Source organism: Pseudomonas sp. Pseusp18 (genome assembly GCF_059506005.1).
On sequence record NZ_CP169240.1, the window covers coordinates 2399089 to 2628337 of the forward strand.

Sequence of the window (229249 nt, forward strand, 5' to 3'; positions counted from 1 at the left end):
TGAGGATCAGGTTGGCGCCAGCCTTGGCCAGGCTCAGGGCGATCCCCAGACCGATGCCGCTGGTGGAACCGGTGACCAGTGCGGTCTTGCCCGAAAGAGTCGTCATGAATACCTCACACAATGCCAGTGGCGTAGAAAGTACCGATCACCACAAAAACAGCGAGTGTCTTGATCAGCGTAATACAGAAAATGTCTTTGTAGGCCTCGCGGTGGGTCAACCCGGTGACCGCCAGCAAGGTAATTACCGCACCGTTGTGCGGCAGAGTGTCCATGCCGCCACTGGCCATCGCAGCGACCCGGTGCAGCACTTCCAGCGGAATATTGGCGGCGTGGGCAGCGCTGATGAAACTCTCGGACATCGCCGCCAAAGCGATGCTCATCCCGCCTGACGCCGAGCCGGTGATGCCGGCCAGCAAGGTCACGGTGATCGCTTCATTGACCAACGGGTTGGGAATGCTCTTGAGCCAGTCCGACAGCACCAGAAAACCTGGCAACGAGGCGATCACCGCCCCGAAACCGTATTCCGACGCGGTATTCATCGCCGCCAGTAGTGCGCCACTGACCGCACTTTTACTGCCTTCGGCCAACCGGCCACGAATCGCCTGAAAGCCGAACACCAGCACCATGATGATGCCCACCAGCAGGGCGGCCTGGACCGCCCAGATTGCGGTCAGCTTGGCGATGTCGGTGGTCACGGGAGCGGCCATGCCCGGCAGCGAAAGGCTGTGGGTCTTGCCGTACCACACAGGAATCCAGCGGGTGAACAGCAGGTTCATCAGGCCCACCAGCAACAGCGGCGACAGCGCGATCCACGGGTTGGGCAGTTGGATGTCCGGCGCGGTTTCCGGCTCGTTGCGCAGTTCTGAACCATAGCCTTCACCACTGCGCTGGGCCTTGTTGCGCTGGCGCTGCAGAAACAGCATGCCGGCGCAGAACACGAAAATCGCGCCGACCACACCCAGCCACGGCGCCGCCCAGGCGGTGGTGTTGAAGAAGGTGCTGGGGATGATGTTCTGGATCTGCGGCGTGCCGGGCAGGGCGTCCATGGTGAACGAGAACGCGCCGAGGGCAATGGTCGCCGGGATCAAGCGCTTGGGAATATTGCTCTGGCGGAACATCTCGGCGGCAAACGGGTAGACCGCAAACACCACCACAAACAGCGACACACCGCCGTACGTGAGCAGGGCGCAGACCAGCACGATCACCAGCATCGCCTGGCGAGTGCCGAGCAAGCGAATCGCTGCTGCGACGATGGAACGGGAGAAACCCGACAACTCGATCAGCTTGCCGAACACCGCACCGAGCAGGAACACCGGGAAATACAGTTTGACGAAACCGACCATCTTTTCCATGAACACCCCGGTGAAGACGGGGGCAACGGCGGAAGGGTCGGTGAACAGGACGGCGCCGAGGGCGGCGATCGGGGCAAAGAGGATAACGCTGTAGCCACGGTAAGCAGCCACCATCAGCAGCGCGAGGGCTGCCAAGGCAATGATCACACTCATGGTGTGTCTCTCCAGGATTGTTATTTTTGTAGGGTGAAGCTAGGTGGGGAGGGCTATAGCGGGTTTCGTGCCAGATATCTAAGTTATTGAAATGTAAATGATTTATGTTTTTTATGAATATTGTGGAGGATTTTTGTCTCTATTCGGAGACGATTTGGCGCCTTAAAAGATCGCAGCCTTCGGCAGCTCCTACAGGGGAACGCGGAAATCACTGTAGGAGCTGCCGAAGGCTGCGATCTTTTGATCTTGAAAATACATCTACAAATAGAGATGCATGTCTCTTTATAGAGACTCTGCAATCCCCAACGCCGCCATCTTCTTGTACAACGTCGACCGCCCCAGCCCCAACCGCGCCGCCGCTTCGATCACCTTCCCACCGCATTGCGCGAGGGTCGATTCAATCAACTGCCGATCAAACCGTTCGCGAGCCTCACTGAAGGTTTCATGGGCAATCGGTTCAAGGGGCAGAGGCGCCGCACGCTCAACCGGGGTAAAACTGCCAATCGCCGCGCGGATGTCCGCCGCGTTCAGCATCAAGTCATCACTGAGCAACGCCGCCCGTTCCAGCACGTTGCGCAGTTCACGAATGTTCCCTGGCCAGGCGTGTTGCCCCAACAATTCCAGGGCTTCGCGATTCAATTCGTGCTGGCTGCGCAGTTCCTCAAGGATCGCTTCACTGAGGGCCGGCAGGTCGTCGAGGCGATCACGCAGGGGCGGGACCTGGATCGGCAGCACGTTGAGGCGGTAATACAGATCGGCGCGAAACTCGCCGCGTTTGATTGCCGCCACCAGATCGGTGGAGGTGGCGGCGATCACCCGCACATCACTCTGAATCACTTCGTTGGAACCCACCGGTTCGAATTCCTTTTCCTGCAACACCCGCAGCAGTTTGCTTTGCAACGGCAGCGGCATGTCGCCGATTTCGTCGAGAAACAGCGTGCCGCCCTGGGCGATTTGCAACTTGCCGGCGCGGCCCTTGCGATCGGCGCCGGTGAACGCGCCGGGCGCGGTGCCGAAGAACTCGGCTTCCAGCAGCGACTCGGGAATCGCTGCGCTGTTGATGCTGACGAAGGCTTTATGCGCCCGGGGCGATGCGCCGTGGATCGCCTGGGCCAGCAGTTCCTTGCCGGTGCCGGTTTCACCGAGCAACAACACCGGCGACTCTGCACTGGCGCTGCGTCGGGCGCGGCGTTTGACTTCGAGGCTGGCGGCGCTGGTGCCGATGAAGTGCGCGAAGTTGTACTTGGTCTGCCGTGCTCGCAGCAGCGAGCGGGTGGACGCCAGTTCTTCCTGCATGCTCAGGTAGCGCTTGAGCATTGGCGACAGGCTGCGCAATTCGTCGAACAGGGCAAAACCGATGGCGCCGATCACCGCGCCGGCATCGTCGTGAATCGGCAGGCGCATCACCACCAGCGGTTCCTTGGGGGTGTCTTGCATGTCCAGCAGGATCGGCCGTCCGGTGCGCACCACCTCGCGTAACAGGCTGCCGGGGATCACGCTTTCACAGGCCCTGCCGATGGCACCTGCGGCCGACTCCAGGCCAAACCGCCGGGCATAGCGCTCGTTCATCCAGACGATGTTCGCGTCGCGGTCGACAATCACCGTGCCTTCGCTCGATTGCTCGATGATCTCGAACAGCGAGCGGATCGCCAGGGTGCGAACGCGCTGGTAGTCCTTGAGGCTTTCGGTGGTGTTCATCGGGGTGTCCATTTTTGGAAATCAAGATCAAAAGATCGCAGGGATTATGCCAACCCCGGATGCGCCGCCGCCAACAGCTCTTTGGTGTACGGGTGCTGCGGTGATTCGAACACCGTGTGGCTGGCGCCGCTTTCCACCACTTTGCCGTCCTTGATCACGATCATGTCGTGGGCCAGGGCACGCACCACCGCCAGGTCGTGGCTGATGAACAGGTAGGTCAGGCCATGTTTTTCCTGAAGCTGGCGGAGCAGGGCGACCACTTGTTTTTGCACCGTGCGATCAAGGGCCGAGGTCGGCTCGTCGAGCAGGATCAGTGCCGGTTTCAGCACCAGCGCGCGGGCAATGGCGATGCGCTGGCGCTGCCCGCCGGAAAATTCGTGCGGGTAGCGATGACGGCTTTGCGGATCGAGGCCGACTTCTTCCAGCACCCGGATGACCTGGGCCTCGCATTGCGCAGGGGTGGACTGGCTGTGAACCTCAAGGCCTTCACTGATGATCTGCGCCACGGACATCCGTGGGCTGAGGCTGCCGAAGGGGTCCTGAAACACCACCTGCATCTTCTTGCGCCACGGTCGCAGCTGCTTTTGCGTCAGGCTATCCAGCGCCTCACCCTGAAAGCGAATGCTGCCTTCGGAATCGAGCAAGCGCAGGATCGCCTGACCGAGGGTGGACTTGCCCGACCCGGACTCACCGACGATGCCCAGGGTCTTGCCGCGCTGAACGTTGAGGCTGATGCCATCGACTGCACGCAAGTAAGTTTTACGCTGGAACAGGCCGCCCCCGATGGCGAACTGTACGTGCAAATTATTCACTTCCAGCACGTTTTCACGCTCGTCCCGGGGCAGCGCTTCACCTTCCGGTTCGGCGTTCAGCAGCACGCAGCTGTAAGGATGTTTCGGCTCGGTGAACAGCGTTTCGCAAGGCGCCTGCTCGACGATTTCCCCGGCGTGCATCACGCACACACGCTGGGCGATGCTGCGCACCAGATTGAGGTCGTGGCTGATCAGCAGCAGCGACATGCCGAGTCGCTGCTGCAAGGATTTGAGCAGCAGCAGGATCTTGCGCTGCACCGTCACATCCAGCGCGGTGGTCGGTTCGTCGGCGATCAGCAATTCCGGTTCGCAGGCCAGGGCCATGGCAATCATCACCCGTTGCCGCTGGCCGCCGGACAGTTGATGGGGGTAGGCCTTTAGCCGCTCTTCGGGCTTCTGGATGCCCACCAGTTGCAGCAATTCGAGTATCCGCGCTTGCGCCGCCTTGCCGCTCAGCCCTCTGTGCAGCAGCAGGGTTTCGCCGATCTGCTTTTCGATGCTGTGCAGCGGATTGAGGGAGGTCATCGGCTCCTGAAAGATCATCGCGATCCGGTTGCCGCGCAGCTCGCGCAAGGTGCTGGTGTCGGCACCGATCAATTCCTGGCCGCGGTAGCGAATGCTGCCGGTGGTTTCAGTGCCGCTGTCGGGCAGCAGTTGCAGGATCGAGTGGGCGGTCACCGACTTGCCGGATCCGGACTCGCCGACCAGCGCCAGGCATTCGCCGGGGCGGATGTCCAGGCACAGGTTGCGCACCACGGTCTGGCCACTGAAGGCCACGTTGAGGTCACGGATTTCGATCAGGTTGTCACTCATATCAACAGTCCGCGTCATGATCGTGGATCAAAGGCATCACGCAACGCCTCGCCAATGAACACCAGCAAAGAAAGAATCAGCGCCAGAGTGAAAAACGCCGTCAGCCCCAGCCACGGCGCTTGCAGGTTCTGCTTGCCTTGACCGATCAGTTCGCCCAGGGACGCGCTGCCGGCCGGCATGCCGAAGCCGAGGAAATCCAGCGCCGTGAGGGTGGAAATCGCCCCAGTCAGGATGAACGGCAGATAACTCAGGGTGGCGTTCATTGCGTTGGGCAGAATGTGTCGCACGATCACCTTGCGGTCGGTCAGGCCTAGCGCACGGGCGGCTTTGACGTACTCCAGGTTACGCCCGCGCAGGAACTCGGCGCGCACCACGTCCACCAGGGCCAGCCAGGAAAACAGCGCCATGATCCCCAGCAGCCACCAGAAATTCGGCTCGACGAAGCCCGACAGGATGATCAGCAGGTACAGCACCGGCAGCCCCGACCAGACTTCTTGCAGACGCTGACCGATCAGGTCGACCCAGCCGCCGTAGTAGCCTTGCAGCGCGCCGGCGGCGATGCCGATCAGCGCGCTGACAAAGGTCAGCGTCAGCGCAAACAGAATCGACACCCGCGCGCCGAAAATCACTCGGGCCAACACGTCGCGAGCCTGATCGTCCGTACCCAGCCAATTGACACTCGTGGGCGGGCTCGGCGCCGGTTTGTTGAGGTCGTAGTTGGGGGTGTCGTCGCTGAACGGGATCGGCGGAAACAGCAACCAGCCGCCGTCCTTCTTGATCAGTTTCTGCACGTAATCGCTGCGGTAGTCGGCCTGAAATGGCAACTGGCCGCCGAACTCTTGTTCGGTGTGGCGTTTGAGAGCCGGGAAGTACAGCGAGCCCTGATAACTGACCACCAGCGGTTTGTCGTTGGCGATCAACTCGCCACCGAGAGTCAGCAGGAACAAACCGACGAACAACCATAGCGACCACCAGCCTCGGCGGTTTTTCTTGAAACGTTCGAAACGGCGACGTCCCAGCGGCGAGAACTTGAGCATCAGGCGTTCCTCGCGGCGAAGTCGATACGCGGGTCGACCAGGGTGTAGCAGAGGTCACCGACGATTTTTATCAGCAGGCCGAACAAGGTGAAGATGAACAACGAACCGAATACCACCGGATAGTCCCGCGATACCGCGGCTTCGTAACTCATGCGACCCAGGCCATCGAGGGAGAAAATCACTTCGATCAACAGCGAACCGGCGAAGAAAACGCTGATAAAGGCCTGTGGAATCCCCGACACCACCAGCAGCATCGCGTTGCGAAACACATGGCCGTAAAGCACCCGGCGTTCACTCAGGCCCTTGGCCCGGGCGGTGACCACGTACTGACGGGTGATTTCATTGAGGAAGGAGTTTTTGGTGAGGATGGTCAGGGTCGCAAAGCCGCCGACCACCAGCGCCGTTACCGGCAGCACCAGGTGCCAGAAGTAATCGGCGATTTTGCCCACGGTCGATAGCGACTCGAAGTTGTCCGAGACCAGGCCGCGCACCGGGAACCAGTTCAACGAGGTGCCCCCGGCGAAGACCACGATCAGGAACATCGCGAACAGGAACGCTGGCATTGCGTAACCGATGATGATCGCGGTGCTGCTCCAGATATCGAAATGGCTTCCATGGTGTACGGCCTTGCGAATGCCCAGCGGAATCGACACCAGATAAGTGATCAACGTCGCCCAGAGCCCGAGGGAAATGGTCACCGGCATTTTATCCAGGATCAGGTCGGTGACCGTGGCACCGCGAAAAAAGCTCTTGCCGAAGTCGAGGTGGGCATAGCTCTTGAGCATCAGCCACAAGCGTTCCGGCGCTGGCTTGTCAAAGCCGTATTGCTTTTCGATCTCCTTGATCAGCTGCGGATCGAGCCCACGGCTGGCCCGTGAGCTGCCGTGCATGGTCTCGCTGGAACCGCCGCCGACACTTGTGCCACCGATGCCTTGCAGGTGTGCGATGGCCTGTTCCACCGGCCCACCGGGCGCGGCCTGGACGATGGCGAAGTTGACCAGAAGAATGATCACTAAAGTCGGGATGATCAGCAGCAAGCGCCGCAGTACGTAAGCCCACATCAGTGCGACCCTCCGGATTTGCCACGCTTGATGAGTTCGGCGGTCATCTGTTCGTTGGTCAGGGGGGTGGAGCTGACTTCCCACCAACTCTCGATGGCTTCGTCATTGCTTGCTTGTACAGAGGGAATGCCGAAGCGGTTCCACCACACGGTCGAACTGCCGGGCGGGTAATAGTTGGGAATCCAATAGAAGTTCCATTGCAGGACACGGTCCAGGGCATGGGCGTAGCGCAGCATGTCGGCCTGGGTGTTGGCGCGGACCAGGCCGTTGATCAACGTATCGACCGCCGGGTTCTTCAGCACCATGTAGTTGTTGGAGCCCGGATCGCTGGCCGCCGCCGAGCCAAAGTAGTTGTACAGCTCGTTACCCGGCGAGTTGGTGACCGGGTAGCCGGTGACGATCATGTCGTAGTCCCGGGACATCAGGCGGTTGACGTACTGGGAGGCGTCGATGCGGCGAATGTTCAGGTCGATGCCGATTTGTTTCAGGGTGCGCTTGTAAGGCAGCAGCAATCGGTCCATGCCGTTCTGGCTGATCAGGAAGGTGAAGCTCAGCGGTTGACCTTCGGCGTTGACCAGTTGATCGCCATCGGGTTTCCAGCCAGCCTGTTCGAGCAGGTCCAGGGCTTGCAACTGTTTGTCGCGAATCACGCCGCTGCCATCGGTTTTCGGTGCTTCGAAGACCTGAGTGAAGACTTCGTCGGGGATCTGCCCGCGCAGCGGTTCGAGAATCGCCCGCTCACCCGCGTCGGGCAGTTGTCGGGCAGCGAGGTCGGTGTTGGAAAAGAAGCTCTGCTGGCGGATGTACAGGTCGCGCATCATCTGCCGGTTGCTCCACTCGAAGTCCCAGAGCATGGCCAGCGCCTGGCGCACGCGGCGGTCCTGGAACATCGGGTTTTGCAGGTTGAACACAAAGCCTTGGGACGGTTGTGGTGCCTGCGTTGCCAAGTGTGCTTTTTGCAGGCGACCGTCGCTCAGGGCCGGACTCTCGTAGCCGATGGAGTAGGCGGTGGCGGAGAATTCGCGGTTGTAGTCGTAGGCACCGCCGCGCAGGACCTGACGGGCGACGTCGGTGTCGCCGAAGTACTCGATGCTGAAATGATCGAAGTTGTAGAGGCCGCGGCTGACCGGTAAATCCCTGGCCCACCAGTCGGCGTTACGCTCGAAGGTGATGCTGCGCCCGGAGTCGACCTTGCTCACGCGGTATGGCCCGCTGCCCAGCGGTGGCTCGTAACCGCCGCCGTTGGCGAAGTCGCGGGTCTTCCACCAGTGTTCGGGAAACACCGGCAAAGTGGCGATGTCGAGGGGCAGGGTGCGGTTTTCGTTGCTCTTGAAGTCGAACCGAATGGTTAGCGGTGATTCCACTTCGACGCCTTTGACGTCGGCGAATTGCGTGCGATAGCGCAGGCTGCCCTGGGTCATCAGCAGGTCGAAGGTGTAGCGCACGTCTTCGGCGGTGATCGGCTTGCCGTCGGCGAAACGGGCCTTCGGGTTCAGGTAGAAACGCAGGGACAGTCCATCATCGGAACGCTCCATCTGCTGCGCCACCAGGCCGTACACGGTGTAGGGTTCGTCCAGCGAACGCACGGCCAGGGGCGAGTAGATCAAGCCATCGACTTGTGTGACGCCAATACCTTTATCGATGTACGGCAGGACGTGGTCGAAATGACCGATCTCCAGTGCCGAGCGACGCATCGTGCCGCCCTTGGGCGCTTGCGGGTTGGTGTAGTCGAAATGACTGAAACCGGCGGGATACTTCGCCGGTTCACCGTATACGGTCAACGCCTGTTGCGGTGCAGCGTTCACACCGGCGGCGCCCAACAACAGGGCCACGGCAGTGAACAGTAGAGTGGGGAAAGCCAGTCGCATTGTCAGCCTTAGAGCCGGGTGATCGATAAGCACAATTTGTACGCTAGCGGCGCGTCCCTCGCCAGCCGTATCACGTAACGAAAACACAACGGCCCACCAAAAGGCGGGCCGTTGTGCAGGAAACCCAAGGGTTGATCAGTCCTGACGGCTGGTCACTTCCAGCAGGTGGTAACCGAACTGGGTCTTGACCGGGCCTTGCACCACGTTGATTGGCGCGCTGAAAACCACGGTGTCGAATTCCTTGACCATCTGGCCTGGACCGAACGAACCCAGGTCACCGCCCTGGCGGCTCGATGGGCAGCTGGAGTTGGCTTTGGCGACTTCGGCGAAATCGGCGCCGGCTTCGATCTGGGCCTTGAGTTCGTTGCACTTGGCTTCGCTGGAAACCAGGATGTGGCGGGCAGTGGCTTTAGCCATGTGAAAATACTCCATTCAATGTTCAGTAAAATGCGGAGCCTACCGGATTCAGTGGGCTATTTCTTCTCAAAATGCCGTCCAGCTTAAGGCATTGCCTAAAGGCCGGCATTTCTCAAGCGTTCGGCATGCTGCACATACAGGTCAATGGGGTCGATGCCCTTGCGGACCTGACCGGTGGTCTGGCTAAGGCTGTCCAGATGATCCAGCGGATAGTCGGAACGGATCACTTTACCCAGATGGGAGCTGAACCGGCCGACCATGCCGTCATTCTGCTCGGCTTCGGTGGTGAAGTAGTGAGAGAACGCCCGCAGGAACCCGTGCAGCGGGTTGAGCGCATAGAGTCCTTCGTCGAGGATGTTTCCCTGCAGGGTGCCGCTCCAGGAATAGTAGCGCACGCCGTTCACCAGTTCGCGACCCTTGCCGCCCCAGGTTTTCGGCAACCCTTGGGGGTACTTGTCGTTGAAGGCACCAACGCCTTCGGTGGTCAGCGCGTTGAGTGCGGCGATGGCGTTCTGCGGCAGGTGCCGGTTGCCGCTGAGCAACGACAGGAAGTCGGCGAACAGGGTGGCCACCGCCCCGGCGACCTGTTCCGGCAGGCGCCCGGGCGTCAGTGCCTTGCGCAGGAAATCGGCCAGTTCCGAGCCGTGGTTCGGCCCGCTGACCGATGTCACCGAAGCGACCACCTGTGGCGCCAGCGCCCCCGCATATCGTGCAGCCAATGCGCCCTGGCTGTGACCAATCAGGTTGACTTTGCTTGCACCGGTTCCTTGCAGTACCCGGTCGATCTGCACCAGCAGCTGTTCGCCACGGGTTTCATTGCTGTGGGTCGCCGACAGGTGCGGGATGAAAACCCTTGCGCCGGCGCTTCTCAGTGCCTGTTTGACGTCATGGAACAGTTCCAGTTTGCCGATGCGATCGAAGCCGAAGAGCCCGTGGACCAGCAGGATTGGATAGTCCGTGGTTGCATTCCGTAGCATGTACATTTCCTTTTTCGGAGTAGGTCAGGTGTGTGCTCAAGGGGGCACTCTAAAGCACACCCACCGCTCGGCGATGTATGAAAAAGCCGCTGTAACCTGATGAAAACGGAATAGAAATGGTACGAAAACTCGAATGAGCGTGAGGTCTTGGTCGGAATATCCGGACATCTTTTTAACGATGGCCGAGATATTTCTTTCAATGACCTACCTCTGGTAGGTCATTTTTCCGTGTAAACCGACCCGATCGCTTTGCATCGCGGATCTCGGCACAGCCTACTTTGGCTGTTGAGTGCTTCGTTGTGCACGAAGTCTCTCGGCTCCCTGCAACAACAACTGTTCCGTCCCGGCCCAGCCAAGGCAGCCGTCCGTTACCGACACCCCGTACCGCAACGACGGGCTCAACGGTTGGCAGCCTTCGAACAGATGACTCTCAATCATCATGCCGACCAGCGAGCGATCACCTTGCAGGCGTTGTTCAAGCACGTCGTTGAACACGGCGGGCTGACGCAACGGATCTTTACCGCTGTTGGCGTGGCTGCAGTCGACCATGATCCGCGCCGGAATCTTGAGTCTGGTCAAGTCGCTGTGCACCTTGGCGATGCTGTCGCGGTCGTAGTTCGGCCCGCGATGGCCACCACGCAATACCAGGTGAGTGTCGGGGTTGCCCGGTGTCTGGATAATCGCAGGATGGCCCTGGCTGTCGACACCGAAATGGCGGTGCGGATGAGCGGCCGAGCGCATGGCGTCGCTGGCGACAGCCACACCGCCATCGGTGCCGTTCTTGAACCCTACCGGCATGCTCAGGCCGCTGGCCATTTCCCGATGGATCTGCGACTCGGTGGTACGGGCGCCAATCGCGACCCAGCTCAGCAGGTCGTCAAAGTAACCGGCGGCCATCGGTTGCAGCAGCTCGGTGGCAACGGGCAGGCCCAGTTGGAGCATTTCGCGCATCAATTCGCGGGACAGGGTCAAACCGCCCGCCATGTTATCGCTGCCATCCAGGTGCGGGTCGTAGGCCAGGCCTTTCCAGCCGACCGTGGTGCGGGGTTTTTCGACATAGGCGCGCATCACCAACAGCATCTCATCGCTGACTTGTGCAGACAGACGGGCCAGGTTGGCGGCGTATTCGAGGGCTGAACGTGGATCGTGAATCGAGCAGGGACCGACGATCACCAGCAGACGGGAGTCTTCACCGTTGAGGATCGCGCGGACAGCCTGGCGATGGGCGGCGACTTGTTGGGTCAGGGCATTGCTGAGAGGCAGTTGCTGTTTGAGTTGCAATGAACTGGGCAGACGCAAGGTCAGCGCTTCATTGGCAGGGCTCAAGGTGGACAGCGGCAGAGCAGAGACGGACGAGTTCATATTCGGGCTTCCTGGGCTGGCGGCGGGTTCGTCCCGCGCGCTCGGCCCTATTGGGGTGTTCGACAATTGGCCGGATTGGCTGCGTGTGTGTGCTTGCCACCTGTGGGTGACCGATCGGAGGCGGCAGGCTGTCCCGAGCGGAAGCTGGTAAATCGCCAGGCAGTAAAAGTGTCGTAACGGTAATAAGTGGCGTAATTCATGTCGTAAATCCTCAAGTTGTCTGGTGTGACGCTAAAAATGTTCAGGGCTGAAAAAACAAAACCCCCGGTCGGGAAGCCGACCGGGGGTTGAGAATTCTCTGGTGGCGACCCGTTTAAAGTGGGCGCCGTGTGGGTATCAGGCGCGCCAGTGGCTAAACCAATACCCAAAATAAAAGCTGACCGAAGCACAAACGTCATTCACCCGGGCAGCCGCAACCGAGCGCGGGGCGCTGGCGGTACGAAGCGGTGAGAGGGTGTTGAACATGGTCTGTCTCCGATGAATGAACCGAGCTTACTAGAGGCCGGTACGCGGATTCAATCAGAAAATGCTATCGAGCATCACGGGGCGTTTCTATCGGTTGAGTACGTCGCGGGTTGTGACACACTTTACGCAACGGGCGGCGTGTAACCGGCGCCCAAACCATCAACGTCACAAGGACGAACCATGACAACACTGACCATCGCCGCCGCTCAATCGATCTCCGTCGCCGGTGATCTTGCCGCCAATATTGCCCGGCACCTGCGTTTCATGCAGGTTGCCGTGGAGCAGGGCGTGCAATTGCTGGTGTTTCCAGAACTGTCGCTGACCGGGTACGAGCGTGGTCTGGCAGCGGAGCTGGCCATCGTGCCAGACGCCAGAGTGCTGCAACCACTGCGCGATTTCGCGCGGGAGGTCGGTGTGACCAGTGTCGTCGGGATGCCGATTCGTCTGTCGGACGATTCGCCGGTGTTGATCGGTGCCCTGGTGTTGGGGGCCGATGGTTCGCTCGGGGTTTACAGCAAGCAGCACCTGCACCCAGGGGAGGAGGTGGCATTTACCCCGGGAACAGGCGGTTCGACATTGAAGATCGGCACCGACACCGTCGCGTTGGCGGTATGCGCCGATTTTTCTCACGCCAGTCACGCAGCCGCCGCGGCACTACAGGGCGCTGATCTTTATGCCGCGGGCGTGTTGATTACAGAAAGCGGCTACGCTCCAGATACCGCACTGTTGCAAGGTTATGCCTGCACCCACTCGATGGCGGTACTGATGGCCAACCATGGTGGCGCAACGGGTGGCTGGGAGTCGGCAGGGCGTAGTGCAATCTGGGCGGCGGACGGCTCGTTGGTTGCGGCGGCACCGGGGACGGGGAATCTCATGGTGGTTGCTCGTCGCAATGCTGACGGCTGGAAGGGGCAAATCGTGGCTGTAGCGGAGGCTTGAATGGGTTTCGAATTGTCTCCGGCAACGTCTCGGGACCTGGACTTTGCTCGTGACCTGACTTGTCGAAATATGCTGCGCTACTACATTCAACATGAACTGTTGTGGCTGGACGAAGCTTTCGATGTTGCTTGGGAAGGGCGCGAAAACTGGCTGATTGTGCGTGATGACACACTGATGGGGTATGTCAGCCTGAGCCGTGACGCCAGCGCCTTGTATATCCGCGAATTGCATTTACTTGAAGCGTACCGGGGGCAGGGCGCCGGCTCCTGGGTGATCGATCAAGTATTCGCCATGGCCTGCAAGGAACGGCGCCCGGCATTGCGTCTGACCGTATTTGAAAATAATCCGGCAAAAATACTTTACGAGAGAAAAGGACTGAAGGTGGTCGGCAAGGACCAGTGTTTCCTGAGAATGCAGCGTGATATCAATGGACTGCATCGCTGAAACACACTGCCAGCAAGCCTCGCCAGAAGAATTGACACTTTTTATATGCTGCTTTCCGCTAGGTCTGCCAGTCGCTTTTTGCTAAGGTGTCCGGCAACCCAATAAGACCAAATCGCGAGGTGTCTGCTTGATTAGGGTGCTAGTAGTCGATGACCATGATCTCGTTCGTACAGGCATTACACGAATGCTGGCTGACATCGATGGCCTGCAAGTAGTCGGTCAGGCCGAGTCGGGAGAGGAATCCCTGCTCAAAGCGCGTGAGTTGAAACCCGATGTGGTGCTGATGGACGTCAAGATGCCCGGGATCGGCGGTCTTGAAGCCACGCGCAAATTATTGCGCAGTCATCCCGACATCAAAGTCGTCGCGGTCACCGTGTGCGAAGAAGATCCGTTTCCTACCCGCCTGTTACAGGCAGGTGCCGCGGGTTACCTGACCAAGGGCGCCGGATTGCCGGAAATGGTCCAGGCCATTCGCCTGGTGTTTGCCGGACAGCGCTATATCAGCCCGCAAATTGCCCAGCAACTGGCGATCAAATCGTTCCAGCCAACCAACGATTCGCCGTTCGACGCGTTGTCTGAACGGGAAATCCAGATTGCGTTGATGATTGTCGGCTGTCAGAAGGTGCAGATCATCTCCGACAAACTGTGCCTGTCGCCAAAAACAGTGAATACCTACCGTTACCGTATTTTCGAAAAGCTTTCGATCAGCAGCGATGTCGAGTTGACGCTGTTGGCGGTTCGTCACGGCATGGTTGATGCCAGCCTCTGAAAATGACTGAAACCTTCGATCCAAGTGCTTTTCTGTCGACGGTCAGTGGGCGGCCGGGTGTCTATCGCATGTTCGACAGCGATGCCCGTCTGCTTTATGTCGGCAAAGCCAAGAATCTCAAGAAGCGTTTGGCGAGCTACTTCCGCAAAACCGGTTTGGCTCCCAAGACCGCTGCGCTGGTAGGGCGTATCGCCCAGGTCGAAACCACCATCACGGCCAACGAAACCGAGGCCTTGCTGCTCGAACAGACGCTGATCAAGGAATGGCGCCCGCCGTACAACATCCTGCTGCGCGACGACAAATCCTACCCTTATGTCTTTCTCTCGGATGGCCAGTTCCCGCGCTTGAGCATCCATCGCGGAGCGAAAAAGGCCAAGGGCAAATATTTTGGCCCTTACCCCAGCGCGGGAGCGATCCGCGAAAGCCTGAGCCTGCTGCAAAAGGCTTTTTTTGTTCGTCAGTGTGAAGACAGCTATTACAAGAACCGCACGCGACCTTGTCTGCAATACCAGATCAAGCGCTGCAAGGCGCCGTGTGTCGGCCTGGTGGAGCCTGAGGTGTATGCCGAAGATGTTCGCCACTCGGTGATGTTTCTTGAGGGGCGCAGCAATGCGTTGGCGGACGAGTTGTCCGCGGCCATGGAGGAGGCGGCGGTCAATCTGGAGTTCGAACGGGCCGCCGAATTGCGCGACCAGATCTCATTGCTGCGCCGGGTCCAGGACCAGCAGAGCATGGAAGGCGGGACGGGCGATGTCGATGTGATCGCAGCGTTCGTCAATCCGGGTGGCGCCTGTGTGCACTTGATCAGCGTACGCGGCGGCCGGGTGTTGGGGAGCAAGAACTTCTTCCCGCAGGTAGGTATTGAAGAAGACGTTTCCGAAGTCATGGCTGCGTTTCTCGGCCAGTACTTCATCAGCAGTCCTGAGCGCGACTTGCCGAGCGAGCTGATCGTCAACGTGGTTCACGAAGACTTTCCGACCCTGATTGCGGCCATTGAAGAGCTGCGCGGTCGTGAACTGACCATCAGTCATCGTGTACGGGGCACCCGAGCACGCTGGCAACAATTGGCGGTCACCAATGCCGAGCAGGCGCTGGGTGCACGTCTGGCGAACCGACAACACGTCGCGGCACGTTTCGATGCCCTGGCCGAAGTGCTGAGCCTGAACGAGCCGCCGCAACGTCTCGAGTGCTACGACATCAGTCATTCCAGTGGCGAGGCCACCGTGGCGTCGTGCGTGGTGTTCGGCCCGGAAGGCCCGATCAAGTCCGACTACCGCCGCTACAACATCGAAGGCGTCACGCCAGGCGACGACTATGCCGCGATGCACCAGGCCCTGACCCGACGCTTCAGCAAGTTGAAGGACGGGGAGGGCAAATTGCCGGATATTCTGCTGGTCGACGGCGGTAAAGGTCAGCTGTCGATGGCCCGTGACGTGCTCAATGAGCTGGCCGTGCCCGACCTGATTCTACTGGGCGTGGCCAAGGGTGCGACGCGCAAGGCCGGTTTCGAAACCCTGTACCTCAATGACGCGGCCCATGAATTCACCTTGCGCGGTGATTCCCCCGCGCTGCATTTGATCCAGCAGATCCGCGACGAAGCTCACCGTTTTGCCATCACCGGGCACCGGGCACGGCGTGGTAAAACTCGCCGTACCTCGACGCTTGAGGGGGTTGCCGGTGTCGGACCGACACGTCGACGCGATTTGTTGAAACATTTTGGTGGATTGCAGGAGCTGTCTCGTGCCAGCATCGAAGAGATCGCCAAAGCACCCGGGATCAGTAAAAAGCTCGCAGAGTTGATTTATGCAAATCTGCACAGCGAGTAGAATGCCCAACTCACCTCGTAGCCAGTTGTGCCGATGAATATCCCTAATCTGATTACCGTTCTACGCGTCCTGCTCATCCCGATCTTCATTTTGCTGTTTTACTTGCCTTACCACTGGAGCTATCTGGCGTCGGCTTCGGTTTTTGCCTTTGCCGCCGCGACCGACTGGCTGGACGGGTATCTGGCCCGACGTCTGGAACAAAGCACTCCGTTCGGGGCCTTCCTCGATCCTGTTGCAGACAAATTGATGGTCGCCGTTGCGCTGGTGCTGCTGGTGCAAGAACACGGCAACCTGTGGCTCACGCTGCCGGCCGCCGTCATCATCGGTCGCGAAATCGTCGTCTCGGCACTGCGCGAGTGGATGGCCGAACTCGGCGCCCGTGCCCATGTGGCGGTGTCGAACCTGGGCAAATGGAAAACCGCCGCGCAAATGCTGGCGCTGGTGATCCTGCTGGCCAATCCGTCGGACTTCAGCTTCTGGGTCCTGATGGGCTACGCTTTGCTGATGGTGTCCGCTGGCCTGACCTTGTGGTCCATGGTCCAGTACTTGCGGGCCGCCTGGCCGCATCTGAAGACGGATGTGGAAAAGAAATAAAACTTTTTTGAATCAAGGGGTTGACGGGGCATCTGGATTCTATAGAATGCGCCTCACCAAGACGCGGGAATAGCTCAGTTGGTAGAGCACGACCTTGCCAAGGTCGGGGTCGCGAGTTCGAGTCTCGTTTCCCGCTCCAGATATAGCGCTACAGAGTTCCACTGAATTCTGTAAGTGATTGAAATAAGGGCCGAAAGGCTCTTTTTTCGTTCTGGCGGAAACCACTGAAATCCAGCGGTATCCGGTGCTTTTAAGTCCCGATTTAAGTCCCGACTGGGAAATTTGAATGTAGACGAGCACCGAATCGGTTTTTCGCTGGAGCAGCGCGGTTAGCGAGAGAAGCATCTGGCCCTGACTCTGTTCAGGAGCTCGCTATGGCACTCTCGGAAACGGCTGTTCGGCACGCACGAATCACTGGCAATGACTACACGCTTGGCGACACGGATGGGCTAGCGCTCAATGTGACGGCTCACGGTGGAAAAATCTGGCGCTTCAGATACTACTGGGCAGGCACCCAGAAGCGCATGTCCTTGGGTAGTTATCCGCAAATCAGTCTCAGAGAAGCTCGATCCCGCCGGGATGAGGCGCGTGCGTTGGTGGCCCAGGGCATTAATCCCTATGAGCACCGTAAGCAGCAGCGCCGCGCTGTTCGATTTGCAGCAGAACACACCTTCGAAGCGGTGTTCAACCAGTGGGTGGAGTTCCGCAGGCTGAGCCTGAAGGAGGGCCGCCAAAGTACCCTCTCGCAAATCATCAGAACCTTCAATAAAGATATCCTGCCCATTCTTGGCGGACGCTCGATCTATGATATTAATCGCCACGACCTGCTGGATTTACTGAGCAGGATCGAGCAGCGCAAGGCGCTCACGACAGCTGAGAAATGTCGGACCTGGTTCAATCAGTTATTCCGGTATGCGCTGGTGAAGATTGAGGGATTGGAACAAAATCCCGCTTCGGATCTCGATGTGGTTGCACTTCCCAAACCCCCGGTTGCACACAATCCGTTCCTCCGAATGGACGAGCTGCCGGCGTTGCTGGCGGCCCTCCGTGGTCACCAGGGGACAAACCAAACACGGCTAGGGCTACGACTCCTGTTGCTGACCGGTGTTCGCACGGGCGAATTGCGGTTGGCGACACCGGATCAGTTCGATCTGGAGCAGCGGTTATGGATCATACCGCCGGAGGTGGTGAAGCAGCTCCAACTGGCGATGCGTAAGCCAGGGAGGCAAGCCCAAAACATACCGCCCTACATAGTCCCGCTCTCGGTTCAGGCGCTTGAAATAGTCCGCTACTTGCTGGACCAGGCTCTTCCTGCACAACGTTATTTGTTCGCTCACCGAAGCGACCTGACAAAGCGTATCAGCGAGAACACGCTAAATGGAGCTCTGCGCCGGATGGGTTATGCAGACCAGCTCACGGGCCATGGGATGAGGGCGACGATCTCGACGGCACTGAATGAGATCGGATACCCGAAGGTATGGGTGGACGCCCAGCTTTCTCATGCCGATCCAGATAAGGTGAGCGCGGCCTACAACCACGCGGAATACATCGAGCAGCGCCGGACCATGATGCAGGATTGGGCCAATCGACTGGATCTTTGGGGGCAGGGCCAGCTGAAGGCTGCGAGTTCTCCGCTTACTATCCGGTTGGAGGGTGCGGCTTCGTTGCCCTTGCTAGAAAGTACGAATGCAGCTGTTGTTGCGTATAACGGCAGCTTTCATCCTGCGACCGCCCCAACAACCCATTTATTAGCCGACTGTGAACCGACCCTTGTTGTACCCCGCGAGTCATCTGTGGTGCCCGTTCCGATCCGGGCAAAAGAATCGCAAAACCCCCAGGTGTCCGACATCCAGCGCCAGCGAGCCGAGATGCTAGCCATCTATGAGGCTCCGAGTAATTTGCCGCTGCTTGTTTTCGCCAAGCTGGCTGGCAAATCCCGTGATCAGGTCAATCGCGATATCAAAGCCCGTCGCCTGCTGTCCCTGAGCCTGGGCAATCGCGGTCAGAGAATTCCCGATTGGCAGCTTGATCCATTGCAGCACAAACTGGTTCTCGCGGTGTTAACGGGGGCTCCAGAAGTGGATGCGTGGAGGCTTTATGGCGTTCTTTGTAAACCTGATGAGCGTCTAAAAGGACGCTCGCCAATCGATGTGCTCACTCTGGAAAATTTCGATATGACTGCTCAAATTGTTTGCCGTGCCCTGAGCTCAAGCTGAAGTGCTGTTTTCGTGCTCCGACAAGGGATGGAGCTGCTTGCTTGGGAGCATATATCGCGGACTCTTCACAGCTCGCCTTAGGTGTCCCAGGCAGTCGACAAGAGGTCTCTATTGCGCAGGAAGGTTCGATTTGGCACTATCCTGCGCCCGCATTCTCTTGTCAGCTCTCCATCCCTCTCATTCGGGGGCTGCGCCTTGGGGATGGCGGGTAACCCGGCCTTGTGCCGGGTTATTTGTTCGGTAGACACGGCCTGCGGACAAATCTGGAATATCCCGCTACCCCATCACATGCATGGGGTGCTAGGGGGCGAATGTTCGAATCACTCCGTTCCGCCTGTACTTTTTTATGACTTGGCCCAATCTGAAAAGGTTGGGCTTTTTCATGGTGTGCCCAATATCGGCGCAATCTTTTGGACGCATTCAATGGGGGACCTTAATGGCCAGCAGGATTGGCTGCGGCTATGGGGAGCGGGTGGGGGCTGTGCTTTGCGTTTCATCAACCTGATCTCGTTGCGATACCACCCAAACCCAACTGGTTTGCGGTGATGCAGGGCTCCAAAGCTATCACTGTGCTACTATCCATGACTCGCAGCTGACGTCAAGAACGTTCGGCATTCATAGTCACTACGGACGAATATGGCATGGATGATCAAACACAAACTACACCTCATCCTAATACGGATACTGAGGTTAAAAATTCTGAGGTGAAGTCGCTCGTTGTGTTGAACGCTTGTGCCGCGAAGTTTTTCAAAAAAACGCTTGGTGGCCTGACTTTCTACGATAGCAACAAAGGCAACGACTGGGATCTCAAGTCTCCGGTATGCGTTGACTTTGTAAATCTCATTGGCCGGAAGTTTTCCAGGAGCGGGAGGATCTACGGATACGTAGACCCGAATATGCTCGCCGTTGCCGATAATTTTTCCAAATACTCTAGCAATCTCGATTTCAATGCCTTTGTCACCGGCGTTATGGAACGGCTGTGCCATGAAGCAAACGACCCGGCACGCCGCTCTCTCAATGAGGGCTATGTTGTATTTTCACACTACCAAGATTACCGGCAGGTAGACCATCTCTTGATTGTTATGCTTGGCAAGAGAGGCGGATATGATTTTGACGATGACAACAACCTCAACCCGAGAGGGACGGAAAGCCTAAACCTCCAGGATTTCCGTCAGGCCGCCTGTATGGACTTGACAGAATTCAGAAAAGGCTTTCCGCAAAATACAGGTGATTCCTACCTTTATTTTATTAAAGGGAATTCAAAAAGCGAGTTTTTTAATGTCGCGCTGGGTTGTTCTGATTCAATACCGGGAAATGTCTGCGTTGAAAACTTGAAAAATGCGCTGAGCGCATATTTTACAGAGGAAGCAAGTACGCTGTCCTTGTCAGAGCGACGCACAATACACACGCGCGTAGTTAGCTATATTGAAAATAAAGCAGGCGAGCGGGTACATCTTTCAGAAATTCAGCACGTGATTAACAAATGCCTGAGAGAAGATTCGCCCCATCTTGGTGGACTCATCAAATTCGTCTCAGAAAATTCTGAACGCTTTAAAGTGAGTGAAGAGTTCCAGCCTTCTGGTGTCACCGCTAAAGGCATGGGATATGTGGATCTCAAGCTTCCCTCTGGAGAGTTCGCGGGACGTTTGAAACTAGATGCAGTGGCCGTTGGCGACAGCACTGCTGATCTTAGCGTCGACAAGGATTTCGTGTACCTGAAGGTGAAGCTGCCAAGCGACGTATCAAATAAGCTGAAAGGTATAAATGCTGACGTTCCATCGTCAGGATCCCAAGATGCTTGATCGAATCTCGCTGGATGAGGACCAGCTCATATTTGACACGCAATCGTTGGATATGAAAGACGTCCATGAGCTCCTCAAAACTTATGGCTGCCACAGTCCCGAAAATCTGGACCTGATTGGGCACGATCTTTTCCTGCTGGAGTCCTCGGCGTGGAACGAAGGCTACGTGCCCTTCTTTGCCGATACTGAGGCAATGTGGCATACGCTACGGACACGTAGCAAAAAGCCTGAACACATGCACATCATCGGCATGGACGAGGATCAGCATGCTTCAATTTTCCGGCTAACTGACTTGTATTTTTTGCTTAGAGAAACGCTCAAAACGCTTTGCCATAACAACGGCGATGAAAGCCAGATTCTTAAATACGTGTTCTACAGTTCGAAAGAATCGGTTCTTAAAAAGTTAGAAGTATCGTACCTGATAGCATGTGACGAATTAATGACTATCAATGTCGATGCAGAGGGTATTAAGCACGCTCAAACAATGCATGCAGCAGTGGTGGCAGATGAAGACGTTCATTGTGAAGAAAGGCGTCACGTTATGCGAGAAACGCTGACGGATTTCTTGAAAGATGAAAAAGACTGCAACATTCGCGTGATAATGGCCTCCATTTCGAATTTCTACAAAAAATACAACGAGCGCTATAAAGTTTATGTAAGCAAATTTTCGGTCAACAAAATTCTCACTGAAATCGAAAGCGATTGCGTTAGCTTTTTAGGCAAGGTCCAAGACGCAATCATGGCCCAGCAGACAAAGGCGTTTGCTGTTCCAGGTGGTATCGTGGCGGCGGGCGCTATCTTGAAACCTGCTACAACCGCATGGGATTACCTCGTTATACTCGTGGGACTAATAATTTCAACCTGGATGATAGTTTCCTTAAACAACAACGTAGTCACCCACATCAATCTGCTTGCAGACGAATTCGAACGCTCCACACAAAAGTACGATGATATCGTCGTAGGCGTAGAAGAGATTCAAGAAAAAATTGAAGAATCACGAAAAAAGCTTTCAATCTCCTCTAAGTCTGCTGAGTCCAAGCTTAACACGCTAACCCGCGTATGCTGGCTAATATTCATACTGGTAAGTCTGATTCTGCTCAAACGTTTTTTAGAGAACTAGTAGCGCTCTTTTGACCAGGTCATATGTTGGGCCGGTCTATCTATTTAAGGGCTAAGCAGATTTTGTTTTGATTGTCTGCTTTTAGCTGAAAATCGACATGTGAAACTAAGTCTTTTTTAATATTATATAACCATCATTTGACATATTGTTGGACTTTTAATGCTCAAGCTGTTTTTTACCAAGAGAAAGAGATTTTTATTCATGGAAACGACCTTCAAGGATAAGCCAGATTTTTCTCATGCATCCGTTGACGAATTGCGGTTCCAAGCGCTTGAGTTCGAGAGGCTGATAGTGAACTATATTAAGTCAAAGAGTGGGAGCGCTCCGCATGACAAAGCAAAGCTGCACAATCTGATAGTTAACGAATTGATTAAATATCCTCTCTATCCTCAGCTTGAGAACTATTGGCCAGATTTCATAAAAGAAGTTTTAGCTCTGAAGGAATTCCGCAACAGCCTAATTCATTCGGATTTTTCCAATTTGCCTTCAGTTTCTGAGCTTTATAAAAGATTCAAAGATGTTAATGATGTGCTATATCCTTTTCGAATTTGCTCTGGAAATAGAGATAGGTTCAAACCCATTGCGTGGCGTGGAAAAAACTTGGAAATACTAATCGATGAAAATCAGTATTTGTTAGCGCCCGCCGATCTTACTAATCTAATGATTGAATTGCACCCGGCGAGCCGAGGAAAGGTTAATTTCATTAAAGGAAGGCTGGTGGCAGGAAAATCACTTGGTTATGATAATGAGAAGATAACCTATTTTATCGAAAGTTTTCCAGCATTTGAGCTGGATGAAGACGAATCGGCAGTTTTGGAAGATATGTTATCAAGCTTGATTAGCCAGTTTATGTATAGTCGCTGAAGGCTTGAGTCTCGATTTGCGTGCGAGCTCAGCTGCTGGGTACTTGTTGGTAGTGGCTGGGTTGGAGCAACAGACACGGTCGCTGTATGAGGTGATTCGAGACGTCTGCAGAAATTAGTGGTACGAGATGTTTTAATGAAGGCTGGAGTTGTCATTGTGTAATGCGTGTAAGGCTAGTAGTTCCAGTCCAACGTTGGACGTCGGTGGTTGACGGGATGAGAAACAACGCTTGAAAGAAGGGCAGACCTGCTCCTTCTCATGCGAAGAGGAAATATGCGATCAGTCTTCTTTGATTTTCAGGAAAAGATTGTCAGACGGCGCGGATTCAAAAAATAGTTCAGGGCCCTCAATCAGGTATCCTTTCAAGGTGGTTGTCTTTCTGGGGCCATGTACCTCGCAAACCCAGATGTTCAAACCATTTTCCCGTTTTCTATGGATCTTCAGTTTCTCAAACTGCTTCTGTACCCAACGCCATTCTTCAATTTCTAAATCGCCCCCCTGTGAAATACCAGGAAACTCCTGTGCGTAGCGTTGGAACAAACCAGGTGTGACCAGTAATACATTGCCGCTCACCGTGTGGATTTTAGCCTTGCTGTCGTTGATGATCAGCTTGTGGCTCTGGATACCTTCCTTGACCCAGTTCAGGAAGATTTGACCTGCGTTGTCCAAGGATGGGCTTGAGACTTTGAGAGCATTTTCTGACGGCAGATCACTTGCCTCGGTTTCTCCCATTTCGAACAAATCCAGAAGAGTGCTGAGGTAGTCAGCATCTTCCATCTGTGTAGGATCTGTCAGCGAAGAGCTTTGACGCAATTCTGCACTGACTGTCTTAGGCGCTGGTGCCAATGTCGGAGCGTCAGACGGGTGGCCATCGACAGCTATGCTCACTGTTCCGCTGAAAGGCTCTGGTCGGTCTTCGTTCCTCCAGATCAACGCTGGTTGAAGGCGCAAAAAAGTAAAGCTCTGCTGCCAGTCCCCCTGGACGACCTGCGCAGTCCAGATGGCTTTGCCTTCTGGGGTGGACTCAACCAACCCATGCGATTGCAGCTCGTCGAACACCGCAAGGTTGGATGAGGGAATGCCCTCAATCGATTGCGATAGCAGATAGGCCCTCAGCTTGTCCGTGACCGTCTTGCTGACCAGCCACAACGCGTCTTGAGTCAACCAACCTGCGGCACCTGGCTGGTTGAGTTTCAGCTCATGCTGAACCAGATGACGCAGCCCGCTGATTAAGTGATGTTGCAGCGAATGGATCGGCGCCTGCAGCGCCTTGCTCGGATTTCCACCGATGTTCTGTGCGGTGGAGACGCGGTCTGCCTGCATCACCAACTCCCCCAGCACACCGGCATGTTCATACTGACCTGCTAAGACATACAGCAGGCTAGCCCACAGTGCCGGAAATCCACTGAGCCAGTCCAGGATAGGTCGGTCGAGAATTTGGGTGTATAGCAAACCCGCCGCTGCGCCATGCAGGTGATAATCGCGACCCTTGATGTAGCGAAAGCGGTAGGGCTGATCCAAGGGACCCTGCCAAGGATGCCAAAGGCGGCCGTCCTGGCGTTCGACTAACATGTCCACGGCGATCTTGCCGATGTCATGTAGCAGAGCGCCATAGGCGATACCTGCGGACCAGGCATCAGTCTGAGCAGCCTGGTCTTCAGGGGCTGCGCCCGTGGGCAGCAGATAGGACTGGCGCAGTTTCAGACTGTAGGCGACCAGCTCCAGCCCATGATCCAGCATGCCTCCGAGATAGGCATGATGGTGCGCTTCGCTGGCCGGGAGCTGCTGAACCTGCTCGGCGTAGCGATGGATCGGATGCAAGTAGAGCTGAGTGAATTGGGTATGGGAGAGGGCGGTGTATTGCCAGATACGATCCAGTAACTGGCGGCGGTGATCGACCGCCAAAAGAGTTGGAGCTGACTCGATGGACAGGTAACCTTCGGTGACGTTCGCGGACAGCAGGGGGGGAAGCTTTTGCCTTTTGCGAAGGAACAGGTTGAGAAGCATCGTGGTCTCCAGGTGACGGCCGGACCTTTGGCCTTTTAGCCTTTTCGGATAGAGCTCTTACCCTTGAACTCCCATTTCCCTTCGACCGTTGCTCCCCTTTTGGCTGGTGTCCTTTTATGCGGCAATCGGAATATTGAAATCGCTAGGCATCGGTTTCTTGGGCTGGTACTGAAAAGAAAAGAGTCAGTACACTGCGCTGCATAATTTTTGGGTCTTGCCATGAACCTTACTGACGCAACGCTCGTGCTGCTCCTCGCGGCACGTATCCATGGAACAGATGAGGCTGTCAGGGCCTCAGCGAAGAGCGTGGTCAAGAAGTTGCCGCGCAGCAAGCGCGATCTGATCTACAAGGTAATCGACAGCCGAAGTCCGCTCGATCTAGTCGGGTTTCTGGCAGAGAACCTGGATAACTGACCTGCGATCTCTGCGATCTTTTCCGTGGCTCGCTGCGTCCAAGGAGGCTCTCGGACGTAGGTAAAGTTGTCCACGGAAAACGTGGGTATATCTGTGGATAAAACTCTGCGTGCCGCGGAGTACGCTGATTGCGATGGGGTGATTACTAACTGAGCAAAGGCGCTGATGGTAGCTGATGTCTTGATGCGCCTTCGCTGGTAGAAGAAGGCCCAACTCGCGTCGGGCCCTGTGAAGTATTTGAAGCGGTGAGTTTTAAGAATTACATACGATTGAACGTTGACGCTCCTACTCGGTGGGGGCCTCCGCTGCTGATTGCTCCAATTGCTGCTTCAGGTTGAGCAGGTACTCCGACGCGGCCCTGGCTTGACCACTGGCCCTGAATATCGCTCGTTTGTCTGCCTTGAGTACCTTGAGCCAGAAGTCGATGTAGCCTTCATGTCGAAGCGCTCCTTGGATACCGGCGTGGGCACATAGAAAAGCAGCACCCATCTCGGCGACCAACTCCTCAAAAGCATAAGCCGGTGAGCCGAACGGACAGGGAGAGGTGAGTCCCTCTCGCTGCAGCCTGGAGAGATGTCCGGTCCAGTGTGTCAGCTCGTGCAGTGCGGTCGCGTAGTAGCCGCCTTCATCATGAAATTGGGCTTTTGTCGGCAGTTGGATGAAGTCCTTGAGCGGGTGGTAAAACGCTTCGCTGGCAGGCCGGTGGACGATCTTTGCTCCAGAAGCTAATAACAGATTTTCCGCAGTGCTGTTGGCTTGGAATGGATCGCTTGGTTCCGTTTCGATCAGTGTTTCAGTGAGCGCTTCGAGCCCCTCCGTTTGTTCGACATTGAACAGAAAATGTGTTCTGAGAATGCCAAAATGAGTGACCTTGGGCTGACCATTCTCATCGAGAATAGGTTGGCCTGACTCGGTTTGCTCTTCGCGTTCCATCGGCTTGTAGAGAACCGCCAGGGTACTGTACTCGCCCTTGCGGATGTGTCCGCCGGCTTTCTTGGCTTGGTTGAAGGTCAGCCAACGATCTTGAGTAAATCCCTGTAGCCGGGCCTCGGCCCATAGCAACAGCAAGTTGATGCCGGCATAGGGGCGCTGAGTGACGGCGTTGATCGGGTAGGGTTGGTGATGGTCGGTGTGAAAAAATGAGCAGGTAGATGCCCAAGGTTTGATCCAGGGGGCAACGCCTTGATCTAAAGCAGCAACGATCTTGTCAGTCACATCTTGGTAGATATCGCGCATGGCATGTTCCTCAAAAAAATCGGGGGAACGCCTTGCCCGTCGGGGAGGGTTCCCCGATTGGGTGGTGGAATTGGATTGACGCAGGCCGGGCCTGTTGCCCGAGTGCGAATATGGGTGATGGGTCCTTAGTGCTGGGGCTCTCCAACAAGAGCGATCAGCAAGGCGACAGGCTGGTTCGGCTCTTGTAGCAGTCTGAGGCTCAGTTGCAGTGTCAAGTCATAGTCTGGACGACCTATTGATGTAATCTGGGCTATCTCGAACACCACATAAGGTTCGAGTGGGTGGGCAAGGTGAGCTTCGAGGGCCGCGCGTACTACATTGCTCAACTGAGTGAGCAGTAGGCTTTCAGGATGATCTGAATGCTCGAATAGCACCGCCCTTCGCCAGGCATCAGGGGTAAACACGATGGGTAACTGAATGGTGCTCAGGGCTTCGAGTGTGGGTGAGTCGGACATGGTGTACCTCCGTTGAAAACGCGAAGAACCCTGTCCCGTGCGGGAAAGAATTTCCCCGCAGTGGGTTGAAGAAAAACAAGAGAGGGGGTACCTGACGAGAATGGCTCGATAGGCACTCAGCAGAGGAGAAGGCGTTCATCACCGCGGAAGCGGTCACCGTGCGAGCTACCGAACGCTTATCGCACTTGGGAAAGCCTTCACCGAAGTGACGTAGCCTTGAAGGCTTCGGCTACCTAGGAGTGTGCTGTCGAAAACAGCGATCCGTACTGTGTATTTAGCCGGACGATTTACATGGGTCAACCGCCGGAGGGGCGTTCTTTCACTGGGTTTGTCTTCCGCCTTCCAGTGAGGTTTTTTCGGCTGGGGAAACTGATAAACGGTCGGGCACGGACAGTTTTCAGTAGTAGGCTGTTACTTCTGTTTCAATCATGAAAACGTTCGGAGGAGGGCGCGCAATGCCGACGCAGAAGCCCATTCATGTCTCCCGCGCCCATCGCTGGGCGTATGCATTCGGCATGTCGGTAAAGCGAGGGTATCGAAAGTTTAAGGCGTTTGAGTTTCGTGTGGCTCAGCGTGCGACAGCGGCAGGTATGCCAGCGGGTAATTTACTCGTTCGCGGGAGCTTTCTGATTGCCAAACTGGCATTGATCGGAGCACTGCTTTTTCTCGGTGTATGGCTGGTTCTGTTTTTTGTGATGATGCTAGCTACCATCACGTTGCTTTGGCTCAGGACTTTTGTTGATGCCGATCATCAAGAGGAAAACCCGGGGCCAGACTACCTAGGTGCTGACCTCTACATTGGTGACTTCGACGACAACGGGCATTACATAGGCGACAGCAAGTCATCTAATTGAGCGCTTAGCGGCACCCAATATTTGATCAGTGCCTTTGCTTGCGGAATCACTTGCGGCTTTGCTGCCGTTCGCCAACATGCCTTGAATCCCATTGCCGACTGAGTATCCTGCCCAGCTCATCGCTCCTAGGAACAGCATCGGCAGCACGATGAACATTGCCCCCATCACATACTCGATCACCTGCGCCGTGACAGTCCCATCCATAAACCCGGATGTGGGCAGAGACAACAGAACCTGATTGGAAGCCGAAACCTGGTTGTACAAGGTGTCGAGCATGCTTGAGTCAACCCAGCGCGCCAGCTCCCACCAGAAGGTCAGCATGTGCAAGGTGAGCAACGCAAACGTCACGGTCATGACGGTCTTCAACTGGTAGGTGCTGACCAACAGAACCAGCGGCAGGCTGATGATCACACCCATGATCAGAAACGCCTGTACCATCGGTAGGGCAGCGCGTAGCGCATTCATTGCGGGAAAATTACTGAAGGACCCGAGAGCCAGCCCGGTGTTTGTGGCCAGGTTATTGAGCCCCTGATTGATCGAGCCACCACGGGCGCTGGAGCCATAGTCCTGGTACACCTGTCCGGGTGACATGGACATCGATTGCTGACGCGGGCTGACCAGCTCACGCAGCGTGGCGTCTTCGATCTCGTTGCTCGATCGACCAGTCAGCCAGCCTTTCAATTGGGTGAGCAGCGAAGCGTCGACTTGCTCAATCAATCGATCCCGTAGCCCGATACCGTTGTCGTTCCACCACTGTTTGCAGGTGGGATAACCCGCGCCATTCTCTAGCTGAGGCAGGGAAACGTCGCGGCTTTCGTCATAGGGCCAACTGACTCGTGGCGTGCGAGAACGATCCGTATCGTAGTAGCCGGGCGTGTCGAGAAAATAGCTTGAGCCGATCCACGCGGCATCGTGACTTTGGGCCTTGTCCAACTGCGGACGATTGGTGAACAAACGAGAACGGGAGTAGCCATAGCAGTCACGAGTGAAGTCGGCCACCTCTTGCAACAGCACTTGGCTACCGATGCGCGAGCTGTCGATTTCCATGCGCATCTGTCGGATATCCGGTGCGCATGGGATGGCGGCGGTTGCTGCGGCGTTTATGCCTTTGCTCAGGGCATGCACCAGGAACCACCAGACCGGCACGTTGGCGGAGCGCTCGCCAATGGTATTGAAGGTGGTACCCCAGGCGGTTTCCGTCGGCTTGGCCACACTCACGCCGCAGCGCTGACTTGCGGCATCATCGAACGCCATTGACGTGAGGCTCAACGGAAAAACCGGTGCACAACCGAACAAGATGACGATGTAGGCCAGCCATAATCGGTTCTCGATTCGCGGTACCGAGAGCAGTCCCTTGTTGCCTTCATCTGCGCCTTGCTGACGGGCCGACAGCCATTCCTGCAGGATGATGGCGGCAAAGGGCGCAGCGAACAGTCCGGTGTCAGACAGCACGCTCCATATGCCGTTGTTGATGATCCAGGCCAGCAGGGAGAGGTAAAACTCCAAGTAGCTGTTGGTGCTCATGAGCATGGCGGTCACAACCGGGTCAGTTCGATGCAGGTAAAGAGCAAGAGCCCCATCGTTCCAATGCGTGTTACGCGCAGCCGATCCTGTGGTCGGTGTCGGTAGTGCCGAAGCAGATCCCACCAGAGCGCAAAGAGGGCGCTGTAGAGCAGGGCGCGCCACCACCGCAGATAGGGTCGTACGGATTCGAATACCAGCTGCCAGACCTCGAACCTACCCAGCGCATTGCGGCCGATCCATGCGACCAGAACGGCAGTGAGGATCATCCCAGCAGCAATTCTCAGGCCTGAAATCAGTGTGAATAGCCGTGAGCGTTTCATGGCTTCACTTGCGCCTAGAATCAGCGTCATTGAGTCGACCGGGCTCAGGGTCGCCTTGTTCGACGGTACGTGAAGCATCCGCACCACCGACATGTCGATCGAGTACAAGGCTGGCAGTATTGGTGGTCAGCATCTGTCGAACCTGCAGCTCGGTTTGCAACAGACGTATCTCACGTTCAAGAGCATCAATGTTTTTCGTCAAAGCGGTCTGTGCCGGCTCGGCGGAGGCGATGTTCGGTTCGTGACTACCTGCCAGCAGTGTGCGCAGTAGCAGGAGCGCTTTATCGAGCACACTGGACAGGGCCGTCTCGCTGGCCAAGCGCCGCGCCAACACATCCTGGTCGGGATCGTCGCGCAGGGCTTCGATCACGCCACGGGTCACCGGTAGCATTGAACTGGATGCTTTAACCAAGTTATCAGGGGTGGGCGGCAGTGAGCCTGACAACAACCCTTGTAGGGTTTTGAGGTGCTCGCTGTAGGTCTCCTGGATCAGTGGTGTCAATCCACTGCCGGCGGTAGCTCGCAGGGTTTCGCAGCTGTCACAGGTTGCGACTTCGCTCTCACCCAATACACGAACAGCCCAGTCGGACTCCTCCTGAGGCGAAGCCCAGGTCTGGCAGATGGCTCCCCCCAGGCAATCATTGCTACTGATCGAGGTACTGTCATCCACTTTGCGATTATGCAGCAGGTTATAGCCCGCACGGACCACGTCGGAGGTCACTTTGATGGGCGTCTGCCCGCTACCTCCCGCCTTCTGCCCACCGACCCAGGACACCCCATTGTTGCCGTTATGAGTTTCGGTGTTCTTCACCGCGGCCACAGCATCACCGCCTGTATTCTCCAGGCTTCCCTGCATTTCCTGATTCTTGGCCAACTCCCCCCAGCCCGCTTGCCCAACTTTGTCGGCCATCTTCTCGGCCATGGCTTGGCAGGTCAGTTTGGAGCGGTCGAAGTCAATGCGACCTTGCATCACGCCGTTGCTGAGCAACTCATAGAGGCCGGGATTGGCGCGCTGGATAATCAGCGCTGGTAGCGACATCACGGCTTGGGTCGCGTTCTGCACAATGCTGCCCATGATCTGCTGGAAACCTTCGGTCACACCGTTTAACTGATTCTGCAGGGTGTTGGTGAGGCTCATGTTTCCGCACGTCATGTTCGCGCGCCAGGCCCCGCCGACGCCGAGACCACTGGGTCGATAGAGCGAGCTCGGAGAGCCCACTGCGGAGCCACCGCCGATGGTGTACATCACCCGGTCGTCGAGTACTCCGCCTTGCGTGCCGAGTCGATAATCGTCCTCGGCGGCATGGGTAGGAGCGGCTGCCGCCAAGAGTGTGCAGAGGCACAGGCTCACGATGCCTAGCGTTGATCGACTGTTACGCCGGCTCATGACGCACCTCCTTCGAAGTCGATGCTGAACAGAAAGGTCTGCCCCTCACGTTTGCAGCAGCTATAAGGACGCCACAGTGACCAGGCGTAGCCGCCATCGGCGCTCTGTATAGGATCGCTGGGGAAGAGGGCACACGTAGGCTGAAGCTGGGGATATAACAGTTGCCACTTATGGGTTGTGGCGTCGTTTTCGATGATAGGACCGGGCGGCCAATAACCGTCGCGTGGTATAGGTGTGAGTGGTAAGTACACATGCGGTTGCCCAATACGAGTAATCACATCGCCGGCCCGTTGAGCCATCACCGCTGAAGCTTTGAAATCATCTGGCTGTACCAGGAAGCCCTGACGGGGATAGACGTTTCCCCACATGTTTCCCAATGTCTGATGACCAATTTCACGGACTCCCGGTACGAGGGATTCGGGATAGAAACTTTCCGGAATGCCATGGCGCCAGGCCAAAGAGTCTAGGGTGCTCAGGTAGTAAGGCAGGAACGCGGTGGCGCCACTGGCGCAGGCATAGCCGGATTGCGAAGCCAATTGTGTTGCGGCCCAGCCACCTGGATGTCCGATGCCGTCGACGTTCTTGAAACGCGGCAGGTTATCGCGGTAAGTGTTCTGCGTGATCAGGTTGCCGCCACCTCCCGCACCGCTGATTGGAGAGGATAGGGTGGCCATCTCGGTCCAAGGATTTGCGCCCGTGGTGGCGTAACTCGAAACCACCAGTTCAGGTATAAAATGACGCACCTTGGGCGAGGTTTTGACGGTGCAGCCGAAGGGCGTACAGAGGAGCCAGAAGCAAATGCCGACGACTTTATATGCGAGGCAGTTTGGCGAAAGGACAGAGGAGGTGATGCTCCCGGTATCCAGCGCCATGCCCGGGCCGCATACCAGCAGAGCGCCTAGTGCTATAGGGCGCAGCTTGTTTGGCATAATTGACGGGTGCGCGACAGACATGGTCCAGGCTCTTTGGAAAAATGGCCTGGGCACATTCAATGATTTGAACGTACGTCGTCAGTGATAAAGGTGAAGCTGGCGCTGTCGATTTTACAGTATCACGAGCAGGCTATTCGATGCTCAGCGCGCGGCGAAAGACGTCTGGCTCGGTGAGAAGCTGGTCCGTAGCAACCTCAAGAATGTTGGCTAGTTTGCACAGGACCATCAGCGACGGATTGCTCGTGCATCGTTCGATTTGGCTGACGTAAGTACGATCCACCTCGGCCATGAGCGCCAACTGCTCTTGGGTAAGGTTTTTCACGCGTCGCATCAAGCGAATATTTTCCGCCAAATTCACACGAAGCTGTTCGTAGTCCTGAGTCATGCGCGCAAATTGCGCTTTCAGGGACCCTCAATCCACGGGATATAGTCTACATTGGTACTAATGTAAGCCATTTGCTGCTCATGTCTGTGATTGAGCGTTCATTTGGTCTCGTTAAGATTCTTCGTTATCGGGCTCTGCGTCTAACAGTAATCAGAAATCTAGGGTGTGTATGAACGAAAATTACGTTTCAGTTCCGGCGGCGGATGGGTGCCCTGATCTTGTGACACCGTGGGGCAGTGAGTTTGCACCGATGATCGAGCGTGGCGTGCAATGCGCCGAGGAGTGGCTGGAGACTGTCGATGAGGTTCCACTGTGGTGGGAGCTGTCGCAGGCGCGCAAGACCTTTCCGGTTGGTGACGGCCAGGACGCGTTTGAAGCGGGTTTTTTGTTGAGGATTCAGCAGCGGCTTCGAGGTATGGTGAAATAAATAACCTATCTTACTTTTCGTATTGGTTTTAGCGCTTGCAGTGGTGATGAACTGGACAAGTCTCGGGAACTGGAGCAACGGTTTGTCCCGTCGCCTAACCAGCAACACCGACACCGTCGATTAACTATCTGATGCGCTTTCACTAAATGTAACGCCATCGTCATTCTCTTGGATGTAGGTCGGAGCGTTTGAAGGATCATCAGCGGGTAAGGGACTGATCCATACCCTTGCCTCTTCAAGGTATTCCAGGACGCCAATTCGGAGGCTAGCCCAGTACCTTTCTAGCGCGGACTCATACGCTAGAAAGTCGACTGCATTGTCATCGATCTCCGCCCGACTACTTCCGTAGACATGCCTTGGTTCGTAGTCATCGCTTTTCGGATCTTGCTCATAATTGTCCACGAGCAGCCGAACCTTGTCGGTCAGCACGAGCCACTGAAGAGCTCGCTCAGGGCTGATTGAAGAAGCAATGTTGAGGGTGGCAGAGAAATCAGCATGTCTGGAGTGAGCCGTAAAGAGCGCGGACTTCAGCTTTAGCATGCCTGGCTTCTTCTTAACACCCGCGATCAGATTATCGATGTTATCTAATGCGAGAAGGTTCAGGTCGACTTGGGTTATGGCCATGGTATGGCCAAAAAAGTGAGCCTTTGCGTATGAGTCAACGATGGAGGCGACGAGACGATTCAAGACCTCCATGTTCTGGAACTCCTTCCTCTGCCTCGGGATGACGTCGATGACCACGTAGAAGAAATAAGCTGCGATCAGGCCTGTGAGTAGATCACCGACAATGTCCTCGAAAGCCTTGGACTGGAAAAGTAGCACCACACTGGGCCATTCAGTCTTCATGTAGTCGGTAGCGTTAAATTTGATTTTGACCGCACATAGGCAGATGAGGGCAGCGATTGCCCAAGCAAACAGCTTCCGCTCAAGCCTGTCCTTCATGAATTCGAACATATCCATATCTCACGAGAAAGGGCCCCGTAGGGCCCCTCATGTGTACGCAAAAGTCTTACTGAGCCAGCCAGGACTCGACCGTGGTGGAGCCGTACTCGGCTTTCCATTCTTTCAGAATCTTGTGATTGCCGCCTTTGGTCTCGACGACTTCGCCTGAGTGCGGGTTCTTGTACTGCTTCAACTGACGAGGCTTGCGAGCGCTTTTGGTTTCAGCAGGAGCTGGAGCACGGCGGGTGGAGGCTTGGGGGTCAAGCATGTTGATGATGTTCTTCAGGCTATAGCCGTACTCGCCCAGCAGGTCACGCAGCTTGGTTTCAAACTCAATTTCTTTCTTCAGCCCGCTGTCGTTTTTGAGGGATTCAAGCTCGGCCAGTTGCAAGGCCAGTTGCTGTTCGAGCTTACGGAATTCGGCAAGACGGGACATGTGACACCTCAGATATTTAGTGATAGCAGTGTAGTCAGCATGGCTGTAGGTGAACAGACGTGATGCTCATCACGTCGCCGGCTTCACCGTCCATTGCATGCCATTCCAATGGAGATCGTCGTGGTAGATATGCGCCATTAGCTCGGAATGGTTCAAATAGAGCCCAGGCGTCACTACATTGGGATCTTTTTCGGGTATCAGCATGCCGAAGTAAAACTCCGGGCAGGTATTGATCATGTGACCATGCGGAGGCATCACGCTGTTGAACTCACCACGATACCGCTTCGTCATTATGGCCTTACCCAGTGTCCTGCCAACCTCATACCGCACGAGCCAATAGCACTCAACTCCACTACGGGCATAGCGCTCCTGGCGCCGAATGAAATCACGAAGATGCTGGTAGGAACGTTGGAGCTCAATAGCGATCTTGCGATCACCCACCTCGAAGTATACGTCTGCTTTCCATCGATCCCTTAGCTGTACCACCCGGCACCTCACTACGAGGGTTCAGTCCAAAAAGCTTGAGAGCCCCAAAGACCAGATCCTTAGCTTCAATAAGCCAGACGGTCTCTGGCGCCGTGGCGCACTCGTCCGAGTAGTGAGCGAAAAACTGCACACCATTCATGCTCGTCTTGAGAACCGCCCGTGATTCGCAGCACGGCATTTTGAATGCAAACGGATCGCTGAGGGACTGGGCCTTCAACGCGTCCCACTCAGCAACGGTGTATTGACTGGCGTAGACCGCCTGGTCGTCCCTGGTGAATGCTTCAGGCATCATGTGTCCATGTTAATGGCCTATCGACCGTCAGTAGGCCACAAGGGTTACGCCTGCTCAAGTGGGACAGGTCTGAGCTCTATTTTAGGATACAGAGCCTTGGTCGGTTTCACTTTGACGGTACCGCACGGGTGCTGAATCTCAACGCATGTATTCGACGATGCAGCTTGCGAATTCGCTCCGGCCAGAATCCTGAAACTCAGTTGTTGGGAAAAAAACGGAACGCACCCGCTATGTTGGCCTTATTCCTCTGATTCGATCTATCCGCTCAGCCACCCGGTGGGCCGCATCCAACTCCGAACAACCGTTGTTCTGCATCAGTCTCCAACGCTCAGCTTTTTCCTCTGGTTCCGTCATGGCCAAGGCGAGATAGAGACTGGGCGGAACGGCACGAAACAGGGTCTCAAGCTTCTTCGATAGCACGACCCCCTCAGTGTATTTTCCCGACTCCTTACTGGCAGAGAGCAACAAGGCCTTCTGCGCCGGCGTGAGCTTCTTGAACCGTGCGATTTCTTCAATTTCCGCCGGTGGCATGTTCAAACAAATCCACCATTCAATCATGTTGAGCATGGTCTGCGCGGCAGCGGGGAAGTCAGCAAGGTTCTGTGTAGCGAGCCAGAACCAGGCGCCGAGCTTGCGCCACATCTTCGTGCCCTTGACCACGAAGGGCGCCAGCAGCGGGTTTTTGGTGATGATATGGCCCTCGTCGGTGACCATGATGATTGGCCTTCCCAGGTACTGGTCGCGTTCGGCAAGGTTGTTCACGGTGTTCATCAGGCTGATGTAGCTGATGGACATCTGTGCCTCGTAGCCTTCGCGAGCGTAAGTGGCGAGATCAACAATGGTCACATCGCTCTCGGGCCAAGGCGTGCCTTTGCGATCGAACAGTTCCCCCTCGAAACCCTGGCAAAATAGGTCGATGGATTCGCCCATTTCCTGGGCACGCTCGCGGCGTTTTTCCGGCAAGTGCAGGTCGGCACCGGCGCGCAGCAAGGCGTCGCGAACGTCGTGGGTCAGCACCTGGCGATTCGCTCCGGCACACGTTTGCGCTGCATCGATGATGCATTCACGAATCAAACTGCGATCGGCCCGGCTCAGGCGGGCCTCTTCCTTGGCTTCGCCACCTGTGATCATCAGCCGTGCAGTAATCTCCAGTTCACCAAGAATGTCGCGTTGGTCTTCGTGACTTGCTACGGCGTCATCATCCCACTCATCAATCGATAGATTGGCCACCTGATCCGGTTGCTCGACCAAGCGCCAGGCATCAGTGAAGGGCGCTAGGCTGACCGAAGCGCCGGGTTTTAGCTGGACCTTGTTGACCGAGAGGTCCTGTGTCGCGAAGTAGTCGCCCTGCAAGCCGAATGAGTTACCGGCTTCGACGATAAATAGGCGAGGGCGGTACACGGCCATAACTTGCATCAGTAGAGTGACCAGCGTGGCAGACTTACCAGCGCCAGTTGGGCCGAACAATAGCAGGTGACCGTTCATGGCCCGGTCCAGGCGTGACAACGGGTCGAAGCTCAACGGCGAGCCGCCGCGATTGAACAGGGTGATGCCCGGATGGCCTGTACCTGTGCTGCGGCCCCAGACGGGCATCAGGTTCGCGAGATGCTGGGCAAACATCAGGCGGGTGTACCAATTGCGCGTATCTCGGGATGGGTTATAGGACATTGGCAACCAGCGTAGGTAGCTGTTGCAGGCGGCGACTTCATCGCCTTCACGTACCGGTTGCAGCCCCGCCCCCAACAGCGCGTTGGCTAGGCTGACGGAGCGCTGATGCAACTGATGTTCATCATGGCCGCGCACATAGAATGCCAGCGTGCCACGATACAGCTTGTGCTGGCGGCCGATGATTGCGCGAGCCTCTTCAACGTCCTGGCGGGTCTGGGTCGACGCCAGGTTTTCGCCGATGGCCTTGCGCGCCAGGCGATTCAGTTGATCCTCAAGTACATCCTGCGGTTTGATCACCAAAGTCAGGCTCATCACCGTATCTTCGGGTAGCTGATCGAACAGGGCATTCACTGCGTCACCCTTGCGGGTCTCGCCGGTGAGCTGACCGATTGATGGTGCTCGCCGCAGCTTGTCCACCACCATCACGCGGTGAGGTTGACCGTCGAAAAACCAAAGTCCGTGCTGCACATCCGAGCGTGGTTCGTTGAAGAACAATCGTTCGGCAAAGTCGTGATCGAAGGGCAGATCTAACGACTCACCATCGCCCGACTCCGGATAAGCCACGCGTTGGTAGAAATCTTCGGGTGCTTCATTGGTGAGCGTGGGCGCCGGATTGAACCAGGGCAATAACCAGGCATAAAAACCTCGGCCATCGACGCGTGTTGATTGCACTCCACATGCTTGCAGCGAGGTACCGATTCGTTCGCATGCTTGTTGTAGGGATTGCATCGGGGTGAGTCCTGTCTCCTCAGCTTCAGAGTCAAGCCAGCGATAGACCACCAGACGCACCCGGCGGTTATTGCCACGCCAGGGCAGACGCGTCACTACCTTATCCTCAAACAGACCACCGGGCTTGGCGATGGCCCTTAAATGACGCCGACTGAGCTCCAGATAGGCCTCGGTGAAGACCGTGCCTCGTGCGCGGTCCTCAATGTAGTCGGTGAGCTGGGACAGATAGGGGGCGAAGTCATTGTCATCCTGGCAGAAAAACTGCGCCACCCAAGGCGCTTGATCCAGCTCGTCAAAACTGTCCTGAAGGGCATCCTCAAGCGCATCGCGGGCCGCCATCAGCCAATCGGGCTCACGTCCTTCGGTGCCAATAGGTAGCAACTCGAACACTGCGCCGACCGAGCGATTGTCATCGAGCAGAAAACACTGCTCGGTGCCGAGGTATTCGACCCAAGGTAAGTGATCGGTGAAGCTGGGGTTGTGCGCATACAGAGCGGCTTCATCGGCCAAGGTGGCACGTGGGCGCAACGAGGTGCGCCAGCCTTTCCACGTAGGAGTGCTTTTGCCCGAGCCGCCGGTACTCACTACAAGTCTTCCTGACGTTCACCAGGTAATGCGTACTGCACACGTTGGTAGAATGGAAAGACCGTCGAATAACCCGGAACCGGCGCTTGCTCGGTACCACTCAAGTGGGGGTAAACGTACAGCACCAGATCAGGATTGGGCAGGCGGGGGAACAGGTTGTGGATCTCATTCGCCGCTGTGCGAGTGTACGGCTCCTGGAGCGAAGCGGAGAGGTCTGCCTGAGCCAGTGGACGGCGCAACTGCTGTCGAGCGTCCAGCAGTTGCTGCTGAGTACCTTGGACGCCGGTGCCGTTCCAGATGTCCAGCATGGTTTGTTCACCATGCGGCAGAACCGTTTCCTTATCGGTGGCACACCCCGTCAAGATCCAGCTAATCAAGGTCAGGCAGAGAAGCAGAGTCTTTTTCATGGCGAACGCTCCGGCCTTTGGGCTCGTAGTCGATGGTGATCTCATGGTCGAGGTGCAATGCGACTTGCGCTGCCGGTGGCACGTACACGGCGGCAAAGGCCTCGCCATACAGCTTGTTGACCCATTCGCGGATGTCACTGACGCCACCACTGAGAATTGAGCTCAGTGCGCTGTTGCCCGCGCTGTTCGTGACTCCGAGCGTGCTTCCCCCTGAGCTGATTACGCTGCTGTTGTTCCGCTCATCCCCGAGCAAGGCTGCGACACCCGCGCCGGCGGCGGTGATCAGACTTTGGCTACCGAGGTACTGCTGGGCGTTCGACCGGCGTTCGCCAGCGATACAAGGAATGCCATACGGATCGGACAGGTAACCGAGCCCGCCACGGACCTTCTCGGTGTTTGAACTCTGGGGAGTGGAGGCATTGCGATTGATGATGGCCTGCGGCTGAGGCACCGTGCGTATGGTGCCATCAGTGAATACAAAGGTGATCGACTCAACCTGGCCACGGACGCAAGCCAGGGTCCAGTCACCGGATGCCGTACCGCTCATCACAGCTCCCACGACGTCCGGCAGGTCGATGCCATTCGCAGTCAGATTCTCTGGACCGACCAGTACCTTAAAGGGGTAAGGATCATTCACGGTGCCGTCCACTGGAACTCTACCGATTAGCGCCGTCATGGCGACCGATCCCATCAGCGTGGCGTTTTCTGGGATGGTGTAGACCGGCTTCGCGTCTTCGGTACGATCAACGGACCGCTTCAGATCACGCTCACCCTTGGTGGCGGCACGTAACTGTTTCTGGCTGCGATCAATAGCATTGTCTTTCAAGCCTTCCAGTGAGTTGAAAGTGCTTGGCAAACTCAGTGGAGAGACGCTTTTGGTTTTACCTCGGGCGTCGGTGGTCGGAGCATCCGAGGGCTCAATCCATTGCAGAGCATCATTGGCAGTGTGCGGCCCTTCGAGCTGAGCACCGTCGCCTGATTCAAGTCCCAATCCGATGGGCATATCCTTGTCTTTGCCAGTCAGCCCTGACAACTGCTCCTGTAGTTGCGTCAGCAGCCCTCGGGCCTGGCGACTGTCTTGTTCCGCTTTGAGTCGGGCTTCGTTGGCTTGCCGGCGGCCTTCGTCGACCTGCTGGGTCACGCTACCCAGGGCGGTTTGAATACGTGAGTCGACGCTGCTTTCCCGCTCGCGCAGACGGCTGTTCTCCGTTTGCAGCGAATCGTTGTGTTTCTTCAAACCGAGCATGTCGCTGCGCATGGCCTTCACCTGACCTACCAGCGTGGCGACCGTGTCGCGCGGTGTATCGCCGGCAATGCCAAGCGACTTAGCTTGTTCGGCGGATAATTGAAGATCACGCTCATCAAGCGGTTTCTCTGGAGAGGAACTGTCGTCATTCGCCACCCAGGTTTTCAGGATAATTAACACCACGGCTAACAGCGCAGCCGGTACCAGCCATTTGAGCAACGCATTAGCCTTCATCGCCAACACCCCCCGCAACAGGCTGAATCAGCGTGGCCTGTTCCAGGCCGGCTCCGCGGGTGACGAGGTAGGCAACCGTGGTGTCTTCCGCACTGCCAACTGGGCCGAGGAATGCGTGCTGGAAAGAGGCAGCGAATAGCTTGGCTTGAAGCCGACGCGGATCGAGTTGCACTGTCTCTGATCCACGATTACGCAACTTCACGGCGGTCACCCAGTAGTCGCCAAGTCGCCAGGTGGCGATGGGGGTGCTGGACACGTTTTCGGTTGGTAGCAGCGTCGATAACTCGGTGCGCAACTTGAGCGGTACGCGGCGTATGCCGGGGAGTGACTCTACGGTGCGCAGCGGCGCGTACAGGCTTTGGGCGGCGTAGCGCGTCAAAGCAACCGGGATCGGTGTACGCTCTGGAACCGGGACGGTGCTGGACTCAGTCTCGGCAGGCTGCGCCTGATCATTCTTGAGGATACGCACGGGCTCCAGCGATTGATCACCAGGCGTGGCCGCGATATCCAGGAGGATGATTTCACCCGTCGCGACCGATTGCAGTTGCAGTCGGGTCGGTGCAATGGCTTCCGACGCGCGCAGGTACAGCGTGCCGCCGGTTGATTGCACGCGCAGCTTGCCGGTCAGGGTTGAGGGCACACCGACTCGAACATCCTCATCGACAAAGACTACTCGTTCCTGATTGATCACTAGAGGGAGTGCGAGGGGTAGACGTTCCCAGTGCATCAGCTCGACGGCCTGCGCTGCAGCTCCCCATAGCATCAGTGCGACGGTGAGTCCTAGGGTAGAAATCCGCTTCATGGCTCACCTCCAGGCAGAGAGATCTTTTGCGGCGTACCCTGATAACAATCCAGCGCCAGCCCCCACTTGTTGCGCTCAGGATCCTGGTCAAAGCGCACCACGCGTAATGGATATCGCACCACCACCCGTTTCACCGGTTCGGCGGCGTAATACTCATCGGCGTTGAGGTCGAGCTTGACCAGCCAGCTGTCTCGGTCGAGTTGCTTGACCCTGAGTTCCGGATCTTCGCTGTAGCCTCGACCCAGAATTTCGTAGACGCCACGCACCCGCTGACGCAACTCGCCGGCGGCTTTTCGGTATTCGTAGTCGCCGTCGAGGAAGGCCTTGCAGGCGGGTGTCAGGTAGGACTGCAAGCCATAGATGGCCCGCCGATAATCCTGCTCGCCATCCGAGGGCCAGCGGTTGAGTTGGCCAAAGATGTACAGGGCAAAGGCATACACATTCTCTGAGGGGATATCCCACCACTTGCGAGTGCTGCCCGAGCGCAGATCCGGGGGGACATGCACGGTCAGATCGGTCGGTGCCGAGCGCCAGCCGTACCAAAGACCGGCAGAGAGCAGGGCAAGGATCAGGACCGCCAATCGCAGACTGGAGATGTGCGCCTGCTGGGCATCTACCTTGTTCCGAAATCGGCTCATGACTGCCACCGGGACAAGGCCGGGCGCAATCGACGGGAGCGGCGAACCGTCCAGGCACCGGTGTGGAGGATCAAACTTCCGCGACCCAGGCGCCAACGGCTGGCGAGAATCCATTCGAGTTTGCGGTACAACCAGGTTTCGGGACGGGCTCGCTTGGCCCGACGCAGTAGCGAGCCTCCGGCAAATAGCACCACCGCCATACAGGCGATCATGCTGGTCGGTGCCACGGCAATGGAGGCGGTGGCAATCGCCAGAGGCACGCCCAGCAGAAGGCCAATAAACGCACCGGTGCCGAGCGCTATCCACATTTCATCGTTGGTCAATCCACGCAGCACAGCAGGATCACGATTGAGTCGCTCGGGTAGAAAGACCAGCGTACCGTCGGTAAGGCGCTCGATAGTGTCGTTCATCTCGACCTCACAGAATCGCCGCGGCCTTGGTCAGGAACCAGATAATGATCACCACCAGCAGGGCGCCGATACCCACTACAGCGCCGAGGTCCTTCCAGGTCTTGCGCTGATTCTGCACGTCGGCATAGACAGTGAGGGAGTGCCAGGCTACGCCGAGAAAGGCCAGCAGAGCGATCAGCAGACCGAGCAGAATGCCGCCGTCGTAGGCGTAGTTTTTGATCGTATCGATCAAGCCGGAGCCTTCACCACGCGAGGGGGCTTCCATGGTGGGAAGCTCGGCAAAAGCCAGGCTCGGACCCAGTACCAGCAGCAAGCCGATCAATCGCTGGCTCGCACGATCACGTAGGTTGTTTTTCAGAGGAACAAGGCACTTGAGCATGAGGGTGATCTCCTGGTTTAGGAAAGGGTGAAGAACATCAAAATCAACAAGGCGAGCAACACGCGTACGACGCTGCCTCCGAGCGCGCCAAAGCGAACGCTTCCTGCCGCCCATCCTCGGTACGCTGTCCACATCACCCAGGTACACCAGAGCAATGCCAGGACTAGAACCAGGGAGATCCACAGAGTTGAACTGCTCTTGGCAGAAAAGCCGGAGGCGTTTTGGAAGGCTGCGGTCTGAGCGTCTGTCATGCTCATGGCGACGGCTCCGGGAGTGGAGTGTCGAGACGGTAGTCGCCGACTAGTTCACCAGGATCGCGAGGTTGAGCACGGGAAGGGGACAGATAGCTATTTACACCGAGACGAATGCGCTGGATATCCTGAATCAAACGAGGGTAGTCAAAGCGATATCGCATGCCTGATTCTGGAGCTTCGTAACGTGAGGCCTGTTGCGCCAACGTGACGAGAATATCAAGCTGCTGGGTGAGTAAATTGAGCTTCTGTTCCTGCTCACTCGCAGCAGTGTTGGCGCAGTGAACGGCGACCAAGCTAATTATGAAAATGCGAATGGGAACGGTAGACATCTTAGTGCTCTCAGCGTTGATCTGGCATTAAGATCAACTAGGGAGTAGAGCGCGTCAGTACATAATTCGAGTTGGGCGGGATCGGTTTTTTATTTTCAGTAGTCGTTATGGAGCTAAGGGAATGTTGGACGAAATTAAAGGGAAGGTTGTGGCTGAGGTAGTTAATAGTCTCGGTGGGCGCACGGACGAAAAAATACTGCAATTTTTTAGGTCGGCGGCGGCCTTTGCAAGGAAATATGCGATTAGTTACGAGCTTGAAGGTCCGATGTATTTGGTGCTGGATAATAGTATTATTCAGTCTTTCAAGCACAGGTTAACTGATGTTAATCGTGATCTACAGGCTCTGTCATATATCACTTTCACTAGATTTGTAACAAGCTGGAGCGACCGTGAAACATACCTTGCCGTTACGCCAGCTGCTCTCTATGAACATATGGGGCGTCGAGGTGGTATCACCACTGAAGAAGTGCTGGGGGCGCTCGAAGAGCTTCAAGTGTTTTTTTCGAGTACAGGTCTGCGAATGTCGTGGGTCGGGTTTAATTCGATGGAAGAACTGGTGGGTAGGCTTGCTGCAATACATGCCGACGATCTGTATCTGACAAAATACTTTCGGGAAATTGACGAGCGGGATTGGAGAACCGATCTCAAAGCGCCTTTCGGTGTGAAAATTCCAATAGGTATTGCGTATCGCGAGATACCAGATGATCTGCCGTTAAAATATTTTAGTCCTTGGTACGTCAAGTTTGTTTTGGCGAGTCGAATTGAACGCTCTATCATTCGAGACTCTCAACATAATTTCGACGCCCGCCCGATTGGTAGCGGTGCGCTGTCTGACGCTTTAGCTGATCTCAACGAGTTCAATAGGAAAGGTGCGTTGTCAGGCCTAGGGGATATTGACATGTTGCAAATATGCGATGGCTCTAGGCAGTACCAAGATAAGGCTGGTTACGTTTTAGTAGGGCAGACATTCGATCGTGATCTGAATGAGGTGCTTCAATACCGACACTCTTACTTTGAAAGCAGGGGAGTGGAGTTTGGAACTCCACATGCAGAGCAACAGGTAAAAAATATGGTGGATTTTATGTTCTCAAAACCATTTTCTGAGCAGGAACAACGTGCAGACTGGATCCAGCCTAGGTTGAAGGATTTTGTGGATACAATTGCCAGCGGCTGCAGAGCTGCGATTGAAAATTCTAAGAATGCGAATGGTGAACATCTGGGTCAGGAGATGTAGCAAGACAGTACTCAAATATATTTCTTGAACGTCGCCGCAGTGATAGCTGTTAACAGTCCAAGCATTGCGGCGCACGGTGCAAAGATAATAAGCGGGTTGATTGAAAAAGGAAGGGACAGATAAATGATCCAAGGGACGACAAGTAATGGGGGTACGGCTCGTTTAGCACGGTGATATACAAAGCTACTTTCTCGACCAGCACCGAACTTGCGCAGGTCCCGGCGCATCAATCCGTCCACAAAGCCAGTGACCATGGCCAGCAAAAACAGCGGTGTGGCCAGCACTAGGATTGTTAGGCGCACCATGAAAGTGAAGGCGACATACATCGCCGCCAACACAAAATCTTCAATGCCTACGTAGAGTTGATTGAGCCAACTCCAGTAGCCTTTGCCCTGGCTCGATACGCGTGCCTGCAGAGCAAAATCCGCAAAGCCAGTTTTGACCAGCAACCACTGATTGAGAAAGTCCAACCATTGGATGATCGTCTGCCCGGGCTGCTGGATGATGAGTGAGGATTTGAAATGCTCGCTCAGCCAGTCTAGCTCGCTGGTCAACATGGCTTGACTATGCCGCCAGCCTTGATCCCCCCAGAACAGCAGCAGACCCGCGAACTCTATCAGCACTGAAAACAACAACGAAGCGAGCAGCACTCCGATAACTCGTAGGACGAGCCTGATCGCCGATATGATCAGACCTGGACGCTGGATGGGCTGTGGCGGCGTGTTCTGTGTGGAGGCTGCCATCTTCACTCCATTGCATATCATTGCGCGATGCAGTCCTGACGCTTTCTGATTGTTTCTTAGAGTCGGAACCGGAACCAGGGGCGCCTTACCCCACCTGATCTATATTGAAGTCAACGGTTGGGCCACCACCATTCGTACTCCACCATTCGCCCGCTTGCTGGTTGTAGGTCGCCCGCATCCGCTGAGTGAGCTCCTGCAGGTCCTTGGGCATGGCATCGTCGTTGGAGGGTTTAGGCAATGGCATACGCACCTTCCACAGCTGTCCACCTGCCTGAAAGGAGAACATCTGCCCTTTGGGCAGGCTGACGATGTGAGCAGGCTCGATCAATGGCACGCTGGTGCTGTTGACGCGATCCTGCGAGGACGAGGTGAAGTCCGTATTGGCCTCTGGATCGGAAGTGTCGGTGGCACCCGAGACAAGGGTCTTGGTCAGCACATTGACCTTTGGCAACTGTTGGGTGAGCAGCTCAGCGGTAGCCGTCTCACGGACGCGAAGCATCTGTAGGGTATTGAAATTACCAATGACCTGGCCGGCCTTGGCTCGGTTGCCAATCCGCGCCTCGATATCACTCAGGGTTTGGGTATAAGCTGTAACCTGGATGCTGGCACCGCCGCCCTTGTTGATCAGCGGAATGAACTCATCACCCATCAACTCGTTGAACTCATCGGCGTGCAGATTGATGGGCAATTTTTTTGTGCTGCTGGTCTCCGAGGGAAGGCCCTGATCAATGCCGTGCTTGTAGATTTGCCCGGCGACCGAGACCAGGTCGGCGAACATGGAATTGCCTACTGCAGCGGCAACCTCAGCATCAGTCAGTGCGTCCAGCCCAACGTAAACGATGCCGCGTTTTCTGATGATCTGCATCCAGTCGAAGATCGGTCGCGGATCATCCAGATCGGTGTAGTTGGGGGCCAGTAACTGAGCGGTTTTACCGGTGGTGAGTTTCTCCAGAAGAGGCAGCAGCGAAGCGACGATTTTGTCGAAATAGGTCCGGTCATAACGCACGGCAGAGCGCAATCCATCCAGCACTGGATCGAACACCCGTTTCGCCGCCAGGTATTGCTCGATGGCCACCACGCGTTTCTCGCGTCCCACCATATGTCGGGGGGTGTTCTTCTCGTTGAGCTTGCCTTCGATCTGAACGATGACCTCCCACGCTTTCGAGTCGGTTTTAGCGAAGAACTGCTGGGCATATTCAACGAACAGCGCGTCGATGTTGACCACATGCCGTTGGATCTGCAGGTAGTCCGGTCGCCGGCCCAGTTCGATCAGGGCGCGGGCAATGATGTTGACGAAGCGCCAGGCGAATTCGCGGAAGGCTGCGGAGTTACCTTCTCCGCTAAGCTGCCCGGCGATGCGCGACGCGACCTCCGAGATGCGCCCGAAACGTCCTACAGCGTTGTAACGGGCCGAGATCTCCGGCCAACCCAGATGAAAGACATAGAACTCTTTCTCACGACCGGCTCGTCGTGCTTCGACGTACATACGCTTGAGCAGGTCGGCATCGCCTTTGGGGTCGAAGACAATGACCACCTCATGTTCGACACGGTGGATATCCTGGGTGATGTACACCTCAGCCAGTCGGGTTTTTCCGACACGGGTGGTGCCCAATACCAGGGTATGGCCAACCCGTTCACCCAAGGGCAAGCTGACCTCCATCTCGTCCGGCTCGACGCCATGCAGCAGCGGTGACCCGCCTACCGGCGGCAAAGGGCGCACAGGATTGAAAGCACTGTTCCAGGCCGTAACGCGCCCCAGGACCGAGAGCGGAAATGGAGCATGTTCCAAACGCCGCTCGAGCCCTCGTGCCAGGCGGTAGCGGGTAGGTGGATCGACATAACGGGCGACGGCCGGATCTTGAGCCTCGACCAGACGTTGTGTGTGCAAGCGAGTCCAGCGAAAACCGCGGCCCATGAACAGACGCTTGCGGCTGATAGGAATCTGTCGACTGGTCAGTTCATAGCGAGGTAGCCGACGGATGTTGCGACGATAGCGCAGCACGTCCCAGGCTTGGCGAAATCGCACGAGCCCGAACAGCGTGTAAGCCAGCGCCGTGATCCGACCGATCTCAGGCGACAGGGCCACGGCCCAAGGCGAGTACACGCACAACATCGCGGCCGCGATGCAGATCGCTACGGTGTACAGCTCCACCGCCGGTCGGAGCTTGGATTCCATTGCATGCTCGGCCATGGTCATTGTTCCAGCGAGGTGGCGGTGACCAAGAAGGGGTAGTGCTCGATCTGCAAGCGAATGGCGATATCGTTGCCATTGACGGGCAGAATGTTGAGACCAGGAGCTGCTGCTCGGATCCGGGACAGGCCGTCGATATCGGCGACTTCGACGGCCAGGCCAACTGCCCCCATCGCTTGTAACTCAGCAGCACGTTGGCGTAGCCAATCCAGCGACTGCGGATCGTCACCCACCAGAAAGAACGGCTTCAAACCGGGCATCTCCAGCCGTCGAGACGCTACTTGGCCTGGGCTCAGTTGAGAACTTCTGACCGGCAGTAGCCACGTTTCATCCAGCGGTATGGACAGGTCTGCATGAATGGCCCGATGAGATGGGACTCCGTCATTCAACTGGGCAAAGTTCTCTACAACGGCCAGTTCTGCGTGAACGAGAGGTGCCAGGAACAAGATCGAATAGCAGGTAAGGGTAATTCGTTTCATGGAGATATGACCTGATCGAAGGAAATCAGCAGCCGTTTGAGTTGCTGGGAAAAAACGGCGCGATAGCGGGCGGCCGGCGCGCCACCTGCCGGCCGGTGATAGCGTCCCGCAGCTAATACCCAATCACCGGTGGCGGCGTGATGCTCACGTAGTAGCGCAGCGGTCACGGCTAGATTTCGGTAAGGGTCGAGGGCTTCGCAGGGGCTGGAAAAACGCTGCCCGTGATAACCCATGTTGGTTTGCCCGAGTCCAACATCGACCCGCCTGGCATCATGGTGGGTGAGTGCCTGAAGCAACGCGTGACATGCCGCAGGGCGTGCGGCGAAGCGGTAGGGCGTTCCGGCTATATTCAGCGTCCAGGGCCAGGGCAACAGACGGCCACGAACGCGGATACCACTCTCCTGCAAGGTGATGGCGAACAGCACAGCGGAAGGAATGTCGGCACCTTGCGCTGCCAGTTGGTAGGCCGGTGGTGGCAGTTCGTTAGCCTGAACCGTCAGCGCCATGAGTATCAGTACAAGACTGTTCAATTGAGACGCTGCCATTGCCCATTGACCTGTTGGAACGTGGCAGGTAATGGGCCTGGCGCACCCAAACTGAACCAGTGGCCACGGTCATGATTCAGAGTGATCTGTCGGCGTTGTACTCGAGACGGGTCAATGCCTGCTTGCCGCGCCCAGGTGCGAATGCGTTCATCCTCGCCTTGGCTGCCCACCAGGTAGATATCGAACGCGGCGTCGCGGTTTTGCAAACGCTGTGCTTCGGCGATACAGGACTGGCAGTTTTCCTCCACGAATAAGGATGGACGGGGTGCTACCGGAGAGCTGGCAGGAGAGGCGGACGCCATGCCCTGGACAGGCAACAACCCGGGAAACAACTTGGCCCAGGCCTCGGTATAAGCGTTCTGGTAGGCCAGTTCGCGTTCGGCGCGCTTGGCCTCCAGCGTGACCTGCAATTCGGCATAACGTTGGCGTTCCTGGTCGGACTCGGCTTCCACCCCGAGTGCCGTCAATGGATCGAGATTGGGACTCCAGAAGCCGCGCGGACCGGCTTGGATTTGCTCGAAGCGTGACCACTCCTGGTCTGACAATCCCCAGGTCGTAGCTTGTGCCGATCGGGAGCGTTCTAATGGAGTTGACTGGGTAACACTGTTCTGTAAATGGATTACATTGGTTTCTGCCTGCGCAGAGTCAATGGCAATCATTGACGCGAGACAGAAGCAGGTCGGCAGCAGCGCTCTGTTCATGATGATTGCTCAAGGAAGCTGCACGGTCTGGTCTGGGTGCTCGGTCACTGCAAAAATGGCCGAGGTGGGTTCCAGTTCTTTCAAGCGCCAGGTGCTGGACTGCTCGCCGCTATGCAGCAGTCGAACATCCGCGAGAGTGCGACTGTCATGCGGAGTGATCGCGAGGAAACGTTCGCCACCGCGAGACTCAACACCCAACACCGAAAATGGGGGCGAGAGTGGGATTAGCTTGGGGAGAGCGGTCTTTTTCGGCTTAGCAGCGGAGGGTGGCGGTGGTGGTGACGGCTTGGAGTTGAGATCTAGAAGCTTCTGCTCGACCTGCTCCAGACGTGCCCGCAATGTAGTTACGTCAGCCTCGGTGGCACGGGCTGCCAGACCGTCGCGCAGTTCCTGAATTTCTTGTGCCCACTGATCCAGCATCGGGTCGAGCACACTGGCTTGTTGCTCGCCAGTATCTACCATCTGCCTCAGGTCTTTCACTGTGTGATGCAGTTTTTCCTGCGTGTCCTTGAGGGCGTTCGAGTCAGTTTGCAGGGCATCTAGAGTCTGTTGGTGTTGGGCGCTGCTGTTCTGCAACTCCACCATGCGCTGAGTCTGGTTATATAAACCGCCACTCAGTCCGGCGACCGCCAGGCACAGCCCCCCAACGATCAGGGTTTGAAACGTTGAAGCTTTCATGGGCGCGCCTCCGGCTGGCGGGACGAAGTAGAGGCGACTGGCGTGGCGCGGGTGTCGGCTTTTTGCGGTTCGAAGCAGACTGAGCGGTTGATATCGTCGACCGTGAGTTGCCAGGCCGGACCGGCCAGCACTTGAAGTGCGCCGCGCAAGGGGATCGGACCAAGTCGGTAGTGAGCCGCCGGCAATGGACGGCGGAAGAGCACTTTCATTGACGCGGTATCAGGACAGAGCGCATAACCCGAGCGCAGCAGCACATAGTGCAGCGCATCCTGCACCGATGGACTTAGGTTTGACGGAATATTCACGTCGATGATCTGGGTGAGAAGGTCCCGTTGCTGCGTGGTGGGTGCGGTTCTGACCAACGTATAGCGGCCATAGCGAAGCTCTGGCTGATGACTGTCATCACCCGTACCCATTGTGGATGGGTCCCGACTCATCTCACTCTCGGTCGATGGTTTGGGTGGCGATGTATTGGGGACTTGCGCAGTACACGCGCTCAGTGCTCCCAGCAGACAAATCGGCGTGAAAAAACGGGTCATGGAAAGATCCTCATGTCAGATTCAGTGCAGAACCTGACATGAGGGAAAGGATGACTCAGTGAGAAAGGCGATTTCGGGAGCAACGTATTATTCGGCACGTTCATGGTTGTTCGTTGAAAACCTCGAGTCCGGGTAAGACGGATGCCCAGGGGTCGAAGATCAACATTCGCACATCCGCCAACGCCGCCAGGTACAACACCTTGACCAAGGCTTCTGGCGTACCGGCATCGAGTTGTTCTTGTCTGAGGGACAAGTAAGAACAGCTGTCGATTTTCAACAGGTGCTCATCGGTCCAGGGTGTGCCGATCAGCTTGCACCCGATGCCGTCGCAGTCTGGCAATGTGAACAGCTCGAAAAGCAGCCCCGTTAGCCTGGGTTCGCGGGACACCCGTTCCTGCAGATAAGACATCGCCTCTGCGGGAAGATGGGCAGTACTGATCTCCCAGGCTCGACTGTAGTGTCCCGTTTCGAAGCTCAAGTGTTGAATCACGGCTTGAGCTTCTTCCAGAGAATACAGGTCACCGACATGGTGCCTCTGGTTGAGCCTTTCACCAATCACCGCGTAGATGACTTGGCGGACCAGCCCCATGGATTGGCAACGCTCATCCAGTTCATCTGGAATGGATTGGCCTTCGCTGATCAAGGCGAAATCGTCATTGAATATGCAAGGGAACAGTTGCAGTTCATCATCGGACAGATAGGCCTGTGAGTGATGCAAGGGGCGAAAGCAGGGCGGGCAGTCGTTGTCATAGGTGATTTGCAGCAGCCGCTCGATATCCAGGCTGTGGTAGCCACGCATAAAAGGATTTGAATCTACCCGCAGGGCTGAGACTTGATGGATAGGGTTCATAAGAGGGTCTCCAGGCTAACAATGAACAAGGCACCCGAAGGTGCCTGTAAGGGTTAAAGCCAGCCGTATTCGGCAAAGGACAGCGGACGACCTTCGCCCACGATGAAGTGGTCCAATACACGCACTTCGATCAGCGCCAATGCCTCCTTCAATCGAACGGTCAGAATGCGATCTGCTTGGCTGGGTTCGGTGCAACCAGAAGGGTGGTTGTGAACAAAAATGGCGCCTGCGGCGTTATGGGCAATGGAGCGCTTAACGACCTGACGGGGGTATACGCTGGCCCCATCAATGCTGCCGTGAAAGAGAACTTCGAACGCCAGCACTCGGTGCTTGGCATCAAGAAAAATCACGCCGAAGACTTCGTGCTCCTGTTGAACTAGCTGCAGTTTCAGGAACGAAGCCACGACGTCGGGCGAGGTCAGATCGGGTCCGCGGGTGAACAACCGGCGATCCAGAATATGCAGCGCTTCATCGATCACGCGGTTTTCATGTGCGAGCCGATCAGTCTCAAGCTCAGTAATTTCAATCAGGGTGAGTTGATTGTTCATGGTGGTGCCTCCGAATTGGATCATCAGGGGCACACACCCAAAGGGAGTGATATCCCCTGGTGGGTGTGAAGTTGCGGTTGTAGGTTGTTTACAACCTGGTGAACTGGTGACGTTGACCGTATAGAGGAGAGCCGCAGCCATCGCAGGGCAATGAGGAAAAGGTTCTGATTCCCCAGCCGGTCTCGGGATCGAAGTCGGCGCTGATGGGCATTAGTCGAGCCAATCCAGCTTGGAGAGCGGCGATACGTTGAGCGATTTGATCCGCCGTGTAGTAGAGCGAAAGCGCGCTGTAGTCCTCATAAGCGACAGCGAACAAGCATTCGTCGCAAAGCCAGAAGGACTCCATGAGAGGGACTCCGATGTTGGTTAAGAAAAAGGCGCTCAAAGGAGCGCCTTGGTGAGGGCGTTACGAACCATTCAGGCGGACTGAGCGGTTTGAGTAGAGCCACGGCGAGCCGTGCGTGACGAAGGTTTAACTTCGGTTTCGTTCTCTTCAGCTTCGGCATCATCCGATGTTGGAGCGGACTCATTGGTAGGCGCTTGCTCAGCAGGTGCTGTGACTTCCTGCCTGGCGGGCGCTTTGTACTCAAGCATGCCGTTGACCTTGATCCAGTCGATGAACAACAACCGGCCTTTCAGACTGGCGCCTGGTTGGCCTTGTTTGGCGCCTTTCTCATAGAGGAAGGGATCAATCCACAGGTCGCCGATTCGAAACGACAGCAACACCTTTTTCTCGGCATTGACAGCGTCCATGTAGAGGCGAATCAAACGTTCAGCTTCGCCTCCAGCGACCTTGCAATCGAAGCGTGTGTATTCCACCGCATCGGTCGCACCGTGCAGGGCTGCAATATCGCAGGCCATGAACGGCTGGCCGCGGCGAACCTGTACTTCACGCACCCGGTTGAGATAGCCAATACCGGCGGTGTGCAGGTTGAAGTAACTGGTCACTTCTTGAGGTTGGTTGGCGTGGGCCATGGTGGTTCTCCTGTTTCAAGGAAGAACGAAGACGCACGATCCCTGACGGAAAAGTGAGCCCCCGTCAGGGTGGGTAAGGTGAGTGCCGCGATGACCGACCATCATCGGTAAACCGATGATGAGCAGCGCGATGCATCTGGGTGAATAGCGATACAGCATGAGGATGTCTGCGGCGAAGTCCGCAGGCGGGGGTAGTGGGCATTCATCGCCGCCGAAGCAGTGATCGTGCGAGCTTCCGAACGCTGATCGCACTTGGGTAAACCACCACAAACGTGGCGTAGCCTTGAAGGTTCTGGCTACCTGGGCTGGGCTGTCGACGACAGCGGACCACACCCTTTCTATAAGCCTGTCAAAGGGGAGCGTCAAGACGCTGCAATCCGATTTTTTACATCTGGAATACAGTGGCAATCACTGGAATGAAGAAAGTGAAGAGTGGGCCTGACGCGAGCGCCAGGCGAGGAAGAGAAAAGCCACCTTTAACGATCTCATGCAGTCGAAAAGCTCCTCGCAAAGCTTGCTTCACTGCGTAACGATTCGCCAACCGACCCTTGTCGTGGCCTGGATCGGAACGTACTGGCACGCATCCGCGCACAAAGGGTGCCCAGTGTTTCGCCGGCGGGCTCCGGAATTTGAATACGACCGCCGAAGCGGATGACCACTGCTGTCGCTGTGTGGCAGCAGTGGTCATCCGCTGCCACGATCAGCAACGCATGAGGGCGGAAAATGATCCACTGAGAAGAAGGCTCCGAACTCATTGAGTCCGACCGAGCTGCCCGGAGCTAATCGGTCTTGGGTCGCCATCGGCGATGAACCCGAATGACTACAGCAGATGGAGCATCACAGCGTCAAGCCAGAGGCCAGTGCTCATTTACTTCCGAGATGAGCGGCCAACTGTTCGACGGTGGCCAGGATAAAGGCGCGATCATGTTCTTTCAGTCCGCTCAGCAGGCCCATGATCATCTGGCTCTGGTCGTTGGGGCGACTGCTGGACTCCGTCAGCAATTCATCTACTCGGCAGTCGAAGATATCCGCCAATTGCATCAGCTTGGCGACGGACAGCTCCACCACCCCGCGCTCCAGGCGTGATATCGCCTCGCTGCCAATCCCCAAGCGTTCAGCGACCTCTTCCTGGGTCAGATGGCGCTCGGTCCGATGCTTCGCGATCATGCGCCCGATTTGGGTTTGGGTTGGATGCTTATGTGCCAAGTGATGAGTTCTCCAGTTCAACCCGAATGGTTGAGCAAAGACTCGTTGACATGAACATCCTTAAAAGTTGAATATCGACTACATGGGTTGTTATTTTGACTGAAATCGACATTTACCGCGACGTAGATTCTGGTTCTTTGGGCTCCAGAGGCGTAGTGGTCAGTGTGAATGAAGACGAGGACTGGTTGAGCATGGAAGATGAGAGCGAGGACGTCATGGACCCTATCTGGGATCGAGCACTGGAACTGGTCATCGAAATCCATGATTCCCCGGGCAACCCCGAACCCTTCGACAGTCTTGTTCACTGGCTCAATGAGTGCCCTGTTCACCTGAAAGCGTTCAACGAGCTGGGGCAGATATGGATCTCCGCAGGTATTGCCTTGGCCCGTGAAATCGGACAGCCCTTGAACGAGTTAGAGCAGGACCAGCGGCCGTTGCTGATGCACTGACTATGCATCGATCCCAGAATCATACGACGGACCAATATCAGATGCGCTGAGCCTTGTGTTTGATGGGCAAGGTGCCCTTGCAGTCAGGGTATCGGGCGCATGACCAGAACGGGCCGGACTTCCCCTTACGCTTGCGCATCGTGTCGTTGCACACAGGACAGACAGGCCCGGTTTCCGCAGGCACTGACAATCTAAGCGTTCCACAGTGCTCGACCAACTGCGCAATCCAGTTCGCTTGCTTGGCGACGAACGCCTCAAGAGGCAGGCGTCCGGCTTCGATTTCGTCCAGGGCCTGCTCCCAAATCGCCGTCATCCCTGGATCTGCGACCGCTGGAGGCACCGCCTCGATCAGCGTATGAGCCGCGGCCGAAGCCATCAAGGCGCGTTTCTTCTTCAGCAAATAACCACGGTCGATCAGGCCCTTGATGATGCTAGCCCGCGTGGCTTCGGTACCGATACCGGTGGTGTCTCGAAGTTTCTGTTTCAACCGTGGATCGCGGACCAGTTTGGCCACGTTTTTCATGGCCTTGATCAGGCCGCCCTCGGTGATTGGTTTGGGTGCCGTGGTACGCATCGTCTTGAGTTCCACGTCGTTCACGGGGCACTGTGTGCCCTGTTGCAGAACCGGTAGGATTTGGGACTTTTGAGAGAGATCTTCGTCCTCTGCGGTATCGTAGAGCAGGCCCTTCCAACCCTGTACCAGGATCTGCTTACCCACTGCGGTCAATCGCTGTTCGCCGCACGCCAATTCGACTTCGGTGCGATCAAACTCATGGTGGGGAAGAAATTGCGCGAGGTAATGGCTGCGAATCAATTCGTAGACGTTGCGCTCCGGTTCGGACATTCGCGCAAGACTCGTGGGGGCGGTGGTGGGGATGATGCCGTGATGCGCAGTGACTTTGGCATCGTCCCATGCCCGTGAATGCAATGATCGATTGAGTTTTTCTAGGGTGGGTTGCAATGCGGGATCTGTTTTGAGCAGAGCATCAAGCACCGCGGGCACCTCGTCGAACATATTCTCTGGCAGATAGCGGCAATCACTGCGTGGATAGGTGGTGGCCTTGTGTGTTTCATACAGGGCTTGGGCGATATTCAGCACCTCTTGGACGCCGAGCCCCAGCTTGCGCGAGCAGACTTCCTGCAGCGTACTCAAGTCAAAGGGCAGGGGTGGCGCTTCGCGAAGCTGCTCAGTCTGCAGCGAGAGCACCGTGGCAACTTTGCCGGCTTTCATCGCCTGGACTGCCTGAGCGGCAAGCACCTGTTGCAGGCAACGACCTGCCTCATCCCGCCCCGAGCTTGGTGGTAACCACGACGCAAGGAACTGCTGCTCTCTCGACGATAGCTGTACCTCCACCTGCCAGTAGGGCACGGGGATGAAGCTGGCAATTGCGCGATCCCGATCAACCACCAGACGTAATGTCGGTGTCTGGACCCGTCCAACCGACAGCACACCATCGTAGCCCGCTTGCCGGCCGAGGAGGGTAAACAAGCGACTGAGGTTCATGCCGATCAACCAGTCGGCGCGGCTGCGGGCAAGGGCTGAATGGTAGAGGGGGAAGGTCTCGTGGTCGGGTTTCAGCGAGGACAATGCCTTGCGGATGGAGGTCTCATTGAGAGCGGATAACCAGAGCCTTTGAATAGGGCCTCGATACTTGCAGAGCTCCAGCAGTTCGCGAGCGATCATCTCGCCTTCGCGATCAGCATCGGTCGCGATCACTACGGTGGAAGCTTCTTTTAGCAGGCGCTTGATGACTTTGAATTGGGTAGCAGTTTTGGGCTTGACCTCGACTTTCCACTGCAAGGGAATGATCGGCAAATGCTCCAGCGACCAGCGTTTGTATTGTTCGCCATAGGCTTCAGGTGGGGCTGCTTCGAGAAGGTGGCCGATGCACCAGGTGACGGCTGTTTCGATACCGAGCAGGCAGCCTTCGCCGCGACGGGTGGCTCCGAGTACTTTGGCGATGTCTCGACCTTGAGAGGGTTTCTCGCAAAGGAATAAGCGCATAGGACTGCTCCAGATGAGGTCCGAAGCAGAGTTGTTGAATCAGCTAATGCGGGGTATGAGAAACCCGAATTGCAGGCTTCTCATATTAGTCATTGGAACAGTCTTGGGGAGAGGTTGCTGCCCCCTCCGCCGTCTGGGCATGACGCGCATATTCACGAGTAGGGAGTACACGTAGTACAGCAGACCCGCGTAAAAGCGCATTTTTAATGCCAGCCCCATCAATCCGTAGGTTGCTACCCTCGACGCTTCTTGGGCTTCGATGCTGGTGGACTGGCTGTCTCTGTACCTTGTCCTCCGTTTTTTCCAGTCACCGACTGTTCACTGGAACGCTCGCGCATGACCACATTTTGTACACGGTGAGGCAGGATACCGACCCGACGGGCCTCGATTTTGAAGGTCACCCGCGCATTGTCGTCGCTGTCCTCCCACTCATCCTTGACCGTGCGCCCCTCGACCAGCACGCGCATGCCTTTCTGGTACAGCATGCTCCAATGCTCGGCTTCGCGGTGCCAGAGCTCAACCGGTGCCCAATAACCGCCCCGATCTTCATAGCTGCCATCGCGCGGTACGGGATTGTCAAAGTACACATTCAGTCGCAGCAGACGCCGTGGCTCGTCATTGCCTGAGGCAAACTCCTGGAATTCTGGCGCACTGCCGATATTGCCTTCACCGACAAAAAAAGTACTCATTGTGATACCTCCACTGCTGTAGTGAACTGGCGCAGTCGCTCGTCGGCACTGGCCATTTTGATCGCGCAGGTGGTGGCCTGGCGCAGTATCGAATGCACCACGCTCATCTGCAGGTTCAGAGCAATGCGGTCGCATTCGAATCGGTGCAAGCCCTCGCGCGCAGTCTGCGGTAAGGCTCTATTGCTGAGTTGCTGTTCCCAGACCGCAACGCCCATACGGGAGAAATCACGAGTGCGCCAGCGCAGGAAGGTGCTGCCGGCGCTGGTGTTCTGCAACACCAGGCGAAAATCCAGCAGCGAGTAAGGAGGGCGTTCTGCCTGCTGCACCAGGGTTTCCATCAAACGACATAGTTGCGCCTCGATTTCCCTCGCAACTTGCGCCAGGTACTCCAACTCCCCCTTACCCTTAAATGGTTTTAAAAGGCCTTTTAGGGAGGCAGCGTGTTCGAGCTGTCGATAGGCATCTGATGTCAGCCCTGCGAAGGCTATCGGTTGAGCAGGGTGCTTGAGAGTCATGCGTCGCCCTCAGGCTCATCCACGGTCGTTGATGGTCCACTGGGCTCCTCCGCCGGAGTCTCAGCGACATCCTTAGGCTCAGCACCTCGGCGAATGATCGGTGGCGCAAATTGGGAGCGACGATGACCCTCGAGGATGTCCATGGGGGGCAACCCCAGTTTGTCGATGGCCGCCAGGGCGCGAGCGTTGTTCGCTGCCATGTCATCGCGCGTAACACCGGCATGCCGGTAACGCTGCGCCAAGCCGAATAGGCTGCGCAGTAGATGGGCGCCGTCATCGATCCAGGTTTCCATGTCCATGCGGCCGATCAGAGCGGTGTGATGGGCCAATAGGGTATGGCGCACCAGCGTGTCGTAGTCGGTCAACAGGTAGACCGCCAGAAAGCCCAACTGGCTGCCGATGTACAACGGCAAGGTGACGGGGTGGATGTTGAGGTTGTCGCCCATGTCGATTTGGGTCGGCAGGTCTTGTCTGATCCGATCAAGCTGTTGGGTCAGTTCCAGCATCCCAGCCTTGGCCTGCAACAGTTTTTCTTCGAGTTGCACCATGGCCCAGTCGGCATACGGGTCGTCCTGTGCCGCGGTTTGCTTGATCAGGTTGGTGACGCTGATATATCCGGCCATGCCCATAATCGAGTGAACACCTTCGCGTGCAGTCCGGCCTTGCCAGATGCGAGCGGCGTGATGGGTGTGCAGCGTTAACGTAATGCTGCTGCGCAATGAGCCCAGGTTGAGCTGGTAGTGATCGGCCACGATGGAGTCCTCGCATAAGCTTGGCGAGCACCTTGTGACGAATGAGCTTTGAGGGCAGCGAAAAACCTGAATGCTGTCTGTTCGGTTTGAGCTTCTGGAGATGATTCACCTGATGCCTACGGCGCTACAGGGATTGCTCTCTGGAACTCCCTGGATTTGATGCCACTGGCATCAAATCTACTGACGTCCAGGACGCTTTCCGCGCAGTTGACGCAGTTCATTCAGACACGCTAGAGCGAGGGCGGAGGCGGGTTCACCCTTTTTTCGAGTGGTCCGCGCTGGCGCTGATTGAGGATGCGCTGTAACGGGCGTCGTTTCTGCCTGACCCGCCCACGGATGAAAGTCGCCTTTTACCGCACGCTGAATCAGGCCCATCAGATAGGCCGCAGGTTTGCGGATGCCGCCCGCGGCACAACGTGCCCCGGCTTCGTTGAGCACCGCCTGCCTTTCTGGCAGCTTGAGTTTGTTGAGCGCCACGGTGATGGCTTGACGCTCGTTCGGGCTTAGGGTCAGCCCAGTGGGCCAGAGCACGTTATCCACCGCCGGGCTCGCGCGCGGTACTGTACAAATACTTTCTTTTACTACTGTACAAGCGGCGTTCGGATTCCGAACGTCGCCGGGAACATTGGCCTCCACAACCGGTTCGGAATCCGAACGAGGGGCTGCATGATTCCGAACGGGGTGGGCGCCGCTTTGTTCGGAATCGTGCATCGAACCTTCTGTTTGCGAGTCAGGATTCTGATCTACCCACCGATCACCCCAAGTGTCGAGGCGGGTGGGGAGATGGCTCAAGTCGATACTGGTATCCAAGCTGATTTCATCCAGAAGGTGCTGAGCGACGATACGCACCGCCTTGGTGGCATGATCAAGGCAATGTCCAACCAGATCCAGATAATCCTGATCCAGTTCCATGGCTTCGGCGGGTGTTAACGGTTCATCGTGCAGAACATACAAAGAGCCTTGCAGACGTCCACTAACGTGGTCACGCCCGCGACTCACCAAGCTGAGCCAACGAGTGAGCCTGAGCATCGTCAATACGCGAGCGATGGTTTCACGTGAGGCTGAGGTCCCATAGGGGATACTCGACAGATACGGTTGCAGATCCTCATAGCGCGGTGTGACCAGGCCCTGGCCTTGCAGCATGAATCGAAAGACCTGCCAGGCATTGCGCTCCAACGGTGTCAAACGGTTATCCAGCAGCAAACGACGCGGTACGACTTCGTGTGATTGGCCACTGAATAGAAATCCATCCTGAAGAGCTTGGTTGGAAGGTTTCTCGATGGTAAGGCGCGTGGGCCAACGTTCGCTCAATTGCTGCGCGCATTGCTGCAGAACGCGTTGCCAACGGCTGAGCGGGTGGGTGTTCATGTGTTCTTGCTGTAGTGCTCGATCTGCTGCCAGACGATGGTCAAGCTGATCTGTTGTTCCTCAGCCAACATCATCATGGCGTCGAGCTGATCTTCAGTAGGGTCTTGTGCTCGTAGCTGACACCAGCGTTGCCACAGTGCGTGCTCTTGCGCTTCGCTCAAATTCTGCGGTCGTCCCTTGCGGGTTTCTATCTTGAGCAGACGTCGACGCATCGCGGTTTCCGAATGGGCCAAACCGAAGTTCTGATACATGATGGTGCTGCTGGCGCCGAGCTTCAGAGCTCGGTTGATCAAGCGCTCATTCTGTTCATCGCGATCGGCTTGCTCAATTAACCTGTGTAGCACCGGCGAGTCGATCTTGACCTCGACCCAAGGTACGCTCGCGTGCGCCAGACGCGCCAGGGTGGTCGGCGGTAGGGACTGCAACAAGTAGATGTCATCCTCACCCAGCCCTAACGCTTTGCAGCGCTGCAGATTACCCAACCGCAGCTCATGCAGGACTTGAGTCAACATGGCTTGATTGAGTACATTGAACGACAAGCTCATGGCAGCTCCTCCGGTGAGTCGTCTTCAGCGGTAAGCGTTAATTCGATCAGGCGCCGGGCCAAGCGGATCAGGCGATACAGCTTGATCAGTAAATGGTCCGGCAGGCGTTCCAACCCCACATCCATGGTTGGTTGATCTGTCAGGGGCAACTGATACACCCCCAGCAACAGTTGCCCAAACAGGGCTGAGGGCAACAGTTTGCGGTCCTCCCAGTCCACCTCATCTTGAGCACGCAACAGGGCCAGAAGCAGTAGATGAACACCGGTCGCACGCGGTGTCGTCAGATCGATCTGCTCCATGTCGAGAATGAAGCCCAAGCCATCCTGCTGAGTGATGATGATCTCGGGCCGCCCGGCATAGGCTGTCATCTCCCTCGCCAGCGCAGCGATGGCTGAACGCAGTTGCTCGGGAGTATCGAGCGCTGGGGCGATGCTCCAGATATCGTGGCTCGCACGAGTATCGACTTCTCTTACGGTTTCGGCGGGCGTTTCGCGATTGATTTGGTCACGAATCTGTTGAACTCGCGATGGAGGGCTAAGCTCTGGTGTGATGTTGGTTTCAGGCTGCGGCGAAGGCTTCGGCGCAGCTCCGGTCTTATGGTCCGAGGGTTCAAGCTCAGGGCGCAGAGGGGATTGTGTAACTCCATCTTCACCTGATGGAGGCATATCCGTTGCTTGCGTCGTCACGGCAGCGCTAGGTATCGGCAGAGGGCGTTGCGTGGTGCTTAGCTCTAAAGCGAGCATGCGGTAAGACTGGCCGAGCAATTGGCTCATTCGCTCGAGTAGTTCGTCCTGGATCTGCTCAAGGTTGAAGGACTCGGGTTCGGCATCAAAAGAGGCTAAGGTGTCCAACCAAAGCTCGGTGAACTCAAGGCTATTGGCCGGATAGCGATTCCAGGTTTTTTCTGCCTGGCTACGCAGGCCGATCAGGCGTTCAATATGCGACTTACCCAATCCGGTATACAGTGTTTGAGGGATAGCAGGCAGCAAATATTCCAAGGTGTCGAGCATCCGGCTGATATGCGATTGCGAAATCGGATAGCCCCCGGAAGCGAGTCGTTTTGCCAGTTCGCGCTGCGAGAGTGCACTCTCATCCTGTTCAAACATGGCCTTGAGTTTTGCAACGGCGAGGGCGCGTTCGATGAAGGTGAGTTGACCGTGCAAATCGCTTTCTGCCAAATGACCAAGTAGGGCCGTGGCTTCATTGGTCCAAGGTCGAAACAGGCAGTGGATACGAAAGAATCGTTCGTCGTGAGTCTCTTGCCACAGTTCTCCGAGAACCGCCAGGCGTGTGTTGCCGCCGTTGCGGATGATGAAGGTCGGTTCTCCCGGGCGGCGGGTGATCGGCGGAGGCTGATCTAGCCCGCGTTCGCGGATTGAGGCCTTGATATCGTCGTACAGCGGATTACGAATGAATCGTGGGTTGAGGTCGTAGGGCCGTAGTTGTTCTAACGTCACCAACATGGGGGTATCGGTGCTCGGATCTGACGGTTGCTTCAGATTCGGCCCTTGTGGGAAGTGGCCCTGTTGCAGCTTTTCGGTGATCTCCTCTTGGCTGGGTTTCTTCATCGGAAAAACCTCAGTTAATGCCGACCGCGTAAGTGGTTACCTATCTCAAACTCAACGACCTCGGCCGTACCCGATCCTTCAAAATGTTTGGAGAGTTCTGCGAGGAACCATCCCATAGCCGAGAGGCCTCCTTGTAGGCGAAAGACCACGGTGCAGTACTCATTGCTAGGAGGCGGCTCCGATAGTTCGAGCGGTTGAACGATGATCTGGCAGTGATTCAGCATTACAAAACTCCTTACCTAGCGATTGAGATCAAGGCTGATGCAACAACGATGACGATGTGAGGAGTGTCATGAGCGCACCAGCGGGCCACTCACTGAGTAGATGGCTTGGCGCCACTCAGGAAATAGCTCTATGGCCAAGGCTTGTATGGTTTCCAAGGCCGACGCAGATCGCCGGCCTGCAGGGCGCCGAGTCTCGACGCGGTGTACAGGAAGACTCAGAGAGGCAGCATTCAGGTAGGCCACCCGATCAGGGATTACGGTCTGCAGGACCTGGACGGCTGAAGTCTCGATGAACGTTTCACGCAGGCTACGAATGATCATGCGAGTGTCCGATTTGATGTCGTCGACTTGATTCAGCAAAAGCCTAAGGGGCGGTGGAGCGATGCCCAAATGGCGAAATGGTTCAAGCTCGTTGAGCAACTTTAATGTTCCACGGCGTAGCTCGCGGGCGGCCAGCATTTCAGGAGTAATAGGGGAAAGAGCAAGGTCAGACGCCAATATGGCTATCTCTAGCAACACGCTCCGCGCTCCTTGAGTGTCGATCAAAAGCAGGTCATAACTGGGGCGGAAAGCATCAAGCAGGTTACGCAGCCGGAGGCGTCCGTCAGGGGCGTGCAACAGCAACGTGCTCAGTCGGCCTTGATCATCGTTGGAGACTATCAGTTCGAGTCCGTTGATCGCGGTCGAGGAAATGATCTGTGCAGGATCTGTCAGGTTAAGTGCGAGTAGTTCGTACACGCCCGACGGAGCCACATGGTCCAACACGTAGTAGCTGGAGAGGGTGGGCTGGCTGTCCAGGTCCAGCAGTAGTACACGCTGTCCCGCATCGGCCAGAAGACCACCTAAATTGGCAGCCACTGTGGTTTTGCCCACTCCACCCTTCGTGGAAACCACCGATACTACGCGCATGGTATTAGCCCTGTTGTGCCAAGCGTTCGGCTATCCATTGCTCAATTTCCAGTGAGTCCCAACCTACGGCGCGCAGCCCAATGTGCTTTGCCTGAGGGAAATCACCGTTCTTCATAAGGTTGTATATGTGCGCTCGCTTGAAGCCGGTTTTCCGCTCTACCTCGTCGCGGCGCATGATATGGCGTTCAATCTGCGGCTGAGGTGCTTCAGCGTGGGGTGATGATGGAATGGACATACTGGTCACTCCTGGCGTCGAATGGCGCTTTGTGGGAAGTGACCTGGATTCAACACCAAAAAGGTAGGTTAGTCATTGCAATGCAATAGCTGTGATTGCAATGCAACCCTTACCGCTTAGCTTGCTTCAGACTACGTCGACCGGCTGCGAATTTCTCATCCAATGAGCGCTTACTCAATCCTGGAACCTCGCCATAGTGCGCCGTTATAGAGTCGACAATGGATGCTTGACTATCGAATATCGAATGACGTCTACCTCCTTCGGATGAATCAAGCATGGTATTGACTAGGGCTCCAATGATGTTGAGGAAGCTGGCCCTACTCTGTTCGCTCACTTCATTTTTATTAACGGCCAGTGCGCGAAGGCTTTCTCGCTCCAGTCCAGCAACGGTCAATTCCTCCAACAGATTCTGGAGTCTGGTTTCGGTTGCTTTTAACTGTACCTGTAGAGCATCTCTGTCCGCTTGTAAGACTAGGTAGGTATCGTAGCGGATGGCCCCTGGGTAATCTCCAACTGGATGAAAGAGAAACGGTGGTCGCTGATCTGGAAAGTAGTGAAGTATCCACGACTTTAAGTCAGAATGTCGGATAGTCAAAAGTTTGCAATCAACTTCCGTGCCAGGTGGGACGGTGATGCCTAGAGTACCGTAGCGCAGCTCTTGATTTCGGATGGCATCCAGAATTTTCTCTAAGTTCTGATGTAAGCATGGCCATTGTGGAAATGCAGTGGTGAGAGTTTCAGGCCGCGCCCATGCCACTTCAAGAATGCGGGTTTCGAAGTTCACCAAGCCGCACCAACGTATGGCCGCTTCGATAGGTCTATAAAAAAGCTTTGCATTGGAGTTAAAGCTACTAGGTCCGTCCATAGAGGCAATCTCCATCGAAGAGCAGACACCGCTAGGTGTTGACAGTAGATCTACTACGATGACCTAGACTTCCGTGCGGTTGCTGTCCTGTATCTTACTTAGCAAGGATACTTGTGCTCTAACTGCGTTGTTGGCGCTTAGAGTGCATCCTAACGCTCAATATACGTGACAATGTGGCTATACGTGCGACCAAGTCAGTTAAGGAGTGCGTCTTGAACTTAACCGCTGATACTCCTTTCGGTCCAAAGACTCGCTGCGGTGCTCGGGCAGAGTTGGTTTTGCGACTTCGGACCTCAAGGAAGAGGGCGGAGCTCCACATTGTCTACTCAGGCTTCGGCGGAGCATTGGCTCGCTTGCCGTGAGAAAAAATGGTCCAGGAGTAGGTGTTCGCGGGCTAAAAAGATATGGTACAGTACTGTACATAATGAAGATGCGAAATACAAATTGAAGGTGACCCAGTGACCGCTAGTTTGACCGCCACCCCTCGCAAGCATCGAACCGCCAAGGGCGCCCAGCGCATCGACGATCTGACTTCTGCCGCTGCAGAGCTGTTCCTGAAGCGTGGGTTCGAAGCTGTCGCCGTTGACGATCTTATCTCCTTGGTGGGTGGATCAAGGAGCAACGTCTATAAGCATTTTGGTGGCAAGGAAGGGTTGTTCGAGGCGGCCATGCTGAAGGTGTGTACTCAGATGGCAGAGCCGCTCGAGCGGCTGCATATCGAAGAGCTGGACCCGGAGCGGGTGCTTCCTTCTTTTGGGACGGAACTGGTCAAGATTGCGCTGTCTCCGCGCACGTTGGCCGTGCACCGGATGTTGACCACCGAAGGCGGGCGCTTTCCCAAGGTCGCTCAGATGATGCTGCAAAGCAGCTATCTCAAATCGCTGGGGTTGCTGGCGAGCTGGATCGAATCGCAGCAGCGAAAGCCACATGCCAGGCTTTCCGACGATGTGCCGGCGCAAGCCTTGGCGGAGCAGTTCTTCAGCATGGTCACCAGCGACATCAAGCTGCGCGCCATCGTTGGCCTGGTGCAAACGCCGTTGCCGGAGTCTGCCATTGAAGTGATCGTCAGTCGTGCCGTCAGGACGTTTCTGCGTGGTGCTTCCACTGGCTCACCCTGTGGCGAGACACCCTGATTGATCGGCACGCATCCAGCACTGTTCTACCTGCTTGGGTTCGGGTGCGTTCAACGGCTGGATGGGAGTTCTCGTGTTTGATCGGAAGCCTCTTCTCGTTAGTCGTCTTGCTCCTGTGATGGCGCTTCTCATCACCGTAGGGGGCATGTTGAGTGCCTGCACTACGCTGGGCACCGATGTGCTGGACATCAAGCCAGTCGTCTTTACGGCCTACCGCGACGACACCATCGAGCTGTTGCGCGAGCGGCGTGCATTCCAGCACGAGATCACAGACTTCGAGCTCACCTGGAACGCGCCGCATGAATGGCGCCTGGCCGGCGCGCCGCCAGACAAGGGTATTCTGCTGGTGCACGGTCTGGGCGATTCGCCTTGGTCGTTCCATGACGTCGGCCAAGCCCTGGCCGCACAGGGTTTCCTGGTTCGCACCGTACTGTTGCCAGGCCACGGTACGCGCCCTGACGATCTTCTGGACGTGACGCTCGATCAGTGGCGTCAGGTCGTTCACGAACAGGCCGCGACCCTGCGGCGCGACGTCGGACAGGTCTACCTGGGCGGCTTTTCCACGGGAGCCAATCTGGCGCTCGACTATGCCTATTCGTCCACGGAGATCGCTGGCCTGGTGCTGTTCTCGCCCGGCTTTCGCTCGAACAGTTCGTGGGATTGGCTGACACCCTTGGTCGCCAGATTCCGCCCCTGGCTGTTCGAGCCTGATGGGCGCATGCCCACGCAGAACACGGTGCGCTATCTCAACACGCCCACCAATGGTTTCGCGCAGTACTACCGAAGTAGCAGGATGGCCAGACGGTTGCTGCACGAACGCCCGTATGACAAGCCCGTTTTCATGGCAGTGGCGCAGCACGATTCCGTGCTCGATACGGACTACCTGCTCGACGTCTTCCAGACGCGCTTCACGCACCCGTCAAGCCGCCTGGTCTGGTACGGCACACCGCCCGCCGGCCTCAAGGATTTCAAGCGTGTGATCGTCCGTGAAGACCGGCTTCCGGAGCAACACATCAGCCAATTCTCGCACATGGGGCTGCTGTTCTCGCCCGACAATGCGGTGTATGGCGAGCAGGCCGCGCAGCGGTTCTGCTGGAACGGCCAGTCCGCGCTGGACATGCAGGCGTGTGAGCAAGGTGCGCCCGTCTGGTACTCCGACTGGGGCTACCAAGAGCAAGGAAAGATCCACGCACGGCTGACGTTCAATCCGTATTTCGATTGGCAGGTTTCGGTCATCACGACGGTGCTTGGCGATCGCGGTGCTTCCCTTACCAGCCGCGTTGAGCCGCGGTCGACGCTTCATCATTCATCACCGGAGATCCACCCATGAAAGCAGTCCGTATTCACGCCTACAACGAAACGCCCACAGTCGAGGACGCCCCGAACCCCGAGGTCGCAGACGACGAAGTTCTCGTGCGCGTGCAGGCCACAGCCCTCAATCCGCTCGATGCCCTGGTGGTGTCGGGCATCGCCGCGAACTTCTTCAGCATCACGCTGCCGATCACGGTATCCACCGACTTCGCCGGCATCGTGGAGCGCGTCGGTTCTGCGGTGACGCAATGGAAGCCCGGGGATGCCGTGATCGCCTGGGCCGATGCTGGCACCAGCGGCGGCCTGGCCGAATTCGCGGTCGTACCGGCCTCGGCCTGCGTAGCCTTGCCGTCGAGCTTGTCGGCCGCTGAAGGCGCGGCGATCCCGACGGCGGGGAGCACGGCGTGGCACGCACTGTTCTCGGTCGCCAAGTTGCAGGCTGGAGAAACCGTGCTGATTCACGGCGGGGCAGGCGGCGTCGGCAGCTTTGCAGTGCAGTTCGCGCACAAGGCCGGCGCACGGGTGATTGCCACCGCATCCGGTGATGGCCTGGAGCTGGTGCGTCGTCTGGGTGCGGATGAGGTCATCGACTACAAGGCGCAGAACTTCGCGACCTTCGTCTCGGACGTGGATGTGGTGCTCGACCTGGTCGGTGGCGAGACACAGGGGCGTTCTTACGAAGTGCTGCGCAAGGGCGGTCGCCTGGTCTCCACTGCAGCTGGAACACCGCTGGATGAAGCCGCCGCCAAGGCCTATGGCGTGTCGGCCAGCATGTTCTATGCAAAACCTTTCGCGGATCGTCTCAATGAGGTCGTCGCGGCCATTCACGAACAGGGAATCGAGGTCGTCATCGATCGCAACGTGCCCATCGAGGAATTTGACGAGGCCTGGTCTCGCCTGACGTCCGGCCGGGCGCGCGGAAAGATCGTCATCACCCTGTCCTGATTCCTCAACCTAACTTTCACATAGGGAAACTCAGCATGACTACTGCAACGGCTTCTTTGGGCGGCACCTTCACACTTCCCGGCACCTCTCTGACCCTCAAGCGCATTGGCTACGGCTCCATGCAGCTTCCCGGCCCGCATGTGTGGGGCCCACCGCGCGACAAGGACGCCGCTCTGGCGGTGCTGCGCGAGGCGATCGCGCTGGGCACAAACCACATAGACACCGCCGAGTTCTATGGCCCGCACGTTTCCAACGAACTCATCCGCGAGGCGCTTGCACCTTATCCGAGCGATCTGACCATCGTCACCAAGATCGGCTTTGATCGCGGTGAGGACGGCTCGTGGGTCATCGACCGCACGCCGGAGGGCCTGGCGCGCCAGGTACGCGAGAACCTGTCCAGCCTAGGGCTGGAGGCGTTGGATGTAGTCAATCTGCGGCTGGGCAGTGCGCAAGGCGCCAATGAGGATTCGCTGGCCGAACCGCTCGGTGCGCTGGTCGAACTGCAGCGCCAGGGCCTAGTGCGCCACATCGGCCTGAGCAGCGTCACGGCTGCGCAGGTCAGCGAGGCGCAGGGGATCGCGAAGATCGTCTGCGTGCAGAACCAATACAACCTGGCTCATCGCGGCGACGACGCATTGATCGATGCTTTGGCGGCGCAAGGCATCGCCTACGTGCCCTTCTTCCCGCTGGGCGGCTTCTCGCCGCTGCAGTCCTCGCTGCTTGGCGAAGTCGCCAAGGCGCGCGGTACTTCGCAGAACCAGGTGGCGCTGGCCTGGCTGCTGCAACGCTCGCCCAACATTCTGGTCATCGCCGGCACGTCTTCGGTGGCGCATCTGCGCGAGAACTTCAAGGCAGCGGAGCTGACGTTGTCCGCGCAAGAGATTGCCACGCTCGATCAGATCGCTGGACAGGCAAGCCAAGCCAACGAGTGAAGCCTCGGCCCGGCTGATGCGCTCGAATATGGCCCAGCCGGGCCCATGTCCACCACTGGGCCCACTTTTATCAAGGATACCGAAATCATGAGTAAGCGACTGGAAGGCAGGATTGCGGTGGTATCTGGAGGCGGTGCGGGTATCGGCAAAGGGATTGCCCATGTTCTGGCCAAAGAGGGGGCGGACATTGCCGTGGCTACGCGAAGTTCGTTTGACGAGGTCAAAGCGCTGGTCGAAGCAGAGGGGCATCGGTTCTTCGGTGCAACTGTGGACGTTTCCGACGAGTCGCAGGTCAATGCTTTCGCCGGACAAGTCCGCGAGGCGCTGGGACCCGTCGACATCATCATGAACAACGCCGCCATCTCCAGCCACGGCGCGATCGAAGACACGTCCTTCGAGTACTGGCAGCGCCTTTTCTCGATCAACGTGCACGGCAACTTCCTGTTCACCCGTGCGTTCGTCGAGGGCGTCAAGCGCTCGCCCGCCGGGCGCATTATCTGCATGGCCTCGACCGCGCCGCTGGTAAGCCAGCTCGGCAAGTTTGTGACGTACATGACCTCCAAAGCCGCCGTCAACGGGTTCATCAGCGCGCTGGCCACCGATCTGGGTGAGTATGGCGTGACCGTTAACGGCGTGGCGCCTAGCGTCATTCGTACGCCCTCCACAGAGCAGCATCTCAACGAGGAATGGTTCGCGATGCACATCGACAAGCAGAACATCAAGCGGCAGCAGACGTCTGAAGACATCGGCAACATGGTCGCCTATCTGGCGTCGGACGCCGCATCGTTCATCACCGGCCAGGTGATGATCGTCGATGGCGGCCTAACTCGCCGTTGAGAGCGCAGGGCCAATCGACATGAGCGGCCTTTGAAGACTTACCATCATCACTTTGACCCAGGAGCATTCATCATGAAAGCAGTGGTCTACTAAAGCGAAAACGACATTTGCGTGGAAGAGCGCCCGCTACTCGTCATCGACGCCACCGATGCAATCGTTCGACATAATTTACAGTGGCATGCTGTATGAATTGGTTTTCAGCAAATACACCAGGGCTGCTCGTCAACCGAGGGATTTTGCGACTTGCTGGGCAAGAGAGGGGAGAACGCTGAAGATCAACATTGCTTCTGAGGGCTCCTCCGGCACGCCTGCTGCAGCGCACATCCTCGCGGTATTGAAGCGATTGGAATCCCATGGAAGCTGGCGTCGGCTTCGGGGATCACTAGATATAAGCGGCCCTGCGCATTACCGAGCTCACCGAAATCGTTCTAGCAGATCAAGTCGGCTTTTCGGTATTCGGCCTCGTCGAAGACCATCGCCAGGAGTCGACTCACCGAAAGCGTCAGTGAACTTGCCAAATTTCCCAGTACACCCGCGGCAGATGAGCCTGAGTTGTTCGTTACTCGTTCTAGGCTCGGAACACCGCTACCGGGACAAGATCATTTTGGTTGCCCTATCGTCCCTGCTGCCGCCTGAAAATCCCTAACAGACGGCACCGGTGTCTTGGGCTCGTATGGGTCGATTCAGGCACAGTATCGAAGCAGTTCCTCTTCAGCTAGTCTGGCAATCGCCATAAGCTCCGCTCTGCTTGCCCCATCACGGGCCTGAACAGACATGCCTTGGATGATCGCGCCCACGAAACGAGCGAGGGCGGCAGGGTCAGCGTTAGATCTGAGTTCGCCCTCGACTTTAGCCCGCTGTAACCGCTTCTGCAGGCGAAAAATCGTTGTCTCGCGCAAATTGGCTACCATATTCGCAACCTGATCATTCTCTGCCGCACAGCCCAAGACAGCCGTTGAGATCATGCAGCCGCGTGGATGCGTCAGATCGGTGAAAAGCATCGCCTGCGTTTTCACCCAAGCGCTTAGTGTCACGATGGTATCAGGCCGTTCCAAGCTTTCCTCTGTCAATGTCGCGAAAGCCGCACCATACCATTTGAGCGTTTCTCGGTAGAGATCCGCCTTGGAACCGAACGCAGAGTAAAGGCTCTGCGGCGTAATCCCCATCGCTGTCGTCAGATCCACGATCGACGTTCCCTCATAGCCCCGACGCCAGAAGCATTCAGCAGCCTTGGCCAGAACATCGTCCCGACAGAAGGCGGGAGGGCGGCCGCGGCGACGGGGGGCAGAAGTTTCATTTTTCACATCGATCACTCTAGAAATATATTTGATGTGGGTTAATATGGAGCGGTCATGGTGACAATACAGGAATTTCCCAATGAGTCTGCACAATTCCCTCGCATCCCGGGTGGACGCGGCAATCGATAGCGCGATCGCCGATAATCGTCTAGTCGGGACGGTGGTGGTCGTCGCTAGAAATGGTGAAACCGTCTATCGGCGCGCCGCTGGTTTTATGGACCGAGAAGCTGGGCAGGTGATGCAGGAGGATGCGATTTTCCGGCTTTCGTCTATCACCAAGCCCTTTGTGGCGGCAGCCGCGATGCGCTTCGTTGAACTTGGCGTCATCGCGCTCGATCAGCCCGTTACCCGATGGCTGCCGGACTTCCGCCCGGCGCTTGGTGATGGCTCCCGCCCAGAGATCACTTTGCATCAACTCTTGGCACATACTTCCGGTTTGGGTTACAGGTTCTCCGAAGCGGAAGGCAGCACCTATCATCGGCTCGATATCTCCGATGGTCTCGACCAGCCCGGTCTTGCGCTTGACGAAAATCTTCGCAGGCTCGGTGAGGCGCCGCTTGCCTACCCGCCGGGGACGGCGTGGCGTTATTCGCTCGGTCTTGACGTCCTCGGTGCAGTGCTGGAGGCGGCAGCGAGCAAATCGCTACCGGAGATCGTGCTTGAACATGTAACGGAACCGCTCGGCCTTTCCGACACTGGCTTCGTCGTCACTGATCCGGAACGATTAGCTGCCGCCTATGCACAGGCACCGGGTTCGCCGGAGCGCATGGCAGGTACCGTGGCGGTGCCGCTTTGGCAGGGAGCAGTCCGCTTCGCCCCCGACCGTATTCTCAATCCCGAATCCTATGCTTCAGGTGGCGCTGGCATGGCTGGCACCGCAGACGATATCCTGATTTTCCTTGAAGCGATCCGAAACGGCGGCGCACCGATCCTGAAGTCTGAAACGGTCGCGATCATGATGCGCGACCAAGTCGGACCTCAAGCCGCGACGCAAGGCCCCGGGTGGGGTTTCGGCTATGGCTGGGCCGTTCTGTCCGATCCAAGGCTTGCCTCCACACCGCAAGCAAAAGGCACGCTGCAATGGGGCGGAGTCTATGGCCACACTTGGTTCATCGATCCTGTAAACCAATTGTCTGTGGTGGCTCTGACCAACACTGCCTTCGAGGGGATGGTCGGGCAATTCGTCAATGATCTCCGGGATGCGATCTATGGTCATGCCGGTTCCCCCAATTCCGTAGAACAACCGGTGTATTCAGGCTCTTAACCAAGGTTGACGCCGCCGAGCGTATATCTTGGAGCCATGGAATAAGGGCTACGACTTCGACGGCTCTGGATGATATCTGATCTCTGAAAGGATGGGTGGAGGCCCAGCTTCTCATGCTGATTCCGACAAGATGAGCGCCACCTACAAGCACGCCTAGTACATCAAGCTGCGCCGGACGACGCAGGATTGAGCCAACCGCTTGGATCCTTGGGAGCAGGGCTAGCTGAAGTCAAGGAGCTCTGCCCTGATCTTTCCGGTGGTGATTTGCTTACGTTCGTCACCATGGTAAGCATCACCGGTCAAGGCTTGAATAATTGCTGCTCTCAGCAGCGCCATTATCGTCTGTTTAGACTACGACATCCGAATTGTTGAGCTTTAGGATCGGTTCCGAAGTACTTCAATAGAGTATCGGGTATGACAGTCGAGAAGACCTTCTCCAACAAAGTGGTACTGGTGACCGGCGGCACCAAAGGGATTGGCTATGCAATCGCGCAGAGCTTCCTCAAAGCCGGTGCCACGGTAGTGGTGTGTGGACGCAATGCCCCGCAGACGTTGCCTGGCGTAGAAGGCCGATCGGCGGAGTTTTTTCCTGCCGATGTGCGTGATGGCGCCGACCTGGACAGATTGTTTTCTCACATTCAAGAGCATCATGGGCGGCTCGACGTGTTGGTTAAAAATGCTGGTGGCACTCCTTTTGCTCTTGCGGCCAGCGGCTCAGCGCGCTTCCACGAATCTTTGATCAGTCTGAATCTGACTGCACCGTTGCTGACTGCATTAAAGGCCAATGCGCTTATGCAGGATCAGGATACGGGGGGCGTCATTCTGTTCATTGGTAGCGTGGGCGCTTATTCGGCAAGGCCCGGTAGTGCGACCTATGCGGCGGCCAAGGCGGGCGTGCTCAGTTTGACCAAATCCTTGGCGGTGGAATGGGCGCCCAAAGTTCGGGTGGTCTGCGTCAGCCCTGGGCTTGTGCAAACCGAGCAATCGCATCTGCATTATGGCGATGATCTTGGTATCGCGGCGGTGTGCGCTACCGTGCCACTTGGACGTATGGCACAACCTTCAGATATCGGTGAAGCCTGCTTGTTCATGGCTTCTTCACAGGCTGCCTACATCAGTGGGGTAGACCTGCTGGTCCATGGCGGGGGCGAGCGTCCTGCCTTTCTTGATGCCGCCAGTGTGAACAAAGAATGAAACAGCATTCTTCTTCCTAGTCCCGATGGACGATGAGCCTGCCGGTCCCCTCGGCCAGCATCAGGGCCAGGTTCTACTTTTCAGAATAGGAAGTGACAAATGGAACAGGCGGTCATCGTATCCGTAGCTCGCACGGCAATGGGCAAGGCCTTTCGCGGGGCTTTCAATGACACTGAAGCACCAGTACTCGGTGGTCATGTGGTGCGTGCAGTTGTTGAACGGGCAGGTATCGAATCGTCCGAGGTCGATGATGTGGTCATTGGCGTAGCGGCTCAGCAGGGGACTCAGGGTTACAACTTGGGGCGGCTGTGCGCTTACACGGGCGGCCTGCCTGACGCTGTGCCTGGCATGGCGCTGGATAGGATGTGCGCTTCGGGATTGATGAGCATCGCAACTGTCGCCAAAGGCATCATGTGTGGCGAACTGAACATTGCGGTGGCTGGAGGTCTGGAGTCCATTTCACTGACCCAGAACAAACACAAAAACACTTATCGGTCCCAGTCCAAAGCTGTGTTGGAGGTCGCACCCAGCGCCTATATTCAGATGATCGAAACCGCTGAAATCGTTGCGAAGAAATATGAGATTCCGCGCGCCTTGCAAGATGAATATTCCCTTCAAAGCCAACAGCGTGTCGCAGCTGCTCAGCGTGATGGGCTGTTCAGTGATGAGGTCGTACCCATCACCACGGCCAAACAATTGTTCGACAAAGAAGGCAACAGCCTTGGCCATGAACTGGTTACGCTGACCCAGGATGAATGCAATCGGGCCGATACGACGCTCGAGAGTCTGACGAACCTGAAGCCGGTTTGGAAGGGGGGTAATTGGATTGCTGAAGGACAGCACATAACTGCTGGCAATGCCTCGCAACTGTCCGACGGAGCTGCGGCCAGTTTGCTGATGAGTGCTTCTGAAGCAAAACGCCGGGGATTACAACCGTTGGGGGCTTACCTGGGGCTTGCGGTAGCGGGCTGTAAACCTGAAGAGATGGGCATCGGTCCGGTTTATGCTATTCCCAAACTACTCAAGCAGCATGGGTTGGCGGTCAAGGATATTGGATTGTGGGAGATCAACGAGGCATTTGCCTGTCAGGTGATTTACAGCCGCGACCAGTTGGGTATTCCTCAGGACAGGCTTAACGTAAACGGTGGAGCTATTGCCATTGGGCACCCCTTTGGAATGAGTGGCACGCGGATGGTCAACCATGCTTTGCTCGAGGGTCGACGTCGCGGCGTTAAATATGTCGTTGTGGCCATGTGTATCGGCGGTGGCATGGGAGCCGCCGGGCTTTTCGAGGTGTTATGAGTGTGAACGCTCAAGCCGGTGATTGGTTATCACGGATCCAGGCGCGCCTTGATCAGCCTTATGCTCGGGTTTTGGCGTGCGATCCCGTGAACTCAAGCATGATTCGACACTGGTGCGAGGCACACGGTGTCAATGACTCACGCTATCGGGTAGGGGCGGGCGAATGCAGCGACGGAATGTTGTTGGCCCCACCGAGCATGTTGCAGGTATGGCTTCAGCCAGGCCCTTCTGGCTGGCGGCCGGAAGGCTCGGCGCAAGTGGATTCGGCGGAAATTATCCGGCTGTTCAGTGAGGGAGGCTATACCGGCCTGGTCGGCGTCAATGTTGATCAGGAGTTCGTACGATACCTTCGTGCGGGTGAACGGCTTTATAGCGTTAGCACCCTTGTGTTGGTGAGTGATCGTAAAACTACGGGGTTGGGCGACGGATACTTCTTCACTGTACGCCAGGACGTATTTACTCAGGACAATGAAAAGGTTGCTGTCCTTCACTTCCGCCAGTTGTGCTATAGGCCGAAGGAGTGATCATGACCAGTGATTCGCCTGTGCGCTTTGAAGATATTAGTGTCGGCCAATCGTTGCCCACATTGCGGGCTGAGGTAACGACCAGCAGCATCATTACCAGTGCCATCGCCACTCGTGATTTTCATCCGATCCATCATGATCTCGATGTTGCCCGGAATTTGGGGCATCCAGCGCTTTTCTTGAATATCTTTTCAAGCGCTGCCTATCTCGAACGCTTCGTCAGTGAATGGGCTGGACCCGTGGCGCGTCTCAGCAAGATGAGTATTCGGCTAGGTGCTCCGTGTTATGCCGGAAACACGTTACGCATTGAGGGTACTGTCAGCGCCTCAGGGGCAACGCCAATACGGTGGGTTGAAATTGAGATGCACGCATATGGGAATGAAATCGTGCATGCCAGTGGCGCGATAAGGCTGGAGTGGCCTTGAGTAGTTATTTTTTGCCTGCAAAAAAGTAGTGTCCGACTCTCAAACAAGAATAAGAAGGATGACCATGATGAACGACGGCAGTAAGGCAGCCGCTACCGGCCGCAACGAAAACGCCAAAGCGTGTGTGGTTGTGGCCGGCCCTGCGCTGGTAGCGCTAATCCCTATGGCGGCGGCACCCGCGCTACCGGCCATGGCGGTGCAATTCGCCGCCGAAGGTGACGGAGCACTTTTTGCACAACTGGTGATGACGATTCCCGCGGTCATGGTCATTCTCGCCGCTCCTCTCATGGGCTATCTCGCTGAACGTATCGGGCGTCGATCGGTACTGCTCAGTTGTTTGTTTCTGTTCACCCTTTCGGGTGCCAGTGTGATGTTGTTAAGCGATCCCTGGTTGTTGATCGGCTCAAGATTAGTGTTGGGTGTAGCCGGCGGTGGGTTACTAACCATTTCATTTGCATTGGCGGGGGATTTCCAGGGGCACCTTCGTGAGCGCGTACTTGGTTTCGCTGGTGCCGGCGCGGCGCTTATGGCTATTGTCGCGATGATCGCCGGTGGGCACCTGGTGGACTTATTGGGATGGCGAGGGCCTTTCATACTCTATTTGTTAGGTTTGCCCGTGGTGCTTCTGGGCTGGTTTGCAGTGGCTAGGCACAGTGCCGTAGAGCGTATCGTTAGCGACGTCAAATTTCCGATGGGCAGCCTTTGGCCGCTTTATTTGCTAACCATCGTGTTGACCATTGGCCTATTCATGCCGGGTATTCAGGGGCCATTCCTACTTGAGGCTGATGGAGTAGAAAGCGCGACGACTCGAGGTCTCGTGCTATCGGCCTATTCATTGGTGGCTGCGATTGCCGCCGGTAGCTTCGGTTACTTGCGCCGTCGTTTAGAGCCAAGAGCCGTGTTGGTACTGACGACGCTCGCTCTGGGTGTCGGCAGTCTGGTTATGGCCACCGCTCACGGAGTCTTGGGGTTAACTCTGGGTTGTGTGATTACCGGGATCGGGGCTGGGCTGGTGGAGCCGATTACGGTGTCGATGATTTTGTCCCGTGCACCGGAACCGGTTCGGGCGAGGGCTGTTGGACTGCTCTTGAGTGCGGTGTTCCTTGGACAATTCCTTAACCCGCTGGCGGTCGGACCTCTGCGGACGTTTTACGGTATTCATGGTGCATTTTTCGGTATCGGTCTGATCTTCATGGGGCTGGCGATCATGCTTTGGCTGCTCAAACGTAAGCGCGCAGACAGTTCGGTGCCGGTGCCTTCCAACAGCGAACTTTGAGTGCTGGGTTAGAGAACCTCAAATGCCCCCGCCTGATATTCAGGTTGGGGCATTTTTCATTGTGCTTTCTTAAAGGCAAGCTGCAAGGCGTTCGCCGCCACGCTCAAGGCCCCGTCGGCCGCATCAATGACCCCGAGCATGCTGGCGAAACCATGGATTTGCCCCTTCCAGCGGTGAAGGCGAGCAGTGACGCCTGCCGCCATCAGCGCTTTGGCATACGCCTCGCCCTCATCGCACAAGGGGTCATACTCGGCGGTGATCACGGTGGCTGGCGCTGCTGTAGGTGAAAGTGTCGCTCGCAATGGTGAGGCGTGCGGGTCGTTCGCCGCCGATTGATCCGGCAGATATTGTTTCCAGTACCACTGCATCATTTCGCTGGTAAGAAAGTAATCCTGGCCACGTGTCTGGTAGGACGGGCTGTCGAAGCGGCAGTCGGTTACTGGGTACAGCAGCACTTGATGGCTGAGTGTCGGTGCGGCGTTCTGTGCGTCGATGTTGGCGATCACAGTGGCCAGATTTCCTCCTGCACTGTCACCAGCGATGGCGATGCGACTTGGATCGCCACCGAGTGAGGTGGCGTTCGTGGTGATCCAGTTCAGCGCGGCAATGCCATCATCGATGGCAGCCGGAAATTTCGCTTCTGGCGCCAGGCGATAGTCGACCGAGACAACCAGGCTTGTCGCTCGATTGGCCAGACAACGGCAGATGTTGTCGTGCATCTGAGGCGAGCCGAAGACGAAACCGCCACCGTGAAGATAAAGGGTGATGGGTAGCGGACCTTCGGCATGCGGGTAGTACAGGCGCAGACCCAGTTGACCGCCGGGGCCTTCAATACTGAGATTTTCAATCCGTCGCACCTCATCGCCGGGACTGAAGGGGGATTCGCCTGCTGGCATTTGGGCCAAGGCAACACGTATCTGTGCGCCGTCCATGCTGTAGTCTATCGGTGGCATCAAGGCCAATAACTCAAGGGCGGCTTTGGCTTGTGGGTGAAGTGGCATGGAGTCTGTTCCTGTTTTGTGGAATTGATCAATCGTGCTGGGTGCTCGCCAGGATGCGCTGCAGTCGGCGCTCGGCCGCTGTGCGAACTTCCTGTTGGGGGAAAATCCAGAATCGTTGCGCTTCGATCCCGGCGAGAATCTTTTCAGCCAGGATCTCGGGGGACATGGCATGGCTGATCAAATCACGTAGGTGCGCATTCAGTTCCCCACTGTGGACAGAGTCATTACCGTTCAGGCCTTGGGCAATACCTGTGTTGATGGCAGCAGGGCAGACAACCGAGAGAGTGATGGGATGGCCTGTAGTCGCCATCTCCGCCGCCAGACATTCGCTTAGCGCGATCACTCCATGCTTGGACACGGTATAGGGCGCCACCCAGGCACCGCTGGTAAGTCCGGCCAGAGAGGCGATGTTCACGACATGGGCGCCGCCGGTTTGGTTGAGCAAGCGCGGGATAAAGGCGTTAATGGCGTGAATCACGCTCCACAGATTGATATCCAGCACACGCTTCCATTCTTGCAAGTCGAGTTCCCAGCTGGCACCGCTGCTCAGAACGCCAGCATTGTTGATCAGCAGGTCGACGCGACCAAAGCGTTCGAATGCCTTGATGGCCAGGTTCTCCACGGCGGCCGACTCTGCGACATCCGTTTCGACAGACATGGCTGTGATGCCCTGTGCGCACACCTCGGCATGAACCTGCTCCAGCCCAGTCGAGTTGATATCCGCCAGCACCAGCTGACAGCCGCGCTTGGCCAATGCAAGCGCCAGGCCTTTGCCTATGCCGCTGGCCGCGCCGGTCACAACAGCAACCGAGTTTGTGCAGATGCGCATGGGGATCGTGCTCCAATTCCGAAATAAATCCCGTTCTAGCGCGGGAGAGGGCTTCGGAGCATCGTCCGCACGGACTAACCGACAACTCGTCCAAATGGGGTATGTGCTGATCTGAGGTGACGCCTAACGTGAACACAACCTGAGTGCGATGCGTGCCTGACGCGCGCGCTTTATGTGGTCCGGCTGGATTTGGCGCCACGTGCGCTACGTTTTGAGGAGAGAGAAATGGCACTGGGACACAAGATCGAGACACAAGCGATCCCGGAGCGTTACGCCCGTGGCTGGCATTGCCTAGGGCTGGCGGAGGATTACAAAGACGGCAAGCCGCATAAGCTTGATGTATTTGGCACGAAGCTGGTGGCCTTCCAGGGTGAAGATGGCAATGTGCATATACTCGATGCGTATTGCATTCACATGGGCGCCGATCTGAGTATGGGCGAAGTGCAAGGCAACTCCGTCGTTTGTCCTTTCCATCATTGGAGTTGGGGGGCGGATGGCAAATGCAACAGCATTCCTTACTGCAAGCGAATTCCTCCAAGAGCCAAGACCAAAACCTGGCAAACGCGTGAGCAGAACCTGCTGTTGTTCGTGTACAACGACCCGGAGGGCAACCCACCGCCGCCAGAAGTCGAAATTCCACGGATTGATGCGTGCTTCTCCGATGAGTGGACCGATTGGAGCGTCAAATATTGGCTGTTCAACACCAACTGCCGTGAGCTGGTTGACAATTTGGCGGACGAAGGTCACTTCAATGCGGTCCACCATGCTCCCAATGATTATTTTGCCAATATTTTCGAAGGGCACAAGGCCAGCCAAATCACCATTGGTGGGAGTGAAACGCTCACGGAGGGAGGGTTGAGTACCTACAACACCTATTTCGGACCGGCTTATCACATTACCCATATGATCGCCGAACAGGGCGGTATGACCATCGAGTCAATCCTGCTGAATTCACATGTGCCCAGGGATCTCAATAGCTTTCACCAGCGTTTTGGGGTGATCGTCAAGCGTGTGCCAGGGATGTCCGACGCCGAGAACGAAGCATTGGCCGAAGCGTACTCGCAGGCGGTGTTCGATGCCTTTGCCCAAGACCAGGTGATCTGGGACAACAAGGTGCGAATCGACAATCCGATGCTCTGTGAAAACGACGGCCCGATCTATCAGTTACGTAAGTGGTATTCGCAGTTCTATACCGACGTCGCGGATCTGCCGGCGGATGTGGGTGAGCGCAAAATCTTCGAAACCGTGACCAAGGTGGCATCGCCCGCGATGCATCATGTGTTCGAGCAAGACGATTGCGCGGATCAATATTCCACACCACTACACGCCGATCGCACGGCATGATGTGACAGAGGCAAGGCAAGTGAAGGGCGGGCTGGGTTGATCCTGGTTCGCCCTTTTTTCATTAGTGAAACCCCGACGGCGGGGGCTGAGCATTAGTCTTTTTGGACGATGCTTGGGGGTTGTGGGAATGGAAGGATAGGTTAAAGGCACACAGTCTCTGGTGTGACCCATCAGGATTTATAGGGAGAAGTTGCATGTCCATTCAGTCCGTACCCAAGACGTCGATCCCGAGTGAGTACGACCTCGTACAACGTGCTCGCGCGATGGTGCCGCGGTTGCTTGAGCGTGCAGAACAGGCCGAGCGAGACGGTAAGGTCCCCGATGAAACGGTTGGTGAAATGCTGGAGGCCGGCTTCTTTCGGGTCTTGCAACCCAAACGTTACGGCGGTTATGAAATGTCCCCGTCGACCTTTTACAAGGTGCAGATGATCTTGGCCGAGGGCTGCATGTCGACGGCCTGGATCTACGGCGTTCTGGGCGTCCACCCTTGGCAGATGGCCTTGTTCGATGAGCGTGCCCAGGATGAAGTTTGGGGAAGCGATACTTCCACTCTGGTAGGTTCAACCTATATGCCTGTCGGTAAAGTTACGCCGGCAGAAAAAGGGTTTCGTTTGAGTGGACGTTGGAGTTTCTCCAGCGGTTGCGAACATGTCGAGTGGATTTTCCTGGGAGCAATGGTTCCTCCCAGCAATGAGGGGGATGCGCCTGAATACCGGACTTTCTTGTTGCCAAAAAGTGACTACAGAATTGTCCATAACTGGAATACTTTCGGCCTCAAGGGCACCGGAAGCCACGATATTGTCGTCGAGGATATTTTTGTTCCAGACTATCGAACCCATCGCACTCGGGACGATTCAGTAGCGGCCCGTCCGGGCTTGGCCATCAACAATGCGCCGCTCTATTTGCTGCCTTTTGCACAGGTGTTTGTGCGTGCGGTGTCGTCTTCTTGTATCGGTGGTCTGCAAGGCGCGCTCAATGCCTTTCGAGCAACTGCCGCAGTACAAGTCAGTCGCAATTTCCTCGGTGCGACGGCCAATGATCCGTCGGCTCAATTGGTGGCCAGCGAAGCAGCTTCGGCGGTTGATCAGCTCAAAACGACATTGTTTCGCAATTTCGAAGCTCTGATGAGCGCTGCGCAGAAGGGCGAGCCGGCCCCTATCGAAGACCGTCTGCTGTATCGCTTTCAATCGTCCCAGGCGCCGGAGATCTGCGCACATCATGTTAGTCGCCTACTTAAGGCCTGCGGCGGTTCCGGGCTTTATCAAAGCCATCCGGTGGTGCGCTACTTCCTAGATATTCATGCGGGACGAGCACACGTCGCCAACTACGCAGACCCTGTAGGACGCAACTTCGGTGGGGTGCTCTGTGGTCTTGAGAATAAAGACACTACTGTTTAAGCGCCTCTGGGCGGCTTTCAGTCTCGCCAATAATAACGACAAGATCAGGCCATGAATGCGATAGCAAACCGGGATGAAGCATACGATGTAGTCGTGGTCGGGAGCGGGGCGGGCGCGATGCTGACGGCTGCCCGAGCTCACGACTTAGGCTTGTCGGTACTGGTGATCGAAAAAACCGACAAATACGGCGGCACGTCTGCCGTGTCGGGCGGTGGAATCTGGATTCCCAACAACGATCACATTGCCGCCAGCGGCGGTACCGATAGCGTAGAAGATGCCAATGCGTACATGATTGCTGCGGCCAAAGGCGAAGTGGCGTCTGAGCGCATTCGTGCCTATGTCGATCAGGCGTCACAGATGCTGCGTTATGCCGAAGAAAAGACGCACATGCGTTATCGTGCCGTGCCGAATTATGCCGATTATTATCAGGATTTACCGGGGGCCAAGCTTGGCTACCGGACCCTCGATCCTTTGGCCTTCGATGGCCGCTCACTCGGTTCGCTATTGTCTCGGTTGCGTGAAACGTCGCCCACAATGTTGATATTTGGGCGCATGGGCATGACCACATTTGAGGCCATGACCCTGTTGGCCCGGGTACCAGGTTGGAAGAAACTTGCATTCAAGATGGGTTGGAAATACTGGCTGGATTTGCCTGGACGGCTTCGCGGCAAGCGTGATCGTCGGTTGACCATGGGCAATGCACTGGTGGGTTCACTGCTGCGTTCTTTGTTGGATCGCAACATTGCTATCTGGTTGAACACGCCGTTGAAAAGCCTGCGCGAGGAGGGTGGTCGTGTAGTGGGCGTACAGGTGAATCACCAGGGGCGGGAGTTGTTCATCCGTGCTCGCAAGGGCGTCGTGCTGGCTGCCGGTGGTTTTGAGCGCAATCAGCAAATGCGTGAACAGTACTTGCCGAAGCCAACTCAAACCGATTGGACGGCAGCGCCGCCCTGCAATACCGGCGACGCGATAGTGGCTGGCCAACAGTTGGGGGCGGCGGTGGATCTGATGCAGCATGCTTGGTGGACGCCTACTGTCCATGTGCCTGGCGAGGAAAAACAGCGCGGCTTGTTTTCCGAACGCGCCTTGCCAGGGTGTATCGTGGTCAATCGATTGGGACAGCGCTTTGCCAACGAAGCACAGGACTACCTGGATTTCGTCCTGGCGATGTATGAAGACCACGCCAGGACCAAAGCCAATCTACCAGCCTGGATGATTTTCGATGCTAACTTTCGGCGTAAGTACAACGCAGGTCCGTTGGTCTCTGCCTCAGTGATGCCTGATGCGCTGTTGCCACGTGATTGGCTGGGCAACGTGTTCTTCCGCGGAGAAACCCTTGAATCCCTTGCCGGCGCCATTGGTGTCGATGCCGCAGGTCTGACGGACAGCGTGCAGCGTATCAATCGCTACGCGGCCACGGGTATCGATACGGATTTTGCCAAGGGCGGGAACCAGTACGACCTGTTCTATGGTGATCCTACCGTCAAGCCCAATCCGTGCCTTGGACCAATCCTCAAGCCGCCGTTCTACGCATTGAAACTCGACGCGGGAGAGATCGGAACCAAAGGAGGCCTGGTGACCGATGAGTTCGCTCGGGTGTTGAACGAGTCCGGACAGCCTATCGTCGGACTCTATGCCACGGGCAATACCTCGGCGTCGGTCACCGGGCCTTCTTATCCCGGAGCGGGGGCCACGCTAGGGCCTGCATTGACATTTGGTTTCATCGCCGCCAACCATCTTGCGGGAGAGAAAAATGCTTAAAGGAAAAATTTGCCTGGTGACGGGAGCAAGTCGTGGTGTCGGCCGTGGCGTTGCACTCGCGCTTGGCGCCGCGGGCGCTACGGTCTACGTGACGGGTCGCAGTGTGCGCGAGGGTGATGCGCCTCTGCCCGGCACGATTTATCGCACCGCTGAAGATATCGACCAGTTGGGCGGGCAGGGCATCGCCGTGGTCTGCGATCATGCCGATGATGATCAGGTTCAAGCTTTGTTCGAGCGAGTTCAGCGTGAGCAGGGTCGGCTCGATATTCTGGTCAACTGTGCTATCGCCATTCCCGCAGAGCTGACAGATATAGCGCCGTTCTGGAAGAAGCCGCTGACGATGACCGAATTATTTGGCGTCGGTATGCATTCGGCGTATGTCGCCTGTTATCACGCGGCGCCCTTGCTGCTTGAAACCCAGGGGTTGATCGTCAATATTTCTTCCGCTGGCGGACGTTGCTACATGCATGGTCCGGCTTATGGTGGTGCAAAGGCTGCGACCGACAAGATGTCCCATGATATGGCTCACGACTTCCGTCCGTTTGGAGTCAGCGTTGTGTCTCTGTGGCCGGGTCTGGTCAAAACCGAGCGGACCCTGGCTGTCTGTGCAGCGGAGCCAGAGAAGTACGGCGACTGGCTGGCCATGGGCGAAACACCGGAATTTCTTGGACGGGTAGTGGCGGCGTTGTATCTGGACAGCGAGCGACAGCTGCGTTCGGGGAGGGTTTACTATGCCGCCGAGTTGGCAGTGGATTACGGTGTGCAGGATGAAGGTGGCACGCAGCCTCCATCTCATCGTGCGTTCCTCGGCGACCCTCCTGAGTTCTCCTCGGCGGTAGTCGAGTAGCGCAACCTCTTTTGATCATCGCTCCACTTCATGCATTGATCATCGCGCCCCATCAAAGGGGCGTTTTTTTTGCGGCGAAGATATAAAACACTGGCGATAGTCCTATTGGACGATGAGTCCAGAGGTATTGAATCTGAGAATCCACTCATCCCAGAAACAATTAAAAAACAAGGGGCGCGCGTTGAAGAATCGCATGCAAGACAAGGTGGTATTGATCACCGGCGCGGCCAGTGGTGTCGGCCAGGCAGCCGCGCAAGCGCTGGTAGATCAGGGCGCTCGAGTGGTCGTTGCCGATATCGATGAGCACAATGGTCGTGAAACCGTTCAACGCTTGGGTGAGGCTGGGCTGTTCGTACGTTTGAACATCGCCGATGAGTACGATTGGGAGCAAGCGGTGGCCGTGACTTATGCGCATTTCGGGCACCTGGACGCGGTCGTTAATAATGCCGGTATTTTGCCGACGGGAGACATCGAGCAGACCAGTCTACAAGATTGGCGGCGGACGCTTTCGATCAATGCCGATGGGACTTTCCTTGGCTGCAAATACGCCATTCAGGCGTTACGTGAGAAGGGTGGCGCCATCGTCAATCTTGCGTCCACCGCCGCTGTTGCGGGTCACCCTGGCATGTGCGCCTACTCGGCTTCCAAGGGGGCCGTGGCTGCACTGACGCGTAATGTGGCTGCGCATTGTCTCAATCATGGCTATCGAATTCGCTGCAATACGATCATTCCTGGAGGGGTCCGCACACCGATGACGGCGGCCATCTGGAGTGGGAATGATGACCTCAGTTTTGCCGATAATCCCAAGTCACCTTTCTGTGAACCGCTGGATATCGCCAATCTGATTGTGTTCCTCGTCTCGGATGAATCGCGATACATCAATGGTGCTGAAATGCGCGTCGATAATGCATTCCTGGTGGCGCTCGGTTGAGCTGGAGATTTAAAACATGAGCGGCCCGGTTTATCACACGCTTCGTATCCGAACCGTCATTGAAGAAACGCTGGATGCCAAGTCCCTGGTTTTCGATGTTCCGCCTTCGTTGATTGACACCTTTCGCTATCGGCCGGGGCAATTCCTCACATTGCGTTTACCCATTGGCGAGCGACACCTGCCCCGTTGTTACTCCCTGGCCAGCTCGCCCTTGGTCGATGACTTGATGCGGGTCACCGTGAAGCGCGTTCGCGACGGACGGGGCTCCAACTGGGTCTGCGATAACTTGAATGCTGGCGATGAATTGCAGGTGTTGCCACCTGCAGGCGTATTTACACCGAAATCATTTGAGGGCGATTTCTTGCTCTTCGGTGGGGGCAGTGGCATTACTCCGGTGCTGTCGATCCTGCGCTCGGTGTTGGTGGCGGGCACGGGACGAATCTGTTTGATCTATGCCAATCGCGATGAGGCTTCGATCATCTTTCGTGATGAGTTGAAAACCCTTGCTGCTGCCCACCCATCACGTCTGCAAGTCCTGCACTGGCTGGACTCGGTTCAGGGTATTCCTTCGGTCGCCCAACTTGCGGAACTGGCGCGGCCATGGCGCCATGCCAATTGTTTTATCTGCGGCCCAGGGCCTTTCATGGACGCGTCGGTCGAGGCGCTTCACGGTCTGGAGCTTCCCCAGGCACGGATCCATGTCGAGCGCTTCGTGTCCTTGCCTGAAGAAGGCACTGAGGTTGCGCCGATCCAAGGCGGTGGCCCGGTCAAGGAAACGCGTCTTGACGTCACGCTTGATGGTGAACATCACCAATTGACCTGCACCAACCAGGAGTCTCTGCTCGACGCCATGCTGCGCGCGGGTATCGATGCGCCTTATTCCTGTCGCGCCGGCGCCTGCGCTACCTGCATGTGCACGCTGGAGAGCGGGAAAGTGAATTTACGCGTGAATGATGTATTGGACAAAAACGAGCTGGCTGAAGGCTGGACGTTGGCATGCCAGGCGGTTGCCGACAGCGATCACATCGCTTTGCGCTTCCCGGATTGATCGTCCCGGGTCGTTTTAACATTGAGGTTTATTGAACATGGCGTCGAATACTCTGACTATCCCTCGCATGCTGGCGCATTCGGCGCAGTGCCACGGAGAACGTATCGCTATCGAGGAGAACGGTGTTGCGATCACGTACGCAAAGTTACATGCCAATGCCTTGAGTGTTGCAGCGGGACTTATGGCGCTAGGCGTCGAACCTGGCGACCGAGTCGCTATCTGGGCACCCAACGGCAGCCAGTGGATCGTCGCGGCGCTGGGTATTCATTGCGCAGGGGCGGCTTTGGTGCCAGTCAATACTCGCATGAAAGGCAGTGAGGCCGGCTATGTGCTGGCCTCCAGTGGTACGCGCGTACTGTTCAGTGCCGGGCAGTTTCTGGGGAGTCACTATCCGGAGTTGCTGGCTGAACATCGTCCCTCCTCGTTGACGCAAATCGTCGTCCTCAATGACGCACGTCCTACCGAATTTAGCTGGGAAAAGTTTCTCGATAAGGCGCAGCAAATTGATAACGCTATGGTGGTTCAGCGTGCGGCGGCGGTGACTCCGGATATGCTCAGCGATGTGATGTTCACCTCTGGCACGACGGGCAATCCCAAAGGCGTCATGACTGCTCATGGACAGAACCTGAAAGCTATCGACGGCTGGGCTCAAGCCATGGGGTTGTGCGCGGAAGACCGCTATTTGATCGTCAATCCGTTTTTTCATGCCATGGGGTACAAGGCGGGTTGGTTGGCGGCATTGTTGCGTGGCGCAGCAATCCTGCCGCAACAGGTTTTTGATACGGCGGCGGTACTAAAATCCATCGAACGTGACCGCATCAGCGTATTACCTGGACCTCCCACGGTATTCCACAGCTTGTTGGCCGACCCGGCGCTGACGACGACTGACCTTTCAAGCTTGCGCGCAACCATTACCGGTTCGACCACCATCCCCCCTAGCCTGATTGAGCGCATGCGCAGCGAGTTGGGCTTCAAGGTCGTGCTGACCGGCTACGGACTGACGGAATCCTGTGGTTTTGCCACGTTGACCTCTCGGGATGATTCGCCGCAGGTGGTCGCTCACAGCTGTGGCCGAGCGATGCCAGGCGTTGAGCTGAAGATCATTGATGAGCACGACCGGGAGGTTGTGCCAGGTACGGCGGGTGAAGTGCTGATCCGTGGCTACAATGTTATGCAGGGGTATTTTTCCGATGAAGCAGCCACTCGTGAGGTCGTCGACACCGAGGGTTGGCTGCACACAGGTGATATCGGCTTGCTTGATGAGGCAGGCTGTTTGCGCATCACGGATCGACTCAAGGACATGTACATCGTGGGTGGATTTAACTGCTACCCGGCTGAGATCGAACGTTTGATCGCTGCTCATTCGGCCGTGGCCCAGGTGGCAGTAGTCGGTGTCCCGGATGATCGTATGGGGGAGGTCGGGCGGGCCTTTGTGATGTTACGTTCAGGCGCGTTGATAAGTGGCGAGGAGCTGATTGCCTGGTGCCGTACGAACATGTCGAATTATAAAGTGCCGCGCTACGTCGATTTTGTTGACAGCCTGCCGACGAACCCCAGCGGTAAAGTCCTCAAGCGTGAGCTGAGGTCGGTGGCACTGGCGCAGATTTCCTGAACGCAAAGCGTGCGGAATGATTAAAAAGAGGGAACCGATCGGTTCCCTTTTCACACTTTTCCTGGCTCATCGGCCATCCGATAACCCTCCAATCAGCATGCGCATCGAATCCTCTTCAGTGAGATTCGAGGGCCGCCGAGCCACTGATTTTCGGGGGACTTTGATCGAATCGATAGTCTCAATGGACGATGTTTGATCCCGCTATCCATCTGAGAATCGCCATTAGGTAATCGAATTTTTCTGAGAGGCACTCATGATCGATATCAGAGGACTGGCCTACGTGGTCGCGGAGTCGACTGACATTGCCCGTTGGAAACGCTATGGCGAACAGGTAATGGGCTGTATGTCGACGACGACGGCAGCAGGTGGGGTCTATCTCAAGCTCGACGAGCGTCCCTATCGCTATGTCATCACACCAGGGCAGCGAGATTGCTACTTCGCTTCCGGTTGGGAAGTCGCTGATCAACAGGCGTTCGACAAGGCTGTTGTCGAGCTGCAGGCCGCCGGTGTCAGCCCGCGCAAGGCAACTGCAGTCGAGCTGGTGTCGCGTATGTTTCAAGACATGGTCTGGTTCCTTGACCCCTCGGGAAATCGCCATGAAGTGGTCTGGGGTCTGAAGTCTGACTTCAAACTCTTCGATTCACCGGTCGGTGTCCCGCAATTTATTACGGGAGCGATGGGGTTGGGGCATACCGTCTTGCCTGCCCCGAACTTCGACGCCACCTGGGTTTTTTTCCGCGATGTGATGGGCTTCGGTTTGTCCGATATCTACAACCATCAGGCTGGCCCCGATGCTCCGATTCAGCGTTTGCACTTCACCCATTGCAACAACGGTCGTCAGCACAGCTTGGCGTTGTTTGAAGCTGAGGCGCCATCCGGCTGCATTCATGTCATGGCCGAAGTCGACTCGATGACCGAAGTTGGGCGGGCCATGGATCGTTGCAAGGCACAGGGGTTCAAGCTTCTGGCGAGTTTGGGCCAACACGTCAATGACGAAATGGTGTCCTTCTACATGGAAACTCCCGGCGGGTTTGCGTTGGAGTACGGCTATGGCGGGCTGGTCGTGGACTGGAGCCAGCACTCGGTATTTGAAGCCACCGCGATCAGCTATTGGGGGCATGACTGGAGTCTCGGTCTCGCCACTGCACACCTGGATAAATGAGGCCCACGATGAATAAAGAACTCAGCGCAAAGGATGTCGTCGCTCGACTGCGTGATGGCATGACCATCGGCATCGGTGGTTGGGGGCCGCGCCGCAAGCCCATGGCGATCGTTCGTGAGCTGCTGCGCTCGGACCTCAAGGATCTGACCATCGTCAGCTACGGTGGGCCAGAGGTGGGCATGCTCTGTGCCGCAGGCAAAGTCAGAAAGCTGATTTTCGGCTTTGTCACGCTCGACGCCATTCCCTTGGAACCCTACTTCCGTAAAGCCCGTGAAGCCGGTGAGCTACAGGTCATGGAATTGGACGAAGGGATGTTCGAGTGGGGCTTGCGCGCTGCCGGTATGCGCATGTCTTTCCTGCCGACCCGCTGCGGTTTGGGCTCCGATGTGCTTGACCGCAATCCTGACCTGTGCACGGTGCGTTCGCCTTATGACGACGGTGAAGTTTATATCGCCATGCCAGCGCTGACTCTCGACGTCGCGCTTATTCATGTCAATGAATCGGACCGTTTGGGTAACACGCTGGTCAAGGGAAACGACCCACTTTTTGATCACTTGTTCGCCCGTGCCGCCAAAGAGTGCTACGTCAGTACCGAAGTCTTGCATGACTGCTTCGGTCTCGCACCGGAGACGGCTCGCCTCAATTTTTTCGAGCGTTATCTGGTCACTGGCGTAGTGCATGCGCCCTATGGCGCGCACCCCACCTACAGCGGTCCCGACTATGGCTGGGATATGGAGCACTTGAAGCGTTATTGCGCCAGTGCCACCCAGGAAGATGGCTGGCAAGGCTACGTCGATGAATTCATTACCTGCAGTGAAGCCGAGTACTTGAGCAAAGTTGGAGGCGCCCAGCGCGTCAGCAAATTGCCTTTGCCGATTTTCTAGCCCTCGCCGCCTAAAGATAAGGATAACCTCATGACTCAAGCGTCTACCGCCGCCGCTGCTGGCTACAGCCTTGCAGAGTTGTTGATTGTCGCCGCCAGCGAAGCCTGGCGGGGCAATGGTGAAATTCTTGCTTCTGGTATCGGCGTAGTGCCGCGTCTGGGGGCGAGCCTGGCAAAGCTGACTCATTCGCCGGAACTGTTGATGACCGACAGCGAATGCTTTCTGGTTGAGGAGCCCATCCCCCTGGGCCCACGCGGCGACTACCAGCCCAAGTATTCCGGCTATATGTCATTTGACCGAGTGTTTGAATGTGTTTGGGGCGGTCGTCGGCACGCGATGATCGGTCCGACACAGATTGATCGCTACGGCCAGACAAACCTTTCGTTGATAGGTGATTACGCCAAGCCGAAAACCGCGGTTCTGGGTGTTCGCGGACTGCCCGGCAATAGCATCAATCATGCAAATTCGATGTTCGTTCCTAACCACGGAGTGAGGGTTTTCGTCGATGCCGAGGTCGATATGGTCTCCGGTGTCGGATACAACCCGGAACGTTGGCCAGAAGGCGCACGCAATGATTTTGTCGATCTGCGATTGATCATCACTGATCTGTGCGTCATGGACTTCGGCGGACCGAATCATGGAATTCGAGTGATTTCGCTGCATCCAGGTGTGAGTTTCGAGCAGGTCCAGAACGCCACCGGTTTTAGCTTACTGAAGACTGATGATCTGCCGACGACGCCAGCGCCGACCGAAGAGCAGTTGGATGTCATCCGCCGCCTTGATCCACATAACTTGCGAGCAAGTGTGATCAAGAACAATCCACCTGGCGTCCGCGCCGCCTGAAGCCGCAGCAGGAACGGGGAGAACCGTATGGCTGAGCGTAAAGAAACAGGCGTCGACGGTACGCAAGAGGTGGTGCTGTACAGCGTACTGGATGGCATCGCTACGGTGACGATGAATCGCCCCGAGTTCAACAACGCGCAGAACTCGAAGATGACCTATGCACTGGACGCTGCCTTTCGTCGTGCGGTGGATGATGATGAGGTCAAGGTCATCATTTTGCGTGGCAGTGGCAAACACTTTTCTGCCGGGCACGACATCGGTACACCAGGACGAGACATCAATCAGAGCTTTGATCGCGCATCGTTGTGGTACGACCATGTAAACAAGCCAGGTGGCGAGTTTCTTTATGTGCGTGAGCAAGAAGTGTACTTGGGCATGTGCCGACGTTGGCGCGATCTGCCCAAGCCGACCATTGCCATGGTCCAGGGAGCCTGTGTCGCTGGTGGTCTGATGCTGGCCTGGGTCTGCGACATGATCGTTGCCAGCGATGACGCGTTTTTCTCCGATCCAGTTGTGCGTATGGGTATTCCAGGCGTCGAGTACTTCGCTCATGCCTTTGAGTTGAACCCACGCATTGCTAAGGAGTTTCTGTTTCTCGGCGAGCGCATGAGCGCCGAGCGGGCCTATCAGATGGGCATGGTGAACCGCATCGCCAGCCGGGAAAGTCTTGAGGACGAGACCTACAGCATCGCCCAACGCATCGGCAAGATGCCTCGCATGGGGCTGGCCTTGACCAAGCAGGCGATCAATCACATCGAAGACCTGCAGGGTAAGCGGGCCGGCATGGATGCTGCGTTTGCCTGGCACCATTTTGCCCATGCCCATAATGAGCTTATCTCCGGCGATAAATTGGGCGGTTACGACGCCAAAGCCATGGCCGATTCGCAGCGCACTCCAGGTGAAGTCCGTTCCGCCGAGGCGCCAACCAAATGACTTTGAGCCTGCATACACCGATCTGTGACGTGCTGGGCTGCCGCTATCCGGTGATTCAAACCGCGATGGGTTGGGTAGCGGATGCGCGGCTGGTGGCGGCAGTCGGCAATGCAGGTGGCTTTGGCTTCCTGGCGGCCGCGACGCTGTCAGCGGAACGGTTGGAAGCTGAAATTCGTCAGGTGCTGGCGCTTACTGATCAGCCGTTCGGAATCAACTTTCACATGTTCCAGGCGAATGCTGAGCAAGTACTGGCCTTGATCGTCAAATACCGTTTGCGCGCAGCAAGTTACGGGCGAGGAGCGGATCGGCAGAGTATCGATCGTTTGAAGCAGGCCGGCGTGATTTGTATACCTACAGTGGGTGCCGTAAGGCATGCGAGTAAAGCCGTGGAGTTAGGGGCAGACGCCCTGGTCATCCAGGGTTCTGAAGGTGGTGGCCATACTGGTGTTGTGCCGACCAGCATGCTCCTGCCCTTGGTGCTCGATGCGGTGAAGGTACCGGTTTTGGCGGCCGGCGGAATGCACGACGGTCGAGGGCTGGCGGCTGCCTTGGCATGTGGCGCTCAAGGAATAGCAATGGGCACGCGCTTTTTGCTGACTGAGGAGTCGCCAGTGCCGGCTAGCACGCTCGAACGCTATTTGAGTGTGAGAGATCCAGCCCGTATCCGCGTTTCTCGGGCGGTGGACGGCTTGCCGCAACGAGTGATTGACAACCCGACACTACAGCGTCTGGAGCGGTCGGGTTTTATATGTCAGGCCGAGCAGGCCTTGCGCAGTGCCTGGTATTACAAACAGCAGGCCGGTCTGAGCTTTTATCGACTCTTACGCGTCGCGCTGAGTACCTGGCGGGCTGACAGCGAGCTCTCGCTGAGTATGGCGGCCCGCGCCGCCAACGCTCCCCAATTGATTCGTCTGGCATTGAGTGATGGACGCCCCGACGACGGCGTGCTGCCCAGTGGCCAGGTGGCTGCCAACATCGATCGACTACAGAGCTGTGCACAGGTTATCGAAACAATCGTTATCCAGGCCCGCCAACGGCTGCTCGCCCTTCAGACCTGGATGACAACGACTCCGGAGGTACAGATATGACGCAAGGATTTCATAGTTCGATAGAGGGCGGTGTCGCAGAACTGGTCATCGATCATCCTCCGGTGAACGCTCTCGACAGCGCGGGTTGGTTCGCCCTGGCGCTGGCGATTGATGCACTAGGCGCACGAAGCGACGTCCATGTGATCGTGATCCGAGCCGACGGTCGGGGTTTCTGCGCAGGTGTCGACATCAAAGAGCTAGCGACCTATCCGGAGCGCATTGTTGCGGTCAATGCAGGCAACTACGAAACCTTCAGGTCGGTGCACCGGTGTCCGGTGCCTGTGATTGCAGCGGTGCATGGCTTCGTTTTGGGGGGAGGCATCGGTATCGCCGGTGCGGCAGACATCGTCATCGGTGCCGAGTGCGCAACGTTCGGTGTACCGGAGGTTGATCGCGGTGCGATGGGGGGCGGGGCGCATTTGCAGCGTCTATTCCCGGTACAAAAAGTGCGCCACATGTACTTCACCGGAGAAAAGATCACTGCCGCCGAGGCGTATCGCCTTGGTGCTTTGGAGCAGGTTGTACCGCGCGCGCAACTACGTGAAACCGCGCTGTCCGTCGCGCGCAAAATTGCTTCGAAAAGCCCGGCCATGATTCGTCTGGCCAAAGAAGCATTGAATGGCGTGGAAGACGGAAATCTGGAAGACAAGTATCGCTGGGAGCAGGGTTTTACGCTTCAGGCTTATCTGAATGCCGACTCCGCCGAAACCCGTCAGGCCTTCGTCGAGAAGCGCCAGGCAAGCTTTATTTCTCGTAGCGCGGATTGACCTGGAGAGCCTTTGATGAAACTCGAATATACCGATCAACAACAGGCGTTCCGCCGGGAAGTCCGCGATTGGTTGGCCGTGCATGTACCCAAGCGGCCTTTGGATAGTTTCGACTCGGCGGAGGGGTTCGAGCAGCATCGCGAATGGGAGCGCACGCTGTCGACCGGTAACTGGAGCATGGTGACTTGGCCCAAGGAGTTGGGGGGGCGTGCCTGCGATCTGATCGAGTGGTTGATTTTCGAAGAAGAATACTGGCGCGCTGGTGCGCCAATGCGGGTTAACCAGAACGGAATTTTTCTGCTCGGTCCAACTTTGATGGATTTCGGTACACCCGAACAGAAGCAGCGTTTCCTGCCCATGATGGCTAGCGGTGAAAGCATCTGGGCTCAAGGCTGGTCAGAACCGAATGCTGGTTCGGACATGGCTGCCATTCGAGCCAGAGCGATCCGTGATGGTGATCATTATGTGCTTAACGGCCAGAAAACCTGGTCGACCCGAGCGGTCTGGGCTGACTGGTTGTTCGGGATTTTCCGTAGCGATCCGAATTCGCAACGTCACCATGGTTTGAGCTTTCTTCTAGTACCGTTGGATTCTCCAGGCATCACGGTTCGTCCGATTCGCCAGCTCAACGGTCTGCCGGGCTTTGCCGAGGTGTTTTTCGACGATGTACGGGTTCCGGTAGAAAACCGGTTGAGTGAGGAGGGCGCGGGTTGGCAGGTGGCGATGTCGACAGCCGGTTTCGAGCGCGGTTTGATGCTGCGCTCACCCGCACGATTCCAGGCGACCGCTAAATCGCTGGTGCAGCTATACCTGGCGAACCGGGCTTCGGCCGATCAGGATCCTTCGGTCCGTGAGGCGGTCGTCAATGCCTGGATGCAAACCGAGGCCTACACGCTAGCGACTTATCGCACGGCCAGCAGCCTGATCGCTGGTGGGCATATCGGCGCTGAGTCCAGCACCAACAAAATCTTTTGGTCCGAGCTCGATCAGCGCATGCACGAGACGGCTATGCAAATACTCGGTGCGCGCGCGGAGCTGTTGCCGCACTCGCCCGCGGCCCGAGACGTTGGCGGCTGGCTGGAGGGGTTCATGTTCGCCCATGCCGGACCTATCTACGCTGGCACCAACGAGATCCAGCGCAACATTATTGCCGAGCGCATGCTCGGTATGCCTCGCTGAGGAGACGTCCATGGACTTTAAATTTACAGCGGATCAGATTTTGTTTCGCGACACCATGAGGCGATTCTTTCTCGTCGAAGCCGCCCCTGAAATGCTTCGCGAGCTCTGGGAAACTGAAGCCGGCCGTTCTCCACAATTGCGCCGCAAGATTGCCGAACAGGGCTTGACCGCTCTGTCGGTCGGTGAGGCCTATGGTGGCCTGGGGTGTGGCGATGTCGACTGGGCATTGATGATGCCCGAGCTGGGCTACTTCGCCATCCCCGACTCGTTGGCGGGCACCGCCTACCTGGCGGCCGCCATGCTCAATGCCTTGCCGGATGAGTCGCTGGTCAAGCAGGAGTGGTTGCCGCGTGTGGCTGATGGCAGTGCAAGAATTGCTGTGGGTCACCCTATCAACCTGTTGGTGGCCGACGCGCATCTTTGTGATTTGTTGTTATTGGCGCATGAAGGCGAGGTCCATGCCTTGCATCGTGACGAGGTGAAGCTTGAGCGCAATTCGAGCGTCGATCTATCACGGCGCTTGTCCCATGTGAGTTGGACACCGACCGACAGAAGCCGCATTGCTGATACTCAGAGTGGGCAACTGATCTGGACCGACACCCTCGAGCGTGGTGCCTTGGCTACCAGTGGACAGCTATTGGGGCTGGCTAAACGCATGCTTGATCTCGCCATCGACTACACCGCCGAGCGCAAGCAATTCGGCAAGCCGATTGGCAGCTTTCAGGCGGTAAAGCACCACTTGGCGAACGTCGCGGTGCTGATCGAGTTCGCCAAGCCTGTGTTCTATCGGGCTGCCTATGCAGTCGAGCATCAACTCCCAAACCGTGAAATCTATGTATCTCACGCCAAGTTGGCGGCGGGCGAGGCAGCATTGCTCGCCGCCAAAATGGGCATTCAGGTTCATGGGGCCATGGGGTACACCTGGGAAGTCGACCTGCAAATTTTCATGAAGCGCGCCTGGGCCCTGGTGGGCACTTGGGGCGATCGTGGCTTTCACAAGGCCCGGGTTGCCGAGTTCGTACTCGATAACGTCGACCAACTCGGTCCGGGCAATACCTTTAACTTGAATGAATGAGGTCCAGCATGGCGCAAGCCTATATCGTCGATGCACTGCGTACGCCGACCGGTAAACGTCGTGGCTCGTTGTCCGAGGTTCATCCTGCTGACCTGGGTGCACACGTTTTAAAGGCCTTGGTCGAACGTAATGATATTCCTGCGCAAGACTACGAAGATGTGATCTTCGGCTGTGTGGATGCAGTCGGTCCCAATGCCGGGGTTATCAGCCGCACGTCCTGGTTGGCGGCCGGTTTACCCGACCATGTGCCTGGCACGGTGATTGACCGCGCCTGCGGCTCCTCGCAGCAGGCGCTGCACTTCGCCGCGCAAGCGGTAATGAGTGGCACGCAGGATGTGATTGCCGTGGGCGGCGTGCAGAACATGAGCATGGTTCCGATTGCCTATGCGATGACCGCCGCGAACCCCTTGGGCTTTACCGACCCGTTCTCGGGCAGTACGGGCTGGAAGGCACGTTACGGCGATCAGCCCGTCAATCAGTTTTACGCGGCGCAGATTATTGCCGAAAAATGGAAGCTGACCCGTGACGATATGGAGCGATTCTCGCTCGAGAGCCATGAGCGGGCATTAAGAGCTATCAAGGAAGGGCGCTTCGAGCGCGAAATCATCGGCCTCAATGGCCTTTCTATCGACGAAACACCACGTGTCAGTAGTCTGGAAAAGATGGCCACGCTGGAGCCAGTCGATCCAGCTTACCCGATGATCACTGCCGCTGTGTCCAGCCAGACCTGTGATGCGGCCGCCGCTCTGCTCGTGGTTTCAGAGGCGGCGCTCAAACGTTACAACCTGACGCCCCGTGCACGAATCGAGCACATCAGCGTGCGTGCCGATGATCCGATCTGGCACCTGACTGCGCCGATTCCGGCCACCGCTGCCGCTTTGAAAAAGGCTGGCCTGCGCTTGGAAGACATTGATCTGGTAGAGATCAATGAAGCCTTCGCCTCCGTGGTTCAGGCCTGGCTCAAAGAGACCGGTTACCCCCATGAGCGGACCAACGTTAATGGCGGGGCTATAGGTCTGGGGCATCCGTTGGGGGCCAGTGGCGCACGCCTGATGACAACCTTGCTGCATGAGCTTGAACGCACCGGTGGCCGTTATGGCCTGCAGACAATGTGCGAGGGTGGCGGCCAAGCCAACGTCACTATCATCGAACGACTTGGGTGAGGGATTTAAGAATGGGCATTTGTGCTAACAGAACAGTGATCATCACTGGCGCCGGTGGCGGCCTTGGACGCGCTTATGCGTTGGCCTTCGCTGCTGAAGGCGCGAACGTGGTGGTCAATGACATTCGCCGTGATGCCGCCGATGCGGTGGTCGCCGATATTATTGCCGCAGGTGGGCAGGCCCTGACCAACGATGATGACATCACCCGTATCGACCATGCTCAAGCGATCGTCGATAAGGCCGTAGCACATTTCGGTGAGGTGCATGTACTGGTCAACAACGCCGGCAATTTGCGCGATCGGATGTTTGTCAGCCTGAGTGAAGATGACTGGGACGAGGTCATGCGCGTTCACCTCAAAGGCCATTTTTGCTTAGCCAATACCTTGGCCAAACGTTGGCGTGACAAGGCCAAGGCGGGCGAGCCTGTTGATGCGCGGATTATCAACACCAGTTCCGGTGCCGGGCTGCAAGGTTCGGTCGGACAATCTAATTACGCCACCGCTAAAGCCGGTATTTGTGCACTGACCTTGGTGCAGTCGGCCGAGTTGATCCGCTATGGCATCACCGCTAATGCCTTGGCACCCGCAGCGCGTACCAGCATGACCGAATCGGCTATGCCCGATGTGGTGAAAAAACCCAGTGATGACAGCTTTGATTTTTGGGACCCCGCCAACGTCGCACCCCTGGTGGTGTGGTTGGGCAGTGAGCAGTCTCGACACATCAATGGACGGATCTTCGAGGCTTCTGGCGGCAAACTGTCGCTGGCAGATGGTTGGCGTCTCGGCCCACAGCGCGATAAAGCGGCGCGCTGGCTGCCGACTGAAATCGCTGAGGTCGTCGATGCATTGGTGGCTGAAGCAGTTCCTCCACAAAAGGTGTATGGGACATGAGTGCCGGTATGGATTTTTCCCTTAACGATGATCAGAGGATGATCGCTGAGGCCGCCGAGAGCTTCATGGCCGAAGCTTGCACATCCTCTTCGGTTCGTGAGGCCATGGAGAGCCCGACTGGCTACAACGCTGCGTTGTGGAAGCAGATTGCTGAAGACATGGGGTGGTGTGCCACGCATATTCCCGAGAGCCAGGGCGGGCTGGGTTTGTCGTGGGTTGAGTTGACCCTGATTTTCGAGCAGATGGGACGGCGTCTGCTGCCATCGCCGTTCTTCGCTACGGTGGGCCTGGCTGCGACAACTTTGCTCGAGGCGGTGGAGGAGTTCATCAGTGCCCCTTATCTGGAGACAATCGCCACCGGGCGGTTGCGGGCCACCGTGGCATTGGCAGGCAATGGCTTATCCTGGTGCGCCGAATCGCCTGGTGCCACGGCTCAAATTTGCGCCGAGGGCTATCGTCTGCAAGGGCAATTTCGCCATGTTCCTGATGGCGCCAGTGCAGAGCTTTTTTTGTTGCCGGTGCGGCTGGAAAACGGTGAGTTGGCGTTGTTCGCAGTGGCTGCCGATCTACAAGGGGTCGAGCGGCAGGAGCATGTGGGTATCGATCTGACGCGACGCGTGGCGGAGGTTATTTTGACTGACGTTACGGTTGGAGAATCCTGCAAGCTGGCCGCCGGTCCACAACTTGATGACCGCTTCCAACGTGTGCAGGCGCTGGCAACGCTGGCGCTCGCCGCTGAGCAGTTGGGCGGCGCGCAACATTGCCTGGAATTGACACTGGCCTATGCCGCTGAGCGGGTGCAGTTTGGTCGTCCGATCAATGCATTTCAGGCGGTCAAGCATCGCTGTGCGCAAATGATGGTGAAGATCGAGGCAACGCGTTCTGCCGTCGCGGGTTGTGCTCGTGTTGCAGCCACGGTGCCGGGGACTGCCGAGTTATTGCGTGAGGCAGCCTGCGTTAAGTGCTTCGCCAGCGAGACGTTCTATTTCTGTGCTCAAGAGGCGATTCAGTTGCACGGCGGCGTGGGGTTCACCTGGGAATATGACCCGCAGCTGTATTTCAAGCGTGCCCAGGCCAGTGCTCACTGGTTTGGCAATGTCGACGCGTCCCGCGAGACCATTGCCAACTGGCTGATCAGTGGCGGCGAAGCCGATCGGGAAACACCTGATGAGGCGGATGAAGCGTCAGCCTTTCGTGCGGAGATTTCGCAATGGATGGGGGAGCATCTGACGGGACGCTTTGCATGTCTGAAGCATCGTGGTGGTGCCGGAGACGAGGATGCCTATCCAGAGCTGCGCAAGGAGTGGGAACAGGAGCTCGCCAAAGGTGGCTGGACCTGTGTCGGCTGGCCGAAGGAATACGGTGGTCGAGGCCTCAGTGTGGCGCAGCAGATTATTTTTCACGAGGAGTATGCTCGTGCTGGTGGCCCGGGCAATATCGGTCATCTGGGTGAAACGTTGCTCGGCCCCACCGTAATTGCCTATGGCAGCGAAGCACAGAAACAGCAGTTTCTACCTGCAATTGTCGCCGGCACCGAGTATTGGTGTCAGGGGTATTCCGAACCTAGTGCCGGTTCGGATCTGGCCAATGTGCAGACCCGCGCACGCCTAGACCCGGTGACTGGCGAATGGGTGCTGCATGGTCAAAAAGTCTGGACCTCTCTGGCACACGAATCGCAGTGGATTTTCGTCGTAGCCCGCTGCGAACCTGAATCTCGCGGGCATCACGGTTTGATCTTTTTGTTGGTCAAGCTGGACCAACCGGGTGTCGAGGTTCGTGGGATCAAACAGATCACCGGAACGTGCGAATTCAACGAGGTGTTCTTCGATGGGGCGCGATGTCCGACACAGAATGTCATCGGTCAACCCGGTGAGGGCTGGAAGATCGCCATGGCCTTGCTTGGATTTGAGCGGGGACTGTCCTGGATCGGGATGCAAATGCATTTTGCCCATCAGCTCGAGTTGGTGTGCAAAGCAGCACGGGATACCGGAAGCGTCGATAACCCGTTGATACGCGCACGTATTGGTCAGGCGTGGATGGGCCTCAAGGTCATGCACTACAACACTTTGCGCACACTCAGCGGCGGAGATGACGGCAGCCTTTCCCGTGAGGGCTACATCATCAAGTATTACTGGTCCAACTGGCATCGCGATCTGGGCAAGTTAGCCATGGATGCGCTGGGTATCGAAGGCGATATCTATCTCGATGATTTCGCCCGTACCCGGCTGCAACAAGTGTTCCTGTTCAGTCGTTCGGACACCATCGTCGCGGGTACCAACGAGATTCAGCTCAATATCATCGCCGAACGTGCCTTGGGAATGCCCAAAGAGGTACGGCCGACGCGCTAGCTCATCAGGAGTTTCGCATGATTAATGTTCCTGCCTATGTTCCCGGCCATGGCCTGCTCAAAGGCAAGTCGGCACTGGTTACGGCCGCTGCTGGTGGTGGTATTGGCTATTCCACTGCGCAACGATTTGCCGAGGAGGGTGTACGCGCGTTGATGCTGTCTGACGTGCACCCGCGTCGTCTTGACGAGGCGGTAGCCCGCTTGCGTGAGGAAACCGGACTCGACGCGATTTACGGCCAGGTCTGCGACGTGACACAAGAAGAACAAGTCCAGGCCTTGGTTGCCGAGGCTGAGTCATGTCTGGGTGGCACCGATATTCTATTCAACAATGCAGGCCTTGGCGGGCAAAAGCGCATCATTGAAATGAGTGATGAGGAGTGGCTGCGAGTCATCGATGTCTCGCTCAACGGCACGTTCCGCATGACCCGTGCGATGCTCAAGGTCATGCAGCCACGTGGCCATGGCGCGATCATCAACAACGCCTCGGTGCTGGGCTGGCGCGCTCAGAAAGAGCAGGCACACTACGCGGCCGCCAAGGCCGGGGTCATGGCCCTGACGCGCTGCAGTGCGTTGGAAGCGGCTGAATACGGTATCCGCATCAATGCAATCTCGCCAAGCATCGCTATGCATGCGTTCCTGAAAAAGACTGCCGATGAAAAACTGCTTTCAGCGTTATCCGCCAACGAAGCGTTTGGGCGCCCTGCGGAAGTCTGGGAAATGGCGAATATTGCAGTTTTCCTGGCCAGTGAATATGCGTCCTATCTCGTGGGAGAAGTTATTTCCGCCAGTAGTCAACGGGCTTGAGGGGCGACGCATGGTGAACATCTACTACAACGCCGAAGAAGTGCTCGCCGCTGCCGGCACTTCCCTGGGTGTGACTGAGTGGCTGAGAATCGACCAGGCTCGGATAACGGGATTTGCCGAGGCGACCAATGACCATCAATGGATTCATGTTGATCCCGAACGAGCCAAGGATGGCCCGTTTGGCGCAACCATTGCGCATGGGTATTTGACGTTGGCTTTGGCTGGTAGCTACTTCCTCTCGCAACTTATCGACGTGCGAATGCGCATGGGGGTCAATTACGGTACCGACCGTGTCCGCTTTCCCGCACCTGTACCCGTTGGGGCTTGTATTCGGGGAAGAGGAGAGATCATCAAGGCTGAGGCTGTGCAAGGTGGCGTGCAGGCAACTGTGCGGGTCACCGTGGAGATTCAAGGGGCTGAGCGACCGGCCTGCATCGTCGACACCATCAGTCGTTACTACTTTGATTGATCTCGAGGGAAATACTCATGCTTGATGCAAAGCAAATGACCACCATTTTCCAACGGTATGTCGAGGGATTCGAGCGTGCTGATGCTGAGTCGGTTATCGCATTGTTCGCCGATGATGCCACTATCGAAGATCCGGTTGGATCTGCGGCCGTTGTTGGTAAATCAGCTATCGCCGATTTCTATAACAGAGCTATAGCTGCGCAAACCATTATGAAAGTTCGGGGGCCGATACGCGGGGCTCCACAAGGTAACGCTTTGGCCATCGTTCTGGAGACCTGGGAGCCTACCGTCAAGGGGCTTGAGGTCTATTCTAGAATCGACGTGTTTCGCTTCGACGATTCGGAAAGAATAGTTTCACGAGAATCTTTCTGTGGACCTGATGATTTCTTACTGGTCACGCCTGGTTAGCTCCATTGATGACTGTATCGCCTCTGCATCTGTAGGCCCATTTTTTAAAGGTTTAAACCGTGGATGCGACTGACTATTTTGAGATTCAGAACCTGATTTATGAGTATGCGGTGCGCCTGGATCAAGGTGATCTTGATGGTGTCGGCAGGTTGTTCGCGCACGCTGATGTTCATCTACCAGGACGAAGTACTCCGGTGAGCAATAACCCTAAGCTCTTGTCCGAGTTGTTCAGGGATTTTGTTCGCCTGTATGACGGGAAACCGCGTACCCGGCATATGATGAGCAACGTTCAGATCCGCCCCAATGGTCCGAATCGGGCCGTGGCCCATGTCTACGTGATGGTCTTTCAACAGACCGCTGATCTACCACTGCAGCCGATCATTGGCGGCGACTATAAAGATCGGTTCGAAAAAGTTGATAACGTCTGGCGTTTTTCCGAGCGGACCATCACCAATGATTTGTACGGGGATTTGAGTGCCCATGGAAAGTACACCTATGCTCCGGGGGGAGCATGAGGTCATAAGCGACTACTCCGGATGGACGATGCAGAGGGGGGCTCTGCGCGGCACATTCCAGTAGGCCCATGATGCAGTGATCCACTGACTGCTCGGCCATGCCTAATCAGGAGGAGTCATGAATCAGCAGTCAACAATAATTCACAATGAATCTGCTACTCGAACGGCCCAACGGCAGCCGCCGTCAGGCCTGCGCTCCACGGATTCAGGACGGCATCGGGTCTGGGGCGGTTTGGCCATGGCTCTCCTGGTAGCTGTCGGCACGGTCGTTTCCTTTTTGCCGCGGCCGAGCCCACATTTCCCTGCTACCTCAATCCAGCCGCAGCGAATGCTAATCAACGGTGCCACTCAAGTTGATGGACAAATGATTGCCGCTGGGGAGTTGGGGCATCTTTTCTTCAGTGTGGACGCATGCAAGAGCTGGCAGGACGCTACAGTCGAGCCGCAACGTGGTTCGACCCTGACAAGGGTCTTCTTTGTGAACCCGTTACTCGGTTTTGCGGTCGGTCACGACAACTGGATTTTACGTACTGAGGACGGTGGCAAGACTTGGCAGGAAGCCAACTTCATGGGGGAAACCTCAGAAGTACTGCTTGATATCTGGGGCCATGCGAAGGGCCCGCTTTTCGCTGTAGGCAGTTTTGGCCGTTTTCTCACTTCGACAGATCAGGGGAAGTCCTGGGCGCCTCATGATACGGGGCTCGGTGACCGACATTTGTATGCGCTTTCCGGAGCCGGCGAGACTCATCTGATGCTGGTAGGGGAGAGTGGATTGGTTGCGAGATCTTCTGACCAGGGCGCGACCTGGACCCGCTTGCCGGAGTTCTACAAGGGTTCGTTTTTCGGTCTGATTGCGCTTTCCCCTGATACCTGGCTGGTGTACGGCATGCGTGGCAAGGTTTACCGCACTCAGGATTTCGGTTTGACCTGGAAGGAGCTCGATTCGGGCACTACCGCGGCGCTTTACGGCGGGACCCTGACTCGGGAAGGCAACGTTGTGCTGGTGGGTGAGGGCGGAGTGGTCACTGTCTCTGAGGATCACGGCCAGACATTCAGGCGTACACACGCTGGAGGTGGCCAAAGCCTCTCCAGCGTCAGTGAAGCGTCTGATGGAAAACTGATATTTGTCGGCCCGGCGGGTATCACGCAGCAGGCACAACAGCCTGAGCCACGCAAAGCCGTCGAATGAGGGACGCGTCATGAATAACAAAAAATCCATATTCGTCGATCATTGCGCTGATCTATTGATAGCGCACCGCCGTTGGTTGTTCGTACTGTTCGTGCTGCTTACATTGGTGTTTGCCGGTACAGCTACACGCATCAAGCTGGACCCTGGTTTCTACAAAATGATTCCGTTGCAACATCCCTACATGCAGACCTTCGTCGACTATTTAAAGGTATTTCCCGGGGCCAATCGGGTATTGGTCAATATTCGCTGGAAAGGTGAGGGCGACATTTACAATAAGGAATTTCTACAGGCTCTGCGCGAAGCGACCGATGAGGTGTTTTTCATTCCCGGCGTGGACCGTACACGGGTCTCTTCGCTGTTTACCCCGGATACGCGCTTTATCGAAGTGACAGAGGAGGGCTTTTACGGTGATGTGGTCGTCCCGTCACGGTTCGGCGGAACCGATGAGGACCTTGCCGTGGTTCGGCGCAACGTGGCGCGCTCGGGGGTTATTGGGCGTCTGGTACAGATTGATTTGAAGGGCGCCCTGATTCGCGCCGACCTGCAGGAACTCAATCCGCAAACCGGCGAGAAGGTTGATTATGAAAAAGTTGCCGCCGCGTTGGAGAAGGTTCGCGGCAAATTCAGCAGCGATCAGCTTGAGGTTAATATCATCGGCTTTCCGGTGTTGATCGGTGAGATTATTAACGGTTTGTTCGGGGTGATTGCGTTTTTTGGGATCGCATTCGTGATCACTGCAGTCTTGTTGTTTTTCTATTGCCGATCACTTCGCCTAACCTTACTGACTTTGGTGGTAGCGCTGTTGCCCGTCGTCTGGCTGTTGGGTTTGTTGCCGCTTTTAGGTTATGGCATAGACCCGCTGTCTATCCTTGTACCGTTCCTGATTTTCTCCATCGGCGTTTCCCATGCAGTGCAGATGACCAATGCCTGGAAGCAGTCGGTACTAGGCGGTGCTGACTCACTGTCAGCCGCGCATACGGCGTTCCGTCGACTTTTTATTCCCGGGGCGTTGGCCTTGTTGACCAATGCACTGGGCTTCGCGGTGATCATGCGCATTCAGATCGATAGTGTGCGTGAGTTGGGCGTTACCGCCTGCCTGGGTGTTCTATTGATGATCATCACCAACAAGATGATGTTGCCGATACTGCTTTCCAAAATGCGTCTGGAAAGCTCTGCCCGGAACGACAAGAGCGACCAGGTCGGTCGCCATCCCCTCTGGTGGAAACTTTCGGCGGTAACGCGGCCTGGCCCGGCCATGGCCGTCTTCGTGGTCTGGCTGGCGCTGTTGGTGGTGGGGACGCTGGAGTCGCGCCACCTTACGGTGGGCGATATCGGTAGCGGCGCCCCAGAGCTAAGGGCCGACTCACGTTATAACCAGGATAACGAGGCCATCGTCAGCCACTACGCCATTGGCGTCGATGTGTTGACCGTGGTTGTCGAGGCCAAAGGGTTCGAGGGTGATGCCTGCCTGTATTACTCGGTGATGAACAACGTCGATCGTTTTGAAACGTTCTTGCGCGGTGTCTATGGCGTGCAATCGGTGGTCAGCGTGCCTGACCTGGCCAAGGTCGGTATTGCTGCCAACAACGAAGGTAACCCGCGTTGGGCGGCGCTACCGCGTAGTAGTCAGGCATTGCAGCAGGGATCGGCGGCCTATAACCCGGACCTGGGTTTGAATACGGACAGCTGCACAGCCATGCAAGTATTGATCTACACCAAAGATCACCAGGGCGTCACACTTGATCACCTGACCAAGGAGATCAAACGCTACATCGCTGAGCAGCCGACTGAGGGGGTTGAGTTTCGAGTTGATCAATCGTTCCGTCTGGCCGGTGGCAATGCTGGTGTAATGGCTGCTACCAACGAAGCGGTCGAACAAGCGGAAGTGACCATGCTGGCCTCGATCTTCGGTGCGATCACACTGCTTTGTCTATTGACCTTTCGTTCCTGGAAGGCGGTGCTGTGCATCATCATGCCGCTGGCGATTGTTTCGATCCTGTGCAATGCGCTGATGGCACAGTTGGGCATCGGCCTGAAAGTCGCGACGCTACCGGTCATCGCGTTGGGTGTCGGGGTAGGCGTGGATTACGGAATCTATCTCTACGAATGTATCAAGCATCATCTCGAACAAGGAGATGACCTACGCTCTGCCTTTTATGAAGCAATGCGTCAGCGGGGAACGGCTGCGGTATTCACTGCCGTAACGATGTCGGTCGGTGTGGGCACCTGGGCTTTCTCCGCACTGAAGTTTCAGGCTGACATGGGGCTTTTGCTGGCCTTCATGTTCTTGGTGAACATGTTCGGTGCAGTACTTTTACTGCCTGCATTTGCCAGTTGGCTGAGCGTTGGCACCAAGGCCGAAACCACACTCAATGCTTCGGTTTCACTCAAGTAAAACAACATTTTCTGGTTGTACATCGCATCGACAACTTTGTTGTCGATGCGCCCTTGTGCCCTCTATTTAACTTTCAGTCGAGGACGTTATGCATATCGCAATACCGAGGGAGACACTCGCCGGTGAAACACGGGTTGCTGCTACCCCGGAAACCATCAAGAAGCTGATCGGCCAAGGCCACAAAGTCACCGTCCAGAGCGGCGCCGGCATCAAGGCCAGCGTTATCGACAGTGCTTACGAGGCAGCAGGCGCCACCATAGGCAGCGCCAGCGAGGCATTCGGCGCCGAGCTGATTCTCAAGGTGGTCGCCCCCAACGACAGCGAACTGACGTTGATCAAACGCGGCACCGTTCTGGTGGGCATGCTCAACCCGTTCAACAACGAAACCATCGCCAAGCTGGCCGAGTGCGGCATTACCGCGTTCGCCCTGGAGGCCGCGCCGCGCACCTCGCGCGCGCAAAGCCTGGATGTGCTGTCATCTCAAGCGAACATTGCCGGCTACAAGGCCGTGCTGTTGGCTGCCCACTACTACCCACGCTTCATGCCGATGCTGATGACCGCGGCGGGTACCGTGAAAGCGGCGCGCGTGCTGATTCTCGGCGCGGGTGTGGCCGGGTTGCAGGCGATTGCCACGGCTAAGCGCCTGGGTGCAGTGATCGAGGCTTCGGATGTGCGCCCGGCGGTGAAGGAACAGATCGAATCCCTCGGCGCGAAGTTTGTCGACGTGCCTTATGAAACCGATGAAGAGCGCGAATGCGCTGTCGGCGTCGGAGGTTACGCTCGCCCCATGCCCGCCAGCTGGATGCAGCGCCAGGCCCAGGCGGTGCACGAGCGCGCCAAGCAAGCCGACATCGTCATCACCACCGCGCTGATCCCCGGCCGCAAGGCACCGACCTTGCTGAGCGCCGAAACCGTGGCACAGATGAAACCCGGCTCGGTGGTCATCGACCTCGCCGCAGCCCAGGGCGGCAACTGCCCGCTGACCGTGGCCGATCAAGTGGTGGTCGAGCATGGCGTGACCATCGTCGGCCCGACCAACCTGGCCGGTGAGGTCGCCGCTGACGCGTCGGCGCTGTATGCCCGCAACCTGCTGGACTTCCTGAAGCTGGTCTTCACCAAGGAAGGTCAGTTCGACGTGAACCTGGAAGACGACATCGTCGCCGCGTGCCTGATGTGCCGCGATGGCCAGGTCATCCGCAAAAACGCCTAAGCAGGGATTCAGACAATGGAAGAGCTTATCTCCCCCGGTATCTACAACCTGATCATCTTCGTGCTGGCTATTTATGTCGGTTACCACGTGGTCTGGAACGTCACACCTGCGCTGCACACGCCATTGATGGCGGTGACCAACGCCATTTCGGCCATCGTGATCGTCGGCGCCATGCTCGCCGCCGCGCTGACCGTCACGCCCCTGGGCAAAACCATGGGCACCCTCGCTGTGGCCCTGGCCGCCGTGAACGTGTTCGGTGGCTTCCTGGTGACGCGCCGCATGCTTGAGATGTTCAAGAAAAAAGCCCCGAAAGCCGTAAAAGAAGAGGCGCCCAAGTAATGAGCATGAACCTGGTAACGACGCTCTACCTGATCGCGTCGATCTGCTTCATCCAGGCCCTCAAAGGCCTGTCGCACCCGACCACGTCCCGTCGCGGCAACCTGTTCGGCATGCTCGGCATGGCGCTGGCGGTCCTCACCACCGTCGGCCTCATTTATAAGCTGGGCGCTGAGCTGGCAACCGCCGGCATCGGCTACGTCATCGTCGGCCTGCTGATCGGCGGTACCGCCGGCTCGATCATGGCCAAGCGCGTCGAGATGACCAAGATGCCGGAACTGGTCGCCTTCATGCACAGCATGATCGGCCTGGCAGCGGTGTTTATCGCCATTGCCGCCGTCGTCGAGCCGCAATCGCTGGGCATCGTCAAGCAACTGGGCGATTCGATTCCGGCCGGTAACCGCCTGGAGCTGTTCCTCGGCGCGGCAATTGGTGCAATCACCTTCTCCGGCTCGGTGATCGCCTTCGGCAAGCTGTCCGGCAAGTACAAGTTCCGCCTGTTCCAGGGCGCACCCGTACAGTTCGGTGGCCAGCACAAGCTCAACCTGATCCTGGGCCTGGCCACGCTGGGCCTGGGCCTGACCTTCATGTTCACGGGCAACCTCGGCGCATTCGCCTTGATGCTGGCCCTGGCGTTCGTGCTGGGCGTGTTGATCATCATCCCAATCGGTGGCGCCGACATGCCGGTGGTGGTGTCGATGCTCAACAGTTATTCGGGTTGGGCAGCCGCGGGCATTGGCTTCTCGCTGAACAACTCGATGCTGATCATCGCCGGCTCCCTGGTGGGCTCCAGCGGTGCGATCCTGTCGTACATCATGTGCAAGGCGATGAACCGTTCGTTCTTCAACGTGCTGTTGGGCGGCTTCGGCAACAGCGCCGACGCGGCAGGCCCGGCCGGTTCGCAAGAGGCCCGACCGGTGAAGTCCGGTTCGGCGGACGATGCGACGTTCCTGCTGACCAACGCCGACACGGTCATCATCGTTCCGGGCTACGGCCTGGCGGTGGCACGCGCACAACACGCGTTGAAAGAGCTGACCGAGAAGCTGACCCACCACGGCGTAACGGTGAAATACGCGATCCACCCGGTGGCGGGCCGCATGCCCGGGCACATGAACGTACTGCTGGCCGAGGCCGAAGTGCCTTATGACCAGGTGTTCGAGATGGAGGACATCAACTCCGAGTTCGGCCAGGCCGATGTGGTGCTGGTGCTCGGCGCCAACGACGTGGTCAACCCGGCGGCGAAGAACGATCCGAAATCGCCGATTGCCGGCATGCCGATCCTCGAGGCCTTCAAGGCCAAGACCATCATCGTCAACAAGCGCTCCATGGCCAGCGGCTACGCCGGCCTGGATAACGAACTGTTCTACCTCGACAAGACCATGATGGTCTTCGGTGACGCCAAGAAGGTCATCGAAGACATGGTCAAAGCCGTCGAGTAAGGCCTCTACGAGAGCATCTGCCGCCCGCCGGCCAATACCGGTTGGGCGGCTATTGCTTGGCAAAAAATGCCCTCTGCGTGCTGCAAAACCATCAACATCAACTCGGCCGAGTTGACTACTCCAGTCAGACGATGCGCGAAAGATTTAACGCTATCCATACTTGGCTCAACTTCTGAGCGACGACCCCACAAAGCGGTTGTGACGCTACAGGTAGAGCCCAGCGATAAGGAGAAAAGCCATGAAGTTTTCGTTGATTTATGAAGCACAAACCACAGACTCTTCGCGCGAAGGTGATCGCAAGGTTTTTGACGACACTGTCGAGCAAGTAGTGCTTGCCGACAAGCTCGGTTTTGACGTGGTATGGGCAGTAGAACACACCGCCCTGAGCAACTATTCGCATTCGAGTGCACCGGAAACGTTGCTGGCATTTCTCGCCGGCAAGACCGAGCGCATTGGTATTGGTCACGGTGTGGTGTGCTTGCCTCCGGCGATGAACCACCCGGTAAAGATCGCTGAACGAATTTCTACGCTCGACCTGTTATCCAAAGGGCGTGTCCATTTCGGCATGGGGAAAGGGGGCACGCAGCAAGAGGCAGGCACCTTCGGTTATGACCTGACGAAGCTGCAGCCGCAAATCGACGAAATGATGTACTTGATCCCGAAAATGTTTGTTCAGGACGAGATCGAGCATGACGGCGAATTCGTGAAGATTCCACGCCGCCCTATCCATCCCAAGCCTTACCAATTCCCGCACCCTCCGATGTATATGGCCTGTACCAACGCGACCAGTCTCGCGACCGCAGGAGGGCGCGGCCTTGGTGCGCTTGTCCTCGGGTTCGGTGGCCCTGATGAAGTCGCGAAGAAAAATGCGACCTACCGAGAAGCATTTGCCAAGCGCAAGGCCGAGGATCAAGTAGGCTTTCGCCCAACCGAGCATCTGGCGGCCCTTTGCCCTGCTATCGTCATGCAGGACGGGCAGGCAGCCCGCAAGATCGGGATACGTGGGCAGCGCTATTTCCTCGAGTCTCTGGCTCACTGGTACACGGGAGGGGAAAAGCCTGATCCGTCGAAGTGGGACGAGGACGTCACCACCACGGGTAGCGGGCAAGCTGTGCTCAATACTTCTTGGGGATCCGAAAAAGTATCGGTGGATTTTAGTGATCCCTCCCTGGAGTTGCTCAACCCCAATCACGCGTATGGCACGGTTGCCGACTGTATTGGTTATGTTCAACGGCTCGTGGATGCCGGCGCGGATGAAATTCTGTTTATTTGCCAGATGGGGACTATTCCGCAGGAGGCTCAACTGGAGACCATTCGCAATATCGGCGAGCATGTCATCCCTTATTTTCGCAACGCATTGGTCAAAGGCCGGGAAGCTGCTGTAGAGGCCTGAGCAAAGGCGTATGGACGTTGCTCTGGTGGGAGCAACGTTGCTTTCTGGGGTGCGTGTTTTGAGAGGCGCGCGGATAAAGTTGAGGTATTTACCGCCCTCGTCCAAATGAAGGATGTGAGGGTATTTTTGCAAAGCAATAGTAACGGCACCTGCTGATAAGGAAGCGCTGAACGTCCGGAGGACAGGTCGGAACGCATCACTCACAGGGGCTTTGTCAGCATGGTAAGTCGCTGGCAAGCGTTCCAGGGCGAAAAATAAATTCAATACTGTCCCGGAGGCGAAACTCAAATGAATGCTAGAAATTGCAAGGCGAACGCTGGCAGTCCACGGCTGCGTTTAAAGCTGAACATGGTGACGTGTGTCTTTGTCGCAATGGGCACTTCCTCGGCACATGCCGGGAACTTCCAATTGGGTGACGGCATCAATGTCGACTACCTCGCGACCTTCAATTATGGCTTGAATGTCCGTGCTGAAAAGCAATCGAACGACCTGATCAGCAACAACATCAACGGCGATGACGGCGATCGCAATTTCAAGCGAGGAAGCATCGTCAACAATCGCATCAGCGCCATCGGTGAAATGAATATTTCCAAGGATGGCACCGGCGTCATGCTGCGTGGCTCGACTTTTTACGACTTCGCTTACAACACCTCGAACGACAACAACTCGCCAGACACGATCAACAAGTTTGGTCCGGCAGACCACTTTTCATCCCAAGCCGAAGACCGCAGCGGATCGCGTACTCGCCTCCTTGATGCTTATGCCTACACGGGTGGCGCAGTAGGTGATAGCGGCTTCTACGATCTGCGAGTCGGTAATCAGGTGGTCGCGTGGGGTGAGAGTTTGTTCATCTCCGGTATTTCTGCGGTGCAGGGGCCGGTGGATGCGACCAAAGCCAACGTGCCAGGAACCGAAGTTAAGGAAATACTGCTCCCGGAAAGCCAGATCGCCGGTAGCTTTTCCTTCAATGACTGGACGCTGCTCAGCTATTACCAATTCAAGAGTCATCCGTACGAACTGTCACCGGTGGGGGATTACTTTTCCACCACCGATGTAGTGGGCGCGGGTGCACGGTACATCCGTTTTTCGGAGGGTGATCTGGCCAGCGTTGGCAAGCTCACTCGGACCGGTGATGAGGACGCACGTGACAGCGGGCAATGGGGCCTTGGTGTGCGTTATATGTTGACACCGAACACCCAGGTGGGCGTTTATCGGCTGCGTTACCACGACCGACTGCCGAGTGTTCTGATAAACCCGACTGCGGGCACCTACACCGTCAAATACTTTGAAGACATTGATTTGACCGGGGCCAGTATCTCCACCCGTATCGGTGATTGGCAGGTGTCGGGCGAGGTCAGTTACAAAGATGGCTTGCCTCTCGCCAGCACTACCGTTGGTGTCTCTCGCGGTTCTGCAAGTCAAGCGCAGATCTCGACGATCAGGACCTGGGGCGCGAGCTGGATTGCCCCGCAAACCACGCTGGTAGCTGAAATCGGCGCCTTGCACGTCAATGACATAGACGAAGGCAAGTTGGCGGGGGATCGTAGCGCTCAGATGGGCCAAATGACCGCGACTATGACTTATCCCGATGTTTTCAGTGGCTGGGACATGTCAGTTCCGGTCAGCTATGGTCGGCAGTTCAATCAGTCTTCAGTGGGGACCTTCGGGTTTGGCGGTGATGGTGATGCCCGAGCCAGCATCGGCGCCAAGTTCAAATACTTGAGCAACCTGGAAGTCGGGCTGACGTATAACGCTTTCCTCGGCTCGCCAGACCCGGTGGAGCGTCCTCTGGCCGATAGAGACTTCGTCTCCTTCAACGTCAAATACGACCTGTAACAAGACAAGAACAGGAGATTTACGATGACGATTAATGTTCTTCGTACCGCAGTGGTCGCTGTTGGTTTGAGTTTTGCGTTGGCGCATCCGGTTTGGGCAAAAGTTTCTGCCGATGAAGCTGCCAAATTGAAGGGCGACTTGACGTGCGTCGGGGCCGAGAAACAAGGCAATGCCGATGGGTCGATTCCAGCTTTTTCCGGCAAATGGTTGGGGGTTCCACCACAACTCAAATTCCCAGGGACGGGCCACTATTGGCCTGATCCTTACGCGGACGAAAAACCACAGTTCATCATCACTGCGCAGAACATGGCTCAGTATGCTGACAACCTGACGGCAGGCCAGCAGGCACTGCTGAAAAAATACCCAGAGACCTTCAAGATCCCGGTCTACGCCAGTCATCGTGATTTCCGCTATCCGGACTGGGTGTGTGAGACAGCCGAAAAGAACGCGACGCAAGCAGAAATGGTCGACAACGGCGAGGGTTTCATCGCAACCACCGGAGCGCCTCCGTTCCCTATTCCAAAGACCGGGCTGGAACTGTTCTGGAACTTCAACAACACCTCTTTGCAGCCGTGGACCGAATCGTCGATCCAGCAGCAAGCCGTTGTTTATCCCGACGGCAACACCGCATGGGGGGAGGTGGACATGCGCTGCCTGTCGCCACGAGGTGAGCCGAACGTGCGAAGGAGCACTGACTCGAATGAAAGTCCTTACGGAGGTGTGAACTCCTGGTGCTTCGTTAAAACCCTTCTCCCACAGCGCGACAAGGGCTCGGTATTGGTGGCGGGCGACTACTTCAACTATGCCAAGCGTCCTCGGGACGCTTATCAATACAACCCCGGCACCCGCCGTGTGCGCCAGTTACCTTCCTTCGGCTTCGATATGCCACAAGGGCCGGGTGGTTTCCGCACGGTAGACGATGATCATCTGTTTAACGGGTCGCCAGAACGGTATGACTGGAAAATCGCAGGTAAGCGTGAAATCTACATTCCTTGGAACAGTTATCGTATCCACCAAAGCGATGTGACGACGGACGAGTTGCTCAGGAATAAAGGTCATATCAACACCGACAAGATGCGCTTTGAGAAGCATCGAGTCTGGGTGCTGGAAGGTAATCTCAAGCCTGGTTTTCGGCATCAGTATGCCAAGCGTGTGATTTACATCAATGAGGATACGTGGTCGGGAGTCATGGCGGACGAGTACGACAGCCGTGGTCAACTATGGCGTACGGTGTTGACCAACTGGCTATACGCCTATGAGATCCAAGGCTACTACTACGGTGTGGTGGGGCATCATGATCTGGTTTCCGGTGCCTATCTGGTCGATCGCATGACCATGGGGCGTGGTGCACCAAAACTCAACGAAGGTGGGATGACACCAGCCATGTTCACGCCAGAAGCGGCTGCTCGCGCCGGTCGTTAACGAGCGTTTGCCGAACAGTTAGCCCGAAGGTGCCCCGGCCAGTCCGGGGCATTTGCATCATGGGAGTGTCATCAGTGATGAATCGTATCGACTGGCCGGACCTGACCTTCGATTATCGCGGTCGGCATGTATTGGTGACAGGTGGAACCAGTGGTATCGGCGCCGTGATCGCTGCGGCTTACCACCGCGCAGGCGCGCGCGTGTGTGTGACCGGAACGCGTGCTGCAGCGACCGACTATCCAGAAGATCTGAGCGGCTATCGCTATCTGCCCCTCAGCCTGCTTGATAACGATCAAATAGAAAACGTTGCGTGTGCTCTGCCGCAGCTCGACATCCTGGTGCATTGCGCGGGGGTGGCCCTGTCCGGTGACGGCGGTAAGGAATTCGAACCTGATCTTTTCGAGCGCGCGTTGCAGATCAATCTGTCGAGCTTCTATCGCATGGCGCAGGCTCTGCACCCAAAGCTGGCTGTGAGTTCGCTGCCGGGAGGTGCAAGCGTGATCAGCATTGCCTCGATCACATCGTTTTTTGGCAACCCTGCCGTCCCGGGTTACGGCGCGGCCAAGGCAGGGCTGGTGCAACTGAGCAAAACCCTGGCCATCGCCTGGGCTGGGCAGGGGATCCGAGTCAATGCAGTAGCGGCGGGTCTGACCGAGACCCGCATGACGGCGAAACACATCGCCAATGATCTAGCACTTGAGCCGTTCATGCAGCGAACGCCGCTCAAACGGGTCGCCCAACCGGTAGATATCGCCGGTGCCGTTCTCTTTCTAACCAGCTCCGCTGCTGCATTTATTACTGGGCAAACACTTCCGGTCGATGGCGGGTATTCGGTGGTGGGGTAGATCATCCAATGATTCTTAGGGGCCAGCCATGACCAAGGTAATTCCAAGTGTCGAGCATATTCGTCAGATGTTCGAGCGTTATGCTTTTTGCCTGAGTGAGGGGGATGTTGAGGGTGTCGTATCGTTGTTTGCTCCGGAGGCGTTATTAGAGGATCCAATAGGAACTGAGTATCGCGGGCATGCAGCGATCCGTGATTTCTTTCAGCGCAGCTTCAATGGAGTTGGTGGGCGCATCCGCTTCGAACCTGAGGGTCAAGTGCGCATTCATAATGAGCACGCTGCCTGCGCCTTTACAGCCATCTGCGATCGTGTCGATCCACCTTTTGAGGTCGATACGCTGGATATCGCTCGTTTTGATGAGCAAGGGCGGTTTGGTTCGTTGGTTGCGATTTGGAGTCAAGCCAATGTGCGCGCGGGAGATGTGCTGAAATGAACAACTCCACGACTCAATCGCATTCGACCGGGGCTCTGCGTTGGGCCATGCCTGTTTTGCTGGCCAGTGCACCGGCGATGGCCTTGTTGTACACCGCTGTGAGTCCGGTATTACCTGAGCTGGCTGACTACCTGGGAGGAGAACCTGGCGAGGCGGCGTTGATGGCGCAGTTGGTAATGATGGTTCCAAGCATCGGTTTGATGTTTGGCGGCCCACTGACGGGGTGGTTGGTTGACCGGCTAGGAGCGAGACTTTTACTGATTGTCTGTGCCGGGATCTATGCGCTTACCGGGTCGGCAGGTCTGTATCTGGACAGCGCCTGGAGCTTATTGCTGAGTCGCTTTTTTCTGGGGATATCAGCGGCGGGATTGGGGACGTCCACACTGGTATTGATCGGCGAGAACTTCGATGCCCAGGCGCGGAATCGAATAGTAGGCTATCAGTCAGCGTGCGGTGCGCTGATGGGTTTGTTGTCGATGCTATTGGCTGGATTCCTAGGCCAAATGGCGGGCTGGAGATTGCCCTTTAGCTTCTACTTGCTCGGTGTGCCGTTGCTGCTGTTGTCCATGTTGGTGATCACGGAGCGCGCTCCAGCCTCCGTCGCCATGGGCTATAAAAGTAAAGAAAAGAGCTCGGTACGCAGTTTGATGCCGCTGTATCTGGGCTTCATCCCGTTGTTCGCCGCCGTATTCACCAGCAGTACACAAACGTCGTTTCTGCTGGCGGACAGTGGGGTGTCCAAGCCGACGATCCTGGCACTGGTGCTAGCGATGTCAGCGCTCGCCAACACGCTGGGAGCCTCCGGGTACGGTTTTCTGCGGAGCCGTTTGGGTTCTCGTTACGTGTTTTTTCTCGGGCTTATTGCGCTTTCGATTGGTCATATGGTGTTGGGCTTGTCCCGTGGGGCATGGTTAGCCGGTCTGGGATGTGCCATGACCGGGCTGGGAGCTGGTGTCTTGACCCCACATCTTGTCAATCTGGTGTTAGACCGTGCGAGCGAAAGCCAGCGTGGACGAGCCGTTGGCGTCATGTACAGCGCGCTGTTCTTTGGCAGCTTCCTCAATCCATTACTGATGGCGCCTTTAGCTGCATTGCTTGGGCGTCATGTGGCGGTGTTTGGGATCGGCATACTGCTGACGATTTTTGCGTTGCTCACTCTGTTGCGGGGTAGATGGAAAGATCAATCGTCGACAGCTGCTGCCGAAGTGTCGTCGTCCTCGGTCAGCTGAATCACAATGATTACGGCGTACGCCTGAGTATCTCCAAGCGTACGCCGTTCGGGTCACTGCAGGACAAACCGCAAAGACTACGATGATCCTGTGCGCGAAAGTGAACCATACCGCCTCTCGCCTTGATCGCGTCGGCAGCGCGAGTGAGATCAGTAGCGGTCAAGATCAGAAAGTTAAAACCGTAACTGTCCAACGGTGCTCGTTCGAGTGCGCCGAAGCAGGGCGGATGATCAATCTGGAGTAGCTCGAGTGTGTCGCCTCGAAGGTTTCGGATCATCTGCGCGCTGAGCCGAACGTCATCCAGCTCATTGATGGTGTCCAACCACTTGCTTTGCAAGTCGAAACGTTCGGCTTCTGCAAAGTTGAGTTCCGAGTAGAAATTGAGCGAGGGCTCTATTGCTGAAGTGCAGATGCCTGAATGCGAGAAGCCGTTATTTTGTTCCGGGCGTTGCATGAGTTCGATACGTACCCCATTCGGATCCGTGGCATACATCATGGTGACCTGCGCCTCGGGGAAAAACGCACGGGTGTGTGGGTGGGGCTTGCCACCTGCGGCATCAATCCGCTCTGCACTGCGCTCAATATCGGCCACCCAGAATGCCAGATGTGTCAGGCCATACTGATTGTTAGGGCGTCGTTCCAGCGTGCCTGAGGAGTGTGGGTTGTTGAACTCAACCAGCGTCAAATCGACACCTTGAGGATCGCGGATGCTTTGAAGGTGGCCCTGCGCATTGCGCAGCTCGCCGCTGCCTGGAAGGCATGCCAAGTCCAGCATTCGCCGTGAGAGTTGCGGCGCGAAATCCAAGGCAGCTTCATAGAAACGCACGGTTTGTTTGAGGTCTCGAACGCATAAACCTCTGGCCTTGAACTGAATATTCATCGCTTTGCTCGTAATTGACCAAGGCTAAGGGTGAGTAGCCTGCCGGTTGATACGTCAGTTGCCCGCGCGCGTCGAAAATCCCTCTTTCGTGCTCTCCGGCCATCGTCCAATTGGACTAACAAAACAACGTTCAGCCTATCGCTGCATACCCGACTCAATCGCTCTCAAAAGTAGTCCGGACGGACGATGGATGAGGCGCTCCATTGCCGTACTTTCCATTCAAAGGCCCTTCGCCGGCGAGCTGCTCAGGTGGTTGTGACGGAGAGGGGTGTGAGTAGAAATCAGCCAGGAGAGAGCTCGGGCATGAACGTCGAAAATAGAGAACCATTGGCCGAGCATTCGCAAGCGCGCGTGCTTCCAAGCGCAACACTGACTCACTTGCAACGTCTCGAAGCAGAAAGCATCGATATCATGCGCGAAGCGGTGTCGGACAGTGAAAATCCGGTGATGTTGTACTCCATTGGCAAAGACAGCTCGGTCATGCTGCATTTGGCAATGAAGGCTTTTTATCCCTCTAAACCGCCGTTCCAGTTCCTTCACGTGGACACCACGTGGAAGTTCCGCGAGATGATTGAGTTCCGCGATAGAACTGCGGACAAGCTGGGTATGGATTTGTTGGTACATATCAATCCGGAAGGGGTGGAAAAGAACATTAACCCTTTTGATCACGGTTCATCGTTACACACAGATATCTGGAAAACCCAAGGTCTCAAGCAAGCGTTGGACAAGTACGGCTTTGATGCCGCGTTCGGTGGGGCACGCCGTGACGAAGAGAAATCACGAGCCAAGGAACGCATCTTCTCGTTCCGCTCGGCCCAGCATCGCTGGGATCCGAAAATGCAGCGTCCAGAGCTCTGGCGGTTGTACAACTCCCGCAAAAACAAAGGCGAGAGCATTCGGGTGTTCCCTCTGTCGAACTGGACCGAGCTGGATATCTGGCAATACATCTATCTGGAAAATATCGAACTGGTACCGCTGTACTTCGCCAAGGAGCGTCCTGTGGTTGAGCGTGACGGTACGCTGATCATGGTTGATGACGATCGCATGCCGTTGCTTCCAGGCGAAACGCCGATGATGAAAAGCGTGCGCTTTCGCACCTTGGGTTGCTACCCCTTGACTGGCGCTGTCGAAAGTACTGCTGCGACGTTGCCGGAAATTATTCAGGAAATGCTCCTGGCTAAAACCTCCGAGCGCCAGGGTCGTATGATCGACCATGACTCAAGCGGCTCGATGGAGAAGAAAAAACAAGAGGGGTACTTCTAATGGCACACGTTTCCGATCTGATTGGCGAAGATATTGAACAGTACCTGCACGCCCACCAGCACAAGAGTTTGCTGCGTTTCATTACCTGCGGCAGTGTTGATGACGGCAAAAGTACCCTAATCGGTAGGTTACTTTACGAGTCGAAGATGCTCTTTGAAGACCAACTTTCTGCACTGGAAGCCGATTCCAAGAAAGTCGGCACTCAAGGCGGTGATCTGGATTTCGCATTGTTGGTAGACGGCTTGGCCGCCGAGCGCGAGCAGGGCATCACCATCGATGTGGCGTACCGTTTTTTCTCCACCGACCGCCGCAAATTCATCGTTGCAGATACCCCAGGTCACGAGCAATACACCCGCAACATGGTGACCGGTGCTTCGACCGCCGATGTGGCGGTCATCTTGATCGACGCCCGTCGTGGCGTGCTGACTCAGAGCCGCCGACACAGCTATCTGGTGTCGTTGATCGGTATCCGGCATGTCGTGCTGGCGATCAATAAACTCGATATGGTCGATTATTCGCAGGCGCGCTACGACGAGATCGTCGCTGACTACCGCGCATTCGCCCAGCAGATAGGGATCGAACAGTTCCAGGCCATTCCGATGTCGGCCCTCAAGGGTGACAACATCATCGACAAGAGCCCTAAGACGCCTTGGTACGACGGCCCGACGCTGATGGAGTACCTGGAAACGGTCGAGATCGACAATGATCTGTTGATTCGTGGTCCTTTCCGTATGCCTGTGCAATGGGTCAACCGCCCTAATCTGGATTTCCGTGGTTTCTCGGGGCGTATCCTCGGCGGCGCGATCAAACCAGGCGACCGGATTCGTGTCCTGCCATCGGGCCGTGAGAGTACGGTCAAACGTATCGTCACTTACACCGGTGATTTGCCGATAGCTGTGGCGGGACAGTCAATTACTCTGACCTTGGCGGATGAAGTCGATATCAGCCGCGGCGATGCCATCGTTACGGTCGACTCGCCGGCTGCGGTGGCTGACCAGTTTGAAGCCAACCTGGTCTGGATGAGTGATGAGGCATTGGTACCCGGGCGTCAGTACCTGATGAAAATCGGCGCCAAGACCGTGACCATGACCATTGCGTCGCCCAAGTACAAGGTCAATGTGAACACCCTTGAACACTTGGCGGCCAAGACTCTCGAGCTCAACGAAATCGGTGTGTGTAACCTCAGCCTGGATCAGGCCGTGGCGTTTGACCCCTACACCGAAAACCGTGACATGGGCAGTTTTATTATCATCGATCGGGCCAGCAACACGACGGTCGCCGCAGGGATGCTGCACTTCGCCTTGCGCCGTTCGCAGAATATTCACTGGCAGGCCATCGAGGTCAACAAAGCCGCTCATGCGAAACTTAAAGGGCAGCGCCCCGCAGTGGTCTGGTTCACTGGTTTGTCCGGTGCCGGCAAGTCGACCATCGCCAACTTCGTAGAAAAACGCCTGCACGCGCTGGGTCGTCATACGTATTTGCTGGACGGCGATAATGTGCGGCACGGTTTGAACAAAGATCTTGGTTTCACTGAGGCAGATCGAGTGGAGAACATCCGTCGAGTCGCCGAAGTCTCGAAGCTGATGCTTGATGCCGGTTTGATCACGCTGGTTTCGTTCATCTCGCCGTTCCGAACTGAACGTGATATGGCCCGTAGTCTGATGCAGGAAGGCGAATTCTGCGAAGTGTTCGTCGACACGCCTTTGGGAGTCGCTGAAGAGCGTGATCCGAAAGGTTTGTACAAGAAAGCACGGCGTGGCGACCTGAAGAACTTCACCGGTATCGACTCGCCGTATGAAGCGCCACAGAATCCCGAGCTGCGTATCGACACCACCTCACTATCGCCCGAAGATGCGGCGGAGCGTATTGTCGAACACCTGCGCACCATGGGCATCCTGACCTAAGTGCGTCGAGCCTGAACTGCCTGGAAAAGTCTTCGGACCTATCTGGGCAGTGTCGATCACGCAGATGGAGAATTGTGGATGAGTGGAATCGTCTTCGACTTTAGCCAGTTGAATGTCATTGTCACAGGCGGCACCAGCGGCATCGGTCTGGCAACTGCCAGGTCATTTCTGACTGCCGGTGCGAAGGTGACCATTACCGGACAACGTGCGGCGATGGGCGAGTATTCGGATGTGGATTTGGGGGGGCTTGATTACCACTGTTTGCAGTTGAATAACAAAGACTCAATTGCGGACTTTGCGCGTTCGGTCAAGTCTGTCGATATCCTGATCAATAACGCCGGGCACATCATGCCCGACGCTGATTTTGCTGAGGCCGTTCAAGTCAATCTGAATGCTGTCTACGAGTTGAGCGCAGCGTTGCGCCATACGCTGAGTAAAAGCGTGCTTGTCGGGGGCGCCAGCATCATCAACATCGCCTCGATGATGTCCTATTTTGGCAGTCCGCATCTGCCCGGTTATGGCGCCGCGAAGGCTGGGGTCGTGCAACTGACGAAAACCCTGGCGGTGGCCTGGGCGAAGGAAAATATTCGCGTCAACGCCATTGCTGCAGGCTCGGTGCCCACCAGCATGACCGCAACCTATGCGGACAATCCTTATTGGGCCAAGGTTGTCAGTGACAAAACCCCTCTGGGACGTTGGGCCAAGCCGCAGGAAATGGCTGAGCCGATCATGTTCCTTTGTTCGCCTTCGGCCAGTTACATCACCGGTCATACGTTGGTGGTCGACGGTGGCTATTCGGTAATCGATTGATCCAGCCCCAACGCGCCGGTGGTAGCGGGCTGCAAGCTGGCCATAACAATAAGATGAGGAGCAAGACATGCAACGTTTCAACGGGAAAGTAGCGCTTGTGACGGGGGCAGCCTCCGGTATTGGTCGTGCCAGTGCAATGCGTCTGGCGCAAGAGGGCGCGAAACTGCTGCTGGCAGACATCAATGCGGCGGGCCTTGAGTCTGTCGCCACACAGCTGCGAGATGCTCATGGGACCGAGGTCACCTGTTTTGCCTTTGACGCGACCGACATGCAAAGTTGCCGGGAAATGGTTGCACGGGCGGTGGCTCGTTTCGACCGCCTTGATGTGTTGTGCAATATTGCCGGCATTGCCGGTGGATGGCACTTCACGGAAATGACCGACACCCAATGGCGGCGGATGCTGACCATTAACCTGGACAGCGTGTTTGCCATTTCCCAAGCGGCGATTCCGGCGCTGGTTGCCAGTAAAGGCAATATCATCAACATGTCTTCAGCCTCGGCCAAGCAAGGCCAGGCTTATCTGGCAGCCTATTGTGCGTCCAAAGCGGCTGTCGTTGCGTTGACCACCAGCATTGCCGTTGAATTCGCCGCCGATGGGGTTCGGGCCAATGCGATTTGTCCGGGCGGGGTGAACACCAACATCCACGCGACGATCCAGTTCCCGAAAGACATCGATGAAAAACTGATGGCCAAGCTGTATCCGCTGTCCGCCATTGCCGAGCCCGAGGAAATCGCTGCTGCTGTCGCCTACCTGGCTTCTGATGAGGCGCGTTATGTCACCGGCATCGACTTCTCCATCGATGGCGGACAGACCATGTCCTGAACGGGCATTCGTCTGCGATAGTCGATCAGAATTATAAAAAAGTGGAGTCCGTCAATATGTCCAGTGGCTTTAGCCATCTCATGTCCCCGGGGGCGATCGGGTCTATGACCCTGCGCAACCGAATCATCATGTCGCCAATGGGGTCTAACCTGGCAGAGCCTGAAGGGTTCTGCGGCGAGCGCATCGTGCGTTACTACGAAGCGCGTGCCAAAGGTGGTGCAGCGATGGTCATCATGGGTTCCACAGGTGTGGCGTGGCCGCGTGGTTCAGGTAATCAAATGCAGGTGGCAGTCTCCGAGGACCACTTCATTCCAGGACTCAAGGCCGTGGCCGAGGCGGTGCATGCTCATGGTGGAAAAATCGCCATGCAGTTGCAGCATGCCGGCGCCATCGCAGTGAATGAGCCGTTGCGCGGATTGCCCTTGCTGGTGCCATCGATACCGACAGACAAAGCGTTTGACTGGCCTGTTGATTTGACCCCGGAAGAAAACAAGGAGATGTTCGAAGCCTTTTTCAAGCCCGGTGTGGTGATCAGTCATCAGGTGGCCACTGAGGAAGACCTGGAGTGGGTAATTGACTGTTTCGCCCAGGCTGCGCGGCGCGCCAAGGCTGCTGGCATGGACGGTGTTGAGATCCACGCCGGGCATGGTTACTTGCTGTCTGGTTTTTTGTCTCCTTCGAGTAACAAGCGCGATGACCGCTGGGGTGGTTCGTTGGAAAATCGCGCGCGGCTGCTGATCGAGGTCATCAAGCGGATCAAGGGCACCGTCGGCGCAGAATACCCGGTGTGGTTCCGCCTCGACTCTCAAGAGTTCCTGATGGATGACGGTATTACCCTGGAAGATGCAATAGCAGTGGCCCGTCTTGGAGAGCAGGCTGGCGCCGACGCGATCCATGTGACGGCGAACGCTGATAAAAGTAAGGGCATCAGTTTCACCGAAGGCCATGCCACCCATTTTTCCGGCTACTTCGTCAAAAATGCCGAGGCAATCAAGGCAGCGGTCAACATTCCTGTGATTTGCCCCGGGCGCATCGAACCGGAAGTCGGTGATCGGTTGATCGGTGAAGGTAAGCTGGACTTCATCACGATGGCGCGCAAACTCTTGGCTGATCCTGAGTTGCCGAACAAACTCGCACTCAATCGCCCGGAACTGGTTCGCCCGTGTATCTATTGCTACACCTGCATCAGCCAGATATTTCTGGGGACCCATGTGCGCTGCGCGGTCAATGCCCAGACCGGCTTTGAAAACACCGCACCTATCATGCCCATCGAGGGCTCGCGCAAGCGGATACTGGTGGTGGGTGGCGGCCCGGCCGGTATGGAAGTGGCGCGTGTCGCAGCGTTGCGAGGACACGAGGTACAGCTGTATGAGGCCTCCAAACGTCTTGGCGGAACCGTGTTCTTCTCGTCCATTGTCTATCCGGAAAACGGCAAACTGATCGAGTACCTTGTCCGGCAGATGAACGAACTTAAAGTGTCGGTGCATCTGAATTGCACCGTCACCCCTGAGTTGGTCAGGCAGGTGCAGCCAGATGCTGTGGTAGTCGCAACAGGCGCCACCCGCAGCTTGATCGATTTACCCGGATCCAAATTACCCCATGTGTTCAGCGGCGATGAAATGCGCGCCATGGTAACCGGTCAGTACGGACCGGAACTCGCCCGCAAGCTGCCGTCCTATGTTCGTTTACTGATCACTGCCGGTAGAACTTTGGGCTTTCTCAATAACGCGGCAACCATCAGCCATATGAGCGAGTACTGGCTACCGCTTGGCAAACATGTGGTGATTTACGGCGGCGGGTTGGTGGGTGTCGAGCTGGCCGAGTTCCTCGCCGAACGTGGACGCAAGGTCACGGTCATCGAGCCAGGTTTGAGCTTCGGTAAAGAGCTGATGATGGTTCGCCGCTGGCGCCTGATGGATACCCTCCGCAAGCTGAAAGTAACGCTTCTGTCCTCCAGCGATCTGCTTGAGATCAAAACTGATCGGGTGGTTTACCGCACGGCCACTGGACAGGTGCAATCGCGTAAGGCCGATACCGTCATCATGGCGCTGGGCGCCAAGCCGAGTGGAGAAAAGTTGTTCAGGAGCCTTGAAGCCGAGTGTGCTCACGTGCACTGCATCGGCGATGCTCAGGAGCTGGGTTATATCGAGGGTGCGATCCGTACGGGCAACGCCGTCGGCCGAGCACTCTGAGGTTTTGCCAATATTTGGGAGTTGAACGATGAGCATCTCGCCTTCAAGCGATCAAGCCGTTCGCGATAAAAACAAAGCGTTGTTCGTACGTATGTTGGGTCACCTTGGACGAAAGGAGTTCGACGAGTTCGAGGCGTGCCTGGCGCCGGACCTGTTACAAGAGTGGCCTTATCGACCGGTGCCGAATATGCCGTCGACTCTGGTGGGCAATCGGGCATTGCGCACGCTAATCGAGCGCGGTATGGCACCTTTTGACCCCTACGCGTATGAGATCGAATCGATACATGATTTGCTCGAACCCAATACGTTGATCGCTGAATATAGCTCCCATAGTTTTTACCATCCCACCAGCAGACCGTATTCGAACACCTACCTGAGTATCTTTCGATTTGCTGATGACAAGATTGTTTATTGGCGTGAGTACGTGAACCCGCTGATCATCAAGGAGGCCTTGCTCGACGATTTCACCAAGCCTGTATCCGCCGATCCCGAGGAACCGAAATGAACACGGCCGAGACCTTGGACCAGCTGCTGTCCATTGAGCAGATCAAACGCCTGAAAGCCAGCTATTTCCGGTGTATTGATAGCCAGGATTGGTTGGCGCTCGCTGATCTGTTTACGCAAGACGCACGCTTCGATATGCGAGATGCGAGCGGCCTCCAGCACGACCCCAAGGCTCTCTCCGAGGGCCGAGAGAACATCATCGCCTTTTTGCGTGAAGCATTGACCGGCGTAACCACGATGCACCACGGGCATATGCCTGAGATCGAGATAGTCAGCCAGGATTCAGCGGTTGGTATCTGGGCGATGGAAGATGTTTTGCACTGGGCTGAAGAGTCGGACTCGCCGCTGAGATTCCTGCAGGGTTATGGCCACTACCACGATGAATATCGACGCATCGCAGGGCGCTGGCAGCTCCATTCCTGCCGCATCAGTCGACTGTTCGTAGAGTCTCAGGGGCGCTGATTCAGGCGCTAGTCAGTGGCTCCGATTCGTTTAACGAACATGTTTTGATCACCACCGCGGAGCCTTCCCATGCAGACTATTGTGATCATCGGCGCGGGTTTCAGTGGTACGGCCACAGCGGTTCAACTACTACGACATAGTCCGGTCGGCCTGCGTGTCGTGATGGTCAACCGCACTGCCGGCATGGCCCGGGGCATCGCCTATGGAACCAGTAGCCCGCATCATCGGTTAAATGTACCTGCAGGCAATATGAGTGCGTTAGCCGATGATCCGCAGGATTTTCTACGCTACTGCCAGCAGTATGATGCCTCGATCGACGCTGCGGATTTCGTCTCGCGCAAATGTTACGGCGATTATCTGGCTGCGCTTCTGGGCAGTGCCCGGGAGCAATGTCGATCGGGAAGTACATTGACCTGCCTGGCGGGAGAAGCTTTGGCGTTACGACCACGCGCACGAGGCGCTCTGGTTGAGTTGGCTGATGGTCGGTCGATCGAAGCTGCGCATGTGGTGCTGGCATTCGGGCACTTTGCGCCGCTTGATCCCAAGGGAATTGGCACGGAACTGGACACTGGTCGTTATCAACGCGATCCATGGGCCGTTGAAGGGCAGGCGTCACACTTCGCCAATCAGTCCGTGCTCTTATTGGGCAGCGGTCTAACCGCTATGGATGTTGCGCTGAGTCTTGAGCGTCAAACGCCTCACGCGCCGATTTATTTACTGTCACGTCGAGGGCTGTTGCCGCTACCCCATCGTACGTGCCCGGTGAATACTCATGTTCATGATGAGTTGATTCAGAGAATGCTGGAAGGACCGGCGACGGTGCGTTGCTACATGAGAGAGATTCGGCGCCAGGTTCATTTGGAGGAGAGGGATGGGGTCAATTGGCGGGATGTGTTTGTAATGTTGCGTCCTCATACCGCAACGCTCTGGAAGCGTCTTTCCGTCACAGAGCGCAGACGTTTTCTTCGTCATGCCCAGGCGTACTGGGACGTCCATCGTCATCGAGTGGCGCCGAGCTCTTTTCAATCATTCCAAGCGGCGGTGGCCGATGGTCGTTTCGAGCCTATGGCGGGACGCATCAAAACGGTTGAGTCGTGTGAGCATGGATTACGTATAGGTATACAGTTGCGTGGAAGTCATCGGCTCATACACATCGAGGTGGCCCAGCTGATTAACTGCACCGGGCCAAACTCAGACTTGCGACATGTCGATGACCGTTTGATCAAACAACTGCAAGCCGATGGCCTGATCAGTGTCGATCCAGATGGAATGGGTTTACGTGTTGATTCAAGTCTTGCGGTGAAAGATTGCGAGGGTAAATCACTTCCATGGTTGAGCTACATCGGCCCGATGCTCAAGGCCGATTATTGGGAAGCGACAGCGGTTCCTGAACTACGCCAACATGCGTGGCAGTTGGCTCGCAAACTGGTGGCTGACGCAGTGCGGTCGCACCGCATGGGGTGAGGTTTCGCAGTGGTGATGCGCCACGCCAGCGGTTAGCCAGTCGTATAAGTCTCCTGGTGCTCAGATTTGGAATTGTTTCAGCAGTCCTTTGAGTTCCCCGCCCAAGCTTGCAAGACGAGCACTCGATATAGCGGTCTTTTCACTTGTGGACGCGCTTTTGTCCCCAATGTCACGTACCTGAATCATGCAAGTGCTGATAGATTCGGCCGCCGCGGTTTGCTCCTCGCCTGAGGACGCGATCTGCTGATTCATCTGCTTAATGATGAAGACCGACTGCGTAATGCGTCCCAGCGCCGAACTGGCCTGGCTGGCGAGGCTGACTGTGCTTTGCGTCAGCTTGCGACTGCTCTCCATTTCAACGACTGCCTGCTGCGCCATCAGCTGGAGGGTGGTGATCAGTATTTCGATTTCTTGCGTCGAGTGCTGGGTGCGCTTCGCCAATGCGCGAACTTCATCTGCCACCACCGCAAATCCTCGGCCCTGATCGCCGGCTCGAGCCGCCTCAATCGCGGCGTTCAACGCCAGCAGGTTAGTTTGTTCGGCAACACTGCGAATGACTTCCAGTACTGTATTGATCTGGGTACTTTCCTGATGCAATTGCTGGACTGCCTGAGCGGAGTGTTCGATCCCCAAGGACAAATGATCAATTTGTGCGACGGCTTCGCGCACGACCCGATCGCCATTACGGGCCTCTTCGTCGGCCTCATAGGCGGCTCGAGACGCACGTTCGGCGTTGATAGCGACCTCTTGAACGGTGATGCTCATCTGCTGGATAGCTGAAGCCGCGCTTTCGGTTTCTGTTTTTTGTATCAACACCCCTTCACGGGTTTGCGCGGTGATACTCGAAAGCGCTTCGGATGCACTGGCGATTTGACCTACGCCTTTATCAATGTTCCCGATCAGCTTCCGTAGACTGAGCATCATGTCTTGCATGGCCGTCAACAGCTGTCCAAGTTCATCGGTACGCTCAACGTTCAGATTTTGTCGCAAATCGCCTGCGGCGACCTTCTGGGCGAACGCGACCGTTTGCAGCAGGGGGGTAACAATCAATCTAGAAATGATCAATGTGGCGCAGACACCAAGCACAATTGCAAAGGACGTCATGGCGGCGAGCAATACAAAAACCTGCTGGCTATCGGTGTGCATGGCTTGTTCTTCTGTTACCAGGGCCTCTTCACTCAGCGCGGTGACTGTTTGTGCCCGTTCAATCAACCTGGCTTCGATGGCCTTGCTATCCACCCGTGCCTGATGGTAATTCTCGAAGCTTTGCTGATAACGAAACAATGCTTCCAGCGCACCGTCGAGTGCGTGCATCTGGTCCTCGCCCAGCCAGACCGAGAGATTGCGTGCCTGAGCTTGAAGCTCGTCGTTGACCTGTCCCCAGCTGTCCAAGGCCTCTTGCGTCCCATCGATGATAAAGAGACTTTCATTGCTGCGCAGGTCGAGCATGTACTTGCTCAATTTTGAGGCACTCTCGGCCAACGACAGAGGGTCACCACCGCGCAGTATGTCTTTGGCCAATTGTTCGTCGCGGGCGGCGTTATACATGTCCTGCTCAATGACTTCGAACTGCCGACGCGCATCATTGGCGTCTTCTGATATGACATTACGCGCAGTTTGAGCCTTCGCCACTTGCGTAACGTACTCCTGGAATTGTTGCCGATAGCTGACAACCGCATCAGTCATCTTCTTTAGGTTTGGATTCTCGGAACCGACTGCGTTCAGGTCGCTGAGCTGACGGGTCGCCTTATCAAGGCGAGTGTTTACCTCCTGTGCCGATCCTGCATTCCGGCTCAGAGCAAAATCTTTCTCTGCTTGGCGTGTCCGCAGAATTTCGGCATTGACTTGGGTGAGCAACACCGCCCGCGTGTGCCTCTGGATAATAGCGTTGACTGCATATAAACCGGTTATAGCTACGGTTAACGTCAATCCAAGCACCATGCCAAATCCAAACAACAGCTTTTTGCCCACAGCCAAGTTGGCACAGGCACGAGAGGCAACACCTAGCATTTTGAATGCTCCTTATTATTTTTAAGATATGGCAGTTAGCGTTGCTGCTGGATACGAGGAAAGCGCCTTTCCATAGGAGGCTTGCAATAGCATTGGCCAAGTTAGCATTACCCCATCCTCAAATTAACAGTTGCTGCTCTGTTGTGCCTCGTCCATATGGACTAGCCGATCGCGATATTTTTACTTTTGGGAATAGTCCGAATAGACGATGTTCGTGAGAATGGCAAAATTTAGGTTACTGGAGAGTAGGAGGGAATACTCGCAGTAGGTAGATACCGCACGTTGCGATCAACAACAATAAGAGGACGCAGCAAGATGAAAATTTCACCAAAGGTTCTTGGTACGCTGGCCCGAGTGCCTGTGTCAGCGGCATTCGTTTCCCTAGCGTTACCCAGTATCAGCTGCTTTGCGGGCGAGACAATAGATTTTGCCAATGGCATCAGCATGGATTACACGCTGACAGCCAACTATGGTATTGGCGTTCGTACGGAGAAACAATCCAGAAGGGTTCTCAGTCAACTGAACGCTGATGATGCTGATCGAAATTTTGACCGAGGCAGCTTGACTACCAATCGTCTGAGTTTACTGGTCGAATCAGATTTACATAAAGATAACTATGGCCTGTTCCTGCGAGGCAGTACGTTTTATGACGCGGTCTATAAAGGCTCGACTGACAATAACTCGCAAAGCACGTTGAACCATGATGGTGATGCCGACGAATTCAGCTCGGAGACGCGCAAGTGGGACGGTAGCCGTACCGTTATGCTCGATGCTTACGCGTATGGAGCTTGGGATTTGGGGGGCGAGAGTAAGCTCAGTGCAAAGCTGGGAAAACATTTGGTTGCTTGGGGGGAAAACGTTTTTTTCCCAGGTATTTCTGGTGGGCAGAACGGCGCGGATGCGTCCAAGAGCAACATCCCTGGGGTTGAAACCAAGGATGTTCTGCTTGGCGCAGAGGCGGTCTCTGGCCAGTGGAACATCACCCAGGATTGGTCGCTCGTCGCTTATTCGCAGTTCCGCTTCCGTCCGACGGAGCTGTCACCAACCGGCGACTACCTGTTCTCTACCGATGTGATTGGTCCTGGTTCCGAGAAGTTGTACTTTGCACCTGGCGTTTCTATTCCGCGGACGTCAACGGAGGACGCGCGTGATTCAGGCCAGTGGGGCGTTGGCACTAGATATCGGGTAACCCCTTCCACTGAGCTGGGCTTCTATCACATCAACTATCACAGTAAAACGCCTTCAATAGTTTTTGATCCTTCTGGGAGTTCCTACCATGTGAAGTACTTTGAAGATATCAAAGCTACGGCCATGAGTGTTTCAACACGGTTAGGTGATTACAGTTTAGGCGGGGAGGTAGGTTATTATCAAGGTCTGCCGGTGCAAGTGAATACTTCTGGCTTGCCCCAACAAGTTCGAGGTGATGCGCTGCAGGCACAGGCCAACGTGTATGGTTCGTTTGGCCCAAACTTCATGTCTGACCAAGTTATTGTGCTGGCGGAAGTGATTGCGCAACAGTTGATTGATTTGGATAGCAACCCTTATGGGGCCAGCACCAAGAATACGAGCCTAGCCTCTTCTACTCGTACCGGGTGGGGTTATTCTTTTGCCTACATCAATCGTTATTTGGGTGTCTTTGATGGTTGGGATATGAGTGTGCCAATTGCCTGGAACCAAGGTGTGAAAGGCAGCGGCGTCATACAAAGCAGTGGGCTACTTAATGAGGGTGATAAACGCCTTAGTATTGGCTCCAGTTTGATTTATCTCGATAATCTGGAGATTGGCGTTAAGTACAATATGTTTTTGGGTCATGCCGAAGATGCGAGTCAACTGGCGGACCGAGATTTTGTCACACTTAACGCAAAATACAGTTTCTGAACGTTACAAGAGGGCATAAAGATGTTCAGCAGATCTTATGTGGGCGCGGCCGCTTGTGGCTTGGCAATGACATGCTTTGTCAGCGCCAATGTGTGGGCCAAGGTCCCTGCCGAAGAGGCGGCCAAGCTAGGCAACGAACTGACCTGCCAAGGGGCGGAGAAGGCAGGTAATGCCGAGGGGACGATTCCTGAGTACTCAGGCAAGTGGCTTGGTAAGCCTCCGGGTCTTGCTTATGCGGGAACCGGTACTCCGTACACCGACCCTTACGCGGATGAGAAGCCGCTCTATACCATCACCGCCAGCAATATGGAGCAGTATGCGGCTAGATTGACCGACGGGCAAAAAGCGCTGCTGAAAAAATATCCGGACACTTTCAATCTGCCGGTCTATCAATCGCATCGGGACTGGGCTTTTCCGCAATGGATTTGTGATGTCTCGAAGAAGAATGCTGCTACGGCTGAGTTGGTTGACGAAGGCTTAGGTATAAAGGCGACCAACGGTAGTTCCCCTTTTCCTATTCCAAAAAGCGGTCTCGAACTTGTATGGAATATGACGGTGCCTGCTGCTTCACCTCGTGAGATCGGAACCTTCGATACTGCAGTTGTGAATCCAAGTGGCGGCATTTCTTGGGCGCGGGAGTTTCACAAGATAGTACTCAGCAAGGCCGACCCCAAGAATCGAGTGGAAACGACCGGGAGCGCTGCGTGGAGTTATGGCGAAAAGCTTGTACCCCAGCGTGACAAGGGAACGCTGACGTATGCTCGGGTGCCTTATAATTATAAGTCGGACTTTCTTGATGTCTGGCAATACAGTCCAGGTACTCGACGTGTTCGACAACTGCCTAACTACGGATTCGACCAACCTGGTCCAGGAGGCTATATCACGCTGGATGAGGGGCAGGTCTTTAATGGTTCTCCCGAGCGCTACAATTGGAAGATGCTCGGTAAACGCGAGATTTACGTCCCTTACAATACGTACAAGTTGCTCGATCCGAAACTTAAGTACGCTGATTTGCTGAAGGATAAAGGGCATATCAATCCAGCGTACACACGGTTCGAACTGCATCGGGTATGGGTTGTCGAGGCTGAGCTAAAGCCGGGTTTCCGGCATCTGTATCCCAAGCGCGTCATGTACATTGATGAGGACACCTGGGTGCCGCTGATGGGGGACAATTACGATGCCCGTGGGCAATTCTGGCGTACCGTCATGAACCACACTGTGTACGCCTTCGATGCCCAAGTTACTTGGCCCCATTTGGCCGTGTACCATGACCTGGTGTCGGGATCCTACATTGCCGATCGCCTGACCACCGAACAGAAACCAGTCACGCTGGTGGATGATGGTAGTCTGACCGAGTCGCAATTCTCTCCCGACATGCTGCGTGGGGCAGGTCGCTAAATCTCTGTAGGTTATCTCAGGTACAACGGAAGGCTCTCCGATAATGGAGGGCCTTTTTTGTGTGTGGATATCCGGAATTGGTGTAAGCGTCCGGGAAAGTCTCCTACCAGATCCCAGTGTAAGGAGGCGAGGGAGTAGGGTAAGTGTTCAGGTAACACACTTTACGAACTCCAGTATTAAGGACGATCAAGGTCACGTATTTTGAGCGGAAGCGACAGCCTTTATACATCAAAATTTTAAAGTTTTTCCCATGGATGTCGATATATATCTCAAGGTGCCATGGATGCGGCCCGTCACGCTGATCGAGTCTGAAAACATGTCCAATTTTCCTTTTTTGCGTCGTGATCGTTATGCCCTTCTGCAACTCATCGGCGCGATCAAAAGCGGCGAGGTACCTGATGTCAAAGGCTGCCAAGAGGCTCCGGCAATCCTTGATGCTTGGAGTGTTTTGGAATCTTCGAATCGTGAATCTCAATTACGCATAAGCCAACTTGAAAGCCAGCTTGAAGATGCGCTCGAGGTAATTCGCGAGTCAGCAGCTTCCGCCGCAACCCACCAAATCAGGTTCGATTTGGTGAATCGAGCTTCCAGTGAGGGGCTTTGGGACATGGAGGTGGTTTCTGGCGATCCCGTTAATCCAAAAAACCGCTTTTGGTGGTCGCAGCAGTTCCGCAGCCTACTTGGCTTCAAGGACGAACGTGATTTCCCAAATGTTCTGGCCAGTTGGGCGGATCGCCTCCATCCAGAGGACAAGCAGGCAACACTTGACGCCTTTGCCCGTCATCTCAACGACAAATCCGGGCACACCCCCTACAAGGTCAAAAATCGACTAGCCATGAAGGATGGTTCCTATCGTTGGTTTCACGCTCAGGGCGAAACACTGCGCAATGAAGCTGGCACGCCGATTCGGGTAGCAGGCTCGCTGCGCGATATTCATGATCAATTGGAGCGCGATCAGGAACACGACGTAATCATCACCCGCTTTGAACTGTCCAGGGAGATGCTTTCCGATGGCCTGTGGGATATGGAAGTGATTGCCGGAGACCCAGTGAATCCAAAGAACCCCTTCTGGTGGTCGCCTCAGTTCCGAAAGCTGCTTGGTTTTGAAACGGTCGAAGAGTTTCCTGACGTCTTAGATAGCTGGGCATCCCGGTTGCATCCGGAAGATAAAGAGAGAAGCCTCAATGCTTTTGGTGCGCACTTGACTGACAGGTCAGGGAAAACGCCTTTTGACATCGAATATCGATTGAAGATGAAGAGCGGCGAATATCGTTGGTTCCGGGCTCGCGGTCAGACCCGCCGAGACCCGCATGGCGCGCCACTGCGTGTGGTGGGCGCGCTGGTGGACATCAACCTGCAGCATGAGCAGGAAGCGCTGCGAATGACGGAGGTGGAGCATCAGCGGAAGTTGGAAACCAACATCGCCCAGTTATCGCAAATTGTCGGCACGATCCAGAGCATCGCCAGCCAGACAAACCTTCTGGCCTTGAATGCGGCGATCGAAGCTGCGCGCGCCGGAGAAGCCGGGCGCGGTTTTGCCGTGGTCGCCGACGAGGTTCGCAAGCTTGCAACACGTACCACTGAGGCAACTGAACAAGCTGCTGGGATGATTGCTCGCTGAGTAGCGATACTCCGGCAATGTCAGGTTACTGAGGGCGAAAAACGCCTTGGTGCTGTAGGCCCAGATGTAAGCGCGGTGAGTTTTCTTCTCGCCCGGCGCGAGCATCTGAACCGGGAGCTCATCGGCGTGGTTCACACCCTGGGCCAACACTTGTTCACGCAGCGTATCGAACAGAGGTTGGAGTTGCACTCCGGTCTGCCCGACCCATTGCGCTGCTGTTGAGCGAGCAATCGCCTGCCCGGCTCTACAAAAAACTTCTCCTCCCGGTGCAGCGGTAAATGGTCGGCGAACGCTGTGGAGCAATGTCGAATGTTGGCTTGATCCGAGTGGGTCGTGGGCGATCCAACACGTCTCGTGTGGCGAATGCATGTAAGCGTCCGGCCAACCCGTCTTGCACAACTAAGCCGGACACCACCGATGCGGCAGCAGCTCCGCAATCTCACTGGCCCGCTGCGTCGGCAAGCGCGTCAGCACATCCTTGAGATAGGCATACGGGTCATGCCCGTTGTTCCGAGCCGACTGGATCAAACTCATGATTGCAGCCGCGCGTTTGCCACTGCGAAGTGATCCAGCAAAGAGCCAGTTCTTACGACCGAGAGCCCACGGGCGTATCTGGTTTTCACACCAGTTATTGTCGATGGCCACCGCCCCGTCATCAAGGTAGCGCGACAGCGCTGCCCAGCGTTTCAGGCTGTAATCCAGGGCTTTTCCGATGGCCGAACCGTTGTGCACGATATCGCGCTGGGCAACCATCCAGGCATGCAGCGCATCCATCACTGGACCCGCCTTTTCCTGCCGTATTCGGCGGCGTAAATCCGGCTCCAGATCTTTAATTTCACTTTCGATTTCGTACAGCAGCTGGATGTAGCGCAAGGCCTGCTCAGCCAGCGTGCTCTTGTTGGTCGCATGTAGTTCAAAAAACTTGCGCCGCGCATGGGCCATACAGCCGATTTCCGTAACGCCGAGTTCGAAGCTGGCCTTGTAGCCGCCAAAATCATCGCAGACCAACTTGCCCTTCCAGTCTTGCAGGAAGTTGCGTGCATGTTCGCCGGCACGGCTGACGCTGAAGTCGTAAACCACCGCCGACGTTTCGCAAAACGGGCTGGTGGCGTAAGCCCAGACGTAGGAACGGTGAGTTTTCTTGGTGCCCGGCATGAGCATCTGCACTGGCGTTTCATCGACATGAACAACCGGCTGCCCAAGTACGACCTCGCGCAACGCATCGACCAATGGCTGCAACTGCACACCGCAAGCGCCAACCCATTGAGCGAGGGTCGAACGCGGGATAGCCAGGCCGGCCCGGCCGAACATGGCTTCCTGACGATACAGCGGCAGGTGGTCGGCAAACTTGGCGATCATGACGTGGGCCAACAAGCCGGCAGTTGGAATACCTTTGTCGATGACCTGTGCCGGCACCGGGGCTTGGATCAGTGTTTCGCAACGGTTGCAGACCCACTTGCCTCGGATGTGGCGTTCGACGCTAAAGACACCCGGCGTGTAATCAAGCTTCTCACTGACATCTTCACCGATGCGTTCAAGGGCACATCCACAGGCGCACTCGGTGTTGTCCGGTTCGTGATGGATCAGAGTGCGGGGAAACTCTGGTGGTAATGCGCGGCGCTTGGGTTTCTGTTTTTCCTGGGTCGACGCTGGCGTTACCTGCAATGACTCAAGTTCAGCTTCAATGGCGGCAATATCGGTATCGATCAGATCATCGAGCAAGCTAGCTTGTTCTGGGCTCATCTGCTCGCTGCGCTTGGCGAACTTGAAGCGTTTGAGCTGGGCAATCTCGTGGCTGAGTTTTTCGATCAGCGTCTTGTCATGATGGATCTTCTTGTCCATGACCTGAACCGTCTTGCCCATTGTCTCGACTTGCTCATCGAGCGCCGAGACGCGTTGCAGCAACTGCGCAGCCAAGGCACGCAGTTGTTCAGGGTTCAGTTGGTCGAGGTCGGGAATCGAAGTCATGCCGCCGATCTTGCCAGATCAGCCTAAGCACGACGACAGGCTTATCGGACAATTGCGCTGCCGGATGGGGCACTGTTCAGGTCAGAGGATGGAAATAGCATTTCCGGGGCCGACTCTTTGCCAGGGCAGGCCCAGTATCAGGGCATGCAGCTGTTCAGCGTTCAGCTCCATCTGCGTGCCGTGCCGAGTTCCTGGCCAAGCGAACTTACCTTGGTGGAGCCGGCGTGCCACCAACCAGATACCCAGCCCGTCATGCACCAAAACCTTCAGGCGGGTGGCGCGGCGGTTGGCGAAGAGATAAGCACAGTGCGGCTGCGCCGCACCGAACACTGAAATCACGCGGGCCATCGCGGTATCTGTGCCTGCGCGCATGTCCATCGGTTCCGTCGCGAGCCAGACGGTGTCGATGCGGATCACCGTAGTAGCTCTCGAAGAAAGCTTGCGCAGGCGGCAGCACTGTCGACGGGCCAACTCATTTTGATGGGCGTGCGCGGATGCTGGATTTCAAGGCAAATGCTGGAAGGATGAACCTGTGACCCGGCCGAGAGCATCTGGGTGTGCAGCGGGATAAACGCTGGCTGAAGCGCCGTGGTTTTCTGTGTGTGCAGACGTATCCATTTGTGGACGAGGTTGGCATTGAGGTTGTAGCCCAACGCGATGTTCGCGATGGAGGCGCCGGGCTCAGCACACTCTTGAATGACTTGGGCTTTGAAGGATTTGCTGTAGGAACGGCGCTGTGGGTGCATGAGGAGTCCGCCTAATGGGCCAGAAATGGTGTCCACTTAAATTAGGTGGACACCATGGTCTTCGGCGGTTGAGTCGGGAAGGTGTATTGGCCGGACGGATACGAATGCATAGGCCGGGCACCGCGCGCTGATACAAGACATCAACAGGTCGGCTCTGGGAGGAGGGGCGGTATTGGCAAGGCCCTTTCACAGGTGAAAGGGCCTTCGGAGACAAGATCTATTCGAACCAGAATGGAAGATGCAACAGTCAGAGTTAATGGAATAGACCGGTCAAATTGATTTGCGAAGGCGTAATGCACAGCTGACCAGGGCCTGGGGATGCGTAATTGCAGATCGCATAGTTGTTGCTGGGATGACGGTTGATACGCGACTCAATGAGCGTCAACGTCATCGCCAGCGCGGTGATCGATAACAAAACGACTAACATGTTCTCGGTTCTTATTTTTGTTTTCATGGTGGCTCCAGTCTGCAAAAGCAATCGTGAAGGTGGGCTGTTCGTTTCGGCTACAAACTTCCTCTTCTGCAGGGTACGTCGGCTTGTTTTGTTCGGAATCGTCCAAATGGACTATTCATTTGACGCGCCGGACTTCGGCAATGCGTAGGCGATGACGTAGTCGCCCAGAGCGGTGCCCATATGGGCGTGTCCACCAGCGGCGATGATCAGGTATTGGCGTCCGTCATTGGCTGAGACGTAGCTCATAGGCGTGGCTTGACCGCCTGCGGGAAGACGAGCCTTCCACAGTTCTTTGCCCGTTTTAGTCTCAAAAGCACGCAAAAAGTTATCGGTGGCTGCAGCAATGAAAACCAGGCCGCTGGCCGTGACGATAGACCCACCTTGATTTGGCATTCCGAGTTCCAGGACGATACCGAGCGGGGCATTATCCTGAGTTGTGCCCAGGGGCACCTCCCATAGGCGTTGTTTGGTTTTTAGGTCGATAGCGCTCAATACGCCCCATGGCGGTGCGGTGCAGGGTATGCCTAGCACCGAAAGAAACGGGGTATTTTGTACCGCATACGGGGTGCCAAATGAGGGGTTGTACTGGACTATTCCTGCCTTTAGCTGTCGATCTGACTCTTCACGGGGGATGAGCTTGACAATGGAGGCGATGCGGTTGGTGTTGGCGATAAGGACTTGACGCTGCTCGTCCACCGCGACACTGCCCCAGCTACTAGCGCCAAGGTTGCTCGGATAATTTATAGTGCCTTGTAGAGAGGGTGGCGTGAAGATGCCTTCATGGCGGTAACGTCGGAACTCGCGAAGGCACAAAAAGCGGTCCAGTGGCGTCAGTCCCCAAATATCCTCTTCCGTTAACGACGTGGGGTGCAGAGACGGCATATCGCTTGAAAACGGCTGTGTGGGCGAAGTATGGTCACCGGGGGCCGCCCCACCAGGCACGGAACGCTCACTTACGTTGCTCAAAGGCGTGCCAGTACGGCGATCGAGGACGAACAACTGGCCGGTTTTGGTGGCTTGGATCAGCGCGGGCAACCCATTGAATTCTGTCAATACCGGTTGAGAGGCTACGTCATAATCCCAGAGGTCATGATGAACGGTCTGAAAAGCCCAGCGAACTTTGCCAGTGCTCACCTCAAGTGCAACAACCGAGCTGCTATAGCGCTCCTCTGTCGGACTGCGTTCTGCACCAAAGTAATCAGGCGAGCGGTTGCCCGTTGGAATGTAGACCAAACCTAGCTGTGGGTCTGCGCTGAACACTGACCAGGCATTGGCTGAACCTCGGGTGTAAGGTTTGTCAGGCTGACCGGCCTCGATGGCGCCGGAGTCCCAGTTCCATACCTCCATGCCTGTGTGGACATCAAAAGCCCGGACGACTCCACCCGGAACATCTGTGGACTGGTTATCCAGCACCAGACCGCCAATGATCACCCTGTCACCTACGACGGTGGGCGGGGAGGTAACGCTATAAAAGCCCGGCGTAACGCTGCCCAGGCGCTCGAGCAGCGAGACAGTGCCATTGTTACCAAAATCGGTACACGGCTTGCCGGTCTTGGCATTGAGAGCCAGCAACCGTCCATCCAGGGTGGCCGCGAGAATGCGCGTCGGGCACGCTGAAGGTGGCTTGTCTTTTGAATTTTCGACGTGGTAGGCCACCCCTCGGCAGGTCACTAGATAGTGTCCTTCGGTGTTGGTCTTTGGGTCGAACCGCCAGCGTTCTTTGCCGCTGTCTGCATCTAGCGCGATGATGATGTTATGCGGGGTGCAAAAATAAAGGCTGTCATCGACTTTCAGTGGTGTGGCTTCAAACGCTGGCAGGTTCTTCGGGTCTTGCGTTGCCAGGTCACCGGTTTGGTACGTCCACGCTACTTGAAGGTTCTGTACGTTTTCCGGACCGATTTGGGTGGTGGGCACGAAGCGCGTGCCCGATTGGGTGCGCCCGTAATGCGGCCACTGGTCGTTTGCGGGAGTGCCTGCAAGCGTCATGCTCGCTAACGGCAACATCAGGCCTGCAACAGCCAGGCGCTGCCTGATGGACGGGTCGAAAATAAGGCGCATGCGCGGCATCCCGTTTTAAGTGTTCAGGCGCTGATGTTGTCATCCCACGGGTGTGCAAGACCCGGGTCGGTTTGAATGATGAGTTGTTTAAGCAGGTTTTTCAGGGAGACGGATTCCCAATAGCCGAAACGGTCGAGTACGTCCGCCTCCAGGGCTTTGGCTGCGGCAATGATACGCAAGGTCGAGTCACGGCCGACGTCTGTGAGGTAGCAGGTAGTGTCCTCGATCCGCACGAAGCCCTTGTCGCGTAACCCTTCAAGGACTTGCTCGGTGGCCTCGAAACCCGTGTAGGAAAACAGGCTATTGAGTTTTTCAAGGCTGCGTCCATCCTTGACGCTGAGTACGCTCAAGAAAAAGTATTCTGTATCGTTCAAACCATAGCCCAGAGCGTGTTGACGAATCTGGCTGTAGAACTGGAAGTGGGCGCGTGCGAGGAGGTAGCCAATGAAGTCTTCGCTGAAGCTTGAGTCCACATCAGCACCCTGCGCCATGGACAACGCAGCGCTTTTACGTGTTGCCACGGCGTATTTCCCGGCTTGAAATACCAGTGGAGCAACAGGCTGGTGGTCGAACTCGATGACCTCTCCGACGAAAATTATGTGATCGCCACCTTCATACATAAAGGAAGTCTTGCATTGCATACGAGTGCAGCAGCCATTAAGCAAGGGCACGCCGCCCAGGCCGCGGACGATATCGACGCCGCTGAACTTATCTTCGCCGCTTTTTGCGAAGCGGTTCGACAGGGCCTCCTGCTCAGCGGAGAGGATGTGTACGGCCCAGTATTCGCTGGTTTCAAATGCTTGCAGATTACGAGAGGATTTGGCCAGGCTCCACAGAACCATGGGGGGATCGAGTGAAACCGAGTTGAAGCTGTTGGCAGTAATGCCGACAGGGGTGCCGTCCGTTGCACTGGCAGTAATGATAGTCACGCCCGTGGTGAATGTACCTAGCGCACTGCGGAATTCGCGGGGATCGAACTGAGTTTTAGCATTCATGATAGGCCTCACGGATCTTGTTCTTGTCAAAGTGATGAGCGCGAAGGAGGGGTCAGCTGACCAGCTTTTGTGTGACGACGAGTTGGAATGCGCTGTTGATCGGTTCGAGGACGGCGCGCCATTCATGTGGACCTTTCTCGATCGGTTGCACAACGAGAACGTCAGCGGCGGTCAAGCGCTCGATCAGAAGCTCAATGCCTTGCTCGACCTCGATGACCAAAGCAGGTTTATCAATAATGCGCTCGGTTTTGCTGGCCAACGTGAGGCTCAGCGGAGTAGGCAGGAACGCGGCATAGCGATCGGTGTCACGAAATTTAAGCGCCAGGCCAAGTGTGTCCTGAAGCAGGTTCAAGGTTGATTCAAGGTTTGTCACGGGTAACAACAGAGATTTGAGCTTCATGGTACTCACTCCAGCGGCGATAACCTCAGCCTACGGGGGGGCTCACTGGAATTCATCGTCCGATGGGACTAGCCTGCGACGTGGCTGTCGATTTTTCACCCTATGACTGCCGGACATCACATCGTCCAAATGAACGATTGCCGCTGTGCGCGGGGTGTCTACATTTCAGTTAGCATTTCTTCTGCAGGATTTGAAGAGGTAGGATCGCAAGCATCTTGACGGTACGTCGTCAACAGATCTGTTGAACTCCACAATAAAAATAAGCGGGGAGAGAAGCATGAGACTCGTTTGGCCTGAACCTGTATTGCACAGTGACGTTTGTCCCCCCACCTGTGAATCTGCCGACATGAGTGAACAACCTGATGGAGGTGCCAACTCTGACGTTTTTTCACGTAGCCGTATGGCCCCAGCAAAGTTTAACGAGCTGATTTCACTTATTTACGAAGGGCCCCTGGAGACGCTGCCCTGGGCCACCTCACTCAATTTTTTGCGCGACCTTCTGGATGCAAATTGGGTCACGTTGATCTTGCGTCCTGCTTCGGAAAGAAATGATGCGTTGATTATCAACGCCGGCCCCAAGGGGCCCTTCATGGAGCAAGGAAAATTTTCCAGTCGCACCGCTTTTACCCTCGATCCCTTCGTAGGCCTGCCGGCCGACAAGGTGCTAACGGTGGAGGAGATGATCGGTGCCGGCGATTGGCACACAAGTGACTTCTACAAGCAGTTCGTCGAACCTTACGATATACGCTATTTGCTGGGGTTCGATATTTATACCAAAGATGGCTCCGAGTGCCGGTTCCGTGTTTGTCGAAGTCATGCGTCGCAACCGTTTTCAGATAGGGATCGTGCGGTGTGTGAGGCGTTACTGCCACACCTGAAACGCTCTATTGAACTCCATTCCCGGCTTGATCACATTGAGTCCGAACGACGCCTGTATGCCGGCGCCGTGGATCGCATGATGTTGGGTACCGTAGTGTTCGATGAGACGGGAACCATCATGAAAACCAACAAAGTAGCGGAGGAAATTCTTCGGGCTCATGATGGCATCCATCTTTCGAACGGGACATTGGAGGCCAAGTACTCGGCGGAAAATCGTGCACTTCAGCAATTCATTCGGACAGCGCTGGAAAATGCGACCAATCTCCCGCAAGCGATGTCCATTACCCGCCCCTCCGGCTTAGCCAAATATGGCGTGGCAATACGATCGGTACCGTTGAGTGAATGGTCGGAGGGCCGGCATCGGCCAGCGGTGATGGTGTTTCTACGCGATCCTGAACACAAATCTCAGGCTTCCCCCGATGTGATTCAATCGCTGTTCGAATTGACCCCCGCCGAGGCGGCGCTGGCCCTGTTGCTGGCTGACGGGATGACCCTGGAAGAAGCGGCAGATGACCTCAATATTCGTAAGAACACGGCGCGGGCGCATCTGCGTTCGATCTTTTCCAAGACAGGGGTAACGCGTCAAACGGCATTAGTACGTTTGTTGTTGGGCAGCATCACACCCAACAACGATTAGTGGTACCTGTCCTTTGAATAACGGCCTCTCACGAGGCCGTGAACCGTGTTTCGAAAAGGTCGGCAAAACGATCGAACTCTGCAGTCGGTAACTCGTTTATGCCGCCGGCCCCTCGTCGGCCTCCACCGGTGGGGAACGCTCTGCAGAACTCATCAGCGCCCAAACTGCTATTGGTAGGCACCCGGATGCTCACGGTGAAACCGCCTCTGGATTTTGGCGACAAAATGGCGATGGCGTGCCCGGGTTGAGCCTGCATCAGCTCATTGGCTAATACCCCAATAGCCCGGCGGGCCCAGGCTTCGTCCGGGAGCATGACAATCGATGAGGCCGCTCCCTGGCGTACAGGCTGTAGCTGGCGAGCGAGCTCCATATCGGCCTCGTAACCGGTGCTTAGCGCGGCGAATGCTTTTGAATTACGGACGAACTCGAGTGGGTCGTTGTAGGGAAGCATTTCTTCGGCGAGCAATGCAGGGTCGAAGTGCAAGTCTTCCAGGCTCTCACCGTAGGCGTTGTAGTTCAGGTAGATGCCGAGCTTTTCCAAGGTCGCTCGAGCGCTTGCGTTGATGCCCGCCGCGGCCGCCATTGTGTTAGCTACTTTAGGCAGATTGTCGCCAAAGGCTGCTGCAATGGCCCAGGCGTGATAAGCACCGCCCAGATAACGATCGACCAAAATGCTGGTGCATACATCGCTCGCCGTATCGATATGCGATGTGAAGCGTTCATGGTCGGGTTGTTCACCCGCAAAGTGATGGTCGAAATACTGAACGTAGGCTCCGCTGTCGAGTAGCCTGCTCAGGCCTGCACGATTGGTATCCAGGGAAACGTCTAGGGCAATGACCTCATCGCCTTCGTCGGCAATGACTCGATCCAGCAGCTTGATGTCGCGCTTCACCCCAGTGACCAGTTTCGCTTGCCTCGGGTCGGCAAGGCGTAACTGCTGAAGTGCGCAAAGCCCGTCTGCGTCGCCATTGAAGGCATAAATCACATTCATCCTGAAATCCTCAACGGTTTGCTGCTTTGCTTGCGACATGCAGCGCCTCAGCGTGCTGTTTCAAGCCATTGGCGACGGCATCGAAACTTTGTTTCACCCAAGGTCCGAAGGTTTGCATGATTGAGTCAGCATTGATGCCCAGGAAAATATCCGTGGTGTAGTACCTGCAACGTTCGGGGCCCAAGCTCTGTATGTACTGGTCACGCCGAGCAGCATCCTTGGAGTCCGCGGTCGGTCGTTGCTCCCAGGACAGCAATTGATTGGGTTCATATGCAACGAGATGCTCCACGACGCATATACGCGCACCCGGTTTGGCCGGGTCTGGAATGTAGAGATGGACCGGGGCGCCTATTTCCAAGCTTGATTCAACGGCTACCGTGAAAGGATTCCAACGGTCGTACTTTGGGAGGTCCACCAGGATCTGCCAGACCAACTCAGCAGGCGCCTCAATCTCGACCGCCACGGATGTGACAATATTTTCAGCCTTGCTCATGATTCATCTCCGTAGTGTCTCAGGGCGCCATGAACTCGCCGCCATTGATGTCGAGCCAGGCGCCAGTGATGGCCTTGGCATAGTCAGATACCAGAAACAGCGCACCCTTTGCACAATCGTCGTCTGTCGGTATATGCCCCATGGGGATATTGACCGACACAGCCGAAACTTGCTCTTGCACGCTGACGCCCTGTTCCCGCTCGATGTGTTGCATGTATTGCTCAACCGGTGTGCCCCACATCCAGCCCATCGCCGCGGTGTTGACCCGCACGCCGAACGGGGCATATTCCTGCGCCAGATACTTCACAGCGGTTGCCAAGGCACCTTTCGACGCGGCATACCCGCCTTGGCCAACCAGTGGCTTGCGGGTTACCAGTGAGTTGATCATCACCATGGCGCCGCCGCCTTGGAGCTTCATCTGTTTGGCCGCCTCAAGCGCCAGATTCATGGTGCCGAAGACGTTGGTCTGGAAAATTTCTTGCCATCCCTGGGTGCCGGCGTTTTGCAAGTTGTCCATGACGTTGCCGGGGTTGTAGGCGCTATTGACCAGGCAGTCCAAATGACCGAAATGCGCGACCGTCTGCTCTACCAAGTTGCGACATTGGTCGGGATCGAGAATATCGGTCGGCACTTTGAGCACTTCACATGGCAACTGCAAAGCGTTGATGCGCAACTGCGCGTCATCAAGCTTGGCCATGCTCCGCGCCGCCAGCACCACGCCACGTGCGCCCGCACGGGCGGCCTCAATGGCCAGTTTTACGCCAAGACCTGGACCTATGCCCGAAATCACTACAACTTTGTTTTTTAAGATCATGTTGGCAGTCCTTGACGAGGTTTACGCGCTCTTCTCCAGGCGCGGGAGTATGTGGCGCTCACGGTAGGCGGCGAAATCGAGTTCGAGCTGTTCCTTGGTCAATCCCATTTTCACCAGGGAGTATTCGTGTGGCGCGCGTTTATCCCGGCTGCTGGAAGACAGCCATTGCTGCATCAACTGCTCGACTTCAGGTGTCAGCTCGACGCCGATGAAGGGATAGATGAGTTTGATGACTTCAAGAGGGCGAGCTACGGCGTCCAGATACCAAACATCGAGAAAACGGTCCTGGGGTTGGCTGTCTCGCACGGCCAGCGCATCGCGCAGACCCTTGGCGAATTTCGCTGACCAGATGCTGGCCGCTTTTTTAGGATCGGCCTTGTCGCTGTAGACGCCCCAAATGGTGTAAGCAAAGCTGCTCATCGATGGGATAGTTTCCAGCGGGTCGCGATGGGTCTGAATGACTTTGACGCCTGGGAAAACCTTGAACAGCGTGTCCATGGCATGGGTATGGTGCGGTGCCTTCAGGACCCAGCGTTGCGCGACTTCCCCGCGTTGACGCTTCTGCCATTGCAGGAACTGCAGCTGTTTCTTCAGGTACACATAAGCCGGCGTCTGATCCTGACGGCCGAGCCATTCGGTGTAATCGGGGACGTTGGCATAGGCGTACATGGCACTCAGGAATGAGTGCTCCATCAGTACCACTTCTTCGTCACATAACTCGGCGTCCAGAGGGTGCATGGTCAGCAGCTCCGGCATCGCCTCAATCATCATCTTGACTTCCGCTTTGCCCAAGGCAATCCGGGGGTCTGGTTTTCCGGCCTCAGCACTGGCCAGTGGCGCCGGGTATCGTACTTCCCACCAAGCGGGTGTGTAAAAACGTGGATCCCGCGCCAGAACACGATGCAGCATGGTGGTGCCGGTGCGCGGCAGACCAACGATGACCACTGGATCTGCAATTTCCTCATTGAGAATCTCAGGGTATTGCTGCATGTAGCTTTCCAGCACCAGACGCGAGCCCAGGCTTTCGACCAGGCGCTCAGCGAACATCTGGCTGCCCCCACTGCTTAGTTGGCCATCTTTTTTGATAGAGGTCAGCAGCACCTCAAGACCTTCGCGAAAGCTCGGGTCGCCGAAATCGTTCAGGCCGTTATTGCGAGCAATCGCCTCGGCGAGCAGAGCGTCGGCATCCAGCGGTAGGGGGGTCGTCATGTCTTAGAGTCCTTGTAGCCATTCGTTGAGTTGCATCACGCGAGTACGGGGATGAACCTGTTCTTTTGCGCCTATCCAGCGAAAACACAGCGTGCCGTCGTGATGGCCTGCGGTTTCCAGCCAATTTGGGATGCCCGGATCACGATGAGCGATCACCAGCGTTACGCTGCCGTCAGGGTTTTGCCTGGCGGAGTGCTGATTCAGTGATATTCGGAAGTAGCGGTAGTCCAGCGATTCCATCCAGTAGTTGTTGAGCTGGATGTTCCAGTACTCGCAGTCCGGTATGCGATCCAGGTGAATGACCAGGACTTCGTCTTCAGTCAATTGCCAGCGCGAGTGGTAATAAAAAATGTTCGGGTCACCACCGACGGATTGGCAGAGCGCCTGGTCCGCGGGAGGCAACTGGTTAATGTGCCTTTCGTAGCTTTGCGCCCAATTGGCGAAGGTGGTAGCAGTGTTTTCAACAAAACGGGCTGCTTGAACGAGGTTGTTACACAGCTTCTCGGGGCTGATCGGCAATGGTTGACCATCGACGTCAACGCGTTCGATTTTCAGTTGGGCCGGCTTATCGTTGGCTCGATCAAGAAATACTTGTCGTATCAATAACTGGATGCTGTCGGGAGCCATTTTTAGCCAGTTGCCCGGTTGCGGGTGCTGACTAACGAGGAGTTCGAAACTGCCATTCTCTGTGAACGTCAGGCTGTTGCTGTCGATGAAACCACCAGGCTCCAGCTTGCCGGACTTGTCGTAGCCACCGCGTTTGGTGCTGAAGTTGATCGATGCGGCTGTTCCTCGTGTCCCGCTGACCTTGTAGGTGTACTGACCATTGATACGGGCGGCCAGGTACCCCATGTCCGGATTATCGGCGCCGATCTTTGCCGTCTCGTGGGAGGGCACCATAAACGTCGGAAACAGCTCATCACCGGCCTCGACAAACATCTCCAGACCGATGCGCGCCAAACGACTCAGATAACGCATGCCTTCGGCCTGGTTAAAGTCGTCTTGAGGCGCCTCCCGGCGTTGAAGTTGCAGACCTGCGCGCTTGAGAGTGTCGCAGTACAGCGCCCAGGTTCGGGCATGTTCACTCATTGCTTCTGTCAGGTCCTCCACGCGGGCTTCCTCTAATCTGGTTGGTATGTCCGCAGAGTAGAAAACCTGTCAAGTATGCTCATCGTCCTTTCGGACTAACTATCTGCGCGGTGGCGTGATTGTTTTCAGGGGCATATTCATTCGGGACGCTTACCCGGGAATGCAGCGAATTGGGGGATGGCGATTGGAGGAAAACAAGGTGGACTCAGCGCCTGCGTGGGAGCGCTGAGTCCGAGGGAGGTCAGGCGCTTTTTGCGTTGGCTGGTGCTTGGTTGCGGGCGCGCGCCATGTCCATGGCGGTGTCCTCGATCATGTCTTCCTGACCGCCCACCATGCCACGAGCGCCCAACTCGACCAGAATATCCCGAGCACTGACACCGTATTTGGCTTCAGCGCGCTTGGCGAACAACAGGAAAGATGAGTAAACCCCGGCATAGCCCAATGTCAGCGAGTCGCGATCGATGCGTACCATGTGGTCCATCATGGGCAGTACGATGTCTTCAGCAACGTCCATGATTTTGTAAAGATCGACGCCGGTTTCGATGCCCATTCGATTGCACACGGCAACGAACACTTCCAGCGGCGTATTGCCCGCTCCAGCGCCCAGACCATTGGTCGAACCGTCTATACGTACCGCGCCGGCTTCGATGGCGGCCAGCGAGTTGGCAATGCCCATGGCCATGTTGTGGTGACCGTGGAAGCCGACTTCGGTTTCCGGTTTAAGCGCTGCGCGCAGTGCACCAATGCGTTCGGTCACGTCTTCGGGGAGCATGTAGCCGGCAGAGTCGGTGGTATAGATGCAGTTGGCGCCATAGGACTCCATCAGCTTGGCCTGGGTCACTAACTGCTCACTGCTGACCATGTGCGCCATCATGAGAAAGCCCACGGTGTCCATTTCCAGTTTGCGAGCCAAGGCGATGTGTTGCTCCGAGACGTCGGCTTCGGTGCAATGGGTGGCAATGCGGATCGTATGTACGCCCAGGTCTTTAGCCATGCGCAGGTGATCGACCGTCCCAATGCCCGGCAGCAGCAAGGCTGAAGCTTTGGAGTGTTTAAGTTCGCCAATGACTGCGCTCAGGTACTGCTCATCTGTATGGGCTGGGAAGCCGTAGTTCACTGACGCACCGCCCAGGCCATCGCCATGAGTGACTTCCAGCAGCGGCATGCCGGCATCGTCCAGGCCGCGGGCGACCGCACGCATTTGCTCGAGGCTGATCTGGTGACGTTTGGGGTGCATGCCATCGCGCAGCGTGTTGTCGTGCAGAATGATTTTCTTGCCTTGCAGGTTCATGTCAGGCCTCCAGCGCGGTCTGGGGTTCGAGGTTCAAGTTACCGTTGAGGATTTCCTCTGCGAACATCTCTGCAGTCCTGGCTGCGGCGGCCGTCATGATGTCCAGGTTTCCAGCGTACTTGGGCAGGTAATCTCCCAGCCCCTCGACCTCCATGAATATTGACACGCGATTGCCATCGAATACCGGACCGTTCTTGAGGCGATAACCCGGCACGTACTTTTGCACGTCGGCGATCATGGCGTTTACCGAAGCGATGATCGCCGCTTGATCGGGTTCGAATTCAGTCAAGCAGTGAATGGTGTCGCGCATCATCATCGGCGGTTCTGCCGGGTTGATGACGATGATCGCCTTACCTTGCTTTGCGCCACCGACACGTTCTATGGCGCCCGCAGTGGTGCGGGTGAACTCATCGATATTCTTGCGGGTGCCGGGGCCGACTGAGCGAGAGGAAACGGTCGCGACGATTTCACCATAGGTGACCGGTTGTACCCGCGAGACCGCGGCGACCATCGGGATCGTCGCCTGACCGCCACACGTCACCATGTTCACGTTCATTTGCCGCTGTCCGACCTGTTCGCGCAGGTTGACCGGTGGTACGCAATACGGTCCGATCGCGGCTGGGGTGAGGTCGATCATTAATACGCCCAGCGCGTTGAGCTTTCGCGAGTTCTCGGCGTGCACGTAGGCTGACGTGGCGTCGAAGGCGATTTGAATACCGTCCTCGAGTACATGAGGCAATAGACCGTCTACGCCACGGTCCGTGACCTTCATGCCCATCTCGCGAGCACGTGCCAGGCCTTCGGATGTGGGATCGATGCCCACCATCCAGACCGGTTCTAGCACAGGGCTGCGGCTCAGTTTATAGAGTAGGTCGGTGCCGATGTTGCCCGGGCCGATCACTGCACATCTGATTTTTTTCATGTTACATCTCCAGAAACGTGATGGGGGACGGTCATCAGTCGATGAAACTGACCGAAGCTGCGCCTAATCCTTCAATGGTGAGCTCGAAGCTGTCACCAGCGCTGGCCGGTACCAGCGGAGCGAGAGACCCTGACAAGATGATTTCCCCGGCTCGAAATGGAATGCCGAAGCGCCCCAGGGTGTTGGCCAGCCAGGCCACCGCTTCGGCGGGATGGCCCTGGACGGCGCTCCCCAGTCCGGAACCCGCGGCTATTCCATTGCGCAACAGATCGAGACGGACGCTGGCCAGATCCAGTTCGCGCGGTGCGGTGCGCTGATTGCCGAGTACGAACACGCCGCATGAAGCGTTGTCCGCCACGGTGTCCTGGATGCGGATTTTCCAATCAGTGATCCGTGAGTCGACGATTTCGAAGCACGGCAGCACCCATTCAGTGGCATCCAATACGTCTTCACGCGTGACGTTGCCGGGGAGGTCCTCTTTGAGGATGAAGGCAATCTCACCCTCCGCTCGCGGCTGGATAAGGCCGGATTGACTGAGGCTGATGCGGGCACCGTTTGGGTAGTGCATGGTATCCGTCAAGAAGCCAAAGTCTGGTTGATGTACATCCAGCATGTCCTGTACGGCTTTGCTGGTAACGCCGATCTTCTTGCCGACCAGTTGTTCTCCTGCCGCGAGACGCCGTTGCAGCATGTGCAAGGAAATATGGTAGGCATCATCGATGCAGATCTCAGGTTGTCGCGTCGTCAGCGGGGAGAGTGTCTTGCGCGTGCGCAGCGCGGCGTACAACTCGTCACCCAATTCACTGATGAGGTGTTGGTCCATGGTGAGTCCCTTAGGCGTTTTGCAAGAAGTCGAGGCAGGTCCGGTTGAAAAGGTCGCGGTGCTCGACCATAACCCAGTGTCCGCAGCGGTTGACGAGGACAAAGCGTGCGTTTTGGCAATGCGTCAGGACTTTGAACGCGCCGCTGGCCGGGCAGAACTTATCGTCACTGCCCCAGAAGCCAAGCACCGGGCAGGTGATTTCACCGAGGCGCTCACTCAGATTTGGCACGCGCATGGTCGAGAGCACGCTCTTGGGTTGCAGGGCGCAAATCGGCACACGTTGATCCAGTAGCGTGTTGGTGATCAGTGACGGGTCATAAACGAGAATCGAGAGCAGGCGGCGCATACCTTCGCGATCCAGGGCTCCGTCGGCAAAGTCGCTCATCATCTTCTGGATGCCTTCCATTTGGAAGTACACCTCGCGCTCTTCCAGTCCGCCAGGTCCCATCAGTATCAGTTTGCTAACGTGCCAGGGAAAATCGAGAGCGTATTTGAGTGCAATCGCGCCGCCCAGTGAATTACCGACCAGCACGCAGCGCTGTACCTCCAGTGCCTGCAGGAACTCATGCAGGGCACTGACGAAAAAGTCCAGCACATACTCCACGTCTTCCGGTTTGGACGACAAACCATAACCAGGAAGATCAGGAACCAGCGTCCGGTAACCGTGTTCATTGAACCAGGGGTAGTTTCCCTGGAAATTGCTGTAGCCACTGGCGCCCGGACCGCTGCCATGAATGAACACCAGGGTTTCACCTTGGCCTTCGTCTTGATAGTGGATGTCCAGTCCGCTGGGGGTGCGTAGCTGCTTGGCCGATGGAATAGGAGTCATCTGGGGCGCCATGGGTTAGTCCGTTGGTAGCGTGTACCTGCTCAAGATCGAGTGGTCATTTCACCGTCAACGACATCTTCAATGCGCACCCGGTTTGGGGCATCGTCTGTTCAGACTATTCTTTGGCAGTGCAGCTTCAGTGGGTTTCGCGGGGGGGGCGGGAGGAGGGTGGAGTGCCATATATCGGCCAGGATCCGAAGCATGACATCGGCCGAAGCTGGCCAGCCGCGAACGACCCATTCGAGCATGCATGCCTCCAATTGAACGATCAGCAGGAAGGCTCTTTGTTTGGCTTCTTCCGGGCTCATGTGTGCCCAGCGCTCAGGCGCAGAGGTCAGAATTTCTGTGTATTCGTGGAGGTAGCGATGGTACTCGCTACGCATTTCATCCTGGCGATAGTCCACCAGCAATCCCATCAGCTTTGCGTCCCGCTGCCATGCGTCACTCACTTCGAGTAACCAGCTGTGCAGGCTTTGACGACTCCAATCGGGCAAAAGGCTGAAGCGTACGTACAAGTCGTTGGCGCCGATCCAGATCTCTTCTGTCAGCACCTGCAATAGTTCGTTGATGCTCGTGAAGTGCAGGTAAAACGTCGCCCGACTTACCTGCGAAGCGCACGCGATATCGGCGGCGTTGACTTGCAAACCCTGTTCGATGAACAGCTCGCGGGCCGCGGTAATAAGTTTTTGGCGAGTGGCCTGTTTTTGTTGTTCACGTTTATTCAAAAAAGCCTCCGTGTGCCTATCCGTATTGGGCGCGCGACGATTCTGGCACAACCATCATCAGGAGAGAGCATCCCATTTTTTTGGCCAGGCGCTTGGAGTTTGATTTGAATTCTGGGTAGACTCTTGTCTATCCAAAATAATAACAAACGAGTACAGGTCATGATCGATAGCCATTCAGGTGAGCGACCCGCTTTGCGCTTTGATGGAAAAGTGGCGCTGATTACCGGAGCAGGACGTGGCTTGGGACGCACCTATGCGTTGCTTTTGGCCGCGCGCGGGGCTCGGCTGGTAGTCAATGATCCCGGCGTCAGCTTTCTTGGTGGCTCCAGCCAGGAGTCACCCGCCCATGAAGTCGTTCAGGCTATTACTGCCGCAGGAGGCATCGCGGTCGCCAACTGTCAGAGCGTCACCGACGCACCGAATCAGATTGTTAACCACGCAATAGAAGCGTTCGGCCGGCTGGATATCGTGATCAATAATGCCGGTATCACCGGTGGTGGAGCTTTTGCCGAGATACCCAAGGAGGAATTTGACCGGGTACTCGAGGTGCATGTGCAGGGCACGCTGGGCATTTTACGCGCAGCTTGGCCGCATCTGATCGCCAGCGGCTCCGGACGGGTACTCAATACCTCTTCGCAGGCTGTCTTCGGTGCCCCGGGAACCAGTCCCTACGCGGCAGCTAAATCCACGATTTTTGGTTTGTGCCGGACGCTTGCAGCCGAAGGAAGTGAGGTCGGTATTCACGTAAATACCATCATGCCCTCTGCTTATACGCGTATGACGGCGTTAGTCCCTGACGATCGTTTTCGCCAATACCTGATTGATCATTATCGCCCTGAATCGGTAGCCGCCTTTGTGGTCTGGCTGCTGCATCACAGCACTCGACTCAGTGGTGAAACGTTCTCGGTCGGAGGCGGCCAAGCGACCCGGGTGATGCTGGTTGAGAATCAGGGTTACAAGGTGCTGGACGATGTACCGGAAGCCTGGCTCGGGAGTGAGCGTGAGTTGTTGAGACAGGCCGAGCTACAGGTACCCGTTTCTATGATGGATGAACTTCGTCTGCAAGCTCGACGTCTGGGACCAGAGGCTGTCGAGGCGCACGCCGCTTTGCAGCTCGATCGTGCCGATGCCAACAATAATAATGCCTGAACGTGAGGATATCCTGCCATGACAAGCCTCCTGCACCCAATACCGATGAACCACCGCTCACATATGGAAGGATTTCCCAGGGGATGGTATTGCCTGGCCGAGTCCGACCAGGTGATAGCCGACACCTTATTGCCAGTGAGTTGGCTCAATCAGGAGTTTATTGTTTATCGAACGGCCAGCGGGGTTGCTCAAGCAGCGGATGCTTACTGCCCGCATCTGGGCGCTCATCTGGCTTCCCATGACGGTTGTATCGTGGACGGGCAGATCGTTTGCCCGTTCCACAAGTGGCGATACGACGCGCAGACAGGACGTTGCGCGAGTATTCCATACGCGAAGATGGTCCCACCCGTAAAGCTCAAACTCTATCCGACCCGGGAAATCAATGGCATGGTCGTGGTCTGGTATCACCCCACCGGTGAAGCTCCCGACCACGAACCGTTCAATAGCGCTGTACTGGATCAAGGCACATGGGTGCTTTACAACCGCCGCGATTGGACAACGACCTGTCCCTTTCGGGACATTTTAGAAAACCTGTTCGATACCGCGCACATTGTTCAACTGCACAACGCCACCGAGATGCCAGACTTGGGCAGTATCGAGAGAACTGATCATGGTCTGAAAGTCGATTACGCCATTGATCCAGACAAGTCCGATCAACCCTTGAAACGGTTGGAGTGTCAGTTCTCCGGTATCTCACTCTTGGTGCAGCACTATGAGTTCGTAGGAGCTGAAGCCTTATTTGTTTTTTCCTTCACCCCCATTGATAACGAGCGTTTTGTCCAGACGACCCGTTTGTACCTGCTCGACAGCGGAGATCCAGGGCATCTGGATAGGATTGGTAAACCCTTCGTCGAGCGCTTTGTGTATGAAGTAGATCAGGACATGGCAATTCTCAATTTTAAAAAGCACCTGCCGCAGCCAAGGTTGTGTGATGGAGACGGACCCATTTTGCGCTTTCGCGAATACGCCAACGAATTCTATCGCTGACTTTTACAAGGGTTGAACCCATGAACGATATCGAGATCCAGGTGCATGATTGCGATGGTGTCGTGCGACGGCTGATGGTGCCTGTTCGGGAACCGCTGATGGTTGCCTTACGTGATGCTGGATGCGGGGTCGACGGCACATGTGGTGGCATGTGCTCGTGCGGCTCTTGTCATGTTTATGTCGATACCTCCTGGGCCGGTCACTTGCCGCCGCCAAGTGATGATGAAGCAGCGATGCTTGAGGCACTTTCAGGGGTGGTTGAGGTGACCCAGCTGTCACGCTTGGCATGCCAGATCCGAGCTGAGAAGTCTTTGTCGGGGTTGACATTGATCGTGGGGCCAAGGGTATGACGGAACCAATATCACGGGTGCTGATTATAGGTGCAGGTCATGCTGGCGGTGCTGTGGCCGCAGCTTTACGTCAGTTCGGATGGACTGGGTCCATTACGCTCTTGGGGGAGGAGGCGCATCCACCTTACCAACGACCGCCACTGTCAAAAGGCTGGTTGATAGGCCGGGCTGATCTATCCAGTGTAGTCCTGAGGCCTGAGGCCTATTATCTGGAGCAGTTAATTGACTTGCGCCTCAACACCCATGTTCAGGCCATTGAACCTGAACAAACGCGTGTGATTACGGCTGATGGAGCGGTCCTGAGCTATGATCATCTGATCATTGCAACAGGAACCCGCCCCAGGCAGTTGAGTATTCCCGGTGTAGAACTGGGTGGAGTCTCGACGCTGCGTACTTTGGACGATGCAAAGCGACTGCGCCAGGCATTGAGCCCAGGAAAACACTTGGCGATCATTGGTGGTGGCTACATCGGTCTGGAAAGCGCCGCGTCCGCGAGGGCCTGCGGGGCTGAGGTCACGATCATCGAACGTGAGCAGCGACTGCTGGCCCGGGTCGCCCACCCGCTGTTATCGGACTTTTTCCAAGACATCCATGAAAGCCAAGGTGTCAAGTTCGTCTTGAATAGCGAGCTACTGAGCCTGTCTGCAGGTGCTGAAGGGCAGGTGGGAGCGCTCATGTTGCGAGACGGTCGAACTCTACGGTGCGATCATGTACTGGTAGGTATTGGCGCTCAAGCTAACGACGAATTGGCGCAGGTGGCAGGTATCGCTTGCGACAACGGTATTCTGGTCGATGAGTTCGCCCGTACGTCGTGGCCTGGGGTTTATGCCGTCGGCGATGTAACACGTCGCCCACTTGCCCACTATGAAAATCATTCTATTCGACTGGAAAGCGTCGCAAATGCTCTTGAGCAAGCCCGGCAAGCGGCGGCCCATATTTGTGGTGGTCCGCCCCCAGCCGCTGAGGTGCCATGGTTCTGGTCTGATCAATACCAATACAAATTACAGATCGCTGGCATTCCATTCGGGGCCAGCCAATGCATCTTGCGCGGCAATCTGCAGGGTGGGAAGTTCGCCCTGTTTCACTTGGCGAATGAGCGGCTGGTCGCGGTGGAGGCGGTCAATAGCCCCGCCGATTTTCTACTGGGAAAAATGATGATTGATAGAGGTGCCGAGCTCGATATCGTACTTTTGGCGGACACCGAGTGCAGTCTGAAGAGCGCCGAAAGGGGCTACGCCGTCGTGTGATTGGACGGCGTGGTTTTTGATAGGTATTAACGGCCGAGATACAGTGCTTTTCGCTTTGTAAAGAAAGCTTCTACCCCTCTACCGAAATCCTCCGTTTGAGTGCAGGCAAAAAAACTATCGCGCTCAGCGTCCAGTTGCTCCTCAAGGCTGTGTTGCAGTGCATTGCGCAAAAGCCGTTTGGTTTGCCCCAACGCGAATGTCGGGCCTTGGGCCAAGCGATTGGCCAGGCGTTCGGTTTCAACCTGAAGTTGATCGGCGGCGACTTTTTTTCCGATCAGTCCTAGGCGCAATGCCTCGTCGGCATCAAACGGCTCGCTGAGCAGAATCAGCTCCATTGCCTTATGCAGCCCGACCAGTCTCGGCAAGTGCCATGACGCCGACGCGTCGGGGCTCGTCCCGATCGAGGCGTACGCCAGGTTGAAGCGCGTGCCCTCCGCGGCCAGGACAAAATCACACGCCAGGGCGATGCTGACGCCGGCGCCAGCCACGGCGCCATGCAAGCTGGCGATCACCGGTTGCGACAGTCCGGCCATGAGGGTGAGCGCTTCATGCAAGGGGTCGATTAGCGCCTGAGCATTTTCCAGTGGGTTTTCTCGCAAGCTCGCCAGATCACCTCCGGCGATGAACGCGCGGCCGGCACCCTTCAGGATCACGACACGAATAGCGCTGGAGGCCGCGATGGTCCGCATAGCGTCGCGAAACGCGGTGGCCATTGGGACGTTAATCGCGTTCAACGCCGCAGGACGATCAAAAAGAAGCTGAGCCACCGGACCATCCAGGGTCAATTTCAGGGGGGCATCTTCGCTGTTCATTGTTGCGCTCCTGCAAAATTGTGGGGAGGCAAATTGGGCGTGAAATAGTCGGCGCACGCCGCCCCCCGGGTTTTGGCCTTGGCCAGCTCATCCTTGGCGACAGTGCGCAGATGAACCTCGTCCGGGCCATCGATGAAGTGCAATGCGCGGCCCCATGTCCAGAGGAAGGCCAGCGGGGTGTCGGCGGTCATACCCATCGCGCCAAAGACCTGGATGGCGCGATCCAGGACGTGGGTTTGCAGGCGCGCGGCGACCAGCTTGATTGCCGAGACATCGACGCGGGCGCTGTTATTACCCAAGCGATCGATCGTGTCTGCTGCACGCAATACCAGCAGGCGCGCCTGGTCGATCTCCACCCGGGACTCGGCGATCCAGTCGCGCACATTGGAGAAGTCGGCCAGGTGACGGCCGAACGCTTTGCGTTCCAGAGCGCGAGTACACATCAATTCAAGCGCTAGTTCGCACTGGCCAATGGTGCGCATGCAATGGTGGATACGTCCCGGACCGAGGCGTGCCTGCGCGAGGGCAAACCCACCACCCTCGTTGCCCAGCAGATGATCCAGTGGCACGCGGACATTGCTGAGCAACACTTCACAATGACCCTCAACGGCATAGTGATGCATCAGCGGCACGTTACGCACGATCTGCACCCCGGGAGTATCCATTGGTACAAGGATCATCGAGTGGTTCTGGTGACTGCTGCTCTCATCGGCGTTGCGGCCCAGCACAATCATCAATTTGCAATTGGGGTGCAACGCACCGGTGGTAAACCATTTGCGTCCGTTGATCACGTATTGCTCACCGTCGCGGTCAATGCGCGTGGCGATGTTGGTGGCGTCAGAGGAGGCAACATCTGGCTCGGTCATCGCGAAACAGGAGCGAATATCGCCTTCCAGCAGCGGCTTGAGCCAGCGCTGGTATTGCTCGGGACTGGCCGCCAGGTGGAGTAGCTCCATGTTGCCGGAGTCAGGTGCATTACAGTTAAACACCTCCGCAGCCCAAGGCAACCTGCCCATGATTTCCGACAGAGGCGCGTATTCGAGATTGCTCAGCCGGGTGCCCGGTTCGTCTGGTCGTAGGGCAGGTAGGAACAGGTTCCATAGGCCCTCGTCTTTGGCGAGGGCCTTGAGGTTGTTGATCAACTCGAGTGGGTAGATACCTTGTTCGGTCTGGTGATGCCATTGGTGATTGGCCGGGAGCAAGTAACTGTCGTAGAACGCCTGCAGGCGTCGTTGCAGCTCAACCACATGGGGAGGATATTCAAAGTTCATGGACGGGTCTCGACGGGGTCAGATGACGAAGGTTTTATCGAGCAGCTCAAGGCCGCGTCGGGCGAATGCTTTTCCCAGGGGGCCGACGCTGGCTGCGTTGTCCGAGGCCGCACTGCCGGACCGCGCCCGGGCAGCGATGCCTTCGAAGATCACCGCCAGGCGAAACAGCGCAAAGGCGAAGTGAAAGGCCTCGGCCCCCCGACTGCGCTGGGTGAAGTGATAGTACTGCTGCAAGTACTCTGCTTGTGAGGGGATGCCCAGCGCCTGTAGATCCAGGCCGCGAATGCCGCCGTACTCGGACGGCAGGGTATGCCAGGCGATGCAGTTGTAAGCCAGATCGGCGAGTGGATGACCGAGGGTTGAAAGCTCCCAGTCGAGCACGCCGATTACCCGCGGTTCGGTGGGATGAAACATCAAGTTGCCCAGTCGAAAGTCACCATGGCACACCGTTGTTTCGTCATCTGATGGCAGGTTGGCACGAAGCCATGCCAGCAGGCTGTCGAGTTGAGGATTATCCTTCTGGTCTGCGGCTTCCCATTGGCTGCCCCAACGCGCCAGCTGTCTGGCAAAATAATTGCCTTCACGACCGAAGCCTGAGAGGCCGATCGCCTGCGCGTCTACTTGATGTAAGTCCGCCAGTGTTTGGGCCATGGATGCATACATAGCCTTGCGATGTTCAGGTGATACGCCGGGCAGGCTGTATTCCGGAAACACACGTCCCTGTAGTCTTTCCATTAAGTAGAAGGGCGTTCCGACAATATCCGGTTCCGCGTGATACAGCACCGTCTCGGGCACTGGGACCCGTGACCGCGCCAGGGCGGTCATGATCCGGTATTCACGATCCACGGCATGGGCTGACGGCAATATCTCGCCACTCGGTTTTTTTCGAAGAACCAGTTCGCGATTGTCAAAGGTAACGAAGAACGTCGGGTTGGATTGACCCCCGCCAATGCGTTCAAGGCGCATCTCCCCTTGCAGTCCGCCGAGCATGTCCCGGAGGAACGTCTGGAGCCGTTTGGGATGAAATTCGCTGAAGTTAGAGGACTCTGTTTTTGTCATGGTGAGCACTTCTCGACAGGACGGGATCAGTTCATACCGCTGCGACTGGACGATCGGCGATTCAGGCCGTTCATGAGCAAGTCGACGCATTGGCTGGTGATGTCTTCAACTATTAGAGGGCCCTTGGGGTCATACCATCGGGCGATCCAGCTCAGCGCACCGGCGATGGTGAACGCGGCAATCTTCGGGTCGCAGGGCATCAGGGTGCCGTCGGCGATACCTTGCTGAATCAAACTGCGAAACTTCAGGTCGATGCTGCTTTTGAGTCGTCGCAGCTTGCGCCGGCTTTCCAAGGGCAAGGGATCTTCACCGACGCGAATCAAGCACATACCAAAATCCATCGTCACGATCTCGGCGTACTTGCGCATCACGGCGATCAGGTTTTCCTTTGAATCGCCGCCCTTCTGAATGGCTTCATTCGAGGCCTGCTCCAGCATCTCCAGACCGATGCGTACGCATTCGAAGAGGATTTCGTCCTTGTTCTTCACGTAGTAATAAACCGTCGGCTTGCTCACATTCAGGCGCTCGGCCACTTCATCAAGCGAGGTCGCATGGAAGCCTTTTTCATTGAACAACTCGGCTGCTGTGCGTAATACCGCCTCGCGTTTGTTCTCGCGCTCGGTCTGGCGGTCCGGCTTGTTCGCCCATGGTGAGCGGCTGTCGATGATGTTCGTCATGGGGATTCCCGATCAAACGAGTGACGCCTGAATGACTCCATCGCATGAAATCGTTCGACGCGAGAGGTCATATCGGTGCCTTGCAGGAAACGAGCTTACTCGCGAGTAGGGCCTTACATGAATAGTCTGAATAGACGATGCGGCCGGGTGAGGGAGGGGAGAACACTTATAGAAACCGCGATGCCGAGGCTCGATTTTCCAGGCTGTTGCTTGATCCGTAGGCCGCGACAATCCCATAAGAACAAAAAAAGTGTGAGGTCTGCGATGAAGGCAAGTCTGTGCCTCGTGACGCTCGGAAATGCATCAGTGAACCCCGCCGCCTGCCTCGTTCCCGTGGAGCAAAAGGATGCGCAACGTCATGAGTGTTGAACACGTTGTCGAGTCTTTGGCTGAATGCGCTTTCCAGGCAACTTTTGCCGATGGCTTGCAGATGTTCTATGCCGCTCGCGACAGAGCGCCGCAGGCCGCAGCTGTGCATTATTTTGATACCACGCTCAGCTACGCCCAACTGGATCGGCAGGCCAACGCGTTGGCGGCGTTCTGGCAGGCTCAGGGGGTGGTTGCCGGTGATCGTGTCGGCCTGTTCCTACAAAATGTACCGCAGTTTGTGATTGGCCTGATTGCCAGTTGGAAGCTAGGCGCCATTGCGGTGAGTATCAACCCGATGAACCGGGCGCGAGAGCTCTCGTTACTGCTTGAGGACAGTCAGGCCAGGGTATTGATGTGCCATGACTCGCTCTATCATGAAGTGGTGGCTCAGCTTGAGCGTCGCCCTGACAGTTTGCTGCTGGTTGTTACGGGCGATCAGGCACTCCAAAGTCGCAACGACCCACGCATTTTCGGCGTGCCCTCGGCCCCGGCGGGGGAGGGTTTCACCCTGAGCGAAATCACCCACTCATGGGCCAATGCCGAGCCAGTTTTTGCACCGATCCAGGGCAGTGACGTTGCCACGATCGTTTACACCTCGGGCACCACCGGCCTACCCAAGGGGGTCGAACATACCCATTCGAATTTTGCCTTTAATAGCGAGGCCTTTTGCAACTGGGCCGCGCTGGGTGGAGGCGAGTCGATCCTGGCAATGGCTCCTCTGTTTCATGTCACTGGTTTGGTCCTGCACATTGGTGTGGCTTTTGCCTGCGCCGCACCACTGGTGCTGACTGCACGTTTCCATCCTGAGGTGTTTGCCGAAGCCGTGCAGACGCATCAGGCGACATTCACTATCGGCGCCATCACCGCATTTATTGCGCTGCTGAACGCCGACGGCGTTCGTTCTGAGCAGCTTGCGTCATTAAGCAAAATCTACTCGGGGGGCGCTCCGATTCCTGATGCAGTGGTCAGTGCTTACCGGCAGAAATTCGGCCATGACATCCGGGCGGTCTATGGCCTGACTGAAACCACATCAGTGGCAACCGCAGTGCCTCATGATCGATTGGCCGCTTGTAACGAGGAGGGCCAACAGTCGGTTGGACTGCCCATTCATGCTACCGAGTTGCGCATCGCCAATGAGCAAGGCGAGCAACTGGGGACGGGCAGCGTTGGGGAGATTCTGATTCGTGGCCCACAGGTGATGCGCGGTTACTGGCAGCGTCCCGAGGCAACCTACGAAGTGATGAGCGATGGTTTTCTGCGCAGCGGCGATGTCGGCTATCTGGACGCCGAAGGCTGGTTGTTCCTCGTTGATCGGATGAAGGACGTCATCATTGCCTCCGGCTTCAAGGTCTGGCCACGAGAAGTCGAGGACGTTCTCTACAGCCACCCCGATGTGCGTGAAGCCGCCGTGGTAGGCGTCAAGGATGACTATCGCGGTGAGAGCGTGAAAGCCGTCGTCAGCCTGAAGGCGGGCGCTCAGGTCACTCCCGAACAGCTCATGGTGTTCTGCAAGTCGCGCATGGCGGCCTACAAATACCCGCGGCAAATAGATATTTGCGACGACCTACCCAAAACCTCCAGTGGAAAAGTCATGCGTAAAGCATTGCGCGGGTGATTGCATTTTTCCCTGTGACTAGAAGGAATGAGTTCATGCGAGCAGTCGTTTTTCATGACCCTGGGCATATAGAAATGAATGCGCAGGCGACCGTCCCGAAAGTGGCGCCAGGCGAGGTCTTGATTCGTGTAGAAGCCTGCGGAATTTGTGGCAGTGACCTGCACATGTACCGCGCCAACGCCCATCGCAAGGAACTGGTGCGTGTAGATCCTGAGGGGCTAGAGATTCCGGGGCATGAATTCAGCGGTGTAATTACAGCGGTTGGGGAGGGTGTGGTCGGCTACAACATCGGCGAGCGTGTGGTGGGCGTCGGGATGGGCGGAATGGCCGATCTGGTACCCGTGCCGGTCAATCCATTTCAGTTGGTGCATATTCCCGACAACGTTTCATTCGTCGCGGCGGCGACCACCGAACCTTTGGCCGATGGTCTGCAAATGATTCGCAAAGCCGATCTGAAACCGGGCGACAACGTCGTCGTTTTCGGTGTAGGCATTATCGGCCTCGGGGTAATTCAGGCGCTCAAGGCGTTAGCGATCGATATCGGAAAAATCGTAGCTATCGATGTTTCTGATGAGCGCTTAGCTGTGGCGTTGGAGGTCGGGGCAACCGATACGATCAATCCCCGTCGCCAGGACCTGCTCTCCACCGCCAAGGCCATTTGCGGTTTTCTGCCTATCTCCTATCCCGAAATCGAGCCGACGGATATCAGTGTCGTCTTCGAGTGTGCCGGGTACCTGAAACACATGACCGGACCGGTGCCGCTGGAATCGGCTTTGCGTCTGGTGCGTCCAGCGGACGGAAGGGTTATCTGTTTTGGTGCCTATGAGGATCGATTGAACATCGACCTGATGCCGATGATTACCAAGCAGATCAGCCTGTTCGGCTCCAACGGCTACGCTGCCGGAGATCTGAGCCTGGCATTGCAATTGATGTCTGAAGGAGAGGTCGACCGTGAACGTTTGATTTCTCATCAGTTTGCGCTGGCCGATGTCCGTGAGGCTTTTGAGGCCCAGGGCAATGGGCAAGCGATCAAGGTCATGTTGATACCCAATCAGGTGACGCTTTGATTCGGAAGAATCACGTTTCGAAACACACATAAAAACAATGGAGAGAGACGATGACCGTTCAATCATTAGGCGAACGTATTGCTGACCTGCTCGTCGCCGAAGGTATTGACAAGTTTTTTTCGTTGCCAGAAGTCACCTTTGGCAAGTTGCATCATGCTTTGCATGATCGTGGTGTGCCTTTGATCGCACCTCACCATGAAACGGCCAGCGGTTTCATGGCCGAGGCCTATGCTGCGTTCACCGGCAATATTTCTGTGGTGGGCGCCAATTGTGGGCCTGGTGTCATCAATCTTTATTCGGCGATCGCCAATTCCTGGGAGGAACATCTTCCGGTGTTGTACCTCGGTTCGGAACGCACATCGTTGGCGCGTAACTCGCCTCGGCGCTCCAAATTTCAATGCCCACCGAGCGTTGAAGTGGTCCGCCCCATGACCAAGTTTGCTGCGGTGCTGGAGAACCCCATCGAGGCCGATGAGCTCTTTCACGAAGCTTTCCGTCAGTTGCGATCCGGCACGCCGGGTCCCGTCTACATCGGCCTGCCTTTCGATATGTTGTTGGAATCCCGCGATTTCGGCGCCCTTGTGCCGCCGCAGCTCTATCGCCCGGCAACGCTTGAAGAAACCGTTGGCGACGCGCAGATCGAAAAGGTCGCATCGATGCTGGTCCAGGCCAAATCACCACTGCTACTAGGCGGCGCGGGGATTCGTAATTCAGGTTCACAAGCGCTGTTTGATGAGTTGGTGCAAGCGCTGCAGGCGCCCGTTATTTTTACCGCGTCCGGGCGTGGTGTTCTGCCTGACACTCATCCGAATGTTTTTGATCTCGGCGTCGAGCCGGGGGCAAGCATCAGCCGCGACGCGGACGTGATTTTCGCGATCGGGACTCCCATCGGCGAGAAGATCGGTTTTGGTGGATTTGCCTATTCCAATGAGCAGATGGGGTTCCCTAATTATTTCGGCAAGCAAGGGACGCAGCGCTGGATTCAGCTTGATCTCGACCCTCAGAACATTGGTCGAAATCGCCCAGTGGACATGGGCTTGGCCGGCGACATGCGGCAGATTCTGCCGAGATTGATTGCAGCGCTACGACGCCTGCAACCCCTTCCGCGAAACACTCAGGTGGCAGATTGGCAGGCGGAACGGCAACGCCGCTATACCGATTTCTGTGCGCAAGTAGCGACAGTTTCGACCACTCCGATTCATCCGGGACGCGCGGTACTTGAAGTCCAAAAGACTCTGCCCGACGACGTTGTTCTGATCAGGGACGGGGGAGCGTTCAGTATCTGGATGCACAACTACATCCAGCATTCTCTGGGCGGGTTCATGTTCGCCGGGAAACTGGGCAACTTGGGCACGGGCCTACCTTATGCGCTGGGCGCGTCCTTGGCCGAAGAGAATGCGAATAAACGGGTCTGCCTGATCACCGGCGATGGCGCTTTCGGATTCTACCCGATGGAGTTTGAAACAGCGGTTCGCTATCAGTTGCCGATCGTCATTGTGGTGGGTTACGACCAGGGTTGGTCTCTGGAGGTGCCTTACTACATGCACGTATGTGGTCGAACCTTTGAGGTCGATCACGCCTTCGTCCGCCTGGATGACATGGCCCGTGCCATGGGCGGGCATGGCGAGTTCTGTGAAAGCAGTGATCAGATCGCTCCCGCCATGGAACGGGCATTTGCCAGCGGTAAACCGGCTATTGTCCAAGTTGTGATTGATCGCGAGGTGAATGCCTATCAAATGCCCAATACCCATCTGTGGTCACGTTGGCACGCTGACAAAGCGGTCTACAGCGACGAGTGATCGCAAGCATCCGTAGTGCCGCCGGACGGTAACTCGGTCAATCGTATGAGCAGGGCATGCCTATGAGTACTCAAGATACGCATCAACTTCCTAGAACCTACCGTTGGATGTCCAGCATCACGGTGCTGCTGGGTACTATTGCCCTGGGCTTTTCCGCCACCATGGTGATGGTGGCCTTGCCTGAGATGATGGTTGCTTTCAATGTTGGGCAAGAGGTCATCCAATGGCTTGCCACTGGCTTTCAGGTCACTACGACCACCTCGATCCTGGCTACCGGCTGGCTTACGGGACGCTTTGGCCTGCGGCGCGTTTACGTATTCACTTTGGTGCTGTTCGTCGTCGTTTCGTTGCTGGGCGCTGTGAGCTGGAATGCCCAGGTGGCGATTTTTGCCCGCGTCATGCAGGGCATTGCCATGGGGCTGGTCCCGGCGGTGGCGCTTATCACTATTGCTCGGGTCTTTCCGCCGCAAGCCGTCGGGATGGCCATGGGGGTCTTTGGCGTCGGCGCGGTGTTGGCTCCAGCCATCGGTCCGGCGGTAAGCGGTGTGTTGCTGGGGCCATTTGGCTGGCCGGTGATTTTCCTGTTTCCGCTGCTGTTTTGCTTACCTGCGCTGCTGCTGGCGTTCAAATATGTTCCGCAGGCGGACTCAACCCTCCTTCACGGACGTTTTGACTGGCTGGGAATGGCGCTGCTGACAGTGTTCATGTTCGCGCTGCTGAACATCACCGGGTTGGGCCTGAGCAAAGGTTGGACACACTGGCAGACTTTGGGGTGCTTGACGCTGACGCTGGTCAGCCTGGTCTGGTTAGTGGGCTGGCAGCTGCGTTGCCAGGCCCCGTTGGTCGAACTCAGTCTGTTTCGCAATCCGCGGTTTTGGGCCGTGTTTCTTGTGGCTGTTCCTTATGGGTTCTGTCTTTATGGCACGAGCTACCTGATCCCGTATTTTCTCCAAAGTGCTGCGGGATACTCGCCGGCGGACTCCGGCGCCATGCAGGTCCCGGGCGGGATTATCCTGGTGTTGGTCATTTTCAGCGCTGGCGCCTTATGCGACAAGCTCAGCGCCCGAGCGGTGACCATCGGTGGTTTGTTTCTGTTTGCGCTAGCCAGCATCGGCTTCACTTTTACCACTGCTGTGACCGGTTTTTGGCTGGTTGCGACTTGGTTCACCCTTAGCCGTGTAGCGATGGGCATGCTAATACCCTCCACCAGTGTGGCGGCCATACAGTCGGTTCCACCGGCGTTGCTGCCTTATGCCTCCACCACCATGAACTTCTTCCTGCAGTTGGGCGGGGCAGTAGGCATCAACGTGCTGGCGATCCTCTACCAATGGCGCCTGGAAGGGCATGCCACCACGAATGCTGCAACGGCGGCGTTTGAAGCCTTCCATGAGTGCTTCTGGTTGGCGGCGCTGTTAATGGCGTGCGCGCTAATACCGGCGGTATTCATTCGCAAGCTCACTCAGACGGAGCTGGCAACCAGTTCTGATGCCAGCAAGATTCCCTCTTGTCCCTGAACAACAATTGGGGAGACACGCCCCGAAAATGAAATGGGAGTTAATCGATGAACGCACACACGAATGAAACCGCACTCAAGGCGGCCTTGGCCATGCCCCGTGAACTATTGATCAACGGTGAGTGGCGAGCAGCGGTCGATGGCCGTAGTGCTGCGATCCATGATCCGGCAACCGGTCAGGAGATCGCAAAGATCGCGCATGCCGGGGAAGCGGATGTAGATACCGCAGTACGGGCCGCACAGGCAGCGGTAAGCAGTATTCACTGGCGAGACATTACGCCAGCAGCCCGTGAGCGATTGATGCTGCGCTTCGCTGATCTGATCGAGGAAAATGCCGATCTGTTGGCAGGCTTGGAGACACTGAACAACGGGAAGCTGCTGGCAAACTCACGAGGCTTCGACGTACTCGCTGGTGCTCAGTGGATGCGATACATGGCCGGCTGGGCGACCAAAATCGAAGGCCTGGCGCTGGACGTGTCGGCGTCTGCACCTGGGACCCGTTTTCAAGCAATCATCAAACGCCAGCCGGCGGGTGTAGTCGCGGCCATTGTTCCCTGGAACTATCCCTTGTTAATGGCCATCTGGAAAATCGCTCCGGCCCTGGCCACGGGCTGTACGCTGGTGTTGAAACCGTCCGAAGAGACACCACTGACCGCATTGAAGTTGGCTGAACTGGCGTTGCAGGCGGGGATTCCACCGGGTGTTTTCAACGTCGTGACTGGGGATGGCGCAACCGGCGCTGCTCTTGTACGCCATCCTGGTGTAAACAAAGTGGCATTTACCGGTTCTACCGAAGTGGGTCGAATTATCGGTCAGCAATGTGGGCATGACATCAAAAGAGTGTCTCTGGAGCTGGGCGGCAAAAGCCCGGTGATCGTACTCGACGACGTTGATGTGCAGGCCGTGATTGCCGGTGCAAGCAGTGCGATTTTCTATGATCAAGGGCAGGTCTGTACCGCGGGGTCGCGATTGTACGTGCACAAGAGACACTTCGACGAAGTGGTTGATGGGGTTGCGCAGGCAGCGAAGAGTTTGCGGCTGGGTTCTGGCTTCGATCCGCAGAGCCAAATTGGCCCATTGATCTCGGCCAAACAACGTCAAAGGGTGCTGGGACTGATCGAGACCGGTGAACGTGAAGGCGCTGAGTTGCTCGCCGGAGGTGTGGCACCGGAGGGTGGCGGTTACTTCGTCCAGCCGACGGTGTTCGCTCATACGTCGGGCAAGCCATTGACCCTGGTCAGGGAGGAAGTGTTCGGTCCGGTATTGGTGGCACAGCCTTTTGATGACATCGAAGAGGTGATTCGTCAGGCTAACGATACGTCTTATGGCCTGGCAGCCAGTGTCTGGACACGTAATATCAGTCACGCTTTACGCGTTGCCGAGCGTATCGAGGCGGGGACGGTCTGGATCAACACCCATCTGCCGTCGGACCCCAATATCCCGTTTGGTGGTTTCAAACAATCAGGAATAGGTCGCGAAAACGGCCGTGCAGCCATTGAGGCCTACACCGAAACCAAATCGATCGTGATCGCCTATTAAGCGGCGGATCTTCCAGTCTTGAGGGTGTACTGCGTCTGCACGTACACCCTTAATGACTTCATGGACCATGACGGTGGAATCAGGCGGTGCGTTGCATCCCAAGAGCCCAGGCAATTGACCCCTGGGCGGTCTCAAGCATCAATTTCACGCGTTCAGCTTTAGACAGGTGAGCATGTTCCAGCCAGGCGGGGATGTTGTTCAGAATCGACACCATATTGCGGACCGCTGCTTTCAAGTGGGGGGACGATGAACCGGAATCTGCAAGCAACGTCAGGAAGTGCTCTTCATAACGTTGGCGCAGTTGCTGAATTCGCGCCTGATGCTGAGCGCAAAGATTGCGCGACTCATGCTCGGCGACCTGGAAAAGCGCCCCTTTTTGCTCATGAAGGGCAATATGAGCTTGCAGCAACGCCTGCAGTTTTGCAGTGGCGCTGCGGTTTCTTCTCAGGTGGTGCTGTGCGTTAACCAGCAGAGTCTCGTAAAGCTCTTCGATCACTTCGAATAGCAGAATCTCCTTGCTCTCGAAGTGGTGATACAGCGAACCGGCATGAATACCTACATGGGCTGCCAACTCGCGCATGCTCACTTGACCAAACCCTTTCAAGGCAAAAAGCTCTACCGCTTTCTGGCGCGCCTGAAGCTCACGCGCCAGGGGGGGTGGCAAGCTGTCTATGCATGCCACGGCCTGTCGTTCAGTCATAACGGTAAAACCCTTGGCCGACTTTACGACCTAGGTGGCGTGCGGCGACCATTTCCTTGAGCAGTGGAGCAGGGCGGTACTTGGGATCACCGAAGCCGTCATGGAACGACTCAAGCACCGCCAGTAAGGTATCGAGACCGATCAGGTCAGCGAGCGCCAGGGGGCCGATCGGTTGGTTGCACCCCAGTTTCATGCCAGTGTCTATATCTTCCGCACTGGACAGGCCTTCCTGCAGGGCGAAGATCGCCTCGTTGATCATGGGCACCAGGATACGGTTGACTGCAAAACCGGGGCTGTTCCTTGCGGTAATCGGCGTTTTGCCAATCAGTCTGGCAAAAGCCAAGGTAGCGGTGTGGGTCCCATCGGAGGTTTGCAGGCCGCAGATCAACTCCACCAACGCCATCATTGGAACCGGGTTGAAAAAATGCAGTCCGATGAAGCGCTCTGGATGGCTGACCGCGGCGGCCAGTTGGGTGATGGAGAGGGAGGAGGTATTACTGGCAATGATGCTTGCAGCATCGACCTGTTGGTCGATCTGTTGAAGAATGCGCAACTTCAAGTCAAGGTTTTCTGTTGCGGCCTCGATGATCAGGCTCGCGTCAGCCAATGCGGCGTAGTCCGTCGTGGCATGGATTCGGCTCAGAACCTCATCCTTCGTTTCGGGAGTCAATGTCCCTTTGCGAACCTGACGATCAAGATTGTTCGCGAGGATGTCCAGACCGCGTGCCAATGCCTCATCAGTAACATCCACCAACGTGACCTGAAGGCCTGCGATCGCACATATCTGGGCGATACCATTGCCCATGGTGCCTGCGCCGATCACTGCTATGCGTTGCTTGTTCATAGTCGTTTCCATTGAGTCCGTCTCAAACGCGCTCGAAGATCGCAGCGATCCCTTGGCCGCCACCTATGCACATGGTGACGAGCGCATAGCGTCCCCCGGTACGATGCAGTTCGAAGATGGCCTTGGTGGTGATGATGGCGCCGGTCGCGCCCACGGGGTGACCGAGAGAGATACCAGAGCCATTCGGATTAACCTTGGCCGGGTCCAGATCGAGCTCGAGCGTGACAGCGCACGCCTGGGCGGCAAACGCTTCATTAGATTCAATGACATCCAGGTCGGCTACCGTCAAACCGGCGCGTGCCAACGCCAGGCGTGTCGCAGGGATCGGACCGAGCCCCATCAGCTGTGGGTCGACCCCGGCATGGGCATACGCGACCAGGCGGGCGAGGGGGCGCAGGTTGCTGTTGTTGACTGCCGTACCTGTCGCTAGCACCAGCGCCGAGGCGCCGTCATTCAAGCCTGAGGCGTTCCCTGCTGTGACCGTTCCGTCCTTCTTAAATGCGGGTTTCATTGTCGCCAGCTGTTCCAGCGAGGCATTGTCGCGGACGTGTTCGTCCACCGAAAAGTGTTTGGTGCCTTTACCCTCAGCAACTTCCACGGGCACGATCTGGCTCAGAAAATGCCCATTGGCAATCGCTGCGCACGCACGTTGCTGGCTTTGGAGCGCCAAGGCGTCTTGTACTTCCCGGCTGATGCCGTATCGGCTTGCGATGTTCTCAGCGGTGATCCCCATATGGATGCCATGGAGAGGATCGTGCAAAATGCCCAACATGTAGTCGACGGCCTCAAGGTTGCCCAGTCGTCCTCCCCATCTTGCGCCGGGCAGTATGTACGGACCGCGACTCATGGACTCCACTCCGCCGGCAACGGCAATTTGAGCATCACCCAGCAGCAGGGATTGAGCCGCGCTGATGATCGCTTGCAAGCCAGAGCCGCATAGTCGATTGACATTGAACGCGGGAGTTTCTTGTGGAATTCCCGCGTTGAGTGCTGCCACACGTGCCACATAGGCATCTTTGGGATCGGTTGGGATGACGTTGCCCATCACGACATGACCAATCTGTTGCGCATCGCAGCCGCTTCGTACTACCGAAGCGCTGACCGCGGCGGTTGCCAGTTGCGAAAGCGGAACGCCTTTGAGCGAACCACCGAAGCTTCCAATAGGCGTTCTTACAGCGCTGATAACATAAACTTCAGGCGAGGACATGGGAGCCTCCATGGGAATTGTTGGTCTTGCCGAGCGTGTACGCCGTTGTCGGCGGTACTGAAAAAAGCATCCGACAAGTGAGCCATCTCATCTCAACGGTTTTGGAAAACCGGCTTTCTCTTTTCGGTGAACGCCTGCATGCCTTCTTTCTGATCTTCCGTGGCGAATGTCGAGTGGAATAGCCGACGTTCGAAACGCACGCCTTCTGCAAGGCTGGTTTCGAACGCGCGATTGACTGCTTCTTTGGCCATCATATTGATAGGCGCTGATTGCTGGCAGATGCCTGTGGCAATCTTGAGGGCCTCTTCAATCAACTGAGCGGCGGGGACCAGACGGCTGACCAGGCCACAGCGCTCGGCTTCTTCTGCATCCATCATCCGCCCGGTCAGAATCATGTCCATGGCTTTCGATTTGCCAATAAAACGAGTCAATCGCTGGGTGCCGCCACCGCCGGGAATGGTGCCAATGGTAATTTCCGGCTGGCCGAATTTTGCGGTGTCCGCAGCGATGATGAAGTCACACATCATCGCAAACTCGCAGCCGCCACCTAACGCATATCCGGCGACCGCCGCGATAGTCGGTTTGCGAAAGGCTGCCAGACGATCCCAGGTGGTGGTTATGAAGTCGGTTTTGTAGACGTCCATATACGACAGGTTCTTCATCGACTTGATATCAGCACCCGCAGCGAAGGCTTTTGCGTTGCCTGTCAAGACAACGGCACCCACCTGATCATCTGCTTCCAACAGGTCAAGAAGGCTACAGAGTTCGTCTGTCAGTTCTGGAGACAATGCATTGAGCGCCTGCGGGCGATTGAGCGTGATCAGGGCGACTTTGCCGTGCATTTCCAATAGGAGATTGGTGTACATAAAGCGGTCTCTTTGATGAGGTTCAGCAGGCGTTGGTGGGGTGAGCCGAAGGTGTGGCGTTGAGATTTTCCTCGTCCGCGGTATCCGCGCTTACCCGTTCGTCATGCAGTAACAACAATGGATTTTTGCTGCTGCCAATGTATGGTCTATGGGGTTTTGTGTGATCGTCTGAACGGACTAGGAGTGGGGTGGGGTTGAAGCCATTTTCAATGACGAACCTCTGCAAACTTCGGTGCTGTAAGATTGCTTTGCAGGGGCGGCAGCATATGTCGCTGGACTTCGATGTCCTACAGCCCTACGACAGAGATTGTGTCTCTGTGGTGGATGTCTGAAAATTTTACTCGGCGTACGTATGGGCGGTGTGAAATTGTTTTGCTGTCTGATTGGCTGTGGGTTGAATCAAATAGGCTTAGCCTAAGCGCCCCTGTTTGGCCCTTGATACCCCTCAAAAACAAGTCCAAAATTAAGTCTTTTCCTTCTCCGGCAAGAAAAGAAACCCCTTAGATTTCAATGGGTCGGACGCTAGATGCGAGTCTCGTTTCCCGCTCCAAATACAGAAAAACGCCACTCATTGAGTGGCGTTTTTTTTTGCGCGTTATTTTGTTGTCAGCATTGAAAAAAGAGGCTTTTGCCTCTTTTTTTCGTTCCAGTGATTTCTACTGAGAACCACCCCCAGCCACGCTTTTTTGTACATTAAAACGTACGTCGAAATCCGGTCCCAGGGCATGCCGGTTTTCAGATAGATGACGCATTGCTGGAACCCGTACATCTCTCCTCAATCGATCGAGACGAGGAGATGTACATATGCCTTTGACTGAAAATGCGAAAGGGGATTAATCCTCGAACCGCTCGAAGAGAGGATCGTCTCACTGCCTTGGCTGCTGGCGAGAATTCTCTTACAGCAGTCTTTCTGGTCTGGCGAACCTTCAAGGTGGTTACATTGAGGCTCGGCCCAGTTTGATGTAGAGCTTGGGGGTGATGAAAACACTAATCTAATGCTGAGGATTTTCAATGAGTTGCGGGTTTTTTGACCTGATCTCGGACTCAAAATTATCGATAGCGCTTAGTGCTAGAGTCTTTTGCTCAGATAGATTTTTTCTCGTTACACGCATCACTCGATTTCTTCTTGCTTTTAGATAATCCAATTGGCCCGCTGGATTATCACTCAATGAAAGTGGAAGCATGGTTAAGGTGTCACTGAGTTCCTGCTTTGAGAGCTGTCCTTTCTTCGCGAAAATCAATAAGCGTTCCATATGGTGGTCAGAAAATAACCCCAGCGCTATAAGTGAGTCTTCTAAATCTCCGCCATCTAGCACTCTTAAGTGCTCAACTAAATACTGAGCGCTCCAATCATTTCCTTGTTCAACCAAATGCATCAATTGGTTGAGGTTGCTGTTCGACTGCTCGATAATCGACCAGCATTCAGTTTCGCTAGCTTCTGATAATGCAATAAGAGTACGCTTTTCTGGAGTGGTTAAAAACATCATGACTGCCTCTCGGCAATGGGGTGAACTATCACTCGCCGAAGCTGGCATGCCTAAGCTTGTAAGTGTGAGTAGCGTAAACAAAAATTCAAGTGTCGACTTTTTTATGATCATGGCGCACCACCTTTCAATAGATCAATGAAGTATCTTTCCTGGAGAATTACCCCCGTACGCAGGGTGTTCTCATTCGTCGTCAAACAAGTCATTCGATGGACTAACAGATGCTGTAATTCTTTCAGTTCCATCAGGGCTGATAATGTTGTTGGTTCTATTCATGGTGTTTATTGTGTCACCAAGGCGATCGGTGGAATGCGGAGTTCCGGGGCTAATCGGGTGCATTAGCTGCCAGTGCAACTGATTGTCGCTTGGGGGCGTATATTTGACAACTGCCGCCCTCACCGTAAGCAATGTGGGGAGTCGGGCTTGACCTTGTTTGATGTGGCCTAAATTATCGATCTTCCCCCAGCATGGGGAAAGATGCTTTAGCTTTTCGAGCGGAGATTTGTTTACATGTCTCGATCTTTCGTCACATGCCATACAAAACATTTCGCTAGATTGGTAGGAATGCCTTTGGCGTTTTCCTGAAGCCATGAACTAATAGCTTGCTCCTCATCAGGCTTCGCTCCGCCACTCCATAGAGTTATAAAGTGATGGTCGATTGGGTTGTCTGAATAAAATAAAAATGCAGGGTCAGTCTCATCTGAGGCTGCATACAAAATCGTCCAGCTAAGGCTTTTAAAAGATTGTAAAATCTCTACGTTGTCGACATTTAATTGATGTCCCACCTCTATGCGTAGTTTCGGTATTTCAGATAAGTTTAAACGTCGGTCAATACCATCACAGGGTGATTTGGCCCATGCAGTCAATGGCGGCAATAGGCACGAAATTGCAATCATGAAGATCTTAATGTTTGGAATGCTCATCGGTTAATTTCCTTTGTAACGATACAAAGTCGGCGCGCCGTACCAGAAGCTTTTGGCGGGAGCAAAAACTGGCCCTCCTGTGTGTGAGGCGCTCCATACATCTCTATTTGAGGAAGCTACTAGAGAATTGGCCACTTGTCATTCGTCCAATATCAATATCTGCTTGTTTGTAGATCGATGAAATGGATCCTGAACAATCTGCCCCAGTCTTCGTAGCGCCGCCCCAGACATATGGGACGTTGGAGCTTGACCAGTCTTGGGCTGCTAGCTCCACAGCTGCCTGCTGCACTGGGGTAAGTGTTAAACCAAATGGATCAATGAAATTCGTCGGGTTTCCCGATACATAGACAAATATATTTATCCCTCCCGCAAGACCAATCGGATCTCCCGAGATAAAACGCCCAAAACCTAGTTGGTAATACCGTGCCCGATAGTAATAGAGACCCGTACCATCATTTTTTCGATCGGTGTACTGCTGCTGTTAACACTGGCGGAGCCGCTGCTACTGGTCTGGCCATAAGGGTGCTGTCGGCAAGTGCTTGGGGTTGAACCCAGCGCATCAACCAAGTGGCTGTAGGTGCTGCCACTGGCCTCGGTGCGGTTGAATACTTCATCCAAGCCGCCCGTGAGGAGATTTGGCCTGTACCGTGGGGGTTACATTACCTTATCTTTCCAGAAGATTCTTCAGTGATGCATGACTGTCAATATATTTGATATCTGCAATTCTCCATCCTTTCGGAGAATCAATCATTACATACGAAAGCTTGATTTTTTCATGATTTGATGGGTAAACAAATTGCACGTCAACGCGCCTTGGATTGATGCTCTTTATGCTTAATTCTGATGCGGAAGCATCTTGTGAGGCAAATATTGGATTAAACTCTAACTTGCAAGTCTCGCCGGGATTTTTTGCAATACAGTCTGCCTCCTTTAAAATGAGGTGCACAAGTTTGTCATCAAAATACTTCTCGAGTTCTTCCTTCGATTGCATTAGAAGAGGGTCTCCAATGCTCTTCTTGGCATCATCTGGAGATGAGAATAGCGCCTCCCAACCATAATTCTTATATAGTTGATATACAATATCTGTCGATTCGACATCTTGTGGGTAGGCAGGTTGTGCAAATAGAAGCGGCACTCCAGCGACATGCAGGAATACCAGGTTTCGCAAATAGACTAATGTTATAGATTTTATATTATTGATTTGGTGCTCGATATATTTGATATGTCGAGTTTTCATGTCCGATACCTGGTGAGAAGTGATTTTTGTTGAAGTTCGACACCCATTGATCACTAATGAATATTGCAATACATCCAGGCGGATTTCCGCCAGGATGTGGTTGAAATACTACGGTATCACCTGCTTGAGGAGTGTAATTTTCTGAAGGAATAGGCGTAAACCCATTGTTTGTCAGCCGGCTTGTTATATTGGATTTTTTCATAATTTGTCTGAGGGTTTTAGCTCGTCGAACAATGTTTTTCTGATTGTAATTGGTATTTTTTTCTGGCTGGCGTAGTCGTTTATAAGAGCGATGAGCTCTGAAATGTTTTCAAGCTGGTCGGTGAATGTGATCTTCCCTGATGGAGTAATCCGGAATATTGGTTTTGTTGTAGGATATATATTAAATCCTCTGGCATTAAGTCCGCGCATGCTAGATACAGGGAAGGCAGTAATTAAGCTGACATTTTCCCATTTTATTTTTTGCCAGGTTTTACCAAAAATTTGTCTGGATAAGCACTGATCATCAATGGATAAAACTGAGCGTCCAGCTAAGATCAATCCTCCGACTAATATGGTTAAAGATAAGGATATTAATAAAAATATCCCGCCTCCTAATGCACCGTCACGCTTAATCCATATCCCTCCTAAAAAAATGCATAAACCGCTGGTGACGCACATCCATAGAGCAATGAAATACTGTCCCCGAAACTTGAATACAGTTATGTTACTCACTATGCGATCACTCCTAATGTATATAATGACCACTGCTTGTTTGCCTTGGCAGTGCATTGATCTCGCAGAGCGAAATCCATTCATAGCCACTGGATCCATTGCACTACCAATCATTCCTATAAACCAGGCACATGCTCAGGTAGTGCACGCTGCGCATGCTCAGTTACTGGTACTTAGCGGGCTGAAATCTGGAGCGGGGATGCCAGGGGAGGTAGGGGAGAAAAGCAGAGTGCTTTGTATCAATGCATTGGCGAATACTCAGCATTTGCTGCCGAGGCTTTAGACCTGAAGCCACCATAAGCACCTCCCTGTGAACCGGAGCCACATTAGGCTCGTCGTACACGTCGTATGCACAGCGGTTGGAACACGTGTGTGTTCACGATGGGGTCTTCATTCCATGACCTTGGGGGAGATCGAACGTCCACGATCCCGAGCATCCAGCACGAGATGACAGTAGTACAGGGTTTGAGAACTTGCCAACGGGAGCCCGGAAATCGACCAGCAGGAATGGTTCTTCTGCAATTGAGGTCGATGGTGCGAGGGTTGTTGAAGGAAGCCTGATTCCTTGCTGGGTATGCAAGCAGCTCCTCTATTTAGCTACTGGCGCGATTGGCGATCGGTACAGATTGGGTCACGCAACTCAAGACGCTACTGATCGAGCACGCCGGCGTAGTCGTGTGGGTCAACTCTGCCGCCTAATGCCTTGCAAGCACGAAGCCCGACGTTCTCAACCGCGAAGGTGTATTCGGGCATGCCCCATTCATCGAGGCCTGCGCGGTACAGAGGTAGCCGTCGCTGGCCTCAAGCAGTTGTGCTTCATTGATGAGGACACCGCCTCGTCTGGATAGTTGTGCCAGACTTCCTGTAAAGCAGTTGATCGCTAAAGGTGCGAAACGAATGACTTCATTCAGGTTCATAGGGCGCTCTCGCTCGCCGGATGAGGATCGGCGTGAAGACGGTTTTCGGCCCCTCGAATGGCTTTGGCGATTCGCCAGAAATAAATTGCGCCAATCGAAAATTCGAACACCGAACCGATGACCCAGCATGTCATCAGCGACGACGGCACATCGCGATTGCTCATTGCGACGTAATAGATCAACGGAATGCTTATAAACCACATCAGAATCAGGCGCACTACCAGCGAAAATCTGGCCATGCCAATACTCTCCAAGACGGCTGCACCCGTCATAGAGAAGACAAAGGCGGCGGAGAATGTCCACAGTACGCGTTGTGTATCGATGGCCAGGGCGACGATCTCCGGGTTGTGCCCCAGGTCGCCGAAAGCCTTGAGCAAGACCTGTGGCAAAGTGATTTGAACGGTGGAAACCAGCAGTACGTAGAACAGCTCGATGGTCACGGTCACCCGTAGGATCGTTGCCAACTCAGTGTATTGCTCCTTGCCCACTGCAGTGGCGCACAGAATGCTGCAACCAATACCCAAACCGATGATCGGGATGATGCCCAGGTAATTGATCGTCAGATTGACGTTGTTTGCCGCTAGCGCGCTAGAGCCCAGTACCGCGACTATCCAGATGAACGCAGTGTTGCCGAGCTGATCCACCCCGGCGGATAAGCCACTGGGAACACCTCTACGCAGCCGGAAAAACAGCCGAGGCAGTAGGCGCTCGCTACGGGCAATGAAGATGTTCATCAACTCAAGCCAGATTTCTCGAGGCAGCATTACTGCGTAGCACGTCAGCATGGACAGAGTGCCGATCAACGTACCGATAGCGGCTCCGGCCATTCCCATTTCGGGCAGCCCGAACTTTCCGAAGACCAGGCCGACGGTGAAGATTGAGTCGACTACTTGACCAACGATGCCGATCATGAGCGTTTCGCGGGTTCGACCCACACCGTTGAAGAACGAGGACAGCGCTGTGTCGATCGTCATTACGCCACCGAAGATCGCCGCCCAGAGCATGTACTGCGATTCGAGGCTGACAATCTGCGGTGGGCGGGAGCTGAGCTGTGGGATCATCGCGATCAACGGAGCGGCGACAAACAGCAGGGCACCGCAGGCAATACCAAGGAGCAGCCCCAGTGCGGCTTCATTCCAAGCCTCGCTGAGCCCCGATCGACCATTCGCCTGTGCAATAAAGGAACGTGACACGCCTACGGTGCTACAGAAGAAAGCGATGATCGCCATGCTCGTGAATACTGCTGGACCGGAGGCGGCCAGCGTATCTTGTGAGTAGTTTGCCAGGCATAGCCTGTCGACAAGCATCATCAATAAATTGCCGACCATCGTCCCCATCAACGGAAACGAGACGATAGCGATTCTTTTCGCCACCCCTGCGTCAAACCAGTGCCGCATATTCACATTCCTTTGTCTCGCGGCTGCCGCGATGGTCGCCCAACACCTCGCGTAAAAGAGCCAGCAGTGTGTCGGGATTTCCAATCTGCGCCAGCAGCAACAACAGCAGACGCTCCATGCCGAAGGCGACGCAGGCTGAATGCATGAGCGGTTCTGGGGCTTGCGGGCCGATCTTGAATGCGTTGGTAAACAGATCCCGGTGCAAGTTGCGCGAACTATCCTGTCATATGGATGGACCCAGTGGACACCATTTTTAGCCTCACAAGCGGATCGCCATGCGCTAACGAACCTCTTATCCAAAGCCCTTCAAAACCCGAGTCGTCCAGGAATGCCTGCAACGTCCTGGCCGGTGTCATCGTCGAAGGCGAATGGCATCCCGATCGTGTTTAGTAAGGCTCATCACAGAGTGCACCTTAATAATGAAGGAAAGATAAGAATACTTCTTACAAAATTATCAAAAAAACCTCTATGGGAATTAATAATTAATTCATAAAAAAATGTACTTCTCCTAACCTTTAAGCATCAATTGCGGAGGTGCATTTATGTTGATTTTCATTAAGTCGATGATCATTGGGCTTTGTATCGCAGCCCCTGTGGGACCCATTGGGCTGTTGTGCATACAGAGGAGCCTTGCGCTTGGATGGAGAGCAGGTTTCGCGACAGGGTTAGGGGCGGCCACAGCCGATTCGATCTATGGATTTGTCGGTGCGCTGGGAATCACAGTCATCATAGCGACACTCATTAGCTTTAAGCCATGGTTGTGTATTTTGGGGGGGATGTTCCTCGCGTACATTGGTTATCAAACAATAAAATCGAAAGCGAGCTCAACAGCCCTGGCGGGTGAACGAGCCAACCTGTTAAAAGCCTACTTGAGTACACTGTTTTTGACACTGTCGAACCCAATGACCATCCTGTCGTTTATTGCGATATTTGCTGCCATGAGCGATGGCATGGCTAATGATCAAAGCGGTCAGCACTCAGTGCTGCCTATGGTGACAGGTATATTTCTAGGCTCGGCTGTCTGGTGGCTGGGATTGAGCGGATTCTCCTCCATATTCAAGACCAGAATCTCCCAATCAAAGCTCAGGTTGATCAACTATTTTTCCGGGTCAACCATCACCATTCTGGGTGCCTACCAAGTAGCCACTGGCGTTATGCTCGCCACAGCAGCTTAATAGGGAAATGAGGCAAGGCTTATTTCTTATTGACTGATGAGTAAGCCTTGGCATCAATCCCCTACGGTTTGACGGGAGGATGCTTTACTGCGTTCTGGATTCAATGTACGCCCTGAGGCTGCCTATCGCTTGTTTGATTTCTGATTCTGTCGCATTGCTAAACGACAATCTGACCTGAGTGACAGCCTGATTCGTCAGCGAAAACAAGGAAGTGGGAAATACAATAACCTTGAAGTTCCTGGCGCACTCGCACATTTCAAAATATTCAAAGGTGAAGGGCAACTGTACATTGATGAAAAAACCTCCCTCTGGATGGTTCCAGGTGACGCTTCTTCGAGAGCAAGTCTTGATCGGGAATTCACGTTCAAGGCATTCAATCATATGGTTTCTTTTTTGCCTGTAAGACAACACTCTTGGTTGATTAAGCTGTTTTAAAGAGTAATTGTTCTCTATCAGCAAACCTCCGACAATTGCCTGGCACAGGGCAGGTGTATTGACGGTGATCAAGCTTTTGGCTTTACATAACCTGGCGCTAAAGGAAATCACCCCAGCGCTCTCCGGGGCGACTACGTAGCCCATACGCAATCCCGGAAAAATTGACTTTGCAAAAGAGCCAAGAAGGAATACTCGACTACTGTCGATTGACTTCATCAAGGGGATTTTATCTCCCTCGTACCTGAAGTAGCTGTAGGCATTATCCTCCAGGATAAAAAAATTCATTTCATTGGCCAAGGAGAGCATGGCCTTTCTGTCTTCATAGGAAAGGCTGTTAGCAGTAGGGTTACTAAAATCTGAAATCGCGTACAGCGCTTTTACCTTTTCCCCTCTGGACTCAAGATCTTCAGCTACCTTGCGCAGGGCGGATGGATCGAGGAAGGTGTCCTCAGGAACGGGTACAATTTTTATTCTTAATAATTTCGCAATCCCCGTTATTCCGGAAAACACAGGGTCAGGCACTAATAAAACACCACCTCCTTCAAAAATTGATAGCAGTGTCAAGGTCGCAGCTTCCTGAAACCCCATACACACGACAATACTTTCAGGGTTGAAAATTTTTATGCCTTCATCCACCTGCAAGTGTTCGGCTATTATGCCGTTGATAATTCCGGTGGTTTTTCCATATTGGCAAAGTAGTGTCGCAAGCGAGTGTTCCGTATCGACGGCGTATCGTGCATAGCTGGCCAGCCCTTTATCGATGAGGGACAGGTCGCATTGCTCGTCGTCAGGTCGACCGGAAGCCAGAGAGATTGCCTCTGGATTTTCACTGGAAATGGAATTTAGAAGATGGATAACGTTCAGAGTAGGGTCTTCGAATATCGTTTTTTCGAGTACGCTGGGCAATCTCGCTTCTCCATAAAAAGCAACGAGCCGTTGAAGGCTCGTTGCTCATGATTAACATCTGTTACGCAGGTTTAAGTGCACTTTTTTGATTGGCCATATTTTCCATGGCCACAAATGCCTGAAGTAGATCCTCTTTAAGATCCTCAAGGGCCTCTAAACCAAAACACAATCGTACCAACCCCTTTTCAATCCCCATATCCGCTTTTTCCTGCTCAGTCATCGAGGCATGGCTTCCACTAAAGGGTTGCGCAACCATTGACGTGACACAGGCCATGCCCGTACCCGTTCCAAACCATTTGAGGGAGCTGGTGAAGGTTTTGTAAAAGGGGACCAGATCGGGCCGAATATCAACAAACACAATGCCACCGTAGCCGGTCAATTGTTTACCATCGACTCGTGGATAATATACATGCTCAATAAAGGGCAGTTCCCGTAGATAGTTGAGCATGCTGGAGGTTGTGTTGCTGTGTTTCTCCATGCGCAGGTTAAATGTCTGCATGCTTCTGCGGAGCAGCCATGCGCTATTAGGCGCTAATATTGAGCCTGAGTAAAAGCGGCCTTCGAGGAGGCGCGTATAAATCATTTCATTGTTGACGAGTACCAGGCCGCCCATGACATCGCTATGCCCGGAGAAATACTTCGTTGCGCTGTACAGAGAAATATCCGCGCCGAAGTTCAGAGGCTTTTGAAATATCGGAGTGGCCCACGTGTTGTCAACGACCACCAGAGCGTGTGGGTTGTTTTGCTTAACCGCCTTGCTGACCGCATGAATATCAATGTCTTTCAGAAAGGGATTGGTCGGTGTTTCGAAAATGACCATGTCCACGTCCGACGGCAACTCTTTCAATCCACTTTCCGTGGTGAGATCCAGAATCGTCAGTTTCGCACCGATACGTGCCGCATATCGCTGAAACAGCTTATAAGAACAGCCATAGATATATTTGTTGATCACCAGCGACCCACCGGGTTTCAGCAGCTCCAGCACCATGTAGATGGCACTCATTCCGGTGCTGTAGGCCAAGGCGTATTCGCTTCCTTCCAGTGCAGCGACAACCTGCTCCAGCTCAGTCACATTGGGATTGGCTTTTCTCGAGTAGAAGAACGCCGAGTCGGCGCTAAAAGCGCTGCACTGATAAATAGGCGTCACGGATGGGTGGGCCTCTCGGTCATCGACCCTGATGTGGAGTATTTCAGTAGACACGCTCATGATTTGCTCACCAGTTTGATAACCTGCTCATACATGTTCTGCTTGCCTTCATACCCAATGGTCGGCGTGATGTCGTTTTGCGAAATACCAATCTCTTCAATCGACTCGGTTGGGAAGTGAGCCCTGTCGAATACTTCATGAAGATTTGAGTTCACCCCCTTGGGAAGCCAGACTTCAGGGCCTGATTCATCAATTCGTGCCTTGGCAATAATAAATCGATAGCTTTCATACGGCCGCAATGTCAGTGATTTCCAATCACTGTTGAGCCCGTCGGTATAGTTGCGCCGCAGGTAGACGGTCTGTTCAAAGTCTTCAGTATTCAGCACTTGGGCGTGCAGCGATACGATATCCCCATGCCACTCGAACTTTCGCTTCTCGTAAGAGGTCAATGCAGCCTCTCGCAGTTCAACAGGCGTGTTCGCTTTGTGTTCGCCCAGTAACTTGAAGTGTGCGTCGTGCCCACACCGGGTGCAGCAACCGTTGCTATCCAATCCGATCAGTTCAGCATTCAAACCGTAGCGGGTAACGAGTAGAGCGTTACAATTATTGCAGTTGGTATTGGTGCCCTCGACATCATTTACGTTGCCCAGATAAACATGCTCAACCCCCATGCTCCGGGCAATGTCCCGGGCCTTCAGGAGTCTATCCACGGGCGTCCTGATGCTATTACTCATTTTATAATCAGGGTGAAACCTTACAAAGTGGAGCGGTACATTCGGGCCCAGTTCATCCAGTACCCACTGGCTGATTTTCCTGGCGGTATCCTCATCGTCACTGATATCGGTAACCATCAAGGTGCTGACTTCAACATATTTACCAGCATCGTATACTTTCTTGATGCCAGCCAGAACGGGCTCTACCCAGCCTGTTGTGACTTTTCGATAGTATTCGGGGGAGATGGATTTTAGCGAAATCGAGAATATGTCGATGACGGGCAATAGTTCATCAATGGCTTCTTCACTGATAAAAAAAGCTGATTTATATAAATTGATTAAGCCCGCTTCCTTTGCCAGCTTTGCCGTATCGAGGATGAATTCATGCCAGACAACAGGGTCGTTATACGTCCAGGAGATAACGCGTATACCATGCTTCAAGGCGGTTTCTACAACCTGTTCAGGCGTATAGTAGTAAACATCTTTGTCTGTCACATACTTGGCCTGAGAGGTCTTCCAATTGTGGCAGTAGCCGCAGTTAAGCATGCAGCCGATATTGCCTAGGGAAAGGATTCGCTCTCCGGGAGCAAAGTGGAATACCGCCTCGGTTTCGATGGTCTCTTCGGTGCTGTGAACGCCTTTGCCATAATTTAATGTAACTAACCGGCCGCCTCTGTTTCCGCGCACCTTGCAAAAACCTACTTTACCCTCCTGAATGACACAGTTTCGGGGAGAAAGATGACACTTTACAACGCCGTTCGGGAGTATTTCTTCCAACTTTGCAGGCGTGCTTTCCAAGGTCCAGTTTTTATTTTTTGTAGTGTCCATCTCTCACTCCTCATTTTACGGAAGTTGCTGTCAATATCATCGGTTTAAATAGTCGAGGCGAAACAATCCCGCCGCCACAGTGGCAGCAATCCCCTAGTAGTTATTGATAGGCGGAAGAAACGCTGGTCAATCCATAATTCTTAAGTGAAAAACGCCTGGCGTTTATATTCATGAATGGCTGTATAAGAGGGCCTATGACCAACAAGAATGCAATGGTTCCCATACCGAAGGGCCCGCCTAGAAGCCATCCGGTTGAAAAGATGCCAATTTCAATTATCATTTTGGCTTTGGTGAATGACCACGCCCATTTGGACACCATGGTAAGCACCACAAGGTCCATGATTCTGATACCAATACCGCTCATGATAATCAGTGCAGACGAATAAGCACACAGCACCAGACCCATCGCCAATATCGTGTACTCATTCACTCTGACAATCAAATACTCTCCAAGCCCCAGCACGGACCAGAGGTCAATCAACAGACCTGTAAGTGTGGTTGTAACAAATGGGCTTATCGGAGGATATTTCTTGTTCCAGAGCATCCACCACAGCAGAAAGAATAGAGAAACGATACCCGAACAAACGCCCATTCCGAGCATGAGTATTTTATTTATCGAGATGATCAGGACATCTAAGGGGTCAGTCCCCAGTTGACTGACTATGAAAAACTTGGCCCCCACCGAGAAAAGGGCGACGCCAGCCAGATACATAAAAATCTGATCCGTCTTGAAATCACGAAAACTTAGGACTTGCGTTCCAATATAATTCGCGAATGATGGATAGGATTTTTTTTCACACTTTATTTTTTCATCTTCCATACGAACACCATCCCTGGAGGAGAATATTTTATTATGCAGTGCGTAACGCTAAGGATTCAGAGCTATTGATTACCCGGGTTCTTGTTAGGCTTTACCGGGCTGCAAATAGACTAGCACTCTGCTTTATTTTGGTGCATTATTTTTTAATGAAAACCGGGTGCTTTTCATTAAAATTTATACTTTTTGCTGTGGGAGCTTACATGGACCGTATAGACATCAAAATCTTGGGGAAGGTGCAGGACTTTGGTCGCATTTCCATCACGGAGCTGTCCAAGCACGCAGGTCTTTCTATTCCCGCCACCACTGATCGGTTGCGAAAGCTCGAAGATTCTGGGGTCATCAAGGGATATAGCGCTCAGTTAGATCCAACCAAACTAGGGTTCGGCATATCTGCTGTCGTCGGCATGACCACCCTCAAGCCTGCGAAATCCAAATTGATAGCGACGCTCAACGACATACCCGAAGTCGTTGAGTGCCTGCACGTCACGGGTAACGACTCCTACCTGATCAGGATCTATGCCAGGTCAATGGCCGATATCGAAAATATCATTGCGAAGATCAACGCGTACGGTGAGACACGTACAAGCATTGTCTTGTCTGTCCCCATCGAGAGAAGAAAGCTTGTCCCTTGAGCCCGTACATAGAACAGTCAGCTGTCAGCTATTTCAAGGGTGATCATTTTGTTTGCCCGGAACGGCGCCACCAGCGATTCATCTGTCCCTGAATCGGTAATTAACGTCCACGGCTCTTTGAGGAACGGTGAACAATGTCATGCCGGTCGCAGACACTTGGGGTACTGCGGCCGATGTGCCTGCGCCCACTAACGTACTTGGCCGCGATTGCCCCACAGGGAACACAAGACTCGCCTTGGCATGTCTTGTGTTTTTTCAAGCGATGCTCTCCGATGCAACAGGTTCTCGCGAGGCAGCGCGTGCCGCCAGGAAGGCAAGAACTGCCGCCACGCCCAGCAGCGTGGCGCTCAACTCGAAAGTCGCTCGATAGCCGTTCGAGTCAAATACCAGCCCGCCAACGGTTGCGCCGGATGCAATGGCCAGTTGGATGATCGCCACCATTAAGCCGCCTCCGGCTTCAGCATCCTCTGGCAATGTTCTGGCCAGCCATGTCCACCATCCCACCGGCGCCGCGGTCGCAACCAGCCCCCAGAGGCCCAACAAGACGGTGGTGGTAGTCGCAGAGCTGCCGAACGAAACGAGTGCCAGTGCGATCGCCGCCATCAATATCGGGATGACGATGAGGGTGCGATGCAGGCCATTTTTCAAGAATGCTTCAATCAGGAAGGTTCCCGCGAGGCCTGCCAGGCCGAGGACGAGCAACATCAGTGACAGCATGGAAATACTGACGTGCGTGACCGTTTCAAGGAACGGGCGCAGGTAGGTAAATAGCATGAACTGGCCCATGAAAAAGACACTGACCGCCGCCATGCCTAACGCGACCGGTGTGCTTTTCATCAGCCTGAAAACATTTCCAGTGCCTGAACCGCTTTGCGACTTCATCGCAGGAAGGCTCGCCCAAAGCCAGAGACTGGCGATTACCGCGACCGGGATGACGCACAAAAATGCGCCGCGCCATCCGATGAAGGCTCCGAGAAAACTGCCCAGAGGTGCTGCAATCACTGTCGCCAGAGCGTTGCCGCCATTGACGACTGCCATGGCGCGAGCGATCTGGTCGTCAGGCACCAGGCGTATGGCAGTTGCCGCCGACAATGACCAGAAACCACCAATTGCTACGCCGATCAGCGCGCGGCCGGCCATGAACACCCAGTAGTTCGGCGCGAACGCGACCACGGTTCCCGAAACGATCATCAGCAGCGTCAGGGACAACAGCAGTGGCTTGCGGTCGACCCGCGCCGCCACCGAAGCGGTCAGGAGGCTAGCGAATAGCGCAAACAGCCCAGAGACTGAAATGCCCTGGCCCGCTTGCCCTTCGGTGATATGCAGATCGGCGGCAATCGGTGTCAGCAGGCTGACGGGCATGAACTCCGATGCCACCAGGACGAAGGCGGCGAGCGACATGGCGAATACGGCACCCCATGATTGTTCAGGTTTTCGCGGGGCTGAGAGCGTGGGTTGGATCATTGATTGAATCCCGTAATGCGCGAAGCGTCGCGGCCCCGGGAACGAGGCCGCGCGTGAGAACGGATGCCCGGCCAGGGCACTGTTCAGTGCTACTTCAGGTTGCTTTTGAAGAATGTGGTCAACTTGGCGAATGGAATGAGGTCGACCCGGTCGTAAAGATCCACATGGCCGGCATCTGGAATGATGAGCAGTTCTTTAGGTTCTGCCGCGCGTTTGTAGGCATCCTCGCTGAACTCGAGTGAGTGTGCCCGGGCGCCAGCAATGAACAGCAGTGGGCGAGGGGAGATCGTCTCGATGTCGTTGAACGGATAGAAGTTCATGAATTTCACGTTGCTGGTCAGCGTCGGCATGGTGGTTGTCTGTGCCGATGCGCCGGCAGGGGTGACCTCGCCACGCGGTGTGCGATAGAAATCGTAGAACTCGTCACCCACGGCGTTGCCGGTCAGCTTCAGTGGTGAGCCGCTGGTATAGCGGACTTCGCCACCCCAGAATTCGGCGTTGCGCTGCTGCGCCGCTTCGCGAATGATTTGCTGGCGTTGTTCGATCGTTACACTGTGCTTGAGGCCATTACGATTGGCGGCGCCCATGTCGTACATGCTGACGGTGGCGATGGCCTTCAGGCGCGGATCGATCTTGGCCGCACTGATGGCGAAGCTGCCACTGCCGCAAATACCGATGACGCCGATACGTTCACGGTCGACCAATGGGCGAGAGCCGAGAAAGTCCACGGCGGCACTGAAGTCTTCGGCGTAGATATCAGGCGAAACGGCCTGGCGAGGCGTGCCTTCACTTTCACCCCAGAAGGACAAGTCCAGCGACAGTGTGACAAATCCCTGCTCGGCCATTTTTGTGGCGTAGAGGTTTGCACTCTGCTCCTTCACTGCCCCCATTGGATGACCGACAATGATCGCGGCATTCTTCGATTGAGGATTGAGGTTCTTCAGGATGAACAGATTGCCCACCACCTTCATGCCGTATTGATTCTTGAAGGTGACCTTTTCTACCGTCACTTTTTCGCTTTTGTAGAAGTTGTCCGCGCCGTTCGACAGATCGGCTCCCGTTGAAGAAAAAGAGGTAACAAGCAGCCCTAGGGCAAGCAAAATGCCTTTCACTGAATAGTCCTTTTGATGAGTGGTAATTCGCTGGCGCCTTTCGCTTAGCCAGCCAATGTGGCGTTGTCGATCACGAAGCGATACTTGACGTCGCCCTTGAGCATCCGCTCATAGGATTCGTTGATCTGATCGACCTGGACCAACTCGATGTCGGCGACGATGCCGTGCTCGGCGCAGAAATCCAGCATCTCCTGCGTCTCGGGGATACCGCCGATCATCGAGCCGGCAATCGTTCGTCGTTTCATGATCAGGTTGAACACATTGGGCGATGGATGCGGCGAGGCGGGCGCACCGACCAGGGTCAGCGCACCATCGCGCTTGAGTAGAACCTGGAAGGCATCGAGATCGTGGGGGGCTGCGACGGTGTTGAGGATGAAGTCGAAGCTCTTGGCATGCGCGGCCATCTCCTCAGCGTTGCGCGATACCACCACTTCGTCCGCGCCCAATTCCTTCGCCGCTTCGCGCTTGGATTCGGATGTAGTGAACGCCACAACGTGGGCGCCCATCGCGTGGGCCAGCTTGATGCCCATGTGGCCCAGGCCACCAATGCCGACCACGCCGATTTTCTTGCCCGGCCCGGCGTTCCAGTGACGGAGTGGGGAGTAGGTGGTGATGCCCGCACACAGCAGTGGTGCGACGGCGGCCAGTTGTTCTTCGGGATGGCGAATACGCAGAACATAACGTTCATGCACCACGATGTTTTGTGAGTAGCCGCCGAGCGTCCAGCCAGGTGCGTCCGGGGTCGGGAAGTTGTAGGTGCCGACCATGCCGTCGCAATAGTTTTCCAGCCCCGTGGCACAGTCTTCACAGTGTTTGCAGCTGTCGACGATGCAACCGACACCGACCAGATCGCCGACTTTGAAATCCACAACATGCGCGCCGACCGCCGATACACGACCCACAATTTCGTGCCCCGGTACGCATGGAAATTGCGTGCCCGCCCACTCGGCGCGCACTTGGTGCAAGTCCGAATGGCAGATGCCGCAAAAGGCAATATCGATCTGAACGTCATGGGTGGCGGGTGTGCGGCGAATGATTTGCAACGGTTCAAGGGGCTTGTCGCCCGCATGAGCACCGTAGGCTTGTACAAGCATGGGAGAGTCCTCAATGGCTTTGTCGGATGAACATTTTCCGGCTCTGCCCAGACTCCCTGTAGTGCATTGCGCTGGATTACTTGCCTGATTCTATGAGTCTCTGTTTTTTTGCAGGACGGTCGTAAGCGGGCGAGTTAGAGTTCAGCGAAGAGGTACAAGGCGAACATGACGATCAAACACGAGACTACTGCTCAACACCTGTCGCCACAAGAAACGCTCGTGCGGATCATTGGCGAGCAGATCCCGAAACCAGGTGACTACGGAACGCCCATTGCGGGCCTGGGCTTTTTCAGGCGCGAACATCCGTCGCCGCCCGTCGTCTGCATGGTCGAGCCAAGCATCATCCTCGTCGCCCAAGGTGAGAAACAGTTGTGGGTAGGTGGCGAGGGCTACCCGTATGACACGTCGCGATTTCTGATCACCTCATTGGACTTGCCCGCCAATTCTGAGGTGCTGGTGGCAAGCCCGGAGCAGCCATGCCTGGGGCTGACTTTGAAGCTCGATCTGCGCATGTTGGCTGAGCTGATAGTGCAGGGTGACTTGCCGCCAACCCGTGATCGATCAGTGGTGAAAGGTGTCGGGATTGGTTCAGTAACGCCTGCCATGTTGGCGTCGTTCGAGCGCTTGCTGGCGCTACTCGATGAACCCGAAGCCATCCCTGTGCTTGCGCCCTTGATTCAGCGCGAGATTCACTATCGTCTCTTGAAGAGTGATCAGGCTGCCAGGTTGCGGCAGATTACCTCGGTCGATGGCCAGGGTTATCGCATCGCAAAAGCCATCGACTGGCTGAAGTTGAATTACGCCTCGGCGCTTCGCGTCGAAGAACTTGCGGCGCGAGTGCAGATGAGCACGCCCACCTTTCATCACCACTTCCGCCAGCTCACCTCGATGAGCCCGTTGCAGTACCAGAAGTGGTTGCGATTGAACGAGGCGAGGCGATTGATGCTCAACGAGCATCAGGAAGTATCAAGCGCAGCCTACCAGGTCGGCTATGAAAGCCCGTCGCAGTTCAGCCGCGAATACAGCCGTCTGTTTGGCGTACCCCCCAAGCGGGATATTGCGATGTTGCGAGGGCAGGGGGTAGCAACATAAATACACCCTGTCAGGCAGGCGCCATCAGGACGGTTCTCAGCTGGCAGCTAAGGCTATACAAGGCCGACAAACGACAGAATAACCAGGACAATCACAACTGCCCCGACGATGTAGATAATATTGTTCATGAAAGCCACCTCTCTATCCCAACAGGATTGCGACACCACGGTGCCTATACAGATGACACCTTCGTTCGCAGTTACGTTCCCCGAACCAGTCTCGACGACGGCACCTCGCAGTAACCTTGGCTAATTTGCATGTGCTCAAGGAGCGCGCCGTGGCTGCAGGACACCATCCCGTTCGGCTTACTCCAGTGTTTTCCCAGCCTGAGCGATTGGGCAATTTGCGGGCAAACAGTAAACTGGTAGGCGTTTTGTCGTTGAAGGGCACCAGTCTTCGCGGACCAGATTGGCAAGCAACACACCACGCTATCGACGGCTAGCAAAGGAGGGCGACGGGGTTGAGCGAAGGTCAACCCAAGCTAATTTATGGTGCGAGGAAAGGTTGCAGTGAATGTTGTTCCGCTCGTTAGAGAAGACGTTACAGCCACGTCGCCGTGGTGCGCCCTGGCGATCTCACGAACAATGAACAAACCCAGCCCGACACTTCTAAGTTCAGCATTGTCATGACTGCCGCGGATCATCGGTTCGAACAGGTCCTTGAGCAACTCAGGTGGTATGGGTGTGCCAAGGTTGTGGACTGTAATAATGACCGCTGGATCTTCGATGCGCGAAGAAACGGTGACTCCGCTATCGGCAGCACCGTAGGCCACTGCATTGGCGACCAGGTTGCCGATGAGCTGATAGAGTCGATCACTGTCGGCAGTAAAGTCACCTTGCCCATAACGCAGGTGGGTCAATTCATGCCCGGGGAACGCCAGACTCAACTCGTCCAGACAGTCGGCCACCAGTTCGTGTAGATCGACGGGTTTGGGCAGAACTGCGATACCTCGCCCGACCTGCGTCAAGGTGAAATCCAGCAGATCGGCCACCAGGCGCTGCGCGCGCTCTGCGGAGTGGGTGATGTGGCCAAGGATTTGTGCCTGCTTAGCATCCATCTCCCTGCGGCCCAGCAGTTCTGTTGCCATTTTTATCGCCGACAATGGGTTGCGCAGGTCGTGACTGACAATCCCGATAAGCTGCTCGGCGAACAGGGCCCGGTCTTCCGCCGCGGCGTAAGTGATGCGCAGCTTGTCTTGGGTGATATCCATCACCCGTTGATCCTTGAGGTGTTTTGCCAAATGTCTTTCTGCGAGCATTCGGGCATGGAGCAGCTCACGCTCGTATCTTTGCCGATCTTCGGCTTTGAACAGCGTCATTTCATGAAATATGCCAGCAGAACTCTCACAACGGACGGCGCTGAGCATCATCGGAATTGAATGTCCGTTGTAGTGAACGAGATCGAATTTGACATCAGCGATCACGCCCTGGATTTGCATAAGGGGCGCCCAGTACGTCCTGTGAAACGTCCTCCCTTCAGGGCTCATCAGGTCTTGGATGTGACGACCGACCAGCTCACTCCTGCGGTAGCCAATCCAGCGGCAGAAGGTGAGGTTGACCTGTGCGATCTGGCCATTTTCTGCGGTAGGCAGTAAGCCACAATCAGCTTCATCGAAGAGAATTTCAGAACCGGGCAGCGAGTCGTCATCTGCGGGCATTTGTATTCACTGACCAATGGGGCCGATATCTGAAAAATTATAGACACCACTTGGGCAAGGACTCTCAAAATTTACTCCTTTTGCAGTGCTTGGTCTCGACATACGGAGGGTTAGCCAATCTGTTGCATCAACTCTTCGAGGCAGCCACTGTCGACCGGCTCAAGTGATGAAGTTTGTGGGCGCTCGGAAAAGTCGTTCAAAATGGCCGATTCGTGACTAGATATCTTATCGGTCACAAGTTGTCAGTCGGCGATTGGGTGAGTAAGCTGTTCCCATGAATCAGCCATCAATATCTTCAGCTTCGCCCAGCCCCCGTGGCCCAGCCGATCACGACATTCGAGATCAGATTGTTGCGGCGGCCAACGAACACTTCAGTCAGTACGGCTACGGCAAAACCACGGTTTCCGACCTGGCTAGGGCCATTGGGTTTTCCAAGGCCTACATCTACAAATTTTTTGATTCCAAGCAGGCGATCGGTGAAGCCATCTGTGCAAATTGTCTGGCAGAAATCGTCGCGGCTGTGGAGCAGGCGATCAATGTAGAAGACCTGTCGCCGACGGAACGCTTTCGACGATTGGTCAAAACTGTGGTCGCCACAGGCGTGAATCTGTTCTTTAACGACCGAAAACTCTATGACATTGCAGCATTTGCGGCGTCGGAAAGCTGGCCCAGTACGCAGGCTTATGACGCACAGATCAAACGCTTCGTGTTGCAAATCGTGCGGGAAGGGCGAGAGATCAGCGAATTTGAACGCAAGACTCCCCTGGACGAAACAGTAGAAGCGATACATCTGGCTTTGCGGCCTTTCGTCAATCCTTTACTCCTGCAGTACAACCTCGATTATGTCGAGGAGGCGCCCACGCTCACCGCCAACCTCATTTTGCGTAGCCTCATGCCTTGACCTTCGGCTAACGGTTTTACGTCATGCCTGTGTAAGCGACACATCACCAAAACGGCTTTTCACTTTGCCCTTCTTCCAGTCGTCGAAGGGCATTTCATTTATTCGCATTGTGACTGTTGACTGAATTGGTCACATGAATAAATATGGTGAGCCGTTACTTCTACTGCTTCATCTCAGTGATCCCATAGAGTTCAAACAATGAAAAAAATGTTGCTCAAGAGCCCATTTGGCCTCGCTGTCGTGCTCGCATCTTCAAATGTGTTTGCAAGCGGTTTCGCTCTCAATGAACAAAGCGTCAGTGGGATGGGGTCCGGGTTTGCCGGGCGCTCCTCATCCGCTGAAGATGCGAGCACGGTCTTCGGTAATCCGGCGGGTATGTCTCGATTGAAAAGAGAGCAGGTCAGCGTGGGCGCGGCGACTCTATTCGCGAAGACCGACATAAGCCAAACCCGCAGTACATTCGGAGGCCAGGAAGACGGCGACATGGTGCCAACCACCACAGTGCCTATGGGTTACTACGTCAAACCCATCGATGAGCATTGGGTGTTCGGTGTAGGTTTTTATGTACCTTTCGGTCTGATGACTGACTACGGCAGCGATTTTGCCGGGCGTTACTACGCCAACAAAAGTGAGGTCACGACCCTTACGTTCCAGCCCACCATCAGCTATGCCTTTAACGACAAAGTTTCGATCGGGTTCGGTCCGACTATCAACCGCATCACCGGTGAGCTGTCCGGGATGGTGCCCAATCCACTTAGCCCAGGTCGCAATGACGGAAAACTCAAAAGCACGGGCGATGACACGGCCCTCGGTTTCAACGCCGGTATCCTGGTGCAGGCTACAGACCAAACTCGCTTGGGCATGACTTACCATTCCAAGGTCAGTTACCACTTGGACGCCAAGACCAAGGTCACCGACGGCATCTTTAGCGTGTTGGGGGTCAGCGGTCGGAGTTATGACGCTTCACTGGATGTGGATACCCCAGAGTCAGTGGATTTCTCGGTGACTCATCAGCTCAATAATGACTGGACTCTATATTTGGGGAGTACCTGGACACGTTGGAGTCGCTTTAAAGAATTAACCATCGAGAACACGGGTTTACCCCCTTTGTTGAGCGGCTCGCTGGGCACGATTACCGAAGAACAGAACTGGCATGATACGTGGGCTCACGCTATCGGCACGGCGTACAAATTGAACAGCCAATGGGTACTTCGCGCAGGCTTCTCGGTCGACCAGTCTCCCACCAACAACACCAACCGTGGACCACGTATTCCTACGGGTGACCGGAAGGTTATCAGCTTCGGTGCTGGCTGGACTCCGGCGGACAATGTCACGATCGATGTTGCTTATTCCTACCTATGGGAGGAGAGCGTGCGGATCAACGACGCCTCTGCGAATAGAGGTGCATACAGTGCCAAATTTAAGAACAGTGCAAACGGGCTCGGTACGTCTGTGAGTTACCGCTTCTAATTGAGTGCTGTTACACGATGAATGTCCTGTCGGGAGCACGCGTTGCCTCCCGACCTTTAGGAACACATCTCGGGCCTTTCCCCTGAGGTAAAAGGCCTCTTTGTCGCCCCCTCAGACTCCCATCACCTGCGCCATAAGGCCCTGATGAAACCGACGAGGCGTGGCCCAAGTCAAGACAGTAATGGCCTTGTTGCCAAAACCCGGCACCACACTCATGCGTCCGGCTTGCAGTGCACGGATTCCTGCACGCACGACGGGTTGGGGCTGCATCATCACCCTTTTCAAGACCGGCGTGATCTTTTGCTTGGCGCTTTCTGCAAATCCGGTATCCGACATTCCTGGGCACAGTGCGGTAACGACGACGCCGTCATTTTTCAGTTCGCGATGAAGCGCATCAGAGAAGCGAAGAACATAGGCTTTCGCGGCAGAGTAAACGGCGAAATTCTTCACGCCCTGGAAGGACAGCAAGCTGGCGACCATCAGGATGTGCCCACGTTTGCGGGCTCGCATGTCGGCCGCGAAAAGGCGTGTCAGGGCTGTCAGGCTGGCGATATCCAAATCAATCATGGTCAGGGACTCATCCAGAGGTTGATCCAGGAAAGGCCCCTGCAATCCATGACCCGCATTGTTGATGAGCACATCGATCACTATATTGCGTTCGCTGAGTCGCTCATGCAGTCCGATGATCGCCGGGATCGAGGACAGGTCTACTTGTTCGACGATCACATCAACGCCGAAGCGTTCGCGCAACTGCGCCGATAGCGCTTCGAGCTTACTCAGCCTTCTTGCTACCAGAACGAGCGATTTTCCCTGCGCTGCATATTGCCGGGCAAACTCCTCGCCAAATCCGCTTGATGCGCCGGTGATGAGCACCCAGGAATTTTCGTTCGACTTCATTTCGCTTTACTCCGGTTGGTTTCTATTGAGCAATTGGCTGCTGACCGCGTCAGTCGGTGAGCGAACCCACTCTCGGATTGGGTAGTAGCTGAAAGAGGGGGGAGGTGCGTGCATCAAGTGCTACATCACCTGGTTAAATCATCGTGTCGCAACAGGCTGGGCTTCAGGAGGCTGCCAGCCACCACCGAGCGCCTTGAATGCCGCGACCGCCGCCCGTGCTGATTCCGTTCGTGCTTGTGCCCGGGCATCGGAAGCCTGCAGCATCGTCTCGTCGGCGTGCAGGACGTCGATCAGGCTGGCCGTGCCTTTCTCATAGGCAATGAACGACGATTGGCGAGCCTGTGTCAGAGACGCCTCTCCCCCGGTGAGGGTGGTTGCTTGAGCTTCCCGATTCACCAGTGAGGAGAGCGCGTTCTCCACATCCTCGGTGGCGCGCAGCACGGACTGACGGTAAGCGGCCAGGGTTTCGGCTTCCTGTCCCTTGGCTTGGTCGATTTGGGCGTTTATGCGACCGAAGTCGAAGAGTCTCCAGTGCAGGCCCAGTACGCCCGCTGACTGGCTGGCGCCGCTGGTGAAAAGATTGCCTGCGGATACAGCCGTAGCACTACCCAGCAATGCGCTGAGGGAGAATTTCGGGTAGTACTCAGCAATCGCCTCCCCGATGCGTGCGTTTGAGGCCGCAAGACGGCGCTCAGCCACAATGAGGTCTGGCCTGCGGCGCAGCAAATCGGCCGGCGTTCCCATCGCCTTTAATTGCGGCGCTACAGGAATGCTCCCCGCACTTGCCAGTTGTGTGCGGTGAGTGCCTGGCGGCGCGCCGAGCATGACATCCAGCGCATTCATGGCAGCATCCAGACCGGTCTGCAGGACCGGCACTGTCGCCTGGACCTGCGATAGCGCCCCTTCGGCCTGGCGAACCTGATAGTTGGCGGCGAGCCCCTTGCTGTAGAGCAATTGGACTTTCTCTAGTAGCTCCTGCTGTGTTTTGACTTGTCGGTTCGCAATGTCCAGCCGGGTCTGCAGTCCGCGGATAGTGATGTAGATATCGGCGGTCTGTGCAGCGACGGCCAATCGTGTGGCAGCGACGCCCGCCTGGGAAGCCTGGTACTCGGCCAGAGCAGCCTCGCGTCCGCGGCGCAATCCGCCAAAGACATCTACCTCCCAGCTGGCATCGAGGTTGGCCTCGTAGGAACTTCCGTACCGGTCATAGCCAGGCGTTGAGTTCAACACCTGGCCGAGCGGCGTCTCGATTGACTGGTAGGAGCGCGCGGCCTGTCCGCTGATGTTCCCCGAGGGCAGTAAAGCGGCATTTGCGGCGCCCAGTCCGGCCCGCGCCTGCGTGACTCGCGCCGACGCCTGCGCCAGATCCAGGTTCTGCTCAAGTGCCTTGGAGACGAAGTCGGCTAACAGCGGATCACCAAAGCCTTCCCACCAGGCGACAAGACTGGCCGGCGTCGCCCCAGGCCTCTGTTCGACAGAAGACTGCCCCAAGTAATGGTCCGACAGCGGGGCGTCCGGACGGTGATAGTCCGGACCGACCGCGCAACCTGTCATCAAGCTGGCACTCACCAAGAGAGCAATGGGGCGGAGGGGAGGCATTGAGGTACCTTCAATCGAGGATGTTTGTGACTATATTACGTTATGGTCACTATCTGTCAATCGACGCTCTTTGGGCTGAGCTCGAGGTTGGCCAGCAGTATTCGGCAATACTAGTGCTGAGATCATGGGGTTCGGTACTTCATGATTCGTGACCATTGACAGGTATGGTCACTAGACTGAGAATGAAGCGCCAGTCCTATTTGTTTAAGTAAGGGAACCTATGCGCCGGCTTCGACCTGTCCCCATTGCCGCTTGCTTGTTGCCTCTCGTCCTGACGGCGTGTGGCGACTCATCCACCGTTGAAGATCCACGTACGCATGCCCCTCTGGTGAGGTCCTCTGCGGTTCAGGGTTCGTCCGACGTCTCACGTTCTTTCACGGGCGTCGTGGCTGCCCGCGTCCAGGGCGACCTGGGCTTCCGGGTATCAGGCAAGGTGCTTGAGCGTCTGGTTGACACCGGTCAGACCGTTAAGCGCGGTCAGCCACTCATGCGTCTCGACCCAATCGACCTGGGGTTGCAGGCGCGAGCACAGCAAGAGTCGGTCATCGCCGCTCGGGCCCGAGCCAAGCAGACTGCAGATGACGAGGCGCGATATCGCGACCTGGTCGCCGCAGGCGCTATTTCCGCATCGGCTTACGACCAGATCAAAGCCGCAGCGGATACCGCAAAGGCGCAGCTCAGCGCCGCTGAAGCGCAGGCTGATGTAGCCCGCAATGCTTCTGGTTATGCGGTGCTGTTTGCGGATTCCGACGGCGTAGTGGTGGAGACGCTCGCCGAGCCCGGACAAGTCGTCAGCCCGGGACAGCCCGTGGTTCGACTGGCGCGGGCAGGGCAACGTGAAGCCATCGTGCATCTGCCCGAGACGCTACGCCCCGCAGCAGGATCCACCGCGCAGGCGACGCTTTATGGCAATACCACGGGTGCTGTTACAGCGAAGCTGAGGCTGCTTTCTGACTCGGCCGACCGAATGACACGCACCTTCGAGGCGCGGTATGTGCTTGAGGGGGCGCTGGCCAATGCACCGCTAGGTTCGACCGTCACGCTTCGGATCGCTGAAGGCACCACGCAAGGGCAGGGGCTGCAAGTACCGATCGCTGCCGTTTATGACCCGGGCCAAGGCACTGGTGTGTGGGTCATCGCCGGTACACCGGCGAAGGTGGCCTGGCGACCTGTTCAAGTCCTGGGCTTGAGCGACGACGCAGCGCGAGTCGCAGGCGATCTCAAGGTCGGCGAGCAGATTGTAGCGTTAGGCGCGCATCTGCTGCGCGATGGTGAGGAGGTGAGGCTGGCTCAACCGGATGGCGTCAAGGTCGCAGGGAGTCATCCATGAGCGAGGGGCGCTTCAATCTCTCCGCGATCGCTGTTCGCGAGCGCTCCATCACGGTGTTTCTGATCTTCCTGATCGCCGTTGCGGGCATCCTGTCGTTCTTCCAGCTGGGGCGTGCGGAAGATCCTCCGTTTACGGTCAAGCAGTTGACGGTCATTACCGCGTGGCCGGGCGCCACGGCGCAGGAGATGCAGGATCAGGTAGCAGAGCCACTTGAAAAACGCCTGCAAGAACTGAAATGGTACGACCGCACGGAAACCTACACCCGTCCTGGCCTCGCCTTCACCATGGTGTCACTGCGCGATAGCACGCCGCCCTCGCAAGTGCAGGAGGAGTTCTATCAGGCGCGTAAAAAGCTCGACGATGAGGCCAGGAAGCTGCCGGCGGGTGTCATCGGGCCAATGGTCAACGACGAGTTTTCGGACGTGACATTTGCACTGTTCGCCCTGAAAGCCAAAGGCGAACCGCAGCGACTGTTGGTGCGTGATGCAGAGTCGTTGCGTCAACAACTGTTGCATGTTCCGGGCGTGAAGAAGGTCAACATTATTGGGGAGCAACCCGAGCGCATCTTTGTTTCCTTTTCCCATGATCGGCTGGCCACCTTGGGCGTATCGCCTCAGGACATCTTTGCCGCGCTGAATAATCAGAACGTGCTCACGCCTGCCGGCTCGATCGAAAGCGACGGGCCGCAGGTTTTTCTTCGGCTGGATGGCGCCTTCGACAAGGTGCAGAAGATTCGTGACACACCCATTGCGGTTCAGGGGCGGACGCTGAAGCTCTCGGACGTGGCGACGATCGAACGTGGTTATGAAGATCCGGCAACCTTTCTCGTGCGTAATAACGGTGAAGAGGCCTTGTTGCTGGGGATCGTGATGCGTGAGGGTTGGAACGGTCTTGACCTGGGCAAGGCGTTGGACGCGGAGACGGTCAAGATCAATGAAGGCATGCCGTTGGGCATGACGCTCTCCAAGGTCACCGATCAATCTGTAAATATCAGTTCGGCCGTCGGCGAGTTCATGGTCAAGTTTTTCGTCGCGCTGCTTGTGGTGATGCTTGTCTGCTTTCTCAGCATGGGCTGGCGTGTAGGCGTTGTGGTCGCTGCGGCTGTGCCGTTGACGTTGGCGGTGGTGTTTGTGGTGATGGCGGCCACTGGAAAGAACTTTGACCGTATCACCCTTGGCTCGTTGATTCTGGCGCTCGGACTGTTGGTGGACGACGCCATCATTGCTATCGAAATGATGGTGGTGAAAATGGAGGAGGGCTACGACCGCATCAAAGCTTCCGCGTATGCCTGGAGTCATACGGCCGCACCGATGCTTTCCGGTACGCTGGTGACGGCTATCGGCTTTATGCCCAACGGTTTCGCGCAGTCGACAGCCGGCGAGTACACCAGCAACATGTTCTGGATCGTGGGCATTGCCCTGATTGCCTCCTGGGTGGTTGCGGTAGCTTTTACCCCGTACCTGGGTGTGAAGATGTTGCCGAACATCAAGAAGGTGGAGGGTGGTCATGCGGCCATCTACAACACCCGAAATTACAACCGCTTCCGCCAGGTGTTGACGCGTGTCATCGCTCGCAAATGGCTGGTAGCCGGTACTGTTATCGCAATGTTTGGCGTGGCGATTCTCGGCATGAGCCTGGTCAAGAAACAGTTCTTCCCTACCTCGGACCGTCCAGAGGTATTGATTGAAGTGCAAATGCCTTATGGAACCTCCATTGAGCAGACCAGCGCCACCACCGCCAAGATAGAGGCCTGGCTGCAAAAGCAGGGTGAGGCAAAAATCGTCACGGCCTATATCGGGCAAGGCGCGCCGCGTTTCTATCTGGCGATGGCGCCGGAACTCCCTGATCCATCGTTTGCGAAGATTGTGGTGCTGACGGACAGCCAGGAGGAGCGCGAGGCCCTCAAGTTCCGTCTCCGCGAAGCCGCTGCTGAGGGACTTGCCCCAGAAGCGCGTGTCAGGGTGACTCAGCTTGTGTTTGGTCCATATTCGCCGTTCCCTGTTGCCTATCGGGTGATGGGGCCTGATCCGTCAAAATTGCGCGAGATCGCGGGCCAGGTGCTGGACGTGATGCAGTCGAGCCCGATGATGAGAACCGTCAACACTGACTGGGGGCCACTGACGCCGACGCTGCATTTCGCCCTGGATCAGGATCGCTTGGAGGCGGTGGGGTTGACGTCAAACTCAGTCGCGCAGCAACTGCAATTCCTGTTGACCGGAGTACCGATCACCGCAGTTCGTGAGGACATTCGCTCGGTGCAGGTGGTCGGTCGCGCAGCGGGTGATATCCGGCTCGATCCCGCCAAGATAGAAGGTTTTACGCTGGTGGGCACGGCGGGTCAGCGGATTCCGCTGTCTCAGGTGGGAGAGGTCGATGTTCGTATGGAGGATCCGATCCTCCGACGTCGTGACCGCACGCCGACCATTACCGTGCGCGGTGACATTGCCGAAGGCTTGCAGCCACCGGACGTCTCGAGCGTGATCATGAAAGAGCTGCAGCCGGTCATCGACCAGCTGCCTGACGGGTACCGGATCGAGCAGGCGGGTGCAATCGAGGAGTCGGGTAAAGCCGGTAAAGCGATGTTGCCGCTGTTCCCGATCATGATTGCCATGACGCTGCTGATCATTATTCTGCAGGTACGTTCGATCTCGGCGATGGTCATGGTGTTCCTCACCTCGCCACTGGGGTTGATTGGTGTGGTGCCGACACTGCTTATCTTCCAGCAGCCGTTTGGTATCAACGCTCTGGTAGGTCTAATCGCCCTTTCAGGCATTTTGATGCGCAATACGCTGATTCTGATTGGGCAAATCCATCACAACGCCCAAGAAGGGCTGGATCCGTTTCACGCGGTGGTCGAAGCCACGGTCCAACGTGCCCGCCCGGTACTGCTGACAGCGCTGGCGGCGATCCTGGCATTCATTCCCCTGACACACTCCGTCTTCTGGGGGACGCTGGCCTACACGCTGATCGGAGGCACGTTCGTCGGAACCATCATGACGCTGGTGTTCCTGCCAGCGATGTACTCCATCTGGTTCAAGATCCGTCCTGACCATACGGGGAAAACTGAACCAGCCGATAAGCAAGCAAGCCTGGTGGATAGGACGCCACCTCGTCCTCTCGACGTTCACCAAACCACAGAGCTTTAGCCGTAGGCCATAGCGTGCTGCTTTAGTGGGCGTCGACGTGGCTGTTTACCTGACACCGAACCGCCGAGGGGACGCAACGTCTCCTCGGCGGCCAACGTTCAGTCAGTCACAGACCCTTGCGGTATTCTCCCGGCGAAACTGTCCACCAGGCTTGCCACCACCATCTCTCCCATTCGCGTGCGAGTCTGCAGCGTCGCACTCGCGCGATGGGGCTGCAGCACCACGTTCTCGTTGGCAAACAGTGTCTCGGGGACGTTCGGTTCATCGACAAACACATCCAGTGCCGCACCTGCGATCTCTCCAGCGGCCAGTGCCGTCACCAGATCGACCTCGTTGACCAGCTTGCCGCGCGCCACGTTGATCAGATACCCGTCCTTGCCCAGTGCGTGCAGCACCTCGGCATTGATGATGGCTTCAGCCTTGTCGGCAGCGGCCGCGAGAATCAGTGCATCACTGTTGCTGGCCAGCTGCTTCAGATCGGCGATGAACGTGTGGTTCACATCGCTCATCGGCTGCAGATCGGTGTAACTGATCGGGCAGCCGAACGCCGCGGCCCGGGTCGCCACGGCACGGCCGACCCGGCCCATGCCGACGATGCCGATGCGCATGCCCGACACCTGACGTGCCAACGGCAACGGAGCCAACGGCGTCGGGCTATGGGGCCATTGGCCCGAACGCACATAACGATCACTGGTGCACAGACCCCGGCACACGGCAATCAACAATCCGATGGCCAGGTCGGCGACGTCTTCGGTCAGCGCTCCGATGGTTGCCGTTACGCGGATTCCGCGATCCCGGGCGTAAGCCAGATCCACCGCATCGGTACCCACGCCGTTGACCGCCACCACTTCCAGTTTCGGTAGTTGCGCCATCAGCGCCTGGCTGATCCCGGTATGCCCGCCGGTGATCACCCCGCGAATGTTCGCACCGTGTTCCTGCAAATAAGCCTGCTTGTCGGCCTGCTGGAAGTAACGTCTGACGGTAAACAGCTCATCAAGCCGCGCGTTGATTTCAGGGATCAGGATCGGGCTGAGCTGCAAGACTTCTGACTTCATGTAAACCTCGTGTAGCGGAATTAAGAAGGCCGGTTTAACCGCGACCGGCAAACGGCATGGCACTGGCCATGACGGTCATGTTCAGGACGTTCGCTTCCAGCGGCAGACCGGCGATGTAACGCACGGCATCGGCCACATGTTTGACGTCCACCATCGGCTCCACGGCGATGGTGCCGTTGGCCTGGCGCACGCCTTTGGTCATGCGCACCGACATTTCGGTCAAGGCGTTGCCGATGTCGATCTGGCTGCAGGCGATGTTGAATTCGCGCCCGTCCAGGGCCAGGGATTTGGTCAGCCCCAGCACCGCATGTTTGCTGGCGGTGTAGGCGCTGCTGAAGGGGCGTGGGGTATGCGCCGAGATCGAGCCGTTATTGATGATGCGTCCGCCCTGTGGCTGTTGCCGGCGCATCAGTGCGAAGGCACCACGGGCGCAGAGGAAAACGCCGTTGAGGTTGGTGTCGATCACGTTTCGCCACTGCTCGAACGTCAGCTCATCGAGCGGCACTGCAGGGGCGTTGACCCCGGCGTTGTTGAACACCACGTCGAGGCGTCCGTATACCTCGGTGATGGTGGCAAACAGCGCATCGACACTGATCGGGTCGCGCACATCAGTGGTCACCGCCAACGCTTCGTGTCCTTCGCTGAGCGCCAATTCGACCAAGGCCTGCAAAGGCTCCGCTCGGCGACCGGCCAACACCAGGGTGAATCCGTCTGCCATCAGAGCCAGCGCCACGGCGCGGCCGATTCCGCTGCCGGCGCCGGTGACCAGGGCCACTTTCAAAGGACTGGACATATTGTTATCTCCTTTTTTCAATTCACGAGAGCGTACGTCGGGTTCAAGGTCGCTGACCGACGCGCATTTCCAGTTGGCCGATGCCGTCGATCCCGGCATTGATGATGTCGCCCGGTTGCAGCACATCTACGCCCGCCGGGCTGCCGGTCATGATCAAGTCACCGGCCCGGAGCGCTACCGATTGCGAGATGCGGCTGATGACTTCACTGACCGACCAGATCTGGCTGTCGAGGCTGTCGCGTTGGCGCTCTTCGCCGTTGACGTTCAGCCACAAATCACCGTCCGGGTGTCCGGCGCGAGTCACCGGCACGATGGCGGTCATCGGCGCGGCGCCGTCGAACACCTTGGCGCCTTCCCACGGCAAACCATCGCTTTTGGCCGCACGCTGGACATCACGGCGGGTCAGGTCAAGGCCGACGGCATAGCCCCAGACATAGGCCAGCGCCTGACTCTCCGGAATATTGGCGCCGCCTTCGCCGATGGCCACGACCAATTCGATTTCGTGGACAAACTCTTCGGTCAACGGCGGGAAAGTCACTTCACCCGCCGCATCCACCACGTTGCTCGCCGGTTTCATGAAGAACACCGGCGGCTGGCGGGACTGGCCTTGGGTGTCTGGCCAAGGGTAGTTGCGGCCGACGCAAAATACCCGGCCAACGGGAAAGCGTTGCTGGCTGCCCACGACTGGCAAGGTCACGGGCAGGTCCGGGGTAAACACGTACTCGGTCATCGTCATTTTTGTAGTCGTCCTGTTTGAAGCGTCAGCGTACGGCGGCAATCTTTTGCAAAGTTGGACGAAAGCCGCCTCGTGTTGGAGAAAAACGGTTTCTTGGCTCAGCGCGCCTTGAGTTCGATGCGATACAAGCGACCGAGCAGCAACGAATAGGACAAGGTCCCCATCAGCGCCACGCCGCCAATGAACCAGAAGGCGTAGGCAAACGAGCCTGTTGCGTGGACGATTCCGCCAATCACAATCGGGGTGACGATCCCGCCGATGTTGGCAGCCAGGCTGGTGACCCCGCCGGTCAATCCGATCAACTCCTTCGGCGCGACTTCCGACACCGCCGCCCACGACGAGGAGGCGATACCCTGGGCGAAGAAAGCAATGGTCAGCACGGCAATGCAGATCACGTTCGAGTCGGTGAAATTCACCAGCACGATCGACATACCCAGCATCGAGCCGACCACCAATGGCAACTTGCGAGCGAAGGACATTGAGTAACCACGACGGATCAGCAAGTCGGAGACGATGCCGGCCAGCAGAATGCCGACCGTTGCACCTACGAACGGCAGCACGGCGAAGACCCCGGCCTTGATCATGGTCAGCTTGCGTTCTTCGATCAGATACGTCGGGAACCAGGTCAGGAAGAAGTACAACGCCGAGGTGCTGGCGAACTTGCCGATGCAAATCGCCCAGATCTGCCGATAGCTGAACAGCTCGGCGATCTGCCGCCAGTTGAACCGGGTGCGCTCCTGACTGCTCTTGACCAGTCCACCGCCGGCTTCGATGTACTTCAGTTCTTCCTGGCTGACGTTCTTGCAGCTCAGCGGATCGCGGTACACGTAGAGCCAGATCACACCAAACACAATGCCGAGTATCCCGGTGCTGTAGAAAACATGGCGCCAGTCATAGGTCGTGGCCAGCCATAACAGCATGCCGGTAAACAATGCCGTGCCCAGATACTGGCCGCACACGTAAATGCTGCTGGCCAGGCCCCGTTCGCGGGCCGGGAACCACACCGTGACCGCTCGGCTGTTGGCCGGAAACGCTGGAGCTTCCATGGCGCCGACAGCCAGGCGCAGCCCGAACAGCGAAGCGAACCCAGTGGCAAAGCCTTGGCACACGGTGACCGTCGACCAACTGATCAGCGACACCCCGTAGGTGAACCGGGAACCGAAGCGATCGGCGATGAACCCGGCGGGGACCAGAGCGAGTGCGTAGGTCCAGGCAAACGCGGAAAAAATCAGGCCCATTTCGATCTTGTCCAGGCCCAGGTCCTTGGCCATGAACGGTGCGGCAATCGAGATATTTACGCGGTCGATGTAGTTGATGATGGTCGCAATCAGCAGCAATGACAGCATGAACCAGCGCCGCCGCGTCGGTAGTCGCTGAGGCAACAGGGCGTCCCGGGCGCCGGCGCTCACCGACGGCGCGGTGGACGGGGAGGTTTGCGAATTCGACATGAGTAGACCTTTTTATTGTTAGGAGAATCGAGATGTTCGCGCGCAGCCGAAGCCGATGCCCCCAGTGCCGGGGCAGGGCAATCGCTACTTGAATGAGGGCGCGGACAGCTACTGTCAGGCGCTCAGATACGCCTTCGGACTGGCTCGGTCGGGGGAGGGTTGGCGAGGGAAAAAAGCAGGTTCATCACGAGCGCACCTTTTGATTGTTTTTGGAAGGGTCGGGCTGCATTGGTTGTTACAGTGGTCGTACAACCTCTCAAAATCAACGGAGGCGTTAGATCGTTTTTTCTCCTGTAAAAGGCGATTAATGCAGGTGTCCAAGAGAAATCAAATCGGCTCATTTCCTTCGTTATGCGTTATTCGCTTCGTAAATATATGTTTTTAAAAGATTAAATATTTTTGTGTGCTCGTAGTTTTTTGGACAGGCGACACATCACACACGGATACAATTAATTCTCTGTGTTTCGTTGTCATCCTATGACATGTTGAAGCCAGCGGTGTCTGCCTTCACAATCACTGCGGTCGCCGCCTGCGTCGCGGCGCGACGACAACCTGTCCATGTACCTGTCGAGGATCCTCAGGCGATGTCGTCACCGAGTCGAGTACCCACTTACGTCATGCAGCAACGCAGCGAATTGACGGACTTTTACATCCGCGACAAAAAGGGCCGGCGCGCCGAAACCAGCCCGCATCGCCATGAGTATTTCCAGATCCAGGTCAACCTCGGTGGCGATACCGTGCAGCACATCGGCAACGTCGAGCGGCCGTTTCCGCGCAACACGCTGGCCTTCATCCTGCCGCATCGCGTGCACGTGATTCCGCATCCGGCCGACAGCAATTTCATGGTGATCAACTTTTCCCAGACCTTCCTGTTGCCGCATTTGCAGTGCGACCCGATGGACCTGGAGGAAGTCTCGATTCTGCTGGCACCCGAGTTGTCGCCGTTCCGCTTTCAGGAGCATCTGGATTTCATTCTGGCCGATGAAGATTTCAGCAAAGTCTGTGCCCTGATCGAACAGATGCGCGTGCTCGATGAAAACCGTCAGTTCGGCACTCGCGAGATGCTCAAGGGGTTGTTGCTGCAACTGGTGGGGAGCGTTTGTGCCTTGTATGCCGAGCCGCTCAAACGGTTGGCCGAAGAGAATGCCGCCGAAGTCAGCCGACGCGATGCGCTGAGCAGGATGTCCGAATACTTGCGCAAGAACATTGCCGACCCCGACCTCAACCTGATCAAGGTGGCTGCTGCGACTTACCTGTCACCGACGTACCTGACGCACTGGTTGCGCAAGGAAATCGGCAAGACCTTCACTGAGCTGGTGCTCGAGCGCAGGATGCACGCGGCACGCAATTATTTGCTCAATGGGACACGACCGGTGGGGGAGGTGGCAAGGTTGTGCGGTTTCGCTGACGAGGCTTATTTTTCGCGACGCTTCCGCCAGATCCACGGCCAGCCTCCAGGGCAATTCAGGCGTCAGCAACTCAATCCTGATACGCCGCAATCACCGTCCAACACGTGATTGTTCATCGTTCACATTGCAGCGCAGGGGGCGCAGCCAGTCTCCGTAGTCATGAAGAACCCTGCATGCCAAACGCTGGCTCCGTGCTGATCAAGCCATACTGCCTGGCTTAGGGGCTGCATTCTGTTTTGGCAAAACCTCAGAGGCGCCGAACGAGCGACGCTGGCTCCCCCAACAACATCTTTTGCCGCCAGGCGGGCGCGCTGGTGGGGAACAGCACTTCGTTCGGTCGCCAGCGAGCAACGCCGAAGGCGGCCGCAATACGCTGGCGTTGCTGGCCCTGGACAAGGGCGCGCCGGTAACTGTTCTCGCTCTGCTGTAGCCCCAGCACATAGCCCATGCCCGCCTGGAAATCGCCTCCATGGGCCTGCCACCAGGCTGCGATCAACTGCGGGTCGGGCCAGGGCAGGTTTTCATCGGGGTCCATGGCGACATTAGCGTCCTCAGGATCGTCGTTCGGGCCGGCATCGAAATCCGGCAGGTCCTGCAATTCCAGGTCGAGCAGCGCCAGGTCAGCGCCAGTGATCAGACTGAAGGCTTCGCCGGCGACGCGGGCATGAGACAGGTCGCTCATCTGCTGGATCAACCAGGGCACGCTGAACGGGTCGCCCAGCAGCCCGGTGGCCTGGATGCCGATGCGCTGCTGCTCAGGGTGCTCTATCAATTGGCGTATCCAGGCGATGCTGTTTTCACGCTTTTGCCAGGCCAGCAATACGCAGAGCGCTCGGTACTGGAACTCGCCTGGTTGCTCGGCGAACTGGCGCAGCGGTTCCAGGGCGTGCTCATCGCCCATCTGTGCGGTGGTCCAGTTGGCCCAGAAGCGCGTGGCTGGATCCGCGTGTAGACGGTGGGCACGAATTGCCGGCATCAGGTCACGACGACGCAGCTCGCCGGCAGTGCGGGCGGCACGTGCCAGCACGCTTGGGTCGGCGTGGGAAAGTCCGGTAAGCAGGGCAGGGCCAGGGTCGTGGCGGTGCATGCCGCAGGCAGCCAGGCCGAGGCGGTGGAACAGGGGTTCAGGGGCGGCGAGCATGCGGTCGATCCAGGGCGATATCCACTCCCAGTCGAGCCAACCCAAGGCCATCAGATAACCGCGCTCCGTTTCCACGGCACTGCGCAAGTGCTCGCTGAGCCGTGACAATACCTGCACGTTACCCGCCTCGAAGGCCAGTACCGCACTGGCGAACATCTCGCCGATGGCGTGCGGGCCGAGTTGGGTCAGGAGGGTTTCCAGGCCAGTGGTGCCGGCGATTCGAAGGCCGTCGAGGTGGGCGTCGATGCGGCTGTCGAGTGTGTCTATGTGCTCCAGATCGTAATGTGGTGCACGCATGGCATAGTCGCGCAGGGCAGCGAGAAAACTGGCCTCTTCGGTGTGTTGGTCCAGAATCGGTGACAAACTTTCCATGTACTTCTCTACGTTCGTCTTAAGGACTGGGTATGCGTGTCCAATTCGTTCCGTCAAAAGCTGCAAGGTGTCGTTCACCGGATGACCATAGACACTGCTCATTAGCGTCTAAGTATCTGAAGGTCTGATCGCCGGGAAGTCCTGTCTCGACCCTCTCCAGCTTGTCACCTTGTAGCGTGTAGAGTGCTGTGGTGGTTGAAAGCCAGAGTTGATCATTGAACCAGGCCATGTCCCAGAATGTGTCTTCGGTGAGCTCATGCTCAATGAGCTCCCAGCGGTCGAGACGACCTCGTATGACGATGCCCAACTGGCCTGAGATGTAAACCACTCCATCGGGTGCGCAGAGAACGTTTTCCAGAATGATGTTGGTCGGACTTTCGCTTTGCTGCCAGACGCCATGCCGGCGGTACCAGATCTCGCCCCGATTGCCGGTGGCATAGATTTCATCTTCACCAAAGCCGTCGATGGATTCGAAGCCACTGAGGCTATCAGCGGTAGGATCTTCGACCACGCCTTGATCGCAGCGCTGCCAGACTCTGTCCTTTCGAATATAGACTTGGCGGCCGAAGCCTGTGGCATAGACACTCCCACCGATAGGGCGTATGTCGCGCAGCAGGCCGTGCTTACTGGGTTTTTCTTCGACTATATCCTCGTAGGCTTGCCCGTCAGGCGCAGCGCGATGGACGCTACCATTGGCGCATAGCGTCAGAATTTCGGGAGGCGCGCCGCGAACTGCGCATATACCGGCGCAAATCGCTTGAACGTAATAGTTGTCCCATTCTCCGGTCCAGCGAAAAACTCGAGTACCGGGCTCGCGTTTGGAGTAGGCGAGCACGTAAACGCGGTTCTTATCGAAAACAGCTACTCGGCTCAGCGTCCAATCCAATGTTTGAGTCATGTCGTTTCTGCTCCAATTGATCTACCAGGCACTGATAGTGACCTCTGGGATCATTTCGTGAGCCAGCGCTTTCTGATTGTCTTGAAGGTTGGGTGTGTGGGTCCGCACTGGGGTTTTGTCACTGACACCTAACGTATCCTTGTGATAGGCGTCTAACTGCGCTTCCAGACATTTCTTTGAGCATTTCGACTTTGGAAAGGTCTGCTGAAGCGCCCGCACGCCCGCTGAACGGGACTGGCCGTAGTTCCAGGCGTAATCCTTTTGACTGGGCGACGCTCTCTCTATGGCTGCCTGTTCCAGTTTGCCCTGGGCTGCATGCATGAAGCCATGATCACCTTCATAGCGTCCGTTTCCGCCTTGAGGGCATTGCACGCAAATGCACGGTGCATCTTTTTCGTCGTAATTGGGGAATTGAGGAAGAGGCGTTTGGCGATCAGTTCCCGGCACTGTAAAACTATGGGCTTCAACGAGGTGGTGGCCGGTTTCGCCAGGACAACAGGCCACTTGACTGTTCTGCGCCTTGGAATCCGCCTGCTTCTTAGACACCAGCAAACACTTTTTGGCGGACGTACAGCCCTTGTCGTCACACTGTGCCGCTTTGGTATTCAGTCCCTCACAAGCCTTGTTTTTCCCGGCAATTTCTTTCTTGCAACGCTCAATGGGCGCCGTCGCTATCGCGTCGGTATAAGCCCAAGGAGGCGTATTTCCGGGTTTTGACGCGTGGTTATGAGTCATCATGTCTAAATGCCTGACCACATTTTCCCCTTCGAACTTCACATCCATCGACCACGCAATGAAGTACACCTTCCCCTTGATCTTGCTCGTAATCACTCCTTTCTTCGGCGCGTTTCCGGCTTCATCTCCCGTACTAGTCTTGAAATGACTCTTGTCCTTGAGCATCACCTCTTTGCCGGTGATCCTGACAGTTCGTGTACCCCTGGTCGTGTCCTTGGCCATGCCGGTATTCGGATAGGGGATGGGCACTCCCGTTGGCGTGGGCGGCGCCTGAGGCGGGGTGAAGCAGACATCCGGAAAGCAGGCGATCGACTTGCCAGCCGCCGCCTTGCAAGAAACCTCCATATCGTTGGCGTAGACCTCATTCGCCATCACGCAGCCCTCACAGTCTGGTAACTGAGCATCGCGGCGGCGCGTTCGCCAGCGTCGTTGCCCAAGTGGCAGAAGATATTCGGGCCTTCGCCATAGCCCTTGCGGCTGGCGGCCAGGGCCACGGCGAGCATCGCCGGGCCGATGGCGGCGCCGACTTCGCCGATGCAGTCGGCGGGGTGCCATAGGTGGAAGAACTCCTTGCGCACGCGCAGGGTGCGGCTCAGGGCCAGGGACGCTTCCTTGAAGTAGTACTGCTCGCCGGAGATGTCGGTGAGCCGATAATCCATTTGCTCCAACCCACAGCCGACTTCGCTCAGGGCGGCGCGTACGGCTTGAGTCAGGCCATCGGCGCGCAAGGGAATGTCTTCGGCCTCCACCGTGGCCTTCTCCATACCGAACCCCAGGCCGATGCAGGCCAATTGCGGCTCTTTGCTGGCAACGGGGGCGGCCAGCACCACGGCGGCGGCGCCTTCGCCGGGGATAAATCCGTTGGAGTTCTGGCTGGTGAGCAGGCGTTCGCGTGCTTCGAAAGCGGCCAGGGTCGGCCCGCTGAGGAAGGAGTCGACGCCGACAATCAGCACATGGCGATGGCCGCCCTGGTAGATCAGCGTGCGTGCATTCAGCAGGGCCACGGCAGCGCTGACCCGACCACGGGCAATGACGTTGGAACCGGGATGAAAGCGCAGGCCCAGTTCGGCTTCGATGGCGTGCAGCAGCCCCTTATCGAGACCATCGAGGCGGCCGGGGCGCTCGACTTCCGCCACCCCCAGCAGCAGCGGGGTCTTTTCCGGGTCGACGTTGGGGGTGCTTTGCAGCGCCTCGGCGATGGCGCGGGCGGCCATCTTGATCAGCTTGGTGCGGCCGCGCCAGGGCTGTTCCAAAGGCACGCTGGCGGCAATCAGCCATTCGCCGCCTTGGTCGATAAAGCGGGTTTCCTGGAAATTATCGATGGCGCAGCGGATCGCCGCGCAGCTCGCGGGTGCGCTGAGGCCGACAGCACTGACCATGCCGGAGCCGATGATGCAAAGCGCGGTCATCAGTCCGTCTCCTCGGGGGCGTGCTTGTCTTTTACCAGGGAGGAGAGCGACGGGTAGTAATCCTTGCCCAGTTCACGGGCGCGCCACCAGCCCGTGGACATCGTGCCGACCAGCACCTGAGCGATCTCGAACATGTTGCGCCGTAGCGGACGGGCGACACGCCAGGTCAGTTGCACCTGGAGCGCATCGGTGTCGATCAGCAGGGTATCGATTACCGCCTGCACAGTCTCATGACCGCCTTTTTTCAGGAAGAAAGTCACCGGCACGTCGATTTCGGGTATGCGAAAGCCCGCGCGCTCCTGGGGCGTGAGGTTGAGCAATAGCACGTCCTCGCCGCCTCGCAGATACTGGATCTGCTGATCGTCAGGGGCCGCCTGAAAGTAGCGGCGGTCGAAATCACCCGGCAGAAACGGAAAGCAGTCGGCCAACCAGGCCTCGTCGTAAGTACCGGCGAAGCGGGCGCGTTGTGGCCAGCTGCGGCCGATGGGGCCGAGGGCCATCGGGCGGTAGTCGCCAGAGGGACTGTCGATCGCCTTGCCCAATTCCTCGGTGTTCGGCATCGGCATGCCACCGATATCAGCACTACCCATATGGCGTGGGAACCAGCCACAACCGGTCGGATTGTCCAGGTAGCAGTGACGCATTTCGGAGTCCTTGGCCATCGGATGACTGCCGCCAAAGGCCTGGGCATAAGAGATGTGCTGCTCGGTGAAGGGCTGCGGCAAGCCGGGAGAAACGCCCAATAGCCCCGGTTGCCACTGCCGGGGGCCGAGGACGGAAAAGGCTTTGCTCATCTGACCGACGCGAATGCCCGCAGCCAGTTGCCTCACGGGCCGCCCGCCTGGGGCATAGGCCTTGCCGCGCACCAGCACATCGCAGAATGGCTTGATCGGGGCGAAGTCCATTTCCTGCAGCGGGGCGCTGAGACCAGGCTCGCCGAGGAAGGTATCGGCCATCAGCAGCGGTTGCTGGCTGTCGGCGAGGGTCGCCGCGCGGCCGTCCAGCGGCAGATTGAAAGTGCCTTTGGCCACCACCACCAGGGATTCTCGGCCATCGGGCTCCATGCCCTGGGTATAGGCAGCAAGCAGTTTGCTGGCGTTGAGCAGTTCCATGGGCCGAATACCTGTCTAGTTGATCTGCACCGAACCACCCTTGATGCGGTTGACCCCGCTGGAGCGGCTGGACAGGTAGGCGCCCTGGATAATCACTTTGCCCGCGCGGGTCAGGGTGATACTGGCCTTGCCGCAACGCAGCACGATCTCGCGTTCGGCACTCAATTCCAGGCGCTGGTCGTCCAGTTGCACGCAGGCAACCGGTGCGGGCGCCTCGGCCTGGCCAAGCAGGCGGCCGATCACTAGCGGGCGGAAAGGGTCGCCATCTTCGAACATCAGCGCCACCTGGGTGCCGATGTCCTCAGGGGCGAGCAGGGTGGTGCTGCGGGCGGCGATGCTCTGTTCCTCGGGGCAACCGGGGTAGGTCACCAGGGGCGCACTGGCCTGCGGCAGGTCGAGCAGGACGCCGATGACCACGCCATCGATGCGGGCCTGGGTGGGTAGTGGGTATTGAACCGTCATACGCGTGACTCCTAGTTTTGCAGGATCTTGCGTCCCTTGATCACCACGTTCTTGTTGGCCTTGATGTTGATCGCGCCAGAGCCGTCTATGGTGATGTCCTTGCCGCGGATGCTGATGGTGCCGTCCTTCTTCATGACGATGCTGGCTTTGCCGGTGGTGATGGTCACCGAGTCACCGGCATCGATGACAAGGTCCTTGCCCACCGTCAGCGCATCGTCGTTGTCGATATCGGTCGTGCGTCCTGCACCGACCTTGCGCGATTCGTTTGCCTTTACCGTGGTTGAAAGATTGGCACCCACGTCCACCGAGCGGTTGGCGCCCACATTGGTCGACTGGTAGAGGCCCACATTGACGTTTTGGTAGGCCCCGACATTCACCGTTTGAAAGGCACCGATGACAACTTCCTGCGCTGCGCCGATGGCGATCGTCTCGTTGATACCTACCGTATGGGTGCGCTGCAGGGTCACGGTCGCGGTTTCGTTGGCGCCGACGCTGATCGTGCGGTTGCTGCCAATGTTGATGGTCTCGTTGCTGCCGACGCGTTCCGTACGGTTGACGCCAATGTTGATGGTCTCGTTGTTATCGACGGTTTCGGTGCGGTCGTGTTTGACGTGCACGGTTTCGTCGTTGTCGATGCTCTTGCTGCGGTCGTGGCCGACCCAGTGGGTCTCGTCGTTCTCGACCTCGATGTCCTGGTTCTTCTCGGCGTGGATAAACAGTTGCTCCGCGCCTTTCTTGTCTTCCATGCGGATTTCATTGAAGTTGGCCGGTGAGCCGCCCTTGCTTGAACGGCTCTTCACGCCGCTCTGGGTGGCATTGGCCGGCAGCGTGTAGGGCACGGTCTGTTCGGCGTTGTAGACGCGACCGGTGATGATCGGCCGATCCGGGTCGCCTTCGAGAAAACTGACAATCACTTCCTGACCGATTCGCGGGATCTGCATCGCCCCCCAGTTCTTGCCGGCCCAGGCCTGGGATACGCGCATCCAGCAGGAGCTGTTCTCGTTGGATTGGTCGTGGCGATCCCAATAGAAGTGCACTTTGACCCGGCCATACTGGTCGGTCCAAATCTCCTCGCCCTCGGGGCCGACCACCACCGCGGTCTGCGGCCCTCGGACAATCGGCATGGGGGTCAGGGGGAGGGGGTGGAAAACCTGGCTGGCATCCATGCAAGCGAGTTCGCCCACAAACTGCTCGGAGAGATCCTGGGTGCCACTTTCATAGGGCTCCTGGTGGATGTGGTAGCGCGCGCTGACCACCAGGTATTCGCGGTTCTGGTCGTCGCGCTCGTAGCCGGTCAGCGTGAACAGGTGGCCGGAGCCCAGCCCGCGGGCACGGCCGCGCAGTTGTACGCGCTCGAACTGGCTGTGGATGGCTTCGATGCGGGTACGCGCATAGTGCTCGCCGTCGTTGCTCTGTACGTATTCACCGGGGTAGTCGTAGAGCGGGTAGTCGCCGTTGCTGTGGCTGCGCGACACACTGGAGCGCACCCCAAGGTTGGCACGGGGGCGCTGGAAGTCGTAATCGTTGAGCTCCAGCGAACCGGGTTGGACTTCCCGCGCCAGTTGCCAATCGTAGAAATGATCGCGCTCGCGCATTTGCCGATCGGGCGGGTAGAACGGCACTGAGTCGTAATCTGCCACCGTGGAGTGGGCGCCATAGGCGTCGGCCAACACCAATACATGACGTGCTTGCTCATGGCGGAAGTAGTAATAGATCCCTTCCTGTTCCATCAAGCGGCTGACGAAATCGAAGCTGGTTTCGCGGTACTGCACGCAATATTCCCACTGGCGGTAGCTGCCGCTCAGGCTGTCTTCGAAATCGGAAAAACCGAGGTCGCGGAACACCTGCTTGATGATGTCCGGCACCGTATTGTTCTGGAAAATCCGGCAATCCGAGGTGCGCGTGAGCAGCCAGAGCCAGGGCCGCAGGCTGACGTGGTAGCCGGCGAACTGGCCATGGCCGGTCAGTTGTCGACAGCTGCAGGCAATGCCGTGGAAGTAGCGTTTGCCGCCGTCGTGCAGCTCCAGGGTCAGGCCCATCGGCTTGCCCAGCAAATGGTCGAACGTGATCGCCCGGTCTTCGGAGGTGAGGTTCAATTCATAGTGGAACAACCGCCCCAATTCTTCGTTGCCTTCCATGCTCCGCAGCAGCAGGACATCGCCGCCGAGGGGGCAGTTGACCTGCACCAAACGGTTGTTTTGCGTGATTGCCATACACGGCTTCCTCTGCCTCGTGTTTGGGCGTCAGTCGGCCGTCTCGAATACATAACGCAACGTACGACTTGCGGATTAACCTTCTGCCCAGCGCCTCTTTGGCGTCATCTCTAACCCTTACAATTCAAGGAAGTGTTAGCGCTGTTCAATTCTTGTCAAGAAACTCTCCGACCAGTGGGGTGAACACTGAGGCGTTTCAAGATCGGTGATCGGAGGTCATTATTTAGTTTCTTTGGTTATAGGCTTTATTCTAAAAAGTGAGTACCCGCGCAATTTATTCAGGCGCGAATTCAGTCGTGCTTATGAAGAGCATCTTTCAAAGTTGCGTAAAGGATGAGTACTGTAAAACTAAAGTTCGCGCACTTTTAACCACCGAAGACCTGATGACAACAGAACCGACTATCCTTTCGGATAGTTAACGCTGCACTCTTGGCAAAAAGGGACGCCATGCCAGACTATGATCGCGCCATCGGCTCCACACCCGGCATTCCATGCGGTGATCGAACCTGTCTGATCGGGCCCTGGTTACTCAGGCCCTGGCTACTCCGGATGGCTTCAATTACGGTTTTCTGTCTTTTCACGGCAACGCCCGGATACGGCCAGAACCTGCCAACCGCGGCAGGTGTCGAAAACGCCACGGTAACGGTGATTCAAGCGCAGGAAATCGTTTCCAGGGCCACCCTTGAAGCCGTTCGCTGGAGCGGCCCTGAGTCCGGCCCGAAAGCCCAGCGGGGCAAGAGCATCGCCCTTGTCGCAGAGGATTTGCGTAACGGAGGCATCGTCGGTGTCGCGCAGGGCGCTCGCGAGGCAGCCAAGGCGATGGGCTGGACGCTGAAGATATTCGATGGCGCTGGATCATCGGCCGGGCGCGCAAAGGCCTTCTCCGATGCGCTGGCAGAGAAACCCGACGGCCTCATTCTGTGCGGTTCCGATGCCCTTGAGAACAATGCGGCGCTGATCCTCTTCGCCAACAGGGATGTGCCGGTGGTTGGCTGGCACGCCGGGGCACGCCCGGGGCCGATTGATGGCACACCGGTGGCCATGAACGTCACGACCGACCCGCTCGAAGTGGCTCGCCTCACGGCCATGGCGGCAGTGGCACAGTCAAACGGACACGCCGGCGTGGTCATCCTGACCGACTCCAAGTACAGCATCGCCATGGCGAAAGCCAAGGCCATGGAAAACGTCATTCGGGCCTGTCGGGAATGTACCTTGCTGGAAGTGCGCGATGTGGCGATCTCCGAAAGTGGTGAGAAGATGCCGGCGCTCACCAAGGAGCTGCTTCAGCGCTATGGCAAGCGCTGGACCCACACGCTGGCCATCAACGATATCTATTTCGACTACTCGATTGCCTCATTGACCAACGCCGCAATGCCCAGTGACGGCATCAGTCTGTTGTCTGCCGGTGATGGCAGCGCTTCGGCTTTCTTGCGCATACAGGCAAAAACCTACCAGACCGTTACCGTGGCCGAGCCGCTCAACCTGCATGGCTGGCAAGTGATGGACGAATTGAACCGGCTGTTTGCAGGTCAGCCGGTGAGCGGCTTCGTAGCGCCGATTCACCTGGTCAATGCCGACAATATCGCCTTCGACGGCGGGAAGAAATTCCAGTACGACCCTGACAATGGCTATCGAGACATCTATCGCCACCTATGGAATCCATGAAATTGGACGTTATTTCCCGGCTAGGACGCCGGCTATTGCCGCAGTCGTTGCGCGCACAGTTCACACTGGCGTTCCTGACGCTGGCGCTGCTGATCCTGGCGGGTGGTGCCACAGCGGTCTACGCGTTGCGCACGTCAAACAGCGCCACCCGCCAGCTGACGGATGAACGACTGGTGCGCATGCAAAATGGGCAAGACATGGTGCAGCGGACCTTGCTGATCGAACGCCAGACCGATCAGCTTCTGACAACCCGTTCCCCCGACGCCCTGCGTTCAAGCTATGCGGCAACCGTCGAACAGCTTGAAGCCCTTGATCAACTGGTGCAGGAGCTGACTGCCGCGAACAGTGGCGAGGCGATACTCGACATGCATCAGTCGAGTCAGATGTTCCGCAATACCGCCAACATCGTTGCGCAGCTGCGAGAAAGCCTGCTGCAAACCGAGGTCAGCTTCGAGCAAGCCCTGGAGGATCACGCTGCCCGGTTAACCGCGACCAAGACCCGGGCCAGCCTGGAACTGGCGGTGTTACTTTTCGGTCTGCCGCAGGCTAATGACAGCGATGCCGTGCAACGGCTGCGGATCCGATATGAGCGCCTGTCACGCGCCGCTGGCAAGTTACCCGACGCTGATGTGGAAACGCCCGATCTCTTCTCCCAGCGCCTGAGGCTCATCAATCAGCACAACGTCATCCAGCGCTTCAATGAGGAGTTGAAGAATGAGGCCGGGGTTCTGGTCGCGGTGGCCCGTGCGCAATCCAGTGCTTACACCGAAGACTATCGCGAAGCCGTGCAACGTCTGGTCGAGGCCTCAAATCGTAGCCAGCGATGGGTGCTGATCATGTTGGGCGCCAGCCTGATATTCGCCTGGTTCGTGACCCGGGTCTTCATGGGCCGTCATGTGCTCGTGCGCCTGAATGAAATAAGCCGGCAATTGCGTCAGGAACGCACTGACAAAACGCATTTGATGATGGTGGAACATGGGAAAGACGAGATCGGCAACATGGCTCGCGCGGTGAATCAATTCCTCAAAGACCGTCTTCAGCTTGAAAAAAAAACGGTCCAATTGAGTATCGCCACAGAGCGGCTCGCCCTGCAAAACAACCGATTGGAGCAAGAAGCCATCATCCGTGCCGGACAAGGTCATGTCCTGGAGCTGATCGCCAGGAGCACCGAGCTTGCAGAAGTCCTAGATAGTCTGGCTCACCTGGTCGAGTCCCAACTGGAGGGGATGATGGTGTCCATCCTGGTGCTGGATGAGGATGGCAAACACCTGCTGCACGGGGCTGCCCCCAGTTTGCCGAAAGCCTATAACCAGCTCATCGACGGGATTGCGATTGGTCCAAACGTCGGCTCTTGCGGCACCGCGGTGTATCGACGAGAACCGGTCATCGTCACGGATATCGAGCTGGACCCGCTGTGGGAGGAGTACCGATCATCCGCTGCGCCCTATGGATTTCGTGCCTGCTGGTCGACGCCGATTCTGTCCCATGAACGAAAGGTATTGGGTACGTTTGCCTTGTATTCCAACACCGTACGCAGCCCTAGCTCGACCGAGACGCGACTGATCGACATGGCGACACCTCTTGCCGGTATTGCGATAGAACGCCAACTGACCGAAAAGCGCATTCGCTATATGGGCGACCATGACGCACTGACCGGGCTGCCGAATCGCACCCTGCTCGAGGACCGTCTCAAGCAGGCAATACTTTATGCCCAGCGCTACAGCCGGCTGGTGACGGTGGTGTTTCTCGATCTGGACAAATTCAAACTGGTGAATGACAGCCTTGGGCACAGCGCTGGAGACGTACTGCTGAAAACCGTCGCCCAGCGCATGCAGGAGTGTGTGCGCCGCACCGACACCGTCGTGCGACTGGGTGGCGACGAGTTTGTGATCATCCTGTTCGACCAGCCCTCAGACCTCGACGGCGTTACTCCAGCCCTGCACAAGATCCAGGAAGCCATCCTGCGGCCGATTCAGCTCAGCGGGCATACACTCCACGTCACCTGCAGCATGGGGTTGGCCACCTACCCAGCTGACGGCAGCGATACCGACACGTTGCTCAGCAATGCGGACGCCGCCATGTACCGGGCCAAGGAACTGGGTCGCAACAGTTACCAGTTCTATACGAGCGAGATGAATAACAAGGATCAGGGCAAGCTCGCCATGCAAGACGGGCTACGAAACGCACTCAACCATGACGAGTTCCTGCTGCTGTACCAGCCACAGGTGGATTTGCAGTCAGGTCAGATTATCGGCGTAGAAGCACTGATCCGCTGGCAGCATCCCGAACTCGGCATGGTGTCTCCAATCAAATTCATTCCGCAGGCCGAAGAGACCGGGTTGATCGTGCCCATAGGCGATTGGGTGATTCATACCGCGTGCAGACAGAACAAGGACTGGCAGGATGCGGGTTGGCCGCCGATCACCATGTCGGTGAATATTTCAGCACGCCAGTTCATCGAAAGGGACCTGATCGACCGGGTGAGGCATGCCTTGCAAGAGACCGGACTGGACCCGATGTACCTTGAGCTGGAGCTGACCGAAAGTCTGATCATGCAAGACCTTCAGCAAGCCATCAGCAAAATGAAGGAACTGCAATCAATGGGGATCAGTCTGTCGATCGACGACTTCGGCACCGGCTACTCCAGCCTCGCGGCATTGAAAAGCTTCCCCATCGCAAGGCTCAAGATCGACCAGTCTTTCGTGCACGATCTGCCCGACAACGAGAACGACAAAGCCATCGCTACCGCAGTGATTTCGTTGGGGCACCAACTGAACCTCAAGGTCATAGCCGAAGGTGTCGAGACCGAAGAGCAGCAAACCTTCCTGCGTGAAAACGGCTGCGATGAAATTCAGGGCCACTTTTTCAGCAGAGCGGTCAGCGCAGAGGAAATCAGTCTGTTACTGCGTACGTCCCGATTGCCTCAACCTAGCCGCATTACCAGCCCTGACACGGTAAGGCGAAAACGCGATGTAAAACGTCCACGCAGTCCAATGTCCGGGCATTAATGACTTAGTGAAAACGCTGTTGTGTCAGAAGCCGATCGCCTGGGTACTTCGCAAACTGGCAGTGACGGGCGTCATTATCGGAGCTCGCCCTCCGGCACAAGTAGACGGGGTGATTGCAGCTTCGGAGTTGCGCTTTCGAACCATGGAAATCGGTTGAGCAATGGCCTTGTCTGCATTACTTGATTGACGTCAACCGCCTGTGTCGGCCTGCGCTGTATTCTGCGCTGAAACCGACTGTTGGTAGCGCAAGGCTTATTGCTCATGACTGAATTGATGCTGACTCACCTCGACTCGCTGGGACGCGTGCGAATGGTCGATGTTACGGATAAAAGCGTGACGTCCCGAGAAGCCGTGGCTGAGGCATGGGTTCATATGCTTGCCGAGACCCGACAACTGATTGCCAGTGGTGCTCACCCTAAAGGTGATGTATTTGCGGTAGCGCGGATCGCCGGCATTCAGGCGGCCAAACGCACGAGTGAGTTGATTCCGCTCTGTCATCCGCTGCTTCTGAGCAGTGTTAACGTTGAGTTGAGTTTTGAAGGTGACCAACGCGTACGCATTGTTTCTCGGTGCAAGTTGTCCGGACAGACCGGCGTCGAGATGGAGGCACTGACCGCCGCCAGTGTGGCGGCCTTGACCCTGTATGACATGTGCAAGGCCGTGGACCGGGGCATGAGCATCGAGTCGGTGCGGCTGTTGGAGAAGCAGGGTGGTAAAAGTGGTTGGTATCAGGCGCAGCAACAATGAAGCTGAATGTTTTGTATTTCTCGCGGTACCGCGAAACGCTTGGTCTCGACGATGAAACGATTGAAGGTGATTTCACTTCTGTCGATCAGTTGCGTCAGCACCTGATACGTCGTTCTGGCGTCTGGCAGATGCTGGCCGAACAGAACCTCATGTGTGCCCGCAATCAGGACATGTGCGGGCTCGATGAGCCGTTGATAGACGGTGATGAAGTGGGTTTTTTCCCCACCGTAACGGGAGGGTGATTCGATGATTCGAGTGCAGACAGAGCGCTTCGACCCCGGCACCGAAATCAATGCCCTGCAGGCTTTGAGCCTGAATGTCGGTGCCGTGGTGAGTTTTGTCGGGTATGTACGTGACACCAACGTCGGACAAGAAGTCGCCGGGATGTTTCTTGAGCATTACCCCGGTATGACCGAAAAGGTCCTGGGCAAGATCGCCGACGAAGCCCGACAGCGCTGGCCGTTGCTCGGACTGGTGCTGATCCATCGAATCGGCGCGCTGCAACCGGGAGACCCCATTGTCTTTGTCGGCATCAGCAGCAGTCATCGTCAAGCGGCTTTTGATGCCTGTGCGTTTGTAATGGATTACCTGAAAACCCGCGCGCCATTCTGGAAGAAAGAACAGGTGGCCGAGAGTTCCCATTGGGTCGAGGCTCGCAACAGTGATCGCGAGGCGGCGCAACGATGGGAGTGACGTTTCCCTCGCGGTGAGTGGAGCGTGTTCAGCTGTATTGAGAGCGAGAATCCCATGCTCTATCCGCTGTTTCTGACGTTGCATCTGTTCGCCGCGCTGATTTTTATCGGCACGGTGTTCTTCGAAGTCCTGTTCCTTGAAAGTATCCGCAAACAGCTGCCCGTCAAGGTCATGTTGCTGCTTGAGCAGGGTATCGGTCGACGTGCACGCACCTTGATTCCATGGGTCTTGCTGGTGTTGTTCGGTGCCGGGTTGGGGATGGTCTGGCTGCGCTATTTACCGGTCCTTGCCACACCAATGGCCTCATCGTTTGGCACGTTGCTGATGTTAAAAATCGTGGCGGCCGTCAGCGTACTGCTGCATTTCCTGGTCGCCATGTTTTTGTTCAAAAGTGGCCGGATGAGTGCTCGATACCTGCATTTCATCCATGGCAGCCTGTTCTGCCACATGGTTGTCATCGTGCTGTTGGCCAAGTGGATGTTTTACCTGACGTGGTGACTGGGCTTGCCTGGTGTCCGTTGCGCGACAAGCACTTTGCTCGCGCTTGATGCAAATCAAGGAGCATGGGTCGCCAGACTCCGACACTGGCGGTCCGCAGCCAGTCTCGGAGACCCGTTATGCTCAATTCATTTCACAGCCCCGGTGAGCTGAACGTCCGGCGCGATCAAGGCGTACTCGACCCCAACTGCCATGTCGACACAGAAAAATTTCATGGCGGCATTGGCTCACTGGATTTGCTTCGTGCATTGCGCGGCAGCCGTCAGAAGTGCCGTCCGCTGTCGCTGAACGTGCAACTGCCTTCTAACCTTAAGCCTGCCTTGTGCTCTCCTCGCGAAATTTCATGCGAGCACAGTGGTGTCGAACACTATCTTCAGCGTCTGCAACATGAGATCGACCTCGTCGGTTGTCATCTGGGAGCCGGGCAGAGGGTCGAGCAGTTCCATCTGGGGGGCGGAACACCCGCCATCGCCCACCTGAGACGGCTGATGAATCACCTGCGTGGCCGATTCAACTTTCTTGGACATGAGTGCGGTGACTACAGCATAGAAGTGGACCTTCACCATACGGATTGGTCGACCATGGGCATGCTGCGTGACCTGGGGTTCAACCATGTCAGCATCGGCGTTCCGGACATCGGTGCCGACCGTGCGATGTCGGTGGCCTGCTACCAGAATCCGGCACCGATCCATTCGCTTATCGATGCCGCTCGTACCTTCGGCTATCGATCCATCAATGTCGATCTGGGTTATGGCCATACCTGGCAGACGCCAGAAAGTTTTGCGCTGAAACTGACAACCATCATCGAACTGGAGCCGGACCGGCTGCTGGTGTTTGACTATGCCCGGCCACCCCAACGCTATCGGCCCAAGACTGCAGACACAGTCGGGGCGTTTTGCAGCGAGGAAGATAAAGGCGCCATGCGCCGGATCTGTTTTGAACAGTTGATCGGCGCCGGTTATCACTACATTGGCCTGGGGCAGTTTGTCCGGCCCGATGACGATTTGGCGATTGCTCAGGAGCGCGGTCGATTACGTCGCAATTGTGAGGGGTTTACCCGTCACGGGCATTGCGACCATATCGGGTTCGGTTTGGGCGCTATCAGTCAGATCGACGGTTTGTATGCGCAAAACACCGACGAACTCGAACGCTACCGGCAGCAACTGGACATGGACCAATTGCCGACGAGTCGTGGCTGGCGCTGTGAGGAAGGGAATCAGGTCAGGCACATGGTCATGGAGCGCCTGGCGTGTGATCTGGAGCTGGATATCCAGGCAATCGAGACGCGTCATGGAGTCATTTTTCGCCAGTACTTTTTCACCGCCTGGCCTTTGCTGGAGCAATTGAGCCGTGACGGGTTGATTGAGCTGTCTGACCGTTTCATTAGTATTTTTCCGGCCGGTCGGCCGCACGTGGATGCCATCTGCAACCTGTTTGAAAAGGATTCGGACGGTGCGGGGCATGAACCCCATTACGAATGGATTGATCATGACAACTTCATTTGATTTCAATCGCGCCCTGGTCGAAAAGTATGACCTCCCGGGGCCGCGCTATACCTCTTACCCGACCGCGCCGCAGTTTCATCAGGCGTTCGCCGTCGATGACTATCAGCGTGCGGCCTCGGACAGCAACCAGGCGACAACGCCAAAATCGCTGTCGGTGTACATCCACATCCCGTTCTGCAAGAGCCTTTGTTACTACTGCGCCTGCAACAAAATCATTACCCAGAAAACCCACCGCGCCGTCGAGTACCTGACGTACCTCAAGCGCGAGATCATGATGCAAGCTGCCTTGTTCGACCGCACCCGCAAACTCACGCAACTGCACCTGGGAGGTGGCACGCCGACCTATTTGACCGGCGAACAACTGGCTGACCTTATGGACTGCCTGCACCAGGCATTCGACATGGACGACAGCGATGACCATGAGTTTTCCATCGAGGTCGACCCTCGCACCATCAGTACGCAACAGATCCAGTTGTTGCGTCAGTTGGGGTTCAATCGTTTGAGCTTTGGCGTGCAGGACTTCGATCCCGATGTGCAGGCTGCGGTCAATCGGCAGCAAAGTGAAGAGCAAATTTATGCGCTGGTCGCTGCGGCACGCCAGGCGCGATTCAAATCGATCAGTGTCGATCTGATTTACGGCCTGCCATTGCAAACCGTGCAGAGCTTCGATGTCACTCTCGGCAAAATCATCGCGCTGCGTCCGGACCGGATTGCCGCCTACAGCTACGCCCATCTGCCGGAACTGGTGCGCGCACAACGGCTGATTCGTTTGGCTGACATGCCGCCACCGGAGCGCAAACTGGAATTGCTTGAACTGACTGTCCGTCGTCTGACTGAGGCCGGTTATATCTATATCGGCATGGACCATTTTGCCTTGCCGGACGATGAGTTGGCGCTGGCCCGGGCCAATGGCACGTTGCAACGCAATTTCCAGGGTTATTCCACCCATGCCGACTGCGATTTGATCGGCCTCGGGGTGTCTTCCATCGGCAAGGTCGGCGACAGCTACAGCCAGAGCGTCAAGGAGCTATCGCAGTACTACGCCCGCATTGATCAAGGCTTGTTGCCTGTGCATCGGGGTTACCGGTTGAGCGCCGATGATCGGCTGCGCCGTGAAGTGATCAGCGATCTGATGTGCCACGGCCGGATCGACTTCGGCAAGTTTGAAGCGCGTCATGACATCTGCTTTACCGATTACTTTGCCGATGCGCTGATGCAACTGGAGGAGCATGTTCGCGATGGCTTGCTGCAGATTCACAAAGACGCGTTGGTGTTGTTGCCCCACGGGCATTTGATGATGCGCAGCGCGGCGATGGCGTTTGATGCCTATTTGGGCACTGATCAAAAAGGCCGGTTTTCACGTACCGTTTGAAGTCCCCAGTGCTGGCGTCCGCGATGCCAGGAGGAAATGATGAGAACCGAGTTTCAGGATCGTTTGGCGGTGGTCACGGGCGCCAGTTCCGGGATAGGCCTGGCCCTGTGTGCGGCGCTGTTGCCGCGCGGGGTCAAGGTGCTGGCGATGTCACGGAAAATCGGTGAGTTGCCGGCCTTGCAGCAGATCTATGGCGAGCGCCTGCAGTGGTGTGCCGGTGACGTGACTTGTCAGGATGACCTGCAGGCGTTGGCCCAACGTGCGTCGGCACTGGGCCCGGTTGATTATCTGGTGCCCAACGCGGGTATCGCCGAAATGGCCGATAGCCTCGACATGCCGGCCTTCCAGCGTCAGTGGGCGGTCAACGGCGCCGGGGCGTTGAATACCCTGGCGGCGTTGCGCGGGGAACTGGCGAATCCTGCTTCGGTGGTGTTTGTCGGCAGCTTCCTGACCGGCTCGAGCTTTCCCGGTCTGGCCGCCTGCATTGCCAGCAAGGCCGCGCTGGCGGCGCAGGCGCGCACATTGGCGGTGGAATTCGCGCGTTATGACGTGCGCATCAATCTGGTCTCCCCGGGGCCGACCGCGACCTCGATGTGGGACAACCTGGGGTTGAGCGACGGGGAACTCGACGACGTTGCCGACACCCTCGGCAAACGTCTGCTGCCCGGTCATTTCCTCGATGCGTCAGCGGTGGCCAACGTGATTGTCTTTCAGCTGTCTCAAGGCGCGCGGGGTGTTTATGGTCAGGACTGGAAAGTCGATAACGGTTATACCCTGAGCTGAAGAGGTGAACACAAACCCTGTGGCGAGGGAGCTTACCTGCGGCGAGGGGGCTTGCCCCCGTTGGGCTGCGAAGCAGCCCCTCTTTTAACTCTCCACCACAATGTTTCAGTTACACCGCCGTCTGCTGTTTTGCGACTGCTTCGCAGTCGAACGGGGGCAAGCCCCCTCGCCACAGGGTTGAGTTGTCCCCGCATTAGGGGCACAAAGCCTAATGCGAAGTGCCCTCCACAAACTCGATCTTGTTGCCCACGTTGTACTTGCCCGACGGCTTGTTCATCGGCAGGCGCTTGATCTCTTTGAGGGTGTTGCTGTCGTAGACGATCAGCGCACCGTCGGTGGCCCAGATACTCAGCAGCAGGTAGCGACCGTCGCGGGTGAATTCGACGTGGGCGGCGGTCTTGCCGGGCATCGGGCGCAGGGTGTGGGCGATTTCCAGGGTCTGTTTGTCGATCAGGTGGATCGCATCGTTGTCGGGACCGAAGAACACGTCGGTCCAGGCATACCGCGAGTTGACGTGGCTGCGCATGAAGAAACCCGGCCCCAGGGTCGGTATCTCCTTGAGCAGTTTCCAGGTCTTGAAGTCGATGACCGAGATCAGACCCTTGCTGATGTTCGGCGTGGCAAACACCCACTCACCGTTGCGTTTCCAGTAGGTTCCGGATCCCAGGTGCGGCATGCCCGGCAGTGGAATGTCGGTGACCACCTTGCCACTGTCGAGGTCGATCACCTGACCGCCCTTGGCCTTGCGCGATGTGGCCAGCAGTTGCTTGTAGTCCGGTGAAAAGGAAAAGTCGTCCAGCACATCCTCGGCGTGGATCCGTCGCGGTTCGAAATCCGGTGTGCCGGCGCAGGGCAGCTCCCAGACTTCCTTCACGTCCTTGAGTGCCACGATGAAGCTGTCCCGTGGCGGCGCGGTGTAGACCGCGCTGACCCGTGACGCGGTGCCGTCCTGGCCGATCGCCGGAATGGTTTTGACCAATGACAGATCACGGGCATCGAGCACCACCAGGTTGCCAGGCAGGTAGTTGCCCACCAGCACCCATCGGCCGTCCTTGCTCACCGCGAGGTTGCGGGTGTTGAGCCCGGCGCGGACCTCGGCGATCAGTTTCAGGTTATGCAAGTCATACAGGCTGATCCAGCCATCGCGAGAGGCCACGTAGACGAAGCGTCCGTCCGGCGAAAACTTCGGCCCGCCATGCACTGCAAAGTGCGAAGAGAACCGAGCCAGCACTTCAAAGCGGTCGCCGTCGAGGATGTCGATGTGATGATCACCGGCTTCCACCACCACAAACAGGTTCAGTGGATCGGCGCGATGCTGGGGCGTGTCGGGCAGTTTGTTGATATCGGCGAGAATCGAATGACTGCCGCGAATGTCATCGTTACTCCAGGTGGGTGGGGTGGCGGGCGGTTGCTGGAGGTAGTCCACCAGCGCGTCGATCTGCGTGGCGTTGAACACGTTGGCATACCCGCTCATCTGACTCGCGGGGCGACCGTCCTGGATCACGCTGCGGATTTCGTCGGGTTTGATCCGGCTCAGGCTTTCCGGCAGCAAGGCCGGCCCCGCACCGCCGAAGCGGTTGGCGCCATGGCATATCTGGCAATGCTGTTGGTAGAGGTTGGCGGCCGCGTCGGAGGGCGGAATCGCTGCACCTGCGTGAGCCGCACCGATCCATAACAATGGGCCAAGCTCCATGCGCCTCATATCGCCACCTTGCGCTGGCGTTGCAGCGCTGCGGGGTAAAAGCGCGCCGGGAATTCCTGTTGTTGGGCAGCGAACAGATCGACCACTTTGCCGATCACCGCAAGCGTCGGAATGCCAGGTGGGCATTCCCGCGCCAGGGTCGGCAATTGATGCAGCCTGCCTCGTGCGACATGCTGGTCGGGACGCGTGCCATTACTGATCAACGCCGCCGGTGTCTCGGCGGGCATTCCGGCTTCGATCAAGCGCTGGGCGATAATCCCGAGATTTGATAACCCCATGTAAAACACCAGGGTCTGGCTGCTGTCGACGAGGCTGCTCCAGGGTAATTGCAACTCACCATCGTGTTGCAGGTGCCCGGTGATGAATCGACAAGAGTTGACCAGATCCCGATGGGTCAGCGGAATGCCTGCGTAAGCGCTACACCCGGAGGCGGCAGTAATACCGGGGACGACCTGGCAGTCAATATTGCGTTGCAGCAGATACTCCAGCTCCTCGGCGCCACGGCCGAAAATGAACGGGTCGCCACCCTTGAGCCGGACCACGCGCTGCCCCTGATCGGCGAGGTCGGCGAGTAGTTCGTTGATCTGATCCTGCGGCAGGCTGTGGCAGCCGCTGGCCTTGCCGACGTAATGCCGGGCGCAGGTGAGGGGGATCAATGCCAGCAGCTCGGGGCTGATCAGGCGGTCGTAAACCACGGCGTCGGCTTGCATCAACAGGCTCCAGGCGCGCAGGGTCAGCAAGCGTGGATCGCCGGGGCCAGCGCCGACCAGGGCGACTTCGCCCGGTCTGAACGGGGACTCAAGTGCAGCCGGTAAAATAATCGATGGATGCATGGGACGTCCTTGGTACTTCATCAGGTGGGCCGGCCCCATCCTTTGTCAGATGGCTCGCCAGGCGGGTGCTTCAGTGCATGACGCAAGGGATGGTCGTTAATGGCGGTATGCCGATTTCTTCATCGCTGAGGTGGCAACCGGGGTCCTGGCCCCAGAGATCACCTTCGGCCCAGGCGCGGGTGCGGGTATTGCCGTTGCAGATGCTTAGCCAGCGGCATTGAGCACAGCGGCCACCGACGGCCCGAGGATGCTCGCGCAGCTGCTGCAACAAGGCGTCCGGGCGGTCCAGCCACAGCGTGCGAAACGGCGTGCGCCGGACATTGCCCACCGAGTGCTGCCACCAATAGGTGTCGGGGTGCACTTCGCCAGTGTTGTCGATGTTGGCGATGCCGCTGCCCGAGGCGTTGCCGCCCCAGGCGCGGAGCATATGTTCCAGGCGCCGGTAATGTTCGGGTAGATGCAGGCCCACCCATTGCAGCAAGAGAACCGCGTCGGCATCGTTGTTGCCGCTGACAAAATCGCTGTCGCGACCGTGCTGGATGTCTTCCCAGGCCCGTTCGAAGATCAGCGTCATCGCCTCGCGGCTCATCTGCTGCCGGGCGTCGAGCTGGCGGCTGCGTTTGCCGCGGCCGCTGTAGTTGAGGTGCGACAGATAAAATTTCTGCACGTCGTATTCGCGCATCAGCGCCAGTAATTGCGGCAGCTGCGCATGATTTTCCTGGGTCAGGGTGGTGCGCAGGCCGACCCGAATGCCCTGTTCGCGACAGAGCCGGATCGCCCGCATGGAACTGGCGAAGCTGCCCTTCAATTGGCGGAAGGCGTCATGGGTGGCTTCCAGGCCATCGATGCTGATCCCTACATAGTCGAAATTCGCTGCGCCGATCTGCGCGATGTTCTGCTCATCGATCAACGTGCCGTTGGTGGACAACGCCACAAAGAAACCCTTTGTGCGGGCATAGGCGCTGAGCACAAACAGATCGTCACGCAGCAGGGGTTCACCGCCGGAAAGAATCAATACCTTCACGCCGGCATCGTGCAGATCGTCGATCACCGTCAGCGCGGCGGGCGTATCCAGTTCGTCGCGAAAGACGCTGTCGGCGGACGTGGCGTAGCAGTGTTTGCAGGTCAGGTTGCAGCGCCTGAGCAGGTTCCAGATCACCACCGGCGGCCGGTTGCTGCCCGGTGGGCTGGTTCTGGGGGCGGGCACCTGGCCGGTCAGGGCACGCAGGTATTGGCTGATCCTCAACATGCAACTCTCCTTGAACCAGCGCGTGTTCAGCGTGGCACTGGCGGTAGCCGTAATCCGGTTTTTTTCAGGATGCGACTGCTCACCAGCATCTCGTCGGCGACACAGGCGTCGCCCAGCAAGTAGCGCAGGTGTTCGCGGTAGCTGTCGATTTCCTCGCGGCTGCGACCGTGCACCATGGCGAACAGGTTGTAGCGCCACGCGGTTCGTCGCGGGCGTCGATAACAGTGGCTGACAAAAGGCTGTGCGCCGATCAGCGCGCCGAGGCGCGGCATGTCGGTGTCGCGCACATCCCAAACGGTCATGCCGTTGTAGCGATAGCCCAGGCGATAGTGGTTGGGGACGGCGGCGATGCGCCGGATCGCGCCCTCGGCCTGCAAGCGCTTGAGCAGATCCAGGGTGGATTCGATGCTCAGGTCCAGCTGTTCGGCGAGCCAGGCCCACGGGTCATCCAGCAGCGGCAGGCCGGCCTGGGTCAGTTCAATCAGGCGGTGTGCCAGGGTGTCTTCAGACCGGGAAGTACAGACCGACATGGTAAGTCTCCTCTTTAGGCACGTTGAGCAGCGGCAAACCGGTCAGGGTTTCGATGTATTGCAAGGTTTCGGTGACGTCTTGTTCGGTCGCGCAGGCGAGCACGAACCACATGTTCCAGGCGTGTTCGCGTCGATAGTTGTGCGCCACTTCAGGCAGGGCGTGCAGTTGCTCGGCGACCTCTTCGAACCGTTCTTCCGGCACTGCCAGCGCCGCGAGGGTGAAGGCGCCACCGAGGCGTTCGATGTCGAACATCGGACCGAAGCGCGTGAGTATTCCTTCACAGAGCAGTTCGTGGAGGCGGTGGAGCAATTCAGGGCTGCTGCTGTCCAGTTCGCTGGCCAGCGCCTGCCAGGGGTTACGCACCAGTGGCAGGCCCAATTGCAAGCGGTTGATCAACCGACGGTCAAGATCATCCATGGGGCTTGGTTCCCGTTGAGGAGGCGGCAAAGCGTCCGCCGCATTGTTTGAAGGCATGGGTGCTGAACAGCAGTTGATGGGGCAGGTCACTCAGCAAGTGTTCTTCCAGCAACGCCTGGATCTGCGCCTCGACCTGCGCGCGTTGGCGTCCGTGAACCATGCAGAACAGGTTGTAGCGCCACTGCGGCAGGCGCCGTGGCCGTTGATAGCAGAGGGTGATACCGGACGCTCGCCCCAGGCGCTGGCCGACTTCGTCGATCAGCGCGTCTGGAACATCCAGCACCAGCATGGCGTTGGCGGTAAAACCCAGCGCGCGATGGTTGAGCACCAGGCCGACCCGCCGAAACAGCCCTTGTTCGTGCCACTGGTGCATCTGCGCGAGCACCTGGTTTTCGTCGGCGTCTATCCGTTCCGCGAGGGCCTGATAAGGGCGTGATACCCGCGGCAGTCCGCCTTCCAGATGCTGACGCAGCGCCAGTGCCTGTTTGGGGCTCAATCCCGGCTTCATGGGCCTTCTCCCAGGGCAAAACCGAGGTCGATGCGGTAAGCGGTCAACATCGGCAGATCCAGCGGAACGAGGCCGGTTTCGTTCTCAAGTTGTTCGAGAACACGTTCGATGTGTGGGCGATCAGGCCCGGTCAGCACAAACCACAGGTTGTAGAAATGCTCCCGTGCGTAGTTGTGATTGACCTCGGGATACTGGCTGACGCGCTCGGCGACCTGTTGCAGACGTTCGGCGGGCACGGCGAAGGCGGCGAGGGTGCTGGCCCCGGCGCGGCTGTGTTCGAACACCGGGCCGATCCGTGAGAGGGGGCCGGCCTGAGCCATTTTTTCCAGACAATCCATCACCTGGGCCTCGCGGCAACCGAGAATCCGGGCCATCTCCTTGTAAGGTTCCGGGCACAACGGCATGCCGTGCTGGAAGCGGTCGATCAGTTGGCGGCTGAGCAGGTCGAGGTTCATTTCAATAGCCCATTTTCTGCGCGCGACTGCTGAAGAAGATGCCGCTCGGCGCGGTGGCGGGAAGGGTGCTCAGCTGCTTCAGGCTGTACGGATCCCAGACCTGAACCTGATCGCCATCGCGTAATGACAGCCACAACTGGTCGCCGCGCGCGGTGAATTCCATGTGCAGCACCGCCGGCCCCGGCCGTAGATCGGCGACCACGGCGTGGGTCTCGGTGTCGATGACCTGGACCCGATCGTTGTCCGGGTAGGCGAAATTGACCCACAGTTGCCGACCGTCCGGCCGTGAGGTGACGAACACCGGTTGGCCGGCCACCGGGATGGCAGCGGTCTGTTGCCACGAGCGCGAATCCATCACCAGCACCTGATGACGGCCGACGGCGGGCACGAAGGCCTGGTTGTCGGCAACGGCCCAACCCTCCAGGTGCGGCATCTTGTAGACGGGCAATTTCGCCTGGCCGCGTCCGTAATCACCGAGCACTCGCTGCACCCCGCGCTCGGGGTGCCAGAGGTCGAGTTGCGCCATGCCGTCTTCGCCGAACAGCCCAGCCATGTAATAGCGACCATCGGGGGTAATCAGCGCGTCGTAAGGTTGCTGGCCGATGCCGGTGAAGCGGCTGATCTGCGGCGTGTTGCCCTGACTGAAATCGGCGGTCCAGATCTCGCCGGTATCGAACAGGCTGAACACAAAGCGCTGACCGGGCGCGTCGACCAGGCCGACCACCCGCGAACGTTTGCTGCCATCGGCGAGCGGTGTCGCGGGAATATCGGCCACCTGTTGCAGAGTGATGGCATCGAACACCTTCACGCCGCCAGGCACGTAGTTGGAGACCGCGATCAACTTGCCGTCCTGACTGATGGCGCCGCCGATGCTGTTGCCGCCCTGGATGACGCGATGGTCGATGCGTTGGGTCAGCAGGTCGATTTTGCTCAACCCGCCGTCGCGGCCGAACACATAGGCATAACGCTGGTCGCGGGAAAACACTACCGAGGCATGGGACAGATCGCCGAAGCCTTCGAGTCGGGCCAGTGCCGTGCGGGTGTCGCTTTCGATGATTTGCACGCTGCCGGTGGCGCGCTCCACCACCACGCCCAGATCGCCGGTACCACGCAAGGGTGACTGAGCGCAGGCGGATAACAACAGTCCGGTCGCCACTGACAGCAGGATTGAACGGATCATGGTGCGGGATATCCCTGGAGAAGAAGATCGACCAGCCAACGGATGTCGTCCGGGCTGAGCAACGGGGCCCAACCGGGCATCGCGGTGCCGGGGCGACCTTGGGTGACGGTGGCAATCAGGCTGTCGCGGGACTTGCCTGCCAGCGTTGCGCGCGTCAGGTCCGGACCCAGCCCGCCGGTCATGTGCAGTCCATGGCAGGCGCCGCAATCCTGGGCCAGCAGGTGCTCGAGTTGGGCCTGACGCTTGGCGTCCGGCGCCGCAACCGAGGTCGCGCAAAAAAGGAGGAGGGCCGCCAGAACCACTGTGTGTCGATGAACCATCATGGCGCCCTCCGTTGGCTATTTGAGACTCAGAACCCAAGTTGCAAGTGTCTTCGCTTCATCATCCGTCACCGGGTTGGCCGGCATTGGTATCGGGCCCCAGTTGCCTTGCGTACCGTTCTTGATGTGGTTGGCCAGAGTGTCGACGGCCTCGGGTACGCCAGCGTTCTTGGCCGCGACATCCTTGAGCGCCGGGCCAACAAGCTTGGTGTCGATGGAATGGCAGGCGGCGCAGGGTTTGCTCTTGAACAGTTCCTGCGCATCTTGGGCCATAACCGGCTGCACGCTCAGCGCAGCGGTCAGGGCGAACAGTGAAAGCAGAGTATTTTTCATGGTCGTTCCTTGCATTGATGGAGCTCAATAAATGTCATGTTGGGTGTTGTAGACATTGAATTTCCCGGTGGGGGTGATCAGTCGCTTGTCCTTGATCACCGATTTGAGCTTCAGCGTTTTGTCGTCGATCACCACCAGTGCCGACTCCTCTGATTGACCGCTCCACACGGAGAACCAGACCTCATCGCCGGCCTTGTTGTATTCCGGCTGCACGACCCGCATGGCGCCTTGCTTGATGCCGGCGTACTCGGCGATGGGCAGCACGGTGTAGCCGGCGTCGAGTTTGTCGAGGTTGAACACCGCCACTGACTGGCTCAACTTGGCGTCCGG

At 56.5% G+C, this 229249-nt stretch carries 218 protein-coding genes, 1 tRNA gene and 7 pseudogenes (2 of these 226 running past the window's edge); 100 read left to right on the forward strand and 126 right to left on the reverse strand.

Annotated elements, in window-relative coordinates:
• The 10 genes from hbdH to ACEN9A_RS10860 form a co-directional block, all read right to left on the reverse strand.
• Positions 1–106, reverse strand: partial view of a 3-hydroxybutyrate dehydrogenase gene (hbdH, locus tag ACEN9A_RS10815; RefSeq protein ID WP_258673587.1) — the 5' portion only. The gene continues 668 nt to the left of window position 1, outside the view; only the first 106 of its 774 coding nucleotides appear in the window; its start codon is at positions 104–106; its stop codon lies beyond the left edge, outside the window.
• Positions 107–113: 7 nt separating this feature from the next.
• Positions 114–1505, reverse strand: a complete 1392-nt coding sequence (locus ACEN9A_RS10820) for a GntP family permease (RefSeq protein ID WP_258673589.1) — start codon at positions 1503–1505, stop codon at positions 114–116.
• 282 nt (positions 1506–1787) lie between these two features.
• A complete protein-coding gene (locus tag ACEN9A_RS10825; RefSeq protein ID WP_258673595.1) occupies positions 1788–3203 on the reverse strand; it encodes a sigma-54 interaction domain-containing protein in 1416 nt (471 codons plus the stop codon).
• Between the two features lie 44 nt (positions 3204–3247).
• The gene (locus ACEN9A_RS10830; protein ID WP_258673597.1) at positions 3248–4828 is read right to left on the reverse strand and encodes an ABC transporter ATP-binding protein; all 1581 of its coding nucleotides are present in this window, start codon (positions 4826–4828) and stop codon (positions 3248–3250) included.
• Between the two features lie 14 nt (positions 4829–4842).
• Positions 4843–5865 carry an ABC transporter permease gene (locus ACEN9A_RS10835; protein WP_258673598.1) on the reverse strand — a complete coding sequence of 341 codons (1023 nt, stop codon included), beginning with the start codon at positions 5863–5865 and terminating at the stop codon, positions 4843–4845.
• Positions 5865–6926: a microcin C ABC transporter permease YejB gene (locus ACEN9A_RS10840; protein ID WP_019649162.1), complete on the reverse strand. Its 1062-nt coding sequence runs from the start codon at positions 6924–6926 to the stop codon at positions 5865–5867. Before ACEN9A_RS10840 ends, ACEN9A_RS10835 begins: the two co-directional genes overlap by 1 nt.
• On the reverse strand, positions 6926–8794 hold the full coding sequence (locus ACEN9A_RS10845) for an extracellular solute-binding protein (RefSeq protein WP_258673599.1): 1869 nt from the start codon (positions 8792–8794) through the stop codon (positions 6926–6928). Before ACEN9A_RS10845 ends, ACEN9A_RS10840 begins: the two co-directional genes overlap by 1 nt.
• Before the next feature lie 135 nt (positions 8795–8929).
• Positions 8930–9211, reverse strand: coding sequence for a peptidylprolyl isomerase (locus ACEN9A_RS10850; RefSeq protein ID WP_007933754.1), 282 nt, complete (start codon positions 9209–9211; stop codon positions 8930–8932).
• A gap of 95 nt (positions 9212–9306) precedes the next feature.
• Positions 9307–10188 carry an esterase/lipase family protein gene (locus ACEN9A_RS10855; protein ID WP_258673600.1) on the reverse strand — a complete coding sequence of 294 codons (882 nt, stop codon included), beginning with the start codon at positions 10186–10188 and terminating at the stop codon, positions 9307–9309.
• Between the two features lie 273 nt (positions 10189–10461).
• A complete protein-coding gene (locus ACEN9A_RS10860) occupies positions 10462–11550 on the reverse strand; it encodes a 3-deoxy-7-phosphoheptulonate synthase (protein WP_258673601.1) in 1089 nt (362 codons plus the stop codon).
• Positions 11551–12195: 645 nt separating this feature from the next.
• Here ACEN9A_RS10860 and ACEN9A_RS10865 point away from each other — a divergent pair.
• From ACEN9A_RS10865 to ACEN9A_RS10910, 10 genes are all read left to right on the forward strand, one after another.
• Positions 12196–12954: a carbon-nitrogen hydrolase family protein gene (locus tag ACEN9A_RS10865; protein WP_258673602.1), complete on the forward strand. Its 759-nt coding sequence runs from the start codon at positions 12196–12198 to the stop codon at positions 12952–12954.
• Positions 12955–13398, forward strand: a complete 444-nt coding sequence (locus ACEN9A_RS10870; protein WP_258673603.1) for a GNAT family N-acetyltransferase — start codon at positions 12955–12957, stop codon at positions 13396–13398.
• A 127-nt stretch (positions 13399–13525) separates the two neighbouring features.
• Positions 13526–14167 carry a response regulator transcription factor GacA gene (gene gacA, locus ACEN9A_RS10875; protein WP_008015884.1) on the forward strand — a complete coding sequence of 214 codons (642 nt, stop codon included), beginning with the start codon at positions 13526–13528 and terminating at the stop codon, positions 14165–14167.
• A 2-nt stretch (positions 14168–14169) separates the two neighbouring features.
• Entirely contained in the window at positions 14170–15993 is a 1824-nt protein-coding gene (gene uvrC, locus ACEN9A_RS10880; protein WP_258673605.1) for an excinuclease ABC subunit UvrC, read from the forward strand.
• 33 nt (positions 15994–16026) lie between these two features.
• A complete protein-coding gene (gene pgsA, locus ACEN9A_RS10885; protein ID WP_007933765.1) occupies positions 16027–16587 on the forward strand; it encodes a CDP-diacylglycerol--glycerol-3-phosphate 3-phosphatidyltransferase in 561 nt (186 codons plus the stop codon).
• 63 nt (positions 16588–16650) lie between these two features.
• Positions 16651–16726, forward strand: a tRNA-Gly gene (locus ACEN9A_RS10890).
• A 235-nt stretch (positions 16727–16961) separates the two neighbouring features.
• Entirely contained in the window at positions 16962–18803 is a 1842-nt protein-coding gene (locus ACEN9A_RS10895; RefSeq protein ID WP_413386832.1) for a tyrosine-type recombinase/integrase, read from the forward strand.
• A 641-nt stretch (positions 18804–19444) separates the two neighbouring features.
• Positions 19445–20605 carry a nucleoid-associated anti-phage protein gene (locus ACEN9A_RS10900; protein WP_413386830.1) on the forward strand — a complete coding sequence of 387 codons (1161 nt, stop codon included), beginning with the start codon at positions 19445–19447 and terminating at the stop codon, positions 20603–20605.
• A complete protein-coding gene (locus tag ACEN9A_RS10905; protein WP_413386828.1) occupies positions 20598–21725 on the forward strand; it encodes an anti-phage protein in 1128 nt (375 codons plus the stop codon). Before ACEN9A_RS10900 ends, ACEN9A_RS10905 begins: the two co-directional genes overlap by 8 nt.
• 201 nt (positions 21726–21926) lie before the next feature.
• Positions 21927–22589, forward strand: a complete 663-nt coding sequence (locus ACEN9A_RS10910; protein ID WP_413386826.1) for a hypothetical protein — start codon at positions 21927–21929, stop codon at positions 22587–22589.
• 279 nt (positions 22590–22868) lie between these two features.
• Here ACEN9A_RS10910 and mobH read toward each other — a convergent pair whose 3' ends face one another.
• Complete coding sequence (mobH, locus tag ACEN9A_RS10915) at positions 22869–24596, reverse strand: MobH family relaxase (protein WP_413386824.1); 1728 nt, start codon at positions 24594–24596, stop codon at positions 22869–22871.
• Between the two features lie 219 nt (positions 24597–24815).
• Between mobH and ACEN9A_RS10920 the strand changes: the two genes are divergently transcribed.
• Positions 24816–25010: a DUF7740 domain-containing protein gene (locus tag ACEN9A_RS10920; protein ID WP_047703585.1), complete on the forward strand. Its 195-nt coding sequence runs from the start codon at positions 24816–24818 to the stop codon at positions 25008–25010.
• Positions 25011–25295: 285 nt separating this feature from the next.
• On the opposite strand, the gene ACEN9A_RS10925 is transcribed toward ACEN9A_RS10920, so the two are convergent.
• Together ACEN9A_RS10925 and ACEN9A_RS10930 are read right to left on the reverse strand one after the other, a co-directional pair.
• Positions 25296–26246: an ArdC family protein gene (locus ACEN9A_RS10925; RefSeq protein WP_413386822.1), complete on the reverse strand. Its 951-nt coding sequence runs from the start codon at positions 26244–26246 to the stop codon at positions 25296–25298.
• A 125-nt stretch (positions 26247–26371) separates the two neighbouring features.
• Positions 26372–26701, reverse strand: a complete 330-nt coding sequence (locus tag ACEN9A_RS10930; protein WP_413386820.1) for a hypothetical protein — start codon at positions 26699–26701, stop codon at positions 26372–26374.
• 455 nt (positions 26702–27156) lie between these two features.
• Here ACEN9A_RS10930 and ACEN9A_RS10935 point away from each other — a divergent pair, with 455 nt between their 5' ends.
• Positions 27157–27555, forward strand: coding sequence for a DUF3742 family protein (locus tag ACEN9A_RS10935; protein ID WP_413386818.1), 399 nt, complete (start codon positions 27157–27159; stop codon positions 27553–27555).
• On the opposite strand, the gene ACEN9A_RS10940 is transcribed toward ACEN9A_RS10935, so the two are convergent.
• From ACEN9A_RS10940 to ACEN9A_RS10960, 5 genes are all read right to left on the reverse strand, one after another.
• Positions 27544–29085: a conjugal transfer protein TraG N-terminal domain-containing protein gene (locus ACEN9A_RS10940; protein WP_413386911.1), complete on the reverse strand. Its 1542-nt coding sequence runs from the start codon at positions 29083–29085 to the stop codon at positions 27544–27546. The two genes, ACEN9A_RS10935 and ACEN9A_RS10940, sit on opposite strands and share 12 nt — an antisense overlap.
• A gap of 5 nt (positions 29086–29090) precedes the next feature.
• Complete coding sequence (locus ACEN9A_RS10945) at positions 29091–29399, reverse strand: hypothetical protein (protein ID WP_413386909.1); 309 nt, start codon at positions 29397–29399, stop codon at positions 29091–29093.
• Positions 29400–29403: 4 nt separating this feature from the next.
• The gene (locus ACEN9A_RS10950) at positions 29404–30786 is read right to left on the reverse strand and encodes an integrating conjugative element protein (RefSeq protein WP_413386816.1); all 1383 of its coding nucleotides are present in this window, start codon (positions 30784–30786) and stop codon (positions 29404–29406) included.
• The gene (locus ACEN9A_RS10955) at positions 30783–31739 is read right to left on the reverse strand and encodes a TIGR03756 family integrating conjugative element protein (RefSeq protein ID WP_413386814.1); all 957 of its coding nucleotides are present in this window, start codon (positions 31737–31739) and stop codon (positions 30783–30785) included. Before ACEN9A_RS10955 ends, ACEN9A_RS10950 begins: the two co-directional genes overlap by 4 nt.
• Before the next feature lie 109 nt (positions 31740–31848).
• Positions 31849–32103, reverse strand: coding sequence for a helix-turn-helix domain-containing protein (locus tag ACEN9A_RS10960; RefSeq protein ID WP_413386812.1), 255 nt, complete (start codon positions 32101–32103; stop codon positions 31849–31851).
• Between the two features lie 169 nt (positions 32104–32272).
• On the opposite strand from ACEN9A_RS10960, the gene ACEN9A_RS10965 reads away from it, so the two are divergent.
• A complete protein-coding gene (locus ACEN9A_RS10965; RefSeq protein ID WP_413386810.1) occupies positions 32273–32530 on the forward strand; it encodes a LasR-specific antiactivator QslA in 258 nt (85 codons plus the stop codon).
• A 120-nt stretch (positions 32531–32650) separates the two neighbouring features.
• Here ACEN9A_RS10965 and ACEN9A_RS10970 read toward each other — a convergent pair whose 3' ends face one another.
• From ACEN9A_RS10970 to ACEN9A_RS11035, 14 genes and pseudogenes are all read right to left on the reverse strand, one after another.
• Entirely contained in the window at positions 32651–33484 is an 834-nt protein-coding gene (locus tag ACEN9A_RS10970) for a hypothetical protein (RefSeq protein ID WP_413386808.1), read from the reverse strand.
• A 55-nt stretch (positions 33485–33539) separates the two neighbouring features.
• The gene (locus tag ACEN9A_RS10975; RefSeq protein WP_413386806.1) at positions 33540–33908 is read right to left on the reverse strand and encodes a histone-like nucleoid-structuring protein, MvaT/MvaU family; all 369 of its coding nucleotides are present in this window, start codon (positions 33906–33908) and stop codon (positions 33540–33542) included.
• A gap of 69 nt (positions 33909–33977) precedes the next feature.
• Positions 33978–34199 (reverse strand): hypothetical protein, encoded by a 222-nt coding sequence (locus tag ACEN9A_RS10980; RefSeq protein WP_413386805.1) that lies wholly within the window; start codon positions 34197–34199, stop codon positions 33978–33980.
• Positions 34200–34253: 54 nt separating this feature from the next.
• A pseudogene (locus tag ACEN9A_RS10985) lies at positions 34254–34406 on the reverse strand (competence protein CoiA family protein); the annotation flags it as partial.
• The gene (locus ACEN9A_RS10990; RefSeq protein WP_413386803.1) at positions 34342–34683 is read right to left on the reverse strand and encodes a competence protein CoiA family protein; all 342 of its coding nucleotides are present in this window, start codon (positions 34681–34683) and stop codon (positions 34342–34344) included. The gene ACEN9A_RS10990 and the pseudogene ACEN9A_RS10985, both read right to left, overlap by 65 nt.
• 231 nt (positions 34684–34914) lie before the next feature.
• Entirely contained in the window at positions 34915–37668 is a 2754-nt protein-coding gene (locus ACEN9A_RS10995; protein ID WP_413386801.1) for a conjugative transfer ATPase, read from the reverse strand.
• Positions 37668–38075, reverse strand: a complete 408-nt coding sequence (locus ACEN9A_RS11000; protein WP_413386799.1) for a TIGR03751 family conjugal transfer lipoprotein — start codon at positions 38073–38075, stop codon at positions 37668–37670. The genes ACEN9A_RS10995 and ACEN9A_RS11000 overlap by 1 nt, the downstream gene beginning before the upstream one ends.
• Positions 38038–39555, reverse strand: coding sequence for a TIGR03752 family integrating conjugative element protein (locus ACEN9A_RS11005; protein ID WP_413386797.1), 1518 nt, complete (start codon positions 39553–39555; stop codon positions 38038–38040). Before ACEN9A_RS11005 ends, ACEN9A_RS11000 begins: the two co-directional genes overlap by 38 nt.
• Positions 39545–40357, reverse strand: coding sequence for a TIGR03749 family integrating conjugative element protein (locus ACEN9A_RS11010; protein ID WP_413386795.1), 813 nt, complete (start codon positions 40355–40357; stop codon positions 39545–39547). Before ACEN9A_RS11010 ends, ACEN9A_RS11005 begins: the two co-directional genes overlap by 11 nt.
• Positions 40354–40995, reverse strand: a complete 642-nt coding sequence (locus ACEN9A_RS11015) for a PFL_4703 family integrating conjugative element protein (RefSeq protein ID WP_413386793.1) — start codon at positions 40993–40995, stop codon at positions 40354–40356. The genes ACEN9A_RS11010 and ACEN9A_RS11015 overlap by 4 nt, the downstream gene beginning before the upstream one ends.
• Positions 40992–41405 carry a TIGR03750 family conjugal transfer protein gene (locus ACEN9A_RS11020; protein WP_413386791.1) on the reverse strand — a complete coding sequence of 138 codons (414 nt, stop codon included), beginning with the start codon at positions 41403–41405 and terminating at the stop codon, positions 40992–40994. Before ACEN9A_RS11020 ends, ACEN9A_RS11015 begins: the two co-directional genes overlap by 4 nt.
• A gap of 7 nt (positions 41406–41412) precedes the next feature.
• Positions 41413–41784 carry a TIGR03745 family integrating conjugative element membrane protein gene (locus ACEN9A_RS11025; RefSeq protein WP_055127985.1) on the reverse strand — a complete coding sequence of 124 codons (372 nt, stop codon included), beginning with the start codon at positions 41782–41784 and terminating at the stop codon, positions 41413–41415.
• A 17-nt stretch (positions 41785–41801) separates the two neighbouring features.
• Positions 41802–42041 (reverse strand): TIGR03758 family integrating conjugative element protein, encoded by a 240-nt coding sequence (locus tag ACEN9A_RS11030; RefSeq protein ID WP_413386788.1) that lies wholly within the window; start codon positions 42039–42041, stop codon positions 41802–41804.
• Positions 42038–42367: an integrative conjugative element protein, RAQPRD family gene (locus ACEN9A_RS11035; RefSeq protein ID WP_413386786.1), complete on the reverse strand. Its 330-nt coding sequence runs from the start codon at positions 42365–42367 to the stop codon at positions 42038–42040. The genes ACEN9A_RS11030 and ACEN9A_RS11035 overlap by 4 nt, the downstream gene beginning before the upstream one ends.
• 121 nt (positions 42368–42488) lie before the next feature.
• Between ACEN9A_RS11035 and ACEN9A_RS11040 the strand changes: the two genes are divergently transcribed.
• Complete coding sequence (locus ACEN9A_RS11040) at positions 42489–43601, forward strand: hypothetical protein (RefSeq protein WP_413386784.1); 1113 nt, start codon at positions 42489–42491, stop codon at positions 43599–43601.
• An 11-nt stretch (positions 43602–43612) separates the two neighbouring features.
• Here the strand turns inward: ACEN9A_RS11040 and ACEN9A_RS11045 are convergent, their stop codons facing one another.
• From ACEN9A_RS11045 to ACEN9A_RS11100, 12 genes are all read right to left on the reverse strand, one after another.
• Complete coding sequence (locus tag ACEN9A_RS11045; RefSeq protein ID WP_413386782.1) at positions 43613–44344, reverse strand: TIGR03747 family integrating conjugative element membrane protein; 732 nt, start codon at positions 44342–44344, stop codon at positions 43613–43615.
• Positions 44345–44429: 85 nt separating this feature from the next.
• Positions 44430–46535 (reverse strand): type IV conjugative transfer system coupling protein TraD, encoded by a 2106-nt coding sequence (gene traD, locus ACEN9A_RS11050; RefSeq protein WP_413386780.1) that lies wholly within the window; start codon positions 46533–46535, stop codon positions 44430–44432.
• A 2-nt stretch (positions 46536–46537) separates the two neighbouring features.
• Entirely contained in the window at positions 46538–47014 is a 477-nt protein-coding gene (locus ACEN9A_RS11055; RefSeq protein ID WP_413386778.1) for an integrating conjugative element protein, read from the reverse strand.
• Positions 47011–47559 carry a lysozyme family protein gene (locus tag ACEN9A_RS11060; RefSeq protein WP_413386776.1) on the reverse strand — a complete coding sequence of 183 codons (549 nt, stop codon included), beginning with the start codon at positions 47557–47559 and terminating at the stop codon, positions 47011–47013. The genes ACEN9A_RS11055 and ACEN9A_RS11060 overlap by 4 nt, the downstream gene beginning before the upstream one ends.
• Positions 47541–48260, reverse strand: coding sequence for a TIGR03759 family integrating conjugative element protein (locus ACEN9A_RS11065; RefSeq protein ID WP_413386774.1), 720 nt, complete (start codon positions 48258–48260; stop codon positions 47541–47543). The genes ACEN9A_RS11060 and ACEN9A_RS11065 overlap by 19 nt, the downstream gene beginning before the upstream one ends.
• 9 nt (positions 48261–48269) lie before the next feature.
• Complete coding sequence (locus ACEN9A_RS11070; protein WP_413386772.1) at positions 48270–48938, reverse strand: chemotaxis protein; 669 nt, start codon at positions 48936–48938, stop codon at positions 48270–48272.
• The gene (gene pilL2 / locus ACEN9A_RS11075; protein WP_413386770.1) at positions 48935–49477 is read right to left on the reverse strand and encodes a PFGI-1 class ICE element type IV pilus protein PilL2; all 543 of its coding nucleotides are present in this window, start codon (positions 49475–49477) and stop codon (positions 48935–48937) included. Before pilL2 ends, ACEN9A_RS11070 begins: the two co-directional genes overlap by 4 nt.
• Before the next feature lie 100 nt (positions 49478–49577).
• Positions 49578–50327 carry a DUF5983 family protein gene (locus ACEN9A_RS11080; protein ID WP_413386768.1) on the reverse strand — a complete coding sequence of 250 codons (750 nt, stop codon included), beginning with the start codon at positions 50325–50327 and terminating at the stop codon, positions 49578–49580.
• A 53-nt stretch (positions 50328–50380) separates the two neighbouring features.
• The gene (radC, locus tag ACEN9A_RS11085) at positions 50381–50875 is read right to left on the reverse strand and encodes a RadC family protein (protein WP_413386766.1); all 495 of its coding nucleotides are present in this window, start codon (positions 50873–50875) and stop codon (positions 50381–50383) included.
• Positions 50876–50963: 88 nt separating this feature from the next.
• The gene (locus ACEN9A_RS11090; RefSeq protein ID WP_230164618.1) at positions 50964–51221 is read right to left on the reverse strand and encodes a hypothetical protein; all 258 of its coding nucleotides are present in this window, start codon (positions 51219–51221) and stop codon (positions 50964–50966) included.
• A 71-nt stretch (positions 51222–51292) separates the two neighbouring features.
• A complete protein-coding gene (locus ACEN9A_RS11095; RefSeq protein WP_413386764.1) occupies positions 51293–51850 on the reverse strand; it encodes an STY4534 family ICE replication protein in 558 nt (185 codons plus the stop codon).
• Positions 51851–52714: 864 nt separating this feature from the next.
• Entirely contained in the window at positions 52715–53056 is a 342-nt protein-coding gene (locus ACEN9A_RS11100) for a helix-turn-helix domain-containing protein (RefSeq protein WP_230164614.1), read from the reverse strand.
• Positions 53057–53151: 95 nt separating this feature from the next.
• Here ACEN9A_RS11100 and ACEN9A_RS11105 point away from each other — a divergent pair, with 95 nt between their 5' ends.
• Positions 53152–53505, forward strand: a complete 354-nt coding sequence (locus ACEN9A_RS11105) for a hypothetical protein (protein WP_413386762.1) — start codon at positions 53152–53154, stop codon at positions 53503–53505.
• Positions 53506–53542: 37 nt separating this feature from the next.
• On the opposite strand, the gene ACEN9A_RS11110 is transcribed toward ACEN9A_RS11105, so the two are convergent.
• The 10 genes from ACEN9A_RS11110 to ACEN9A_RS11155 all read right to left on the reverse strand — a co-directional run bounded on the left by ACEN9A_RS11110 (position 53543) and on the right by ACEN9A_RS11155 (position 63180).
• Complete coding sequence (locus ACEN9A_RS11110; protein ID WP_413386760.1) at positions 53543–55510, reverse strand: DNA topoisomerase III; 1968 nt, start codon at positions 55508–55510, stop codon at positions 53543–53545.
• 233 nt (positions 55511–55743) lie between these two features.
• The gene (locus ACEN9A_RS11115; RefSeq protein WP_413386758.1) at positions 55744–56199 is read right to left on the reverse strand and encodes a single-stranded DNA-binding protein; all 456 of its coding nucleotides are present in this window, start codon (positions 56197–56199) and stop codon (positions 55744–55746) included.
• The gene (locus tag ACEN9A_RS11120; RefSeq protein ID WP_413386756.1) at positions 56196–56714 is read right to left on the reverse strand and encodes a DUF3158 family protein; all 519 of its coding nucleotides are present in this window, start codon (positions 56712–56714) and stop codon (positions 56196–56198) included. Before ACEN9A_RS11120 ends, ACEN9A_RS11115 begins: the two co-directional genes overlap by 4 nt.
• Complete coding sequence (locus ACEN9A_RS11125) at positions 56711–57466, reverse strand: PFL_4669 family integrating conjugative element protein (RefSeq protein WP_413386754.1); 756 nt, start codon at positions 57464–57466, stop codon at positions 56711–56713. Before ACEN9A_RS11125 ends, ACEN9A_RS11120 begins: the two co-directional genes overlap by 4 nt.
• A 177-nt stretch (positions 57467–57643) precedes the next feature.
• Complete coding sequence (locus tag ACEN9A_RS11130) at positions 57644–58834, reverse strand: STY4528 family pathogenicity island replication protein (protein WP_413386752.1); 1191 nt, start codon at positions 58832–58834, stop codon at positions 57644–57646.
• Positions 58831–59379 carry a DUF2857 domain-containing protein gene (locus tag ACEN9A_RS11135; protein WP_413386750.1) on the reverse strand — a complete coding sequence of 183 codons (549 nt, stop codon included), beginning with the start codon at positions 59377–59379 and terminating at the stop codon, positions 58831–58833. Before ACEN9A_RS11135 ends, ACEN9A_RS11130 begins: the two co-directional genes overlap by 4 nt.
• Entirely contained in the window at positions 59376–60947 is a 1572-nt protein-coding gene (locus ACEN9A_RS11140) for a ParB family protein (RefSeq protein WP_413386748.1), read from the reverse strand. The genes ACEN9A_RS11135 and ACEN9A_RS11140 overlap by 4 nt, the downstream gene beginning before the upstream one ends.
• 290 nt (positions 60948–61237) lie before the next feature.
• Positions 61238–62080, reverse strand: coding sequence for a ParA family protein (locus ACEN9A_RS11145; RefSeq protein WP_413386746.1), 843 nt, complete (start codon positions 62078–62080; stop codon positions 61238–61240).
• A gap of 4 nt (positions 62081–62084) precedes the next feature.
• Positions 62085–62315 (reverse strand): AlpA family transcriptional regulator, encoded by a 231-nt coding sequence (locus ACEN9A_RS11150; RefSeq protein WP_413386744.1) that lies wholly within the window; start codon positions 62313–62315, stop codon positions 62085–62087.
• A gap of 109 nt (positions 62316–62424) precedes the next feature.
• Entirely contained in the window at positions 62425–63180 is a 756-nt protein-coding gene (locus tag ACEN9A_RS11155; RefSeq protein ID WP_413386742.1) for a hypothetical protein, read from the reverse strand.
• A 458-nt stretch (positions 63181–63638) separates the two neighbouring features.
• Here ACEN9A_RS11155 and ACEN9A_RS11160 point away from each other — a divergent pair, with 458 nt between their 5' ends.
• The 5 genes from ACEN9A_RS11160 (at position 63639) to ACEN9A_RS11180 (ending at position 68338) form a co-directional block, all read left to right on the forward strand.
• On the forward strand, positions 63639–64313 hold the full coding sequence (locus tag ACEN9A_RS11160; protein ID WP_413386740.1) for a TetR/AcrR family transcriptional regulator: 675 nt from the start codon (positions 63639–63641) through the stop codon (positions 64311–64313).
• 118 nt (positions 64314–64431) lie between these two features.
• The gene (locus tag ACEN9A_RS11165) at positions 64432–65643 is read left to right on the forward strand and encodes an alpha/beta hydrolase (RefSeq protein ID WP_413386738.1); all 1212 of its coding nucleotides are present in this window, start codon (positions 64432–64434) and stop codon (positions 65641–65643) included.
• Positions 65640–66569 carry an NADP-dependent oxidoreductase gene (locus ACEN9A_RS11170; protein ID WP_413386736.1) on the forward strand — a complete coding sequence of 310 codons (930 nt, stop codon included), beginning with the start codon at positions 65640–65642 and terminating at the stop codon, positions 66567–66569. Before ACEN9A_RS11165 ends, ACEN9A_RS11170 begins: the two co-directional genes overlap by 4 nt.
• A gap of 35 nt (positions 66570–66604) precedes the next feature.
• Complete coding sequence (locus ACEN9A_RS11175; RefSeq protein ID WP_413386734.1) at positions 66605–67501, forward strand: aldo/keto reductase family oxidoreductase; 897 nt, start codon at positions 66605–66607, stop codon at positions 67499–67501.
• Between the two features lie 87 nt (positions 67502–67588).
• Positions 67589–68338, forward strand: coding sequence for an SDR family NAD(P)-dependent oxidoreductase (locus tag ACEN9A_RS11180; RefSeq protein ID WP_413386732.1), 750 nt, complete (start codon positions 67589–67591; stop codon positions 68336–68338).
• Positions 68339–69021: 683 nt separating this feature from the next.
• Here the strand turns inward: ACEN9A_RS11180 and ACEN9A_RS11185 are convergent.
• Positions 69022–69651: a TetR/AcrR family transcriptional regulator gene (locus ACEN9A_RS11185; RefSeq protein ID WP_495688587.1), complete on the reverse strand. Its 630-nt coding sequence runs from the start codon at positions 69649–69651 to the stop codon at positions 69022–69024.
• A gap of 64 nt (positions 69652–69715) precedes the next feature.
• Between ACEN9A_RS11185 and ACEN9A_RS11190 the strand changes: the two genes are divergently transcribed.
• The 6 genes from ACEN9A_RS11190 to ACEN9A_RS11215 all read left to right on the forward strand — a co-directional run bounded on the left by ACEN9A_RS11190 (position 69716) and on the right by ACEN9A_RS11215 (position 75621).
• Positions 69716–70900, forward strand: coding sequence for a serine hydrolase domain-containing protein (locus ACEN9A_RS11190; protein ID WP_413386728.1), 1185 nt, complete (start codon positions 69716–69718; stop codon positions 70898–70900).
• 414 nt (positions 70901–71314) lie between these two features.
• Positions 71315–72094 (forward strand): SDR family oxidoreductase, encoded by a 780-nt coding sequence (locus ACEN9A_RS11195; RefSeq protein WP_413386726.1) that lies wholly within the window; start codon positions 71315–71317, stop codon positions 72092–72094.
• Between the two features lie 99 nt (positions 72095–72193).
• A complete protein-coding gene (locus tag ACEN9A_RS11200; RefSeq protein WP_413386724.1) occupies positions 72194–73396 on the forward strand; it encodes an acetyl-CoA C-acyltransferase in 1203 nt (400 codons plus the stop codon).
• Positions 73397–73398: 2 nt separating this feature from the next.
• Positions 73399–73920, forward strand: a complete 522-nt coding sequence (locus tag ACEN9A_RS11205) for an FAS1-like dehydratase domain-containing protein (protein WP_413386722.1) — start codon at positions 73399–73401, stop codon at positions 73918–73920.
• Positions 73921–73922: 2 nt separating this feature from the next.
• On the forward strand, positions 73923–74345 hold the full coding sequence (locus ACEN9A_RS11210; protein WP_413386720.1) for a MaoC/PaaZ C-terminal domain-containing protein: 423 nt from the start codon (positions 73923–73925) through the stop codon (positions 74343–74345).
• Between the two features lie 67 nt (positions 74346–74412).
• A complete protein-coding gene (locus tag ACEN9A_RS11215; RefSeq protein WP_413386718.1) occupies positions 74413–75621 on the forward strand; it encodes an MFS transporter in 1209 nt (402 codons plus the stop codon).
• 56 nt (positions 75622–75677) lie between these two features.
• On the opposite strand, the gene lipP1 is transcribed toward ACEN9A_RS11215, so the two are convergent.
• Together lipP1 and ACEN9A_RS11225 are read right to left on the reverse strand one after the other, a co-directional pair.
• Positions 75678–76622: a LipP1 family hormone-sensitive lipase gene (gene lipP1, locus ACEN9A_RS11220; protein WP_495688583.1), complete on the reverse strand. Its 945-nt coding sequence runs from the start codon at positions 76620–76622 to the stop codon at positions 75678–75680.
• Positions 76623–76650: 28 nt separating this feature from the next.
• Complete coding sequence (locus ACEN9A_RS11225; RefSeq protein ID WP_413386714.1) at positions 76651–77451, reverse strand: SDR family NAD(P)-dependent oxidoreductase; 801 nt, start codon at positions 77449–77451, stop codon at positions 76651–76653.
• A gap of 225 nt (positions 77452–77676) precedes the next feature.
• Here ACEN9A_RS11225 and ACEN9A_RS11230 point away from each other — a divergent pair, with 225 nt between their 5' ends.
• The 34 genes and pseudogenes from ACEN9A_RS11230 to ACEN9A_RS11395 all read left to right on the forward strand — a co-directional run bounded on the left by ACEN9A_RS11230 (position 77677) and on the right by ACEN9A_RS11395 (position 114644).
• Positions 77677–78795: a 3-ketosteroid-9-alpha-monooxygenase, oxygenase component gene (locus ACEN9A_RS11230; protein WP_413386712.1), complete on the forward strand. Its 1119-nt coding sequence runs from the start codon at positions 77677–77679 to the stop codon at positions 78793–78795.
• 194 nt (positions 78796–78989) lie between these two features.
• The gene (locus ACEN9A_RS11235) at positions 78990–80192 is read left to right on the forward strand and encodes an acyl-CoA dehydrogenase family protein (RefSeq protein ID WP_413386710.1); all 1203 of its coding nucleotides are present in this window, start codon (positions 78990–78992) and stop codon (positions 80190–80192) included.
• A 51-nt stretch (positions 80193–80243) separates the two neighbouring features.
• Entirely contained in the window at positions 80244–81953 is a 1710-nt protein-coding gene (locus ACEN9A_RS11240) for an FAD-dependent oxidoreductase (protein ID WP_413386708.1), read from the forward strand.
• Positions 81946–82800 carry an SDR family NAD(P)-dependent oxidoreductase gene (locus ACEN9A_RS11245; protein ID WP_413386706.1) on the forward strand — a complete coding sequence of 285 codons (855 nt, stop codon included), beginning with the start codon at positions 81946–81948 and terminating at the stop codon, positions 82798–82800. The genes ACEN9A_RS11240 and ACEN9A_RS11245 overlap by 8 nt, the downstream gene beginning before the upstream one ends.
• A gap of 181 nt (positions 82801–82981) precedes the next feature.
• Entirely contained in the window at positions 82982–83731 is a 750-nt protein-coding gene (locus ACEN9A_RS11250; protein ID WP_495688584.1) for an SDR family oxidoreductase, read from the forward strand.
• 16 nt (positions 83732–83747) lie between these two features.
• A complete protein-coding gene (locus ACEN9A_RS11255; RefSeq protein ID WP_413386703.1) occupies positions 83748–84779 on the forward strand; it encodes a 2Fe-2S iron-sulfur cluster-binding protein in 1032 nt (343 codons plus the stop codon).
• 37 nt (positions 84780–84816) lie between these two features.
• Positions 84817–86391, forward strand: coding sequence for a FadD3 family acyl-CoA ligase (locus tag ACEN9A_RS11260; protein ID WP_413386701.1), 1575 nt, complete (start codon positions 84817–84819; stop codon positions 86389–86391).
• 253 nt (positions 86392–86644) lie between these two features.
• Positions 86645–87553: a VOC family protein gene (locus tag ACEN9A_RS11265; protein ID WP_413386699.1), complete on the forward strand. Its 909-nt coding sequence runs from the start codon at positions 86645–86647 to the stop codon at positions 87551–87553.
• A gap of 8 nt (positions 87554–87561) precedes the next feature.
• The gene (locus tag ACEN9A_RS11270; RefSeq protein ID WP_413386698.1) at positions 87562–88437 is read left to right on the forward strand and encodes a CoA transferase subunit A; all 876 of its coding nucleotides are present in this window, start codon (positions 87562–87564) and stop codon (positions 88435–88437) included.
• Positions 88438–88467: 30 nt separating this feature from the next.
• Complete coding sequence (locus tag ACEN9A_RS11275; protein WP_413386696.1) at positions 88468–89280, forward strand: CoA-transferase subunit beta; 813 nt, start codon at positions 88468–88470, stop codon at positions 89278–89280.
• A 27-nt stretch (positions 89281–89307) separates the two neighbouring features.
• Positions 89308–90213 (forward strand): enoyl-CoA hydratase, encoded by a 906-nt coding sequence (locus ACEN9A_RS11280; RefSeq protein ID WP_413386694.1) that lies wholly within the window; start codon positions 89308–89310, stop codon positions 90211–90213.
• A complete protein-coding gene (locus ACEN9A_RS11285) occupies positions 90210–91301 on the forward strand; it encodes an NAD(P)H-dependent flavin oxidoreductase (protein ID WP_413386692.1) in 1092 nt (363 codons plus the stop codon). Before ACEN9A_RS11280 ends, ACEN9A_RS11285 begins: the two co-directional genes overlap by 4 nt.
• Positions 91298–92068, forward strand: a complete 771-nt coding sequence (locus tag ACEN9A_RS11290) for an enoyl-CoA hydratase family protein (protein WP_413386690.1) — start codon at positions 91298–91300, stop codon at positions 92066–92068. Before ACEN9A_RS11285 ends, ACEN9A_RS11290 begins: the two co-directional genes overlap by 4 nt.
• 15 nt (positions 92069–92083) lie before the next feature.
• On the forward strand, positions 92084–93247 hold the full coding sequence (locus ACEN9A_RS11295; protein WP_413386688.1) for an acyl-CoA dehydrogenase: 1164 nt from the start codon (positions 92084–92086) through the stop codon (positions 93245–93247).
• A 10-nt stretch (positions 93248–93257) separates the two neighbouring features.
• Entirely contained in the window at positions 93258–94322 is a 1065-nt protein-coding gene (locus ACEN9A_RS11300) for an acyl-CoA dehydrogenase family protein (RefSeq protein ID WP_413386686.1), read from the forward strand.
• An 8-nt stretch (positions 94323–94330) separates the two neighbouring features.
• On the forward strand, positions 94331–95485 hold the full coding sequence (locus ACEN9A_RS11305; RefSeq protein WP_413386684.1) for an acetyl-CoA C-acetyltransferase: 1155 nt from the start codon (positions 94331–94333) through the stop codon (positions 95483–95485).
• Between the two features lie 11 nt (positions 95486–95496).
• Positions 95497–96375, forward strand: coding sequence for an SDR family oxidoreductase (locus tag ACEN9A_RS11310; protein WP_413386682.1), 879 nt, complete (start codon positions 95497–95499; stop codon positions 96373–96375).
• Between the two features lie 38 nt (positions 96376–96413).
• Positions 96414–97496 (forward strand): annotated as a pseudogene (locus ACEN9A_RS11315) (acyl-CoA dehydrogenase family protein); the annotation flags it as partial.
• Positions 97497–97508: 12 nt separating this feature from the next.
• Entirely contained in the window at positions 97509–98723 is a 1215-nt protein-coding gene (locus ACEN9A_RS11320; RefSeq protein ID WP_413386907.1) for an acyl-CoA dehydrogenase family protein, read from the forward strand.
• A 17-nt stretch (positions 98724–98740) separates the two neighbouring features.
• Positions 98741–99526: an SDR family oxidoreductase gene (locus tag ACEN9A_RS11325; protein WP_413386680.1), complete on the forward strand. Its 786-nt coding sequence runs from the start codon at positions 98741–98743 to the stop codon at positions 99524–99526.
• Positions 99527–99536: 10 nt separating this feature from the next.
• The gene (locus ACEN9A_RS11330; RefSeq protein WP_413386678.1) at positions 99537–99995 is read left to right on the forward strand and encodes a MaoC family dehydratase; all 459 of its coding nucleotides are present in this window, start codon (positions 99537–99539) and stop codon (positions 99993–99995) included.
• Between the two features lie 17 nt (positions 99996–100012).
• Complete coding sequence (locus ACEN9A_RS11335) at positions 100013–100402, forward strand: nuclear transport factor 2 family protein (protein ID WP_413386676.1); 390 nt, start codon at positions 100013–100015, stop codon at positions 100400–100402.
• Between the two features lie 59 nt (positions 100403–100461).
• The gene (locus ACEN9A_RS11340) at positions 100462–100917 is read left to right on the forward strand and encodes a nuclear transport factor 2 family protein (protein ID WP_413386674.1); all 456 of its coding nucleotides are present in this window, start codon (positions 100462–100464) and stop codon (positions 100915–100917) included.
• Between the two features lie 118 nt (positions 100918–101035).
• On the forward strand, positions 101036–102106 hold the full coding sequence (locus ACEN9A_RS11345) for a WD40/YVTN/BNR-like repeat-containing protein (protein ID WP_413386672.1): 1071 nt from the start codon (positions 101036–101038) through the stop codon (positions 102104–102106).
• Positions 102107–102116: 10 nt separating this feature from the next.
• Entirely contained in the window at positions 102117–104501 is a 2385-nt protein-coding gene (locus tag ACEN9A_RS11350; RefSeq protein ID WP_413386670.1) for an efflux RND transporter permease subunit, read from the forward strand.
• A gap of 88 nt (positions 104502–104589) precedes the next feature.
• Positions 104590–105711, forward strand: a complete 1122-nt coding sequence (locus ACEN9A_RS11355; RefSeq protein WP_413386668.1) for a Re/Si-specific NAD(P)(+) transhydrogenase subunit alpha — start codon at positions 104590–104592, stop codon at positions 105709–105711.
• A 15-nt stretch (positions 105712–105726) separates the two neighbouring features.
• Positions 105727–106050, forward strand: a complete 324-nt coding sequence (locus ACEN9A_RS11360) for an NAD(P) transhydrogenase subunit alpha part 2 (protein ID WP_003187010.1) — start codon at positions 105727–105729, stop codon at positions 106048–106050.
• The gene (locus tag ACEN9A_RS11365; RefSeq protein WP_042731840.1) at positions 106050–107486 is read left to right on the forward strand and encodes an NAD(P)(+) transhydrogenase (Re/Si-specific) subunit beta; all 1437 of its coding nucleotides are present in this window, start codon (positions 106050–106052) and stop codon (positions 107484–107486) included. Before ACEN9A_RS11360 ends, ACEN9A_RS11365 begins: the two co-directional genes overlap by 1 nt.
• Before the next feature lie 238 nt (positions 107487–107724).
• A complete protein-coding gene (locus ACEN9A_RS11370) occupies positions 107725–108879 on the forward strand; it encodes an LLM class flavin-dependent oxidoreductase (protein WP_413386665.1) in 1155 nt (384 codons plus the stop codon).
• 288 nt (positions 108880–109167) lie between these two features.
• Positions 109168–110715, forward strand: a complete 1548-nt coding sequence (locus ACEN9A_RS11375; RefSeq protein ID WP_413386663.1) for a DUF1302 domain-containing protein — start codon at positions 109168–109170, stop codon at positions 110713–110715.
• Positions 110716–110739: 24 nt separating this feature from the next.
• Positions 110740–112137 carry a DUF1329 domain-containing protein gene (locus tag ACEN9A_RS11380; protein WP_413386661.1) on the forward strand — a complete coding sequence of 466 codons (1398 nt, stop codon included), beginning with the start codon at positions 110740–110742 and terminating at the stop codon, positions 112135–112137.
• A gap of 77 nt (positions 112138–112214) precedes the next feature.
• The gene (locus tag ACEN9A_RS11385) at positions 112215–112982 is read left to right on the forward strand and encodes an SDR family NAD(P)-dependent oxidoreductase (protein WP_413386659.1); all 768 of its coding nucleotides are present in this window, start codon (positions 112215–112217) and stop codon (positions 112980–112982) included.
• 28 nt (positions 112983–113010) lie between these two features.
• Entirely contained in the window at positions 113011–113415 is a 405-nt protein-coding gene (locus ACEN9A_RS11390; protein WP_413386657.1) for a nuclear transport factor 2 family protein, read from the forward strand.
• Positions 113412–114644: an MFS transporter gene (locus ACEN9A_RS11395; RefSeq protein WP_413386655.1), complete on the forward strand. Its 1233-nt coding sequence runs from the start codon at positions 113412–113414 to the stop codon at positions 114642–114644. The genes ACEN9A_RS11390 and ACEN9A_RS11395 overlap by 4 nt, the downstream gene beginning before the upstream one ends.
• Positions 114645–114654: 10 nt before the next feature.
• On the opposite strand, the gene ACEN9A_RS11400 is transcribed toward ACEN9A_RS11395, so the two are convergent.
• Positions 114655–115524, reverse strand: coding sequence for a VOC family protein (locus tag ACEN9A_RS11400; protein WP_413386653.1), 870 nt, complete (start codon positions 115522–115524; stop codon positions 114655–114657).
• Between the two features lie 303 nt (positions 115525–115827).
• On the opposite strand from ACEN9A_RS11400, the gene cysD reads away from it, so the two are divergent.
• From cysD to ACEN9A_RS11440, 8 genes are all read left to right on the forward strand, one after another.
• Positions 115828–116787, forward strand: a complete 960-nt coding sequence (cysD, locus tag ACEN9A_RS11405; RefSeq protein WP_413386651.1) for a sulfate adenylyltransferase subunit CysD — start codon at positions 115828–115830, stop codon at positions 116785–116787.
• A complete protein-coding gene (cysN, locus tag ACEN9A_RS11410; RefSeq protein ID WP_413386649.1) occupies positions 116787–118691 on the forward strand; it encodes a sulfate adenylyltransferase subunit CysN in 1905 nt (634 codons plus the stop codon). Before cysD ends, cysN begins: the two co-directional genes overlap by 1 nt.
• A gap of 78 nt (positions 118692–118769) precedes the next feature.
• Entirely contained in the window at positions 118770–119501 is a 732-nt protein-coding gene (locus ACEN9A_RS11415; RefSeq protein ID WP_413386647.1) for an SDR family NAD(P)-dependent oxidoreductase, read from the forward strand.
• A gap of 67 nt (positions 119502–119568) precedes the next feature.
• A complete protein-coding gene (locus ACEN9A_RS11420; RefSeq protein ID WP_413386645.1) occupies positions 119569–120324 on the forward strand; it encodes an SDR family NAD(P)-dependent oxidoreductase in 756 nt (251 codons plus the stop codon).
• 80 nt (positions 120325–120404) lie between these two features.
• Complete coding sequence (locus ACEN9A_RS11425; protein WP_495688588.1) at positions 120405–122516, forward strand: oxidoreductase; 2112 nt, start codon at positions 120405–120407, stop codon at positions 122514–122516.
• A gap of 28 nt (positions 122517–122544) precedes the next feature.
• The gene (locus tag ACEN9A_RS11430) at positions 122545–123021 is read left to right on the forward strand and encodes a nuclear transport factor 2 family protein (RefSeq protein WP_413386641.1); all 477 of its coding nucleotides are present in this window, start codon (positions 122545–122547) and stop codon (positions 123019–123021) included.
• Positions 123018–123482, forward strand: a complete 465-nt coding sequence (locus tag ACEN9A_RS11435; protein WP_413386639.1) for a nuclear transport factor 2 family protein — start codon at positions 123018–123020, stop codon at positions 123480–123482. The genes ACEN9A_RS11430 and ACEN9A_RS11435 overlap by 4 nt, the downstream gene beginning before the upstream one ends.
• 69 nt (positions 123483–123551) lie before the next feature.
• Positions 123552–124946 (forward strand): FAD/NAD(P)-binding protein, encoded by a 1395-nt coding sequence (locus ACEN9A_RS11440; RefSeq protein WP_413386637.1) that lies wholly within the window; start codon positions 123552–123554, stop codon positions 124944–124946.
• A 60-nt stretch (positions 124947–125006) separates the two neighbouring features.
• Here the strand turns inward: ACEN9A_RS11440 and ACEN9A_RS11445 are convergent, their stop codons facing one another.
• Together ACEN9A_RS11445 and ACEN9A_RS11450 are read right to left on the reverse strand one after the other, a co-directional pair.
• Positions 125007–125879, reverse strand: a complete 873-nt coding sequence (locus ACEN9A_RS11445; RefSeq protein ID WP_495688589.1) for a methyl-accepting chemotaxis protein — start codon at positions 125877–125879, stop codon at positions 125007–125009.
• Positions 125865–126956 (reverse strand): annotated as a pseudogene (locus tag ACEN9A_RS11450) (HAMP domain-containing protein); the annotation flags it as partial. The pseudogene ACEN9A_RS11450 and the gene ACEN9A_RS11445, both read right to left, overlap by 15 nt.
• 315 nt (positions 126957–127271) lie before the next feature.
• On the opposite strand from ACEN9A_RS11450, the gene ACEN9A_RS11455 reads away from it, so the two are divergent.
• The 4 genes and pseudogenes from ACEN9A_RS11455 to ACEN9A_RS11470 form a co-directional block, all read left to right on the forward strand.
• Complete coding sequence (locus tag ACEN9A_RS11455) at positions 127272–128834, forward strand: DUF1302 domain-containing protein (RefSeq protein WP_413386635.1); 1563 nt, start codon at positions 127272–127274, stop codon at positions 128832–128834.
• Positions 128835–128855: 21 nt separating this feature from the next.
• Positions 128856–130232: a DUF1329 domain-containing protein gene (locus tag ACEN9A_RS11460; RefSeq protein ID WP_413386633.1), complete on the forward strand. Its 1377-nt coding sequence runs from the start codon at positions 128856–128858 to the stop codon at positions 130230–130232.
• A gap of 607 nt (positions 130233–130839) precedes the next feature.
• Positions 130840–131559, forward strand: a pseudogene (locus tag ACEN9A_RS11465) (PAS domain-containing protein); the annotation flags it as partial.
• A gap of 123 nt (positions 131560–131682) precedes the next feature.
• A pseudogene (locus ACEN9A_RS11470) lies at positions 131683–131847 on the forward strand (methyl-accepting chemotaxis protein); the annotation flags it as partial.
• Positions 131848–131882: 35 nt separating this feature from the next.
• Here the strand turns inward: ACEN9A_RS11470 and ACEN9A_RS11475 are convergent.
• The 4 genes and pseudogenes from ACEN9A_RS11475 to tnpA all read right to left on the reverse strand — a co-directional run.
• Positions 131883–132143: pseudogene (locus ACEN9A_RS11475) on the reverse strand (IS66 family transposase); the annotation flags it as partial.
• Between the two features lie 109 nt (positions 132144–132252).
• A complete protein-coding gene (gene tnpC / locus ACEN9A_RS11480) occupies positions 132253–133821 on the reverse strand; it encodes an IS66 family transposase (RefSeq protein WP_413386631.1) in 1569 nt (522 codons plus the stop codon).
• A gap of 81 nt (positions 133822–133902) precedes the next feature.
• Positions 133903–134238 (reverse strand): IS66 family insertion sequence element accessory protein TnpB, encoded by a 336-nt coding sequence (gene tnpB, locus ACEN9A_RS11485; protein ID WP_047739254.1) that lies wholly within the window; start codon positions 134236–134238, stop codon positions 133903–133905.
• Positions 134235–134567, reverse strand: a complete 333-nt coding sequence (gene tnpA, locus ACEN9A_RS11490; protein WP_047739255.1) for an IS66-like element accessory protein TnpA — start codon at positions 134565–134567, stop codon at positions 134235–134237. Before tnpA ends, tnpB begins: the two co-directional genes overlap by 4 nt.
• Before the next feature lie 374 nt (positions 134568–134941).
• Here tnpA and ACEN9A_RS11495 point away from each other — a divergent pair, with 374 nt between their 5' ends.
• Complete coding sequence (locus ACEN9A_RS11495; RefSeq protein ID WP_413386629.1) at positions 134942–135169, forward strand: hypothetical protein; 228 nt, start codon at positions 134942–134944, stop codon at positions 135167–135169.
• Here the strand turns inward: ACEN9A_RS11495 and ACEN9A_RS11500 are convergent.
• From ACEN9A_RS11500 to ACEN9A_RS11510, 3 genes are read right to left on the reverse strand one after another with little or no spacing between them, the layout of a single operon-like run.
• Positions 135133–137079: a pyrroloquinoline quinone-dependent dehydrogenase gene (locus tag ACEN9A_RS11500; RefSeq protein WP_413386627.1), complete on the reverse strand. Its 1947-nt coding sequence runs from the start codon at positions 137077–137079 to the stop codon at positions 135133–135135. The genes ACEN9A_RS11495 and ACEN9A_RS11500 overlap by 37 nt on opposite strands.
• Before the next feature lie 23 nt (positions 137080–137102).
• On the reverse strand, positions 137103–138074 hold the full coding sequence (locus ACEN9A_RS11505; protein ID WP_413386625.1) for a flavin reductase: 972 nt from the start codon (positions 138072–138074) through the stop codon (positions 137103–137105).
• Positions 138075–138126: 52 nt separating this feature from the next.
• Positions 138127–138474, reverse strand: a complete 348-nt coding sequence (locus tag ACEN9A_RS11510; RefSeq protein WP_413386623.1) for a VOC family protein — start codon at positions 138472–138474, stop codon at positions 138127–138129.
• Between the two features lie 346 nt (positions 138475–138820).
• Between ACEN9A_RS11510 and ACEN9A_RS11515 the strand changes: the two genes are divergently transcribed.
• A complete protein-coding gene (locus ACEN9A_RS11515) occupies positions 138821–139990 on the forward strand; it encodes a helix-turn-helix transcriptional regulator (RefSeq protein WP_413386621.1) in 1170 nt (389 codons plus the stop codon).
• A 28-nt stretch (positions 139991–140018) separates the two neighbouring features.
• Here ACEN9A_RS11515 and ACEN9A_RS11520 read toward each other — a convergent pair whose 3' ends face one another.
• From ACEN9A_RS11520 to ACEN9A_RS11565, 10 genes are all read right to left on the reverse strand, one after another.
• The gene (locus ACEN9A_RS11520; RefSeq protein ID WP_413386619.1) at positions 140019–141020 is read right to left on the reverse strand and encodes an acetyltransferase; all 1002 of its coding nucleotides are present in this window, start codon (positions 141018–141020) and stop codon (positions 140019–140021) included.
• Complete coding sequence (locus ACEN9A_RS11525) at positions 140992–141474, reverse strand: SRPBCC domain-containing protein (protein ID WP_413386617.1); 483 nt, start codon at positions 141472–141474, stop codon at positions 140992–140994. Before ACEN9A_RS11525 ends, ACEN9A_RS11520 begins: the two co-directional genes overlap by 29 nt.
• A gap of 19 nt (positions 141475–141493) precedes the next feature.
• The gene (locus ACEN9A_RS11530; RefSeq protein WP_413386615.1) at positions 141494–142288 is read right to left on the reverse strand and encodes an SDR family oxidoreductase; all 795 of its coding nucleotides are present in this window, start codon (positions 142286–142288) and stop codon (positions 141494–141496) included.
• A gap of 21 nt (positions 142289–142309) precedes the next feature.
• A complete protein-coding gene (locus tag ACEN9A_RS11535; protein WP_413386614.1) occupies positions 142310–143497 on the reverse strand; it encodes a sulfotransferase family protein in 1188 nt (395 codons plus the stop codon).
• Positions 143498–143500: 3 nt separating this feature from the next.
• Positions 143501–144586 carry a DUF1214 domain-containing protein gene (locus ACEN9A_RS11540; RefSeq protein WP_413386612.1) on the reverse strand — a complete coding sequence of 362 codons (1086 nt, stop codon included), beginning with the start codon at positions 144584–144586 and terminating at the stop codon, positions 143501–143503.
• A 241-nt stretch (positions 144587–144827) separates the two neighbouring features.
• A complete protein-coding gene (dmpG, locus tag ACEN9A_RS11545; RefSeq protein ID WP_413386610.1) occupies positions 144828–145877 on the reverse strand; it encodes a 4-hydroxy-2-oxovalerate aldolase in 1050 nt (349 codons plus the stop codon).
• Between the two features lies 1 nt (position 145878).
• Positions 145879–146799 carry an acetaldehyde dehydrogenase (acetylating) gene (locus tag ACEN9A_RS11550; protein ID WP_413386608.1) on the reverse strand — a complete coding sequence of 307 codons (921 nt, stop codon included), beginning with the start codon at positions 146797–146799 and terminating at the stop codon, positions 145879–145881.
• Between the two features lie 34 nt (positions 146800–146833).
• Positions 146834–147622, reverse strand: coding sequence for a fumarylacetoacetate hydrolase family protein (locus ACEN9A_RS11555; protein ID WP_413386606.1), 789 nt, complete (start codon positions 147620–147622; stop codon positions 146834–146836).
• Between the two features lie 10 nt (positions 147623–147632).
• The gene (locus tag ACEN9A_RS11560) at positions 147633–148451 is read right to left on the reverse strand and encodes an alpha/beta fold hydrolase (protein ID WP_413386604.1); all 819 of its coding nucleotides are present in this window, start codon (positions 148449–148451) and stop codon (positions 147633–147635) included.
• A gap of 110 nt (positions 148452–148561) precedes the next feature.
• Positions 148562–149176, reverse strand: coding sequence for a TetR/AcrR family transcriptional regulator (locus ACEN9A_RS11565; protein ID WP_413386602.1), 615 nt, complete (start codon positions 149174–149176; stop codon positions 148562–148564).
• Between the two features lie 159 nt (positions 149177–149335).
• On the opposite strand from ACEN9A_RS11565, the gene ACEN9A_RS11570 reads away from it, so the two are divergent.
• From ACEN9A_RS11570 to ACEN9A_RS11585, 4 genes are read left to right on the forward strand one after another with little or no spacing between them, the layout of a single operon-like run.
• A complete protein-coding gene (locus tag ACEN9A_RS11570) occupies positions 149336–150325 on the forward strand; it encodes an SDR family NAD(P)-dependent oxidoreductase (protein ID WP_413386600.1) in 990 nt (329 codons plus the stop codon).
• Positions 150326–150343: 18 nt separating this feature from the next.
• Positions 150344–151312: a Rieske 2Fe-2S domain-containing protein gene (locus ACEN9A_RS11575; protein WP_413386598.1), complete on the forward strand. Its 969-nt coding sequence runs from the start codon at positions 150344–150346 to the stop codon at positions 151310–151312.
• A 20-nt stretch (positions 151313–151332) separates the two neighbouring features.
• On the forward strand, positions 151333–151662 hold the full coding sequence (locus ACEN9A_RS11580; RefSeq protein WP_413386596.1) for a 2Fe-2S iron-sulfur cluster-binding protein: 330 nt from the start codon (positions 151333–151335) through the stop codon (positions 151660–151662).
• Entirely contained in the window at positions 151659–152909 is a 1251-nt protein-coding gene (locus ACEN9A_RS11585; protein WP_413386594.1) for an NAD(P)/FAD-dependent oxidoreductase, read from the forward strand. Before ACEN9A_RS11580 ends, ACEN9A_RS11585 begins: the two co-directional genes overlap by 4 nt.
• Before the next feature lie 26 nt (positions 152910–152935).
• On the opposite strand, the gene ACEN9A_RS11590 is transcribed toward ACEN9A_RS11585, so the two are convergent.
• Genes ACEN9A_RS11590 through ACEN9A_RS11605 form a run of 4 tightly spaced genes read right to left on the reverse strand, consistent with a single transcriptional unit; the run spans position 152936 to position 156728 of the window.
• Positions 152936–153721, reverse strand: a complete 786-nt coding sequence (locus ACEN9A_RS11590; protein ID WP_413386592.1) for an enoyl-CoA hydratase/isomerase family protein — start codon at positions 153719–153721, stop codon at positions 152936–152938.
• On the reverse strand, positions 153718–154992 hold the full coding sequence (locus ACEN9A_RS11595) for an acyl-CoA dehydrogenase family protein (protein WP_413386590.1): 1275 nt from the start codon (positions 154990–154992) through the stop codon (positions 153718–153720). The genes ACEN9A_RS11590 and ACEN9A_RS11595 overlap by 4 nt, the downstream gene beginning before the upstream one ends.
• Positions 154993–155010: 18 nt before the next feature.
• Positions 155011–156051, reverse strand: coding sequence for a phosphotransferase family protein (locus ACEN9A_RS11600; protein ID WP_413386588.1), 1041 nt, complete (start codon positions 156049–156051; stop codon positions 155011–155013).
• A gap of 26 nt (positions 156052–156077) precedes the next feature.
• Positions 156078–156728: a TetR/AcrR family transcriptional regulator gene (locus tag ACEN9A_RS11605; protein ID WP_413386586.1), complete on the reverse strand. Its 651-nt coding sequence runs from the start codon at positions 156726–156728 to the stop codon at positions 156078–156080.
• A gap of 358 nt (positions 156729–157086) precedes the next feature.
• Here ACEN9A_RS11605 and ACEN9A_RS11610 point away from each other — a divergent pair, with 358 nt between their 5' ends.
• From ACEN9A_RS11610 to ACEN9A_RS11630, 5 genes are all read left to right on the forward strand, one after another.
• Complete coding sequence (locus ACEN9A_RS11610) at positions 157087–158712, forward strand: class I adenylate-forming enzyme family protein (RefSeq protein WP_413386584.1); 1626 nt, start codon at positions 157087–157089, stop codon at positions 158710–158712.
• 35 nt (positions 158713–158747) lie between these two features.
• Positions 158748–159779 (forward strand): zinc-dependent alcohol dehydrogenase, encoded by a 1032-nt coding sequence (locus ACEN9A_RS11615; protein WP_413386582.1) that lies wholly within the window; start codon positions 158748–158750, stop codon positions 159777–159779.
• Between the two features lie 50 nt (positions 159780–159829).
• Positions 159830–161578: a thiamine pyrophosphate-binding protein gene (locus ACEN9A_RS11620; RefSeq protein WP_413386580.1), complete on the forward strand. Its 1749-nt coding sequence runs from the start codon at positions 159830–159832 to the stop codon at positions 161576–161578.
• A gap of 107 nt (positions 161579–161685) precedes the next feature.
• A complete protein-coding gene (locus ACEN9A_RS11625; RefSeq protein ID WP_413386578.1) occupies positions 161686–163092 on the forward strand; it encodes an MFS transporter in 1407 nt (468 codons plus the stop codon).
• A gap of 47 nt (positions 163093–163139) precedes the next feature.
• Positions 163140–164630: an aldehyde dehydrogenase family protein gene (locus tag ACEN9A_RS11630; RefSeq protein WP_413386576.1), complete on the forward strand. Its 1491-nt coding sequence runs from the start codon at positions 163140–163142 to the stop codon at positions 164628–164630.
• A gap of 79 nt (positions 164631–164709) precedes the next feature.
• On the opposite strand, the gene ACEN9A_RS11635 is transcribed toward ACEN9A_RS11630, so the two are convergent.
• The 13 genes and pseudogenes from ACEN9A_RS11635 to ACEN9A_RS11695 form a co-directional block, all read right to left on the reverse strand.
• Positions 164710–165330 carry a TetR/AcrR family transcriptional regulator gene (locus tag ACEN9A_RS11635; protein WP_413386574.1) on the reverse strand — a complete coding sequence of 207 codons (621 nt, stop codon included), beginning with the start codon at positions 165328–165330 and terminating at the stop codon, positions 164710–164712.
• Positions 165323–166174: a 3-hydroxybutyryl-CoA dehydrogenase gene (locus ACEN9A_RS11640; protein ID WP_413386572.1), complete on the reverse strand. Its 852-nt coding sequence runs from the start codon at positions 166172–166174 to the stop codon at positions 165323–165325. The genes ACEN9A_RS11635 and ACEN9A_RS11640 overlap by 8 nt, the downstream gene beginning before the upstream one ends.
• Positions 166175–166196: 22 nt before the next feature.
• Entirely contained in the window at positions 166197–167381 is a 1185-nt protein-coding gene (locus tag ACEN9A_RS11645) for an acetyl-CoA C-acyltransferase family protein (RefSeq protein WP_413386570.1), read from the reverse strand.
• Between the two features lie 92 nt (positions 167382–167473).
• Positions 167474–168247 (reverse strand): enoyl-CoA hydratase, encoded by a 774-nt coding sequence (locus ACEN9A_RS11650; RefSeq protein WP_413386568.1) that lies wholly within the window; start codon positions 168245–168247, stop codon positions 167474–167476.
• 992 nt (positions 168248–169239) lie between these two features.
• Positions 169240–169845: a hypothetical protein gene (locus tag ACEN9A_RS11655; protein ID WP_258673607.1), complete on the reverse strand. Its 606-nt coding sequence runs from the start codon at positions 169843–169845 to the stop codon at positions 169240–169242.
• Between the two features lie 392 nt (positions 169846–170237).
• Positions 170238–170654: a hypothetical protein gene (locus tag ACEN9A_RS11660; protein ID WP_258673609.1), complete on the reverse strand. Its 417-nt coding sequence runs from the start codon at positions 170652–170654 to the stop codon at positions 170238–170240.
• A 103-nt stretch (positions 170655–170757) separates the two neighbouring features.
• A complete protein-coding gene (locus ACEN9A_RS11665) occupies positions 170758–170943 on the reverse strand; it encodes an NlpC/P60 family protein (RefSeq protein WP_408981109.1) in 186 nt (61 codons plus the stop codon).
• Between the two features lie 24 nt (positions 170944–170967).
• Positions 170968–171117 (reverse strand): annotated as a pseudogene (locus ACEN9A_RS11670) (RHS repeat-associated core domain-containing protein); the annotation flags it as partial.
• Positions 171118–171318: 201 nt separating this feature from the next.
• Positions 171319–171891, reverse strand: a complete 573-nt coding sequence (locus tag ACEN9A_RS11675) for a hypothetical protein (protein WP_258673611.1) — start codon at positions 171889–171891, stop codon at positions 171319–171321.
• 198 nt (positions 171892–172089) lie between these two features.
• Positions 172090–172605 carry a hypothetical protein gene (locus ACEN9A_RS11680; RefSeq protein ID WP_413386565.1) on the reverse strand — a complete coding sequence of 172 codons (516 nt, stop codon included), beginning with the start codon at positions 172603–172605 and terminating at the stop codon, positions 172090–172092.
• Between the two features lie 695 nt (positions 172606–173300).
• Complete coding sequence (locus tag ACEN9A_RS11685) at positions 173301–173522, reverse strand: hypothetical protein (protein WP_258673613.1); 222 nt, start codon at positions 173520–173522, stop codon at positions 173301–173303.
• A complete protein-coding gene (locus ACEN9A_RS11690; protein WP_258673614.1) occupies positions 173519–174919 on the reverse strand; it encodes an MATE family efflux transporter in 1401 nt (466 codons plus the stop codon). The genes ACEN9A_RS11685 and ACEN9A_RS11690 overlap by 4 nt, the downstream gene beginning before the upstream one ends.
• On the reverse strand, positions 174903–175124 hold the full coding sequence (locus ACEN9A_RS11695; protein WP_258673615.1) for a hypothetical protein: 222 nt from the start codon (positions 175122–175124) through the stop codon (positions 174903–174905). Before ACEN9A_RS11695 ends, ACEN9A_RS11690 begins: the two co-directional genes overlap by 17 nt.
• Before the next feature lie 337 nt (positions 175125–175461).
• Between ACEN9A_RS11695 and ACEN9A_RS11700 the strand changes: the two genes are divergently transcribed.
• Positions 175462–176094: a LysE family translocator gene (locus ACEN9A_RS11700; RefSeq protein ID WP_018927726.1), complete on the forward strand. Its 633-nt coding sequence runs from the start codon at positions 175462–175464 to the stop codon at positions 176092–176094.
• An 84-nt stretch (positions 176095–176178) separates the two neighbouring features.
• Here the strand turns inward: ACEN9A_RS11700 and ACEN9A_RS11705 are convergent, their stop codons facing one another.
• From ACEN9A_RS11705 to ACEN9A_RS11720, 4 genes are all read right to left on the reverse strand, one after another.
• Positions 176179–177435 carry an aminotransferase-like domain-containing protein gene (locus ACEN9A_RS11705; protein ID WP_258673616.1) on the reverse strand — a complete coding sequence of 419 codons (1257 nt, stop codon included), beginning with the start codon at positions 177433–177435 and terminating at the stop codon, positions 176179–176181.
• A 61-nt stretch (positions 177436–177496) separates the two neighbouring features.
• Complete coding sequence (locus ACEN9A_RS11710; RefSeq protein WP_018927728.1) at positions 177497–178642, reverse strand: trans-sulfuration enzyme family protein; 1146 nt, start codon at positions 178640–178642, stop codon at positions 177497–177499.
• Positions 178639–180123, reverse strand: a complete 1485-nt coding sequence (gene amrS / locus ACEN9A_RS11715; protein WP_258673617.1) for an AmmeMemoRadiSam system radical SAM enzyme — start codon at positions 180121–180123, stop codon at positions 178639–178641. Before amrS ends, ACEN9A_RS11710 begins: the two co-directional genes overlap by 4 nt.
• Before the next feature lie 100 nt (positions 180124–180223).
• Positions 180224–180943: a YczE/YyaS/YitT family protein gene (locus ACEN9A_RS11720; protein WP_258673618.1), complete on the reverse strand. Its 720-nt coding sequence runs from the start codon at positions 180941–180943 to the stop codon at positions 180224–180226.
• A gap of 200 nt (positions 180944–181143) precedes the next feature.
• Here ACEN9A_RS11720 and ACEN9A_RS11725 point away from each other — a divergent pair, with 200 nt between their 5' ends.
• Complete coding sequence (locus ACEN9A_RS11725) at positions 181144–181575, forward strand: Lrp/AsnC family transcriptional regulator (protein ID WP_019578517.1); 432 nt, start codon at positions 181144–181146, stop codon at positions 181573–181575.
• 255 nt (positions 181576–181830) lie between these two features.
• Here ACEN9A_RS11725 and ACEN9A_RS11730 read toward each other — a convergent pair whose 3' ends face one another.
• The 3 genes from ACEN9A_RS11730 to ACEN9A_RS11740 all read right to left on the reverse strand — a co-directional run bounded on the left by ACEN9A_RS11730 (position 181831) and on the right by ACEN9A_RS11740 (position 185245).
• Positions 181831–183039, reverse strand: a complete 1209-nt coding sequence (locus tag ACEN9A_RS11730; protein ID WP_258673621.1) for an MFS transporter — start codon at positions 183037–183039, stop codon at positions 181831–181833.
• Between the two features lie 89 nt (positions 183040–183128).
• A complete protein-coding gene (locus ACEN9A_RS11735; protein ID WP_018927734.1) occupies positions 183129–184151 on the reverse strand; it encodes an alpha/beta hydrolase in 1023 nt (340 codons plus the stop codon).
• Between the two features lie 44 nt (positions 184152–184195).
• Positions 184196–185245 carry an NAD(P)-dependent alcohol dehydrogenase gene (locus tag ACEN9A_RS11740; protein ID WP_258673623.1) on the reverse strand — a complete coding sequence of 350 codons (1050 nt, stop codon included), beginning with the start codon at positions 185243–185245 and terminating at the stop codon, positions 184196–184198.
• 165 nt (positions 185246–185410) lie between these two features.
• Here ACEN9A_RS11740 and ACEN9A_RS11745 point away from each other — a divergent pair, with 165 nt between their 5' ends.
• Complete coding sequence (locus tag ACEN9A_RS11745) at positions 185411–186337, forward strand: AraC family transcriptional regulator (RefSeq protein WP_258673626.1); 927 nt, start codon at positions 185411–185413, stop codon at positions 186335–186337.
• Positions 186338–186818: 481 nt separating this feature from the next.
• On the opposite strand, the gene ACEN9A_RS11750 is transcribed toward ACEN9A_RS11745, so the two are convergent.
• The gene (locus tag ACEN9A_RS11750) at positions 186819–187994 is read right to left on the reverse strand and encodes a PAS domain-containing sensor histidine kinase (protein ID WP_258673627.1); all 1176 of its coding nucleotides are present in this window, start codon (positions 187992–187994) and stop codon (positions 186819–186821) included.
• A 274-nt stretch (positions 187995–188268) separates the two neighbouring features.
• Here ACEN9A_RS11750 and ACEN9A_RS11755 point away from each other — a divergent pair, with 274 nt between their 5' ends.
• Entirely contained in the window at positions 188269–188895 is a 627-nt protein-coding gene (locus ACEN9A_RS11755; protein ID WP_258673628.1) for a TetR/AcrR family transcriptional regulator, read from the forward strand.
• A gap of 198 nt (positions 188896–189093) precedes the next feature.
• A complete protein-coding gene (locus ACEN9A_RS11760; protein WP_258673629.1) occupies positions 189094–190365 on the forward strand; it encodes an OmpP1/FadL family transporter in 1272 nt (423 codons plus the stop codon).
• Between the two features lie 111 nt (positions 190366–190476).
• Here ACEN9A_RS11760 and ACEN9A_RS11765 read toward each other — a convergent pair whose 3' ends face one another.
• Positions 190477–191262, reverse strand: coding sequence for an SDR family NAD(P)-dependent oxidoreductase (locus ACEN9A_RS11765; protein ID WP_138867303.1), 786 nt, complete (start codon positions 191260–191262; stop codon positions 190477–190479).
• A 138-nt stretch (positions 191263–191400) separates the two neighbouring features.
• A complete protein-coding gene (locus ACEN9A_RS11770; RefSeq protein WP_258673636.1) occupies positions 191401–192861 on the reverse strand; it encodes an efflux transporter outer membrane subunit in 1461 nt (486 codons plus the stop codon).
• A 220-nt stretch (positions 192862–193081) separates the two neighbouring features.
• On the opposite strand from ACEN9A_RS11770, the gene ACEN9A_RS11775 reads away from it, so the two are divergent.
• Both ACEN9A_RS11775 and ACEN9A_RS11780 read left to right on the forward strand, forming a co-directional pair.
• Positions 193082–194191 carry an efflux RND transporter periplasmic adaptor subunit gene (locus ACEN9A_RS11775; RefSeq protein WP_258673638.1) on the forward strand — a complete coding sequence of 370 codons (1110 nt, stop codon included), beginning with the start codon at positions 193082–193084 and terminating at the stop codon, positions 194189–194191.
• The gene (locus tag ACEN9A_RS11780; protein ID WP_258673639.1) at positions 194188–197337 is read left to right on the forward strand and encodes an efflux RND transporter permease subunit; all 3150 of its coding nucleotides are present in this window, start codon (positions 194188–194190) and stop codon (positions 197335–197337) included. Before ACEN9A_RS11775 ends, ACEN9A_RS11780 begins: the two co-directional genes overlap by 4 nt.
• Positions 197338–197435: 98 nt before the next feature.
• Here ACEN9A_RS11780 and ACEN9A_RS11785 read toward each other — a convergent pair whose 3' ends face one another.
• The 4 genes from ACEN9A_RS11785 to ACEN9A_RS11800 form a co-directional block, all read right to left on the reverse strand.
• Positions 197436–198392, reverse strand: coding sequence for a 2-hydroxyacid dehydrogenase (locus ACEN9A_RS11785; RefSeq protein WP_086945748.1), 957 nt, complete (start codon positions 198390–198392; stop codon positions 197436–197438).
• Positions 198393–198426: 34 nt separating this feature from the next.
• The gene (locus ACEN9A_RS11790; protein ID WP_413386557.1) at positions 198427–199185 is read right to left on the reverse strand and encodes an SDR family oxidoreductase; all 759 of its coding nucleotides are present in this window, start codon (positions 199183–199185) and stop codon (positions 198427–198429) included.
• Positions 199186–199228: 43 nt separating this feature from the next.
• Positions 199229–199921 carry a fumarylacetoacetate hydrolase family protein gene (locus ACEN9A_RS11795; protein WP_258673640.1) on the reverse strand — a complete coding sequence of 231 codons (693 nt, stop codon included), beginning with the start codon at positions 199919–199921 and terminating at the stop codon, positions 199229–199231.
• Between the two features lie 98 nt (positions 199922–200019).
• Complete coding sequence (locus tag ACEN9A_RS11800; protein WP_258673641.1) at positions 200020–201369, reverse strand: MFS transporter; 1350 nt, start codon at positions 201367–201369, stop codon at positions 200020–200022.
• Positions 201370–201953: 584 nt separating this feature from the next.
• Here ACEN9A_RS11800 and ACEN9A_RS11805 point away from each other — a divergent pair.
• Entirely contained in the window at positions 201954–202886 is a 933-nt protein-coding gene (locus ACEN9A_RS11805) for a helix-turn-helix transcriptional regulator (RefSeq protein WP_204125122.1), read from the forward strand.
• 139 nt (positions 202887–203025) lie between these two features.
• On the opposite strand, the gene ACEN9A_RS11810 is transcribed toward ACEN9A_RS11805, so the two are convergent.
• Genes ACEN9A_RS11810 through ACEN9A_RS11840 form a run of 7 tightly spaced genes read right to left on the reverse strand, consistent with a single transcriptional unit; the run spans position 203026 to position 211120 of the window.
• Positions 203026–204291, reverse strand: coding sequence for a TIGR02270 family protein (locus tag ACEN9A_RS11810; protein WP_258673643.1), 1266 nt, complete (start codon positions 204289–204291; stop codon positions 203026–203028).
• Positions 204292–204310: 19 nt separating this feature from the next.
• Positions 204311–205189 carry a hypothetical protein gene (locus ACEN9A_RS11815; protein ID WP_019649129.1) on the reverse strand — a complete coding sequence of 293 codons (879 nt, stop codon included), beginning with the start codon at positions 205187–205189 and terminating at the stop codon, positions 204311–204313.
• A 21-nt stretch (positions 205190–205210) separates the two neighbouring features.
• Positions 205211–206296, reverse strand: coding sequence for a PAAR-like domain-containing protein (locus tag ACEN9A_RS11820; RefSeq protein ID WP_258673646.1), 1086 nt, complete (start codon positions 206294–206296; stop codon positions 205211–205213).
• Positions 206296–207336, reverse strand: coding sequence for a hypothetical protein (locus tag ACEN9A_RS11825; RefSeq protein WP_258674169.1), 1041 nt, complete (start codon positions 207334–207336; stop codon positions 206296–206298). The genes ACEN9A_RS11820 and ACEN9A_RS11825 overlap by 1 nt, the downstream gene beginning before the upstream one ends.
• Positions 207333–208445: a DUF2169 family type VI secretion system accessory protein gene (locus ACEN9A_RS11830; protein ID WP_086945742.1), complete on the reverse strand. Its 1113-nt coding sequence runs from the start codon at positions 208443–208445 to the stop codon at positions 207333–207335. The genes ACEN9A_RS11825 and ACEN9A_RS11830 overlap by 4 nt, the downstream gene beginning before the upstream one ends.
• A gap of 15 nt (positions 208446–208460) precedes the next feature.
• The gene (locus tag ACEN9A_RS11835) at positions 208461–208907 is read right to left on the reverse strand and encodes a DUF6484 domain-containing protein (protein WP_258673647.1); all 447 of its coding nucleotides are present in this window, start codon (positions 208905–208907) and stop codon (positions 208461–208463) included.
• 11 nt (positions 208908–208918) lie between these two features.
• The gene (locus tag ACEN9A_RS11840) at positions 208919–211120 is read right to left on the reverse strand and encodes a type VI secretion system Vgr family protein (protein WP_258673648.1); all 2202 of its coding nucleotides are present in this window, start codon (positions 211118–211120) and stop codon (positions 208919–208921) included.
• A 645-nt stretch (positions 211121–211765) separates the two neighbouring features.
• Here ACEN9A_RS11840 and ACEN9A_RS11845 point away from each other — a divergent pair.
• From ACEN9A_RS11845 to ACEN9A_RS11885, 9 genes are all read left to right on the forward strand, one after another.
• Complete coding sequence (locus ACEN9A_RS11845; protein WP_192351311.1) at positions 211766–212785, forward strand: substrate-binding domain-containing protein; 1020 nt, start codon at positions 211766–211768, stop codon at positions 212783–212785.
• Positions 212773–215793, forward strand: a complete 3021-nt coding sequence (locus ACEN9A_RS11850; RefSeq protein WP_258673649.1) for an EAL domain-containing protein — start codon at positions 212773–212775, stop codon at positions 215791–215793. Before ACEN9A_RS11845 ends, ACEN9A_RS11850 begins: the two co-directional genes overlap by 13 nt.
• A 273-nt stretch (positions 215794–216066) precedes the next feature.
• A complete protein-coding gene (gene moaC / locus ACEN9A_RS11855) occupies positions 216067–216540 on the forward strand; it encodes a cyclic pyranopterin monophosphate synthase MoaC (RefSeq protein ID WP_258674170.1) in 474 nt (157 codons plus the stop codon).
• A complete protein-coding gene (locus ACEN9A_RS11860) occupies positions 216537–216782 on the forward strand; it encodes a MoaD/ThiS family protein (protein ID WP_258673653.1) in 246 nt (81 codons plus the stop codon). Before moaC ends, ACEN9A_RS11860 begins: the two co-directional genes overlap by 4 nt.
• Before the next feature lie 4 nt (positions 216783–216786).
• Positions 216787–217233: a molybdopterin synthase catalytic subunit MoaE gene (moaE, locus tag ACEN9A_RS11865; protein WP_019649099.1), complete on the forward strand. Its 447-nt coding sequence runs from the start codon at positions 216787–216789 to the stop codon at positions 217231–217233.
• A 54-nt stretch (positions 217234–217287) separates the two neighbouring features.
• Positions 217288–217731, forward strand: a complete 444-nt coding sequence (locus ACEN9A_RS11870; protein ID WP_258673656.1) for a CopD family copper resistance protein — start codon at positions 217288–217290, stop codon at positions 217729–217731.
• 119 nt (positions 217732–217850) lie between these two features.
• The gene (locus tag ACEN9A_RS11875) at positions 217851–219236 is read left to right on the forward strand and encodes an oxygen-independent coproporphyrinogen III oxidase (protein WP_258673657.1); all 1386 of its coding nucleotides are present in this window, start codon (positions 217851–217853) and stop codon (positions 219234–219236) included.
• A complete protein-coding gene (hemN, locus tag ACEN9A_RS11880; RefSeq protein ID WP_258673658.1) occupies positions 219220–220608 on the forward strand; it encodes an oxygen-independent coproporphyrinogen III oxidase in 1389 nt (462 codons plus the stop codon). The genes ACEN9A_RS11875 and hemN overlap by 17 nt, the downstream gene beginning before the upstream one ends.
• Positions 220609–220647: 39 nt before the next feature.
• The gene (locus ACEN9A_RS11885) at positions 220648–221391 is read left to right on the forward strand and encodes an SDR family NAD(P)-dependent oxidoreductase (protein WP_258673660.1); all 744 of its coding nucleotides are present in this window, start codon (positions 220648–220650) and stop codon (positions 221389–221391) included.
• A gap of 208 nt (positions 221392–221599) precedes the next feature.
• Here ACEN9A_RS11885 and ACEN9A_RS11890 read toward each other — a convergent pair whose 3' ends face one another.
• The 11 genes from ACEN9A_RS11890 to ACEN9A_RS11940 form a co-directional block, all read right to left on the reverse strand.
• Complete coding sequence (locus ACEN9A_RS11890; protein ID WP_258673662.1) at positions 221600–223093, reverse strand: nitrite reductase; 1494 nt, start codon at positions 223091–223093, stop codon at positions 221600–221602.
• Entirely contained in the window at positions 223090–223926 is an 837-nt protein-coding gene (cobA, locus tag ACEN9A_RS11895) for a uroporphyrinogen-III C-methyltransferase (protein ID WP_258673665.1), read from the reverse strand. Before cobA ends, ACEN9A_RS11890 begins: the two co-directional genes overlap by 4 nt.
• A 70-nt stretch (positions 223927–223996) precedes the next feature.
• Entirely contained in the window at positions 223997–225175 is a 1179-nt protein-coding gene (gene nirJ, locus ACEN9A_RS11900; protein ID WP_258673668.1) for a heme d1 biosynthesis radical SAM protein NirJ, read from the reverse strand.
• 26 nt (positions 225176–225201) lie between these two features.
• Positions 225202–225705, reverse strand: coding sequence for a siroheme decarboxylase subunit beta (gene ahbB / locus ACEN9A_RS11905; protein WP_204125110.1), 504 nt, complete (start codon positions 225703–225705; stop codon positions 225202–225204).
• A complete protein-coding gene (locus ACEN9A_RS11910; protein ID WP_258673670.1) occupies positions 225680–226123 on the reverse strand; it encodes an Lrp/AsnC family transcriptional regulator in 444 nt (147 codons plus the stop codon). The genes ahbB (ACEN9A_RS11905) and ACEN9A_RS11910 overlap by 26 nt, the downstream gene beginning before the upstream one ends.
• Positions 226116–226631: a siroheme decarboxylase subunit beta gene (gene ahbB, locus ACEN9A_RS11915; RefSeq protein ID WP_258673671.1), complete on the reverse strand. Its 516-nt coding sequence runs from the start codon at positions 226629–226631 to the stop codon at positions 226116–226118. The genes ACEN9A_RS11910 and ahbB (ACEN9A_RS11915) overlap by 8 nt, the downstream gene beginning before the upstream one ends.
• Entirely contained in the window at positions 226628–227086 is a 459-nt protein-coding gene (locus ACEN9A_RS11920; protein ID WP_111454567.1) for an Lrp/AsnC family transcriptional regulator, read from the reverse strand. Before ACEN9A_RS11920 ends, ahbB (ACEN9A_RS11915) begins: the two co-directional genes overlap by 4 nt.
• A 1-nt stretch (position 227087) precedes the next feature.
• A complete protein-coding gene (locus ACEN9A_RS11925) occupies positions 227088–228266 on the reverse strand; it encodes a cytochrome D1 domain-containing protein (RefSeq protein WP_258673673.1) in 1179 nt (392 codons plus the stop codon).
• Positions 228263–228589, reverse strand: coding sequence for a c-type cytochrome (locus tag ACEN9A_RS11930; protein WP_258673675.1), 327 nt, complete (start codon positions 228587–228589; stop codon positions 228263–228265). The genes ACEN9A_RS11925 and ACEN9A_RS11930 overlap by 4 nt, the downstream gene beginning before the upstream one ends.
• A 15-nt stretch (positions 228590–228604) precedes the next feature.
• Positions 228605–228919 (reverse strand): c-type cytochrome, encoded by a 315-nt coding sequence (locus ACEN9A_RS11935; RefSeq protein ID WP_258673679.1) that lies wholly within the window; start codon positions 228917–228919, stop codon positions 228605–228607.
• A gap of 24 nt (positions 228920–228943) precedes the next feature.
• Positions 228944–229249 carry the end of a cytochrome D1 domain-containing protein gene (locus tag ACEN9A_RS11940; RefSeq protein WP_408981110.1) on the reverse strand. 1386 nt of this gene lie beyond the right edge of the window, so only the last 306 of its 1692 coding nucleotides appear in the window; its start codon lies beyond the right edge, outside the window; the stop codon is at positions 228944–228946.

Coding starts and splice junctions, on each gene's coding strand:
- ACEN9A_RS11325 (WP_413386680.1), top strand. CDS start 98,741: ATGATTAATGTTCCTGCCTATGTTCCCGGCCATGGCCTGCTCAAAGGC.
- ACEN9A_RS11620 (WP_413386580.1), top strand. CDS start 159,830: ATGACCGTTCAATCATTAGGCGAACGTATTGCTGACCTGCTCGTCGCC.
- ACEN9A_RS11285 (WP_413386692.1), top strand. CDS start 90,210: ATGACTTTGAGCCTGCATACACCGATCTGTGACGTGCTGGGCTGCCGC.
- hemN (WP_258673658.1), top strand. CDS start 219,220: ATGACAACTTCATTTGATTTCAATCGCGCCCTGGTCGAAAAGTATGAC.
- ACEN9A_RS11925 (WP_258673673.1), bottom strand. CDS start 228,266: ATGATCCGTTCAATCCTGCTGTCAGTGGCGACCGGACTGTTGTTATCC.
- ACEN9A_RS11630 (WP_413386576.1), top strand. CDS start 163,140: ATGAACGCACACACGAATGAAACCGCACTCAAGGCGGCCTTGGCCATG.
- ACEN9A_RS11495 (WP_413386629.1), top strand. CDS start 134,942: ATGAGCGTCAACGTCATCGCCAGCGCGGTGATCGATAACAAAACGACT.
- ACEN9A_RS11885 (WP_258673660.1), top strand. CDS start 220,648: ATGAGAACCGAGTTTCAGGATCGTTTGGCGGTGGTCACGGGCGCCAGT.
- ACEN9A_RS10825 (WP_258673595.1), bottom strand. CDS start 3,203: ATGAACACCACCGAAAGCCTCAAGGACTACCAGCGCGTTCGCACCCTG.
- ACEN9A_RS11460 (WP_413386633.1), top strand. CDS start 128,856: ATGTTCAGCAGATCTTATGTGGGCGCGGCCGCTTGTGGCTTGGCAATG.
- ACEN9A_RS10980 (WP_413386805.1), bottom strand. CDS start 34,199: ATGACGAAGCGGTATCGTGGTGAGTTCAACAGCGTGATGCCTCCGCAT.
- ACEN9A_RS11190 (WP_413386728.1), top strand. CDS start 69,716: ATGAGTCTGCACAATTCCCTCGCATCCCGGGTGGACGCGGCAATCGAT.
- ACEN9A_RS11830 (WP_086945742.1), bottom strand. CDS start 208,445: ATGGAACTGCTCAACGCCAGCAAACTGCTTGCTGCCTATACCCAGGGC.
- ACEN9A_RS11435 (WP_413386639.1), top strand. CDS start 123,018: ATGAACACGGCCGAGACCTTGGACCAGCTGCTGTCCATTGAGCAGATC.
- ACEN9A_RS11425 (WP_495688588.1), top strand. CDS start 120,405: ATGTCCCCGGGGGCGATCGGGTCTATGACCCTGCGCAACCGAATCATC.
- ACEN9A_RS11610 (WP_413386584.1), top strand. CDS start 157,087: ATGAGTGTTGAACACGTTGTCGAGTCTTTGGCTGAATGCGCTTTCCAG.
- ACEN9A_RS11590 (WP_413386592.1), bottom strand. CDS start 153,721: ATGAACAGCGAAGATGCCCCCCTGAAATTGACCCTGGATGGTCCGGTG.
- ACEN9A_RS11795 (WP_258673640.1), bottom strand. CDS start 199,921: ATGACGATGACCGAGTACGTGTTTACCCCGGACCTGCCCGTGACCTTG.
- ACEN9A_RS11515 (WP_413386621.1), top strand. CDS start 138,821: ATGAGTGAACAACCTGATGGAGGTGCCAACTCTGACGTTTTTTCACGT.
- ACEN9A_RS11200 (WP_413386724.1), top strand. CDS start 72,194: ATGGAACAGGCGGTCATCGTATCCGTAGCTCGCACGGCAATGGGCAAG.
- ACEN9A_RS11020 (WP_413386791.1), bottom strand. CDS start 41,405: ATGAACGACACTATCGAGCGCCTTACCGACGGTACGCTGGTCTTTCTA.
- ACEN9A_RS11060 (WP_413386776.1), bottom strand. CDS start 47,559: ATGGCAGCGTCTCAATTGAACAGTCTTGTACTGATACTCATGGCGCTG.
- ACEN9A_RS11570 (WP_413386600.1), top strand. CDS start 149,336: ATGATCGATAGCCATTCAGGTGAGCGACCCGCTTTGCGCTTTGATGGA.
- ACEN9A_RS11120 (WP_413386756.1), bottom strand. CDS start 56,714: ATGACTCTCAAGCACCCTGCTCAACCGATAGCCTTCGCAGGGCTGACA.
- ACEN9A_RS10950 (WP_413386816.1), bottom strand. CDS start 30,786: ATGAGCCGGCGTAACAGTCGATCAACGCTAGGCATCGTGAGCCTGTGC.
- ACEN9A_RS11070 (WP_413386772.1), bottom strand. CDS start 48,938: ATGAAAGCTTCAACGTTTCAAACCCTGATCGTTGGGGGGCTGTGCCTG.
- ACEN9A_RS11345 (WP_413386672.1), top strand. CDS start 101,036: ATGAATCAGCAGTCAACAATAATTCACAATGAATCTGCTACTCGAACG.
- ACEN9A_RS11560 (WP_413386604.1), bottom strand. CDS start 148,451: ATGACTCCTATTCCATCGGCCAAGCAGCTACGCACCCCCAGCGGACTG.
- traD (WP_413386780.1), bottom strand. CDS start 46,535: ATGGCCGAGCATGCAATGGAATCCAAGCTCCGACCGGCGGTGGAGCTG.
- ACEN9A_RS10945 (WP_413386909.1), bottom strand. CDS start 29,399: ATGAAACGCTCACGGCTATTCACACTGATTTCAGGCCTGAGAATTGCT.
- ACEN9A_RS11810 (WP_258673643.1), bottom strand. CDS start 204,291: ATGGAAAGTTTGTCACCGATTCTGGACCAACACACCGAAGAGGCCAGT.
- ACEN9A_RS10895 (WP_413386832.1), top strand. CDS start 16,962: ATGGCACTCTCGGAAACGGCTGTTCGGCACGCACGAATCACTGGCAAT.
- ACEN9A_RS11765 (WP_138867303.1), bottom strand. CDS start 191,262: ATGAAGTCGAACGAAAATTCCTGGGTGCTCATCACCGGCGCATCAAGC.
- ACEN9A_RS11240 (WP_413386708.1), top strand. CDS start 80,244: ATGAATGCGATAGCAAACCGGGATGAAGCATACGATGTAGTCGTGGTC.
- ACEN9A_RS11935 (WP_258673679.1), bottom strand. CDS start 228,919: ATGAAAAATACTCTGCTTTCACTGTTCGCCCTGACCGCTGCGCTGAGC.
- ACEN9A_RS11540 (WP_413386612.1), bottom strand. CDS start 144,586: ATGAGTGAACATGCCCGAACCTGGGCGCTGTACTGCGACACTCTCAAG.
- ACEN9A_RS11685 (WP_258673613.1), bottom strand. CDS start 173,522: ATGAACCTGAATGAAGTCATTCGTTTCGCACCTTTAGCGATCAACTGC.
- ACEN9A_RS11585 (WP_413386594.1), top strand. CDS start 151,659: ATGACGGAACCAATATCACGGGTGCTGATTATAGGTGCAGGTCATGCT.
- ACEN9A_RS11755 (WP_258673628.1), top strand. CDS start 188,269: ATGAATCAGCCATCAATATCTTCAGCTTCGCCCAGCCCCCGTGGCCCA.
- ACEN9A_RS11095 (WP_413386764.1), bottom strand. CDS start 51,850: ATGGCCCACGCCAACCAACCTCAAGAAGTGACCAGTTACTTCAACCTG.
- ACEN9A_RS11690 (WP_258673614.1), bottom strand. CDS start 174,919: ATGCGGCACTGGTTTGACGCAGGGGTGGCGAAAAGAATCGCTATCGTC.
- ACEN9A_RS10960 (WP_413386812.1), bottom strand. CDS start 32,103: ATGACTCAGGACTACGAACAGCTTCGTGTGAATTTGGCGGAAAATATT.
- ACEN9A_RS10860 (WP_258673601.1), bottom strand. CDS start 11,550: ATGAACTCGTCCGTCTCTGCTCTGCCGCTGTCCACCTTGAGCCCTGCC.
- ACEN9A_RS11330 (WP_413386678.1), top strand. CDS start 99,537: ATGGTGAACATCTACTACAACGCCGAAGAAGTGCTCGCCGCTGCCGGC.
- ACEN9A_RS11510 (WP_413386623.1), bottom strand. CDS start 138,474: ATGAAGCTCAAATCTCTGTTGTTACCCGTGACAAACCTTGAATCAACC.
- cysD (WP_413386651.1), top strand. CDS start 115,828: ATGAACGTCGAAAATAGAGAACCATTGGCCGAGCATTCGCAAGCGCGC.
- ACEN9A_RS11225 (WP_413386714.1), bottom strand. CDS start 77,451: ATGCGCATCTGCACAAACTCGGTTGCTGTTGTGACCGGCGCGGCCAGC.
- ACEN9A_RS11800 (WP_258673641.1), bottom strand. CDS start 201,369: ATGTCGAATTCGCAAACCTCCCCGTCCACCGCGCCGTCGGTGAGCGCC.
- cysN (WP_413386649.1), top strand. CDS start 116,787: ATGGCACACGTTTCCGATCTGATTGGCGAAGATATTGAACAGTACCTG.
- ACEN9A_RS11700 (WP_018927726.1), top strand. CDS start 175,462: ATGTTGATTTTCATTAAGTCGATGATCATTGGGCTTTGTATCGCAGCC.
- mobH (WP_413386824.1), bottom strand. CDS start 24,596: ATGCTTCTCAACCTGTTCCTTCGCAAAAGGCAAAAGCTTCCCCCCCTG.
- ACEN9A_RS11640 (WP_413386572.1), bottom strand. CDS start 166,174: ATGAACAAGCAACGCATAGCAGTGATCGGCGCAGGCACCATGGGCAAT.
- ACEN9A_RS11870 (WP_258673656.1), top strand. CDS start 217,288: ATGCTCTATCCGCTGTTTCTGACGTTGCATCTGTTCGCCGCGCTGATT.
- ACEN9A_RS11625 (WP_413386578.1), top strand. CDS start 161,686: ATGTCCAGCATCACGGTGCTGCTGGGTACTATTGCCCTGGGCTTTTCC.
- ACEN9A_RS11360 (WP_003187010.1), top strand. CDS start 105,727: ATGGAAGAGCTTATCTCCCCCGGTATCTACAACCTGATCATCTTCGTG.
- ACEN9A_RS11635 (WP_413386574.1), bottom strand. CDS start 165,330: ATGACTGAACGACAGGCCGTGGCATGCATAGACAGCTTGCCACCCCCC.
- ACEN9A_RS10925 (WP_413386822.1), bottom strand. CDS start 26,246: ATGCGCGATATCTACCAAGATGTGACTGACAAGATCGTTGCTGCTTTA.
- ACEN9A_RS11265 (WP_413386699.1), top strand. CDS start 86,645: ATGATCGATATCAGAGGACTGGCCTACGTGGTCGCGGAGTCGACTGAC.
- ACEN9A_RS11720 (WP_258673618.1), bottom strand. CDS start 180,943: ATGGAAGATGAAAAAATAAAGTGTGAAAAAAAATCCTATCCATCATTC.
- ACEN9A_RS11770 (WP_258673636.1), bottom strand. CDS start 192,861: ATGCCTCCCCTCCGCCCCATTGCTCTCTTGGTGAGTGCCAGCTTGATG.
- nirJ (WP_258673668.1), bottom strand. CDS start 225,175: ATGTTGAGGATCAGCCAATACCTGCGTGCCCTGACCGGCCAGGTGCCC.
- ACEN9A_RS11500 (WP_413386627.1), bottom strand. CDS start 137,079: ATGCGCCTTATTTTCGACCCGTCCATCAGGCAGCGCCTGGCTGTTGCA.
- ACEN9A_RS10820 (WP_258673589.1), bottom strand. CDS start 1,505: ATGAGTGTGATCATTGCCTTGGCAGCCCTCGCGCTGCTGATGGTGGCT.
- ACEN9A_RS11260 (WP_413386701.1), top strand. CDS start 84,817: ATGGCGTCGAATACTCTGACTATCCCTCGCATGCTGGCGCATTCGGCG.
- ACEN9A_RS11580 (WP_413386596.1), top strand. CDS start 151,333: ATGAACGATATCGAGATCCAGGTGCATGATTGCGATGGTGTCGTGCGA.
- ACEN9A_RS11595 (WP_413386590.1), bottom strand. CDS start 154,992: ATGAACTTTGAATATCCTCCCCATGTGGTTGAGCTGCAACGACGCCTG.
- ACEN9A_RS11025 (WP_055127985.1), bottom strand. CDS start 41,784: ATGCTCAAGTGCCTTGTTCCTCTGAAAAACAACCTACGTGATCGTGCG.
- ACEN9A_RS10935 (WP_413386818.1), top strand. CDS start 27,157: ATGCCGACGCAGAAGCCCATTCATGTCTCCCGCGCCCATCGCTGGGCG.
- ACEN9A_RS11455 (WP_413386635.1), top strand. CDS start 127,272: ATGAAAATTTCACCAAAGGTTCTTGGTACGCTGGCCCGAGTGCCTGTG.
- radC (WP_413386766.1), bottom strand. CDS start 50,875: ATGAACAATCAACTCACCCTGATTGAAATTACTGAGCTTGAGACTGAT.
- ACEN9A_RS11440 (WP_413386637.1), top strand. CDS start 123,552: ATGCAGACTATTGTGATCATCGGCGCGGGTTTCAGTGGTACGGCCACA.
- ACEN9A_RS11010 (WP_413386795.1), bottom strand. CDS start 40,357: ATGAAGCGGATTTCTACCCTAGGACTCACCGTCGCACTGATGCTATGG.
- ACEN9A_RS11385 (WP_413386659.1), top strand. CDS start 112,215: ATGAATCGTATCGACTGGCCGGACCTGACCTTCGATTATCGCGGTCGG.
- ACEN9A_RS11890 (WP_258673662.1), bottom strand. CDS start 223,093: ATGAGGCGCATGGAGCTTGGCCCATTGTTATGGATCGGTGCGGCTCAC.
- ACEN9A_RS10930 (WP_413386820.1), bottom strand. CDS start 26,701: ATGTCCGACTCACCCACACTCGAAGCCCTGAGCACCATTCAGTTACCC.
- ACEN9A_RS11835 (WP_258673647.1), bottom strand. CDS start 208,907: ATGACGGTTCAATACCCACTACCCACCCAGGCCCGCATCGATGGCGTG.
- tnpA (WP_047739255.1), bottom strand. CDS start 134,567: ATGCACCCACAGCGCCGTTCCTACAGCAAATCCTTCAAAGCCCAAGTC.
- ACEN9A_RS11875 (WP_258673657.1), top strand. CDS start 217,851: ATGCTCAATTCATTTCACAGCCCCGGTGAGCTGAACGTCCGGCGCGAT.
- ACEN9A_RS11445 (WP_495688589.1), bottom strand. CDS start 125,879: ATGCAAGACATGATGCTCAGTCTACGGAAGCTGATCGGGAACATTGAT.
- ACEN9A_RS10920 (WP_047703585.1), top strand. CDS start 24,816: ATGAACCTTACTGACGCAACGCTCGTGCTGCTCCTCGCGGCACGTATC.
- ACEN9A_RS10870 (WP_258673603.1), top strand. CDS start 12,955: ATGGGTTTCGAATTGTCTCCGGCAACGTCTCGGGACCTGGACTTTGCT.
- ACEN9A_RS11350 (WP_413386670.1), top strand. CDS start 102,117: ATGAATAACAAAAAATCCATATTCGTCGATCATTGCGCTGATCTATTG.
- ACEN9A_RS11850 (WP_258673649.1), top strand. CDS start 212,773: ATGGAATCCATGAAATTGGACGTTATTTCCCGGCTAGGACGCCGGCTA.
- ACEN9A_RS10990 (WP_413386803.1), bottom strand. CDS start 34,683: ATGCCTGAAGCATTCACCAGGGACGACCAGGCGGTCTACGCCAGTCAA.
- ACEN9A_RS11675 (WP_258673611.1), bottom strand. CDS start 171,891: ATGAAAACTCGACATATCAAATATATCGAGCACCAAATCAATAATATA.
- ACEN9A_RS11280 (WP_413386694.1), top strand. CDS start 89,308: ATGGCTGAGCGTAAAGAAACAGGCGTCGACGGTACGCAAGAGGTGGTG.
- ACEN9A_RS10850 (WP_007933754.1), bottom strand. CDS start 9,211: ATGGCTAAAGCCACTGCCCGCCACATCCTGGTTTCCAGCGAAGCCAAG.
- ACEN9A_RS11300 (WP_413386686.1), top strand. CDS start 93,258: ATGGACTTTAAATTTACAGCGGATCAGATTTTGTTTCGCGACACCATG.
- ACEN9A_RS11520 (WP_413386619.1), bottom strand. CDS start 141,020: ATGTCGCAAGCAAAGCAGCAAACCGTTGAGGATTTCAGGATGAATGTG.
- ACEN9A_RS11255 (WP_413386703.1), top strand. CDS start 83,748: ATGAGCGGCCCGGTTTATCACACGCTTCGTATCCGAACCGTCATTGAA.
- ACEN9A_RS11370 (WP_413386665.1), top strand. CDS start 107,725: ATGAAGTTTTCGTTGATTTATGAAGCACAAACCACAGACTCTTCGCGC.
- ACEN9A_RS10910 (WP_413386826.1), top strand. CDS start 21,927: ATGGAAACGACCTTCAAGGATAAGCCAGATTTTTCTCATGCATCCGTT.
- ACEN9A_RS11170 (WP_413386736.1), top strand. CDS start 65,640: ATGAAAGCAGTCCGTATTCACGCCTACAACGAAACGCCCACAGTCGAG.
- ACEN9A_RS11910 (WP_258673670.1), bottom strand. CDS start 226,123: ATGGATGATCTTGACCGTCGGTTGATCAACCGCTTGCAATTGGGCCTG.
- ACEN9A_RS11210 (WP_413386720.1), top strand. CDS start 73,923: ATGACCAGTGATTCGCCTGTGCGCTTTGAAGATATTAGTGTCGGCCAA.
- ACEN9A_RS11710 (WP_018927728.1), bottom strand. CDS start 178,642: ATGAGCGTGTCTACTGAAATACTCCACATCAGGGTCGATGACCGAGAG.
- ACEN9A_RS11380 (WP_413386661.1), top strand. CDS start 110,740: ATGACGATTAATGTTCTTCGTACCGCAGTGGTCGCTGTTGGTTTGAGT.
- ACEN9A_RS11130 (WP_413386752.1), bottom strand. CDS start 58,834: ATGAACACCCACCCGCTCAGCCGTTGGCAACGCGTTCTGCAGCAATGC.
- ACEN9A_RS11525 (WP_413386617.1), bottom strand. CDS start 141,474: ATGAGCAAGGCTGAAAATATTGTCACATCCGTGGCGGTCGAGATTGAG.
- ACEN9A_RS11400 (WP_413386653.1), bottom strand. CDS start 115,524: ATGAATATTCAGTTCAAGGCCAGAGGTTTATGCGTTCGAGACCTCAAA.
- ACEN9A_RS11660 (WP_258673609.1), bottom strand. CDS start 170,654: ATGAGCATTCCAAACATTAAGATCTTCATGATTGCAATTTCGTGCCTA.
- ACEN9A_RS11930 (WP_258673675.1), bottom strand. CDS start 228,589: ATGATGGTTCATCGACACACAGTGGTTCTGGCGGCCCTCCTCCTTTTT.
- ACEN9A_RS11615 (WP_413386582.1), top strand. CDS start 158,748: ATGCGAGCAGTCGTTTTTCATGACCCTGGGCATATAGAAATGAATGCG.
- ACEN9A_RS10830 (WP_258673597.1), bottom strand. CDS start 4,828: ATGAGTGACAACCTGATCGAAATCCGTGACCTCAACGTGGCCTTCAGT.
- ACEN9A_RS11040 (WP_413386784.1), top strand. CDS start 42,489: ATGTTGGACGAAATTAAAGGGAAGGTTGTGGCTGAGGTAGTTAATAGT.
- dmpG (WP_413386610.1), bottom strand. CDS start 145,877: ATGAACCTGCAAGGCAAGAAAATCATTCTGCACGACAACACGCTGCGC.
- ACEN9A_RS11090 (WP_230164618.1), bottom strand. CDS start 51,221: ATGGAGTCCTTCTGGCTTTGCGACGAATGCTTGTTCGCTGTCGCTTAT.
- ACEN9A_RS11230 (WP_413386712.1), top strand. CDS start 77,677: ATGGCACTGGGACACAAGATCGAGACACAAGCGATCCCGGAGCGTTAC.
- ACEN9A_RS10840 (WP_019649162.1), bottom strand. CDS start 6,926: ATGTGGGCTTACGTACTGCGGCGCTTGCTGCTGATCATCCCGACTTTA.
- ACEN9A_RS11740 (WP_258673623.1), bottom strand. CDS start 185,245: ATGCTTGTACAAGCCTACGGTGCTCATGCGGGCGACAAGCCCCTTGAA.
- ACEN9A_RS11080 (WP_413386768.1), bottom strand. CDS start 50,327: ATGAACCCTATCCATCAAGTCTCAGCCCTGCGGGTAGATTCAAATCCT.
- ACEN9A_RS10975 (WP_413386806.1), bottom strand. CDS start 33,908: ATGTCCCGTCTTGCCGAATTCCGTAAGCTCGAACAGCAACTGGCCTTG.
- moaC (WP_258674170.1), top strand. CDS start 216,067: ATGCTGACTCACCTCGACTCGCTGGGACGCGTGCGAATGGTCGATGTT.
- ACEN9A_RS11725 (WP_019578517.1), top strand. CDS start 181,144: ATGGACCGTATAGACATCAAAATCTTGGGGAAGGTGCAGGACTTTGGT.
- ACEN9A_RS11335 (WP_413386676.1), top strand. CDS start 100,013: ATGCTTGATGCAAAGCAAATGACCACCATTTTCCAACGGTATGTCGAG.
- ACEN9A_RS11505 (WP_413386625.1), bottom strand. CDS start 138,074: ATGAATGCTAAAACTCAGTTCGATCCCCGCGAATTCCGCAGTGCGCTA.
- ACEN9A_RS11815 (WP_019649129.1), bottom strand. CDS start 205,189: ATGACTCAAACATTGGATTGGACGCTGAGCCGAGTAGCTGTTTTCGAT.
- ACEN9A_RS11805 (WP_204125122.1), top strand. CDS start 201,954: ATGTCGTCACCGAGTCGAGTACCCACTTACGTCATGCAGCAACGCAGC.
- ACEN9A_RS11420 (WP_413386645.1), top strand. CDS start 119,569: ATGCAACGTTTCAACGGGAAAGTAGCGCTTGTGACGGGGGCAGCCTCC.
- ACEN9A_RS11790 (WP_413386557.1), bottom strand. CDS start 199,185: ATGTCCAGTCCTTTGAAAGTGGCCCTGGTCACCGGCGCCGGCAGCGGA.
- ACEN9A_RS11530 (WP_413386615.1), bottom strand. CDS start 142,288: ATGATCTTAAAAAACAAAGTTGTAGTGATTTCGGGCATAGGTCCAGGT.
- uvrC (WP_258673605.1), top strand. CDS start 14,170: ATGACTGAAACCTTCGATCCAAGTGCTTTTCTGTCGACGGTCAGTGGG.
- ACEN9A_RS11375 (WP_413386663.1), top strand. CDS start 109,168: ATGAATGCTAGAAATTGCAAGGCGAACGCTGGCAGTCCACGGCTGCGT.
- pgsA (WP_007933765.1), top strand. CDS start 16,027: ATGAATATCCCTAATCTGATTACCGTTCTACGCGTCCTGCTCATCCCG.
- ACEN9A_RS11355 (WP_413386668.1), top strand. CDS start 104,590: ATGCATATCGCAATACCGAGGGAGACACTCGCCGGTGAAACACGGGTT.
- pilL2 (WP_413386770.1), bottom strand. CDS start 49,477: ATGACCCGTTTTTTCACGCCGATTTGTCTGCTGGGAGCACTGAGCGCG.
- tnpC (WP_413386631.1), bottom strand. CDS start 133,821: ATGACTTCGATTCCCGACCTCGACCAACTGAACCCTGAACAACTGCGT.
- ACEN9A_RS11155 (WP_413386742.1), bottom strand. CDS start 63,180: ATGGACGGACCTAGTAGCTTTAACTCCAATGCAAAGCTTTTTTATAGA.
- ACEN9A_RS11430 (WP_413386641.1), top strand. CDS start 122,545: ATGAGCATCTCGCCTTCAAGCGATCAAGCCGTTCGCGATAAAAACAAA.
- ACEN9A_RS11135 (WP_413386750.1), bottom strand. CDS start 59,379: ATGAGCTTGTCGTTCAATGTACTCAATCAAGCCATGTTGACTCAAGTC.
- ACEN9A_RS10940 (WP_413386911.1), bottom strand. CDS start 29,085: ATGCTCATGAGCACCAACAGCTACTTGGAGTTTTACCTCTCCCTGCTG.
- ACEN9A_RS11820 (WP_258673646.1), bottom strand. CDS start 206,296: ATGGCGAATGAGGTCTACGCCAACGATATGGAGGTTTCTTGCAAGGCG.
- ACEN9A_RS11045 (WP_413386782.1), bottom strand. CDS start 44,344: ATGGCAGCCTCCACACAGAACACGCCGCCACAGCCCATCCAGCGTCCA.
- ACEN9A_RS11195 (WP_413386726.1), top strand. CDS start 71,315: ATGACAGTCGAGAAGACCTTCTCCAACAAAGTGGTACTGGTGACCGGC.
- ACEN9A_RS11115 (WP_413386758.1), bottom strand. CDS start 56,199: ATGAGTACTTTTTTTGTCGGTGAAGGCAATATCGGCAGTGCGCCAGAA.
- ahbB (WP_204125110.1), bottom strand. CDS start 225,705: ATGTCGGTCTGTACTTCCCGGTCTGAAGACACCCTGGCACACCGCCTG.
- ACEN9A_RS11000 (WP_413386799.1), bottom strand. CDS start 38,075: ATGAAAAAGACTCTGCTTCTCTGCCTGACCTTGATTAGCTGGATCTTG.
- ACEN9A_RS11750 (WP_258673627.1), bottom strand. CDS start 187,994: ATGCCCGCAGATGACGACTCGCTGCCCGGTTCTGAAATTCTCTTCGAT.
- ACEN9A_RS11785 (WP_086945748.1), bottom strand. CDS start 198,392: ATGAAGTCAGAAGTCTTGCAGCTCAGCCCGATCCTGATCCCTGAAATC.
- ACEN9A_RS11775 (WP_258673638.1), top strand. CDS start 193,082: ATGCGCCGGCTTCGACCTGTCCCCATTGCCGCTTGCTTGTTGCCTCTC.
- ACEN9A_RS11295 (WP_413386688.1), top strand. CDS start 92,084: ATGAAACTCGAATATACCGATCAACAACAGGCGTTCCGCCGGGAAGTC.
- ACEN9A_RS11535 (WP_413386614.1), bottom strand. CDS start 143,497: ATGACGACCCCCCTACCGCTGGATGCCGACGCTCTGCTCGCCGAGGCG.
- ACEN9A_RS10955 (WP_413386814.1), bottom strand. CDS start 31,739: ATGTCTGTCGCGCACCCGTCAATTATGCCAAACAAGCTGCGCCCTATA.
- ACEN9A_RS11650 (WP_413386568.1), bottom strand. CDS start 168,247: ATGTACACCAATCTCCTATTGGAAATGCACGGCAAAGTCGCCCTGATC.
- ACEN9A_RS11165 (WP_413386738.1), top strand. CDS start 64,432: ATGGCGCTTCTCATCACCGTAGGGGGCATGTTGAGTGCCTGCACTACG.
- lipP1 (WP_495688583.1), bottom strand. CDS start 76,622: ATGCCACTTCACCCACAAGCCAAAGCCGCCCTTGAGTTATTGGCCTTG.
- ACEN9A_RS10835 (WP_258673598.1), bottom strand. CDS start 5,865: ATGCTCAAGTTCTCGCCGCTGGGACGTCGCCGTTTCGAACGTTTCAAG.
- ACEN9A_RS11390 (WP_413386657.1), top strand. CDS start 113,011: ATGACCAAGGTAATTCCAAGTGTCGAGCATATTCGTCAGATGTTCGAG.
- ACEN9A_RS11760 (WP_258673629.1), top strand. CDS start 189,094: ATGAAAAAAATGTTGCTCAAGAGCCCATTTGGCCTCGCTGTCGTGCTC.
- ACEN9A_RS10845 (WP_258673599.1), bottom strand. CDS start 8,794: ATGCGACTGGCTTTCCCCACTCTACTGTTCACTGCCGTGGCCCTGTTG.
- ACEN9A_RS11015 (WP_413386793.1), bottom strand. CDS start 40,995: ATGAGCCGATTTCGGAACAAGGTAGATGCCCAGCAGGCGCACATCTCC.
- ACEN9A_RS11245 (WP_413386706.1), top strand. CDS start 81,946: ATGCTTAAAGGAAAAATTTGCCTGGTGACGGGAGCAAGTCGTGGTGTC.
- ACEN9A_RS11415 (WP_413386647.1), top strand. CDS start 118,770: ATGAGTGGAATCGTCTTCGACTTTAGCCAGTTGAATGTCATTGTCACA.
- ACEN9A_RS11920 (WP_111454567.1), bottom strand. CDS start 227,086: ATGAACCTCGACCTGCTCAGCCGCCAACTGATCGACCGCTTCCAGCAC.
- ahbB (WP_258673671.1), bottom strand. CDS start 226,631: ATGAAGCCGGGATTGAGCCCCAAACAGGCACTGGCGCTGCGTCAGCAT.
- ACEN9A_RS11215 (WP_413386718.1), top strand. CDS start 74,413: ATGAACGACGGCAGTAAGGCAGCCGCTACCGGCCGCAACGAAAACGCC.
- ACEN9A_RS11745 (WP_258673626.1), top strand. CDS start 185,411: ATGACGATCAAACACGAGACTACTGCTCAACACCTGTCGCCACAAGAA.
- ACEN9A_RS11270 (WP_413386698.1), top strand. CDS start 87,562: ATGAATAAAGAACTCAGCGCAAAGGATGTCGTCGCTCGACTGCGTGAT.
- ACEN9A_RS11395 (WP_413386655.1), top strand. CDS start 113,412: ATGAACAACTCCACGACTCAATCGCATTCGACCGGGGCTCTGCGTTGG.
- ACEN9A_RS11555 (WP_413386606.1), bottom strand. CDS start 147,622: ATGGACCAACACCTCATCAGTGAATTGGGTGACGAGTTGTACGCCGCG.
- ACEN9A_RS10970 (WP_413386808.1), bottom strand. CDS start 33,484: ATGTTCGAATTCATGAAGGACAGGCTTGAGCGGAAGCTGTTTGCTTGG.
- ACEN9A_RS11840 (WP_258673648.1), bottom strand. CDS start 211,120: ATGGCAATCACGCAAAACAACCGTTTGGTGCAGGTCAACTGCCCCCTC.
- ACEN9A_RS10905 (WP_413386828.1), top strand. CDS start 20,598: ATGCTTGATCGAATCTCGCTGGATGAGGACCAGCTCATATTTGACACG.
- ACEN9A_RS11150 (WP_413386744.1), bottom strand. CDS start 62,315: ATGTCCATTCCATCATCACCCCACGCTGAAGCACCTCAGCCGCAGATT.
- ACEN9A_RS11065 (WP_413386774.1), bottom strand. CDS start 48,260: ATGAACAGAGCGCTGCTGCCGACCTGCTTCTGTCTCGCGTCAATGATT.
- ACEN9A_RS10965 (WP_413386810.1), top strand. CDS start 32,273: ATGAACGAAAATTACGTTTCAGTTCCGGCGGCGGATGGGTGCCCTGAT.
- ACEN9A_RS11310 (WP_413386682.1), top strand. CDS start 95,497: ATGGGCATTTGTGCTAACAGAACAGTGATCATCACTGGCGCCGGTGGC.
- ACEN9A_RS11290 (WP_413386690.1), top strand. CDS start 91,298: ATGACGCAAGGATTTCATAGTTCGATAGAGGGCGGTGTCGCAGAACTG.
- ACEN9A_RS11305 (WP_413386684.1), top strand. CDS start 94,331: ATGGCGCAAGCCTATATCGTCGATGCACTGCGTACGCCGACCGGTAAA.
- ACEN9A_RS11035 (WP_413386786.1), bottom strand. CDS start 42,367: ATGTCTACCGTTCCCATTCGCATTTTCATAATTAGCTTGGTCGCCGTT.
- ACEN9A_RS10865 (WP_258673602.1), top strand. CDS start 12,196: ATGACAACACTGACCATCGCCGCCGCTCAATCGATCTCCGTCGCCGGT.
- ACEN9A_RS11005 (WP_413386797.1), bottom strand. CDS start 39,555: ATGAAGGCTAATGCGTTGCTCAAATGGCTGGTACCGGCTGCGCTGTTA.
- ACEN9A_RS10855 (WP_258673600.1), bottom strand. CDS start 10,188: ATGCTACGGAATGCAACCACGGACTATCCAATCCTGCTGGTCCACGGG.
- moaE (WP_019649099.1), top strand. CDS start 216,787: ATGATTCGAGTGCAGACAGAGCGCTTCGACCCCGGCACCGAAATCAAT.
- ACEN9A_RS11645 (WP_413386570.1), bottom strand. CDS start 167,381: ATGTCCTCGCCTGAAGTTTATGTTATCAGCGCTGTAAGAACGCCTATT.
- ACEN9A_RS11180 (WP_413386732.1), top strand. CDS start 67,589: ATGAGTAAGCGACTGGAAGGCAGGATTGCGGTGGTATCTGGAGGCGGT.
- ACEN9A_RS11780 (WP_258673639.1), top strand. CDS start 194,188: ATGAGCGAGGGGCGCTTCAATCTCTCCGCGATCGCTGTTCGCGAGCGC.
- ACEN9A_RS11860 (WP_258673653.1), top strand. CDS start 216,537: ATGAAGCTGAATGTTTTGTATTTCTCGCGGTACCGCGAAACGCTTGGT.
- ACEN9A_RS11730 (WP_258673621.1), bottom strand. CDS start 183,039: ATGATCCAACCCACGCTCTCAGCCCCGCGAAAACCTGAACAATCATGG.
- ACEN9A_RS11110 (WP_413386760.1), bottom strand. CDS start 55,510: ATGCGCTTATTCCTTTGCGAGAAACCCTCTCAAGGTCGAGACATCGCC.
- ACEN9A_RS11055 (WP_413386778.1), bottom strand. CDS start 47,014: ATGAAACGAATTACCCTTACCTGCTATTCGATCTTGTTCCTGGCACCT.
- amrS (WP_258673617.1), bottom strand. CDS start 180,123: ATGGACACTACAAAAAATAAAAACTGGACCTTGGAAAGCACGCCTGCA.
- cobA (WP_258673665.1), bottom strand. CDS start 223,926: ATGCATCCATCGATTATTTTACCGGCTGCACTTGAGTCCCCGTTCAGA.
- ACEN9A_RS11145 (WP_413386746.1), bottom strand. CDS start 62,080: ATGCGCGTAGTATCGGTGGTTTCCACGAAGGGTGGAGTGGGCAAAACC.
- ACEN9A_RS11235 (WP_413386710.1), top strand. CDS start 78,990: ATGTCCATTCAGTCCGTACCCAAGACGTCGATCCCGAGTGAGTACGAC.
- ACEN9A_RS11575 (WP_413386598.1), top strand. CDS start 150,344: ATGACAAGCCTCCTGCACCCAATACCGATGAACCACCGCTCACATATG.
- ACEN9A_RS11030 (WP_413386788.1), bottom strand. CDS start 42,041: ATGAGCATGACAGACGCTCAGACCGCAGCCTTCCAAAACGCCTCCGGC.
- ACEN9A_RS11365 (WP_042731840.1), top strand. CDS start 106,050: ATGAGCATGAACCTGGTAACGACGCTCTACCTGATCGCGTCGATCTGC.
- ACEN9A_RS11550 (WP_413386608.1), bottom strand. CDS start 146,799: ATGAAAAAAATCAGATGTGCAGTGATCGGCCCGGGCAACATCGGCACC.
- ACEN9A_RS11140 (WP_413386748.1), bottom strand. CDS start 60,947: ATGAAGAAACCCAGCCAAGAGGAGATCACCGAAAAGCTGCAACAGGGC.
- ACEN9A_RS11275 (WP_413386696.1), top strand. CDS start 88,468: ATGACTCAAGCGTCTACCGCCGCCGCTGCTGGCTACAGCCTTGCAGAG.
- ACEN9A_RS11175 (WP_413386734.1), top strand. CDS start 66,605: ATGACTACTGCAACGGCTTCTTTGGGCGGCACCTTCACACTTCCCGGC.
- ACEN9A_RS11655 (WP_258673607.1), bottom strand. CDS start 169,845: ATGATCATAAAAAAGTCGACACTTGAATTTTTGTTTACGCTACTCACA.
- ACEN9A_RS11600 (WP_413386588.1), bottom strand. CDS start 156,051: ATGACAAAAACAGAGTCCTCTAACTTCAGCGAATTTCATCCCAAACGG.
- ACEN9A_RS11605 (WP_413386586.1), bottom strand. CDS start 156,728: ATGACGAACATCATCGACAGCCGCTCACCATGGGCGAACAAGCCGGAC.
- ACEN9A_RS10900 (WP_413386830.1), top strand. CDS start 19,445: ATGGATGATCAAACACAAACTACACCTCATCCTAATACGGATACTGAG.